At 53.7% G+C, this 230686-nt stretch carries 199 protein-coding genes and 1 tRNA gene (1 of these 200 cut by a window edge); 95 read left to right on the plus strand and 105 right to left on the minus strand.

Going from position 1 to position 230686, the window contains the following annotated elements; translation table 11 throughout:
* Positions 1-857 precede the first annotated feature (857 nt).
* Complete coding sequence (locus VHE34_RS17930) at positions 858-1892, minus strand: 2-oxoacid:ferredoxin oxidoreductase subunit beta (RefSeq protein ID WP_325590233.1); 1035 nt, start codon at positions 1890-1892, stop codon at positions 858-860.
* A 229-nt stretch (positions 1893-2121) separates the two neighbouring features.
* On the opposite strand from VHE34_RS17930, the gene VHE34_RS17935 reads away from it, so the two are divergent.
* Together VHE34_RS17935 and VHE34_RS17940 are read left to right on the plus strand one after the other, a co-directional pair.
* On the plus strand, positions 2122-2406 hold the full coding sequence (locus tag VHE34_RS17935; RefSeq protein WP_325590234.1) for a hypothetical protein: 285 nt from the start codon (positions 2122-2124) through the stop codon (positions 2404-2406).
* A 161-nt stretch (positions 2407-2567) separates the two neighbouring features.
* A complete protein-coding gene (locus VHE34_RS17940; protein ID WP_325590235.1) occupies positions 2568-2978 on the plus strand; it encodes a sensor histidine kinase in 411 nt (136 codons plus the stop codon).
* 51 nt (positions 2979-3029) lie between these two features.
* Here the strand turns inward: VHE34_RS17940 and VHE34_RS17945 are convergent, their stop codons facing one another.
* Complete coding sequence (locus tag VHE34_RS17945) at positions 3030-3356, minus strand: RNA-binding protein (RefSeq protein ID WP_325590236.1); 327 nt, start codon at positions 3354-3356, stop codon at positions 3030-3032.
* 229 nt (positions 3357-3585) lie between these two features.
* Positions 3586-4776: an MFS transporter gene (locus VHE34_RS17950; RefSeq protein ID WP_325590237.1), complete on the minus strand. Its 1191-nt coding sequence runs from the start codon at positions 4774-4776 to the stop codon at positions 3586-3588.
* Between the two features lie 156 nt (positions 4777-4932).
* On the opposite strand from VHE34_RS17950, the gene VHE34_RS17955 reads away from it, so the two are divergent.
* Positions 4933-5343: a c-type cytochrome gene (locus VHE34_RS17955; protein ID WP_325590238.1), complete on the plus strand. Its 411-nt coding sequence runs from the start codon at positions 4933-4935 to the stop codon at positions 5341-5343.
* A 40-nt stretch (positions 5344-5383) separates the two neighbouring features.
* Here the strand turns inward: VHE34_RS17955 and VHE34_RS17960 are convergent, their stop codons facing one another.
* Positions 5384-8794, minus strand: coding sequence for a discoidin domain-containing protein (locus tag VHE34_RS17960; RefSeq protein WP_325590239.1), 3411 nt, complete (start codon positions 8792-8794; stop codon positions 5384-5386).
* Positions 8795-8995: 201 nt separating this feature from the next.
* Between VHE34_RS17960 and gndA the strand changes: the two genes are divergently transcribed.
* From gndA to pgl, 3 genes are read left to right on the plus strand one after another with little or no spacing between them, the layout of a single operon-like run.
* Positions 8996-10411, plus strand: a complete 1416-nt coding sequence (gndA, locus tag VHE34_RS17965) for an NADP-dependent phosphogluconate dehydrogenase (protein WP_325590240.1) — start codon at positions 8996-8998, stop codon at positions 10409-10411.
* A 27-nt stretch (positions 10412-10438) separates the two neighbouring features.
* Entirely contained in the window at positions 10439-11938 is a 1500-nt protein-coding gene (gene zwf, locus VHE34_RS17970; protein ID WP_325590241.1) for a glucose-6-phosphate dehydrogenase, read from the plus strand.
* 5 nt (positions 11939-11943) lie between these two features.
* Positions 11944-12663 (plus strand): 6-phosphogluconolactonase, encoded by a 720-nt coding sequence (pgl, locus tag VHE34_RS17975; RefSeq protein WP_325590242.1) that lies wholly within the window; start codon positions 11944-11946, stop codon positions 12661-12663.
* On the opposite strand, the gene VHE34_RS17980 is transcribed toward pgl, so the two are convergent.
* From VHE34_RS17980 to VHE34_RS17995, 4 genes are all read right to left on the minus strand, one after another.
* Entirely contained in the window at positions 12655-13056 is a 402-nt protein-coding gene (locus tag VHE34_RS17980) for a DUF2251 domain-containing protein (RefSeq protein WP_325590243.1), read from the minus strand. The two genes, pgl and VHE34_RS17980, sit on opposite strands and share 9 nt — an antisense overlap.
* Positions 13053-14267 carry an N-acetylmuramoyl-L-alanine amidase gene (locus tag VHE34_RS17985; RefSeq protein WP_325590244.1) on the minus strand — a complete coding sequence of 405 codons (1215 nt, stop codon included), beginning with the start codon at positions 14265-14267 and terminating at the stop codon, positions 13053-13055. The genes VHE34_RS17980 and VHE34_RS17985 overlap by 4 nt, the downstream gene beginning before the upstream one ends.
* Before the next feature lie 107 nt (positions 14268-14374).
* Positions 14375-16168 carry an acyl-CoA dehydrogenase family protein gene (locus VHE34_RS17990; RefSeq protein ID WP_325590245.1) on the minus strand — a complete coding sequence of 598 codons (1794 nt, stop codon included), beginning with the start codon at positions 16166-16168 and terminating at the stop codon, positions 14375-14377.
* Positions 16169-16205: 37 nt separating this feature from the next.
* Positions 16206-16646, minus strand: a complete 441-nt coding sequence (locus VHE34_RS17995) for a MarR family transcriptional regulator (RefSeq protein WP_325590246.1) — start codon at positions 16644-16646, stop codon at positions 16206-16208.
* 66 nt (positions 16647-16712) lie between these two features.
* Between VHE34_RS17995 and VHE34_RS18000 the strand changes: the two genes are divergently transcribed.
* The 3 genes from VHE34_RS18000 to VHE34_RS18010 are packed head-to-tail and all read left to right on the plus strand — an operon-like array spanning position 16713 to position 19838.
* Positions 16713-17540 carry an alpha/beta hydrolase gene (locus VHE34_RS18000; protein ID WP_325590247.1) on the plus strand — a complete coding sequence of 276 codons (828 nt, stop codon included), beginning with the start codon at positions 16713-16715 and terminating at the stop codon, positions 17538-17540.
* A gap of 4 nt (positions 17541-17544) precedes the next feature.
* Complete coding sequence (locus tag VHE34_RS18005; RefSeq protein ID WP_325590248.1) at positions 17545-18690, plus strand: glycosyltransferase; 1146 nt, start codon at positions 17545-17547, stop codon at positions 18688-18690.
* Entirely contained in the window at positions 18687-19838 is a 1152-nt protein-coding gene (locus tag VHE34_RS18010) for an ABC transporter permease (protein ID WP_325590249.1), read from the plus strand. The genes VHE34_RS18005 and VHE34_RS18010 overlap by 4 nt, the downstream gene beginning before the upstream one ends.
* A 47-nt stretch (positions 19839-19885) precedes the next feature.
* Here the strand turns inward: VHE34_RS18010 and VHE34_RS18015 are convergent, their stop codons facing one another.
* Positions 19886-20356, minus strand: coding sequence for an Lrp/AsnC ligand binding domain-containing protein (locus VHE34_RS18015; RefSeq protein ID WP_325590250.1), 471 nt, complete (start codon positions 20354-20356; stop codon positions 19886-19888).
* Positions 20357-20709: 353 nt separating this feature from the next.
* The gene (locus VHE34_RS18020; protein ID WP_325590251.1) at positions 20710-21000 is read right to left on the minus strand and encodes a hypothetical protein; all 291 of its coding nucleotides are present in this window, start codon (positions 20998-21000) and stop codon (positions 20710-20712) included.
* A gap of 175 nt (positions 21001-21175) precedes the next feature.
* Here VHE34_RS18020 and VHE34_RS18025 point away from each other — a divergent pair, with 175 nt between their 5' ends.
* Genes VHE34_RS18025 through VHE34_RS18045 form a run of 5 tightly spaced genes read left to right on the plus strand, consistent with a single transcriptional unit; the run spans position 21176 to position 24539 of the window.
* Positions 21176-22183: an NAD-dependent epimerase/dehydratase family protein gene (locus tag VHE34_RS18025; protein ID WP_325590252.1), complete on the plus strand. Its 1008-nt coding sequence runs from the start codon at positions 21176-21178 to the stop codon at positions 22181-22183.
* A gap of 6 nt (positions 22184-22189) precedes the next feature.
* Entirely contained in the window at positions 22190-23158 is a 969-nt protein-coding gene (locus VHE34_RS18030) for a glycosyltransferase family 2 protein (RefSeq protein WP_325590253.1), read from the plus strand.
* 38 nt (positions 23159-23196) lie between these two features.
* The gene (trmB, locus tag VHE34_RS18035) at positions 23197-23964 is read left to right on the plus strand and encodes a tRNA (guanosine(46)-N7)-methyltransferase TrmB (protein WP_325590254.1); all 768 of its coding nucleotides are present in this window, start codon (positions 23197-23199) and stop codon (positions 23962-23964) included.
* On the plus strand, positions 23951-24154 hold the full coding sequence (locus VHE34_RS18040; protein WP_325590255.1) for a DUF5522 domain-containing protein: 204 nt from the start codon (positions 23951-23953) through the stop codon (positions 24152-24154). The genes trmB and VHE34_RS18040 overlap by 14 nt, the downstream gene beginning before the upstream one ends.
* Entirely contained in the window at positions 24129-24539 is a 411-nt protein-coding gene (locus VHE34_RS18045) for an MGMT family protein (protein ID WP_325590256.1), read from the plus strand. Before VHE34_RS18040 ends, VHE34_RS18045 begins: the two co-directional genes overlap by 26 nt.
* Here the strand turns inward: VHE34_RS18045 and VHE34_RS18050 are convergent.
* From VHE34_RS18050 to VHE34_RS18115, 14 genes are read right to left on the minus strand one after another with little or no spacing between them, the layout of a single operon-like run.
* On the minus strand, positions 24536-25117 hold the full coding sequence (locus VHE34_RS18050; protein ID WP_325590257.1) for a DUF420 domain-containing protein: 582 nt from the start codon (positions 25115-25117) through the stop codon (positions 24536-24538). The genes VHE34_RS18045 and VHE34_RS18050 overlap by 4 nt on opposite strands.
* Positions 25118-25120: 3 nt before the next feature.
* Positions 25121-25915, minus strand: coding sequence for an SCO family protein (locus VHE34_RS18055; RefSeq protein ID WP_325590258.1), 795 nt, complete (start codon positions 25913-25915; stop codon positions 25121-25123).
* A gap of 58 nt (positions 25916-25973) precedes the next feature.
* A complete protein-coding gene (locus VHE34_RS18060; RefSeq protein WP_325590259.1) occupies positions 25974-26417 on the minus strand; it encodes a cytochrome C oxidase subunit IV family protein in 444 nt (147 codons plus the stop codon).
* Between the two features lie 19 nt (positions 26418-26436).
* A complete protein-coding gene (locus VHE34_RS18065; protein WP_325590260.1) occupies positions 26437-27111 on the minus strand; it encodes a cytochrome c oxidase subunit 3 in 675 nt (224 codons plus the stop codon).
* Between the two features lie 49 nt (positions 27112-27160).
* On the minus strand, positions 27161-27724 hold the full coding sequence (locus tag VHE34_RS18070; protein ID WP_325590261.1) for a cytochrome c oxidase subunit 3: 564 nt from the start codon (positions 27722-27724) through the stop codon (positions 27161-27163).
* A 36-nt stretch (positions 27725-27760) separates the two neighbouring features.
* Positions 27761-28669, minus strand: a complete 909-nt coding sequence (cyoE, locus tag VHE34_RS18075; RefSeq protein ID WP_325590262.1) for a heme o synthase — start codon at positions 28667-28669, stop codon at positions 27761-27763.
* A gap of 55 nt (positions 28670-28724) precedes the next feature.
* The gene (locus VHE34_RS18080; RefSeq protein ID WP_325590263.1) at positions 28725-30551 is read right to left on the minus strand and encodes a cytochrome c oxidase subunit I; all 1827 of its coding nucleotides are present in this window, start codon (positions 30549-30551) and stop codon (positions 28725-28727) included.
* Between the two features lie 27 nt (positions 30552-30578).
* Complete coding sequence (locus VHE34_RS18085) at positions 30579-31610, minus strand: cytochrome c oxidase subunit II (RefSeq protein WP_325590264.1); 1032 nt, start codon at positions 31608-31610, stop codon at positions 30579-30581.
* Between the two features lie 16 nt (positions 31611-31626).
* Complete coding sequence (locus tag VHE34_RS18090; protein ID WP_325590265.1) at positions 31627-32853, minus strand: quinol:cytochrome C oxidoreductase; 1227 nt, start codon at positions 32851-32853, stop codon at positions 31627-31629.
* A 27-nt stretch (positions 32854-32880) separates the two neighbouring features.
* Positions 32881-33534 (minus strand): cytochrome c, encoded by a 654-nt coding sequence (locus VHE34_RS18095; protein WP_325590266.1) that lies wholly within the window; start codon positions 33532-33534, stop codon positions 32881-32883.
* Positions 33535-33552: 18 nt separating this feature from the next.
* A complete protein-coding gene (locus VHE34_RS18100) occupies positions 33553-34143 on the minus strand; it encodes a DUF3341 domain-containing protein (RefSeq protein ID WP_325590267.1) in 591 nt (196 codons plus the stop codon).
* A 13-nt stretch (positions 34144-34156) separates the two neighbouring features.
* Positions 34157-35608, minus strand: a complete 1452-nt coding sequence (gene nrfD / locus VHE34_RS18105; RefSeq protein WP_325590268.1) for an NrfD/PsrC family molybdoenzyme membrane anchor subunit — start codon at positions 35606-35608, stop codon at positions 34157-34159.
* Between the two features lie 38 nt (positions 35609-35646).
* Positions 35647-38850: a TAT-variant-translocated molybdopterin oxidoreductase gene (locus VHE34_RS18110; protein ID WP_325590269.1), complete on the minus strand. Its 3204-nt coding sequence runs from the start codon at positions 38848-38850 to the stop codon at positions 35647-35649.
* A 52-nt stretch (positions 38851-38902) separates the two neighbouring features.
* Positions 38903-40180: a c-type cytochrome gene (locus tag VHE34_RS18115; protein WP_325590270.1), complete on the minus strand. Its 1278-nt coding sequence runs from the start codon at positions 40178-40180 to the stop codon at positions 38903-38905.
* A 193-nt stretch (positions 40181-40373) separates the two neighbouring features.
* On the opposite strand from VHE34_RS18115, the gene VHE34_RS18120 reads away from it, so the two are divergent.
* Genes VHE34_RS18120 through VHE34_RS18130 form a run of 3 tightly spaced genes read left to right on the plus strand, consistent with a single transcriptional unit; the run spans position 40374 to position 42349 of the window.
* A complete protein-coding gene (locus tag VHE34_RS18120) occupies positions 40374-40982 on the plus strand; it encodes a phosphoribosylglycinamide formyltransferase (RefSeq protein WP_325590271.1) in 609 nt (202 codons plus the stop codon).
* A 55-nt stretch (positions 40983-41037) separates the two neighbouring features.
* Positions 41038-41793 (plus strand): carboxypeptidase-like regulatory domain-containing protein, encoded by a 756-nt coding sequence (locus VHE34_RS18125; RefSeq protein ID WP_325590272.1) that lies wholly within the window; start codon positions 41038-41040, stop codon positions 41791-41793.
* Between the two features lie 19 nt (positions 41794-41812).
* The gene (locus VHE34_RS18130) at positions 41813-42349 is read left to right on the plus strand and encodes a hypothetical protein (RefSeq protein WP_325590273.1); all 537 of its coding nucleotides are present in this window, start codon (positions 41813-41815) and stop codon (positions 42347-42349) included.
* A 298-nt stretch (positions 42350-42647) separates the two neighbouring features.
* Here the strand turns inward: VHE34_RS18130 and VHE34_RS18135 are convergent, their stop codons facing one another.
* From VHE34_RS18135 to VHE34_RS18155, 5 genes are all read right to left on the minus strand, one after another.
* Positions 42648-44624, minus strand: a complete 1977-nt coding sequence (locus tag VHE34_RS18135; RefSeq protein WP_325590274.1) for a dehydrogenase E1 component subunit alpha/beta — start codon at positions 44622-44624, stop codon at positions 42648-42650.
* Positions 44625-44636: 12 nt separating this feature from the next.
* On the minus strand, positions 44637-44990 hold the full coding sequence (locus VHE34_RS18140; RefSeq protein WP_325590275.1) for a phage holin family protein: 354 nt from the start codon (positions 44988-44990) through the stop codon (positions 44637-44639).
* Positions 44991-45037: 47 nt separating this feature from the next.
* Entirely contained in the window at positions 45038-46345 is a 1308-nt protein-coding gene (locus VHE34_RS18145) for a pitrilysin family protein (protein WP_325590276.1), read from the minus strand.
* Between the two features lie 8 nt (positions 46346-46353).
* The gene (locus VHE34_RS18150; protein ID WP_325590277.1) at positions 46354-47592 is read right to left on the minus strand and encodes a pitrilysin family protein; all 1239 of its coding nucleotides are present in this window, start codon (positions 47590-47592) and stop codon (positions 46354-46356) included.
* A 112-nt stretch (positions 47593-47704) separates the two neighbouring features.
* Positions 47705-48901 (minus strand): aspartyl protease family protein, encoded by a 1197-nt coding sequence (locus tag VHE34_RS18155; RefSeq protein WP_325590278.1) that lies wholly within the window; start codon positions 48899-48901, stop codon positions 47705-47707.
* 128 nt (positions 48902-49029) lie between these two features.
* Between VHE34_RS18155 and mqnC the strand changes: the two genes are divergently transcribed.
* Together mqnC and VHE34_RS18165 are read left to right on the plus strand one after the other, a co-directional pair.
* Positions 49030-50154 carry a cyclic dehypoxanthinyl futalosine synthase gene (gene mqnC, locus VHE34_RS18160; protein ID WP_325590279.1) on the plus strand — a complete coding sequence of 375 codons (1125 nt, stop codon included), beginning with the start codon at positions 49030-49032 and terminating at the stop codon, positions 50152-50154.
* Positions 50155-50262: 108 nt separating this feature from the next.
* Complete coding sequence (locus VHE34_RS18165) at positions 50263-54255, plus strand: response regulator (RefSeq protein ID WP_325590280.1); 3993 nt, start codon at positions 50263-50265, stop codon at positions 54253-54255.
* Positions 54256-54284: 29 nt separating this feature from the next.
* Here VHE34_RS18165 and VHE34_RS18170 read toward each other — a convergent pair whose 3' ends face one another.
* The 3 genes from VHE34_RS18170 to VHE34_RS18180 all read right to left on the minus strand — a co-directional run bounded on the left by VHE34_RS18170 (position 54285) and on the right by VHE34_RS18180 (position 62330).
* Positions 54285-54842: a hypothetical protein gene (locus VHE34_RS18170; RefSeq protein WP_325590281.1), complete on the minus strand. Its 558-nt coding sequence runs from the start codon at positions 54840-54842 to the stop codon at positions 54285-54287.
* Between the two features lie 520 nt (positions 54843-55362).
* A complete protein-coding gene (locus tag VHE34_RS18175) occupies positions 55363-58305 on the minus strand; it encodes an outer membrane beta-barrel protein (RefSeq protein WP_325590282.1) in 2943 nt (980 codons plus the stop codon).
* 269 nt (positions 58306-58574) lie between these two features.
* Complete coding sequence (locus VHE34_RS18180) at positions 58575-62330, minus strand: SNF2-related protein (protein WP_325590283.1); 3756 nt, start codon at positions 62328-62330, stop codon at positions 58575-58577.
* Positions 62331-62509: 179 nt separating this feature from the next.
* Here VHE34_RS18180 and VHE34_RS18185 point away from each other — a divergent pair, with 179 nt between their 5' ends.
* The 3 genes from VHE34_RS18185 to VHE34_RS18195 are packed head-to-tail and all read left to right on the plus strand — an operon-like array spanning position 62510 to position 64871.
* Positions 62510-64168: a M20/M25/M40 family metallo-hydrolase gene (locus tag VHE34_RS18185; RefSeq protein WP_325590284.1), complete on the plus strand. Its 1659-nt coding sequence runs from the start codon at positions 62510-62512 to the stop codon at positions 64166-64168.
* 2 nt (positions 64169-64170) lie between these two features.
* A complete protein-coding gene (locus VHE34_RS18190; protein ID WP_325590285.1) occupies positions 64171-64605 on the plus strand; it encodes an IPExxxVDY family protein in 435 nt (144 codons plus the stop codon).
* Entirely contained in the window at positions 64599-64871 is a 273-nt protein-coding gene (locus VHE34_RS18195) for a 4a-hydroxytetrahydrobiopterin dehydratase (protein WP_325591461.1), read from the plus strand. The genes VHE34_RS18190 and VHE34_RS18195 overlap by 7 nt, the downstream gene beginning before the upstream one ends.
* 40 nt (positions 64872-64911) lie before the next feature.
* Here the strand turns inward: VHE34_RS18195 and rho are convergent, their stop codons facing one another.
* Positions 64912-66696 (minus strand): transcription termination factor Rho, encoded by a 1785-nt coding sequence (gene rho / locus VHE34_RS18200; protein ID WP_325590286.1) that lies wholly within the window; start codon positions 66694-66696, stop codon positions 64912-64914.
* A gap of 453 nt (positions 66697-67149) precedes the next feature.
* Here rho and asnS point away from each other — a divergent pair, with 453 nt between their 5' ends.
* From asnS to feoB, 8 genes are all read left to right on the plus strand, one after another.
* Entirely contained in the window at positions 67150-68589 is a 1440-nt protein-coding gene (gene asnS, locus VHE34_RS18205) for an asparagine--tRNA ligase (RefSeq protein ID WP_325590287.1), read from the plus strand.
* Positions 68590-68617: 28 nt separating this feature from the next.
* Positions 68618-69562 carry an isopenicillin N synthase family dioxygenase gene (locus VHE34_RS18210; RefSeq protein ID WP_325590288.1) on the plus strand — a complete coding sequence of 315 codons (945 nt, stop codon included), beginning with the start codon at positions 68618-68620 and terminating at the stop codon, positions 69560-69562.
* 283 nt (positions 69563-69845) lie between these two features.
* Positions 69846-70178, plus strand: a complete 333-nt coding sequence (locus tag VHE34_RS18215) for a PadR family transcriptional regulator (RefSeq protein WP_325590289.1) — start codon at positions 69846-69848, stop codon at positions 70176-70178.
* A gap of 140 nt (positions 70179-70318) precedes the next feature.
* Positions 70319-72523, plus strand: coding sequence for a PspC domain-containing protein (locus VHE34_RS18220; RefSeq protein WP_325590290.1), 2205 nt, complete (start codon positions 70319-70321; stop codon positions 72521-72523).
* Positions 72524-72641: 118 nt separating this feature from the next.
* On the plus strand, positions 72642-73727 hold the full coding sequence (gene gcvT / locus VHE34_RS18225) for a glycine cleavage system aminomethyltransferase GcvT (protein ID WP_325590291.1): 1086 nt from the start codon (positions 72642-72644) through the stop codon (positions 73725-73727).
* Positions 73728-73761: 34 nt separating this feature from the next.
* Positions 73762-74238, plus strand: coding sequence for an SRPBCC family protein (locus VHE34_RS18230; protein WP_325590292.1), 477 nt, complete (start codon positions 73762-73764; stop codon positions 74236-74238).
* Positions 74239-74365: 127 nt separating this feature from the next.
* Positions 74366-75094 carry a 2-phosphosulfolactate phosphatase gene (locus tag VHE34_RS18235; RefSeq protein WP_325590293.1) on the plus strand — a complete coding sequence of 243 codons (729 nt, stop codon included), beginning with the start codon at positions 74366-74368 and terminating at the stop codon, positions 75092-75094.
* 109 nt (positions 75095-75203) lie between these two features.
* Positions 75204-77357 (plus strand): ferrous iron transport protein B, encoded by a 2154-nt coding sequence (feoB, locus tag VHE34_RS18240; protein WP_325590294.1) that lies wholly within the window; start codon positions 75204-75206, stop codon positions 77355-77357.
* A gap of 18 nt (positions 77358-77375) precedes the next feature.
* On the opposite strand, the gene VHE34_RS18245 is transcribed toward feoB, so the two are convergent.
* The 5 genes from VHE34_RS18245 to VHE34_RS18265 are packed head-to-tail and all read right to left on the minus strand — an operon-like array spanning position 77376 to position 81903.
* Positions 77376-77984 (minus strand): HAD family phosphatase, encoded by a 609-nt coding sequence (locus tag VHE34_RS18245; RefSeq protein ID WP_325590295.1) that lies wholly within the window; start codon positions 77982-77984, stop codon positions 77376-77378.
* 1 nt (position 77985) lies between these two features.
* The gene (locus VHE34_RS18250; protein WP_325590296.1) at positions 77986-79131 is read right to left on the minus strand and encodes a methionine aminotransferase; all 1146 of its coding nucleotides are present in this window, start codon (positions 79129-79131) and stop codon (positions 77986-77988) included.
* Positions 79132-79140: 9 nt separating this feature from the next.
* Entirely contained in the window at positions 79141-79860 is a 720-nt protein-coding gene (locus VHE34_RS18255; RefSeq protein ID WP_325590297.1) for a 3'-5' exonuclease, read from the minus strand.
* A gap of 36 nt (positions 79861-79896) precedes the next feature.
* Positions 79897-80979 carry a mannose-1-phosphate guanylyltransferase gene (locus VHE34_RS18260; protein WP_325590298.1) on the minus strand — a complete coding sequence of 361 codons (1083 nt, stop codon included), beginning with the start codon at positions 80977-80979 and terminating at the stop codon, positions 79897-79899.
* A gap of 3 nt (positions 80980-80982) precedes the next feature.
* Complete coding sequence (locus VHE34_RS18265; RefSeq protein WP_325590299.1) at positions 80983-81903, minus strand: KpsF/GutQ family sugar-phosphate isomerase; 921 nt, start codon at positions 81901-81903, stop codon at positions 80983-80985.
* A gap of 472 nt (positions 81904-82375) precedes the next feature.
* Here VHE34_RS18265 and recQ point away from each other — a divergent pair, with 472 nt between their 5' ends.
* Together recQ and VHE34_RS18275 are read left to right on the plus strand one after the other, a co-directional pair.
* Positions 82376-84652: a DNA helicase RecQ gene (gene recQ / locus VHE34_RS18270; RefSeq protein WP_325590300.1), complete on the plus strand. Its 2277-nt coding sequence runs from the start codon at positions 82376-82378 to the stop codon at positions 84650-84652.
* A gap of 66 nt (positions 84653-84718) precedes the next feature.
* A tRNA-Phe gene (locus VHE34_RS18275) sits at positions 84719-84791 on the plus strand.
* Between the two features lie 9 nt (positions 84792-84800).
* Here the strand turns inward: VHE34_RS18275 and VHE34_RS18280 are convergent.
* Positions 84801-86015 (minus strand): glycosyltransferase family 87 protein, encoded by a 1215-nt coding sequence (locus VHE34_RS18280; RefSeq protein WP_325590301.1) that lies wholly within the window; start codon positions 86013-86015, stop codon positions 84801-84803.
* Between the two features lie 612 nt (positions 86016-86627).
* Between VHE34_RS18280 and VHE34_RS18285 the strand changes: the two genes are divergently transcribed.
* The gene (locus tag VHE34_RS18285; protein WP_325590302.1) at positions 86628-87155 is read left to right on the plus strand and encodes a hypothetical protein; all 528 of its coding nucleotides are present in this window, start codon (positions 86628-86630) and stop codon (positions 87153-87155) included.
* A gap of 154 nt (positions 87156-87309) precedes the next feature.
* The gene (locus tag VHE34_RS18290; RefSeq protein ID WP_325590303.1) at positions 87310-87471 is read left to right on the plus strand and encodes an ester cyclase; all 162 of its coding nucleotides are present in this window, start codon (positions 87310-87312) and stop codon (positions 87469-87471) included.
* Between the two features lie 19 nt (positions 87472-87490).
* Here VHE34_RS18290 and VHE34_RS18295 read toward each other — a convergent pair whose 3' ends face one another.
* Positions 87491-89545 carry a T9SS type A sorting domain-containing protein gene (locus tag VHE34_RS18295; protein WP_325590304.1) on the minus strand — a complete coding sequence of 685 codons (2055 nt, stop codon included), beginning with the start codon at positions 89543-89545 and terminating at the stop codon, positions 87491-87493.
* A gap of 223 nt (positions 89546-89768) precedes the next feature.
* On the opposite strand from VHE34_RS18295, the gene VHE34_RS18300 reads away from it, so the two are divergent.
* Both VHE34_RS18300 and VHE34_RS18305 read left to right on the plus strand, forming a co-directional pair.
* Positions 89769-90770 carry an acetamidase/formamidase family protein gene (locus tag VHE34_RS18300; RefSeq protein WP_325590305.1) on the plus strand — a complete coding sequence of 334 codons (1002 nt, stop codon included), beginning with the start codon at positions 89769-89771 and terminating at the stop codon, positions 90768-90770.
* Positions 90771-90817: 47 nt separating this feature from the next.
* The gene (locus tag VHE34_RS18305; RefSeq protein WP_325590306.1) at positions 90818-91540 is read left to right on the plus strand and encodes a hypothetical protein; all 723 of its coding nucleotides are present in this window, start codon (positions 90818-90820) and stop codon (positions 91538-91540) included.
* Between the two features lie 4 nt (positions 91541-91544).
* Here VHE34_RS18305 and VHE34_RS18310 read toward each other — a convergent pair whose 3' ends face one another.
* From VHE34_RS18310 to VHE34_RS18335, 6 genes are read right to left on the minus strand one after another with little or no spacing between them, the layout of a single operon-like run.
* A complete protein-coding gene (locus tag VHE34_RS18310; RefSeq protein WP_325590307.1) occupies positions 91545-91958 on the minus strand; it encodes an SgcJ/EcaC family oxidoreductase in 414 nt (137 codons plus the stop codon).
* On the minus strand, positions 91959-94376 hold the full coding sequence (locus VHE34_RS18315) for an ABC transporter permease (protein ID WP_325590308.1): 2418 nt from the start codon (positions 94374-94376) through the stop codon (positions 91959-91961). It abuts the gene before it with no gap.
* Positions 94377-94380: 4 nt separating this feature from the next.
* Positions 94381-95223 carry a DUF4097 family beta strand repeat-containing protein gene (locus VHE34_RS18320; protein WP_325590309.1) on the minus strand — a complete coding sequence of 281 codons (843 nt, stop codon included), beginning with the start codon at positions 95221-95223 and terminating at the stop codon, positions 94381-94383.
* Positions 95224-95234: 11 nt separating this feature from the next.
* The gene (locus VHE34_RS18325) at positions 95235-96104 is read right to left on the minus strand and encodes a hypothetical protein (protein WP_325590310.1); all 870 of its coding nucleotides are present in this window, start codon (positions 96102-96104) and stop codon (positions 95235-95237) included.
* An 11-nt stretch (positions 96105-96115) separates the two neighbouring features.
* A complete protein-coding gene (locus VHE34_RS18330) occupies positions 96116-96940 on the minus strand; it encodes a HEAT repeat domain-containing protein (RefSeq protein ID WP_325590311.1) in 825 nt (274 codons plus the stop codon).
* Between the two features lies 1 nt (position 96941).
* On the minus strand, positions 96942-97475 hold the full coding sequence (locus VHE34_RS18335; RefSeq protein ID WP_325590312.1) for an RNA polymerase sigma factor: 534 nt from the start codon (positions 97473-97475) through the stop codon (positions 96942-96944).
* 133 nt (positions 97476-97608) lie between these two features.
* Between VHE34_RS18335 and VHE34_RS18340 the strand changes: the two genes are divergently transcribed.
* From VHE34_RS18340 to VHE34_RS18350, 3 genes are read left to right on the plus strand one after another with little or no spacing between them, the layout of a single operon-like run.
* Complete coding sequence (locus VHE34_RS18340) at positions 97609-98067, plus strand: YhcH/YjgK/YiaL family protein (RefSeq protein ID WP_325590313.1); 459 nt, start codon at positions 97609-97611, stop codon at positions 98065-98067.
* 5 nt (positions 98068-98072) lie between these two features.
* Entirely contained in the window at positions 98073-98498 is a 426-nt protein-coding gene (locus tag VHE34_RS18345; RefSeq protein ID WP_325590314.1) for a hypothetical protein, read from the plus strand.
* A 20-nt stretch (positions 98499-98518) separates the two neighbouring features.
* A complete protein-coding gene (locus VHE34_RS18350) occupies positions 98519-100465 on the plus strand; it encodes a beta-N-acetylhexosaminidase (protein ID WP_325590315.1) in 1947 nt (648 codons plus the stop codon).
* A 95-nt stretch (positions 100466-100560) separates the two neighbouring features.
* Here VHE34_RS18350 and VHE34_RS18355 read toward each other — a convergent pair whose 3' ends face one another.
* Positions 100561-100869, minus strand: coding sequence for a hypothetical protein (locus VHE34_RS18355; RefSeq protein WP_325590316.1), 309 nt, complete (start codon positions 100867-100869; stop codon positions 100561-100563).
* A gap of 158 nt (positions 100870-101027) precedes the next feature.
* Between VHE34_RS18355 and VHE34_RS18360 the strand changes: the two genes are divergently transcribed.
* The 5 genes from VHE34_RS18360 (at position 101028) to VHE34_RS18380 (ending at position 108396) form a co-directional block, all read left to right on the plus strand.
* Positions 101028-102494 (plus strand): DUF3375 domain-containing protein, encoded by a 1467-nt coding sequence (locus tag VHE34_RS18360; protein ID WP_325590317.1) that lies wholly within the window; start codon positions 101028-101030, stop codon positions 102492-102494.
* 26 nt (positions 102495-102520) lie between these two features.
* Positions 102521-103108 carry a DUF4194 domain-containing protein gene (locus VHE34_RS18365; protein ID WP_325590318.1) on the plus strand — a complete coding sequence of 196 codons (588 nt, stop codon included), beginning with the start codon at positions 102521-102523 and terminating at the stop codon, positions 103106-103108.
* A gap of 37 nt (positions 103109-103145) precedes the next feature.
* Positions 103146-106490: an ATP-binding protein gene (locus VHE34_RS18370; protein ID WP_325590319.1), complete on the plus strand. Its 3345-nt coding sequence runs from the start codon at positions 103146-103148 to the stop codon at positions 106488-106490.
* A complete protein-coding gene (locus VHE34_RS18375; RefSeq protein ID WP_325590320.1) occupies positions 106483-107622 on the plus strand; it encodes a Wadjet anti-phage system protein JetD domain-containing protein in 1140 nt (379 codons plus the stop codon). The genes VHE34_RS18370 and VHE34_RS18375 overlap by 8 nt, the downstream gene beginning before the upstream one ends.
* Before the next feature lie 63 nt (positions 107623-107685).
* Entirely contained in the window at positions 107686-108396 is a 711-nt protein-coding gene (locus VHE34_RS18380; protein ID WP_325590321.1) for a hypothetical protein, read from the plus strand.
* Positions 108397-108426: 30 nt separating this feature from the next.
* Here the strand turns inward: VHE34_RS18380 and VHE34_RS18385 are convergent, their stop codons facing one another.
* Positions 108427-111078, minus strand: a complete 2652-nt coding sequence (locus VHE34_RS18385) for an MGH1-like glycoside hydrolase domain-containing protein (protein WP_325590322.1) — start codon at positions 111076-111078, stop codon at positions 108427-108429.
* Positions 111079-111329: 251 nt separating this feature from the next.
* On the opposite strand from VHE34_RS18385, the gene VHE34_RS18390 reads away from it, so the two are divergent.
* Positions 111330-112661 (plus strand): DEAD/DEAH box helicase, encoded by a 1332-nt coding sequence (locus tag VHE34_RS18390; RefSeq protein WP_325590323.1) that lies wholly within the window; start codon positions 111330-111332, stop codon positions 112659-112661.
* Here VHE34_RS18390 and VHE34_RS18395 read toward each other — a convergent pair.
* On the minus strand, positions 112605-113843 hold the full coding sequence (locus tag VHE34_RS18395; RefSeq protein WP_325590324.1) for a chromate transporter: 1239 nt from the start codon (positions 113841-113843) through the stop codon (positions 112605-112607). The two genes, VHE34_RS18390 and VHE34_RS18395, sit on opposite strands and share 57 nt — an antisense overlap.
* A gap of 75 nt (positions 113844-113918) precedes the next feature.
* Here VHE34_RS18395 and VHE34_RS18400 point away from each other — a divergent pair, with 75 nt between their 5' ends.
* Together VHE34_RS18400 and VHE34_RS18405 are read left to right on the plus strand one after the other, a co-directional pair.
* Positions 113919-115211, plus strand: a complete 1293-nt coding sequence (locus VHE34_RS18400; RefSeq protein WP_325590325.1) for an amidohydrolase — start codon at positions 113919-113921, stop codon at positions 115209-115211.
* Complete coding sequence (locus tag VHE34_RS18405; protein WP_325590326.1) at positions 115201-115542, plus strand: MmcQ/YjbR family DNA-binding protein; 342 nt, start codon at positions 115201-115203, stop codon at positions 115540-115542. The genes VHE34_RS18400 and VHE34_RS18405 overlap by 11 nt, the downstream gene beginning before the upstream one ends.
* Here the strand turns inward: VHE34_RS18405 and nadD are convergent.
* Both nadD and VHE34_RS18415 read right to left on the minus strand, forming a co-directional pair.
* Positions 115533-116108, minus strand: a complete 576-nt coding sequence (gene nadD, locus VHE34_RS18410) for a nicotinate (nicotinamide) nucleotide adenylyltransferase (protein ID WP_325590327.1) — start codon at positions 116106-116108, stop codon at positions 115533-115535. The two genes, VHE34_RS18405 and nadD, sit on opposite strands and share 10 nt — an antisense overlap.
* Positions 116105-116335, minus strand: coding sequence for a FeoA family protein (locus VHE34_RS18415; protein ID WP_325590328.1), 231 nt, complete (start codon positions 116333-116335; stop codon positions 116105-116107). Before VHE34_RS18415 ends, nadD begins: the two co-directional genes overlap by 4 nt.
* A gap of 32 nt (positions 116336-116367) precedes the next feature.
* On the opposite strand from VHE34_RS18415, the gene ybeY reads away from it, so the two are divergent.
* Entirely contained in the window at positions 116368-116802 is a 435-nt protein-coding gene (gene ybeY, locus VHE34_RS18420; RefSeq protein ID WP_325590329.1) for an rRNA maturation RNase YbeY, read from the plus strand.
* A 93-nt stretch (positions 116803-116895) separates the two neighbouring features.
* Positions 116896-118758 (plus strand): tRNA uridine-5-carboxymethylaminomethyl(34) synthesis enzyme MnmG, encoded by a 1863-nt coding sequence (mnmG, locus tag VHE34_RS18425; protein WP_325590330.1) that lies wholly within the window; start codon positions 116896-116898, stop codon positions 118756-118758.
* Positions 118759-118785: 27 nt separating this feature from the next.
* Here mnmG and nadA read toward each other — a convergent pair whose 3' ends face one another.
* Entirely contained in the window at positions 118786-119781 is a 996-nt protein-coding gene (gene nadA / locus VHE34_RS18430; RefSeq protein ID WP_325590331.1) for a quinolinate synthase NadA, read from the minus strand.
* A gap of 8 nt (positions 119782-119789) precedes the next feature.
* On the minus strand, positions 119790-120125 hold the full coding sequence (locus VHE34_RS18435) for a hypothetical protein (RefSeq protein WP_325590332.1): 336 nt from the start codon (positions 120123-120125) through the stop codon (positions 119790-119792).
* A gap of 192 nt (positions 120126-120317) precedes the next feature.
* Here VHE34_RS18435 and VHE34_RS18440 point away from each other — a divergent pair, with 192 nt between their 5' ends.
* The 4 genes from VHE34_RS18440 to cydB all read left to right on the plus strand — a co-directional run bounded on the left by VHE34_RS18440 (position 120318) and on the right by cydB (position 125679).
* On the plus strand, positions 120318-122471 hold the full coding sequence (locus VHE34_RS18440) for a peptidylprolyl isomerase (protein WP_325590333.1): 2154 nt from the start codon (positions 120318-120320) through the stop codon (positions 122469-122471).
* Positions 122472-122589: 118 nt separating this feature from the next.
* On the plus strand, positions 122590-123099 hold the full coding sequence (locus VHE34_RS18445; protein WP_325590334.1) for a DUF2480 family protein: 510 nt from the start codon (positions 122590-122592) through the stop codon (positions 123097-123099).
* 110 nt (positions 123100-123209) lie between these two features.
* The gene (locus tag VHE34_RS18450; protein WP_325590335.1) at positions 123210-124640 is read left to right on the plus strand and encodes a cytochrome ubiquinol oxidase subunit I; all 1431 of its coding nucleotides are present in this window, start codon (positions 123210-123212) and stop codon (positions 124638-124640) included.
* A gap of 4 nt (positions 124641-124644) precedes the next feature.
* Positions 124645-125679, plus strand: coding sequence for a cytochrome d ubiquinol oxidase subunit II (gene cydB / locus VHE34_RS18455; RefSeq protein WP_325590336.1), 1035 nt, complete (start codon positions 124645-124647; stop codon positions 125677-125679).
* Here cydB and mgtE read toward each other — a convergent pair.
* The 5 genes from mgtE to kdsB form a co-directional block, all read right to left on the minus strand.
* The gene (gene mgtE / locus VHE34_RS18460; RefSeq protein WP_325590337.1) at positions 125676-127043 is read right to left on the minus strand and encodes a magnesium transporter; all 1368 of its coding nucleotides are present in this window, start codon (positions 127041-127043) and stop codon (positions 125676-125678) included. The genes cydB and mgtE overlap by 4 nt on opposite strands.
* A 61-nt stretch (positions 127044-127104) precedes the next feature.
* Positions 127105-128103 carry a hypothetical protein gene (locus VHE34_RS18465; protein WP_325590338.1) on the minus strand — a complete coding sequence of 333 codons (999 nt, stop codon included), beginning with the start codon at positions 128101-128103 and terminating at the stop codon, positions 127105-127107.
* 35 nt (positions 128104-128138) lie between these two features.
* Positions 128139-129212 (minus strand): iron-containing alcohol dehydrogenase family protein, encoded by a 1074-nt coding sequence (locus VHE34_RS18470; protein WP_325590339.1) that lies wholly within the window; start codon positions 129210-129212, stop codon positions 128139-128141.
* A 94-nt stretch (positions 129213-129306) separates the two neighbouring features.
* Positions 129307-130224: an ROK family protein gene (locus tag VHE34_RS18475; protein ID WP_325590340.1), complete on the minus strand. Its 918-nt coding sequence runs from the start codon at positions 130222-130224 to the stop codon at positions 129307-129309.
* Positions 130225-130331: 107 nt separating this feature from the next.
* Positions 130332-131057, minus strand: coding sequence for a 3-deoxy-manno-octulosonate cytidylyltransferase (gene kdsB / locus VHE34_RS18480; RefSeq protein ID WP_325590341.1), 726 nt, complete (start codon positions 131055-131057; stop codon positions 130332-130334).
* A gap of 82 nt (positions 131058-131139) precedes the next feature.
* Between kdsB and VHE34_RS18485 the strand changes: the two genes are divergently transcribed.
* Genes VHE34_RS18485 through VHE34_RS18495 form a run of 3 tightly spaced genes read left to right on the plus strand, consistent with a single transcriptional unit; the run spans position 131140 to position 134516 of the window.
* Positions 131140-132588, plus strand: a complete 1449-nt coding sequence (locus VHE34_RS18485) for a circularly permuted type 2 ATP-grasp protein (protein WP_325590342.1) — start codon at positions 131140-131142, stop codon at positions 132586-132588.
* A gap of 28 nt (positions 132589-132616) precedes the next feature.
* Positions 132617-133549 carry an alpha-E domain-containing protein gene (locus VHE34_RS18490; protein WP_325590343.1) on the plus strand — a complete coding sequence of 311 codons (933 nt, stop codon included), beginning with the start codon at positions 132617-132619 and terminating at the stop codon, positions 133547-133549.
* Between the two features lie 7 nt (positions 133550-133556).
* Positions 133557-134516 (plus strand): transglutaminase family protein, encoded by a 960-nt coding sequence (locus VHE34_RS18495; protein ID WP_325590344.1) that lies wholly within the window; start codon positions 133557-133559, stop codon positions 134514-134516.
* On the opposite strand, the gene VHE34_RS18500 is transcribed toward VHE34_RS18495, so the two are convergent.
* Both VHE34_RS18500 and dnaN read right to left on the minus strand, forming a co-directional pair.
* Positions 134467-135348 (minus strand): sterol desaturase family protein, encoded by an 882-nt coding sequence (locus VHE34_RS18500; protein WP_325590345.1) that lies wholly within the window; start codon positions 135346-135348, stop codon positions 134467-134469. The two genes, VHE34_RS18495 and VHE34_RS18500, sit on opposite strands and share 50 nt — an antisense overlap.
* 33 nt (positions 135349-135381) lie before the next feature.
* Positions 135382-136497, minus strand: a complete 1116-nt coding sequence (dnaN, locus tag VHE34_RS18505) for a DNA polymerase III subunit beta (RefSeq protein WP_325590346.1) — start codon at positions 136495-136497, stop codon at positions 135382-135384.
* Positions 136498-136674: 177 nt separating this feature from the next.
* On the opposite strand from dnaN, the gene VHE34_RS18510 reads away from it, so the two are divergent.
* From VHE34_RS18510 to nagA, 3 genes are read left to right on the plus strand one after another with little or no spacing between them, the layout of a single operon-like run.
* A complete protein-coding gene (locus tag VHE34_RS18510) occupies positions 136675-137139 on the plus strand; it encodes a regulatory protein RecX (RefSeq protein WP_325590347.1) in 465 nt (154 codons plus the stop codon).
* Positions 137140-137154: 15 nt separating this feature from the next.
* Positions 137155-137961, plus strand: a complete 807-nt coding sequence (locus VHE34_RS18515; RefSeq protein ID WP_325590348.1) for an amidohydrolase — start codon at positions 137155-137157, stop codon at positions 137959-137961.
* A 9-nt stretch (positions 137962-137970) separates the two neighbouring features.
* Positions 137971-139086, plus strand: a complete 1116-nt coding sequence (gene nagA / locus VHE34_RS18520; protein WP_325590349.1) for an N-acetylglucosamine-6-phosphate deacetylase — start codon at positions 137971-137973, stop codon at positions 139084-139086.
* Positions 139087-139091: 5 nt separating this feature from the next.
* Here nagA and VHE34_RS18525 read toward each other — a convergent pair whose 3' ends face one another.
* The 4 genes from VHE34_RS18525 to VHE34_RS18540 are packed head-to-tail and all read right to left on the minus strand — an operon-like array spanning position 139092 to position 142773.
* Positions 139092-140633: a S41 family peptidase gene (locus VHE34_RS18525; RefSeq protein WP_325590350.1), complete on the minus strand. Its 1542-nt coding sequence runs from the start codon at positions 140631-140633 to the stop codon at positions 139092-139094.
* An 8-nt stretch (positions 140634-140641) separates the two neighbouring features.
* A complete protein-coding gene (gene thiL / locus VHE34_RS18530; protein WP_325590351.1) occupies positions 140642-141679 on the minus strand; it encodes a thiamine-phosphate kinase in 1038 nt (345 codons plus the stop codon).
* Between the two features lie 6 nt (positions 141680-141685).
* The gene (locus tag VHE34_RS18535) at positions 141686-142474 is read right to left on the minus strand and encodes an inositol monophosphatase family protein (RefSeq protein WP_325590352.1); all 789 of its coding nucleotides are present in this window, start codon (positions 142472-142474) and stop codon (positions 141686-141688) included.
* Positions 142468-142773, minus strand: coding sequence for a metalloregulator ArsR/SmtB family transcription factor (locus VHE34_RS18540; RefSeq protein WP_325590353.1), 306 nt, complete (start codon positions 142771-142773; stop codon positions 142468-142470). Before VHE34_RS18540 ends, VHE34_RS18535 begins: the two co-directional genes overlap by 7 nt.
* A gap of 71 nt (positions 142774-142844) precedes the next feature.
* On the opposite strand from VHE34_RS18540, the gene VHE34_RS18545 reads away from it, so the two are divergent.
* Entirely contained in the window at positions 142845-143987 is a 1143-nt protein-coding gene (locus tag VHE34_RS18545) for a glycosyltransferase family 2 protein (protein ID WP_325590354.1), read from the plus strand.
* Here VHE34_RS18545 and VHE34_RS18550 read toward each other — a convergent pair.
* Positions 143982-144686 (minus strand): hypothetical protein, encoded by a 705-nt coding sequence (locus VHE34_RS18550; protein WP_325590355.1) that lies wholly within the window; start codon positions 144684-144686, stop codon positions 143982-143984. The genes VHE34_RS18545 and VHE34_RS18550 overlap by 6 nt on opposite strands.
* 103 nt (positions 144687-144789) lie before the next feature.
* On the opposite strand from VHE34_RS18550, the gene VHE34_RS18555 reads away from it, so the two are divergent.
* From VHE34_RS18555 to mtgA, 4 genes are read left to right on the plus strand one after another with little or no spacing between them, the layout of a single operon-like run.
* Positions 144790-146283, plus strand: coding sequence for a GH3 family domain-containing protein (locus VHE34_RS18555; RefSeq protein ID WP_325590356.1), 1494 nt, complete (start codon positions 144790-144792; stop codon positions 146281-146283).
* Positions 146284-146298: 15 nt separating this feature from the next.
* The gene (locus VHE34_RS18560; RefSeq protein ID WP_325590357.1) at positions 146299-146943 is read left to right on the plus strand and encodes a LysE family translocator; all 645 of its coding nucleotides are present in this window, start codon (positions 146299-146301) and stop codon (positions 146941-146943) included.
* A 37-nt stretch (positions 146944-146980) separates the two neighbouring features.
* The gene (locus VHE34_RS18565; protein WP_325590358.1) at positions 146981-147487 is read left to right on the plus strand and encodes a hypothetical protein; all 507 of its coding nucleotides are present in this window, start codon (positions 146981-146983) and stop codon (positions 147485-147487) included.
* A 13-nt stretch (positions 147488-147500) separates the two neighbouring features.
* Positions 147501-148202 carry a monofunctional biosynthetic peptidoglycan transglycosylase gene (mtgA, locus tag VHE34_RS18570; RefSeq protein WP_325590359.1) on the plus strand — a complete coding sequence of 234 codons (702 nt, stop codon included), beginning with the start codon at positions 147501-147503 and terminating at the stop codon, positions 148200-148202.
* On the opposite strand, the gene VHE34_RS18575 is transcribed toward mtgA, so the two are convergent.
* The 3 genes from VHE34_RS18575 to VHE34_RS18585 all read right to left on the minus strand — a co-directional run bounded on the left by VHE34_RS18575 (position 148191) and on the right by VHE34_RS18585 (position 149844).
* Positions 148191-148733 carry an ATP-binding protein gene (locus tag VHE34_RS18575; RefSeq protein WP_325590360.1) on the minus strand — a complete coding sequence of 181 codons (543 nt, stop codon included), beginning with the start codon at positions 148731-148733 and terminating at the stop codon, positions 148191-148193. The genes mtgA and VHE34_RS18575 overlap by 12 nt on opposite strands.
* Positions 148733-149326: a NifU family protein gene (locus VHE34_RS18580; RefSeq protein ID WP_325590361.1), complete on the minus strand. Its 594-nt coding sequence runs from the start codon at positions 149324-149326 to the stop codon at positions 148733-148735. Before VHE34_RS18580 ends, VHE34_RS18575 begins: the two co-directional genes overlap by 1 nt.
* A gap of 125 nt (positions 149327-149451) precedes the next feature.
* Positions 149452-149844: a MerC domain-containing protein gene (locus VHE34_RS18585; protein WP_325590362.1), complete on the minus strand. Its 393-nt coding sequence runs from the start codon at positions 149842-149844 to the stop codon at positions 149452-149454.
* 72 nt (positions 149845-149916) lie between these two features.
* On the opposite strand from VHE34_RS18585, the gene VHE34_RS18590 reads away from it, so the two are divergent.
* Both VHE34_RS18590 and VHE34_RS18595 read left to right on the plus strand, forming a co-directional pair.
* Complete coding sequence (locus VHE34_RS18590; protein ID WP_325590363.1) at positions 149917-150579, plus strand: SCO family protein; 663 nt, start codon at positions 149917-149919, stop codon at positions 150577-150579.
* 7 nt (positions 150580-150586) lie between these two features.
* Entirely contained in the window at positions 150587-151012 is a 426-nt protein-coding gene (locus VHE34_RS18595) for a Fur family transcriptional regulator (RefSeq protein WP_325590364.1), read from the plus strand.
* 190 nt (positions 151013-151202) lie between these two features.
* On the opposite strand, the gene VHE34_RS18600 is transcribed toward VHE34_RS18595, so the two are convergent.
* From VHE34_RS18600 to VHE34_RS18640, 9 genes are all read right to left on the minus strand, one after another.
* Positions 151203-152948, minus strand: a complete 1746-nt coding sequence (locus VHE34_RS18600; protein WP_325590365.1) for a M3 family oligoendopeptidase — start codon at positions 152946-152948, stop codon at positions 151203-151205.
* Positions 152949-152954: 6 nt separating this feature from the next.
* The gene (locus VHE34_RS18605) at positions 152955-153590 is read right to left on the minus strand and encodes a DUF5606 domain-containing protein (RefSeq protein ID WP_325590366.1); all 636 of its coding nucleotides are present in this window, start codon (positions 153588-153590) and stop codon (positions 152955-152957) included.
* A gap of 76 nt (positions 153591-153666) precedes the next feature.
* Entirely contained in the window at positions 153667-154320 is a 654-nt protein-coding gene (locus VHE34_RS18610; RefSeq protein ID WP_325590367.1) for a DsbA family protein, read from the minus strand.
* Between the two features lie 49 nt (positions 154321-154369).
* Positions 154370-156691, minus strand: coding sequence for a hypothetical protein (locus VHE34_RS18615; protein WP_325590368.1), 2322 nt, complete (start codon positions 156689-156691; stop codon positions 154370-154372).
* A gap of 130 nt (positions 156692-156821) precedes the next feature.
* A complete protein-coding gene (gene polA / locus VHE34_RS18620) occupies positions 156822-159731 on the minus strand; it encodes a DNA polymerase I (protein WP_325590369.1) in 2910 nt (969 codons plus the stop codon).
* Positions 159732-159749: 18 nt separating this feature from the next.
* Positions 159750-161789 carry an excinuclease ABC subunit UvrB gene (gene uvrB, locus VHE34_RS18625; protein WP_325590370.1) on the minus strand — a complete coding sequence of 680 codons (2040 nt, stop codon included), beginning with the start codon at positions 161787-161789 and terminating at the stop codon, positions 159750-159752.
* 9 nt (positions 161790-161798) lie between these two features.
* Positions 161799-164249, minus strand: a complete 2451-nt coding sequence (locus VHE34_RS18630) for an AsmA-like C-terminal region-containing protein (protein WP_325590371.1) — start codon at positions 164247-164249, stop codon at positions 161799-161801.
* Between the two features lie 6 nt (positions 164250-164255).
* Positions 164256-166487, minus strand: coding sequence for a transferrin receptor-like dimerization domain-containing protein (locus tag VHE34_RS18635; protein ID WP_325590372.1), 2232 nt, complete (start codon positions 166485-166487; stop codon positions 164256-164258).
* A 102-nt stretch (positions 166488-166589) separates the two neighbouring features.
* The gene (locus tag VHE34_RS18640; protein WP_325590373.1) at positions 166590-167087 is read right to left on the minus strand and encodes a methylglyoxal synthase; all 498 of its coding nucleotides are present in this window, start codon (positions 167085-167087) and stop codon (positions 166590-166592) included.
* 159 nt (positions 167088-167246) lie between these two features.
* Between VHE34_RS18640 and VHE34_RS18645 the strand changes: the two genes are divergently transcribed.
* Positions 167247-167828, plus strand: a complete 582-nt coding sequence (locus tag VHE34_RS18645; RefSeq protein ID WP_325590374.1) for a T9SS type A sorting domain-containing protein — start codon at positions 167247-167249, stop codon at positions 167826-167828.
* Positions 167829-168113: 285 nt separating this feature from the next.
* Here VHE34_RS18645 and recA read toward each other — a convergent pair whose 3' ends face one another.
* Positions 168114-169115: a recombinase RecA gene (gene recA / locus VHE34_RS18650; RefSeq protein WP_325590375.1), complete on the minus strand. Its 1002-nt coding sequence runs from the start codon at positions 169113-169115 to the stop codon at positions 168114-168116.
* A gap of 395 nt (positions 169116-169510) precedes the next feature.
* Here recA and VHE34_RS18655 point away from each other — a divergent pair, with 395 nt between their 5' ends.
* The 3 genes from VHE34_RS18655 (at position 169511) to VHE34_RS18665 (ending at position 173599) form a co-directional block, all read left to right on the plus strand.
* Positions 169511-169882, plus strand: a complete 372-nt coding sequence (locus VHE34_RS18655; protein ID WP_325590376.1) for a hypothetical protein — start codon at positions 169511-169513, stop codon at positions 169880-169882.
* 431 nt (positions 169883-170313) lie between these two features.
* Positions 170314-171180 carry an OmpA/MotB family protein gene (locus VHE34_RS18660; RefSeq protein WP_325590377.1) on the plus strand — a complete coding sequence of 289 codons (867 nt, stop codon included), beginning with the start codon at positions 170314-170316 and terminating at the stop codon, positions 171178-171180.
* A 64-nt stretch (positions 171181-171244) separates the two neighbouring features.
* On the plus strand, positions 171245-173599 hold the full coding sequence (locus VHE34_RS18665; RefSeq protein ID WP_325590378.1) for an ATP-binding protein: 2355 nt from the start codon (positions 171245-171247) through the stop codon (positions 173597-173599).
* Here VHE34_RS18665 and VHE34_RS18670 read toward each other — a convergent pair.
* Positions 173596-175188, minus strand: coding sequence for a Na+/H+ antiporter (locus tag VHE34_RS18670; protein ID WP_325590379.1), 1593 nt, complete (start codon positions 175186-175188; stop codon positions 173596-173598). The genes VHE34_RS18665 and VHE34_RS18670 overlap by 4 nt on opposite strands.
* A 49-nt stretch (positions 175189-175237) precedes the next feature.
* On the opposite strand from VHE34_RS18670, the gene VHE34_RS18675 reads away from it, so the two are divergent.
* Positions 175238-175726 carry an META domain-containing protein gene (locus VHE34_RS18675; RefSeq protein WP_325590380.1) on the plus strand — a complete coding sequence of 163 codons (489 nt, stop codon included), beginning with the start codon at positions 175238-175240 and terminating at the stop codon, positions 175724-175726.
* Between the two features lie 70 nt (positions 175727-175796).
* Here the strand turns inward: VHE34_RS18675 and VHE34_RS18680 are convergent, their stop codons facing one another.
* Positions 175797-176159 (minus strand): hypothetical protein, encoded by a 363-nt coding sequence (locus tag VHE34_RS18680; RefSeq protein WP_325590381.1) that lies wholly within the window; start codon positions 176157-176159, stop codon positions 175797-175799.
* 140 nt (positions 176160-176299) lie between these two features.
* Between VHE34_RS18680 and VHE34_RS18685 the strand changes: the two genes are divergently transcribed.
* Positions 176300-176458: a hypothetical protein gene (locus VHE34_RS18685; protein ID WP_325590382.1), complete on the plus strand. Its 159-nt coding sequence runs from the start codon at positions 176300-176302 to the stop codon at positions 176456-176458.
* Here the strand turns inward: VHE34_RS18685 and VHE34_RS18690 are convergent.
* Positions 176455-181593, minus strand: coding sequence for an AAA domain-containing protein (locus tag VHE34_RS18690; RefSeq protein ID WP_325590383.1), 5139 nt, complete (start codon positions 181591-181593; stop codon positions 176455-176457). The genes VHE34_RS18685 and VHE34_RS18690 overlap by 4 nt on opposite strands.
* A 4-nt stretch (positions 181594-181597) precedes the next feature.
* Positions 181598-181966, minus strand: a complete 369-nt coding sequence (locus VHE34_RS18695) for a hypothetical protein (RefSeq protein ID WP_325590385.1) — start codon at positions 181964-181966, stop codon at positions 181598-181600.
* A gap of 38 nt (positions 181967-182004) precedes the next feature.
* Between VHE34_RS18695 and VHE34_RS18700 the strand changes: the two genes are divergently transcribed.
* The 3 genes from VHE34_RS18700 to VHE34_RS18710 all read left to right on the plus strand — a co-directional run bounded on the left by VHE34_RS18700 (position 182005) and on the right by VHE34_RS18710 (position 185716).
* Complete coding sequence (locus VHE34_RS18700) at positions 182005-184350, plus strand: ATP-dependent helicase (protein WP_325590387.1); 2346 nt, start codon at positions 182005-182007, stop codon at positions 184348-184350.
* Positions 184351-184491: 141 nt separating this feature from the next.
* Positions 184492-185046: a hypothetical protein gene (locus tag VHE34_RS18705; protein ID WP_325590389.1), complete on the plus strand. Its 555-nt coding sequence runs from the start codon at positions 184492-184494 to the stop codon at positions 185044-185046.
* Between the two features lie 73 nt (positions 185047-185119).
* Complete coding sequence (locus VHE34_RS18710; protein ID WP_325590391.1) at positions 185120-185716, plus strand: transposase; 597 nt, start codon at positions 185120-185122, stop codon at positions 185714-185716.
* Here the strand turns inward: VHE34_RS18710 and VHE34_RS18715 are convergent.
* The gene (locus tag VHE34_RS18715; RefSeq protein WP_325590393.1) at positions 185705-186058 is read right to left on the minus strand and encodes an arsenate reductase family protein; all 354 of its coding nucleotides are present in this window, start codon (positions 186056-186058) and stop codon (positions 185705-185707) included. The genes VHE34_RS18710 and VHE34_RS18715 overlap by 12 nt on opposite strands.
* A gap of 186 nt (positions 186059-186244) precedes the next feature.
* Between VHE34_RS18715 and VHE34_RS18720 the strand changes: the two genes are divergently transcribed.
* Together VHE34_RS18720 and VHE34_RS18725 are read left to right on the plus strand one after the other, a co-directional pair.
* Positions 186245-186757, plus strand: coding sequence for a sigma-70 family RNA polymerase sigma factor (locus VHE34_RS18720; protein ID WP_325590395.1), 513 nt, complete (start codon positions 186245-186247; stop codon positions 186755-186757).
* Positions 186738-187337: a hypothetical protein gene (locus VHE34_RS18725; RefSeq protein ID WP_325590397.1), complete on the plus strand. Its 600-nt coding sequence runs from the start codon at positions 186738-186740 to the stop codon at positions 187335-187337. Before VHE34_RS18720 ends, VHE34_RS18725 begins: the two co-directional genes overlap by 20 nt.
* A 15-nt stretch (positions 187338-187352) precedes the next feature.
* On the opposite strand, the gene VHE34_RS18730 is transcribed toward VHE34_RS18725, so the two are convergent.
* Entirely contained in the window at positions 187353-188129 is a 777-nt protein-coding gene (locus tag VHE34_RS18730; RefSeq protein WP_325590399.1) for a glycoside hydrolase family 25 protein, read from the minus strand.
* A 69-nt stretch (positions 188130-188198) separates the two neighbouring features.
* On the opposite strand from VHE34_RS18730, the gene VHE34_RS18735 reads away from it, so the two are divergent.
* From VHE34_RS18735 to VHE34_RS18750, 4 genes are read left to right on the plus strand one after another with little or no spacing between them, the layout of a single operon-like run.
* Positions 188199-189230 carry a radical SAM/SPASM domain-containing protein gene (locus tag VHE34_RS18735; protein ID WP_325590401.1) on the plus strand — a complete coding sequence of 344 codons (1032 nt, stop codon included), beginning with the start codon at positions 188199-188201 and terminating at the stop codon, positions 189228-189230.
* Between the two features lie 9 nt (positions 189231-189239).
* Complete coding sequence (locus VHE34_RS18740; protein WP_325590403.1) at positions 189240-189722, plus strand: DinB family protein; 483 nt, start codon at positions 189240-189242, stop codon at positions 189720-189722.
* A gap of 21 nt (positions 189723-189743) precedes the next feature.
* On the plus strand, positions 189744-191720 hold the full coding sequence (locus VHE34_RS18745) for a family 10 glycosylhydrolase (RefSeq protein ID WP_325590405.1): 1977 nt from the start codon (positions 189744-189746) through the stop codon (positions 191718-191720).
* Between the two features lie 10 nt (positions 191721-191730).
* The gene (locus VHE34_RS18750; protein ID WP_325590407.1) at positions 191731-192948 is read left to right on the plus strand and encodes a DegT/DnrJ/EryC1/StrS family aminotransferase; all 1218 of its coding nucleotides are present in this window, start codon (positions 191731-191733) and stop codon (positions 192946-192948) included.
* Here VHE34_RS18750 and VHE34_RS18755 read toward each other — a convergent pair.
* Positions 192911-194041: an acyltransferase gene (locus VHE34_RS18755; RefSeq protein ID WP_325590410.1), complete on the minus strand. Its 1131-nt coding sequence runs from the start codon at positions 194039-194041 to the stop codon at positions 192911-192913. The two genes, VHE34_RS18750 and VHE34_RS18755, sit on opposite strands and share 38 nt — an antisense overlap.
* Before the next feature lie 98 nt (positions 194042-194139).
* On the opposite strand from VHE34_RS18755, the gene VHE34_RS18760 reads away from it, so the two are divergent.
* Positions 194140-196044 carry an LTA synthase family protein gene (locus tag VHE34_RS18760; protein WP_325590412.1) on the plus strand — a complete coding sequence of 635 codons (1905 nt, stop codon included), beginning with the start codon at positions 194140-194142 and terminating at the stop codon, positions 196042-196044.
* Positions 196045-196048: 4 nt separating this feature from the next.
* Here the strand turns inward: VHE34_RS18760 and VHE34_RS18765 are convergent, their stop codons facing one another.
* Positions 196049-196372, minus strand: coding sequence for a hypothetical protein (locus VHE34_RS18765; protein ID WP_325590414.1), 324 nt, complete (start codon positions 196370-196372; stop codon positions 196049-196051).
* Between the two features lie 169 nt (positions 196373-196541).
* Between VHE34_RS18765 and rpoN the strand changes: the two genes are divergently transcribed.
* Both rpoN and VHE34_RS18775 read left to right on the plus strand, forming a co-directional pair.
* Positions 196542-197960, plus strand: coding sequence for an RNA polymerase factor sigma-54 (gene rpoN, locus VHE34_RS18770; protein ID WP_414709914.1), 1419 nt, complete (start codon positions 196542-196544; stop codon positions 197958-197960).
* Positions 197957-198589 (plus strand): hypothetical protein, encoded by a 633-nt coding sequence (locus VHE34_RS18775; protein ID WP_325590418.1) that lies wholly within the window; start codon positions 197957-197959, stop codon positions 198587-198589. The genes rpoN and VHE34_RS18775 overlap by 4 nt, the downstream gene beginning before the upstream one ends.
* Before the next feature lie 93 nt (positions 198590-198682).
* On the opposite strand, the gene VHE34_RS18780 is transcribed toward VHE34_RS18775, so the two are convergent.
* Positions 198683-199405: a murein L,D-transpeptidase catalytic domain family protein gene (locus VHE34_RS18780; RefSeq protein WP_325590420.1), complete on the minus strand. Its 723-nt coding sequence runs from the start codon at positions 199403-199405 to the stop codon at positions 198683-198685.
* Positions 199406-199625: 220 nt separating this feature from the next.
* The gene (locus tag VHE34_RS18785; RefSeq protein WP_325590422.1) at positions 199626-201032 is read right to left on the minus strand and encodes an MATE family efflux transporter; all 1407 of its coding nucleotides are present in this window, start codon (positions 201030-201032) and stop codon (positions 199626-199628) included.
* Positions 201033-201222: 190 nt separating this feature from the next.
* Between VHE34_RS18785 and VHE34_RS18790 the strand changes: the two genes are divergently transcribed.
* Together VHE34_RS18790 and VHE34_RS18795 are read left to right on the plus strand one after the other, a co-directional pair.
* A complete protein-coding gene (locus tag VHE34_RS18790) occupies positions 201223-204339 on the plus strand; it encodes an AsmA-like C-terminal region-containing protein (protein WP_325590424.1) in 3117 nt (1038 codons plus the stop codon).
* A 36-nt stretch (positions 204340-204375) separates the two neighbouring features.
* Positions 204376-204957, plus strand: a complete 582-nt coding sequence (locus tag VHE34_RS18795; protein ID WP_325590426.1) for a DJ-1/PfpI family protein — start codon at positions 204376-204378, stop codon at positions 204955-204957.
* On the opposite strand, the gene VHE34_RS18800 is transcribed toward VHE34_RS18795, so the two are convergent.
* Positions 204954-206051 carry a redoxin family protein gene (locus VHE34_RS18800; RefSeq protein ID WP_325590428.1) on the minus strand — a complete coding sequence of 366 codons (1098 nt, stop codon included), beginning with the start codon at positions 206049-206051 and terminating at the stop codon, positions 204954-204956. The two genes, VHE34_RS18795 and VHE34_RS18800, sit on opposite strands and share 4 nt — an antisense overlap.
* Before the next feature lie 135 nt (positions 206052-206186).
* On the opposite strand from VHE34_RS18800, the gene VHE34_RS18805 reads away from it, so the two are divergent.
* A complete protein-coding gene (locus VHE34_RS18805; RefSeq protein ID WP_325590430.1) occupies positions 206187-207092 on the plus strand; it encodes a sugar phosphate isomerase/epimerase in 906 nt (301 codons plus the stop codon).
* On the opposite strand, the gene VHE34_RS18810 is transcribed toward VHE34_RS18805, so the two are convergent.
* Positions 207073-210015, minus strand: a complete 2943-nt coding sequence (locus VHE34_RS18810) for a ligand-binding sensor domain-containing protein (RefSeq protein WP_325590432.1) — start codon at positions 210013-210015, stop codon at positions 207073-207075. The genes VHE34_RS18805 and VHE34_RS18810 overlap by 20 nt on opposite strands.
* Positions 210016-210201: 186 nt before the next feature.
* On the opposite strand from VHE34_RS18810, the gene VHE34_RS18815 reads away from it, so the two are divergent.
* From VHE34_RS18815 to VHE34_RS18825, 3 genes are all read left to right on the plus strand, one after another.
* Positions 210202-211722, plus strand: coding sequence for a biopolymer transporter TolR (locus VHE34_RS18815; protein ID WP_325590434.1), 1521 nt, complete (start codon positions 210202-210204; stop codon positions 211720-211722).
* A gap of 19 nt (positions 211723-211741) precedes the next feature.
* Positions 211742-212020 (plus strand): hypothetical protein, encoded by a 279-nt coding sequence (locus VHE34_RS18820; protein ID WP_325590436.1) that lies wholly within the window; start codon positions 211742-211744, stop codon positions 212018-212020.
* 92 nt (positions 212021-212112) lie between these two features.
* The gene (locus VHE34_RS18825) at positions 212113-212328 is read left to right on the plus strand and encodes a hypothetical protein (RefSeq protein ID WP_325590438.1); all 216 of its coding nucleotides are present in this window, start codon (positions 212113-212115) and stop codon (positions 212326-212328) included.
* Positions 212329-212373: 45 nt separating this feature from the next.
* Here the strand turns inward: VHE34_RS18825 and VHE34_RS18830 are convergent, their stop codons facing one another.
* On the minus strand, positions 212374-213591 hold the full coding sequence (locus VHE34_RS18830) for a T9SS type A sorting domain-containing protein (RefSeq protein WP_325590440.1): 1218 nt from the start codon (positions 213589-213591) through the stop codon (positions 212374-212376).
* Positions 213592-213849: 258 nt separating this feature from the next.
* Here VHE34_RS18830 and VHE34_RS18835 point away from each other — a divergent pair, with 258 nt between their 5' ends.
* The gene (locus VHE34_RS18835) at positions 213850-216309 is read left to right on the plus strand and encodes an ABC transporter permease (RefSeq protein WP_325590442.1); all 2460 of its coding nucleotides are present in this window, start codon (positions 213850-213852) and stop codon (positions 216307-216309) included.
* Between the two features lie 24 nt (positions 216310-216333).
* Here VHE34_RS18835 and VHE34_RS18840 read toward each other — a convergent pair whose 3' ends face one another.
* Both VHE34_RS18840 and VHE34_RS18845 read right to left on the minus strand, forming a co-directional pair.
* On the minus strand, positions 216334-216609 hold the full coding sequence (locus tag VHE34_RS18840; RefSeq protein WP_325590445.1) for a T9SS type A sorting domain-containing protein: 276 nt from the start codon (positions 216607-216609) through the stop codon (positions 216334-216336).
* A gap of 123 nt (positions 216610-216732) precedes the next feature.
* Entirely contained in the window at positions 216733-217635 is a 903-nt protein-coding gene (locus VHE34_RS18845) for a helix-turn-helix domain-containing protein (protein WP_325590447.1), read from the minus strand.
* A 330-nt stretch (positions 217636-217965) separates the two neighbouring features.
* Here VHE34_RS18845 and VHE34_RS18850 point away from each other — a divergent pair, with 330 nt between their 5' ends.
* The 4 genes from VHE34_RS18850 to VHE34_RS18865 all read left to right on the plus strand — a co-directional run bounded on the left by VHE34_RS18850 (position 217966) and on the right by VHE34_RS18865 (position 222901).
* Complete coding sequence (locus tag VHE34_RS18850) at positions 217966-218496, plus strand: hypothetical protein (protein WP_325590449.1); 531 nt, start codon at positions 217966-217968, stop codon at positions 218494-218496.
* A gap of 213 nt (positions 218497-218709) precedes the next feature.
* Positions 218710-219837, plus strand: a complete 1128-nt coding sequence (locus VHE34_RS18855) for an ATP-binding protein (protein WP_325590451.1) — start codon at positions 218710-218712, stop codon at positions 219835-219837.
* Positions 219838-219895: 58 nt separating this feature from the next.
* Positions 219896-221314 (plus strand): IS66 family transposase, encoded by a 1419-nt coding sequence (gene tnpC / locus VHE34_RS18860; RefSeq protein ID WP_325590453.1) that lies wholly within the window; start codon positions 219896-219898, stop codon positions 221312-221314.
* A gap of 813 nt (positions 221315-222127) precedes the next feature.
* Positions 222128-222901 (plus strand): hypothetical protein, encoded by a 774-nt coding sequence (locus VHE34_RS18865; RefSeq protein WP_325590455.1) that lies wholly within the window; start codon positions 222128-222130, stop codon positions 222899-222901.
* A gap of 31 nt (positions 222902-222932) precedes the next feature.
* On the opposite strand, the gene VHE34_RS18870 is transcribed toward VHE34_RS18865, so the two are convergent.
* From VHE34_RS18870 to VHE34_RS18920, 12 genes are all read right to left on the minus strand, one after another.
* Complete coding sequence (locus VHE34_RS18870) at positions 222933-223712, minus strand: hypothetical protein (protein ID WP_325590457.1); 780 nt, start codon at positions 223710-223712, stop codon at positions 222933-222935.
* Between the two features lie 14 nt (positions 223713-223726).
* A complete protein-coding gene (locus VHE34_RS18875; protein ID WP_325590459.1) occupies positions 223727-224194 on the minus strand; it encodes a hypothetical protein in 468 nt (155 codons plus the stop codon).
* A 65-nt stretch (positions 224195-224259) separates the two neighbouring features.
* Positions 224260-224799, minus strand: coding sequence for a type II secretion system protein GspG (locus VHE34_RS18880; protein ID WP_325590461.1), 540 nt, complete (start codon positions 224797-224799; stop codon positions 224260-224262).
* Between the two features lie 389 nt (positions 224800-225188).
* Positions 225189-226757, minus strand: a complete 1569-nt coding sequence (gene tnpC / locus VHE34_RS18885) for an IS66 family transposase (RefSeq protein ID WP_325590463.1) — start codon at positions 226755-226757, stop codon at positions 225189-225191.
* 171 nt (positions 226758-226928) lie between these two features.
* Entirely contained in the window at positions 226929-227285 is a 357-nt protein-coding gene (gene tnpB, locus VHE34_RS18890; protein ID WP_325590465.1) for an IS66 family insertion sequence element accessory protein TnpB, read from the minus strand.
* Positions 227286-227441: 156 nt separating this feature from the next.
* Entirely contained in the window at positions 227442-227600 is a 159-nt protein-coding gene (gene tnpA, locus VHE34_RS18895) for an IS66 family insertion sequence element accessory protein TnpA (RefSeq protein WP_325590467.1), read from the minus strand.
* Positions 227601-227652: 52 nt separating this feature from the next.
* Positions 227653-228105: a hypothetical protein gene (locus VHE34_RS18900; RefSeq protein ID WP_325590468.1), complete on the minus strand. Its 453-nt coding sequence runs from the start codon at positions 228103-228105 to the stop codon at positions 227653-227655.
* 41 nt (positions 228106-228146) lie between these two features.
* Positions 228147-228590 (minus strand): hypothetical protein, encoded by a 444-nt coding sequence (locus tag VHE34_RS18905; RefSeq protein WP_325590470.1) that lies wholly within the window; start codon positions 228588-228590, stop codon positions 228147-228149.
* Complete coding sequence (locus VHE34_RS18910) at positions 228590-229186, minus strand: hypothetical protein (protein WP_325590472.1); 597 nt, start codon at positions 229184-229186, stop codon at positions 228590-228592. The genes VHE34_RS18905 and VHE34_RS18910 overlap by 1 nt, the downstream gene beginning before the upstream one ends.
* A gap of 58 nt (positions 229187-229244) precedes the next feature.
* On the minus strand, positions 229245-229544 hold the full coding sequence (locus VHE34_RS31185; protein ID WP_414709908.1) for a type II toxin-antitoxin system RelE/ParE family toxin: 300 nt from the start codon (positions 229542-229544) through the stop codon (positions 229245-229247).
* Positions 229534-229776: a hypothetical protein gene (locus VHE34_RS18915; protein ID WP_325590475.1), complete on the minus strand. Its 243-nt coding sequence runs from the start codon at positions 229774-229776 to the stop codon at positions 229534-229536. The genes VHE34_RS31185 and VHE34_RS18915 overlap by 11 nt, the downstream gene beginning before the upstream one ends.
* A 93-nt stretch (positions 229777-229869) precedes the next feature.
* Positions 229870-230686 carry the 3' portion of a site-specific integrase gene (locus VHE34_RS18920; protein WP_325590477.1) on the minus strand. 407 nt of this gene lie beyond the right edge of the window, so only the last 817 of its 1224 coding nucleotides appear in the window; its start codon lies beyond the right edge, outside the window; it ends in the stop codon at positions 229870-229872.

Raw genomic sequence — 230686 nt, forward strand, 5'->3', positions numbered from 1 at the left:
TGATGAAAAAAACCGCCCCCGAATGGTGGTTCAACCTGAAAAAAGAAAAAACCTTCCGGGCCGCTAATAAGGAGCTGGAGACCCGGTAGGCTATCTCTGCCGCCCATCGGACCACCAGCCGGCGGCCCATGCTGGAAAAAAACTTTAAAAAAAATATTGCTTTTTAACGAAATCGTCTTTATTTTTACCCCGCTTATACTCTGACAGCGTACGCCTTAAGATACGCACACACCACGGAGAATCTCGTCCGATCCAATTTCCACCATTCCGACTATCCAATTTCCGTGTCCGAAGATTCCAATTTCCAAAAAACTTCCCGGTTTATAATAAAATTATGTGAAGGATCATCGCTTCATTCTAATTTAATATAACGATCTTCTGTCCTATCATTACTGGACCTTACAAGGTCGACGCCCAAGGCCCTTTATCTTATACCCTTTTGAAATTATGTCCCTGGTTGATAGGACCACAAGCCTCTCACCAATGATCTTAACCCTCGATCTTACAGTCGTATACTATAGACTTATCCGGATCATATTCTGGCTGAACAGGATTCGCGCCATAAGAATGGATATGCTACATGAATGGAATTTTGAATAAAAGAAAAGCGTCATCAAACGAACATGGGTTCTATAACAAAATATTCGAACTTTTTCTTTTTGTGGTTTCAGAGGTAAGCACAGGCCGGCGATGTCTATCGCTGGCTCTTTTTTAATATACCTTCGGCCAACCGACTTTCATCCAACCGACTTTCGGTCGGTTAAGAGAAAAAGGAGAAAAAGAACTTCACTGTGAAAAAACCAAAAAAGAGGCGGCTCAATCCTGTCGGGCCGGCCTCTTTTTATTTATAGAAGTTGTCAGGCGATGGTCCAGGTCTCGCTACCGCGGAGCAGCTTATCCAGATCGCCCTTGCCTTTTGCGGCGATAACCTCTTCGATCTGCATGTTCAACATATCCTCATAACAAGGCCGGTCGTTCTCGTAGAACACGCCGAAGGGGCGGGGCAGGTGGCCTTCGACCCGGGGATCGTCGAACATCCGTACGAGTATCTGCGCCTTGAAGAAATCGTTCTCATCGTGTATCCAGCAATCGTTCTCGCTGAAATCTTTGCCGAGGTCCACAACCACGGGGCGGAAGCCGTCGAGGCGGACGCCTTTTTCGCGCTGTGCGCCGAATACCAGGGGCTTGCCCTGTTCGAGGAAGAGCGTTTCCAGCGGCTTGGTGCTTTTTTCGGTGAAGATCTCAAAGGCGCCGTCGTTGAAGATATTACAGTTCTGATAGATCTCGAGGAAGGAAGCGCCTTTATGGGCATGGCTGCGGAGCAGCATCTGCTGGAGATGTTTGGGGTCTCTGTCCATGCTGCGGGCGATGAAGCTGGCGTCGGCTCCCCGGGCCAGCGCGAGTGGATTGAACGGATGGTCGAGGCTGCCATAGGGCGTCGACTTCGTTATCTTGTTCGTTTCGGAGGTGGGAGAGTACTGTCCCTTCGTCAGACCATAGATCTGGTTGTTGAAGAGCAGGATATTGATATCGAAATTGCGGCGCAGCAGGTGGATGGTATGGTTGCCGCCGATGCTAAGGCTGTCGCCGTCACCGGTGACCACCCAGACGCTCAGTTCGGGCCGGGTTGCCTTGAGGCCGGATGCGATCGCCGTTGCACGACCGTGGATCGAGTGCATGCCATAGGTGTTCATATAGTACGGAAACCGGCTGCTGCAGCCGATACCGGAAATGATCACGATGTTTTCGCGCGGGACCCCAAGGGTAGGCATGATCTTCTGTACCTGGGCAAGTATCGAATAATCTCCGCAGCCGGGGCACCAACGCACTTCCTGGTCGGTGGCAAAATCCTTCGCCGTCAGCGCCGGCGGGATAGATGTTGTTTCACTCATGATAAATAGGCCTTAAGACCGATGATTATTACAAATTTAAGCTTTTACGTCATATCTGGGGTTGCGGTATGTGGAAATTGCACCACAGGAAACCGTTAAAAATGCGCTTTAGGGTTGGAAAACGTTTGGCACAGCTTTGGTCGATATACCCATGGCCTATAACAGATAAAATAAAAAAGTTATGAAACGAGCCGGCTGCATAACTTCATTGAAAATCAATTAATTAGTTATGAAAAAGATATTAATGCTCATCGTAATAGCAGGGTGTACCTGTCTTGCCGGTTGTGAGGTCGAGGGTTATGTCGCCGATCAGCCGGCGGATGTTTATTACGAGCGGCCGGTCTCTCCCGGCGTGGACTATGTCTGGATCGACGGGGACTGGGTGTGGAGTGGGGGTACTTATCGTTGGCATAACGGCCATTGGGGGCATGCGCGGCCCGGCCGTACCTGGGAGCGGGGCCATTGGGACCATGGCGCCAGGGGTTATCGTTGGAACCGCGGCCACTGGCGGTAATTGACGCGATCATCCTCTCTATATACGCAAGGAAGCCCGTATGCGTCAGCTACGGGCTTTTCTTGTTTGCCGGAAATAAAAATGCAGGGGACATCTGTTGATATGTCTCATTGCGTTACATTTACACGGTTAAAAGCACCCCATATTGAAATCCTGTATCAATGGCTTCTGATTTGTGTACTACTATTTCCCTGCATCGCTTTGTAGACGAGCTGATGACGGGTCTACTTCCACGCGCAGTAAGTCGCAAAACATTAATTATCAATCAAATAGACCGCGATCTGGAAGTGGGTTCGGACGAGAACCTGCTGGCCTTTATTCTTTGGAACCTGCTGGACAAGGCGGTGGAAAGCACTCAGAACGAGTGTATCCATGTGGAGTCTTTCTGCAAGGGGGAAAAGACGATGATCCGGGTGCGGAATGCCGGGGTCTATTTTTATCGCAGCTGCGCCAATTGTTTCCGGCAGGTGCAAGATGCGGCGGAAAAGCTGGGCGGCAGCATCAGCATCGACTCCCGGGATATGGGCACGACGGTGGATCTTACCCTGCACAAGGATCTCAGGGCCGCATAGATAAAAAAGGGCCCCTTAAAAAGGGGCCCTCAATATCAACAAAGCGATGTATTAATAACGGCTGTTGCTGTAATTGTTGTTGCCCCGGCGTTGGAAGGAGCCACCGCCCTTGTTACCGCCGCCACTGCCGCGGTCTTCACGGGGTTTTGCCACCGATACACCGATGGTGCGGCCGTCTACGGATGCACCGTCCAGTTCCTGGATAGCTTTTTTGGCAGCCTCATCATCGGGCATCTCAACGAATGCAAACCCGCGGGATTTGCCCGTGAATTTGTCCATGATGACCTTGGCGGAAGAAACCTCGCCGTATTCTGCGAAATAATCCTGCAAGTCTTCGTCCGTGACGTTGAAGCTCAAATTCGAAATGTAAATGTTCATACTAATAACTGATTAAAAATGAAAATAAAAGACAATCTGAGTAAAAAAGCAGGGAGTAAAGACGACTAACAATTACCGGGGATTATAATAGCGGAAATGATCATTCAATTACTGGTGCTGTAATCAGCTCAAATTTAACGGTGCAAATATACGGTAAGAATCGTTACCCACCAAGCGAATCTGGCCGGGATTGGCGCAATTAGTAATTTGTTAACCCGTGTTGTACGTTTTACGCCGCGGCCGTCCTGATCCTCCTAAAGGTTATTCCGTAGATGATAAATGCGGCAGTGGTAAGCAGGACTCCGGTGATGCAAACGCCGGTCCAACCGCCTTTATCCCAGGCGAAAAGCCCGATGGCGGAGCCCATCGCGGTTCCGATGAAGCTAACGGTCATATATACGGTATTGAGCCGGTTGCGCGCCTGCGGGATCAGCGCATAGACGCGGCTTTGGTTCGAAACGTGGATGCATTGCATTGCGAGGTCGAGCAGGATAATGCCGGCGATGATCCCAAGCACATATTTTGCGCCTGTGTAGAGCAGCACGAACGAGGACAGCAGGAGTCCGAGGCCATAGCCGATGGCGATCCGCGGGTTGCGTTTGTCGGCGGAGCCTCCGACGAGCGGTGCGGCGAGGGCGCCGGCGGCTCCTGCGAGGCCAAAAAGCCCGATGAGGTCGCTATTAAAATGGAACGGCGCCCCCGAAAGATGGAGCACCATGGTCGTCCAGAACATTCCGAAGGTGGAGAAGCCGAGGGCGTTGATCGCCGCGGCCTCGCGAAGGACGGGTTGTTCGCGTGCGAGGGTCAGCAGGCTGCGCATCAGGGATGCGTAGGAGCCGGTGAAATGGGGGCGGCTGGGTGGAAAAGTATAGCGGATGATCGCCAGCAGGGAAAGGCTGATGCCTGCAGCCACGGCGAACATGCCGCGCCAGCCCAGCCAGCGGCCGACAAATCCGCTGAGCGTCCGCGACAGCAGGATGCCGATAAGCAGTCCGCTCATGATGGTGCCGATGACCTTACCGGTCTTCGAAGGCGGAGAAAGGTGCGCGGCGAGGGGAAGGATCAGCTGTGGGATCACGGAGGTCGCGCCGATGCATACGCTGGCAATTTCCAGGCAAAGGAAATTGGGCGACAGGGCCGCAAAGACCAGCGCCGCCACGGCAAGGGCGGCCATCCAGACGATCTGGCCCCGGCGTTCGACCTTATCGCCGAGAGGGACGAAGAACAGGAGTCCAAGGGCATAGCCCAGTTGAGTAAGGAAGGGAATGCGCCCGCCCCTGCTCTCGGGAATGCCGAAGCTTTTACTGATAAGGACGATAAGCGGCTGACAGTAATAGATATTCGCGACGATCAGGCCCGTACAGATCGCCATGATCACGATTTGACCCCGCTTCAGATATTCCGTTGTCGTCGGTTCCATGGTTTGGCCTCTATCGGGGTTTTTAGAAGTCAGCCCCCGGCGTGGTCCGTTTTGCGCAAAGGTAAAGCAGCCGAACCGATTGGTCTATTGTCAAAATATTGTCATATTGTTGATCGATTTCTCTTAAATTAGCCTATCTAAAATTTTATTTCCCCCATGCTGCATTACAAGAAAATTGCCGTCGTTGGCGCCCTGTTTGGATTTATGATCATTGGAATGGCTGCCGTCCGCCCCCAGGACGATCCGAAACCCAAGCACAATTTCAAAGTGCTGCCCAGGGACATCAGCCATGATGACCTGGAAAAGATAATGGACGGCTGGAAGGCGGCGCTTGGCGTAAAATGTAATTTCTGTCATGCCCCGTCAGCCGACAGCACCTCTCACCGGTTGGATTTTGCCAGCGATGCCAAGCCTGAGAAGACCATCGCCCGTCATATGTACAAGATGACCGGCAAGATCAACAAAAAATATTTTTCCTTCAATAAGGATGAGCAGGGGAAAACGATTCCGGCGGTCAGTTGCGTGACCTGTCATCGTGGAAGCCCCCATCCCGGCGAGGTCAGGTAAAGAAAAGGAAAAACCCGGCATCAGCCGGGTTTTTCCTTTTCTATCGCTTTATCAGCTTCTGAACCGACCTTCCCTTATCCGTCCTGACCTCCACGAAATACACGCCCTGCGACAGTCTGCTTATCGCCACATCGAGGGTGCCGGCGGCATTCCCGTTCAGCTGATTGAACATTCTCCGTCCCGAAATATCATAGACACTTACTTCCCGGATGGGTTCGGTACCCGGTACCACCCGGAAATAGCTGCTCGCGGGGTTCGGGAAGATCAGCGGAGCCGTTTGATTGCCTGAGCGGACTGCGATTACGGGCGAGTAAGTGGCCTTCCCGTCCCGGTCTGTCTCCCGCAGGCGATAGTAGTTGACTCCTCTTGACGGCTGTCCGTCCGTGTACGTATAGTCTTGCGGTGAGTTGCTGTTTCCCACTGCTGTAACGGTTCCGATGACCGTGAAATGGGATCCGTCGGCACTGCGTTGAACTTCGAAATACCCGACATTCTGTTCCATTGCCGTCGTCCATTGGAGAACGATCTCCTGGCCTGTGGACCGGCCCGTAAAGTTGGAAAGTTCGATGGGAAGATTGGATCCCTTCATGAAATTGTCGATGGTTACCGTCGCCGTCGAAGTATTGTTACCACTGCTGATTGCCAGCCCTCCATTCACCGTTGTACTGCCGGATCCAAAACCCAGGTCCTGGGTTGCGCCGACCTGGGTCCAGGTCAACCCATTGGACGAAATGAAGCCAGAATAGCTGGAACCGGACTTCACGAGTCTCACCCAATATGGGGGCACGATGCCGGAAACAGTCGCAGTCGTCGTGGGACCATCCTGGGTGCTGCGGGTTTGGAAGATGGCGCCGGTACCGGCTGAAAGTGCGATAAAGGCGTTCGGGTCCCCGGGACTGTTGGTTGCCTGCCGAATCATGATCCCGGCCTTGTCGCCCGTGGTATTGTCGAGGGTTGCTACCCGGCCGACCAGTTCGTCGCCGTCACTAAGCGAAAAGAACGCATACCGGAAGGCATCGGCCGTGCCGCCGATGTCCGCGCCGGAACCCTGCAGCGAGAATGTCGTGCCGTCATAACAGGCTTCGCCACCGACGCCGACCGTTCCGATATCGGCGGTTGTCCAGCGAGTGGGAAGAGGTCCGCAAACACCCGAACAGTCAAGGGTGGAGAAACCGGCTGACGTGGTATCGCTATGGGTCCCGTCCGTACAGTGAGTCACAACCCGGTACAGGTAATCCGTCGCACAGGACAAGCCTGTGATCGAGATAGAGGTGTTTGCCGTAGAAGTCGTCTGCCAGGTCGCAGCGGTGGTAGCCTTGTATTGCACATCATAGAGGGCGGCGCCGGAAGCCCCGTCCCAATTCAGGGTCGCCATATTTTGCTGGACGTTCGACGCCGACAGGTTCGTGGGAGGGAAGCAGGTTACCGTAGGAGTTCCATACACCTCCATCTCCAGGATGGAATATCCATTGCCTGTCCCCCGGGTGATGCCCAGCATCTTCACATACCGGCCGGAGCCCTGCAGGGGCATCGTGTTGTCGAACTGAGTATTTCCCCGCACCGAGTAAACGGTCTTCCAGGTGCTTTTATCGTTGGATACCTGGATATCGAAATCTTTCCCGAGGGCAGCTTCCCAACGGATGATCACCTTGCACAGATCATAGCTTTTTCCCAGGTCGACATATATCCACTGATTATCGCTATAGGCGCTTCCCCATCTCGTGCTGAGCTTGCCGTCGAAGGCGCTGTCCGGCTCCAGGCTTGAATATTGGAAGGACGAAGCCGTAGCCGGCTTCTTAAGGGCGATGTTGGAACTCGTGCAGGTGTCCACCCCATTGCCCAACAACCCATACACCGTAACGTGGCCCGAAAAGGAGGCAACATACAATTTTCCATTGGCTACCGTGGGAGAAGACATCTTGGCATAGTTGCCGATATCGTCGCCCGGCACCGTGACCGAATTCCAAAGCTCCTTTGTCACGTCGTTGGCGTTTATGGCGCGGACGACGCCCGGGCAGGTCTGGTGATTGGCATCGCAACCGTTATAGGCATGAGTCGCCCAGAGGATCGCGGTATTGTCTGTATTCCCGTTGCTGCTGGTACTCAGGTTGGCTCCGTTATTGCCCTGCGGACCCGGGATACCGCTGGTCGGCACCGAGTTCGGGTTGGTGTTGGAAAAACCGGATGTGGTCCTGTTCACCGACCAGGCCCTGAGGGCGGTGTTCTCCGGCCAGGTGTACACATATTCGTTGGCCGTGCCTTTATAATAGCCAAAAGAACACCGCAGGTGGGCGTCCTTCTGGTAGATGTTCTGCACATAGTTGGCTCCGCCGGTATATTTTCCCAGGTTATTCTGGTCAAGCAGGTAGAGATTTCCGTCTTTTGCGCCGGTGAGAATACGATTGAGCCCCGGGATGATCAGCGTTTCACAGGGACCAAAATCAAGATCTCCCTGGTCGAGCTGTGCATAGTTCGAAGGGGTAAAAAAGTCCGTGACATCGAGCTGGTTCCCCGAAGGAGTAAGTTTGATCATCGAGGCAGCCAGATTCACGGAATTAGCCGTAGCATCCGTCGTGCCGTTGCCGGTTGCGACGAAGATGTTCCCGGCGTCGTCGGCCGCGATGCCGTTACCACTCTGCCAGATCCCGCCGCCTTCACCATTGGCCGTCGAGCAGTAGACGTATTTCCGGGTCAGGTCGGCGGCGTTGTATCCCAATAGCCAGCCGTGATAGGGGTCCATGTCGCAATGGCTGGAATAGCCGATATAGACCACCCCATTGAGCAGGAGCAGACCCGGGCGCTGGTTCTGGGAAAATGGATCGAAGTTGAGCGTGCCGCCTGAACTTCCTTCGCCGGTGCCGGGTATCGAAGCTGTGATAACGGTGGGCGTCTGCCGGTCGATCCCGGTCGAAATGCTTATGGCATGCAGTCGTTGGGTAAAGGTCTTGGCCCCGCTGGTAGTGACATCCCGTGAAACGAAGTAGATATATCCGGCATTTTTGTCGATGACGGGGGTACCGATGATGCCGATCTTTTCGGTAAAGTCCACGTATTGTGGAGTGCAGAGCGTCGCCGCGGCGTAGTCGGTATTCAGCGGCGGCCGGAAATTACCGGCCGGGGTAAAATTCTTCATCCAGTACTGTGTGCCGTTATCGGCGTCAAAAGCATATACCGAATTGTTCACCGTCGCGACGATCGCGACGTTGTGGGTCCCGCCGCTGATCGTAACCCCGGACACGATCAGGGGTTGCGAATATACCTGGTCGTCAACCGGCAGATCGAAAAGCTTTCCGAATAATCCGGGTTTGACATTGCTTGTGTTCAGGGTAGTTTCCTGGTTGTTCCAGCCGGTTCGGTTGTTGTCGTTGTGTTGTGTAAGGACATCCACCTGTGCATAGAGGGTAATGGACGCGAGGGTCACGACGATCGACAAAAAAATCGTTCTCATCATAGAGATTTAGTTAAAGAAAGGTGACAGGTCAGTCACGGTTCAATCATAGTGACATTAGCGGGAGGGTGGTATTACAAGGAAATCGGTGGGAATTCAATGGAGAGAGACCATAAAAATACAAAAGGTTTCCCGGATTACATAATATATTGCCAAATTTTTGATCCGAAATATACCTAATTTTATGGTCCAAAAATGTTAGAAATGGCAAATCAATCGTTTAAGTTCGGCATGATCGGCCTCGGTGTTATGGGGCGAAATCTACTGCTCAATATGGCCGATCACGGCTTTGCGGTAGTCGGCTTTGATAAGGATGCACAGAAAGGAGCGACTCTCGAATCCTCCGCGACCCCGGGTACGACCGTAAAAGGGGTCTCCACGCTTGCTGAAATGATCCAGCTGCTCGAGAAACCGAGAAGGATGATGATGCTGGTGCCTGCGGGCAAACCCGTGGACGATGTGATCAACGATCTTTTACCGTTGCTGGACAAGGGCGATATCGTCATTGACGGCGGCAACTCCCACTATGTCGATACTTTACGCCGGGTAAAGTTCATGGAAGAAAAAGGTTTTCATTTCATGGGCGTCGGCATTTCCGGCGGTGAGCAGGGTGCCCGTTCGGGTCCCAGTATCATGCCGGGTGGCGATCCCGAAGCTTATACGCATGTTCAGCCCCTGCTGGAAGCGGTGGCCGCCAAGGTCGACGGCGTTCCCTGTGTCGCGCATCTTGGTAAAGGGGCGGCAGGTCACTATGTAAAAATGGTGCACAATGGCATCGAATATGCCATCATGCAGCTGATCAGCGAAACCTATGACCTGATGCACCGGGGCCTGGGGCTGTCCAATGACGAGCTGCACAAGGTCTATAAGAACTGGAATGACGGGGAGCTGCAATCCTTCCTTGTCGAGATCACCCGGGATATCTTCCTCAAACAGGACGATAAGACGGGCAACCGGCTGGTGGATATGATCCTCGACAAGGCCGGCGCCAAAGGCACCGGGAAATGGACCTCGCAGGACGCGATGGACCTGGGCGTTCCTATCCCCGTGATCGATATGGCAGTTTGCCTGCGCGAACTCTCGGCCTATAAGGACGAGCGGACCCAGGCGGCGGCGATGTATAAGAACCCTTCCGCGGACATTCCCGTTCCCAAGGAGGTTTTTATCCAGCAGGTACAGGAAGCCCTGTTCTTCGGCGTCATCATCAGCTATGCCCAGGGGCTGGCAATGCTGCATGTCGCTTCGAAAGAGCTGGGCATGCAGATCCCCATGCAGGAAGTGGTCAAGGTTTGGCGCGGCGGCTGTATCATCCGGAGTTCCCTGCTGGAAGTATTTTTTAAGGCCTTCTCCAAGAACCCTCAGCTTGCAAATTTGTTATTGGAAGGAGAGATTGCCCAGCTGTTGCAGGCGAAGAAGCAGAATATGCGCAATGTGTGCATCCATGCCATCCATATGGAGTATCCCGTGGCAGGGCTGATGGCCGCGCTGAGCTATTTCGATGCGTACCGCAGCGAACGCATGCCGACCAACCTGATCCAGGCACAGCGGGATTACTTTGGAGCCCACACCTATCAGCGGGTCGACGAGCCGGGTGTATTTCATACGGAATGGAACAAATAGATCAATAAACGATTCAATAGCTGAATTATGCAAAACCATAAACGACCGCCTGCTTCCCTGATCTTCATCTTCGGGGGCAGCGGTGACCTCAATTACCGGAAACTTTCGCCCGCGCTTTATAATTTGTTCATCGACGAATGGATGCCGGAAAAGTTCGGCATCGTAGGCATCGGCCGCAGTCCCTATAATGACGAGGAATACCGTAAGCGACTGCTCAACGGTATCCAGTCCTTCAGCCGCCGGAAAGGAGAACCTAATGGTCACTGGGACGAGTTCTCCCGGCATGTCACCTACCTTCAGATGGACGCCGAAAAAGACGGCGACTACCAGAAGATCGCCGAGGTGGTAAAAGCCAAAGAGGCCGAGATGGGTGAGCACCCCAATGTTATTTTCTATCTCTCCGTCGCTCCGCAGCTGATGCCGGATATTGCCAGGAAGCTGGGTTCGCTGAAACTTTGTTCGGAAACGGCAACGACCCGCATCGTGCTCGAGAAGCCTTTTGGGCATGACCTGAAGAGCGCCCACGAGTTGAACCAGCTGCTCATGAGCATGTTCAAGGAAGAGCAGATCTACCGGATCGACCACTATCTCGGCAAGGAGGCGGTGCAGAACATTCTTTCGCTCCGGTTTGCCAACACGCTGTTCGAGCCGATCTGGAACCGGAACTATATCGATCATGTCCAGATCACCGTCTCCGAGACCGTGGGTCTCGAAGGACGCGGCGGCTATTATGAGCAGTCGGGAGCCCTTCGGGACATGGTGCAGAACCATATCCTCCAGCTGATGTGCATGGTTGCGATGGAAGCCCCGGTCAACTTTGACGCCAATGAGATCCGCAACAAAAAAGTCGACGTTCTGAACGCGATCCGCAAGATCAACAAGGAAGACATCAATCAATATGCGGTCCGCGGCCAATATGGGGAAGGCTGGATGAAAGGAGAGAAGGTGCCGGGCTACAAGCAGGAGAGGGGCGTTCAGCCCAACTCCGCCACCGAAACCTTTGCCGCCGTCAAATTCTATATCGATAACTGGCGCTGGCAGGATGTCCCTTTCTATGTTCGAACCGGCAAACGGATGAACCAGAAGGCTTCCAATATCACGATCCAGTTCAAGGCGGCCCCCAGTTATGCGTTTCCGCCAGAAGCGGCGGACACCTGGCGGGCGAACCGGCTGACGATCGCTATCCAGCCCGAGATGGAGGTCCGACTGCGGTTCCAGGCAAAGAAAGCGGGCCAGTCGATGACGCTCAACCCCGTCGATATGGTCTTCAACCCCAAAGACAACGAGCATGAACCGGAGGCCTATGAGACCTTGCTGCTGGACGTCATGGAAGGCAATCCTACGCTGTTCATGCGTGCCGACCAGGTGGAAGCCGCGTGGAAGATCGTGATGCCGATCATCGAAGCCTGGGAGAGCCGGGTCCCTTCTAATTTCCCGAACTATACCCCGGATTCCTGGGGACCTGAAGATGCAGAGGCGCTGATCGCCCGCGACGGAAAGAATTGGTTTACCATGTTACCCAAGTAAAGATCATGGAACTGCATGTATACAAAGACAGCGAAACGCTGAGCAACGCCACGGCAAAATTCGTCGCCGATCATATTGCCGCGACCCTGAAGAAACAGACCCGCTATACGATCGCCCTTTCGGGCGGCAGTACACCGGTGAGGCTGCACCAGCTGCTGGCACAATCGCCCTATAAAGATCAGATCGATTGGTCGAAGCTGCATGTATTCTGGGGGGACGAGCGGGCGGTTCCGTTCGACGACGATCGGAACAATGCGAAGATGGCGTATGAGACGCTGCTGAATTTCGTGCCGGTACCCGCGGAGCAGATCCACGTCATGCGCACGGACATCGATCCGACGGCGTCGGCCGCCGAGTACGAAAAGATATGCCACCAATATTTCGACAATACGGCTACCAGCTTCGACCTCGTATTGCTGGGCATGGGCGATGATGGTCATACCCTGTCGTTGTTTCCCGGGATGCCGGTTATCCACGAGGAGAAGCTCTGGACGACGGCTTTCTGGCTGCAGGCGCAGGACATGTACCGGATCACGCTCACCCGGACACTCGTGAACCGGTCGGCCTGCGTGGTCTTCCTTACGGCGGGGGCCAAGAAGGCTCATGCGTTAAAAGAAGTGCTGAAAGGTGCGCCGAACCCCGATCTTTATCCCTCCCAGGTGATAAAACCCGTAGGAGAACTTCATTGGTTTGTCGACGAAGCTGCGGCGGCGGACCTAAAATAATTTTTGGATCAATTCATTGCCGAGCTTTCGGCCGCCCTGGGTCCAGAGATCGTTGGGGGGAGGGAATTCATTGATATTATAGCCGCCGTGGGCTTCGAAATCGAACAGCGCATGGACGTGGCCGTCGATGACCAATGCGGCTTTCAGCCAGTCTCGGGACCAGATGATCTTTAGCTGGGCAGGGGGCAGCGGTTCGGACTCCTCGTCGGTCTCATGGATATGCAGGGCGTCGAGAATGCGCAGCTCTTCGGTTGATTTTTCCACGGCGTAAAAAAACGCCGTGTCCCCGTCATCTTCGAAGACGACGCCATAAGAATTCTCGGGAGCGAAGCTTTCGAGGAAGAGGTCTTCTCCCGCGGTCCAGTTTGCTTCCTGCATCAGATATCCGTTCATGACTTTGGTTTTTGCCGGGGCGCCTCCGGCGCCCCCTGCTGTTTCAGCCAGTCGACGATCCCCAGATAGATCTTTTGCGCAACGGCCTTGTGGAATTTTGGACTGAGAATCTTCTTTTCATCCTGCCGGTTGCTGAGGAAGGCCACCTCCACCAGCGCATTGGGATAGTCGGTAGGACCGCTGAGCGAAAAATTGAAGTTGCCGACGTTGCCATATTCCTGCAGGCCGAGGGAGAGCATCCGCTCGAGAATGGCCATGCTGAGCGGGCGGAACCCGATATACCGATAATAGGTGCTTGTCCCCTGTATCGAGTCATTGCCGGCCGAGTTGAGATGGATGCTGACCAGCAGATGCGGGTCGAACTGTTTGAGCATGGCGATGCGTTCGGGCATGCTGAGGGTTGTATCCTTTGTCCGCGTCATGAAGACCTGCTTCACACCGGCGGTCTTTAGCGTTTTGCGCAATTGCTCGGCGATCAGGAGGGTGTAATGTTTTTCCAGGATTTTGCTCGTGGTCCCGGTGGCGCCGGAGTTGTCGCCTCCATGGCCGGCGTCGATGGCGATCCGCAGCTTGCGGATATCGAGAACGGCGGGCTGGCGGCGGATGCGGATGATAAGATGCCGGCCCAGGCTGTCATAGGCGATGGCATATCCCCAATGCTGGGGATGTTTCAGCTCGATATAGATTCGGAAGACATCGTCCTCGGTCTGCTCGTACCAGGTGTTGCGAATCTCTTTTGCCGTATGCAGCTGGGTGATCCAGTTGGTGTTGGAGGTGACACCATAGACATCGACAGCTACGCGGGATGGATCGATCAGCTGTGTTCCCCGGTAGGGATAGCGATCATCGACTGTGAGCGTCACAAAGTCGGAGGCCGTATCGCCAAATACTTTTATGTTCCCGGTGAGATGGGGGTTGTGGGCGACGGGGCCGTTGGCCAACTTGCCCTGCAGGACGAGGCTTGACTTGGCGATATAGGCATAATGCCGGCTGGAGAGCCGGACCTTATAGTCGGTATTGAAGCTGTCGACGACTTTTACGAGGACGTTCGAATCCAGGAAGCCCATTTTGGCGCCGCCCAACCGGTCGTCGCCGATACCGTATTCCATAAAGGGGAGGGCCCCTGTTGTCCTTGCGAGCCAGATGCTGTCCTGGGCGGCCGAGGCATTCGCCAGTTGGAGGAGGATGAGTAGGCCAATTATTCGATTCATGAAATTTAAGCCATTTCTAATAAAGATATGGCATAAATACAAAAGGAGGCCACCTGCAAAAATTTGCATGGTGGCCGTGCTTGCTCATGTGTGCACCCGCAAGTCGTTTATAACGGATATTTGTTATCGTTGATCAGCTTGTCGGCGATCCGGCGCCTGGCGGCCTTGCTGTTGAAAGGGTCGACCTTGGTGAATCGCTTTAACCCCAGCAGCATCATCCGCTGTTCGTCGCCATCGGCAAAGGCATTGATGGCGTCTTTGCCTGATTTATTGATCCGGTCCGCCGCATCATAAAGCCAGGTGCGCATGATATCCAGCTCGTAGGCGGCAGCGGCTTCACCCCGCTGGTCGGATAGTTTCCAGGCCCGCAGCAGTGCGCTCTCGGCTACGAAGGTCTCGATGGCCATGTCGGCGATGTGCATGAGGATCTCCTGCTCGCTCTCGAGCTTCATCATCAGCTTCTGCGCGGCGGCGCCGGCCGTCATGAGGATCGCCTTTTTGAAATTCTGGATCGTCTTTTTCTCCTTCGCGAACGGCGTATCGCCGTCGCTGCCGAATTCGGGGATGCTCATCAGTTCCTTCGAGACCGCCATGGCCGGCCCCATGATATCCAGTCGGCCCTTCATCGCCCGCTTCAGGACCATATCGACGGTGAGCAGGCGATTGATCTCATTGGTGCCTTCATAGATGCGATTGATCCGGCTGTCGCGGTAGGCCTTGGAGATGATATATTCGTCGCTGTACCCGTTCCCCCCATGGATCTGTACGCCTTCGTCGACGACGAAGTCGAGTATCTCGCTGCCGAACACTTTGAGGATGGCGCATTCGATGGCATATTCTTCGGCCGCGCCCAGCACGGCTTCATTGAAGGGTTTGCCTTCGGCGGCGAGGCCGACCTCCTTGTCGTCGATCCATTTCGTAGTACGGTAGAGCGCACTTTCCGCCGTCCAGATGCGGATGGCGATCTCGGCGATCTTATGTTTTATCGCGCCGAAATTCGCGATCGGGGTCTTGAACTGTTCGCGCGTTTTGGCATACTGGATGGATGTCGTGGCAGCGCGTTTTGCCCCGCCCACGGCGGCAGCGCAAAGCTTCAGCCGCCCAATATTGAGGATATTGAAGGCGATGATATGTCCCTTCCCGATCTCTCCCAGCAGGTTTTCGACGGGTACCTTGCAGTCCTGGAAATACAGCTGCACCGTCGAGGAGCCCTTGATCCCCATCTTGTGCTCTTCGGGACCTTGGGTAAACCCTTCGAACCCGCGTTCGACGATAAAGGCCGAGAATTTGTCCCCGTCGATCTTTGCGAATACGGTGTAGATATCGGCGAACCCCCCGTTGGTGATCCAGCACTTCTGGCCGTTGAGGAGGTAGTATTTTCCGTCGGCCGACAATTTTGCGGTGGTCTTTGCGCCGAGCGCGTCGCTGCCGCTGTTGGGCTCGGTCAGACCATAAGAGCCCTTCCATTCCCCGCTCGCCAGCTTCGGGATATATTTCTTCTTTTGTTCCGGCGTGCCGAAATATAGGATCGGCAGGGTACCGATACCCGTGTGGGCGGAGACACCAACGGAGAACGAAAAACCGCCGCCCAGGCCTTCGTTCACCAGGGTCGCCGTGACGAAATCCTTACCGAGACCCCCGTATTCCTCGGGCACTGCGGCGCCGAGCAGACCCTGGTCCCCCGCCTTTGCGATCAGCGCGGGCATCAGACCGGGCTCCAATTTGTCGATGCGGTCGATGACGGGAAGTACTTCCGTATCCAGGAAAGCGTTGCACATGTCTTTTACCATCTGCTGCTCTTCATTGAGATCTTCGGGGATGAAGGTCTCGAAAGGCGAGCTTTCCTTTGTTAGCCATTCGGCTCCTTTCAGGGTTTGCTTTTTTTCAGTGGACGCACTCATAGAAAACAGTTTTTAGTGTATGTTTTGCTCATCGATGTTATCGAAGATTGTCGTAAACTATCTGCAATACTTCCTTACAGACGTCGATGCGGTCGGTGGGCACGCCTTCCAGCGCTTCGTTGAGCGTCGCCTCCGCCAATTGCATCGTCTCCTCCTGCAGCTTCTGGGCCTGGCGGGTCAGGAAGATCAGGTTGATGCGCCGGTCCTGTTCCGAAGGCACCCGTTTGACCAGCTGTTGCTTTTCCAGGTTATCCACCAGGCGGGTGATGCTGGGTTTGTCCCGGAAGGTGGCGCTGCACAGTTCCTGCTGGCTTTTGCCATCCTCCTTCCAAAGATGATAGAGGACGCTCCACTGTTCGATGGTGATCTTCAGTCCCGCGGCGTTGAATTTCTTTTGCAGATTGCGGGCGATGGCCGTGCTGGCCTTGCCCGTTATAAAACTGTAAAGCTCTCCTCTCTTGAATTGGTTGTTTGGCATACAGTTAGTTAAACAACTAACTAAAAATACACTTTTTTTTGGATTTGCACGAATTATCTTTATTAAATGTCCGGGCATTTTATCAACTTTCGGTCTTCGCGGTTTCATTACTACCAGTGGGGGAAGGGGGTGCAGATCCTTTTTGCCTTCCATGGTTACGGAGAGTCCGGGGCCTCCTTTGCATTCCTGGCGGAGGCGGTCGGTCGCGACTTCACGATCATTGGGCTCGATATGCCGTTCCATGGCAAAACAGAGTGGAAGGAGGAAAAACTCTTTCTCGATCCGCGTGATCTTCGGTCGCTGATGCTGGAGATTGCTTCGGGATTGCCGGAAAGAGAGGTAGGTTGGTGGCTGCTTGGGTACAGCATGGGCGGCCGGGTGGCGCTTCAGCTGCTGGAGTTGGAATACGCCCGTGTGGAGCGCCTGGTGCTTATGGCGCCGGATGGGCTGATCGTCAATCCCTGGTATTGGCTGGCCACCCGAACCGCCGCGGGCAACCGGTTTTTCCGATGGACGATGAAGCGGCCTGGCTGGCTTTTCCTGCTGATGCGGGCCGGCAACCGGTTGGGTCTTGTCAACCCGAGTCTCTTCAAGTTTGCGGCCCGTTATATCGATGACGACCCCGTGCGCCAGGAACTCTACCAACGATGGACGGTGATGCGGGGATTCCGGCCGCCGCTCGGGTCTATTGCCGGCTGGATCCGGGAGTTGAAGATTCCCATCGTTCTCCTCTATGGCCGCTATGACCGGATCATACTCGCACGGCGCGGCGAGCGGTTTTTGCATCGCATCCGGCCAAACGGCCGGCTTACCCTGCTGCCGGCGGGGCATGCGATCCTGCAGCCTAAATTCGTGGAAGTCATCACAAACGCGCTAAATTTACCGCCCAGTTAGAATTATGTTTTTTTCGCTCACGCTTTTCAGCTGTCTGCTTTTTGCCGTCTATGGCGCGTTGATCGCCTGGTATCACCGGGCCTGGCGGGCGTTGCCGGTGTTCCGTCCCGATGCGGCGAGCTTGCACACGCGGATCACGGTGCTGATCCCGGCGCGGAACGAGGAGAGTAATATCGGCGTTTGCCTTCGGAGTCTCGCAGCCCAGCGGTATCCGCGCGATCTTTTCGAGATCATTGTGATCGACGATCATTCGACCGACGGAACGGCGGCGGTTGTAAAGAATTTTTCCGCGTTACCGATCCGTTATCTTTCCCTGGCGGATCTCCCTTCGGCGGAGGCCCATACTTCCTATAAGAAATTTGCGATTGAAACCGGGATCGGCGCAGCCAGGGGCGAGCTGATCGTGACGACCGATGCGGATTGCATCTTCGATCCTGAATGGCTCGGGACGCTTGCGGCCTTTTATGAGCAGCGGGATGCAAAGTTCATTGCCGCGCCGGTGCGGATCGGCGGGGGAGGAAATTCCCTTTTAGCGATCTTTCAAAGGCTGGATTTTATCACGCTGCAGGGCATTACCGGGGCGGCGGTTTCCAAACGCATTCACTCCATGTGCAACGGCGCGAATCTCGCCTACCCGCGGGAGGTTTTCTATTCCGTGGGCGGGTTCCGGGGGATCGACCAGATCCCGTCCGGGGACGATATGCTGCTGATGCATAAGATCTTTTTACGGTATCCCCAGCGGGTGTTCTTTTTGAAGCACCGGCAGGCGATCGTTTCGACCAATCCCGAAGCCCGATGGAAGGGATTTTTTAACCAGCGCATCCGCTGGGCCAGCAAGGCGGACCGGTATGATGACAAACGCATCTTTTGGGTGTTGTTGCTGGTCTATCTCGTGAATGCCCTGTTCCTGGCGCTGGCCATAGGCGCTTTTTGGAACAGCTGGTGGGGGCTGCTATTGCTGATCCTGCTGGTGGCGAAGACGATGGTGGAGGTTCCCTTTGTCAGTGATGTCGCGGCCTTTTTCGGGCAGCGCAGGCTGATGGCGTATTTTCCCTTTTTGCAGCCGCTGCATATTACCTATACACTCATCGCCGGCTGGCTGGGGAAATTCGGGAGCTACCGGTGGAAGGACCGAAAAATCGTTAAATGAAAGGTAGACAAAACATTGGTTCGCGCCTCCTGCGCAATCCCGGTACGCTCTTCGGGCTTATCGTTATCGGCTTGGCGACAGTCGTCGCCGTTACGGGGTACCTGATCGCGCCCGACGGTTCGCCGGATGCCAATCGTATTATTGTAGAGATCGGGGGACGTAAACCGGGGTTCAGGCAGGAGTTTGTGCTGGTCAGGAAGCCGGGGGCGGCCGCGCGGGCAGGGTTCTTTCACCGCCTGCTGTTTGGGCAGGAGGATCGGTACGATTATGTGCCGATCGAAGGCTATCAGACGAAGGGAGACAGTCTTATCGTGCAGAAGTTCGTGGACGAGGGCGTCTATGAGCGAAGGGCGTACGCCAATGATTGCAGGGTTTCGGCCCGCACCACTGGTGCGGCCCCCGGTCGCGGGCTTGCGCCCGTGGACGGGACGCGTCCCGCGTCTCAGGTGTTGACGGGACCGCCGGCGATCGAGGTCCGGCGATTCTGGCTGGGCACGGACAAATATGGCCGGGACATCCTCAGCCGGCTGCTCATCGGCGTTCGGGTGAGCCTTGCCGTGGGAATGGTGACCGTGCTGCTGTCGATCAGCGTGGGCGTTGGTCTGGGTGCGCTGGCGGGCTATTTCCGCGGGCGGGTGGACGAGTTCATCCTTTGGCTGGTAAATGTGATCTGGAGCATCCCCACCCTCCTGCTTGTGTTTGCGATCATGCTGGTATTGGGAAAAGGATTCTGGCAGGTGTTCGTGGCTATCGGGCTTACGCTGTGGGTGAATGTGGCCAGGATCGTCCGTGGCCAGGTGTTGGCCGTGCGGGAGCGGGAATATGTCGAGGCGGCGCGGGCGCTGGGTTATTCGCATGCCAGAATCCTTTTCCGGCATATCCTGCCGAATATCATGGGTCCGGTCTGGGTCGTCGCAGCCTCGAATTTTGCTTCGGCGATCGTTATCGAAGCGGGGCTTAGCTTCCTGGGCGTGGGCGTACAGCCGCCGCAGCCCAGCTGGGGCCTGATGATCAAAGAGAATTACAACTTCATCATTACGCATAATCCGATGCTGGCGCTGGCGCCGGGCATTGCGATCATGCTGCTGGTGCTGGCCTTCAACCTGCTGGGGAATGGATTGCGGGACGTTTTGAACGTCCGTGTATAGACAGTGAGGGGAGGACTATTGTGTGGGGACGGGCTATTAGGCGGGGGCTATTCTTTATAGACCTGGACGTTGCGGGTGAAGCTTTCGTCCAGAGAGATAAAGGTCTCGGTGCGTTCGATGCCTTTTATCTTCTGCAGTTCGTCATGGAGGACAAATCGCAGCTGGTTGATGTCTTTGCAGACGATCTCGGCGAACATGCTGTAGTTGCCCGTTGTGTAATTGAGGCGAACGATCTCGGGAATCTTCTGCAACTCGCGGGCTACGCTGTCATACAGGGAGCTCTTTTCGAGATAGATGCCGATAAAGGCAATAACGTCATAGCCCAGCTGTTTCAGGTCTACATGCAATTTTGTACCTTTGACGACCGAGAGCTCCTGCAGCTTTTTTATCCTGACATGGATCGTACCTCCCGAGACAAATAGCTTTTTTCCCAGCTCCGCGTACGAGATCTCCGCGTTCTCCATCATTTCATGGATGATCTGCAGATCCAATTTGTCGAGATTCAATTTAACAGCCATCTTAAATAGAGTTTTTGAATTTTATCTACATTAGAATACAAATATTTGAATAATTATGAAAACATAAAAATATTTCTTCAAAAATCATGAATATTTAGGCCATTTCGTTAGTTTTGTTTCAACAACGAGATCGAAAGTTCTTTACCATTGTGGAGTGATGAAATTTGGCAGACATGCCCTCTTGTCTCGGGGGTGGGGAGCCAGGGATAAACATAGTGTAATGCCGGGTCCGACAAAAATCGGGCTCGACTGGGGTTGACCACCGCACATTGCGCTAGCGCTAACCGCCCCGTGGAGGTTCGAATCCTCCCTCTACAGCGATTTAAAAAAACCCCGCCGATGGCGGGGTTTTTTTATTTGGAACCCTTTGGCCTTTTCGCTTTTTTGTCCGCCAGGTGCTGATCGAAGATCAGCCGGAGGAGGGAGAGGGGTTCCATTTCCATGAGAGCTGCCAACCGGAGAAGATCCTTCAAACTAAAATCCTCCACATCGTCGATCAGCCGCGTGAAACGAACGTTGTTGATCCCCAGGTCACGCGCGACGATGGTTTTGGGAATAAAATGAAAGAGGTCCCGGAAGTGGTGGATACGTCCCGCCGATACCATGGGTACGATGAGTTCGTATCTTTTGTCCTTTGCCAACATATTTCAAAGAAAAGAGATAGTTAGCAGTTTTATTAAATTATATACCAAATCTATTGCTAAAAGGACTGAACTTTCGTTTATGGTGGACTAAATCAACCGCGGATTTAATTATACGGTATCTTAATGGGACACAAGCGGATAGTGAAATGTTTTTCCTTAATTTTGGCGACTTTCTATGAACAATAATATCCTTGTTACAGGTGCGGCAGGTTTTATCGGTTCTCATGTTTGTGACCACCTGGTCAATTCCGGTTATTCGATCGTTGCCCTGGACGACCTCTCGGGAGGTTTTGAAGACAATGTAAATCCGTCGTGTACATTTATCCGGGGCTCCATCAATGATGTTGACTTGATCAACCGGCTGTTCGCGGAATATCAGTTTCAATATGTATTTCATCTGGCAGCCTATGCCGCCGAAGGATTGAGTCATTTTATACGGAGGTTCAATTATAATAACAACCTCATCGGGAGCATCAATCTGATCAATGCGTCGGTCAATACCGGATCGGTAAAATGTTTTGTCTTTACCTCTTCCATAGCTGTGTATGGGAAGAACCAGTTGCCGATGACAGAAGATCAGACTCCGCTTCCCGAAGATCCGTATGGCATTGCCAAATTTGCGGTGGAAATGGACCTAAAGGCGGCACATGAGATGTTTGGCCTTAACTATGTCATCTTCCGTCCTCACAATGTGTATGGAGAGCGCCAGAATATCGGCGATCCATATCGCAATGTCGTTGGGATCTTTATGAACCAGATCATGCAGGGGAAGAAATTGACCTTGTTTGGAGACGGAATGCAGACCCGGGCATTCAGCCATATCGACGATGTCGCTCCGATCATTGCAGCAAGCATCGAGAACAATTCGGCTTACAATCACACTTTCAATATCGGGGCGGACGTCCCGTATACGGTAAAAGAACTGGCGACCATCGTTTGCGACTGTTTCGGAGTTTCGGAGCAGCTGGTTTTCCTGGAGGCAAGGAACGAGGTGCTTCATGCCTATTCGGATCATAGCAAGGTGAAGAGTTATTTTGGTCACCTGATCAAGGATATCACCTTGCGGGACGGAATAAAAAGGATGGTCGAGGATGCCAGGGCGAAGGGTCCCAGAACCGGTAAGAAATTTGAGAATATCGAAGTCCTCAGAAATATGCCTCCGGCCTGGACGAAACTTATTTAGCCGAATATGGATCAGCATTTTCCTTCGATCTCCGTTGTCATCCCTGTAAGGAATGAGGCAAAAAAGATCGCCGCATGCATAAATGGCATTCTCTCTCAGACCGTGCCGGTAAAGGAGATCGTCGTGGTCGATTCGGGCAGTACGGATGGAACCCTCGAAATCCTGGAACGATATGAGCTGGTTCGGGTCATAAAGATCCCTTCTTCCGAGTTCAATCATGGCCTAACCCGGCAGCTTGGTGTCGAGGCAGTCTCCTCCGAATTTGTGCTGCTCACCGTCGGCGACGCTGTTGCCACCAACAATCGCTGGATCGAGACGCTGTTATCCGGTTTTACTGATGAAAAGGTTGCCGGCGTTTGCGGTTTGCAGGTGATCCCTCATGATATCGACAAGAACCCCATTGGCTGGTATAGGCCGGTGGATGCCCCGCGTGAAATAAGATATTCTTTTCCCGATCCTGAAGATTTCAACAAGCTTGATCCGGACAGGCAAAGAGAAGCTTGTGGATGGGATGACGTCACTGCCTTGTACCGGCGGGAAGTTCTTTTGAAGTTGCCATTCCGTAAGACAACGTTTGCGGAGGACGCCTTGTGGGCAAAGGATGCGCTTTTGGCGGGGTATACGCTGGTATTCAATTCCGCAGCTACTGTATACCATTATCATAGCCAGAACGAAGAATTCACCTTTAAGAAGTCGTTTACCCTCCACTATCATTTTTATAAATTCTTTGGACAGCGGCCGGCCATACCGGTGGTCACTCTAAGGCAAAAGTTGTCAAGGATAAAGTTGCTTTTGGAGGCGGGCAGTATTCCCTGGAGGCAGAAATGGCACTGGTACAAATACAACCGGGCCTTAGACCGGGGCACGATGGCCGCCGCCAGGAAGTTTAATGAAGCAATTGCTGCGGGCGAGGCCCACCTCGATGAGGTCCATTCGAAGCTTTGCGGAACCCCCCCTATCCCGAGTAAAAACTAAGGAAAACGACTGGCCATTTCGTAAATTCGCCTCTTGTTATGGGCCAGAAAAAACTCATCCGCTTTGAGGCGATCAAATCGTTTCCCAATGTATTGCAGTATCCCGATGGCATGGCAGGTCAATGGGGGGTATTCTTTAAGAACGATCAGCCGCTGACGCTGGAACTGGCCTGCGGTAAGGGGGAGTATACGGTTGGACTGGCCCGGATGTATCCCGACCGGAATTTTCTCGGAGTCGATATGAAGGGGAACCGCATCTATATCGGCGCCAAGCGGTCGCTCGAAGAGAAGTTGACCAATGCCGCCTTCCTGCGTACGCATATCGACAAGATCGCGACCTATTTCCGGCCGGGCGAGGTAAGCGAGATCTGGATGACCTTCCCCGATCCGCAACTGCGGAAATCCAGGGCCACCCGGCGGCTCACGCATCCCCGTTTTCTCCGGCTCTATCAGCAGATCCTGGCGCCGGGGGGCATCATTCGCCTCAAGACCGATTCGCCGGTGCTTTATACGTTCACTCAATGGGTGATTGCGATGTATGGGTTGACGCTGCTCGAGGATATCGACGATGTGCATGCGGGGACGCCTTCGCCGGAACTTCAAATCACCACGCACTATGAAAGCCTCGACATTGCCCAAAGCAAGCGGGTGCATTATCTTTCTTTTGTTTTGCCGGTGGAACCGCTGCCCGATCTGGATGGGCGGCTGCTGACGCGGATAAAGGAGGAAGAGCCGACTCCCGAGACACCGCTGCGACCGGCCAGGATCCATTCTTCAAAAAAACGGAAAGAGGATGCCGCCGACTGAGGGGATCGATTATTACTATAATGACCAGGGGTTGATGGTCCTGACGGAGAAATATCTTTTGGAACGGGGCTATTGCTGCGGCAACGGCTGTATGCATTGTCCCTACGACTATGAGCGGGTCGGCGAGCCGCGCCGATCGCAGCTCCTCGAACAGCGAAAATCAAATGGCGACACCGAGAAAAAAAAATAAGGCGAAGACCCCGGGTGCAGCGGGCGATCGCCTCAAGGCTATAAAGCCTTCCGGCAGCCGCGACGAGTCCTTCTTCGAGCTCGTGCATGCCGTCGCGCGGCAGATCCCGAAGGGCCGTGTCACCTCCTATGGCGCGATCGCCGCGGCGCTGGGAACGAAACTATCGGCCCGGATGGTAGGGTGGGCGATGATCCCGGCGCATCATGCGACTCCGCCGGTTCCGGCGCACCGTGTCGTCAATCGCAACGGCCTGCTTACCGGGAGACATCATTACAATCCGCCGGAGCGGATGCAGCAATTGCTGGAAAAGGATGGAGTTATCGTCAGGGACAACCAGGTGGTGGATTTCGGGCGGCTGTTTTGGGACCCGGCCAGGGAACTTTAGTAGTACGGACTGATCATCACATACACCACGACCCCGGTGACCGCGACATACAACCACAGCGGCCAGGTGATCTTCGCCAGCTTGCGGTGTTTGTCAAATTTCTGCTGGTAGGCGCGTTGCATGGTAAAGAGGACAAAAGGGATGATTATCCCCGAGAGAAGGATATGTGAGGAGAGGATAAAATAATAGATATAGCGCAACGACCCTGCCTGTTGCTTTTCCGGGTCGCTCAGCAGGCCGTCGTGGTTCAGGTCGCCGAAACGGGTCGAAGGGTTGGTGGCGTGATAGAGGACATAGGAGACGAGGAAGACGGCGCTGAGGATCACCGCGGTCCAGTTGGCGCGGCGGTGCGCCACGACCTGGCCATGCCGGATAAAATAAAGGCTGGCCAGCAGCAGTATCGCCGTGCTGCTATTGAGGATCGCATGGAACAGCGGCAGGGAGTGGGTGTTGAAGCCCAGGTCGATCTTCGCCTGGGGACCGAGGATGAGGAACGCCACCGCGGCGGGGATCGCGATGGATACGACGATGATCGCCCTGGTGTAATTCTTTTTCGTCAAAGGAACATTTGGGTTCATACACTACGATAGTTTCTTTTTGTTAAAATATACTACAGCGGCAATCGTCCCCAGCAGGATCACGATGATCGGGATCACCAGCGGCCTCAGCTCGTCGAAGGCGGTGGATTTGCGCTTCTTGTCTTTCTCCAGCATGATAAAGACGATATCGTCGCCGAGCTTTGCCATGGCGGCCGTGTCGGTGCCGTGATAGTAGCCGCGGATCACGCGGTCCTTATCGAGCAGGGCGACATAGTCGGTGTGGACGAAATTGGAGTCCACGCTGACGCTGTCCTGCAGGCCCAGCTTAAGCTCGTTCAGGGCGAAATCATAGATCGTCTTTTTGGGACCGGTGAGCATCCACCAGACGTCCGAATTGACGCCATATCGATCGGCATATCGCTTCATTACGGGCGGCGAGTCGTGCTCGGGATCGACGGTAAGGGAAATGAACTTGACGAACGTGGTATCGATGCGCTTACTATAGTCCTTTAGCTTTAACGCATCCTGCAGGTGCCGCATATTGCGGGTCAGGATCGGGCAGATGCTGGCGCAGTGCGTAAAGAAGAAATCGATGATGATAACCTTGCCCTTCAGGGAGTCGAGGGAGACGGTATCGCCCAGCTGGTTCTGCAGCCGGATATTGGCGACCCTGTGCCAGATGGTGTCGTTGACTTCCTTGCCGTCCTTCATGTGGGTGACGACAGAATCGGGAAAATAGTGTCCCGGCATCGCCACACCATATTGTCTGGCCACCAGGTAAAAGCCGAGGGGTATCACGACCGCGATACAGACGGCCAACCAGCCTTTCTTGTTCATTCCACAAAAATACGAAACCATCGCCTTCGGCGATGGTTGCTATTTAGTTTAACGAACATTATTCGGGTGAGCCGGGCTTGACGGCCGGAGTTTCGTGTTCGCCGCCTTCGGGTGCGACCTTCTTGTCATTCTGCTCCAGCTGGTATTTGTCATAGCGGTTACGCAGTTCCCGGTAGGAATTGCCATCGGTAACGAAGGCGATGACGAACCAGACGAAGAGGAGCGCAGGCACCGCGATGGTCATGATCATATTCTTGATCTCATGACGCAGGTGCATGAACTCGGCGATGATATAGAAGGCCTTGGCACAGGTGAGGATCAGGTAGACGCCATTGAGGACGTATTTGGGGGGGAATCCCGTTTTTAGGTGGATGGTAGCCAGTAACAGCTCTACCATCGTGATCCCGAGCAGGATCCAGAAGGTACGCCAGATCGGCCTGGTGTCGAATTGGGCGTGTGCGTTATCGTGACCGTGGCTCGTAGTGGTATCGACGTTTGACATATCAATCAGTTTAGATGTGTTAGAGTAAGTAGAAGCAGGTGAACACGAATACCCATACCAGGTCGACGAAGTGCCAGTACAGGCCGGCCTTTTCGATCATGAGGTAATGGCCTCTCTTCGCAAAATCGCCGCGAAGGTTCTTGATCAGCATAATGCAGTTGATCACCACTCCCGAGAATACGTGGAAGCCATGGAAACCCGTAATGGTAAAGAAGAAGTTGGTAAAGTTGGTAGAAGCCTTTGACCCGTTGATGTTCGGGAAAGGATTCCGGCCCCACCAGGCGCCTTCGCCGTGGAGGTGCGTCCATTCCCAGGCCTGGCAACCGAGAAACATCAGGCCGCCGATGATGGTCAGGATCATATAGAAAGTCACCTTTTTCTGATCGCCGGCATGGCCTGCGGCTACCGCGAGAACCATCGTTACCGAGGACATGATCAGGATAAAGGTCATAAGGCTCACAAATACCAACGGAAGGTGTAAGCCACCCATGAGGGGGAAGGCGCGGAAGACTTCATTGGGGTCTGGCCAGCTGTTGCTCGAGAACCGGATCGTGCCATAAGAGATCAGGAAAGCACCAAAAGTAAAGGCATCGCTCATCAGAAAATACCACATCATCAGTTTCCCATACTCTACGTTGAAGGGGCTTTTCCCGCCACTCCACCATTTCTGACCTGCCGGTATTGCTTGTGCCATGTTGAGATTTTAGTTGATTTGCAAATTTATTTAAACAATACTAAGTTTTCTATTTTATCGCCATAAAGAAAATGAACAGATAGAGCCAGAGCAGATCGACAAAATGCCAATAGGTGCTCATGATCTCCACGGGTATGCTGTTGTAGCTGCGTGTCTTTGTCGCATAGGCTTTCCCCACCATTATCAGCAGCGGAACGACCCCGCCCATTACGTGTACCGCGTGAAGCCCTGCGATGATGTACAAGAACTGTCCTCCGCCCGATCCGTGAAAGTTGATCCCCGAATCCCAGATGGTCCGGAAGCCCACCCATTGCAGCAACACAAAAACGATCCCCAGCGCGGCCGTAACGCTCATCAGGTTCCGGTAGCGAAGCATCTCCCGATGCTTAAAAGACTTCAGGGCCATCTGGATGGTGAGGCTGCTAAGCAGGATCACCGCCGTCGAGTACCAGAAGGCTTTCGGGATGAAGAAGCTGGTCCAGCCCGGCTGGTCGCGCTTTACGACATAGGCGCTGGTCAGCCCGGCAAACATCATGATGATGCTTCCCAAAGCCACCCATAACGTGAATTTATGGGGATGTATTTTCTTTCTCTGTTCGTTCACAATTTCCATAGTTATATTCCTTCTGGACGAACCGCTTCGGGCGGTTCAAGCCTTATTCGCCAGCAGCGCCAATAATACCACGGGCAGATAGATATAGCTGCTGAACATCACTCTCCTCGCCGCTTTTACTGTCATTTCCCTATACAGCCGAACGCACTGCGCGACCATTGCCAGGTTGGCGATCGCCACGATCATCAGGCCGACGATGCCGCTCATTCCGCCGTTGTCGCCGCCGACGAAATAGGGCAGGACGCCAACCGGGATCAGCAACAGCGAGTAGGTGATAGCCTGGATGGCGGAGTATTTTGTCGGCCCTTCGTTGGACGGCAGCAGCTTGAATCCGGCTGCGGTATAGTCCTTGTGTGCAATCCAGGCGATCGCCCAGAAATGGGGGAACTGCCAGAAGAATTGCAGCGCGAAAAGGACCCAGCCGCCGACGGACAGATCGTCATTCCCTGCCGCCCAGCCGATCAGGCAGGGGAGGCTTCCGGGGATGGCGCCTACCAGCACGGAGATGGAGCTGACCTTTTTCAGCGGCGTATAAACGAACGCATAGAGAAAAAGGCTGAAGGCTGCCAGGGCTGCCGTGAGGAAGTTGAAGTGCCAGAGCAGAAGGATGCCACCTATTCCCGCCAGTACCGCAAAGGTCCCGGCTTCCTGGGTGCTCATCCGGCCGGCCGCGACGGGCCGGTTGGCCGTGCGCTTCATCAGCGCATCGGTATCCTTCTCCACGATCTGGTTGATCGTGTTGGCGCTGGCCGTGACCAGCATGCCGCCAAGGAAGAAGAGGCCGATGGACGCCCAATCGAACTCCTTTACTTTCGGCGCCAGCAAATAGCTGATCAGGGCGGAGAACACGACCATGAAGCTAAGGTTGAACTTGATCAGCAGTTTGTAATCCTGCAATTTGCCGGCAAATGTTAAAGAACTCGGTTGCTTCACAGTCTCCTCCATCAATTCATTATTTGTTCGATGCCCTGGTTTTGACCAGGGCATCGAAAGCTTTTCATTAGTGTGCACTCTCGTTGGCGCCCAGCGGCTCGGTTTGGGGGATGAAATCCCTGCCGTCCTTGGCGTAGTCATAAGGCCAGCGGTGTACTTCGGGGATATCGCCGGGCCAGTTGCCGTGACCGGGCCGGATCGGGGCCGTCCACTCGAGTGTGGTAGAACCCCAAGGGTTGCGGTTCATCACCCTTCTGCCCTTGAATATGGAGTAGAAGAAGTTGAAGACGAACAGCAGCTGAACGGCGAAGGTGATCATGGCCACCGTGGAGATGAACCGGTTCAGACCGCCGAACTGGTTGAAAGAGATCCACTGGGAGTAGTCCAGATAGCGGCGGGGCATCCCGGCCAACCCTTCGTAGTGCATGGGCCAGAAGATGAGATAGGCGCCGGCCAGGGTGACCCAGAAGTGGATATAGGCCAGCGTATTGTTCATATAACGCCCGTACATTTTGGGGAACCAGTGATAGATACCGGCGAACATTCCGAGGATACCCGATACCCCCATTACGATATGGAAGTGGGCGATGACGAAATAGGTATCGTGCAGCTGGATATCCAGTGTCGAGTTACCGAGGAAGATACCGGTCAGACCACCGGAGATGAACGTGCTTACGAAGCCGATGGCGAAGAGCATGGCCGGCGTGAACCGGATATTCCCGCGCCAGAGGGTCGTCAGCCAGTTGAAGACCTTGATCGCGGAGGGAACGGCGATCAGCAGGGTCAGCAGGACGAACACGGAGCCCAGGAAGGGGTTCAGACCCGTCACGAACATATGGTGCGCCCATACCAGGAAGGCGAGGATCGCGATCGCGAACAGCGAGCCGACCATGGCCATATAGCCGAAGATGGGTTTGCGGGCATTGACGGACATGACCTCCGATACCAGGCCCATCGCCGGGAGGATGATGATGTATACTTCGGGGTGACCAAGGAACCAGAACAAGTGCTGGTAGAGGATCGCGCTACCGCCTTCATTGGGAAGGGCTTTATTGGTCTCGGTCAGGAAGATGTCGGAAAGATAGAAGCTGGTGCCGCCGTGACGGTCGAACAGCAGCAGGATAAAGCCGGAGAGAAGGACCGGGAAGGACAGCACCCCGAGGACGGCCGTGAAGAACAGCGCCCAGATGGTAAGCGGCAGGCGGGTCATACTCATCCCCTTGGTACGCATATTCAGGATGGTCGAAATATAGTTCAGGCCGCCGAGCAGGGAAGACACGACGAACAAGGCCATGGAGATGATCCAAAGGTCCATACCCGTCTTCGATCCCTCGGAGGCATCGCCAAGTGCGCTCAAGGGCGGATAGGAGGTCCATCCGCCGCTGGCCGGGCCGGTGGCGATGAACAGCGAGGAGAGCATCACGATGCTGGCCATCAGGAAGAACCAGTAGGAGAGCATGTTGAGGAACGGCGACGCCATGTCGCGGGCGCCGATCTGCAGGGGGATCAGGAAGTTGGCAAAAGTTCCGCTCAAGCCTCCCGTCAACACGAAGAACACCAGGATGGTACCGTGCATGGTCACCAGCGCATAATAGAATTCCGGTTGGATCTGGCCGCCCTTGGCCCAGTGACTACCGAGGATATCTTCGAGGAACTGGAAGTGCGCGTCGGGGTAGCCGAGCTGCAGCCGGAACAAAACGGACATCAACCCGCCGATGATCGCCCATATCATCCCCGTGATGAGGAACTGCTTGGAGATCATCTTGTGGTCCTGGCTGAACACATATTTCGTAATAAACGTCTCCTTATGGTGGTGAACGCCATGCTCGTCAAGATGCGCCTCGTGTGTTGTTACCACCTCTGGATGTCCGTGTAGGGTTGCTTCGTTGCTCATGTTCAATATTTTTTAATCGGATACGTCTTAGTTTTTAGCAGTGGTTTTGGTGGAGTCGGCAGGAGCGGCAGGTGCAGCCTTATCGCCCATCACCATCACGTAATTGGGCTTCTGCTTGGCCAGCCAGAGCCGGAACTCTTCGTTCGATACCACCTTGATAACCCCGCGCATGGTATAGTGACCTTTCCCGCACATCTGGTCGCAGGAAATTTCGTATTCGAAATCGGGATTACCCAGCTTTTTCTTCATTTCCTCGGTGGTGAACTTGGGCGTGAACCACAAGGTCGTCGGTGTGCCGGGTACGGCGTCCATCTTCTGGCGGAAGTATACCAGACCTACGTCATGGATCACATCGCGGCTGCCGATGATCAGCTTTACCGGGCGATTGACCACGCAATACATTTCATTGTTGACGACGACGTCGTCGTGCGTATTGGCGTCATCCCAGATCAGGCCGAGGGAGTTATTGTCCTTATCGCTGATGTTCTGATAATATTTCTTGCCGAAGGTCGCGTCATGACCGGGGTAGCGGAAGATCCAGCCGAACTGTTTGCCGGTGACCTCAATTTGCAGGGCGTCTGCCGGAGCTTCGCCGGTGATCCGGAACCAGTAGAAGAGACCGAAGCCGACAAGCACGGTAAGGGCGATTGCGGGAACCACGGTCCAGACCACTTCGAGCCGGTTGTCATGAGGAAAGTAGTGCGCCTTTCTCTTCTCGGAATACTGGTATTTATAGGCGAACCAGAAAAGCAGGATCTGGGTGATGACAAATACGACGCCCGTGATGGCGATGGTTATATAGAGCATCCTGTCGATCTCTTCGCCGTGCTTGGAAGCAGACTCGCCAAGGATCTTGCCCCGATAGAGCTCATTGCAATAGTAGACACCGATGAGCCCCAATACGAGGAAGACGATCATCAGGAAGCCATTGATGCGGTTATGCTGCTCGAAGTTCTTCTTCTCTCCCTTCAGAACGCCCACATACTCGCTTGCTTTTGCTATCTGGAAGGTGATCAGGAAGCCTAACAACAGGATCAGTAACAGAAAAAGAGTTGACATGATAGTTAAACAAGTTTTAAGTATGGTGGATAATACTTTCTTTCAGGAAAGGATGGTTTTTTGCCAGCAGGGGATACTTGCTCAATACTTGTCCGGTCTGCCACATGATCAATCCTACGAAGCCCAGTGCGATGCCGAAGTCGAAGAGATTGAGGGGCACGTGGTCAGGGGAGATATGCTCGGCCGGGAAGACCATCTGGTAAAAATCCAGCCAGTGACCAAAGATCAAAAGTACGGACATAAAAGTTACCGTGGCGTAGTTGCGCTTGGAGGCCCGGGTCATAAAGATGAGCAACGGGCATACAAAATTGATTATCAAGTTCAAATAGAAGATCCCGGCATAGGCCCCGTTAAGGCGGGGTTGAAAATAGACGGTCTCTTCGGAGATGTTCGCATACCAGATCAGCATGAACTGGTCGAACCAGACATAGGTCCAGAAGATCGAGAAGGCGAACATGAACTTACCGAGGTCGTGCAGGTGTTCCTGGGTGACATATTCCAGGTAGCCCTGGTTCTTGAGATAGATAACGAAGATGGTGATCAGTGCAAGGCCACCGACGAAGGTGCCGGCGAAGGTGTACCAGCTGTACATCGTGGAGAACCAGTGGGCGTTGAGGCTCATCAGCCAGAGCCACGGGGTTACCGAGGCGACGGTGAGACCGAACCACACGATGAAGAGCGCCGACCAGATCGAGTTCTTGAAGATATATTTCTTGCCTTCGGCGACGCTGAGCGGGGTGTTGTCAATGCTGCGGGAGATCTGGCGGAGTTTCCAGCCGAGGAAGACCCAGAGGCCGATGGTCAGGATCGACCAGACCAGGAAGAAGGGAACGCTGAGGAAGCCGCTCTTTCCGTTCAGGACGGCGTCCTTTGCCACGTGGTCGCGATCGAGCCATTCATAGATGGCGGACTTTCCGCCGAATATCAAACAGAGGAAGATGATGAAGGTGATGATGCCGAGCGGGATCGTGCAGGCCGCGATTGCCTCGGTGACCCGGCGGAACGAGAGTTGAAAGCCAGCCATTGCCAGGGTCGTAGCGGCGAAGAAGAACATGGCGGCGTTGACGATCAGCAGGAAGTAGACGCTGTTCTGCAGCAGGGCAGCCCAAAAGCGCGCACCCTGATTGTCGTGACCGTACAGCAAGAATCCGATGATCAGGGACAGCACACCGACGCCCATTAACCCCAATGACCATTGCTTGTATCGGCCGGGTATCTGAAAATGTTCTTTAATGGATGACATTCAACAATGTATTTAAAAGAGAAAAAATTATTTTTTTGCGACTGTGTCGACGATCGTGGCTCCGCTCTCTTTGCTGGCGGCGGGATGCGATGCTGCCTGCTTCGACTTTATATACGCTATCACCATCCAACGACGCGTCGTGCTCAACTGGGAAGCATAGCTGCCCATCTTGTTCTTACCATAGGTGACGGAATAATACATCTGTCCTTCGGGCATTCCTTCATATTTGGCATCACCCACAAGCGTCGCAGGTTTGGCGGGGAAGGGACCGTCTCCGCCTTTGTAAAGCGGGCCGTTGCCGTCCAGCTTGGGTCCATGGCAGATAGCGCAGTTGACCAGGTAAAGCCGTTCTGCTTCCACCGTATCCATCGAGGTAAGGGGATTCTTCACCGCCTTCGATGCGACATAGTTGGTGCTGTCGCCGGGTGCGTCCTTGGCGATCAGGAAGGGCAGGAGCTCGCCACGCTTGATCGTACCGGCCACGGGGACATTGCTGAAATGGATGCCCTGCTTCAGCAGTTCCGCCTTTTGCTCTTCGGTGGTCGCATAGGTCTCATACGCCCGGCTATAGGCCATATCCGGCATATAGATCTTTCCCGGCTCGCGCTGAATGCCGCCGCAGCTGATGACGCCTGTTGCCGCAACTACTACTATGGACGATAAGATAATGAGTTTTTTCATAATGCTATTCTTAGGCTCTTACGCTAAAGTTGCTCCTTTGTGTTCGAATGGGGTTTTGTCTTTGTCATAGCGGCCCAGCCACCAGCCGGTCTCGGCGACCTGGGTGTTGATGCCGGTAGCACCGGCGCCCTGCAGGAAGGCCTTGATCTCTTCTTCGTTGCTCTTTTCCGTGCATTCGACGACCATGGTGAACTGATCGTCGGTGCTGCGCAGGTTAAAGTGGTGTTTACGGACGAACGGGGCCATCTGGCAGATATAGAGGAACGTGAGGAACATCCCGACTGCGGAGAACAAAACGGTCAGCTCGAACGTAATAGGTATCCATGCCGGCAGATCGAAATGCGATTTACCGCCGATGTTGACGGGCCAGTCGCTATTGAAGACCCAGCCGATGCCGCTCAGGGCGGTGGTGGTACCCGTGATGCCATAGATAAAGCCGGCCGTATGCAGGCTGGTTTCTCTCAGCCCCAGCGCATGATCCATCCCGTGAATGGGCATGGGCGTATAGACGTCATGGATCTTATATCCTGCGGAGCGAACCTTTTTTATCGCCGGGAAGAGCACCTCTTCATCTGTAAAAATGCCTACAACAAATTTTTTAACTGCCATACTTAATTAGCTTTTAATGCGCATGTGCGTATTGATGTGCAAATTCTTCGACCGGTTCTTCTTCCAGCTTGCCCATATTGTCTTTGTAGGATTCGCCGGATTTCTTCAGGATATGCTTGATCTCCGCGATCGCGATCACGGGGAAGAATTTCGAGAACAGGAAGTAACAGGTGAAGAACAGCCCGAATGTTCCGATGTAGAAGCCTATTTCCCAGATGCTCGGGGCGTAATAGGTAGCCCAGCTGGATGGGAGGTAATCGCGGTAGATCGAGGTGACGATGATCACGAACCGTTCGAACCACATCCCGATGTTCACGATCACGGACATGAAGAAGGTGACGGTGAGGTTGCGGCGCATCTTTCGGAACCAGAAGATCTGGGGCGAGAGTACGTTACAGCCCATCATCAGGTAGTAGGCCCAGCCGTAGGGGCTGAAGATGTTGACGCGGTTTTGAGCAAAGGCCCAGCTTTCAAATTTATTCTGACCGTACCAGGAGACGAACAGCTCGGTGAGGTAGGCGATGCCCACGATGGAGCCGGTCAGCACGATGACCTTGTTCATCACCTCGATGTGTTCCAGTGTGATGTATTCTTCCAGCTTCAGCACCTTCCGGCTGACGAGCAGCAGGGTTTGCACCATCGCGAACCCGGAGAAAATGGCGCCCGCGACGAAGTAAGGGGGGAAGATGGTGGTATGCCAGCCCGGGATGACCGAGGTAGCGAAGTCGAAGGATACTATGGTATGTACCGAAAGAACCAGCGGGGTACTCAGACCTGCCAGGACGAGGGACAACGCTTCATGACGTTGCCAGTGTTTGGTAGAACCCGTCCAACCGAAGGAAAGGACGCCATACATCAGTTTGCGCCATTTTACTTTTGCCCGGTCGCGGACGGTGGCGATGTCGGGGATCAGACCCGAATACCAGAAGAGCAGCGAAACGGTAAAGTAGGTGGAGATTGCGAACACGTCCCAGAGAAGGGGAGAGTTGAAGTTGGGCCAGAGAGGACCGCGGGTGTTGGGATAAGGCATGATAAAGAAGCACAACCAAACGCGACCCATATGCCAGATCGGGAACTGGCCCGCGCACATAACGGCGAAGATGGTCATGGCCTCCGCTGCGCGGTTCACCCCGGTACGCCAGCCCTGACGGAACAGCAGCAAGATGGCGGAGATCAGGGTTCCTGCGTGACCGATACCGACCCACCAGACGAAGTTGGTGATATCCCAACCCCAACCGATGGTTCTGTGTAGGTTCCACTGGCCCACACCGTAGATCACCTGCTCGGTGACGGACCAGACGCCGAATAAAAGACAAGCTACGCTGATCAGGAAGCCGATCCACCAGAGTTTGGACGGGGCCGCTTCGATGGGCCGTACAATATCTTCCGTAACCTGGTGATAATCCTTCTGACCTACAACCAGCGGTGTTCTTACTTGTGATTCGTATCTTAAAGGAGCTGCCATAATTAATATGTTGAGCTTTTTGCTGTTGTTGTTTTTATCTACGAATGCTTTTCTGTTGCTGCTTCTTCCTTTTCTGCTTCGGATGCGCCATAAGCGACCTCCGTATGGCGAACCCTTGCCAGGTAATTGACATTGGGTAAGGTATGGAGCTCTTCGATGACGTAGTACAGCCGGTCCATGTTCTCGGCACGGGTCGAGCTGATATTCGTCTTGCTATCGTTGACGTTACCGAAGACGATTGCGTTCGTCGGGCATGCCTGCTGGCAAGCAGTTTGAACATCCGTCATATCGGCGAGCGGACGGTTCTCTTTCTTTGCCTTGAGCTTACCATCCTGCAGACGCTGTACGCAGAAGCTGCACTTTTCCATGACACCGCGGCTGCGGACCACGACATCGGGGTTGAGCACCATCCGGGTCAGATCGTCGTTCATCTGGAAGACGGCCGGGTCGAGCTTGCCTACGGTTTTCTGATCCTGGTTATTCGGGAAGCTGTCGGCGCCGGTGTAGTCGGCCCAGTTGAAGCGGCGAACTTTATAAGGACAGTTGTTGGCGCAGTAGCGGGTTCCGATACACCGGTTGTAGATCATCTGGTTCAAGCCTTCGGAGCTGTGGTTGGTCGCGTTGACCGGGCAAACGTTCTCGCAGGGTGCGTTGTCGCAGTGCTGGCAGAGCATCGGCTGGAAGATCACCTGTACGTCTTCGGCGCTGTCCAGGTTGTTGGACGGCGTAGTGTAGTACCGGTCGATCCGCAGCCAGTGCATGTCGTGATAGCGAAGCACTTCGCTCTTTCCGACGATGGGCACGTTGTTCTCCGCATAGCAGGCTACCACGCAGGCGGAGCAGCCGGTGCAGGAATTCAGGTCGATCGACATGCCCCATTTGATGCCGGGCTTGTCGTAGATCGGGTAGAGCGTGCCTTGTTCTTCGAATTTTTCGATACCGCCAAACGGCTTCAACTCTTCCTCCCGTTCGTTCTTTACGAACGCGGGCTCTTTTTTGAAGGTATCGAGGGTCAGCTCCTTGACCACTTCCGTACGGCCTTCGTAGGTGTTGTGCGTCTGGGTCTGGGCGACTTTAAACGTATCTTTTGTCTTTTCGAAATCTCCGTCGGCGAAGTGCCAGTCAACCGTCGTCCCGTTGAAGGTCCGTAGGGGGAAGGCGTTCTGGCCTACGCCGGCTGCGGCCTTACCGATGAAGTCGGCGGTGTTCTCGGGGTTGGCGCTGTTGCGGCCATAACCTACGGCAATACCGATGACCTCATTGTTGGTTCCGGGGATGATCACTGCGGGCAGACTCAACTCCTTGTTGCCGGCCTTTACTTTTATCACCTGCTTGGTGGGGAACACCTCATAGCCATCGGCCTGGCGGCGATCGCCGAGGTCGAGGTTCCAGGTGTCTTTTGCAAATTTGGGGGATACGACGGCATAGTTGTCCCAGTCGGCCTTGGTCACCGGGTCGGGGACTTCCTGCAGCCAGGGGTTGTTGGCCTGTGCGCCGGTACCCATGGTAACTTTCTGGTAGAGCACGATCTCGAACTTGCCGCCCTTCTTGATGGAAGAGATAGCGCCGGCCGCATCGGCGAGCTTTGCGTTGCTGAAAGATACGTTGGCGGTCGGTTCGGTTGCGGGTTCGACGACGCCGTCCTGCAGGGCTTTTTCCCAGGCTTCTACGCTGCCCAGCTTGCCGATCCAGTATTTTTTGAGATAGTCTTCGTACGTGGTATTATTGCCGGTCCATTTCAGGAGAGAATCCTGGAACGGGCGGGTCTTGAACAGGGGAGCAATGGTCGGCTGAATAAAGGAGAAATAGCCGGTCCGGGGTTCGGCGTCGCCCCAGCTTTCGAGGAAGTGCGGTGCGGGCAGGACATATTTCGTCAGCTCGGTCGTTTCATCCAGGCGATCGTTGAAGCTAACGGAGACTTTTACTTTCTTGAGGCCGGCCTTGAATTTCTCGGCGTCATAATAATCATAAGCCGGGTTTACTCCATAGACCAGCAGGGCGCCAACTTTGTCATCGTTGAGGTCGGCGACGAGGGTGTTCATCTCGCTGTCGATGCCCTGGCGAACCTGTATGGGGGCGCCCCAGGTGATGGTGGAGCCGCCGGCGCCGATGGCTTCGTTTATCGCGTTGACGACGATCTGGATGTTCGGGTTGTTGCTGCCGCAGACGACGAGGGCCTTGCCCTTGTTGTCCATCAGGTCCTTTGCGACCTTCCTGACGCCGGCCTTCAGCTTGTCGGAGAGGGCGGGAGCCGGGACGGAACCGACTCCGGAGCCGCCCAGTTCGGCCAACAGGGCCAGCGCGATGGCGCCGGTCTCGGTGGGGCGATGGGTAAACCGCTGATCGGCGCTGCCGCCGGTCATCGAGAGCAGGCTTTCAAACTGGTAGTGCTTGCTCATCTCGGGGTTCTTCGCACTGACCTTCCGATTGGTGGACCATTGACGGGCAAATTCCACCGGAGTCAGCCAGGTGCCGAGGAAGTCGGCGCCAAGGGAGACGACCACCTTGGCGTTGTCGAAGCGGTAGGTGGGGATGGCGCGTTTGCCGTAGGTAGCTTCGTTGGCCAGCAGCATGCCGCTGTAGGTGTCGGCGTCGTATTGGACGTGACGGCTACCTGGATATTTTGCGAGGAATTCGGTGATGATCTGTTTGGTCGTGGGGGAGGTGAGGGTGCTGGTGAGAAGGACCACGGGACCACCCGCGGAGGTCAGCGCATCGCCGACCATTTTATCAAAGGCTTCGAAGGTGCTGACCTCGTTCGGTTTGCCGTCGGTCATCTGAACCGGGAAGCGGAGGCGGGCCATATCATAAAGATCGAGCACGGAAGCCTGTACCCGGGCGGAGGTACCCCCCTTGGTCAGGGAGGAAAGGGTATTCCCTTCCAGCTTGATCGGACGGCCGTCTCTGACCTTTGCGACAACCGAAACGACGTCGCCACCGTTTACATAGGTAGTAGCGTAGTAATCGGCGACGCCGGGGATGAGGTTGTCGGGCTTATTGAGATAGGGAACAACATGACGAACGGGCATTTCGCAGGAGGCAGCCAGAGTAGCGGCGGCCGTGCTAAAGCCGAGATATTTTAGAAAATCCCTGCGGGGATGTTTGGCATCGAGCAATCCTTTATCATCCAGGCCTTCGAGGGGCAAGCTCTCATTGAACTCATTCCCTTCCGATTTAGATTTCTGAAACGCTTCGCTGTTATTGCGCTCTCCGAAACTTTGCCAGTACTTTTTGTCGCTCATATTTGAGATGTTATACTTTATTGGTGCTCCGCCTGGCGGAGGGGGTAGAAGATTAATAGTGGCACTTCTGGCACTCGGTACCGCCGATGTTCTCGACAGTCACGCTGTCCATCTTGCCTGATTTCAGGTCCTTGTGGAACCGGTCATAAATGCTGTAGAATTTGTTGCCATTGTTCCCGGCGGAGTCGGGGAAGTTGACCTTGGTGGTGCGGTGACAGTTGATACACCAGCCCATGCTCAGCGGAGCGAATTGCTTCACTTCGTCCATTTCAGTGATCGGACCATGGCAGGTCTGGCATTGTACCTGGCCGGCCTTGGTGTGCTGGGCGTGGCTGAAGAATACGTGGTCGGGAAGATTGTGGATCTTGATCCATTCCACCGGCTTTGCTTTGGCGAGGTCGTATTTCTGAGCCTTGGGGTCGTAGCCGGTGTAGCTGTAGAGTTTCTGGATCTCCGCGGTACCGTCCACCTCGCTGCCGTCTTCGCGGAACAGCTTGGGGCCCTTGGTATAGTCGTTGATCGCGGCGTGACAGTTCATACAAACGTTCAGCGGCGGAACGGTGGCATGGCGGCTGTCGAGGGCGTTGCTATGACAGTACAGACAGCTGATCTGGTTGATGCCGGCGTGTACTTTATGGGAATAGAAGATGGGTTGTTCGGGCTGATAGCCTTGCTGGCGGCCGATGCCGATGGCCCCTTGCACCACCCAGTAGCCGCCGAGGACGAACAGGACGAGGACGACCAGGGCGATATACACTTTATTCCGATAGAAGGGAACCGGCTCGGAAGCGGGGATGCCTTCTTTATCGTCGGACATCTTCTTGAGGCTGGAGTTGACCTGGAGGAGGACGAACATGATGATCGCGAGGATCAGCGTGAGGATGCCGTAGAGGAGGGTGTTATCGCTTTCCTCAGCTTTTGCTCCTGCGCTGCCGGGCTCGGAGCCGCCGGTGGTCGTTGCGACCGGCGCCTTGTACGTTTCCACATACCCGAGGATGGCCTTGATGTCGGCATCGCTCAGGTTGGGGAAGGTGTTCATCGGGGTCTTGTTGAACTGGTTGTACAGGTCCGTGAAGTACTTGTTCCCCGAGGCGAGAACCTTCGTGTTGTTGTGGATCCAATCATAGAGTAATTTCTGGTCCGTCACTCTGGTGGTCACACCCTGCAGGGCAGGTCCGATGATCTGCTTGATCGGGCTGTGACACGAAGCACAGTTCGTCTGAAAAAGCGCCTTACCATCTTGTGCAAACAACCTATTGCCTAGCGAAACCAGAGAGAGGAGGAGGATAGTGAATTTTAACTGTCTGACTATTGGTCTATGGTTGGTCATATATACAAAAGGTTGTATAAATGTGGAAAAATCTCCTTAACAGGTTGCAAAAATAAGTCAGGATTTTAACATTATATCAACATGCTGAAATTTTTTTTTCCCGCTCTGGGCGTGGGTTTCAGCGAATTACGTCAAATCGCTATGACCTTCTGTCATAGTATTGTCAACCAAAATTGCGGCTAACATTCGCAGTATGAAACCATTTGCGGCCGTAGCTTTGCGCATGCAACAGATCGCCATTTTTGCTTCCGGAGCAGGCACGAACGCGGCCAGGATCATTGATTATTTTCGTCATCATCCGGGTATCCGGGTCGCCCTGGTTGTTTGTAACAAGCCGGGAGCGGGGGTACTGGATATCGCTGCCCGCGAGCATGTTCCTGCCTTATTAATAGAAAAGGAGCCTTTCTTCCGCGGGGATGCGTACGTTGGCGAGCTGCAGACGCGGCAGATCGGGTTTATCGTGCTGGCAGGATTTTTATGGAAGATACCTACGGCGCTGGTGCGGGCCTTTCCCGGGAAGATCATCAATATCCACCCGGCCTTGCTGCCGAAGTTCGGGGGAAAGGGAATGTATGGGCGGTTTGTCCATGAGGCGGTGATCGCCAATTCCGAAAAGGAAACCGGTATCACCATTCACTATGTGGATGAGCTGTATGATCATGGTCAGCCGATCTTCCAGGCGAAGGTGATCGTCGAGCCGGACGACACTCCCGAGAGCCTGGCAAAAAAAGTGCATCTGCTGGAATATGAGCACTTCCCGAAGATTATTGAGGAGGTCATCAAGGTGCAAAAACATCGTTAAAAATGCCAGTGCGGCCGCTGGTATGTGCCGTTTTGGTAGTAATATGTGCGGAGATATGGCTTTTTCTACCCATCGAACTTTACTGCTTGCCTTATCCTTCCTTATGCTGCTGCTCTGCGGGCGGGCTCGGGGGCAGGAAGTGACGGTGCATGGCACGGTGTATAATATGTATCGCACCAAGCCGCTGGATGGGGTCAGCGTCATCAGCAGCCTGGGACGGGGTACCGCTACCGATTCCAACGGCAACTATGTGATCACGGTCAGTATCCGCGATTCGCTTTATTTCTCCTACCTGGGCCGGGCTACCGCCAAATTCCCTGTTGCCAAAATCAACTCCCTGAGCGGGTTCGACATCGCCCTGCATGTGGACCCGGTGGAGCTGAAAGAGGTAAGGATCATGCCGCGGAACTACCACCTGGACTCTCTTCAAAACCGGCAGGACTATGCCAAATACTTCAACTATAAAAAACCGGGGTTCAAAGTAAGCAGTACGACCGGCACCGATGGAGGAGCGGGGGTTGGGATCGATCTGAACCAGCTGATCGATATGTTCAATCGGGCCAAGACCCGGCGATCGCTAGCCTTTCAACGGCGGCTCGTGGACGAAGAGAAGGATGGTTTTGTCGATTACCGTTTCAACCGGAGTGTCGTATTGAAGATCACCCGGCTGCAGGGCGATGAGTTGGATAGCTTTATGGTGCGCTACCGTCCTTCCTACGACTTCTGCAAACGGGCCACGGACTACGATCTGTACGACTATATCAAGCTGGCCTTCCAGGAATGGCAGAAGGACCGGAAAGATCGCCCGTAAACAACTCATATCATACTATATGGATCAACTGACATTGGGCATTGGGACCCGGTTGCAGCATACACAGTTCGGGCCCGGGGTGATCGTCGGCGTTCGCTACGCCGATTATCTTATTTCTTTTATTCATCATGGCGTCAAGGAGATCAAAAAGGATGATCCGCATCTGGATGAGATCCTCCCCGAGAATGTCACCGTCGAAGTGGAAACGTCGTCGGAGGTCGAGCGGAGTCTGCTGGGCATTCTCCGCCTGTGGGGTGGGCTCTCCGAAGTCGTGCCGTTGGGTGAAAAATGGAAAGGAGGGATGATGGTGCTGCAGCCGGGGGATAAATCCGTCAAGGCGAAAGAGGTGCCGATCGATGTGTTCTTTCATAAGATCGTGATGGCCCGCGATCGACTGCGGGTGCTGGAGCAACAGATCAATGGACACAAGGGATTAAGCGATGAAGAGAAGGTCAATCTGCAACAATATATAACGCGGATCTACGGGTCGTTCACGACTTTCAATGTCCTTTTCAGAAATAAAGAGCAGTGGTTCGTGGGGGACAAAGCAGAATAATTATTGCCCTTCGGTCGACAGGCCTCCGGACTGTCCTGCCATAAAAAGGAAAAACCTCCCAGTTCTGGGGAGGTCGCCCTAATCAGTTCCATAACCATTAAACCTTATCCTATTTATATAAAGATAAGTATTCTTTCCACTATTTTCCAAGAACTGTGCATTTATCGTGCAAAACTTGCCCGAGTTGGTTTGCGCCTGCGGCTTTTCGATAAATTTAAGCCTTCGGCGCAAACCGTCTAATGATTGCCCTTCGGGCAATGGGCCTGTGGCCCATTTTTAGTTTGGTCCTTTCGAGTTTTCAATATTGCAACAACTTTTCTACGTATTCATGAAGCCGGGCGCTGGCGAGGAAGTTCTTCTCCAGGGCGCCATTGAAGGGAATGGGGGTGTCCAGCGATGCGCACCGCAGCACAGGGGCGTCCAGCCATTGAAAGCAATATTCGCCGATCCACGCGGCGATCTCCGCGCCTACACCGCCCGTCAGGGTGTCTTCATGTAAAACCAACACTTTACCGGTGGCCGTGACCGATTCCTGAATTGCCGTGTAATCCAGCGGCAAAAGCGTGCGCAAGTCGAGGATATGGATCGAGAGGTCGGGATGCGCGGCTGAGTACTCCAATGCCCAGTGGACGCCGGCGCCGTAGGTAATGATGGTCAGATCGTCGCCATCCTGTACTATCCTGCTTCGCCCGATCTCCAGCGCATAGTAGTCCTCGGGGACGGGGCCGCTGATACTGCGATATAAGGCCTTGTGTTCGAAGTAAAGAACCGGGTTGGGATCGTTTATCGCGGCAGTAAGGAGCCCTTTGGCATCGTAGGGGTTGGAGGGATAGACGATCTTCAGGCCGGGGACATGCATGAACCAGGCTTCGTTGCTTTGGGAATGGAAGGGGCCCGCTCCCACCCCGGCGCCGGTCGGCATTCGGATCACCACGTCGGCAGCCTGTCCCCAGCGGTAGTGGATCTTGGCGAGGTTGTTGACGATCTGGTTAAAACCTACGGTCACAAAATCCGCAAACTGCATTTCCATCACACTCTTATAGCCTTCGAGGCTGAGCCCCAGTGCGGAGCCTACGATGGCGCTTTCGCACAGCGGGGTATTGCGTACGCGGCTCTTCCCATATTTATGGACCAGTCCTTCGGTGATCTTAAAGGCGCCGCCGTATTCCGCGATGTCCTGACCCATCAGGACAAGGTTGTCATGCCGCAGCATCGACTGGTCCAGACCTTCGCTGATGGCGTCGATCATTCGCTTCTCCGGCCCCTCCACCGATGGCGCTTCGCCGGGGAACGGCGCCGGCGCATAGACATCGGCCAGCTCTTCCTCCTCGTCGGGATGGATAACGATGGGGCCGGCGGCAAGATTCAATTCCGACTCGATGGTTTGCCGGGTCGCCTCGCGGATGTCTTCCATCTGCCGGTCATCCAGCACCCCTTGTTCGCGCAGGAAATTCTCGAAGTTGACGATGGGGTCTTTTTTGGACCAGTCCTCGATCAGGTCTTGCGGAACGTATTTGATCCCGCTTGCCTCTTCGTGTCCGCGCATGCGAAAGGTCATGCATTCCACGAGATAAGGCCGCTGGTATTTGATACAGTATTCGCGGATACCCCGCAGCGTATCATAGACGGTGAGGACATTATTGCCCTCGATGCGGATGCCTTCCATCCCATATCCTTCGGCCTTATAGACCAGGCTTTCGCACCGGTATTGTTCCGAGACGGGTGTGCTCAGGCCGTATCCATTATTCTCGATGAGGAAGATGACGGGTAAGTCCCAGACCGACGCTACGTTGAGGGCTTCGTGAAAATCGCCCTCGCTGGTGCCGCCGTCGCCGCTGAACACCAATGCGGCCCGGTTTGTCTTTTGTAATTTATACGCCAAAGCGATGCCGTCGGCTATGCCCAGTTGTGGGCCGAGATGGGAGATCATTCCACAGATGGCGTGTTCGCGGCTGCCGAAATGAAAGCTTCTTTCGCGTCCTTTGCTGTATCCATCCGGGCTTCCCTGCCATTGAAGGAACAGCTTCGACAGGGGCATTCCGCGGCTGGTGAATACGCCCAGGTTGCGATGCAGCGGAAGGATCCATTCCGCGGGATCCATGGCCAGGGTAGCGCCAACAGCGATCGCTTCCTGGCCGATACCGCTAAACCATTTGCTGATCCTACCCTGACGCAACAAGACCAGCATCTTCTCTTCGATCATCCGGGGCAGTAAAAGGCTCTTATAGAGATGGATCAGTTCTTCGTTGCTATAGGTTTTTCGTTCAAAGTGCATCCTGCATGATTTTTATCTTCTCCTTTCTTCCCGATCCCGATCTTTGTACAACAGCGAGGTCAGCAACGAAAGAAGAAGGCTGAACAGCAATGCCCAACCAAAACTCTTTACATGAACACCCCGCACGAGATCGCTGGCAAAATAGACGATCAGCGCGTTGATGATAAAAAGAAAAAGGCCTAAAGTAAGAATGGTAAATGGAAGAGTAAGGATAATGAGGATCGGCTTCAAAAAGAAGTTCAGCACCGCCAGTACGAGCGAGAACACGATCGCCGTCCAGAAGTCATCAAAATAAATACCTTTTAGAACAGAAGACAAAGCAAAAGCAACTACCGCTGTGATCAAAATGCGCAGCAGGAAATTCATGCGAATCTTTTGTTGAATTTACGGATATTCAACCGAATTCCACTTTTTTATACCACTACCAACTCGAAGAAATCCTCGGGTTTCAGGTATTTCCGCGCCAGTTCCCGCAGTTCTTCGGGGCCGATGGTCTTGATGATCCGGACTCCCTCGTCGAAGTACCGGCCGTCGAGCCCGTTGAGCAGGATGTTCTTCCAGCGGCTTGCCACGTGAAAGGGACCGTCCAGGTCGCCGAGAATGGTCCCGATGGCGAAATTCCGCGCCATCTGCAATTCCTCTTCGTCGATCAGCTCTTCCCGCAGCAGGTCCATTTCCTTATATACTTCGGCGATAGCCGGCGCGCAAACCTCCTTTCCGGCCTCCGTACTGATCACCAGCGCACTTTGCTGGATATTGTTCACGAGATAGCTGTAAATGCCATAGGTATAGCCTTTCTCTTCACGGATATTGGCCATCAGCCGGGACCCGAAGAAGCCGCCGAAGACATTGTTCAGCACCTGGACCCTTTGAAAGTCGGGGTGATGCCTGTTCGGAAAATTGCGGGCAATGCGGATCGAGCCCTGCACCCCGTTCGGATCGTTGACGATATTGTATTTTTTCTGCGCAGCGGGGATGATGGCGGGTGCGGGCAGTGCGATGTTCTTTTCCGGGGCGTGAATGGCCAGCCCGCCAAAGGACGCCTCCAGCCGGTCGAGGATATCCGCGGGCAGCTTCCCGGCGATGAGAATGCGACAAGCGCCCCCGAGGTATTGTTGCTTATAAAAGGCCACGAGGTCGTCCCGCTGCAGCTGCTGGTAATCCTCCTGCTCCATATACACGCCGTAAGGGTGTGCCGGGCCATAGAGATAGGCGTCGATCAGCCGGCCGGCGACGAAATCACTCTTCTTAAGGCTCACCTGCAGACGTTGCTGGGCGTTCTTTTTATAGATATCCAATTCTTCCTGCGGGAAGATCGAATCGGTGATCAGCTCGGCCACCACCGGCAGCAGCTCGCCGATGTGTTTGTTAAGACAGTGGAGGGTAACATCCGCGGTCTCATGGTGCGAGCTTCGGTTGAGCCAGGCTCCGTAATATTCGAAGTGTTCGTTGATAGCGAAGGCGCTGCGGTTGGACGTGCCGTTCTTCAACAGGTGGTTGACGGCGGCGGCGACCCCTTTTTTTGTTTCCCAGCTGTTGCCTGCATTGAAGATCCAGCTGACCATCATTGCATCCACATTTCCCAGGTCGATGGCATATACTTCCACTCCATTGGTCAAGGTCTGCCGGCGATAAGGCGGCAGGCTCAGCTCAAACTCAATGGCATCTTTTATCGGTGGGGCGATCGTTCGGTCTAAAAAGGCTTTTGTATGTACACTCATTCCCGTACTTATTTTTCGCTGTAATAATAAAGCGTGTTGCTGTTAAGGGGGTCAAAGAGGCGGCGGCTTTCCGTCAGCATCTCTTCGGCTGTGACCGCCCGGTATTTTTCCAGTTCGGTGTTCATCATATTAACGTCGCCGAGCAGTTCATAGATGGCGAGACTGTTGGCGCGGTTCATGACGCTCATATCTTCGAAAACGATGGCGGATTCCGTCTTGTTCTTCACTTTTGCGAGCTCCTTTTCGGAGATCGGTTCGGCTTTCAGCTTTCCGAGCTCTTCTTCCACGGCCTTGTCGGCATCTTCCATACTGACGCCTTTGATGAGCTTTCCTTCGATGACGACCAGTCCCGGGTCATTGGAACCGGTGTGATAGCATTCTATCTGGCTGAACAATTTCTTTTCCTTGATCAGGCGCTGATGCAGACGGGACGAACCGCCGCCGCCCAGCACTTCCGTCAGCAGATCGGCGACATAATAACCCGGCTCCGTGCGGGCCGACATGGGGTAGCATTTGTACAGTGCATCGAGGGGGACGGCGGCTTTTACGACAAGCTTCCGGGCCTCGTGTTGCGGAGGTTCCTGTGGCAGCCGGCGCTCATATTTCACTCCGGCGGGGATATCTCCAAACCATTTTTCCGCCAGGGCCCGGACCTGCACCGTAGTGACCTTGCCCGCTACGACGAGGATCGCATTGGCGGGCCGGTAATATTTGAAGAAGAAATCCTTTACATCTTTCAGCTGCGCCTCTTCGATATGGCTGAGCTTGCTGCCGATGGTCATCCAGCGGTAAGGGTGCTCCTTGTAGGCCAGCTCCCGCATCTTGAACCAGACATCCCCGTAAGGCTTGTTGATATAATGTTCTTTGAACTCTTCCATCACCACCTTGCGCTGCACTTCGAGGCTTTTCTCGCTAAAGGCAAGCGAGAGCATGCGGTCGCTCTCGAGCCAGAAGGCCGTTTCGATATTTTCCGCGGGAAGCTGGATATAATAGTTGGTGAAATCGTTCGTGGTGTAGGCGTTGTTCTCGCCTCCCGCGAGCTGCAACGGGGTCTCGAAGTCTTCGATGTTGACCGAGCCGCCGAACATAAGATGTTCGAATAAATGGGCGAATCCAGTCTTCTTCGGGTCTTCATCCCGGGCGCCGACGTCATAGAGAACGTTTACTACTACCATTGGAGTAGAGGCATCTTCATGTACCAGCACGCGTAGTCCATTCGGTAATTCAAACCTGTCAAATTTGATCATAGATTTGGGCCTTTCGCCTTTTAGAAATTTAGCCAAAAGGCCCAAATCGTCTTATGATTGGCCTTCGGCCGGCAAACCTTTCAGGTTTGCCAGACACCAAATTTACGGAAATCTATTTTATAGATTTCACTTGCAGGGTCAGCTGGAGAAGCTCCCCTTTCCGGTTGACAATCAGCTTCAACTTTTCCCCGGTGTTCTGGAGCAGGCTCTTGTAGGCCTGGATATTATTGCTGAAGTTATTCCCCACCGACAGGACGATATCATCCTCCTTGAACCCGGCCTTCTCGGCCGGGGAGTCTTTCATGACATCGCCGATCCGGACCTCGCCGTTCATCCAATAGAGCCCCAAGCCGGTATAGGAATAGTCGAACAGGTCGCGATAATGGCTGTTCGGCACGAGATATATGACGCGGCGGTCGTAATTCAGCGTTACGTTAAAGCGGCGAAAGATATCGTTGCCCACGAGTCCGCCGAGATTTGGATATGACGTTACATTATATTGATCATCAAATATATAGGTTGGGACTTTGTGAAAATGATACGGTCCGACCCGAATGTCGCGGACGGTCGTCAGCCGCATGGTGGCCTTTCCGCCGAGGCCCTGGGCGGAGGTGTAATAGATTTTTTTCCGGCTGTCGAGTATGGAGCTGTCATTGACGAAATCGGAGGACAGCAGGGTGCAAAGTCCGGCGCCGGTGTCGAAATAGAACCGGGCGAAGATATTGCGGGCATCCCGTACTTGCGCGCCGATGATCGGCAGGCTGGCGATGACGGGCCGTATCATATAGCCGCCTCGGGGATACCGGAAGTTCCCGCGGGTCCAGACCGAGACGCGGGAGCTGTCGTAGTTGATCTGGACGATGTAGCGAGAGAAGAAGCTGTAACCGATAATGCCGTCTACTTTCTCGCCATAGACACTGGTCAGAATATCATAGTCGTTGACATGAAAATTAAGGCTGTCCACGTCGAGTCCCGGCAAATGCAGTACCTGGTTGTATAGGAATTTCACCTGTCGCACGCCGGCGATGCCGAGGATGGTCTTGTCCGATGGAAGGGGCGTCATTCGCAGCCGCACGCAGGTCTCGGAGTCCAGCGAGATGCCTCCGCTGCCGGTATCGAGGATGAAGTTGAGGCTGTCGGGAAAATCGTTGATCCTGGCCTTCAGCAGGATGACGCCGCCGGTGAAGACGGTGAACGGGAAAGTGGCGATGAGCCGGGAAGCCGGCTGGACGAATGTTTCCTGGGCATGTAATTTTTCACCTGGCAAATAGACGAGCAATGTCAGAAGCAGGAATAAGGAGCGAATCATAGGCAGTCTTTGGTCCATTAAATATAATTCCAATTTGTTAGGAATTCAAGCCGTTCGTGGATATTATTCGGGGTTGCGTACATTTGCAGAGCGAACCACAGGTTCGCTTACACCACAATATTTGTATTATGGATCTGCCAGGCTTATACGAACGGGCATTGAATTTTGAGTTCCTCACCGCAGAAGAAGGGATCTTTCTTTTTGAACAGGCGCCGCTGACCGAACTGATGTATGTAGCAAACGAGCTCAGGAAAAAGCAGGTTCCGCATGGAAAGGTCACCTGGCAGATCGATCGCAATGTGAATACGACCAATGTTTGCATCGCGAATTGCAAATTCTGCAACTTTTATCGCATCCCCGGTCATGCGGATGCCTATATCACCGATATCGGTACTTATAAACGGAAGATCGAGGAAACTTTTCGCTGGGGCGGTGACCAGCTGCTGCTGCAGGGCGGTCACCATCCCGAGCTGGGTCTGGAGTTTTACACGACCCTTTTCAGACAGTTGAAACAGCTTTATCCCAATTTGAAGCTGCATACCCTCGGGCCGCCCGAGGTGGCGCATATTTGCAAGAAGGAGAAGATGAGCCATCATGATGTCCTGGCGGCGCTGCGGGAAGCCGGCATGGACTCGTTACCGGGCGCGGGTGCCGAGATCCTGGTGGACAGGGTACGCCGGCTGATCAGCAAGGGGAAGTGCGGAGCGCAGGAATGGTTGGACATCATGCACGAAGCGCATAAGCAACATATCACGACATCCGCGACGATGATGTTCGGTCATGTGGAGACGTTACTCGAGAGAATGGAGCATTTGATCAGCATCCGGGAGGTGCAGGCAAAGAAACCGGCGACCGCAAAGGGTTTCCTGGCCTTTATTCCCTGGACCTTCCAGGACGTCGATACCCTGCTTACCCGGATCAGAGGGGTTCACAACCTTACAACGCCTGAAGAGTATATCCGGATGATCGCCATCAGCCGGATCATGCTGCCCAATGTGAAGAATATTCAAGCTTCCTGGTTGACGGTGGGCAAGCAGACCGCGCAGTTATGCCTGCATGCGGGCGCCAACGACTTCGGCAGCATCATGCTGGAGGAGAACGTCGTCAGCGCGGCCGGCGCCCCCCATCGGTTCACGGCCAGGGGCATCCAATCGGCCATCCGGGAGGCGGGATTCGAGCCCCAGCTCCGGAACCAGCAGTATGAATGGCGCGAGCTGCCCGCCACGATAGAAGAGCAGGTTATAAATTACTAATTTTCAATATGCAGGTGGTTCCACTGATGTTTTTTGGCGTTCCGAGAAACTTAATTTCGTGATTTTACGTTTGTACTGGGGTAGACTAGACCCTTTGCACAACTATTCATGAAAAGCCCGTTTCGCAAACTCATACGTATTTCGGTCGTCTTATTGGTTTTAGTGCTTCTTTTCAATTTCTTTGGGTATTATATCAACCGGATCCGGTCCGGCGAGAACAAGGAACTGATAGTAGCGATCAATAGGTCCGGTTACCAACAGGCTCTCTGTCAAAGGATTGCCAAGGAATCCGTCCTTCTTTTGAGCAACCCTGACCCGCACACGGCGGCAACTATCCGGGACACGCTTACCCGGTTGATCGCCAGCTTCCAGGAAAACCAGCTCCTGCTCCAAAAGCAGGTCAGCGCCACGCCATCCCCGGTGCCGCAGCTGATCTTCCAGAACAAGCTGTTGCTCAATTCCTCCCAGACCTTTTTCGAGCCCATCAACGCCATCGGCCAGGAGCTGATCCAGTCGGATTCGGCGCTGATCGCGGTAAACCGGAAGCTATACCTCCGCGACTTGCTGTACAACGAGCAGAAATATAATGCGCTGATGGACGAGATCAATCAGCATTATTCCGAGCTGGTCGCCGAGAAGAACGGGGAGGTCGCCACGATCGATACCGGGAAGCTGATCTCGCTGGTCGTCGCAATCGCCGGGCTTATCCTGCTGGTGCTCGAACCTGCTTTCAAGAAGGGAGAGACGAACTATAAGGAACTGCAGCTGGCCCGGATCGACCTGTTGAATGAAAAGAAATTCCTTGCATCTATCCTGCAGTCGCAGACCAACTATGTTATCCGCATCAACCGGTTGGGCCAGTTCACCTATGCAAATCCCGCCTTTCTGAAGACCTTCGGCTATACCGAAGAGGAGATCCAGCATGTGCTTTTCTATACCACGATCTTTCCGAAGGATATGGCCCGGTGTCAGCAGATCGCCAGCGAATGCTGGAACAATCCCGGAAAGGTTGCCCGGTTGCTGATCCGCAAGCCGATCGGCCGTACACGGGAATTTCTGTGGACCGAATGGGAATTCCTCGCCCTGACCGATGAGGCGGGAGAGGTGAACGAGATCCAGGGTATGGGGTCCAATGTCTCGGAAAAATTGCAGATGGAGCAGGGGAAGGAGGAGGCGATCCGCACCCTTTCTTACGCGATGACCTATGCGCGGATGGGTAGCTGGAAGCTGGATTTCATCACCAGCGAGCTCTTTCTCAGCAAGGAGTTCAAGGCCCTGCTGGCGATGGATGAGGAAGACCCTGACAAGATCCCTATGGACAATTTCCTCCATCTGTACGTAGTCCCGGAGGACTTCAATCATGTCGCCGAAGAGTTTGCCCGCGCCATTCAGCATAAGGAAAGCACCGGCTATGAGACCTCGTTCGCCTGCCGGATCATTACCAAGCAGGGTTGGATGCGGTATATCTCCGTGAAAGGAAAGGTCGTGGACGAACAGATGGAGTTTGGCATCGCGCAGGATATAACGTCCCAGAAAGAGGCGGAGAACGCCCTGCTCAACAGCGAGCAGAAATTCCGGTTGCTGGCGGAGCACTCCGAAGATATCATCAGCGTCCACGCCACGGACGGTACCGTCTGGTATCTTTCGCCATCGGTGACCACGGTACTCGGCTATGAAGTGGATGATATCATCGGCAGAAGCTTTGAGCAGTTCGTGCATCCGGATGACCGGCATAAGTTCCTGCCCGCGGACCAGGTACCGCAGTTTGCCGACAAAAGCACCGCTGAAAGCATAATCATTATCCGTTACCGGGTGCTTCGCAAGGACGGCGTCTATATCTGGCTCGAGAGCATCATCAAGCCGATCACCGACGAGGACGAGCTGGTCAAGCTCATCTGTACCTCGCGGAATATCACCGATCAGAAGATCGCGCAGGAGAAGCTCAAGAAAAAAGACCACCTGTTGCAGGCAGTATCCCAGGCGACCCATTCGCTGCTCATCAATACCGATCTGAATACGGCGATCAATGAGTCCATCCAGGTGCTTGGCAGCACGGCCATGGTAAGCCGGGTCTATCTTTTCCAAAACCATTTTGACCGGAGCACCAATACCTGGTCCACGACCGAGACCCATGAGTGGACGGAGATGTCCGGGGACTATCGCCTGGACAACGCCTACATGAAGGATATTCCCTTCGAGAATATAAAGAAGATCATCGAGCCGTTGCTGGAACACCAGCCCTTTGTGAGCTATAAGAGCAAGGAAGAAGACCCCCAGTTGCAGGGTATCCTGGAGCGTACCGGGGTATACTCCAGCGTCGCCGTTCCCATTTTTCTGAAGAATGGCAGTTTTTGGGGGTTTGTCGGTTTTGATGAAATGAAGGAAGAGCGCGAATGGTACGAAGCCGAATTTGCTATCCTGCGGTCCTACGCATCTTCGCTGGCAGCCGCCATCGAGCGGAAGCAGATCGAGGTAGAGCTGGTGCAGGCCAAGGAGCTGGCCGAGTCCGCCAGCCATGCGAAGAGCGAGTTCATGGCCAACATGAGCCATGAGCTGCGGACGCCCATGAACGGGATCATCGGCTTCACGGATCTGGTGCTCACGACGGAGCTGCAAAAGGCGCAGCGGGACTACCTGCAAAATGTGAAGAAATCGGCCTATGGGCTGCTGGAGATCATCAACGATATCCTGGACTTCTCCAAGATCGAAGCCGGCAAGCTGCTGATCGATCATACCCCCTTCAAGCTGGATGACCTGATCGAGGAGACCATCGATATGTTAACCCTGAAGGCCTTTGAGAAGCGGCTGGAGATGCTTTACCGGGTGGATCCGTCGATACCTTCGCAGTTCCTTGGCGACCCTGTCCGTATCCGGCAGATCGTGGTCAACCTGCTGGGCAATGCGATCAAATTCACGGGCGAAGGGGAGATCGTCGTTTCGATCCGGAAGACCAGCAATGTCTACCAATCCGAGAACAAGTCTTTTATCCGGCTCGCCATCGAGGTGAAGGATACGGGTATCGGTATCCGCCGGGAGAAGCTGCAGAAGATATTCGAAAGCTTTACGCAGGCCGACAGTTCCACCACCCGCAAATACGGCGGAACCGGTTTGGGTCTTACCATTTCGAGGAGCCTGGCCGAGCTCATGGGCGGCTATCTCACCGTGGAAAGCGAGCCGGCCAAGGGCAGTGTCTTTACCCTGCACCTCATTTTGGAGGTAGCCAATCAGCAGACCGAGTTCCAGCTGCCGCAAAAGCCGCTGGTGAAAAAGGTGCTGGTTGTCGACGACAATGCGACCAACCTGCAGCTGATACAGGAAGTATTCTCCTATTTTCATATCACCGCCGTGCCGGCGTCCGGCGGCGCGGAGGCGATCGCGCGGATCAAGGAGGCGGGGCAGAAGAAAGAGCCATTCGACCTTATGGTCGCCGACCAGGGGATGCCGGGGATGGATGGCGTTACGCTGGTGAAGGAGCTGAAACGGCAGTTCGCCGCGCAGGCTCCCGCCTGTATCCTCATGCTTTCCCCGCTGGAAAAGGACCTCCATCAACAGGAGGCGACCCGGACCGGTATCGCGAAATTCATTTCCAAGCCCGTGAAGATGCACGAGCTCTATGGCGCCCTGCTTTCCCTGTCCGAAAAGAACCTCCAACAGGAAGGTCAGCCCTTTGTGGCTCCCGGCGCTAATAAGAGTGACGTGGAGAAGGTGGCCGAGCCGACCTCGATCATGGTGGCCGACGACGATCCGATCAATATGCTGCTGATCTCCGAGGTACTTCGCCGCATGGGTTTCGAGGTGATCCAGGTAAGCAACGGGAAGGAAGCGCTGGAGCGGCTGCCGCACTGCGATCCCGTTATCATCTTCATGGACGTGAACATGCCCGAGATGGACGGCTACACCACGACCCGTCATATCCGGCAGATGCCCGAGCCCTGGTGCCGCCTGCCCATCATCGCCCTAACGGCGGATGCCATGAAGGGCGACCGGGAAAAATGCCTCGAAGCCGGGATGAACAAATACATCTCCAAGCCGTTCCGGCTGGAAGAGATCGTCCAGGTCTTACGGGATTATACGCTGATGGGGAGTGCGAGGACGGCCTGATCGGCCGCGGAGTGCCAGCGAAACAATAACTAATTCACCGCCAGCATATGGGGGTCCCCGTCATTTACGCTGATGGCGACGACCCAGGCGGAGCCTTCGCTGCGGAGGGTCAGCCCGACATGAAGTCTTTTCATTTCCCCGACACCGGGCAGCAGCGAAAACAGTACTTCGTTATCCTTTTTATCGGCGACCGGCGCCTGGTACTGACCACTTAATATGAAGGTCTTTTGCCCGGCGGCAGAGACAATGCTGTTGCTGAGCTGGCCATAGATCTCGGAGAACCGTGTCCGGGCTTCATCGAAGGAGGCGGTTTGCAGGACGGTGCAGGTCCAGCCGGAGCCTTCGGCGCCTGCGGTGGAAATGAGGGTGATGGTGCTGGAGGCCGCACCCGGCAGTTCGAGGGTAGACCGATAGCGGGAGGTCTGCAGGGCCTGGCCGATCAGTTCTCCCTTGATATTCAAGAAGTGATTGGGATAATCCTGGATGACTTTTTCTACGACGGTCTGGGTCTTGTTCGAGAAGACCCCCTGGGCGGTAAGGGAGGCTGAGAGCATCACCGGCGCTAAGGCAAGGATTGCGCTTCTCATAGTTTAAGGATTTTTGACAAGATACGGTGGATTCCGGCGCCCTGCAATAGCAAAACTACCACCCCGTATTGGGTTCCCGCACCGGGCCGCCTTCGGAAAATAGGCCCTTGTGCCGGAACGTCTTATGTCGAGCCTTCGGCCAGCCGGACCGTGTCCGGCTTTAACAAAACTTATGCAATAATCCCGCAGATCGCACGTTAAAATGTTCAAATCCTTTATCGATGAAGAATTCTCATCTCCATTTTGAAGCCCGTAAAGCTCGCATTTACAAGGACATGTATCGCCCCTCTTCCAGTCCTCTCCGTCTTCTTGGCTCGCTTCTTTCCATTATACTCCAGGGTCAACCTCGTATCGGAAGTTCCGAGGTATATGGCCGTAGACGTTAAAAGTACGGCCATATCCTATGCGTCGCATGGACCGGCATTGCCGGTCCGGGGCCGTAGACGCTAAAAGTACGGCCATATTCTAGGCGTCGCGTGGACCGGCTTTGCGGGTCCGGGGCCGTAGACGCTAGTACCTCTTAATTGATCGGGAAATTTCCCCCGCCATCGCGGAACCCGCCGCCACCGCCGCGGAACCGGCCGCCTGGGAACATCCCCGGCATGCGCCGCTGGTTCGCCCCTGCAAAATTGTTCAGGTTATAGGTGAACGTCAGCAGGGCATACCGGCTCAATACGTTCGTTCGATTATAAGTCACGGCTCCGAAGGTGCCAACCGTCTTCGAGACGGAGGTGTTCTTATTCAGGACATCGAACACCGTCAGCCGGATCTCCCCATTCTTCTTTTTGAACAGCTGTTTGGCAATGCTTGGCGTGAACAGCGGAATATGCGCCGCATAGGTATTCGAGTGTGTATAGGTATACGTATAATCGAAGCTGGCCGCCATCAGCCAACCGCTGTTGGTATAGGCCGTAAACTCCGTCGACAGCGTCTCGGTAAACGTATTCAGATTGTTGGTGCTGCTGACGCTGCCGGCCTTCGTGGTGTCAGCGCCTGCCGAACGCTGCGCACCGGGATTCCTGTTGATGGTATAACCGGTGGAGGAACTGAAGTTCATGTCGAAGTTCTTCTTGATATTCGTCGTCCACCGGATGGTCTCGTTCAGCCCGGTATTTCGGGTGTACTGGTGGGCATAGCGGTCTTCTGCCGCCGAAAGGGAGTCCTGCGCCAGCAGGCTCTGGCTCTGCGCATAAGTGATATTGGTCATGAAATTCAGGTTGGACTTGGGACGTTTCAACGGGAAGCCATAGTTGAAAAATCCGCTGACGTTGTATGTGCCATTCAGATTGACATAGGTGCTGTTCTGACCACCCAGGCTGTTGCGATATACCGCCGACTGGATATCGTTGACGATGGTGCTGGCGTTCAGCGTGGCGAAAATGACCCGCTGGGTTCCTGGGTCGAAGTTGGCATAGAGGATGCGCAGCGAATGCGTGAACTGGGGTTTGAGGCCCGGGCTGCCGATCTGGAAGCTAAGGCTGTCGGAGGTCGTGGTCAGGGGTTGCAGCTGGGAAGCGCTGGGGGTTCCCGTTCGGCCCGAGTAATTCAGCCGGAGATGCTGGGTCGACGAGAACTGGTAGTTGAAGTTTACCGTTGGGGTATAGTTGACATAATTGTGCTTTACATCGATGCCCTTGGTCGTATTGTCGCTGTTGAAATCGGTCCACTGGATGCCGGAACCGACGGACAGGTTGTATTTCGCATGCTGGATGCGCCAGGCAAGGGATACCTGATCCGAGTTTTGGGTAAACTTGTAGGAATTGCTGAACAGGCTGTCAAAAGATGTGTATCCTTTTACCGAGTCCACGAAATCATACGTGCGGTTGATCGTCGTGCTGCGGGTCCAGGTATGGGTATAGTTCAGCTGAAGGATCTGGTTCTTTGCGATGGGTTCCGTGTAGGAAAGGGTGGGGTTCACTGTCCAGCTATGAAGGGAGTCGTAGTAGAACTGGTTGAGCGTATCGACGATATGTTTGACGTCGATATTGTTGATCGCATAGTTGGTTCCCGTACCGTTATTGATATTGGCGGTGGTATTGACGTCGAGTGAGAGCGTCCGGTAGGGTTTTGCGAACCGGTGCCGGAATTGAAAGTTGGAGCTGTTGATGTTGAACCCGCTGTTTTCGCTCGCGGTCCGGTTATAGCTGCTGTTTATGGGATTGAGATGATTGTCGGTCTCTTCTGTAAAGCTCGTTCCGCTGGGTGTACTTTTCTGGAAGGTGATATTGGGCCGGAAGACGATCGAGTTGTTGGTGTCGAGCCGGCTCTCCACGTTCAGATAGACGCGATGGCTCTGAATACGGGAGATGTTATAGTTGTTGCCGTTGGACACCAGCGCGGAGTCAGAGGGATAGTCGGTATGCACCGGGGAGATGGAGCTGTCGGTCTGTCTTACGACCGTGTGCTGGGCATTATAGAAATAGCTGCCATAGATATCCGTCGAGTGATTGAGGTTGGTGCCGAAGGTGTTGCGATAGTTCATGCCACCCGCCCAGACCGTTGTCACCCCTGTCGACTGCGGGCTCGTGGCCGCACCGAATCCGCCGCCGCCATTCCCGCCACGGCGGCCTCCGCCGCCACCGCCGCTGAAGATATCCTGGGGACTAAAGTTCTGCTTGTTGATATCGTTTGCCTGGCCCAGGAGCGAGAGCTGGGAGTTGCCGTTGAAACGGTGCATATTGATGCTTTCGTCATAGTCCTCGTCGGTGCCGCCGGAAGCCACCAGCTTCCCGAAATAGCCTTTCCGGCTGTTCTTCTTCGTGACAATATTAATGGTCTTGACCCGGTTCCCATCGTCGAACCCGGTGAATTTGCTTTGGTCGCTGAGGTCGTCGAATACCTGGATCTTGTCGATAATATCCGGCGGCAGGTTGCGGGTCGCCAGCTTGGGGTCATCGCTGAAGAACCGCTTTCCGTCCACCAGGATGCGTTTGACCTGTTCGCCATGAGCCGTGACGGTCCCGCTGTTGTCGACGGTGACGCCGGGGAGTTTCTTGAGGAGGTCTTCGGCTACGGCATTGGGCTTTGTCGCAAATTGTCCCGCGCTGTATTCCACCGTGTCCTTTTTGATCCCCATGGGCGGGCGCTGGATCACCACTTCGGCCAGCATCTTATCGGACCGGTTCATATAAAGGGTCGAAAGGTCGACCATCGAGCTGCTATCCGAGATCCGGACCTGGCGTTCGATGTGATTGTATCCTTCATAGGTGATGAGCAACTTGTATTGACCGACCCTGATCCCTTTCAGCTGGAAGACCCCGCCTTTGCCGGAGACGGTGTATTCCGCATCGGTGGAGTCGCCGCCGAGCGGGGTGATGGAGACGGTGGCGTTGACGAGCGGCTGGCGGCCGCCTGCGGTGTCCACCAAAACGCCTTTTACCGTTCCTCGCGTGTTAGATTGTGAGAATGAGCGGGTTGTGCCTAATAGGGTCAGTATCAACAAGAAGGTCAATGCCTTTTTCATAGCCGGGCTTTCTTTATGCGCGAACAGGTCTTGTCAATAAATTAGCCCTATTCGCGCAAGAGGCTAATGTCTGACCTTCGGTCAAGCCGCTCCCGCGGCTTTTGGAATCGTTTGTAAAAATAACGCTCGGCTGGCAGCATTTGTATATGCCCTTGTACCAATGGCAAATTGGGGAGGACAATAGGGTGAACTCCGATGATCAATTTTTTTTCTGATCGGTCAATTGGCTAATTATTGGCCTTCGGCCGGAGGGCCTCCGGCCCTCCCTGCTAACTAAATAGGTATTCTACATCGGCGCGGGTCAGGCTCTTAACAAACCCGTCGTCATCGGCGATAAGATCTTTGGCCAGGATGCGCTTTTTCTCCTGCAGCTGGAGGATCTTATCCTCGATCGTGTCCTTACAGATCATGCGATAGGCAAAGATGTTCTTGGTCTGACCGATACGATGGGTCCGGTCGATAGCCTGCTGTTCCACGGCGGGATTCCACCAGGGATCGACGATGTAGACATAGTCGGCTGCGGTCAGGTTCAGACCCACGCCGCCTGCTTTTAGCGAGATCAGGAAGACGCGGCAGGTATCATCGTTCTGGAAACTTTGGATGGCGCGTTCGCGTTCGTGTGCGGAGGTGCTTCCGTCAAAATATTCGAACTTGATATCCAGCTCTTTCAAACGTTCGCGGATCAGGGCCAGCATGCCCAGGAACTGGGAGAAGATCAGGGCTTTGTGATCGCCGATATTTTCGGTGATCTCCCGGGCCAGCTCGTCCAGCTTGATGGAATGGTTGGGATATTTATCGGTTTCGTTCAGGATCGCCGGGGAATCGCAAATCTGGCGAAGCTTCATCAAGCCCTGGAGGATCGTCAGCTGGGACCGTTGGATGCCCTGGGTTTCGATCGTGCCGAGGATCTTGTCGCGGTAGTCGTTGCGATAGGCCTCGTAGATCTTCCGCTGGTCGTCCTCCATCTCACAGAAGAGGATGGTTTCGGTCTTTTCGGGCAGGTCCTTTGCCACCTGTTCCTTCGTGCGGCGCAGGATAAAAGGATAGAGCAGTTTCCGGAGATGTTCCTTACGGTCCTGTTCGCCGAATTTGTCGATGGGTACGGCAAATTCCTGGCGGAAGAACTCGAGGCTTCCCAGCATTCCCGGGTTGAGGAAGTTCATCTGGGCAAAGATGTCGAAGGTGTTGTTTTGCAAGGGCGTACCGCTCATGCAAAGCCGGTGGCGGGCTTGTAGCAGACAGGCGGCCTTGGTCACCTTGCTGCCGGGGTTCTTGATGGCCTGCGATTCATCCAATACGGCATAGTCGAAGTTCAGCTCGAGCAGGAGCTTGATATCACTTCGAAGGGTGCCATAGGTGGTGATGATCACGTTGTATTGGGAAAGGACTTCCTTGTTCCGGGTGCGGTCACCGCCGTGGTGAATATGGTAGGTGAGTGCCGGCGTGAACTTTTTGATCTCATTCTCCCAGTTGAACATCAGGGTCGTGGGGCAGACCACGAGGGCGCTGAGCCTTCCATGTTCGTCGCGGAAATGTTGCAGGAAGGAGAGGGCCTGGATCGTCTTACCAAGACCCATATCGTCGGCGAGGATACCGCCCCAGTTTACCTCCTGCAGGTAGTTGAGCCAGTGAAATCCGTGCATCTGGTAGGGCCGCAGGATGGGTTCCAGGTGCGCGGGAACGGGGATCTCGCGGATGCGGTTAAATTCCCGCAGCTGTTCGTATTTCTCCTCGAGGCGGATGATCAGCTCTTCCTCGTTGCGGTTATCATACAGCTCGTCGATGACGCTCATATGATACTTCGACAGGCGGAGCTGGTTGCTCTTGCCTTCGCCCACGCGGAAGAGGAGTGAGTATTTTTTTATCCATTCTTCGGGCAGTACGCCGAGGGTGCCGTCATGCAGGGGTACGAACTGCTGGCGGTTGCCAAGCGCCTTCTTCACGTCGGCGATCGTCACCTTTTGATCGCCGAACACGATGTCTACCCGGGCATCGAACCAGTCGGTATTGCTGCTGATATGGATCTTGGTCTGGGGTTTGGCCGTGTTGAACCGGAAATTCTTCAGCGCCTCGAAGCCATACACGGGGATCTTCATTTCCTCCATGGCGTCGACGAACAGGAAGAACCAGTTGTTCTTGAGTACGTCCGCGCCTTTCAGGGCCAGGCTATGCGAGCCTTCCGGATGAATGAACTGGCTATGCAGGGATTCCAGCTTACGGAAGAACTGGAGCTCGGCTTCCTTATTCCGGTGGACGATGAGCACCTGGTCGCCGTCGGGTACGACGATCTCATCCTTCCCGCCGGGTCTTGTTTCAAACCCTTTATAGGAGAAGACGGGCTGGAACACCAGATAGTCGCCTTTCTCCTGCAGCAACAGCTTCCGGTCAGGATCGCCGTCCTTGACCTCACGGACCAATCCGCCGTCGAAGTCCACCTGGTAGTCTTTGGTGAGCGGCAAGACAAAGTCCCGCATCTGCGCCGGCCAGTCAGACTTGCTGATCGTCCGGCCGTCACGACCGACGAACTGTTCCACCAGGGCGATGTCCTCGGGTTTATTCCAGAGATAGATGTTGTTGTTGTAGAAAAAGACAACCGGGCTCTTGCATTCGTTTCGCGCCAGGTCGACCGCCTGTCCGTTGATCTTTACAAAACAGCTCAGCTCGTAGCCATCCTTGACCCCAGCGACGTGAAAGAAGGGCGTCACCGGATCAGGCGAGAGTCCGACGGGCTGGAGGTTGATCGTCTTAAAGGCCTTATGACCATTGAGAAAATAGACGAAGGGATTGGAGTTAAGATCGGAGAAGAGCTTTTTCAGCTTGGGGTGGAGGTATTCCACCATCAGCTTCTTCGTCTCTTCGGGCAGGTCGTCCTCTTCATGATGGATGATATTCTCCCAGATCCCACTGAACGGGGAGTTCCGATTGAGATATTTATTGATCTCGGGGCCCTGGACCTTGCGCAGGGATTGGATCAGCTGCCGGTCGGCTTCGGTGAAGGGTTCGATGTTGACGAACTTGGAAAGGTCCACCTTGTCGACCTTGGCGCAAAAGGCCGTCTGCTCTTCATTGCTTTCTCCCGCTACCGCGTCGAGGCCGAAACCGGGAAAGTTCTCTTCATTGAAGTTGAAAACGACCCCGAGCCGCTGGGCGTTCCCCACCAATTTCTCCTCTTCGGAGATCACGGCTACGGGCGCCTCGGCTTCTACCGGTCGCGGCCGGCTGCTAGCTACCGGCGCCACCCGTTTGATCGTGGTGTCGAGTACGCGCAGGAACGGTTTTCCATCTTTATAGGTGAATTCGAATTTGCCTTTGAGATCGTCGGAGAGGGAATAGCCATAGGCTTCGAGCAGCTTGTTCTTTTCCTTGTCCCAGTTTCGGATGCTGTCGAAATAATAGGCTCCATGGGCATGCAGCAGCTGGAGGAATACGATGACTTTCGGCAGCGAAAGGGGATGGATGGCGTCGGGGAAGTCGCTGCTTGTGTCGAAGTTGCGTTCTTCGTTCTTCCGGAGTACAACCTGGTATACCTGCCCCTCGATCTCGACGGAGGCCTTCACCACTTCGTCCTTTGCATATTCAATCCTGGCGCGCTGAGTGCGGAGGTATTTCTCCGCTTCGGCCAGGGTCTGCGGGCTGCAAAGCAGCCGGATACTCTTCAGGTCGATGAATTTCATCTTCACGACCGTATGCCGCTGATCGTACCGCACTTCTTCGGCCTTCAGCATATTACGGTCAAGCAGCTCCTGCAGCTGGATCAGGGCCCCGGCCTCATGGCGGCAGATATCCCCGAGGTTGTAGGGGCAACTGCACCGGATGGATAGGGTCTTCGGATCCTTGAACTTCTGGACGTACACCTTGTAATAGGTGGTATAGCTATCGTCCTTCACCCGGAAAGTGACGGACTCGAATAACTCGTCGTATTCGATCAGCTCTACGTAACCAATGGCGTGGATCTTCTTTCCCCTCCGAATTACTTCATCGGTCCCATTGGTATAAACATACTTAATAAGGTGCGGTAACGCCATATGCTGTTTTAACAAATCCCCTTCCCACGGTCCGGCTCCCGGGTGTTGAATGCGGAAAGGCCAATCTGCAAAACTAAAGGAAAAAAGGTGAGTGTAGAAAATAAATCCATCTTATCTTTGGAAGGCCCCGAACCAAGTTTCCCTTTGTACCACAGATCGTTATGTTTAAACCGGCTTATATGACCGCCCGTATTAAATTTTTAACACCTATCCTTCTTTTACCCTGCCTGATCACCACTTCCTCCGCACAAAAGCTAAAAAAGACCGACAAAGCCACTCTTTCCAATCTGCAGACCCATATCCGGTACCTGGCCGATCCCCGGCTGGAAGGCCGGAGAACCGGGACGCCGGGAGAGAAAGGAGCCAGTGATTATATCAGTGTTGCGCTCGGACAGGCAGGCATACAGCCGAAAGGCGACAATGGCGGCTGGCTTCAGGCTTTTACCATCGACCAGGGCCGGGAGCTGAGCAAGGATGCGTATTTCGTCGTCAACGACCGGCCCTTTGTGCCGGAGAAAGAATATTTCCCTCTTCCGTTCAGCGCCACGACGGCCGTTTCGGGTTCTCCGGCCATCGCTCTACAGGAAAGCGGCGTTCCCTGGTTCGTCGATCTGCGCGAGCTGCTGGAGTCGGCTGCGGGAAATCCTCATTTCAATCTCTCCGCCGCCATCCGGGCAAAGGCAGCGGCCTGCGCCAGGAAGGGTGCTACGGCCCTGATCCTTTACAATTCTTCGCGGATCGCCGACAACCTCGCCTTTGATCCGCATGAGAAACCGGAGCCCGTCGCCATCCCGGTGATTTATGTCACCCGGGAGGCCAAACGAAAATACCTGAAGGATGAGTCCGCTTCCGTGGACATCCGGCTTAAGGTGGGTTTTACGGAGAAAAAGCGCACGGGGCATAATGTCGTTGGCTTTTTGAACAGCGGCGCCGCTACTACCGTGGTCATCGGCGCTCACTATGATCATCTCGGACATGGCGAGGACGGCAACACGCTGTACCATGGAAAGGACAGCGTCACGTTTAACGGCGCCGACGACAATGCCAGTGGAGTGGCGGGGATGATCGAGCTGGCGAGGATGATCGCCGCCTCGAAACTAAAGTCCAACAACTATCTTTTTGTCGCTTTTTCCGGGGAAGAACAGGGTTTGTTCGGTTCCAAATACTTTGTAGAGCATTTGCCCGTGGAGTTGCGGACGGTGAACTATATGATCAACCTGGACATGATCGGGCGGTTGAATGACAGTTCGCATCTGCTGACCCTGGGCGGCATCGGCACTTCGCCTTACTGGGCACAGATGTTTGGCGCCTCGAAAGACAAAAAGGAGTTCTCCTTCCGGCTGGACAGCAGTGGCGTCGGGCCGAGCGATCATACTTCGTTTTACCTGAAGGATATTCCGGTGCTTTTTGTGTTTACGGGTGCGCATGCCGATTATCATATGCCTGGCGATGACGCCGGGAAGATCAATTATACCGGGGAGCTGGAGGTAGTCAAATTCGTCTATGGGCTTATTGAGACGGCGGATAAGCGAGGCCGGTTTGGATTTGCGAAGACCCGGGACCTGTCGCCGGACATGCCGCGGTTCAGTGTGACGCTGGGTATCCTGCCGGACTATACCTTTGGCGGCAGCGGTGTGCGGGCCGATGGCGTCAGTGAGGGCCGGCCGGCGGATAAGGCGGGCATGAAACCGGGGGATGTGATCGTGCAGCTGGGCGGTTACCCGGTGACAACCCTGGAGAATTATATGGAGGCCTTGGGAAAGTTCAAACCAGGGGATAAGACGACTGTCCGTTATAAGCGGGGGGTGGATACGCTCGAGGGGGCTGTGCAATTTTGACAATGAAGCTGAAGCTGAACATAGAGGATATGACGGGGGAGTTCTTCGAGGACACCCGGTTGCTGGGCATTGTGGCGCCGGTAAAGGACTACCAGTTCTGCTGGCAGTTGAACAACCGGCTGCGCTTTGATTTCCGGATCAATAATGATATCGAGATCCAGCTGACCAAGCGTCAGCGGCGGTACTATTTTGGCGTCTACGAATACAATGAAAAGGACAGCAGCCAGCAGCATTACCTGTATAACAACCAGTTCGATGGGGAATACCTGCTTCCCGAGTTCAAGCACCTGGACTTTCTCTGGCTTTTAAAGGGGGATGTGGTGGCTGACGAGCGGCTGGGAGAGCTGATAGGCTGTATCCGTACCGTACCGGGCGTGCAGTTGGTGATGGAGCTGGCGCACGATAAGATCAAGAATAAAGTACATTTAATATTCTAACAAAACGGGCCGGTGGCCCGTTCAAATCTTTAGCCATGTGGGAAGAAAAAAACAACTCGCTGTACCGGAAGTTCCAGTTCAAGGACTTTTCCGAAGCCTTTGCTTTTATGACGCGGGTAGCGTTAGCGGCCGAAAAGATGGATCATCATCCCAATTGGTCGAATGTATATAATACGGTAGAGATCAGCCTGAACACGCATAGTGCGGGAGATGTCGTTACCGATAAGGACCGGAAGCTGTCAAAATTGATCGATGGGCTGGTTTAGCCCGGACCTGCCGCCGGCAGATCGCCCGTGAGGGTAATCATTAGCCATTCATGCTCGCCAGGAATTCTTCGTTGCTCTTGGTGCCGCGCATCCGTTTAAGCAATTCGTTCATGGCTTCTTCCGCATTCATGTCGTTGAGATAAACGCGCAGGAGATTCATGCGTTGCAGCACATCCCTTTCCAGCAGCAGATCGTCACGGCGGGTGGAAGAGGCGACGAGATCGATAGCGGGGTAGATGCGGCGGTTGGACAGGCGTCTTTCCAGCTGCAACTCCATATTACCGGTACCCTTGAATTCTTCGAAGATCACTTCATCCATCTTGGAGCCGGTGTCGATCAGGGCCGTTGCAAGGATGGTCAGGGAGCCGCCGTTCTCGATCTTACGGGCGGCGCCGAAGAATTGTTTGGGCTTCTGCATGGCGTTTGCTTCCACACCACCGGACAGGACCTTTCCGGATGCCGGCGCAACGGTGTTATGAGCACGGGCGAGACGGGTGATGGAGTCGAGGAGGATGATAACGTCATGGCCGCATTCTACCAGGCGTTTTGCCTTTTGGAGAGCGATGGTGGAGACTTTTACGTGTTTCTCCGCCGGTTCGTCGAAGGTGGAGGCGATGACCTCGGCCTTAACGCTGCGTTCCATATCGGTGACTTCCTCGGGACGTTCGTCGACGAGGACGATCATCAGGTAGCATTCCGGGTGATTGGCGGCGACGGCGTTGGCCACGGCTTTCAACAGCATCGTTTTCCCTGTTTTCGGCTGGGCGACGATCAGACCGCGCTGTCCTTTTCCGATGGGTGTGAACAGATCGATGATGCGGGTGGAATAGTCGCTGGGCGTCGTGAAAAGGTTGAGCTTTTCGAAGGGGAAAAGCGGTGTCAGGTAATCGAAGGGAACGCGGTCGCGCACTTCTTCGGGTCCCTTGTTATTGATCGTCTCGACCTTCAGCAACGCGAAATATTTTTCTCCTTCCTTTGGAGGACGGACGCTGCCGAGGACGGTATCGCCGGTCTTCAGGCCGAACAGCTTGATCTGGGAAGGGCTGACATAGATATCGTCGGGGGAGGAGAGATAGTTGTAATCGCTGCTGCGAAGGAAGCCGTAGCCGTCGGGCATCATTTCCAAAACGCCTTCCGCGGAGATGACCCCGTCGAATTCGATGTTGAAAACCTCGTTGCGGCGCTGCGGATAGGTCCTTGCGCCTTGCGGGTCGCCACCGCGGTTCTCACCATTGATATCGATGCTTTCCTGTTCGTCCAGTAAGGACGGAACGTCCTCCTGTCCGGGTTGATCTTCGGATGATTCGGGAATGGAGTCTTCGCGACGGGGGCGGGGAGCAGGCTGTTCGCGGCGGGGTTGCGGATGCGGATGAGGCGGAGGCGGGGTTTTTTGTACGGGCCCCTTTACAGCCACTTGTTCTTTTACCGGCGCTGCGGCAGCCTTGACTGAAACAGGCTCCTGGGGCTCGTCTTCTTTCTTGCGAGCCGCCGTCTTTTTCAACATCGGCTTCTCTTCTTTCTTAGGGGCCACTGCGTTCTTCACATTATCTTTCCTGGCTTCTACTTTCCTTGGCTTTTCGTCGCCGCTTTCTACGATCGCTTCTTCTGTGCTATTTGCGGTAGCCGTCTTTATAATTCGTTTGCGTTTGGGCTTGTCATCGGCGGCATCTGCTTTCCCTTCACTGGCCGCAACCGCCTGTTTATCGAGGATCTTGTACACGAGCTCCTGCTTGTCCAGCTTCTTGGCACCGGCAATTTTTAACTGCTCCGCAATGTCGAGGAGTTCCGGAACGAGCATGTCGTTCAATTGGAGAATATCGTACATAAAAAAACTTGAGAGTTGAACAGCATTCTCAAACAGTAGACTGTCTAGCTGAAAATGTTTGAAATGAATTGATTATTTGTGAACCAGAAGACTTAAAACTGATAAGCTGTGAGCATTGGAAAAGGAAACCGATCAGCTTAATTCCACTGCAATTTTAGCATAAAAATGCGAAAATCAAAAAAAAATTTTAAAATCCGCTGAGCTTCAAATGATTTTTGACCTGAAAAAATTGCATATCCCAGTTTTCAACACGACATTTTTCCGTGTTGGGTTATATTTGCCCCACAAAACAAGAACTGCTTCCAGCAGTTCGACAGGGCTTCGCCCGCAACCTTCGGCGTCGTCCGCCACCGGCGGACGCGGCTCGGTTGGGTCAAACATTAGCCGTGTGCGCGGATAGGGCTATTTTGGCTTGCAGAACTATCCGCGCACACAAAATTCGGAATAAATAGTATGTTCAACACAAGAGTGAAGGTGAAAGAACTTCTTTCCACCAGGCCGGAGAACCAGCCAATAGTCGTTATGGGATGGGTGCGGAGCTTCCGTAACAATCAGTTTATCGCCCTCAATGATGGTTCTACCAATAATAACATCCAGGTGGTCGCAGAGTTGGGCGCTTTTGATGAAGAACTGTTAAAAAAAATCACCCCGGGGGCGTCATTAAAGGTGACCGGCTCGCTGGTCGCTTCCCTTGGCAAGGGTCAGGCCGTGGAGGTAAAAGCAACGAGCATCGAGGTGTTGGGCGAATGCAATCCCGATACATACCCGTTGCAGCTAAAGAACAGGCCCAGCCTGGAATACCTCCGGGAGATCGCCCATCTGCGCTTCCGGACGCAAACTTTTGGGGCCGTCTTCCGCATCCGGCACTCCCTTTCCTTTGCGATCCATAAATTCTTCAACGAACGGGGCTTCATCTATCTCCACACGCCGATCGTCACCGCCTCTGACGCCGAAGGCGCGGGGGAGATGTTCCGGGTCACCACGCTGCCATTCGACAATCCGCCGAGGAAGGAAGACGGGACCATCGATTTTTCCGAAGATTTTTTCGGCCGCTCGACCAATCTCACCGTCAGCGGACAGCTCGAAGGTGAACTGGGTGCTACCGCATTGAGTGAGATCTATACGTTTGGGCCGACCTTCCGCGCGGAGAATTCGAATACGGCGCGGCATTTGGCGGAGTTCTGGATGATCGAACCCGAGATGGCTTTTTGCGATCTCGAAGACAATATGAACCTCGCGGAGGATTTCATCCGCTATCTTATCCGCTATGTGATGGAACAGAACAGGGAGGACCTGGAATTTCTGGCCCAGCGGCTGGTCGACGAAGACAAACAGAAACCGCAGGCCGAGCGAAGCGAGATGGGGCTGATCGAGAAGCTCGAGTTCGTGGTGAATAATCAATTCGAGCGGATCACTTATACCGAGGCCATCGACATCCTGCTGCAGTCTCCGGCCTACAAAAAGAAGAAATTTCAATACGAGGTGAAATGGGGGATCGACATGCAAAGCGAGCACGAGCGGTACCTGGTGGAAAAGCATTTCAAGAAGCCCGTTATCGTTACCGGCTATCCTGCGGCGATAAAGGCCTTTTATATGCGGCAGAACGAAGACGGCAAGACCGTTGCGGCCATGGACATCCTGGTGCCGGGCATTGGGGAACTGGTCGGGGGCTCGCAGCGCGAAGAGCGGCTCGACCGGCTTGAACAGCGGATGCGGGAGATGCATATTCCTGTCGAAGAGATGTGGTGGTATCTTGACACCAGGCGCTTCGGTTCGGTGCCGCATGCCGGCTTTGGACTTGGATTCGAACGTATGATGCTATTCGTTACCGGGATGACCAATATCCGCGATGTGATCGCGTTCCCGCGGGCCCCTAAGAGTGCGGAGTTTTGAGTACATTTGTCGAAACAAATGTACTCTTATGTCCATTCCCGTCGTCGACCTTGCCGAATTCACTTCCGGTAACGCTCAGCAAAAGGCCGCATTTGTAGCCGCACTTGGAAAAGCCTACGAGGACGTGGGATTCGTTGCGGTGAAGAACCATGGCATCCCGGATGCAACGGTTGCTGGTCTTTACAGCAACACAAAGGCTTTTTTCTCGTTGCCGCAGGACGTTAAAAAGAGGTATGAGATCGCCGGGTTGGCCGGTCAGCGCGGATATACTTCCTTCGGGAAGGAACATGCCAAGGGCAGCACGGCGCCCGATCTGAAGGAGTTCTTCCAGTTTGGGCAGACTGTCACGGACAACGACCCGATCAAGGCGGAGTATCCCGACAATGTGCAGGTAGCCGAGCTGCCGGAATTCAACAAGCTTTTTGTGAACGCCTACCGCGGCTTTGAGACCTCGGGCGGACATTTGCTCCGGGCGATCGCGCTTTATCTTGGGTTAAAAGAGGACTATTTCGACGAGTATATCCACAATGGCAACTCCATCCTGCGGGCGATCCACTATCCGCCGATCAGGGAGGAGCCGAAGTCGGCGATCCGTGCGGAACAGCACGAGGATATCAATCTGATCACCTTGCTGGTCGGAGCATCGGCCGATGGCCTGGAGATCCTTTCCAGGCAAAACCAGTGGGTACCGGTGACCTCGCTGCCCGAGCAGATCGTTGTGAATGTAGGGGATATGCTGCAACGGCTGACCAATAACAAGCTCAAATCCACTACGCACCGGGTCGTCAATCCGCCCCGCGAGCATTGGGGCAGTCCGCGTTTCTCGATCCCGTTCTTTCTGCATCCCAAGAGCAGCATGAGCCTTGCGTGTCTGCCCAGCTGCATCGACGCTCAGCATCCGAAGGCCTATCCCGATGCCACCGCCGGGGAGTATCTCGATGAGCGCTTGCGCGAGATCGGGCTGAAGAAGTAGCCATTTATCCCGGATTTTGATCCGCTTGTCCCAACTGAAAAAAATTTTTGAAACAATTTTTTTACCTCTTAAGCCGCTGATTGTCAGCGGCTTTTTTCTATTCTTTATTGCTAATTTCTGAGTTTAGGAAGGTACTGTGTGTTGCATAGTACTAGAATTCTTCTTAGCTTTGGTATATCAAGCGAACTGATAGGTTCGCCGCCGAAGGCAGACAGAAGCGGAATTAAGCCATGGGGCTAAATTCCCTGAACAGCCCCAGGCTTAATTCTAAAAATTAAAGCGTATGAATATAGAGAACACCCAGAGCCAGATGCGAAAAGGGATCCTGGAGTTTTGCATTCTCTCTGTGATCAGGCGCGGTGAAGCTTACCCCTCGGATATCGTGGAAGAAATGAAGGCGGCAAACCTGAACATCCTCGAAGGCACCCTTTACCCCCTGTTGACCCGGTTAAAAAATGCGGACATGCTGACATACCGTTGGGTAGAAAGCAACTCAGGCCCCCCACGCAAATATTTTTCCCTCACGCCCAAGGGCGAGGCTTTCTATGGTGAACTGGAAGCCACCTGGACGGAACTGGCCAACGCCGTACACGCGCTCACCAACAACATGCATTAAGACCTCTGAAACCCACTTTAGAATAAAGGCGGACCACGGGTCCGCCGGTCGAAGGCCCATCATAAACCAGACACCGGGGATGGGTTAAATTTCGGACTAAACCCTCCCCGGTGACAACTCAACCTCCAAATACACTCACAATGAAAAAGATCATTAATATAAACTTCCATAGCCGGGTGATCCCCATCGAAGAGTCCGCCTATGAGATCTTGCAGCAGTATATCGAAAGTCTGCGCAGGCATTTCGCCAATGAGGAAGGCAGGGAGGAGATCGTCAGCGACATCGAGAACCGGTTTGCGGAGCTTTTCTCTGAGACCCTCAAGAAAGGGGCTGCCTGCATCACGGACGCCGATGTCAATTCCATTATTGCCAGCATGGGCCGGCCTGAAGAGTTCGAAGGCGAAACCGGCCCCGAGGCCGCTCCTGCCGGTGCGACCGGCGCCGCCGGAAGCCAGCAGCAATCCGGCTCCCAGCCCAACTGGCAGTTTGCAGGGGAAGAAGGCCGCCGCCTCTATCGCGCCGACAATGATAAGATCCTCGGTGGTGTCTGCGCCGGTCTGGCCAATTACCTCCGCCTGGATCCTGCCGTGGTCCGGATCGTTTTCGCGCTGATGACCCTGGGTTGGGGTACGGGTGTGCTCCTGTATATCATCCTCTGGATTATCCTGCCCAAGCGCTCACTGCCGGTTACCGCGCGCAAACGCCTGTACCGGAATTCCGAAGACAGGGTCATCGCCGGCGTCGCCAGCGGTCTGGCCGCTTATTTTCACATCGATGTGTGGATACCCCGATTGATATTTGCCTTGCCGTTGATCCTCAGCATCCTGGCTTCGATCCTGCGGCATGCCTTCTGGTATCGTTGGGATGATTCCGTCTTCTTCACCGGCGGATTCGGCGGGACCCTGTTTATCACCTATATCGTATTGTGGATCGTACTCCCCGAGGCCGTGACGGCGTCTGAAAAACTGGAAATGCGGGGGGAGAAGGTCGACCTGGAGTCTATAAAGAACACGATTAAAAGCGATCTGGAAACCTTCAAGGGCCGGGCAAAAGACATGGGCGCCGAGATGCAGGAGCGCTTTCAGCAGGTGGGAAGCCAGGTCAGGCAGAACACTCAGAACTGGGCAACGGAAGCAGGCCCCGCCATCCGTAAGACCGGCACCGGTTTCGGGCATGCCGTCGGCGTCCTCTTCAAAGCCTTTTTCCTGTTCATCGCCGGGTGTTTAGCATTCGCGCTGATGGTGGCGCTGATCAGCATCCTGTTCCGCGGCGGCGGTCTCCTGCACCTGAAGGGATATGTGCTGGAAGGCTTCTGGCAGAACTTCCTGGCCTGGAGCGGTTTCTTCCTCTTTCTGGTGATCCCGGTGATTGCCCTGCTGACATGGCTCATCCGCCGTATCTCCGGCACCCGCAGCCGCAGCCACTACCTGGGGTACACCTTTGCCACCCTCTGGGTATTGGGATTGATCTCGGTGATCGTCCTGGCGGGAATGATCGTGAACAATTTCCGCAGCCGGCAGCATGTGGAGCAGGCGGTAGAGCTTGCACAGCCTTCCAGCGGAAAGCTGGTGGTCCGCACCGCAGTGCCGGCCAACCGCTACGAGGATACGGACTGGTGGTTTGACATGGACTTTGGCCAGAACAGTCCCTTTTATTTCCGCACCGAGGACAGCGTTCTGCTGACGACCGTGAGGGTGCGGGTGCTGAAAAGCGAGGACTCCAGCTTTCACGTCAACCTGGTCAAACTCAGCCGCGGGAGCAATAGCAAAAGCGCCCATGAGCTGGCCAATAATATCCAGTTCCATGTCTACCAGACCGACAGCACGCTCCATCTTCCCTATGGCTTCGATATTGCCCGGGGGGATAAGTTTCGTAACCAGCAGGTCCTGGTCGAGGTCTCGGTTCCGGTCGGCAAGCGCATCCTGGTAAGCTCCAGCGTCGATGACTACCATTGGTTCAATATCCGTCCCGGCCGCCGCCATATCCACTGGGATGATGGCAAAGACTGGAATCTCGAGCTGGACGAGGACATCGACGACCATGACAGCTACTCTTACAGCACCAATGTTGAATATGTTATGACTCCTACCGGCCTTAGCCGCACTGATCACCAGTCCTTCGAGGACGAAGACCGGAACAGCCGGAAACATCGCAATCGGGACGAAGACAAGAATGACGATGACGAGCAGCCGGAATACAAGTCCAAACCGAAAGCAAAGGATAGCAACAGTGGCGGCGGATATCGGTACAAGAGTCCCGAAGCGCCGGCCAAAAAAGATACTACCGCAGTGAAGCGGACCGCCATGGTGGAATTCAAGTTATTGTCTTCCCTGGGCAGGGTGTAAAGAAACTTCGTTGGTTGAAGTTGGAACATAGTCCTCCCGCGTCTGCGGGGGGGCTTCTTTTTTCGGGACCTGCGGGCCGGGGAAAAAACATATCTTCGCGCCGCACAAAAGTCAGCACATGAAGCATACTCCCTTTACGAAAATGCATACTGCACTCGGAGCCAGGATGGTTGAATTCGCCGGCTACTCGATGCCCATCAGCTACACCGGCATCAACGAGGAACACGCCACCGTCCGCTCGAATGCGGGGGTTTTCGACGTCAGCCATATGGGCGAGTTCATCGTAAAGGGGGAACACGCCCTTGATCTCATCCAGCGGGTAACGACCAATGACGCGGCAAAGCTGACCAATGGCAAGGCGCAGTACAGCGCGCTGACCAATGACGAGGGTGGGATCGTGGACGACCTGATCGTGTATTGCCTCGAACAGAACAAGGCCTATATGCTGGTGGTCAACGCGGCCAATATCGAAAAGGACTGGAACTGGATCTCGAAACATAACACCAAAAAGGCCGAGCTGCACAATATCTCCGACAAGACAGCGCTGCTTGCCATCCAGGGACCCAACGCGACACGGCTCATGCAGCCCCTGACCGATGTCGATATTCTCAACCTTCCTTACTATACTTTCGCCAAAGGCAGGTTCGCCGGGGTCGATAATGTTCTGATCAGCGCCACAGGATACACCGGCGCGGGCGGTATCGAGATCTATTTCGAAGACAAGGCTAATGACGCCGAAACGATCTGGAACGCCATTTTCTCCGCCGGCGGCCCGCAGGGCCTGAAGCCGATCGGGCTTGGCGCCCGCGACACGCTTCGGCTGGAAATGGGTTATTGCCTTTATGGGAATGATATCGACGACACGACCTCTCCGCTGTCGGCCGGGCTGGGCTGGATCACCAAGTTCAGCAAGGACTTTACCGCCAGGCCCATTCTCGAGGCGCAGAAGGCGGAAGGGGTGCAACAGAAGCTGGTCGGGTTCGAAATGCTCGAAAAGGGCATTCCGCGGCATGACTACGAGATCAAGGATTTCACCGGCGCCACCATCGGCCGGGTCACCTCGGGGACCCAGAGCCCATCGCTCGGAAAGGCCATCGGCATGGGCTATGTACGGACGGCCTTCGCGGGTATCGATACGAAGATTTATATCAAGGTACGGGACAAGCTGCTGCAGGCGAAGGTGGTAAAGTTTCCCTTTAATTAAGATGACTTGGAACGATTTTGGCGGATGAGAGGCCATGCCCACCATCCATCTGACGACATTTGTCGCCGCCCCGGCCGACCGGGTTTTTGACCTCGCCCGTAGCATCGACCTCCACCGGAAATCCATGGCCCATACCCAGGAGCAGGCGATCGCCGGAACGACGGCCGGACTGATCGGGCTCGACGAAACTGTTACCTGGAAGGCTAAGCACCTGATGAAGATGCGGGTGTTGAAATCGAAGATCACCGCCATGAACCGGCCGCTTTCCTTTACCGACGAGATGGTGGATGGGGACTTTAAGAGCATCCGGCATGAACATCACTTCAAGAAGATCGACAACGGCACCCTGCTGATCGATCTGTTCCATTTTGAAACGCCGTATGGCGGACTTGGCAGACTCGTCAACCAGCTCTTCCTCACACGGTATATGCGAACCCTCCTGGAAACCCGTAACCAGGCGATAAAAGAATACGCCGAGTCGGAAAAATGGAAGTTTATTTTGGACAAATAAACGCCCCTGAAGCCGTATTTTTGCGGTCTCCAAAACGGCCCGGCGGGCCGTTGGCCGAAGGCCAGACATTAGCGTTTTGCCGGAGATGCGCTAATTTTTACTTTGGCGCATCTCCGGCACATACAATATGAATTCCAAACCGACATTACACACCGCACTGTCCCCGGCCCTTTTGCATTTGTACGACCTGAACCACGCCATTGTGGTGATCATCGATGTCCTTCGCGCCACTTCCACTATCGCCACCGCCCTCCATAACGGGGCGAAATGTGTGATCCCTGTCGACAGCGTCGCCAAGTGTATCGAGCTTGGCCGCCAGATAGACGGCATCACCGCCGGCGAAAGGGATGGGATGATCGCAGAAGGTCTTGAACACGGCAACTCCCCCTTCGAATACCCCCGCGACTTCATCTACAACCGGACCCTGGTCCTTACGACAACCAATGGCACCAAGCTGTTGCATATGGCCCTCGATAGGGGAGCAGGGCAGATGATTACCGGGTCATTCCCCAATCTCAGCGCCGTCTGTGATTATCTCGTCTCTCAGAACCAATCTGTTGTGCTGGGCTGCGCGGCCTGGAAGGACCGTGTCAACCTGGAGGATATGCTTTTTGCCGGGGCGGTCATTTCCCGGGTAAAAGACCATTTCTCCATCAACTGTGACGCGTCCCAGATCGCGGAGACGGTCTATCACGATGCGAAAAGCGACCTTTTCGGGTTTATGCAGGCCAAGAATGCTTCGCATTACCACCGGCTCATGGGATATGGGCTGGAGAAGGATATCCGGTATTGCCTGAAGCCGGATGTGGCGAACGTTTTGCCATTATATGAAAATGGCAAACTGATTGTGCTTTAGCCCGCGATGCTTCTCCCGGCACCTTCGGCGCCTGGTAGGGCCTATGATGGGCCTTCAGCCGAAACGCCCGTGGCGTTTCAGGGGTTCCGGAAATCGTAAACACCGGCCGGTGGAAGCGCTTACCTTTGCACCGCGTTTCGAATTGAAAAAAAGCACCCTCCATATCGCACTCGTAGGCAATCCCAATAGCGGGAAGAGCTCGCTGTTCAATGCGCTCACTGGCCTTAATCAGAAAGTGGGCAATTTCCCGGGGGTCACGGTCGATAAAAAAACCGGTGTAAGTCAATTGGCGCCCGGCCTTTCGGTCAACATCGTCGATCTGCCCGGAACCTACAGCCTCTATCCCAAACGGGCCGACGAATGGGTCACTTATAAAGTCCTGCTCAACCAGGACCCGGCTGTAAAGGCCGATATGGTGGTGCTGCTCGTCGATGCCAGTAACCTGAAGCGAAACCTGTTATTCTGCAGCCAGATCATCGATCTGAAAATTCCCGTCGTAGTGGCCCTTACGATGATGGACCTGGCAGCGCAAAAAGGCATCGAGATCGACGTGGACGGGCTCGAACGGGAGCTTGGGATACCTGTCGTTGCGGTCAATCCGCGGAAGAACAAGGGCATTCCCCAGCTGAAAAAAATCGTCGAGCTGCGGGCGCGACAGCTGAACCTGGCGCCGCCGAGGGCATTCATCGGCAACCAGGTCCTGGCCGCCGGCGCGATCCAGGACGTAAAAAGACTTTTTCCCGAGATCAGCGACTACACCGCCATTCACTACCTGATCAATCACGAGCATTTCGATCTTCCCTCCGATCAGCAACAGCGGATCGAGGCGATCGAAGCCGCCCATTCCTTTAATCATACCCGTATCCAGGCGGATGAGATACTCCAGCGGTATGGCCGGATCAAGCAGATCATGCAGCATACGGTTTCCGAACCGGATCCACTGGAAAAGACCCTGTTCACCGAACGACTGGACAAACTCCTCCTCGACCGGACCTGGGGCTATATCATCCTGCTCGGCGTTCTTTTCCTGCTCTTCCAGAGTGTCTTCTGGGTCGCGCAGTACCCCATGGACGCCATCGACTGGACCTTCTCGAAGCTGGGTGGCTGGCTGGGTCAGGCCCTTCCCGACTCCTGGTTGAGCGACCTGCTGGTCAACGGCCTGCTGGCCGGTCTCAGCGGCATCCTGGTGTTCGTCCCGCAGATCATGATCCTCTTCGGCCTGATCACGATCCTCGAAGATACCGGCTATATGGCCCGGATCAGCTTCCTGACCGACAAGCTCATGCGAAAAGTGGGCCTCAACGGAAAAAGCGTCATGCCCATGATCAGTGGCTTTGCCTGTGCGGTCCCGGCGATCATGAGTGCCCGGAATATCGAGAACCGCAAGGAACGCCTGCTGACGATCCTCATCACCCCGCTCATGAGCTGTAGCGCCCGGCTCCCGGTTTATACCATGCTGATCGCCCTTGTCATCCCGCGGACGGAGGTGATGGGATTCTTCAGCCTGCAGGGGTGGGTCATGATGGGCCTGTACATGCTGGGGTTGGTCATGGCGATGGTCGTGAGCTATGTCGCCAAATGGTTCATCCACCTGAAGGAAAAAAGCTTTTTTATCCTCGAGCTGCCGATCTACCGGGCGCCCCGGTGGAATAATGTCGTTGTCACGATGATCAACAAGGCTCGCATCTTCGTCGTGGATGCGGGGAAGGTGATCATGGTTATCAGCCTGATCCTGTGGGGGCTAAGCTCTTTCGGGCCTACGCACCGCTCGGCCGTCGCGGCCCAATACGAAGAGCGGATCCGGCAACATCCCGACCAGGCTTCCGTGCTTCAAAAGGAAAAACAGGCTTCCCTGTTAGAGAACTCGTATGCCGGGGTGTTGGGCAAGGTAGTGGAGCCTGTGATCCGGCCGCTGGGCTATGACTGGAAGATCGGCATTGCGGTGATCACTTCTTTCGCCGCGCGGGAAGTCTTTGTCGGTACGATGGCGACGCTGTACAGTGTGGAGGGTGGCAAGGATGCCGACCAGCAGACGCTTCGCCAGCGGATGGCATCGGCGCGGCGGGAAGACGGCACTCCGGTGTATACCCTTGCCAGCGGCGTCAGCCTGATGATCTTCTATGTCCTTGCCATGCAATGTATGAGCACCCTGGCGGTCGTCCGCCGCGAGACCCGCAGCTGGAAATGGCCGGGGATACAGCTGGCGTATATGACGGGCCTGGCCTATGTAATGAGCCTGATCGCATACCAACTGCTGAAGTAGTTTGTTTGAACAGCCCACCTATAGCACTCCCAATCTCTTCAACTCCTCCTTGAACAATGCCGGCGTCCGGAAATGGATGCCAATGAAGCCTAAGTCCCGGGCAGGAAGTACATTCCGGATATTATCATCGACGTAGATGGCATGTTTTGGGTCGATGCTGAACCGCTCGATCAGCAGGGTATAAATCTCCGGAAAAGGCTTCCGCACCTTTTCTTCGCCCGAGACCAGCCGCCCGTCAAACCAGTGCAGGAAATCATATAGCTCGAGCGCTACCGGGAAGGTTTCTGCACTCCAGTTCGTCAACGCATATAATTTCAACTTTCCGTGGTCTTTCAGCTCCCGGAAGATCTCGACGGTCTGGTGGATGGGGCCGCCCAGCATCTCCTTCCACCGGCCATAATAGGCGCGGATGGACCTTTCATGCTCGGGGAATTTTTTTACGAGATACTCCGTCGCCTCGTGCAGGCTTCGGCCGGCGTCCTGTTCTTCATTCCAGTCCGGGGTGCAGATGGTCGAGAGGAACCATTTGCGTTCCTGTTCGTCGGGAATGATCTTATTGTACAGATATTCCGGGTTCCAGTCGATGAGTACACCGCCCAGGTCGAAGACAAGGGTGTCGATTGTCATATTATTTTATTTTTTGCAGTCGTTCCGCCGCTCTCTCCAGTGTTTCTGCCTTTTTGGCAAAACAGAAGCGTACCACCCGGTCGTCCTTCCCGGACTGATAAAAGGCCGACACCGGGATGGACGCCACCCCATATTCTTTTGTGATCCGGATGGCAAAATCCCTATCGGCCTCGTCGCTGATCCGGTCGTATCTGTATAACTGGAAATAGCTGCCGTAGGAAGGTAATGGAGAAAATTTCGTGCCGGTCATCAGCCGGGCAAAATAATCTCTTTTCTGCTGCAGGAACGGACCCAGTGACAGATACGTATCCTTGTCCTTTAAGAACTCCGCCAGCCCCACCTGCGAGGGGGTGTGACAGCTGAAGCAGTTGAACTGGTGCACTTTCCGGAACTCCTGCATCAGTGACGGCGAGGATACGCTGTAGCCAAGCTTCCAGCCCGTGCAGTGGTAGATCTTTCCAAAGGAAAAGGAGATGAAGCTTCTTTCCAGCAGATCGGGATATCGCAGGATGGACTGATGAGGGATGCTGTCAAAGATCAAATGTTCGTATACCTCGTCCGAATGGATGAGAATCCGGCTGTTTTCGACGATTGCCCGTAATTGCTGCATGTCCCCCGGCCCCAGGACGGCGCCGGTGGGGTTGTGTGGGGTGTTGAGCAGGATCATCCTTGTCCGGGGGGTGATCTTTTGTCGTACCGCCTCCCAGTCGATCCGGTAGTCGGGGAATTGCAGGTCGATTCTTATTGGAATGGCGCCATTGATGACAATGTTGGGGATATAGCTGTCGTAGGCAGGTTCAAAGACGATGACCTCGTCCCCGGGCTGCAGCACCGTCGTCAGCGCCGTATAGATGGCATAGGTCCCGCCGGGAGTAATAGTGATCTGGGTATCGGGGTTGACGGCGGCGTTGTAAAGATCTGCGATCTTGGCGGCCAGCACCTCGCGGAGGCCGGCGATGCCGTTCATATGGGCGTACTGATTATAGCCGTCGCGCATCGCTTTGTCGACGAGGGACACGAGCGTTTCGCTCATGGGGAAATCGGGGAATCCCTGGCCCAGGTTGACGGCGCCCAGCTCCGACGCCAGGGAGGACATGACCGTGAATATCGTCGTTCCGACCTGGGGAAGCTTGCTGACAAGGGTCATGGGAGTGGATTATTTGATACAAATATTTTCCGGCCGGATCAGCGTTTCGCCGTGGATGCGAAGGTATACCTGCGCCACGGTGACGACGTCTTTCTGGCAATAGGTGACGATCCTTTTGAGGTCCTTTTCCATCCAGTAGACGGTGCCGACCTGGCTGCCGTCGATATCATCTTTGGGGGTAGGAACCCCAAGGGTGCGGGCCAGAAGATTGAGGGAAATGAAGTTCTTGTATTCACCGAATTTCCAGAGCTCCATGGTATCGATATGCGGCACCTCCCAGGGTTTCTTGCCGGAGAGGTTGAGTACGGAGGGGATCTTCATGCCGTGGATGATCATGCGGCGGCAGAGATAGGGGAAGTCGAAATCCTTTCCGTTGTGGGCGCAGAGATATTTTTGTCCTTCCGAACCCCATTTGTGCAGCAGCTCATAGAACTGTTGCAGCAGCTCTTTCTCGTCGTCGCCGGCGAAGGATTTCAGGGATAGCTTTCTTTCCGCCGGCGGGCCCGAAAGAACGCCGCAGGTGATACAGATGACCTTGCCGAACTCCGCATAGATGGCGGCACGGCCATACAGCTCTTCCGGCGTGACGGGCGCCTTGTCCCGGATAAGGGCTTCGGCTTTATGCCGCCACAGTTCCTGCCAGTCTTCCGGGACCGCGGTAAAGTCCGGATACTGCGAAACGGTTTCGATATCGAGGAATAAAATGGTATGCAGCGGATAGGGAGACATGCGATCTTTCTTTGCCAGACTGTTTGGTCCGGTCCTCTAAAGATACTGATCTCCTTTATTCCGCTTTACTTCGGCGACATATTCTTTGATCTCCTGTTCTTTTTCCCGCTTGCAGATCAGCAACACGTCCGAGGTATCGACGACGATGACGTTGTCGACGCCCTGCAGAAGCACCAGCTTGTCGTTGGGGGCATGGACCATGCACCGGGTGGCGTCGATGACGATGACGTTGTCGCCGGCGACCGCGTTCTCCAGGTAGTCTTTATTGAGATTCTCGTAGGCGCTGTTCCAGGTGCCCAGGTCGCTCCAGCCAAAGGAGGAGGGGATGACATAGACGTTATCCGCCTTTTCCATGATGCCGAAGTCGATGGAGATATTGGTACAGAGGGGATAGATGCTCTGGAGGGCTTCTTTTTCGCCGGGGGTGTTGAACTTGTCCTTGTCGGCGGCAAAGACATCATACATTTCCGGGAGATATTTTTCGAAGGCCTGGATGACGTTCTTCACCTGCCAGACGAAGATCCCGGCGTTCCAGAGGAAGTCGCCGCTGGCGAGGAAGGTCTTTGCCAGTTCGAGATTGGGCTTTTCGGTGAAGGTCTTCACCTTGTAGACGTTATCCGATACGGAATGCTGATCGAACTGGATATAGCCATAGCCGGTATTGGGATAGGCCGGTTTGATCCCAAGGGTGATAAATGCGTTGTGCTTGTTGACGAAGCTGAGGGCTTCGAGACAGACCTTGGTGAAGGCCGTTTTATCGAGGATGAGATGGTCCGCAGGGGCGACGATCAGTGAGGCCTTGGGGTCCAGCTGCTGGAGCTTAAAGGAAATGTAGGCGATACAGGGGGCGGTATTCTTCCGCGAAGGTTCGCCGAGGATGTTCGCCATCGGCAGCTGTGGCAGCTGTTCTTTTACGATCCCGACGTATTCATTTGAGGTGACCACATAGATGTTCTCGTGCGGAATAAAGGTGGAAAAGCGATCGAAGGTCCATTGGATAAGCGTCCGGCCTGTATTCAGGATATCGAGGAACTGTTTCGGATAATCCTGTCTGCTCATCGGCCAGAAACGGCTTCCGATTCCTCCGGCCATGATGACAACGTAGTGATGTTTGTTCATATTTTATATAATTCCCTCGCGAATAAGATTATTGAGATCGATAAACCCCAGGTACCGTTTTTCATTGGTGACGACGAGCCTGGTGATGTCATGGACACGCATCAGGTCAAGCGCTTCGATGGCCAGGGCGTCCGGTTCTACCGTCTTTGGGCTCGTGGTCATGATATCCCTGGCGGTAAGCCCGGGATGCATCCCTTGTTTTTCCAGCATCCGGCGAAGATCGCCATCTGTTATGATGCCCAGCAGCAGTCCCTGCTCGTCGGTGACGGCGGTAGCGCCCAGGCGTCGGGAGGTGATCTCGATGATGACCTCTTTGAGCGCCGTTTCGGGGCTCACCCGGGGTTGCTCGTTGTGGACATATACTTCCTGTACCCGGAGGTAAAGCTTTTTGCCCAGAGTGCCGCCGGGATGAAAACGGGCGAAATCGTCGCTGCTGAAGCCGCGCAATTCCATTAAGGTGATAGCCAACGCGTCGCCCATGACCAGTTGGACGGTGGTGCTGCACGTGGGGGCGAGACTGTTCATCCCTGCCTCCTGTTCGATGGTGGTATTTAGGACGACATCCGACTGCCGGGCAAGCATTGAATGCAAATTTCCGACCATGGCGATCAGGGGGTTGCCAAAGCCGCGGATCAGGGAAAGCAGGACCTTTATTTCGGGACTTTCGCCGCTTTTGCTCACCAGGATGACCACGTCCTGCTCCTGTACCATGCCCAGGTCGCCATGGATGGCATCGGCCGCGTGGAGGAAGATGGCGGGGGTGCCGGTCGAGTTAAGGGTGGCGACAATCTTTTGGGCAATGATGGCGCTTTTCCCGATACCGCTGATCACCACCCGGCCTTTACAGTTGAAGATCAGCTCCACCGCCCGCTCGAACTGGCCGTCCAGATGGTGTTCCAGGGCCGAAACGGCCGCTGCTTCCATCCGGACTGTATCTTTTCCTATTTCAATGATATTCTTGCCCCTGCTCATATGAATGTGGACCTCCGGTCTGTTTTGTTCTGCCGACGGATCGCTGATCCATTTAGGTCCGCAAATCTAGATCAAAATGGACAAACCGCCGCAGCGGCGCCACTCCTTACCGATTTTATAGGATAAGGGCGCAGTCAAATTTGCAATCGCCTGAAAAACAAAAGTATACCTGTTTTATTGGTTTGAAGGCCCCATTTTGAAGGTCTTGAATGTTAGCAATCTGCCCGGCAATTTTAACAGAATCCACTAGCACCTTACCCCCTTTTTGTGTAACTTCGCCATCCCTTAAAGTTACCGCCCTCTTAATCCGAGACTCTTGGGAAAGCATTATCCGCCGAACCCTTTTCTTGCCAGAAGAACGTCACAAGGACAACATCAGGGGCTCTCAAGATCAGATAACAAGTGAGGAAGAAAATTTTTGAGCATGGCAACAACCGAAACAAAAAAAAATACCGCCAGAAAAACCAAGACCGTAAGCAGCAAAGCTGTCAAAGAAAAAGCCAGACCATCCACCTCCCTGCTGGCTCACCTGCAGGAATATTTTGGTTTCGACGCCTTCAAGGACAACCAGGATAAGATCATCCAAAGTTTATTATCGGGAAAAGATACTTTCGTCATCATGCCTACCGGGGGCGGCAAAAGCCTGTGCTACCAGCTACCGGCCATGATCAGCGAAGGGGTGGCGATCATCGTCAGCCCGTTGATCGCGCTGATGAAGAACCAGGTGGATCTTGTCCGCAGCTATAGCAGCAAGGACAGCGTGGCCCATTTTCTGAACTCGACCCTCAGCAAAAAGCAGATCAAGGAGGTGCATGAAGACCTGCTGAACGGGCACACCAAGATGCTGTATGTCGCACCCGAGACCCTGACCAAACAGGAGAATATGGAATTCTTCAGCGATCTGAAGATCTCCTTTTTCGCTGTCGACGAGGCCCACTGTATCTCCGAGTGGGGGCATGATTTCCGCCCGGAATACCGGCGGTTGCGGGAAATGATGGACCAGATCAGTCCCGATATCCCGGTGATTGCGCTGACGGCTACTGCGACTCCCAAGGTAAAAAGCGATATCATCAAGAACCTGGGTCTGCGCGAACCGAATATCTTCATCTCCTCCTTCAACCGGGGCAATCTCTACTATGAGATCCAGCCCAAGATCAAGAAGGACCAGACCATCAAAAGCATCGTCCGCTATATTGTCCAGCAGAAGGGTAAGAGCGGTATCATTTATACGCTGAACCGGAAGACCACCGAAGAGCTGGCCGACATGCTGGTCGCCAACGGGATCAAGGCCGTGGCCTATCATGCGGGGCTGGACAGCAAGTTGCGGGCCGAGCGTCAGGACCTGTTCCTGAACGAAGACGTGCAGGTCATCGTTGCGACCATTGCTTTCGGGATGGGTATCGACAAGCCGGACATTCGATTCGTTATCCACTTCAATATTCCGAAATCCATCGAGAATTACTATCAGGAAACCGGTCGTGCCGGTCGCGATGGCCTGGAGGGGAATTGCATACTTTATTACTCCCATAAAGACGTCGCCAAGCTCGAGCACCTGATGAAGGATAAGCCCCTGAGCGAGCGCGAGGTGGGCGCCCAGCTGATCAATGAAATGGTGGGCTATGCGGAAACCGGCGTCTGCCGCCGGAAGGTGCTGATGAGCTATTTTGGCGAGGAATATACTACCGAGAATTGCGGCAACTGCGACAATTGTCTGCATCCCAAGGAGCAGGTGGAAGCCCGCGACTATGCCGTCAAGGTGTTGAAGGCCATCAAGGCCCTCGACGAGCGGTTTGCCACCGGTTATGTCGTCAATATTCTCACCGGGAAGCTGACGCCCCAGATCCAGATGTTCCGTCACGAGGGCATCGCGGAATTCGGCATCGGCAAGGAAGAGCCCGAGCATCTCTGGAATTCGCTGATCCGCCAGCTGCTGTTGGAAGATCTGTTGAAGAAAGATATAGAGGAATATGGAGTGTTGAAGATCACTAAAAAGGGGGAGGACTTCCTGAAGAAGCCCCGTTCCTTCAAGATCGTCCTCAACAACCTCTTTGAAGAGGCCAATGCAGACGACGAAGAGGAGAATACCGAGTCGGCGGGCACGACGTCCACCGACGAGAAGCTTTTCGAGCTGCTGAAGGACCTCCGGCAGAAAGAAGCCAGGAAAAAGGCGCTTCCGCCCTTTGTCATCTTCCTGGAGACCTCCCTGCAGGATATGGCCACCCTATACCCCACGACGATCCTGGAGCTGGAAAAATGCCAGGGCGTCAGCAAGGGCAAGGCTCTGCGTTATGGGAAGCCGTTCATCGAGCTCATCGCCCGGTATGTCGAGGAGAACGATATCCAGAAGCCCGATGACTTCATCATGAAGAGCGTCGTCAACAAGAGCGTCAATAAGGTCTATATTATCCAGCAGGTGGACAAGAAGATCCCGCTGGAGACCATCGCCAAGAATAAAGACCTTCGTCTTGACGCCTTACTGGAGGATATGGAGACTATCGCCGCCAGCGGCACCAAGCTCAACCTCGACTATGCCGTCGACGAGATGCTGGATGAGTACGAGCAGGACGAGATCATCGATTACTTCAAGAGCTGCGAGACCAGCAGCCTGCAGGTGGCCCAGCAGGAGCTTTCCGAGGGCAATTTCACCTGGGAGCAGCTCAAGTTGATGAGGATCAAATTCCTGAGTGAGTATGGGATGTAAATTTTATTTCGGAATTACGGCAGGAAAGCCTATTTTTGCCACCCCAATCACAAATTGGGTACAGGCGGTGCGGTAGCTCAGTCGGTAGAGCAAAGGACTGAAAATCCTTGTGTCGGCGGTTCGATCCCGCCCCACACCACGAAGAAGATCAAGCGATTATAACAAAATGTTGTAGTCGCTTTTTTTTATCGCCCGAAAGATAGCGCAGCAGGAAAACAATCAGCAAGGCCTCCCCAGTAAAATGCAGGAATGGAAAGTAAAAGGGTATAGCGTTGATAAAGCAAAGACCCGCGAACAAGATCACCAAATAAGCAGGAGAAAGATGGGGTTGTCGTATAAACAGAAGGACCGGGAACATCCAAAGGATCATATTATAGGCGGATCTGGATGCCGGCATAATATATTCTGCTATCACATACAGCAGAAAGCCAAAAAGCAGGATAGTGCCAGCCTCTCCTGCGACAAGTTTCTTTCTATAGATCAACAAAAGCGTCATGACAATGGCCAGGTACAAGCCGAGATAAAAATAGATGCTCTGCAAGCCGATCATTGGCGTAATAAATTCGCACAGAGGCTGAATACCCCCGCAAACAAAATCGTTCTTATACTTAGTCAGATTTCGCAACCCTTCGATAACCTCCGGATATTGATAATGAATGTGCCCGACAGCCGTAGCCTCGTGAATGGTCGAAGAGAACTCGCGAACGACTGCAGAATATCCTTCCCATAAACCTTCATGCAAGAATGCATGTATCATCAACAGGAAAACGGCTGCGCCCCACCCAGCCAGCACTTTCCAGTTGCGCGCAACAACTATCGGTATCATCACGAAAAAAAAGTTTGGCCGGCAATAGCAAGCCAATGCGATCGTTACTCCTGCAAGAAAATTCTTCCAGCCGATCGGACTTCGATAGAGATGATAGGTCAGGGTAAACAAAAATGCAAAAATTATATAGACTTGTCCCCTTTCAATATTGAGAAACCAAACCGGCGAAGAGAGAAACAAAACGACGCCCACTACGAATAACAGGACTCTCCTGTCCGGCGAATTGTCCCGCTGAACAATGAAGGAGAATAATATATAGAACGCAAGGACATACAACAAGCAGGTCCAAAGGATCCTTAATTTCAAGTAAGAAAGCGTGTTGAAAAGCGACACGATATATAAACATCCGGGCGCCACGGTGACGGCATTGGAGGCCGTATTCATTGGCACATTGGGATCGATATATTTTTCCGGTTGTCCGGGCGACCATCTATAAAAATAGGCCATCCTGCCGGAACCGATCATCTTCGCCGCGATCGAAATACTTCTCAAATCCGTTCCCCCATATGCGATCGTATAATATCCTCCCTTGACCATCCCCAGCAATAACAGAACAATTGTAATTATAACGAGCGTTCTTTTTGCCGGGCCGGCCGGCCAGTCCGAGGATCGAATATCCATGCTTGCTATCTTCTTTATTTGCGGTCAAGTTACGGCAAAGGACCGAAAATCCTTGTGTCGGCGGTTCGATCCCGGCCCACACCACGAAGCCAACAAATAATCGCCTATAAGTCAAAAGCTTATAGGCGATTTCATTTGGGGGGGACATTGGGGGATTTTCGTTTTACCCATGTCGCTTAACGCCCGTTACCGCAAGATTCCTTTAATTCTCGAATCAATTCTGGAAGGAATGTTTGATCGCTGTGTATTATAAAAGAGGTCCTCACTTCATCTCCGCTGTCACGCAAATATCCACTGATACCGACATGGCCAATACCATCTGATGAGAGCTGAAGACTCACGTTACTTCGAACCCACCGTAGTTGAAGGTGGCCCTGCAGATGAGCCATGCAGGATCGGGCTCACGATCTATGAGCTCAATTAACAAATTTGTTTGCCCATTGCTATCATTGATCTTTAGTGTCATCTGAATGCGTTTTGACCTTATTTTCCAGCAGAGAGCGCTAAAGTAATAAGACAAGGCAAGGTTTGGCTGGCTACCGGCTGGCGCCCTTTCATGTGCTCGCTACCGAAAGCAGGAATTGGCTCGAGAAAGACCATGAATGGCATATGACGGTGATCGCAGAGGTTTGTGCAGCAGATCCAGAGCTTTTGTTAGCGACCCCCTATAGGGTCGTCGACCTTTCAGGTGGAAATAGCGAGCAGGAGGCGGTTGACTGGTGGCTGAAGTTAACCACAGAAGGCGGAGAAGGGATGGTGGTAAAGCCGTTCTCTTTTATTGCGACGAATAGTAAGGGACTGATTCAGCCGGCTATTAAGATCAGAGGGCGGGAATATCTCCGGATCATCTATGGACCAGAATATACGGAGGCGGAGAATCTGCTTCGGCTAAAAAAGCGTGGTTTGTCCGGCAAACGGTCGTTGGCACTACGCGAATTTGCGTTGGGGGCAGAGGGTTTGGAACGATTTGCCCGGAAAGAGCCACTTCGCCGGATACATGAGTGTGTTTTTGGGGTATTGGCGCTGGAAAGCGAGCCACTTGATCCACGGCTTTAGGTACGTGCAATCAATGTTGGAAGGGCAGTGGGCATGATTTGTTGGACGGCCGCCGGGCAAACCAGTTCGGAAAGTTTTTCCTCGACCTGACCCAAACGGCCTTTCCCATTTGACGTCCACCTGGTCATTTTCGTTAAGATAATACAGGCGATTTTTGCGAAAGATCCGCGGAACGCATTTGGGGGAGGTGCTTGGTCATGCTCCAACCCACCGCCGCGTGGAGTTCAACGTGATCGACATTATCCGGTTAAAAGACGGCCAATACCAGGAACATTGGAGTCAAACGGACTTCTTCGAAATCCTGCGGCAGCTGTAGCCGCAGGAGCCACTGTCTTCTATCGTCTTACCATGACCTTCACCTGGCCACCCGTTTTGCCGTCCTTCCAACTAAGGATGTACAGCCCTTCGGGCAGTGTGCTGAACTTGCCAATTGAAACGGTATTTACACCCTCATTGGCGAAATACTCCTGCTGCCAGAGGGTTGCCCCCTGGAGGTTGTACAGCTGGAGGTTCATGGTTTTGGGCGCCGCCGAATAGAATCGAACCGATACGGCGCCTGCCGTCGGATTGGGGAAGGCGGTGAACACGTCCTGCTGCGAAGAAGAGGTCTGCACGGGGACGATCCGGCTGTAGACATAGTTACCGGTAGTCTGAACTTCGACAATACGATAGTAGATGACTCCTTCGTTGACGAAGTTGCCATTGTCTTCATATTGGTAGGTGTCGACCGCCGATGCGGGAATCTGTGGCTGTGCCGTAGCAATGCCCTTGAAGTTGACGCCGTCGGCACTTCTTTCGACGATATATTTCTCGGTGGTCGATTCGCTTGTAGCTTCCCAGGTAAGTCGAACGTTGCCATCGTTGAGACTTGCGCTGAGGTTGATATAGCTGGTCGCCAGGACGGAGCAGGAGAGATTCGGATAAACAAAGGCCGTCGTGTTCATATTGGAGACCTTCGACCCATTGGAGCCGCTGCCGGCGCCATAGTTCGTCGATGCGCCACTCGTGGTACCCGCGCTTCCGCCCTTTATCGACGTGGAAGCGAAGGCCTGGTTGGAATAGATCACCCCGCCACCGCCGCCGCCGCCGGGGCCGTGGGAGTCGCCGCCACCGAGTTCGTTGCTGCCGCCATCGCCACCGATGGCCGAGGCCGTAATGCCGCTCTGGCCGCCACCGTTGGAGTAGACCATGATCGATCCGCCTGCGCCACCGCCGCCGCCGGCATCGTTCTGGATGGTGCTGTTACCGGAGTTACCATCGGCAGAGATCGTGCCCGAGCCCGTGATCGACCCGAGAGGAACGATGATCATGATGATACCGCCGCCGGCAGCACCGCTGCTCGCAACACCATTGTTAGGAGTACCCGTACCATTGTTGGAGGTACCGGCGCCGCCGCCGCCACCCATAACAAGGCGCGATGCGGACACCTGGCCAAAAGCCGTAGCCCCTTTGCCGCCCGAGCTCCTGTTGGTCGACCAAGTATTACCGCCGATGCCACCGGCACCGCCATTACCGCCGCCACCACCACCGGAGTTCTGGTCGTTACTGGACGGGTTACCGTCGGTACCTCCACCACCCGCGTTACCGGGAGCGCCGCGGGCACCGCTGCCGCCAGGATAACCTTCATAACCCGTAAAAATGACCGTCGTACCACTCAGCACATAGGCGGGCGTACCCGCGATACCTTCGCCTTTCTGCCCGTTGGCATTGGAACTTTCTGAAGACATATAATCCGTATAGTTTAGGCCGCTAGCGCCCGAAAGCTGCCGGCCGCCACCACCGCGGAACCCAGCGCCCGAGGCAGTGACCGTTTGACCGTTGAAATCGAGCTTATCGATCACATACAACATCATTACACCGCCCGAGAGTCCGTTCCAGGAAGGAGCGGTGATCGTGCCGGTCAACTTCAAGTCATAGAACAGCGGTACACGGATGACCTGGTACACATATTGACCGTCGGTTCCGTAGGCACTGATGGTATAAGCGTGTATAGTACCCGTCTTTAAAGTAAGCGCACCACCGGTCAGCGGAACGTTGTTGTTTGCAATCACATACTCCATGGTGCCAACCGTTAGCTTGGAATTATTGAGATACCCGTTGCCGTTGGATCCGTTCAAGCCGTATGCACCGTTGTTGACGCTCCGGAACTGAGCCCCCTGCATCTGGATGATCAGCAGCACGTCGCCCGTACTGATCGGCGTAGTGCCATAGCCCGTGGGTACGGCGCCAAGGGAAATCGACGTCGCACCTACAGCAATCGAAGATTGATTACCCGGGTAGTACGTATTGGGAAAAGTGCTCAGAGTGGAGGAGGTTAAATAGGGGCAGTTTTGGCCAGGGGCCAGGTGGAAGGACAAGCACAAAGCAACCACAAAGTAGAGCTTATTCATCGGCACGGGATTTTGAGGGTCGTTTTAATAGGATTCAACACAAAGTAACAAAACCATTATGGGACCAATATCTTATTCCCTTCTTAACCAAGTTGCTATAAGACATTTCTAAGCGAGAGTTTTCTCGCTACTGGAAAGAAATTCCACTTTTGGGAGTCTCAAAAGTCCTCCCGGTTCTCATCGCGGCTTTTTTCGATATCTTAACGCTTCAATCCCTGCAAATATGCGAATCTGTCTTGCGTGCATTCTACTCCTTCCTACGGGCCTTTGCGCACAATCGTCCAACAATCTTCGGTTCGCTCCAACAACTTTCTCGCCCGTCTTTTCTCTCAATCGGGAGCCGGTCCTTACAGTCCGGGAGGGGGATACTATCCACACGGAAACCATTGATGCCATGGGATTTGATCAAAAAGGCGCGCACCGGGCCAAAGGCGGAAATCCATTGACCGGTCCATTTCGCGTCGAAGGTGCGATGCCTGGCGATGTACTTGCTGTCCAATTTTTGGACGTGTCTTTAAACCGCGATTATGCCTTTACCAGCGAAAATTTTGTCTCGCGTAGTATGCCCCGCGAAACCTTGAGCAGCCTTAAAAAACAGCGGCTGGTCAAGTGGAAGCTTGACCGGCAAAATAACCGGGCTTCGCCGGACAGCGCGCTCAATCACTATCCTCATCTCCGTAACTTCGGAGTACCCCTGAACCCCTTCCTCGGTTGTATCGGCGTCGCGCCTGATAACCGGAAGAATGAGGTGCTTAGCTTCTTTCAGGGTCCCTATGGCGGAAACCTCGACTACAACCGGGTCCGAAGCGGATCGACCGTCTACCTGCCGGTATTTCATGAAGGCGCGTACCTCTATATCGGTGACGGGCATGCGCTACAAGCCGATGGAGAGCTGGCGGGAAATGCGCTGGAAACCTCGATGAATGTGGTGTTTTCCGTCCGGTTGATCAAAGCCCATACGCCGGCCCTGCAATACCCGCGGATCGAAGACGGAGAGTATATTATGGCGCTGGGGACGGCAAAGGAAATACCCGTGGCTTTGAAAAAGGCGTCTAAAAATCTCCTGGACTGGTTGCAAAAAGACTATGCCCTTAGCCTGCAGGAGGCCACCCAGGTGATGAGTACCAGTATCGAATACAGCATCGCCGAGATCGCCGATCCGGAGGTGGTGGTTGTCGCAAAGATCAGGAAGTCTGCATTGGAACAAATTCTCCATTTTCAATAAATAACCTCCGCCGCCTGCCGGGTACATTTGCCTTATAAACCAGCAATATGAACCTGCAAAACTATCAATGTACGATCACCGCGCCAATCTCGCCTGCCGAGGCCTTTGAAAAGATCAGCCGGGTAGGGGAATGGTGGGCGATGAATTTCAAAGGCAGCGCGAAAACCCTCCGTGACCGGTTTACGGTCCATTTCGCCCGGACGACCTGGTCGCTGATGGAGGTCATGGACTCGGAGCCCGGTCAATACATCGAGTGGAAGGTGGTGGATTGTTATCTTCCTATTTTCAAAGACCCCTATCTGTGGAAGGGTAATTGTATCCTGTGGGAGATCACGCGTGAAGGATTGCTCACGCGGGTAACGATGACCCATGCCGGCCTTGTCCCGGGCGTTGAATGCTACGAAGATTGCCGGAAAGGCTGGAACTTTTACGTCGGTGAAAGCCTGTTCAAGCTGTTTACCGAGGGCAAGGGGCTTCCGGGAAGCGGCATCTTCGCCGATGTGTTTGTCGGCGACCGGAAATACGAGGGGCTTTTGTATTCGCGCACCGAGGCCTTTCCGGATTTTGCCGATGGTTATGTCCTTGTTGACGTTCGCGAGAACGCCGGGGAGCGGGTGCTTTCGGTCCATTCCGTTTCAATCCTGCGTCTGGGCGCCACGAGCCCGAACGCGCTACAGGGAGACTATTATATGGTCCTCGAGAACCGGCCTGTCCATGGGAATATTTCGCCGCTGGAAGATCTCCGGACGGTGGTCCCGGTGGGGCGATAGTTCCCTATCGCTGAAGCTGCACCTTCATGGTGCTTCCGTCCACCGGCCCGGAACTATGTTCATGGATGATCTTCCAGAACCCATTCTTTTTCCGGACCACCCATGTCAGCCGATTCTGGAGAAATCTCAGTTCTTCACCCTTTTCCGATACGGCGGCAAATCGCGCGATCGCGCTGGCGACGGCCATATCGCCCGATTGTTGAATGCGGATATCGTCGAAGGTGACGACGTCCCGATCGGCGCCCAGACCGGCGAACCAACCGGTCACCATTTGCCGCCAGGCGGCGAGCCCGTCGTAGGTCCAGGCCCACATGTCGAAGACGCGGACGTCGTCATCGAAAAGGGTGAGGAAGGATTCGGTATCTTTTTGATAGACTGATTGCTTATAGCGATCGAACAAAGACTGCAACTCTTGCATTTATTGGGTTTTTATCGACTCCACAGGATTTGCCACCGCGGCCTTGAGGGCCTGGCAGCCGACCGTCAGGAGGGCGATGACGCCGGCAATCCCGCCGGCCAGCGCAAATATCCACCATTGCAGGGAAATGCGGTATGCAAATTCATGCAGCCAACGGCTCATCACCCAGCCGCCGATGGGGGCGGCGATAAGGAAGGCGATAAAGACCAGTCGGAGGAACTCCATCGACAGGAGCCGGGTCAGGCCGGGCACGCCGGCGCCGAGGACCTTGCGGATGCCGACCTCTTTTTTGCGCTGTTCGGCGCTGAAGGCGGCCAGACCGAAAAGGCCCAGGCAGGATATGGCGACCGCCATCATCGTGAACGACCGGATGATGCGGGACATCGTGATCTCGGCCTTGTATTGTTTCTGCACCTCCTCGTCCATGAAGGAATAGGTGAACGGGCTGCCGGGTATATCCTTATGCCAGAGGGCCTCGATCTTTCCGAGCAATGCAGCATAGTTTTGCGTTTCCGTATGCGCGATGACAACGGGCCAGATTTCCCAGTGAGGCTTTTGCATCCAGATGAGGAAGCTGCCGGGTTTCGCATCCAGCCGCGAATAATTGAAGTCTTTCATTACCCCGACGATCTCCGCCTCCCTCGATTGACTATCGAAAAGCCGGACGCCCGGGGCGGTCTGGGGATTCAGGCCCAGCCGGCGGGCATAGGTCTCGTTGATCAATACGCGCGAGCTGTCCGTGGACCGGAAATTACGGCCGCTTATCAGCGGGATGCCATTGGCCGGGACAAAATGTTCGTCGGAGATCAGGAAGGCGGTGTTCAGCCCCTGCTCGCTTCGTTGTCCTTTCAGCCAGAAATCATTGGAGAAAAAACCGGGGCCGTCGAGATACGCGCTGGAATTGCAGGCTTCTTTCACCCCACCGAGGCTGCGCAGATCGGCCAGGAAGGCCGGGACCCGATCGACGGCATCCTGCGTTTGAAAGTTGAGAACGAGACGCTGGTCCTTGTCGAAGCCGAGGTCCTGGTCGCGGATATAGTTCAGCTGGCTATAGATGACGATGATGCCGATGATCAGGATGATCGACAAGACAAACTGGAAGATGACGAGGCCGCGCCGCAGACCGTTGGCGGAGATGGCGCTGGTGAAGTTGCCCTTCAGTACCCGGATCGCCTGGAAGGCCGACAGGTAAAAGGCCGGGTAGCTGCCGGCCACGAGGCCGGTTCCGACGGTCAACCCGGCAAGGATCAGCCAGACCTTCCCCTGCAGCAAAAACGTGCGGGGGATGTCCGCGTCGGCAAGGCGATTCAGCGCCGGCAGCGCCAGGATCAGGAGTGGCAGAGCGAGCATGAACCCTATGAACGAAAGCAACAGGGACTCGCCCAGGAACTGCTGCAGCAGCTGCCGGCGCCGGGCGCCTATGACCTTTCTGACCCCTACCTCTTTTGCCCGCCGGATCGCCCGGGCAGTGGACAGGTTCATAAAATTGATGCAGGCGATGAGCTGGATGAGAATTGCGATGGATAACAGAATGCGGAGGAACAGCGGGCTCACCGGTGTAGTGAACTGCGGTCCGCTGATCCCGGTAGTCGTGTGGACAGTCGACAGCGGCTGCAGGAACAACCGGTTCTCTGCACCGACCGTTTTTAGCTGATCGCCGCCATATTTTTGCACAAACGCCGGGAATTTCTTCACCAGGCCGGCAATGTCCGTATGCGGCCGGAGCCGGACATAGGAAGAGATATAGCCGTTCGCGACCCAGTTAGTGGTGTGCAACACGTAGTCACCCATGAACCCGCTGTTCATGGCAAGGAACAGCCCCGCATGGATGTGACTTTTGCCCAGGCTTTCATCGATCACCCCTTTCACCACATAGTCCGTCTTGAAATAGACATTCTCGATCGTGATCGTTTTCCCGATCGCCTCTTCCCGGCCAAAAAGACGGTCGGCCACGGACTGCAACAGGACGACGGAGTAGGGTTCCATCATCGCGGTTCGCCGGTCTCCCTGCACGAAATGGAAATTGAATACATCGAAAAAGGTGGAGTCCGCATAGACAGCCTCTTTTTCGGTCAGGACCTTCTCCTTATAGCGGATAAAATGTCTGTCTACGCCAAGAAAGGGAACTACGCGGGTAAACTGTTCGATCTCGGGAAAGTTCTGTTTCAGCAGGGGGGCGACGGACCCCGTTACGGTGGCGCGGTCGCCTTCGCCACCCGCCCCTTTGATATGGGCGCCGACCCGATAGATATCCTGTACCCGGTGATGTTGCCGGTCGTAGCTGTATTGATCGGTTACGTACAGCACGATGTAGAGGCAGCATAAGGTACCAAGCGTCAACCCGAAGATGTTGATGGCGCTGAAGGTTTTGTTCCGGGCCAATACGCGCAGGGCAGTACGCCAGTAGTTTTCGAACATGGGACTATTTTGCTTTTCGGATATAGATACTGCCATACGAGGTTTTCATCATTATCTCCGGGCCGCCGCCGCCGATCTTTCCAAGGACCCAGTCATCGATGGAGACGCGGTACATATGGCCCTCGTTGCTCTTCGTGGCGGCAGGTTGTCCTTTTGTGATGTCGACGTCGAAGTCAGTGTAGATATCGCCCCGCTCGGCCTTGAGCTTGACATTGGCTTTGACGGTGGCCGGGAAGGTGACGTCGATCCTGCCGTTCAGGGTAGAGAAGGCCATGGGCGCCTGGGGATCGACGCTGCGGAAGCTTACGTTTACCTCGCCGTTGACGGAGTTGGCGACCACCGATCCGGCGATATTACGAGCGATGACCGACCCATTGACATTCGTTATCTCCAGCTGGCCGCTGACATTGTCGACGACGACCTCGCCGCCGTTGACGGCTCCCAGTTCGAACTTCCCGTTGGACTGAGGGACCTTTACTTCGATCAGCGAGAAGTGGCTGAGGCCGGTGTTGATGTTGACGGTGTTGTTGTCTTCCTCAGCCGTTACATCGCCGCCGGCATTGCCGCCGATGCGCCGCATGCCACCCCCGCCGGAAGATTCGTGCTGCTTCTCTCTGCCCGTCACATTGATGACGATCTCTTTCCCTTCGTAGCCGACGACCTTCAGGGAACTATACATGACACGCGCGACAACCTTGAAGGGCTTTCCCGGATCGCTCAGCGGGACGGTCAGCTGCTCTTTCACCTGATCTTTTCCCTGATCTTTTGTTTCCGTTTGAGCCAGCACTCGGCCAAGCGTCAATACCGACAACAGGATAAATACTGTAATGATTTTCATTGCTTTCATGCTTTATCAATTTACGATTGCTTCTTTACATAGATGTTACCGTTCATGGTCTCGAACTTGAACAGGTTGCCGCCGCTGCCGATCTGGACCCGCTTAGTTATGTTCAGCTTATAGACGGTGCCCGAAGACCGGTGCGTCTCATTCTTGATGACCGATACCGGTAGTGGTTCTGCATTGTCAAAATCGGTATAAAAACCTCCGTTCATGCTCTTGTATTGGCAGATCGCGGAGAGATTGGCCGGATAGGTGACCTCGAGCTTGCCGTTCAGGGTATAATAATCGGAGGGGCCGTTTGGCGCCGATACATAGTTGACGGTGAGGTTGCCGTTGATGGTCCGGGCCGTGGTCGCCCCTTTGGCGTTCCTGATAGCGATGGGTCCGTTGACATTGTGAACGCTGAGGTTCCCGGTCACGTCCTGTACGAGCATGTCGCCATGATTGACGGTACTGACATGGAGGTTCATACCGAAAGGAACGCGAACAACGAAATCGAGATTGAAATCATAATTATGATCCCGCTGACGCCAGTCCTCATCCCGTCCCCATTCGTGCGGCCGGGTGTCGAAGGGTTCCGCGATGTAAATGATAATGCTGTCGCCATGTTGATCGTAGCCCAGCTGGAACTCATGTTTGCCGAGCGCGAGGCCATCGCTGTCATCCGCCGAAATTCGTTTGTCGATGTCGACGAGCACCTTGTCACCCGAGTAGCCTTCCACGCGGACCGATCCGTTGAGGTTATAGATGGCGAGCACTTCGGCGGCGGGATTCGGGACGGCAAATTCCTTTTTGATCTGTTCCTTGAATTCCTGCGCCCGGCCGGCGGCGGGTGCAAAGCAAAGCATGGCCAGTCCCGTCAGCAGCGGGAAGTGTCTTTTTTTCATATTTGTGTGTTTTAGCTTAGTCTGACAATGGCCTCCTGGACGCGGGTCCTCACCATTTCGTTGAGATCTTTTTGCTGGAGTAATTTCTTCAGCGGATGGATCGCCCTTTTCTCCTGCAGCTTTAGCATGACATCGGCCAGAGCAGTCTGCATGAGAGGCGACTCCTGCTGGAGGATCGATTGCACCAATCCTTCCCGGACGACCGGGTTATTGGCATAATGGGTCAGCGCCTCGAGGGTCATCAGCCGGACATTGATATTCGGATCGTTGTTGAGCGTGCTCAGCAGGGCTTCGAAGACATCCTTATTGATCGTTCTTATCTCGCTGGTATAGCTCACCCCGCGCATCCGCTCGGAGGCGGAGGGGTTTTGCAGCAGGGATTTCATCATCATTTCCCGCATTTCGCCGATCTGGATCGTCAGCGCCGCCAGCTCTTTTTGGTTGCCACCGGGATCGCCGGCCCTCGAAGACCGGTGAAGTCCATAGCCGACACCCAGACCCAATACAACCAGCAGCAGGCTGTAGCCAAGGGCGAATGCCGGGTGTCCACGAAACAGCTCCCGCAGGCGGGACCACCATCCGGAATCTTCATAATTCCCGGGCCGGACCGATCCCTTATAACTATCGAGCATCGCGTCGAAGCGGATCTGTGCGTCTCCGGACGGTCCCGGGACCTCGACCTCGTGGAGCCTTCCCCAGAGGGCGCGGAGATCTTCCCATTCGCGGCGGCATTCATTGCATTGCGCCAGATGGGTCTCTATCCCGATCCGCTCTTCTTCCGGGAGCTCTCCATGCAGGAGCCGGGTCAACTGTTCCTTATCGTATCCACATTTCATACTATCTGTTTTGCGTTTCCGACTGGCAATACATCTCTTTCAGCTGGCTCATCGCCCGGTGCACCCTGACCTTTACCGCGCCAACGGTGATCTCCAGCACCTCGGCGATCTCGGCATATTTCAATTCCTGGAACCGGCTCAGGACCAGCACCTCCCGGCTTTCGGGGCTGAGGTTACCAAGCGCCCTTTCCAGGGCCTTTATCTCGAGCTTTCGTTCGATCTGTTCATCCGCCGCCAATTCCGCGGGCAGCCGGTCCTCATAGTCCGTGATCTCCTGGTGACGGCCCCGGCGACGGCCCTGTTTCAAATGATCTTTCAATACGTTACGCGCCAGGTGATACATCCAGGTCCGGAACTCGCCCTGCCCGGTGAAGGTATGCCGCGACCGCAGCATCCGATAGAACACGTTCTGCATCATGTCCTCGCTTGCCTCCCGCTGCTGGGTCATGTGGAACAGGAACCCATACAGGGGACGGTGATAGCGCTGGAAGAGCAGGCCCATCTTATCCAGGTCGCCGGCCCTTACCTTTAGCATAAGCGTGTTATCCGTCAGTGCGTTCAATCAGTTTGGTATTCTGTATAAGTTAAGAGGAAACTTCGCCGGAAGCAAATGGTTACCAAAATTTCGGGATTTATTTTTTACCCGAAAAAGGGGGTACCTTTCCCCAATGATCACTTCCACGTTATCCCAGCTTCATTGGTATAAAGTAATCAGCCCGAATTTCGAAAAAGCCATCCAATATGCCCTTTCCATGGACTTTGCCGGGTTCGAGCCGGGGAAATACCCGATCGACGGCGAGAATATTTTCGCGATCGTCAACGAATACATGACCAAACCCCTTTCGGAGTCCGACCCGGAGAGTCATCGCGACTATGCCGATATCCAGGTCATGATCACTGGCGTCGAGCGGTTCGGTTACGCACCGTTGACCGGCCAGCCGGAGACCACGCCCTACAATGAAGAAGAGGACGTCGCCTTTTATACCATCGATCCGGAAGACCTGAATTACCTGACCTTGCATCCTGGAGAGTTTATTATCTTCTTTCCTTCCGACATCCATCAGCCCGAGTTGTATACGCATCAACCCGAGCTGGTGAGAAAGGTCGTTATAAAAGTCGCTTTATAATCCCGATGGACCTCGCCTATAAAGCCAGTCTGAAGAGATGGGCCCTGGACCATCTCAGCCAACGTATCGCCACGACGACCGAAGCCATGCGTGATGCCCAGGATGCGGCCAATAGCGAAGAGAAAAGCTCGGCCGGCGACAAATATGAAACCGGGCGAGCCATGGGGCATCTGCAAAAGGAAATGCACGCCCGCCAGCTGGCGGAACTCGTGCGCGAGCTGGCAGCCCTTCATGCGGTGAACGAGGTGGTGCTCCGGACGGGCAATCTCGATTTTTTTATTGGTATTGGGCTTGGGAAGCAAACCATTGGGGACCGGACGGTCATCTTTCTCTCTCCTCATGCGCCGCTTGCTTTGTCGCTGCAGGGTAAGAAAGCCGGCGACACTATTGTTTTTCAACGGGAATCGCTGACTATCAGCGAGATTTTCTAAATAAATGCTATCTTAATGCCATGAGAAAAAAATTGCTTGTATTAGTAGCGACCCTTGCCAGTCTCACCCTTTCCGCACAGGAGCCAACTGCTTCCGGCCCTCTTGCGCTGATCCCCGCGCCGGTCAGCCAGACCGTCAATGCGGGACATTTTGAACTCCCTTCGTCGATCGTTATCGAAGCGCAGGACCAGCGCGATCTGTCCCAGACGCTACAGGACCTCAAGACCCGGCTCAGCGTTCCAACGGGTTATTCGGTCACGGTCACCCGGCAATCCACCCCCAATGCCACGATCCGGCTTGTCCTAAACAAGTCGGCGGAGACCCCGCTCGGCACCGAAGGCTATTATCTTTCCGTCACCCCGCAGGCCGTGCTTATCCGGGCCAACCAACCCGCCGGTATTTTCTACGGCGTCCAGACCCTGCTGCAACTGCTGCCAAAGGAGATCGAAAGCCGGCAGGCCGTAAACCGGCATAGCTGGTCCTCTCCCTGCGTCACGGTGACGGACTATCCCCGTTTCGGCTGGCGCGGCCTGATGTTCGACGTCTCCCGTCACTTCTTTACCAAACAGGAGGTGAAGGATTTTATCGATCAGATGGTGAAATATAAATTCAACCTGCTGCATATGCACCTCACCGATGACGAGGGGTGGCGGGTCGAGATCAAGAGCCTTCCCCGGCTGACAGAGGTAGGCGCCTGGAATGCAAAGCGCGTCGGAACCTTTGGCACCTTCGCGGATCCCGCGCCGGACGAGAAGCGCGATTATGGCGGCTTCTATACGCAGGATGATATCCGCGAGCTGATCGCTTATGCCAAGGCCCGGTTTGTCAATATCCTCCCCGAGATCGATATGCCCGGTCACAGCCTCGCGGCGATCGTCTCCTATCCCGAACTTTCCTGCACCGAAGGCGCCGACAAATACCATGTGCGGAGCGGCGAGAAGACGATGAACTGGTACAAGGGCGGCTTCGACGCCATCTACGACAACACGCTTTGTCCCGCCAATGAGAAGATCTATCCTTTTATCGATAAGGTAGTGACCGAATTCGCGGCTCTTTTTCCCTTCCCTTATATTCATATCGGCGGCGACGAGTGCGCCAAGAATTTTTGGGAGAAGAGTGCTGCCGTCAAGGCATTGATGCAGAAAGAACATCTCAAGAACATGGAAGAGGTGCAAAGTTATTTCGAGAAGCGCGTCGAGAAGATCGTCGAATCCAAAGGGAAGAAGGTGATCGGGTGGGATGAGATCCTGGAAGGCGGTCTGGCTCCCAATGCGGCCGTCATGAGCTGGCGGGGCGTAAAGGGTGGCATTGCCGCGGCAAAGATGGGTCACCAGGTGGTGATGAGCCCCACGACCTTCTTCTATCTCGACTATATGCAAGGCGATGCGGCGATCGAACCGCCGGTATATGCCACGCTGCGGTTGAAGACCACCTATTCTTATGAGCCCATCCCCGACAGCGTCGATCCGAAGTATATCCTCGGCGGCCAGGCCAATCTCTGGACCGAGCAGGTGTACAACACGCGCCATCTTCAATATATGGTATGGCCCCGTAGCATGGCCGTCGCGGAAGATCTCTGGACGCCGAAAGAGAAGAAGGACTGGGACGGGTTTGCGAACCGGGTGGAGACCCATTTCGACCGGTTCGACGTCGAGCAGGTGAAATACGCACGGTCGATGTTCGACGCCATCATCACGGCGAAGAAGGATGTGACCGTTTACGATTCGGTTACCGTCGATCTGGCCACAGAGGTGAGCGGGCTGGATATCTACTACAGCTTCGACAATTCCAACCCGGATAATTTTTATCCCAAATACATGGGCACGCTGACGATCCCCCGGGATGCGGTGATGCTGAAGGTGATCACCTATCGCAACGGCAAGCCCATCGGGAGGCAGATCGATGTGCCGGTGCTGGCGTTGCAACAACGCGCAGGGGTGCGACAGGCGCCGCCGTCAGCCGATTAACCGGGGACGACATTACACCAGGGAATCCCGAGTCTTCGTGGGAAGAAAAGGCGGATCGTTGGTAAAAGAATGGTCGAAAATCCGGCCCCGGCAACCTAAGAGCTGACACTGTGGATCCGGGCACCGAAGCCGGACCGCCGGACCGTTGACCTATAACGCCTATGATAGTAGATGTTGATATTCACTGGATCGACGTAATAGCTTCCATAGGGCCGGAACGAATAAATCCAGTTGTAGTAGTCGAAAGGGAGATCTGTGCCTTCGATGGGACAGGAATTGGTGGAGTCGGGCGGATCGCCGGGATAGTATCCGGGGGCGGAATACTCCTGTTGATACATCGGCCGGTTACACGCAGCCAGGGCTGCGGTTATCAGAACCAGATGGATGGCAGTGCTTTTCTTCATAAAAGGTTAGGGTGCTCTATAAAGATACTTCGTGACCCGGGGCATTGCCGTTATCGGGTAGTTATGGGCTGGTTATCGAAACGTTATCGACAGTTTATCCCCAATCGGGCGAAGCCGGCCGCATCGTATCGGGTGATTCGATATATTGAGCCCCTAAGATGGCAGCAACGGAATTATCCTATCTACTCGAAACCGCCCCGTCCGTACAGATCATCCGGATGCGTAACGCACACTGGGTGATCCCCTTCCTTTTTAAAGCATTTAAATCCGAAAATGTTCTTTCGTTACCTGAATCCCGGCTGATCGGCCTATTAGCCGAAGAGCTCCGTAATCATTCGGAAGAAATAGAGGATCTGGAGGAAGCCAGGATCGAATTTGGCGAAGATGAGGAAAGCCGTTCCAGGAAATATTTGCTCAACTGGGTGCAAAAACGGCTGCTGCAGGACTTTCCGGATGCCGAAGCCGTCACACAATATCAATTAAGCGCTCATACTGAAAAAATATTTCAGTGGTTACAAAGCCTTGAAAAAAGGCAGTTTGTCGGAACCGAAAGCCGCTTTCGATTCCTGTTCCAGACCCTTCGAGAAATGGTGGAATATACGGAGGACGATACCACTAAACGACTTGAAGAGCTTAAGAATCGAAAAGCCGAGATTGACAAAGAGATCAAGCGGATCGAAATGGGCTTCAAACCCGAAATTTACACCAATGCCCAGATACGTGAAAGAATGGAATGGTTTGTTCGTCTAAGTCACGAGCTGATCAGTGATTTCCGGGAGGTCGAAGACAACTTTAAGTACATCCATCGACAAATCGTCGAGCAACATACGAAAGCCGAAAAAAACAAAGGAGTCATAGTCGGATATGCCTTCGAGGCCTATGACGCATTACGCAAAAGCGACCAGGGCAAAAGTTTTTACGCCTTCTGGGATTTTCTGATCTCAAGGGAAGGCCAGGAAGAATGGCGGCTGCTGACCGATCAGCTTTTGCAGCTTCTTGCCGATCGCAATATAGAAAACGATGGCGATTTCGTTGAAAACATCAAATCTTTATTACTGCGTCAGGGCCGGAATGTGTACGAATCCAACGACAGGATGGCCGAAAAATTAAGCCGCATCATCACGGAAAAGGAGATTGCCCGACACCGGCGGTTAAGACAGCAAATCGGCAGTATCAAGGAATTGATCTTCCGTGTTATGGAGAATGAAACACCGGCTTGCGGAATAGAGTTGAGCGAGATTGTTCCAATCCGAATGAACATGGAGCGAAAGCTCAATCTTTCCGAAAAACAGGGGGTTGCCATTGTAAAACAACCCACTGGTGCGATGGAAAAGATTGAAGACCTGGAACGCTTTGGCCGGCTGTTAAGTGCAAAACATATCGATAAAAAAAAGCTCTGGGAAAATGTGGAGTCGATTCTGAAATCCAAGACCACAGCAACGCTGCTGGAAGTAATAGAATCGGTTGGACTCGAACATGGCGTCGCCGAAGTGGTAAGCTATTTCGGCTTTATCAGGGAGAAAGCCGTTCGGGTACAGGCCATGCATGAGATCACAGAACTGATCCCGCTGAATGAAGAAAAAACGCAATTCATTGAAGTCCCGTATCTGCTTTTTAGCAGATAAAGGCGGTACAATCCCGTAATTACATTATGACAGATAAACCATCTTTATTACCCTTCACGCCGGTACTGATCAAATTATTGAAAGGTCCGGTCGAGTACCTTGAAAAAACGACCTGGCATCAGTTACTTACTTATCAAAATGAACTTACGCGGTTTCTTCAAGGGCTTGGACTGGTACTCGTCCTCGAAAAAGAGGACGGCTATGCATTTCTCGAACAGATCAAGCTCGACGAAGAAGAAAATGTCGCAGGCTGGGTTCGCCGGGTTGCTTTAGGCTATGAAGAAAGCGTTCTCCTCGTCCTTCTAAGGGATATGATGGCCGAATTTGAGGTAGGGGAGGTTTCCTCCCGTGAGCTGATCAAGAAGCGGCGGGAAATAAAAGAATATGCAGAACTCTTTTTTAAAGAGAACCCCAGTCGCGTCAAGTTCATTCGGGACCTGGACAGACTGATCGACCGGGCAGAAGAAATGGACTTTCTCGAAAAAGTCGAGAATAATGACTTGCCCGATGAACAGAAGTTCCGGATCAAAAAGATCATCAAGGCCCGGGTAGACAACGAAATTTTGGAAACCTTCAAACAACAACTCACTCAATATGCAACTGGGAGTATTTAGTACGGATGAAAATAAATCCGGTTTCCGTTTGCAATATATGGAGCTGTTCAATTGGGGAACATTCGACGAGAACGTCTGGAAGATCGTACCGGGTGGCGAGACCTCCCTGCTGACGGGCGCCAATGGAAGCGGAAAGACGACATTTGTGGATGCCTTACTGACGTTGATCGTTCCGGAAAAGAAACATCGGTTTTATAACCAGAGTTCCGGCAGCGAAAAAAAAGGAGATCGTACCGAAGAAAGCTATGTCATGGGCGGATATGGAAATATCCATACCGAGGGCGGCCAGGGCAGCAAAACGCTCTATTTGCGGGAAAGCAAGGAACAGGCCTATAGTATCCTGCTGGCGCACTTCGCCAACGAAGCGGACCAATTTGTAACGCTTTTCCAGGTTAGGTGGTTCAGCGGCGGTGATATGCGCAGGGTATTCGCGATCGCCTATAAGCCAATGCACATCGAAGACGATTTCCGACCCTTCGATCTCAATGGCTCCTGGCGCCGACGGATCGATCAACAATACAATAAAGGAAGCCGCAAACAGGTCGAATGGTTCGATGCCGCCAGCAAGTACGCCCAGCGGATGGTGGACGTGATGGGAATGCAAAGCATGCAAGCCCTAAGCCTTTTCAACCAAACCATGGGGATCAAAGTGCTCGGCGACCTCAATGAGTTCATCCGGAGCAATATGCTCGAACCCCGGAATATGGAACAGGAGTTTCAGGAGCTCAAGCAACATCTTTCCACTCTTATAGACGCTCAGCGAAACATAGAAAAAACGGAAGAGCAGATAAAGCTGCTTAAGCCGCTGGAACGACACTACCATTCCTTCAAAGAACAAGCGGATTTCGGCGCACTGGCCCGGCAGGAAGTGGAAACTGCTAAAATATGGAAGAACTATACGAAATTTCACCTGCTTGACTCCCGTCTAAAAGAGCTGGAACTCGACCTTGCATCCTTCATTCGGCAATCAGATGCTGCAAAACAAAAGATCGATGCCCTTCGCGAGGAAGAACGGCAAACGCTCAACCAGCTCGAACAAAACAAAGCCGGCCAGCGGCTGCAGCAACTCGAAAAAGAAAAAGAAGCCCTCGAACAACAGGTCAAAGAGGCCGCTTATGCACTGAAAAAGTTTACCGAATGGTGTGAGAGTCTTCGTCTCAGTGAGATTAATGCCTCAGACGAGCCGGCGTACCAGCGGATCAAAAAGGAAGCGGAACGCACGGATAAACGGCTCGCTACCGAAATCCGCAACAACAAGGAAGATGAATACGAAGCCCAGGACCGGCTCAAAAAGGGCGAAGGCGAAAAAAAGATCGTCGAGAACGAGTTGAACGTACTGGTCCACAGTAAGAATAATATCCCGGCGCACCTGATCAACTTGCGCCGTTCTCTTTGCGGGGAACTGAAGCTGGAGGAAGAGGACATTCCCTTCGTCGGAGAATTGATGCAGGTAAGACCCGAATATTCCGATTGGCAGCCGGCCCTTGAAAAGCTGCTGTATTCCCTATCCACGCGGATGCTTGTGCCGGACAAATACTATAAGCGCGTCAACCGGTATGTCAACAACACCAACTTGCGAGGCCGGCTGGTATATAACCACGTCAAAGACATCGCACTTCGGCAACATGCAGACAACGGAACTATCTGGCATAAGATGGAATTCCATCCCGATCACCCGCTTAGCGCCTGGGTCAGTCAGCAGATTATCCAGCACTACGCCTATGCCTGCGTCGAAAGCGAGAAAACACTCGAGCGTTATGAAAGGGCTATCACCATTCAGGGCCTGATCAAAAACAAGGATCGCCATGAAAAAGACGACAGGCCTCAAAGCAACGACGCCAGCCGTTACGTGATGGGTTGGAATAATGAAAAGAAAAAGGAGGCCCTGCAGGCTCGCCGTTTACAATTGGTCACCGAGATGGAGCAGGCCGAAGAAGCCCTCCAGCGGAGCTCCCGAAAAGAGACCCGCCTGCAGCAACAGGTATTCGACGCTAAAAATATCCGCGAACATAGCGATTTCAAAAGTATCAATGTTGCCGCCTTGCAACAAGCGATCCACGAAAACGAAGAGCACGCCGCCAAATTGAAAAAGAGCAGCGACCAGCTAAAAACCTTGACCCAACAACTTGAAGAAATCAGAATCCGCCTGGTCCTTCAGGAAAAAGAAAGCGAACAGCTGGTTGGCAAAAAAGTGCTTACCGAAAATGCTATCCACTCATGGGAGAAAGAACGGCAACAGCTGAACCAATTCGTCGCGCTTATACAGGATACCGATAAAGATATGCTATTGCAATTCCAGCAGAAACATGCAAATATCGCCGGAGAGGAACAACTAACCCTGGAAAATATCGAGGTGTTCTATGGCCGGCTTATGGAAAAGGCGGAGCAGGCCGCAAAACAACATGAAGAGGCCGCCGGCAGGGAAGGACGCGAGTTGGACAGAGCCATCACCCGAATCAAGAATCCGCCGCTGGAACTACTCCAACGCTTTACGGACTGGGCTGCGGACACTCATTCCTTGTCCGCTGAAAGAGAACATGCCGACGAATACATCGAATGGCTGCAAAAGCTGGAATCCGAAAACCTACCGCATTACAAAAAAGATTTCGAACGTCTCCTCCACGACACAGCCGTCATAAAGATGGGTGTACTCAATGAAGAATTGGAAAGCTGGGAAAGAAAGATCAAAAATAGCATCTCGACCCTTAACCAGTCCCTCGGCGGGATCAATTTTAATCGTTTGCCGGATACATATATTCAATTGGGCATACGGCCAGTGACAGATACTATGATAAAGGAGTTTCGTTCCCGTTTACTGAATGCGCTTCCGCAAGCCGCCGATTGGCAACAAAACAGTTTTGAAAACAAGGCTGCTCATTTCAAGCTGAAAGTTCAATCCTTCATAGACACCCTCGACGAAAGCGAATCTTATCGAAGCCGGGTGTTAGATGTCCGCAACTGGTTCGAATTTTGGGCCGATGAAAAGTTCAGAGAAACGAACGAGCTCAAGAAAACTTACCGGCAGATGGGCCAGCTTTCCGGCGGAGAAAAGGCGCAGCTGACCTACACCATTCTTTGCAGCGCCATCGCCTACCAGTTCGGTATCACCCGGGAAGGAAGAAATTCGAAAAGCCTTCGATTCATTGCCGTCGACGAAAGTTTTAGCAACCAGGACGAAGAAAAGGCCACCTATCTCATGGAATTGTGTAAACAATTACATCTTCAACTTCTTGTCGTCACACCCAGCGATAAGATACAGATCGTGGAGAATTTTATTGCCCATGTCCACCTGGTTCAAAGGGTAAATAACCGGCACAGTATCCTGTACAATATGACAAAGAAAGAGTTGAAGGAGAAAAAAGAGCTGATCATGAATGAATGACTTGATCTTTATACGGCAACTGGAAAACAAATATCCGGACTATCTGCGCAGTATTATCCGGGGAGAGTCTTTTGTACCTATTCGTTTACGAGGTGAGAAACAAAAACCCGGCACTACTGAAGAATTGCATAAGTTTACCGGATTTTTCCGGGCGCGCGAAAAAACGGCGGAAAGACCCGGTTGGACCATAGATTGGAAACCATGGAATACAAAAAAGTTCGGTAACCAAATCTGGCCGGACAACATATCGGTTCATACGGAAGAAGATTATTTGCATCTGCTGAACAAGAACGCCGAACTTCACAGTTATCGGTCGATCCTTGAAGAACTCCTCCAATGGGAACCGCTTGTCCGTGACTGGCTGGCCGAAAACCCCCTTTTGGTGTTGAAACAGAAGGAAAACTGGAAAGGCATCCGCGCTACGGTCGATTTTTTCCTTCATCACGATCTTTCGGCGTATTATATTAGAAGCATACCCATCCCTGTCCACACCAAATTTGTCGAGCAAAATAAACCGGTGATCCATTCACTGCTTGCTTTTCTCGACCCGCAACGTTTTCCTAAAGATGGGCGGGATCTGGAAGAAGTAGCGTCGTTGCTGCAGTTACCCCATCTGTATCCGGTTCGCTGGCTGGATCCGCAGCTGTCGTCCCTGTACACTGTCGGTTTGGATATTTTGGCCCTTCCCTATCAGCAACTTATAAAGAGCCGCTGGTCTATAAAGGAGATCTGGGTGGTGGAAAACGAAACCAATTTGTATCTCCTGCCACCCCGAACGGGGGCCCTGGCCATTTTCGCGAAAGGCAAAGCCCTTCACAATCTAAAGGATATTCCGTTTTTCGCTTCCGCTCGCATTTTTTACTGGGGAGATCTGGACGAGGATGGTTATGAAATGCTTGACAGCTTCAGGCGGTATTATAACAATACAGAGAGCATTCTCATGGATGAAAAAACCGTTCTATATCATCAAGCCTTCCTCCATACGATACCTTTTCGGCATAATCGGAACTTTGAAAATTTTACACCGGAAGAGAACGCGGCCTACAGGTATCTCTGGAGCGTGCAGGGTAGGATCGAGCAGGAAAAATTGGAGCAATTGTTTGTTCAGCAATATATTAAAGAGAAAACATGAGTGTGCGCGCGAATTTTTGTTAACGCGCTATGTGCTGCTCCTGTTTTTTTCTACATTTAAGGGATGAAGGTTTCCGGGTTCCTGGTCATTGGTCTGTTGTTTTTTTCCGGATCTGCGTGTTCGCAAACCCGGGCGGACTCGAGCTTTTCGATGTTTTTTAATCCCGGCATCAGCTTTACCCGGACCAACGACGAGCATATCAATCACTGGCTCGCCAAATATGGCTACCCTGCGATCCCCCGGGTGCCGTCGAACTATAATTTCGAAGTGGCGGCCATGCCGGCCTACTCCCGGCTTTTGCTTAGTTTACGGCTCTCGACCATCAATTCCGTCAATAATCTGAGCTCGTTCAACATCATGGGCGGGTTGTATACCGCTCTCATCAAGAAGAAGTCATTCCTATTGTTTGCCGGCGGGGCGACGGGTCTCCACCGGGACATCATCACGCTGAACGGGAACCTGCCTCCGGAATACCAGCAGCTGGCGACCCGGGTGCATTCACAACTGGCGTTGCGAAGGGCAGGGCTGCGGCTTGAGCCTGGCGTGAAGGTCTTCTGGTATCCCGTCCAGGTCGGTATTTTGCAGATCGGTGTCTCCGGCGGGCTTACCTACGGGCTGGATTTCAACTCCCATTGGAAGCTTGGCTATTACAGTAACAACCACGGCCGGTACGGCCATTTCAAGGGCATTTCCCGGCCCAGTGACCAGGTGAAGGTCAGTGATCATGGGTTGACCTATGGCGGCGGGCTCAGTTTCCGCTTCCGGCTTCACTAATTTGCATGCTTTCCCTTTCCGGCCGCTCCATTAACCATGCACGTTCGTTGCCATGAGGGGCTGCTCTGCCGGCTTTCGCGCCAATTCGGAGATCAGCTCTGCGACCAGCGAGGTCCACCCGGTCTGATGGCTTGCGCCCAGGCCATTGGAGTTATCCCCGTGGAAATATTCGTAGAATAACAGCAGGTGTTCGTTACCCGGCTTTTGATAAAACCAGTTGTATTTCCCGTGCAGGGGGCGGGCGCCGTTCTTGTCTTTTTTGAACAGGCTGATCACCCGGTTGGTCAGCTGGTCGGCCACCTGTTCCAGCGGCATCTGCTTGCCCGAGCCGGCGGGGTACTCCACCTGCAGGCCTTCGCCGTAGAAAGATCCGAATTTCCGGATCGACTGGATGATCAGGTAGTTGATGGGTATCCAGACCGGCCCGCGCCAGTTGGAGTTGCCGCCGAAGAAATCGGAAGTCGAGTCGCCCGGATCGTATTTGATGTGATAGTCGACGCCGCCGATATTGATCGTATAGGGATTCTTCTCGTGGAATTTCGAAAGAGCGCGGATGCCGCCGGAGGAAAGGAATTCCTCTTCATTGAGCAGGCGTTCGAGCAAATAGATCAGCCTTTTCTGCGGCACGAGCGAAAGCAGGACCTGCTCTCCGGAGCTATGCTCTTCGTTTGGCCAGTAGCGTTTGTTCTTCAACCGGTAGTTCTCGAACCAGGTGATGCGCTTTTTGAAGTCGCCCAGCTTGTGAAGGGTTTTCCGTTCGATGATCGAGACGGCGAACAGCGTGGTCAGGCCGACAATGGACTGGATGCGGAGTTGTACGGGCGAGCCGTTGATGGACAGGGTGTCGTAGAAGAATTTGTCCTCTTCATTCCACATCCCCTGCTCGTTCAGCGCTTCGGCGATGAGGACGAACTGCTCGAAGAATTTTGTGGCCGTATCTTCGAAGGCATCGTCCTTCATGGCGATCTCGAGGGCCATGTCCATCATGTTGAGGGCATACATTCCCATCCAGCTGGTGCCGTCCGCCTGTTCCAGCTGGAACTCCCCGCCCAGCGAGTGGCTGCGGTTGAAGACGCCGATATTGTCCAGACCCAGGAAGCCACCTTCGAACATATTGTTCCCATTGGCGTCTTTCCGGTTGATCCACCAGGTGAAATTGATCAGCAGTTTTTGAAAGATACGTTTCAGAAAGCCGATATCGCCTTTGCCTGTCCGCTCCTTCTCGATGCGATAGACCGTCAATGCCGCCCAGGCCTGGACGGGCGGGTTCACGTCGCTGAAGTTCCATTCATAGGCCGGGATCTGGCCATCGGGTTTCATATACCATTCCCGCATGATCAGCATCAGCTGGTGCTTGGCAAAAACCGGATCGACCAGCGCCATGGCGATGCTTTGGAACGCAAGGTCCCAGGCTGCATACCAGGGATATTCCCATTTGTCCGGCATGGCGATGATGTCCTGATTCTTCAGGTGTTTCCAGTCGTGGTTCCGGCCGTTCAGCTTGCCCGCGTTGACGGGGCTGAGTCCGTCGCTGGTAGTCAGCCAGCGTTCCACATCGTAATGATAATATTGTTTGCTCCAAAGCAAACCGGACAGGGCCTGACGCTGTACCGCCGCCATCTCACGGGAGATATTCGCCGGCAGGATCGCCTTGTAAAAGGCATCGGCCTCTTCTTTCCGGGTCCTGAAGAGTCCCGGCGGATCGCCGCCAAATGGATTTTCGAGAATGCGGTTGCTCAGCCGGCAATAGATCGAACGGGTCTCACCGGGTTCTATCGCATACTGATATACCGGGGCGAACTTGGTCCCCGACCGCTTTTGGCGCAGGGCGTCGAGATGCTTATTGCGGATGATCGCCTCATGAAAGGCGTCCTTTACAAAGGGCGTTTTGTTGGGCACGCCGGACACCTTTTCGAGATTGGTCTCGTTCTCGGTGAACAGCGTATACTGGGGCTGCTGGAAATAGAAATAGTAGGCCCCGAGGCGGCTATGGGTCGCCCTTACCGAATTGCGGTCGCGCGCAGTGATCGCCGGTTTCTTCTCCTGGCCATCGATGCTCCAGCGGTTGTAGAACCAGAGCGTCGGCAGGACGGTGATCTCCGCCGCCTTGTGGTAACGGTTGTGGATATCGATCCGGATAAAGATGTCGCGTGCATTCTGCTTGGCGTAGTTGATGGTCACGTCGAAATATTCATCCTTGTCGAAAACACCTGTGTCGAGGATCTCGTATTCCGGTTCTTCGCGCGAACGGTTGCGGTTTTCCTCCAGCAATTTCTTATACGGAAATTCCTGTTGCGGATATTTGTACAGGTATTCCATGTAATAGTGCGTCGGGAGGTTGTCGAGATGGTAATACAGCTCCTTTACGTCTTCCCCGTGGTTCCCTTCCTTGTTGCCGAGGCCGAAGAGGCGTTCTTTCAGGATGGGATCCTTTCCGTTCCAGAGTGCAACGGCAAAACAGAGGTTCTGGAAGAAGTCGGAGATACCTCCCAGGCCATCCTCGCCCCAGTGATAGGTCCGGCAGTGCGCATGGTCGTAGGGGAAATAGTGCCAGGCGTCGCCATAAGGGCTATAGTCTTCGCGGACCGTTCCCCACTGGCGTTCACTCAGATACGGTCCCCATTGTTCTAAAGGTATTTTTTTAGCAGCGTTAACTGCGAGTCTTTGATGTTCTGCGGTCATGTTGTTCTAATTTTTTCTCACTTTCCATACGGCCGCGTTTCGTTCTTTGCGTGAGATGCGCTATCGGAAAATTAGCATACTGCACGCAAAGCGCTAATGTCCAGCCTTAAGCCAACGGACCTCCGGCCCATTCAGCCTTTTCACAGCGGAAAGGTACTGATTTTCCGCCCGAGGCATTATTTTGTCAAAAAAACCGCCTGTGAGCCCATTTATTGTAAATTTGTGCAATTTATTTTTATAATCAATCGATCTTGACTTTTAAAGAATTTGGCCTTGACGAGAGCTTGCTCGAGGGCATTGAGGCTTCCGGATATGAAAATGCGACCCCTGTACAGGAACAGGTCATCCCTATCATTTTAAGTGGAAAGGACATTATCGCCTCCGCGCAGACCGGAACGGGTAAAACGGCGGCCTTTCTGTTGCCTATCGTAAACAGGCTGATCGCCGCGCGGCAGGACGATACTGTTAACGCGTTGGTGATCGTGCCGACCCGGGAGCTGGCCGTGCAGATCGCCCAAAACCTCGAAGGGCTTTCCTATTTTACCAATATCAGTTCGATCGCCGTTTATGGCGGTGGCGACGGCAGCAACTTCTCCAATGAGAAGCAGGCTCTCTCGCGCGGTGCGGATGTCGTCATCTGTACGCCGGGCAGGATGATCGCCCATCTCAATATGGGTTATGTCAAGCTGAAAGGCCTGCAATACCTTGTCCTCGACGAGGCCGACCGGATGCTGGATATGGGCTTCTTCGATGATATCATGAAGATCATCTCCTTCCTGCCGCCAAAGCGGCAGAATCTGCTTTTCTCCGCGACGATGCCCACCAAGATCCGGGAGCTTGCGCGGAAGATACTGCATGAGCCGGCGGAGGTGAATATCGCCATTTCCAAGCCACCCGCTAAGATCGTACAGGAAGCGTTTGTGGTATATGAGACCCAGAAGATCCCGCTCGTGAAGTGGTTGCTAAAGTCAACTAATTTGAAGAGCACGTTGATCTTCTGTTCGAAGAAGCACAACGTGAAACAGCTGACCTCGGAGCTGCGGCGGAGCAAATTCAACGTAAAGGAGATCCATTCCGATCTCGAGCAGTCGGAGCGGGAGCAGGTGTTATTGGAATTCAGGAGCCGTAGGCTGCCGATCCTCGTCGCTACGGATATTCTTTCCCGGGGCATCGACATCGACAATATCGAGATGGTCATCAACTATGATGTTCCCAACGACGGTGAGGATTATGTGCATCGTATCGGCCGTACGGCCCGTGCCGAGACGGATGGTGTGGCGTTCACCTTTATCAGTGAGAAGGAGCAGAATAAATTCCGGATGATCGAGGAGCTATTGGGCAGTCCTGTGAATAAGGCGGCTGTTCCAGAGCAATTCGGCCCGGCGCCGGAATATAGTCCCAGATCCCGTCAGGGTGGTGGGCACGGTCGCGGTGGGCGAAACCGGGGTGGCGGTGGTCATGGAGGCGGGGGCAATCACAAAGGTGGTGGGGGCAAACCCGGCGGCGGTCATCATCGTCATGGGTCATCAAAAAAGCAGGAACACCCAACCCAGTCCCAGCCAAAACAGAACGATCACCGGTGAGGGTAGCTTCGAATACAGCAGGAGGAGCCAGGTTGCGGCGATAACCGCCAGGTTGAGGAAGATATTTGACCAGGAAGCCGACTGGAAATCCCTCATCATATAGAGTCCTGCGGCGATCATTATTCCGACGACGACGGAATTGATGCCTTCCAGCGCACGGTATACCGTTGCATATTTTTTCAGATTGTGCCAGATAGGATAGAAGAAGAGCACCAGCAGCGCGCTGGGCAGAAAGATACCGGTTGCGCCGATAAAGCAACCGAGGATCTGCCAGGCCGGTCCTTTGTCTTTCATTGCGACCCCGCCCATATACGAGGCGACTGAAAAGACAGGGCCCGGGATGGCGCGGACCATTCCCCAGCCGGAATAGAAATCTGTCCGGTCGATCCGGAGGATATGCGGGTTGCGTTGGATCAGCTGTTGTGATTGTGGGCGGGCGACGAACTGTTCGTACATCATCGGCATCAGGACATTCCCGCCGCCGAACACGAGGCTGCCGAATCGATAAGTATTCTCGAAGACGATGACGGGCCGGCGGTTTGGCCAGTTGTTTCTCCGGGCCAGTTCACTGCTTGCGCCGGCGAGGATGAAGATGATGGCGAAGAGCCAGATATTTCCCCATTTTATTTTTTTCGGCAGGACGTCCATCTGCGGGATACGTTTATGGCTGAGGTTGGTCACAAGCCCGCCGCAGACCAGCAGGATAGGAAAGATCCAGGGCCATTTGAACAGGAGGAAGGTGGCGATCGTGCTGATGACCAGGATCACGCGGGTGATGGTATTGCGGATCGACACCCGGAAGGCCCGCTGCGCCGCAAAGGCGAGGAAGCCGATGGTCATCGGGCCGATGAAGCGGAAGATGCCGGTGGTGCGCATGGGGAAGAAGGAGAACAGGCCCATCAGGCAGCAGGCCGGCAGCGTCCAGATGATCAGCGTCAGCATGGCCAGAACGACGCCACCGCGTTTATAACCGATGAGGGTAAGCGTTTGGGTGGAGGAAGCTCCGGGCAACAGCTGGCAGAATGCGCTATAGTCCATCAGTTCCTCTTCAGTCACGTCTTTGCGGCGATGGACGAAGGTCTTCATCATCATTCCAAAATGGCCTTGCGGGCCGCCGAATGCAGAGATGCTATGCAGGAATACTGCTCTGAGGAACGCGATATGACGGAACAGTACTGTCAAGACAAAGATACTGGTAGGTAAGACGGGCCACAATATTATCGTATATTCATTGGACCAACAAAAAACAAACTGCCCATGAAGCGAGCTCTTGTCCTCTCTTCCGCTTTGCTGTTCTGCCTGCTGTCCATTGCTCAAAAGAACAATTATACCGCCGCTATCGACGCTGCCGCCGATAAGATCGAGCCACAGACCATTGCCTGGAGACGGGATTTTCATCAGCATCCCGAGTTGGGTAATCATGAGGTCCGGACTGCGAAGATCGTTGCCGGGCATTTGCGCTCACTTGGCCTCGAGGTAAGGGAAGGGGTGGGGAAGACCGGGGTGGTAGGCATCCTGCATGGTGCGCTCCCCGGGCCGGTGATCGGCCTGCGGGCGGATATGGATGCCTTGCCGATCGTCGAGCGGACGCCGGTACCTTTTGCCAGCACGGTCCGATCCACTTACAATGGCCAGGAAGTTGGCGTCATGCATGCCTGCGGACATGATGCGCACGTGGCTATCCTCATGAGCACGGCAACGGTTCTTGCGGGCATGAAAGACCGCTTGAAAGGTACCGTCAAGTTCATCTTCCAGCCGGCCGAAGAAGGTCCGCCCGCCGGGGAAGAGGGTGGGGCCGATCTGATGATAAAGGAAGGCGTGCTGGAGAACCCTAAGGTGGATGTTCTTTTCGGACTGCATATGGCGGCCGCGGTAGAATCGGGCAAGATCCGTTATCGCCCAGGGGGTGAAATGGCGGCTTCCGATTGGTTTACGATAAAAATCCATGGTAAGGGTTCGCATGGATCGCAACCCTGGGCCGGTGTGGACCCGATCGTCGTTGCTGCGCAGATCATCGAAGGGTTGCAGACGATCGTCAGCCGGCAGACCGAGCTGACCAAGGACGCAGCGGTCATCTCTGTATGTGTGATCCAGGGTGGAGTGCGTTCGAATATCATTCCCGAGGAGGTGCAACTGACAGGCACCATTCGCACGCTCGATACGGCGATGCAACGGGATATCCATGAGCGCATGCGCCGCACCGTTACGAAGATCGCCGAGAGTGCGGGAGCTACCGCAGAGATTTCTATTGATAAGAAAACACTGATCACTTACAATGATCCGACCCTTGTAGAAAAGACGCTTCCTTCGCTGCAGAAAGCCGCAGGAGCTGGCAATGTCCAGTTGATGGATGCGATGACCGGGTCGGAGGATTTCTCGTTCTTTGCGGCAAAGGTGCCCGCCTTCTTTTTCTTTCTTGGCGGGATGAAGCCAGGGCAGGACCCGCATACCAGCTTCCCGCATCATACCGCGGATTTCTATATCGATGAATCGGGATTCAAATTGGGAGTAAAAGCATTTTGTAACCTGGTGATGGATTATGGACATTGAATCGTTGCGTGAATATTGTCTGGCCAAACCGGCAGTGGAGGAATCTTTCCCGTTTGGCGAGACCACCCTTGTCTTTAAGGTAAAAGGAAAGATGTTCCTGCTCACGGGCCTCGACAGTCCCGTGCTGGAGTTCAATGTCAAATGTGATCCCGAAAAAGCCATCGAATGGCGGGAACAATATGCCGCCGTGCAGCCCGGGTATCATATGAATAAAAAACATTGGAATACCGTCATCGCCGATGGCAGCATTCCCCAGCGTATCCTGCGGGAAATGATCGATGACTCCTATAATCTTGTTGTAAAAAGTCTGCCTAAGAAGGATCAGCTGTAATATCCATTCCGTTCGATCTCCGCACGGACGGCCTCAGGCACAAGGTAGCGGATCGATTTTCCTTCCTTTATTTTCTTCCGGATCTCCGTGGAAGAGATCGGTAACAAGGGAGCTTTCAGGATATGAATGTCTTTTGCTTCCGGGTAGGAAGGCAGCTGTTCATGTTCCGGCCGCCGGTAGACATAGATAGGATAGTTCTTCAACAGCCATTCGGAGTTCTTCCATTTAGGCAGGTTCTGAAAACTATCACTCCCCAGGATGATAGAGAATTCGTGGGCGGGATATTTCTCCTGTAAATAAGCGAGGGTGTCTACTGTATAGGAGGGCTTGGGAAGTTTGAACTCGATATCCAGGGCCCTGAGATTGATCTCGCCTTCAACGGCCAGCTGTACCAGGTAAAGGCGATGGTATTCGTTGAGCAGGGAAGCGGCGGGCTTTAATGGATTTTGAGGCGAGACCACGAACCAAACCTGCTGAAGAGAAGTATTTTGCAGGATCCAGGAAGCAATTAAAAGATGGCCGTGGTGAATCGGGTTAAAGGATCCAAAGTAAAGACCGACCCTCATCTTTGTCCCTCCTCCATAAAGATATTATCGGCTTCATCGAGGCGAAGGCTTAAATTATAACCCGCGACCGTAATAGAGATCGGGTCTCCCAGGGGAGCCACCTGCTCCACCCTGACCCATTCCCCGGGTACACAACCCATTTCCATTAGTTTCAGGAAAAGATCATTGTTTTCAAAAGAATGGATACGGGCCACGGTTCCAGGTTCTAATTCAGATAGACGCTTCATGATTTACTTTTGTGAGATCGATTGGTAAAATTATGAATAATCCCAGCATTCAATTTAATTTCCTCGAGGCCATTTCCCTCACTGAAAGGACCCGGCTCAAAAGGTTCCTCATCGCCCTTTTTAAAAGGGAGCGAAAAGCCCTGGCGGACCTGCAATACATCTTTTGTTCCGATCCTTACCTGCTGGAGATCAACCGGCAGTTCCTTCACCATGATTTCTATACCGATATCATCACCTTCGATCTATCCGAAAAGGGCCGGCCGACCAGCGGGGAGATCTATATTAGTGTCGACAGGGTACGGGATAACGCCCGGAACTTTGACTCGACTTTAAAGAAAGAGTTACACAGGGTAATATTTCACGGAGCACTTCATTTGTGCGGATTTAAGGATAAGACCCCAAAGGAAGAGCTGGAGATGCGGAAAACGGAGGAAAAATATCTTGCGTTGTATGAACGTTTCACGTGAAACGTTGATTAAAACTCGATTCGAAATAATTCCGACGGAACATCGTTCCACGTGGAACGACTCAACGACTTGAAATATTAGTAATTTCGCACCATGTTTTCGAAATATGATGTGATTGTCGTTGGAGCAGGCCATGCCGGATGTGAAGCTGCCGCTGCTGCCGCCAACCTTGGTTCCAAGGTTCTCCTCATTACCATGAACATGCAGACCATCGCCCAGATGAGCTGCAACCCTGCGATGGGAGGTATTGCCAAAGGTCAAATCGTCCGAGAGATCGACGCTTTAGGCGGATATTCAGGTATAGTCACCGATAAAAGCATGATCCAATTTCGAATGTTGAACCGAAGCAAGGGTCCCGCCATGTGGAGTCCCCGGGCGCAAAACGACCGGATGCTATTTGCAGCCACCTGGCGGCAGATGCTGGAACAAACGCCCAATGTCGATTTTTACCAGGACATGGTCAACTCTCTCGTCGTAAAAGATGGCAAGGCTTGTGGCGTAGTCACCGGTCTGGGTCATACCATCCTATCCTCCGCCGTAGTCGTTACCAGCGGTACCTTTCTCAATGGGGTCATTCATATCGGCGAGAAGCGTTTTGGCGGCGGCCGGGTTGCCGAAAAAGCCGTCACTGGAATTACCGAACAGCTGGTTTCACTCGGTTTTGAAAGCGATCGGCTCAAGACTGGTACACCACCCCGTGTCGATGGCCGTAGCCTCGACTACTCCAAAATGGAGGAACAAAAGGGAGATGAGGAAATGGTTGGGTTCTCCTACCTTGATATCCCAAAGCCAACACAGCAACGGAGTTGTTGGATTACCTATACCAGCCCCGACGTCCATGAGATTCTCAAGACCGGTTTCGATCGAAGCCCCATGTATACAGGGCGAATCGAAGGCGTGGGTCCCCGGTACTGTCCAAGTATCGAGGATAAGATCAACCGGTTTGCCGAGAGGGAACGCCATCAACTTTTCATTGAACCGGAAGGCTGGAATACGGTCGAAATCTACGTCAACGGATTCTCCACTTCACTCCCTGAGGAAGTACAATACGCAGCGCTCCGCCAGGTCCCTGGCTTCGAGAACGTCCGGATCTTCCGCCCCGGTTACGCTATCGAGTATGACTATTTCCCGCCCACCCAACTCAAGCATTCACTCGAAACAAAGCACCTGGAAAATCTCTTCTTTGCCGGCCAGATCAACGGTACTACCGGTTACGAAGAAGCCGCCTGCCAGGGGCTTATGGCCGGGATCAACGCGCATCAAAAGACCCGACAACTCGAGCCGCTGATCCTAAAAAGAAGCGAAGCGTATATCGGCGTATTAATCGACGATCTCATCAGCAAGGGTACAGAAGAACCGTATCGGATGTTCACTTCCCGCGCTGAGTTCCGTACCCTTCTCCGTCAGGACAACGCCGATCTCCGGCTCACGGAAATGAGCTATCGCCTTGGACTGGCCAGCCAGGAACGTATGGATAAAACGGTCGCGAAGAAAAACGGGGTAGAAAAAATAAAAGACACCTTGCAAACTTTCTCGCTCGACCCGGCGGAGTCCACCGAATACCTTCTCGAAAAGAATTCGGCGCCGTTGACACAAAAACAAAAAGCAGGACAAGTTCTCCTTCGTCCCGGCATCGACCTTCTCTCGATGGCGAGCGCCATTCCCCGGCTTGCTGACCAACTGCAAACTTATTCCCCGGACATTCTCGAGCAAGCCGAGATCCAGCTGAAGTATGACGTGTATATTGAAAAAGAAAAAGAGCTGGTCCAAAGAATGTCACAGCTGGAAGATCTTATGATACCCGATAATTTCAATTACGATCGGATCGCCTCCCTTTCCAATGAAGCTCTACAAAAATTTAAAAAGATAAAACCAAGGACCCTTGGTCAGGCAAGCCGGATCAGTGGAGTAAATCCCAGCGATGTGCAAATTTTGATGGTATTCATGGGCCGATAGTTTACTAATTCGTTGAATATCAATATACTAAGAAAGTTGTAGCATCCGCTCGATGGGTTTGCGCGCAGCCACCATCAGATCGAGATCCATCAGCAGTTCCGGTTGCTCGTACTTCATACACAGGTATAGCTTCTCCAGCGTATTTAGCTTCATATGCGGGCAGTCATTGCACGCGCAGTTATTATCCGGCGGCGCCGGGATAAAGGTCTTCCCCGGTGACGCCAGCTGCATCTGGTGAAGGATCCCCGTCTCTGTTGCAACGATATATTCCGACGAGTCATCCGTTTTGGTATAATTCAGCAGACCCGTCGTCGAGCCGATAAAATCCGCGATCCGAAGGATCGGTTCTTCACACTCGGGGTGAGCGATCAATTTTGCCTTTGGATGCCTGATCTTCAGTTTGGTGATCTTTTCCAGGCTAAATATCTCATGAACCATACAGGCCCCGTTCCACAATACCATATCGCGGCCCGTTTTCTTCATCAAATAAGCCCCAAGGTTGCGGTCCGGTGCGAAAATGATCTTCTGACCGGCCGGAACGCTTTGGATGATCTTTTCCGCATTGGATGAGGTACAGATGATATCGCTCAGCGCTTTGACCTCCGCCGAGCAATTGATATAAGAGATGACCAGGTGATCGGGATATTTCTCCTTGAATTCCTTAAACAGGTAGCCTGGTGCAGAATCGGCCAGGGAACAACCCGCCTTCAGATCCGGCAGCACCACTTTCTTATCCGGGTTCAGGATCTTCGCCGTCTCAGCCATGAAATGAACGCCGGCAAAAACGATCAGATCCGCCGTTGTCTTTGCGGCTGCCTGGGCGAGCGCCAGGCTATCGCCCAAAAAGTCCGCGACATCCTGGATATCGGACTCCTGGTAGTAATGCGCGAGGATAACTGCGTTCTTCTCCTTTTTCAATTTTTCGATCTCAAAGAACAGATCCAGCTCAGGCGAAACCGCAATATCCAAAAAACCCTTCGAAGCCAGTTTCTCTTTTGCGGATCCTATGTTAATATCTGCCATAGTATTAATTAATAATTATTATTTAAAAATAAACTACTACTATTATCCTGGTGGATTCGTGGATAACCTTTTTTTTGTGGCTGTTCGAAATTGCAAATTACCACTTTATTCACCGCATTCCACATTCCCTTAACAACGTACATCCCGGTTTGGATCGCTCTTTCCGCTGCTTTTCCACTTCTGTGGATGAAAAACGCCTCCGGAAAACTATTTGGCGGCACAGGTGTCAACGGCTGTCGAATAACCGGAGGATTTTGCACCGCAAATCGCCCGCGGTTCGATCCAAATAAAGTTGCGGTCTTTCTATCCCCGGATGCTGAGGCTTTCGAAACCCGCTTTTCCACGGTTTTGGAAGGTTATTCATAACTCCTTGTTGATTATGGTTTCACGCGAAAAGTTTCACGTGGGGAAGGAAGGGTGCGCAAGCCGGTTAAAACGTTGATTGGAAGCTGAATTAACAAGATTTTCCACAATTTGTTCATAACCAATTTTACCCTATTTTTGCCATCCCCTCGAAAAGAAGGGATTACCAAGTTATGTCAATTATTCAGCAAATTCGCGAGAAAGCGGCCTGGTTAGTTTTTGGTCTTATTGCTCTGAGCCTCGTCGGCTTTCTTTTAATGGATGCTTTTGTGGGAAGAAGCCGGCTTTTCGGAAATCGCTCCACGGTCGTTGGAACGGTGAATGGGGAGAAGATCGAGTTCACGGATTTTGAGAAAGCGATGACCGATCAGGAAGATCAGCTCAAGGCCCGGGGTTACCAGGTGAATGACGCGATGCTGCAGAACGTGCGGGATATGGTTTGGCGCCAGCTGACCGAAGACGTACTCCTTAATGATGATATTTCTTCGCTCGGCATCCAGGTGACCGACAAAGAAGTGAACGATATGCTGGTCGGGCAGAACGCGATCCAGGATATCAAGCAGGCGTTCACGGATCCCAAGACGGGGGTATTCGATGTACAGGCGGCTGCGGCCCAGATCAACCAGCTGCGGAACCTGTATAAGTCGGGCCCGAAAAAGAATGCCGACAATAGCCGTTATGAAATGGCGCGGAAATTTTTCGAAGAGTCCCTACCGCAGATCATCAAGATGCGGATGCGCGAAAAATTTACGGCCCTGTTTGCCAACAGCGCTTATGTTCCCAAATGGATGCTGGAAAAGACGAATTCGGACAACAGCCAGCTGGCAACCATCTCTTTTGTAAGCTCTCCTTATCTCTCGGTGCCGGATAGTGCGGCAAAGATCAGCGACGCCGAGATCCAGGATTATATCAATAAACATCCCGACCAGTACAAACAGGAGGAAAGCCGCAGCATCGCGTATGTGACCTTCAATGCGGGACCGAACGCGTCGGACAGTCAGCGGGTCAAGCAGCAATTGACCGAGCTCGAACCCGATTTCAAAAAAGCGGAGGATATCGACGCCTTCTTCGGGCGGGTCGGCAGCTCGCAGCCTTACTATAATGGCTATGTCGGAAAGGCGCGGATCATGGTGCCGAACAAGGATTCCATCTTTGCGCTTTCCAAGGGAGAGCTTTATGGCCCCTACCTGGACGCCGGCAGCTATGTCGTCGCGAAGCTCGTGGATGTAAAGACCCTGCCGGACTCCGCCAAGGCCCGTCATATCCTGATCGCTACCTCGGATCCCCGTACCGGCCAGGTCATTAACGAAGACAGCGTCGCCAAGAAGCGGATCGACAGCGTCAAGGAAGTCCTGGAACACGGGGGTAACTGGGACAGTGTCGCGCTGAAAGTTTCGGATGATCCGGGTTCTAAGGAAAAGGGAGGCCTCTATGATTGGTTCACCAGCGACCGGATGGTAAAGGAATTCTCGGATTTTGTCTTTAACGGCAAGAAGGGAGAAGCCAAGATCGTGAAAACGCAGTTCGGCTACCATTATATCCAGATCCTCGACCAAAAGAATTTCGAACCGGCATATAAGGTCGCCTATCTCAGCCGTAAGATAGATGCGAGCCAGGAGACGGATCAAGCCGCCTTTGGTCTTGCAAGCCAGTTCGCGGGTCAGAGCCGCGATGCGAAGGCATTCGATGAGAATGTTCAAAAGCAGGGGTTGAACAAAATGATCGCCCCCGATATCGCGCCGGCGGAATCGAATATCCCCGGGCTTGGCACCAATCGCCAGCTGGTTCAGTGGGCCTATAAGGCGGATATCGGGACTGTCTCCGAACCCTACACGGTGGGTGACCGGTATGTCGTTGCCGAGCTGGTCGAGATCAACAAGGCAGGAATGATGACCCCCGCCAAGGCAAGGAACCAGGTAGAACCCATCTTGCGCAGGAAGAAGAAAGCAGAGCTGCTCGCCCGGAAATTTGGCAACCCGGCCTCCCTCGATGCAGCCGCTTCCGCTTCGGGCCAACCCGTTCAGCACGCAGACAGTCTTCGGTTTGCCTCAGGCTTTATTCCTAATGTCGGGCAGGAACCCAAGGTCGTAGGCGCCAGCTTCGACAAGCAATTATCCGGTAAGGCCATTTCCCCGGCGATCGCCGGCAACGCAGGCCTGTTCTTTATAAAGGTGGACAATGTCAGCGCAATGTCCAACCCCAATGCCGATGTCCAGCAGCAGCGATTGATGCAGGAGCAGATGGAACGGCAACTGATCGATCGCGGGTTGACCGAGACGATGCGGAAGCGGGCCGATATAAAAGACTACCGGTCGAATTTCTTTTAGCAGAAAACCCCTCGATCGAGGGGTTTCCCCGCGCAAAGATTCTTTGCCGGACATTGTGAAAAAAAGCCAGCCCACTTTTGCATATCGGGCTGGTTTTTTTTTGTCGTATCTTTGCACTGTGGCAGAAGAGATCATCAATAAGGTAGCGCAAAGCGGTCTGTATACGCTGGATTTGGAAGACTACTATCCTAAAGAGGAGATCATTGTTTTCGACCTGAAACCATTGCTCTTCATGGAGATGATCCTGAAAGAAAAAGATTTCCGCGCCGCGCTTCAATCCATCGACTGGACCCAGTACCAGGACAAGGTCCTGGCCGTCACCTGCACCGTCGATACGATCATTCCTTCCTGGGCTTATATGCTTGTAGCGGTGCATGCCGAACCTTTTGTAAAAGATATTTTCCTTGGCGACCGGCAGACGGCGTTACAGGAACTCTTCCTCGCAAAACTTCGCGCCATCGATATATCCGAGTTCACCGACAAGCGGGTTGTGGTAAAGGGTTGCGGCGATGTTTCCATTGGTGGATTCGCGTACCTCGAAGTAGCCCGCAGGCTGCGGCCCGTCGTTAAGAGCATACTGTATGGGGAGGCTTGCAGCAATGTCCCCATCTTTAAGAAGAAGTCTTAACCGGGCCGACCGGAGGGAGGCCGGCCGAAGGCCAATCATAAGCGGATTTGAGAGATTGGAAATTGGCGAGAACGGTTTTGGGGGGAAAGTTAGAGCAAAACGCACCTTATATGGATGTCGAGATCCTGGCCAGAGTCCAATTCGCCTTTACCATTGGATTCCATTATATCTACCCGCCTCTTAGCATCGGCCTGGGTCTGATGCTCGTCATTCTCGAAGCCCTCTATCTGCGGACCGGTAAGCCCGTCTATGAAATGGCCGTCCGGTTCTGGATCCGCATCTTCGCCCTCATCTTTGGCATCGGGGTTGCGACCGGGATCATAATGGAATTCGAATTCGGCACCAACTGGGCCACCTATTCGAAATATGTGGGCGACATCTTTGGCAGCGCTCTCGCGGCGGAGGGGATCTTTGCCTTTGCGCTGGAATCGGGGTTCCTGGGCATCCTTATCTTTGGCTGGAACCGGGTCGGCCCCCGTGTCCATTTCTTCTCGACGATCATGGTCTTTTTAGGAAGTATGTTCTCGGCCGTATGGATCGTCGTCGCCAACTCGTGGCAACAGACGCCTGCAGGTTTTCATATTGTCGGCGAAGGAATGAACGCCCGGGCGGAGATCACGGATTTCTGGGCGATGGTATTCAACCCCTCCAGCGTCGACCGTATCCTCCATGTCTGGACGGGGGCGATCCTTGCCGGAGCCTTTCTCGTCCTTAGCGTAAACGCGTGGTATCTCCTTCATAAGAAGCATATCGGGATCGCGCGGCCGACCTTTAAAATAGCGCTTGTCGTCATCACTTTTTTTTCGTTGCTGCAGCTCGTCTTTGGAGACCGGAGCGCAAAAGTGGTAGCCCAGTATCAGCCTGCCAAGCTGGCTGCGATGGAGGGGCATTTCGATAGCTCGGCGGTTGCGCCCATGTTCCTGCTGGGCTACGTCGACAAAAAGAACGAAAAGACCGTTGGGCTCAGCATTCCCGGCGGACTCTCTTTTCTCACCTATGGAAGTTTCAAGGCGCCCGTTACGGGGCTGAGGGCTTTCAAACCCGAAGACCGGCCTTCACAGGTCAACAGTGTCTTTCAATTCTATCATCTCATGATCATCTCGGGGGTCGGGATGATCGCACTCTCGCTGTTGGGCTGCTGGCTTTGGTGGCGGAAAAAGCTATTCGATTATCGCTGGCTGCTATGGGTCTATGCCTTTAGCGTGCTGCTGCCGCAGATCGCCAACCAGGCGGGGTGGTTCACGGCTGAGATGGGCCGGCAACCCTGGGTGGTGTATGGTCTGCTGCACACCTCGGACGCCCTGTCGCGGGCGGTTACTGCCAACCAGATCATCTTTTCCCTGATCCTGTTTACCATTGTCTATATCGTCCTGTTCGCCCTGTTCCTCTTTTTGTTGAACCGGAAGATCCAGCATGGGCCGGTGGACTACGGGACGAAGGAAGAGTTGGACAGCGGTCAGCGTCGGGATAACCCCTGGCTGACCGGAGGGAGGCCGGCCGAAGGCCAATTATTAGATAAAGCGCCAAAGGCGCAACAGTAGCGATATGCAACATTTTTTAGGCTTGGACTACAATGTTTGGTGGTTCCTCGTATTCGGGGCCGTCATCAGCGGCTATGCGATCCTCGACGGGTTCGACCTGGGCGCAGGTTCCCTGCATCTCTTTCTCAATAAGGAGCAGAGCCGCCGCATTGCGATGAATGCGATCGGACCGATCTGGGACGGGAACGAGGTCTGGCTGGTGATCGGCGGCGGGGCGCTGTTCGCCGGATTTCCCGTGGCCTATGCCGCCATCTTCTCCGCTTTTTATGTCCCCTTTATGGTCTTCCTCGTCGGGCTTATCTTCCGGGCTGTTTCGATCGAGTTTCGCAGCAAGGAGCCCTGGGCCTGGTGGCGGAGGGCCTGGGATATCGTTTATTGTTTCGCCTCGATCGTCATCTCCCTATGCCTGGGGTTGATGCTGGGGAATGTCGTCGAAGGGTTGCCGTTGAATGGGAACCGGGAATTCGCCGGAGATTTCGGGACCTTTTTCAATCCCTTTGCGATCTTCGTCGCCATCACGACCCTGGCCTTGTTCATGATGCACGGCGCGATCTTCCTGATGATGAAGACCGAGAACCGGCTTTTCGTCAAGCTGTACGTACTTGCGAACAATTTCACCATTTTCTTTGTCGTCAGCGTCGTGATCACGACGGTGTATACCCTGCTGTATATCCCACACCTGAGCGATTTCTTCAAGAGCCGGCCCGGCTATTTTACGATACCCCTGCTGATGATCCTCGCCATCGCCAATATCCCGCGACAGGTGAAGGTCGGAAAATACCGGTTTGCCTTCCTCAGCAGCACGCTGACGATCGCCCTGCTGCTGATCATGGTTGCATTGGAAGTTTTTCCTTACTTGCTTTATTCCCCACAGCATCCGGAGAACAGCATTACCGTATATAATGCGGCTTCCTCCGGTAAGACCATGCATATCCTGTTGGCAATGGCGCTGGTCGGCACGCCGCTGGTGGGTATTTACACCTCTTTTGTTTTCTGGACCTTTAAAGGGAAGGTGAAGCTGGATGAGATGAGCTATTAAAGCAGCGTTCCCCGCATGATCACGAATGCCACGGTAAAATAGATCACCAGCCCGGTGACATCCACCAGTGTGGCTACGAATGGCGCGGAGGAAGCGGCGGGGTCGGCACCCAGCTTTTTCAGGATGATCGGTAACATACTTCCGGACACAGTCCCCCACATGACCACGCCGATCAGCGCGCAAAAGACGGTGGTAGCGACTTTTTGCCAGTGGATGCCATAGTCGTACAGATGAAACCGCTGCCAGATAGCCACGCGGAGAAAACCGACGACGCCGAGAATGGTACCCAACACCAGTCCCGAGAGCAGTTCCTTACGCATCACGCGCCACCAGTCCTTGAAGCCGATCTCCCCCAGGGCCATCGCGCGGATGATGATCGAGGAGGCCTGGCTACCCGAGTTCCCCCCACTGGAGATTATAAGCGGGATGAACAGCGCCAGCACTACCGCCTTGCTGATCTCGTCCTCGAAATGTCCCATTGCCGTGGCCGTAAGCATCTCCCCCAGGAACAGGATGATCAGCCAGACGGCGCGTTTGCGGATCAGGCTGGTAAAGGGGATGGTATTATACGGTTCGTCCAATGCTTCGGATCCCCCGATCTTTTGAATTTCCCGTGTGCCTTCCGATTCCGCCAGTCGTAACACGTCGTCGAGGGTAACGATCCCCAGCAGCACCCCTTTGTCGTCGATCACTGGGAGGGCGAAGCGGCTATGGTTCCGGAAGACGAGGATCGCTTCCTTTTGGGCATCATTCACATTGAGCGCTACGAACTGGTTATCCATGATCTGCGCCACGGTTGTCGCGGGGTCGACGACCAAAAAGTCCTTGATATTGATATCATCGATCAGCACGCCTTTCTCGTCGATGACGAAAAGCCAATTGAGTGTTTCGGTAGCCTGTCCCCGTTGCCGGATGTAGGCGAGGACCTCGGCGCAGGTCTCTTCCTTTCTTATCGACACATAGTCCGGGGTCATTAGCCGGCCGACGGAACCTTCCGCATAGCCCAGCAGCTCCAGCGTTTCTTCGCGATTCTCCGGCGTGAGTATCTTCAGCAGCTCTTTTACATGGTTTCCCGAGAGGTCCTCGAGGAAGGCCGTGCGATCGTCGGGTTGCATGGAGTTGAGCAGTTCCGCCGCTTTTTCTTCGGGCAGCGATTTGATGATCTGCTCCTGCTTCTTAGGCCGCAGGAATTTGAAGGCCCGGGCCGCATGTTTGGGGTCCAGCTGCTGAAACAGTTTTGCGGCCCATTGAGTATTCCGATTGGCAAAATTGGCGACGTCGCGTGGCGTCAGTTTATTCAGCTTTACAAAATCAGTGATCTTGTTGTGCTGAAGCAGATTCTTGATATCGCTGAAATTGAGCATAATTCAAAAGTAACGAACGGTGGCCGAATTCGTGCGGACCGCCACGGCCGTCCCTGCGAATTCAGGGGAAAAGCACTCCGTTCGTATAGTGGAGGATCAGCCCGGCGCCAGCCACCTGGTCGCCGTAAAGCCAGAGGACAGGAGAGGGGTTTCCGCTCCCGGCGAATTGAAGGCCACCGGTGGAACTAACGGTGATGCTGCCTCCCGTAAGGGTGGTCAGCGTCGATGGAAAGCTCGTCGAGAACCAGGCGCCTTTTACCACCTGGTTTACCGCCAGGGGGAGCAGGGTATCGACGGCAACGGTATCGATCCGCAGGCTGTCAAAGCCGGCCGAGAGGATCGCGGGATTATTGGGAGCCAAAACAGAGAAGCCGCCGGACAGCAGGAGAGAATCGTAGAGATTCGTCCGGCCTATGATCCGGGCAAAAAGGCTGATCGAGGTATCGGCCTGCAGTAGTTGTGGCAGGGAATCCGCTCCGGGCGGGACCAGCGAGTTTAGGAAATAGACCGTTGCCTTGCCGACGGTGCTGGGCGTGTTGGCTGCGGTCGCGCTGCCGTTCAACAGAAGATTGCCGGAGGCGTCGAGGCCCATAAAGAGGGGCACTCCCAGCAGTGTAGGGTTGGGGGTATAGCCCGGCCCGGTGAGGTTCAACGCGCCTGAAAGGAATTGGTAGCGAAGGATTCGGTCGGCGTAGCTCGAGCTCATCGAATCGATGACCGAATCGGGGAAGCCGCCCTGGATCAGGACGTTATTGCGGGGGATAAAGGCAGTGACGGATTCGTCGTTTAGCAAACCGGCGTCGTTGGCCTGCAGGATCATCCGATGGAAAAGGGTGAGGCTGGTGTCGGAATTGACAAGGGTCTGGAGGGGGGTGACGACGATCCTTGGCGGCGGGGTTTTCTTACAGGCGAGGAAACCGATGAACAGCAGGCTCAGCACCCCGGACAGCATAAACATTGCGGTCAACGGGCTAATCGGTCGAATGTTCGCCCGCCGCTGCAATCGGCCGATGATGGCCCTTCGGGCGATGGACCCTTGGTCCATTGGATGTCTGTTCATCGGACAAGTTTTATTTTTGATTGACAGCGCTGGAGTTAGAGCTTTTCGTACAAGGCCCTGAGTCGGTCGCGGGTCATGATCTTCTCCCAGTCCTTTCCCAGCGCATTCTCCCAGAGCGGCTTCATTACCAATGAAACGTCGATCATGGTATTGAATTGTTCATCGGTCAGCCCTTTTGTGATATGTTGGGGAATGTCGATCTTATTCTTCTCCACCATCTTCTTGAACTCCCGGACGCCTTCGGGGTAGAACTCCTCCAGCTTGTCGAAGACGATGCAGTTGCCGATGCCGTGCTTGGTCCCGAGGAGGTAGGCCAGGCCATAGCTGACCGCGTGCGCCACCCCTACCTGGGAATAGGCGATGCTCATCCCGCCGGCATAGGAGGCCATCATCAGCTTATCATCGCTGTCGGCGTCCCACCCCGATTTTTTCACATAGACTTCCTGGCACAGCTGGAGCGCTTTTTCGCCGTAGGATTTGCTGAACTCGTTGAGATAGGTGCCCGTCAGGCTTTCGATACAATGGATATAGCAGTCCATACCGGTATAGAAGCGCTGGTTGACCGGGGCGTCGGCCGTCAGCTCGGGATCGAGAACGATCTGGTCGAAAGGAGTAAAGTCGGAGTTCATGCCGAGCTTTTTGGTCGGCCCGGTGAGCACCGTCGTACGGGATACTTCGGCGCCCGTACCGCTAAGGGTGGGGATACCGACTTTGTAGACGCCGGGGACCTTTACCAGATCCCATCCCTGGTAGTCCGCGGAAGAGCCGGGGTTGGTCATCATCAGCGACACGGCCTTGGCGAGGTCCATGGCCGATCCGCCGCCGATCCCGATGATCCCGCTGACCGCACCGAATTGCTGCTTCAGGTCGCCGGCCAGGCGGTCGACGTAGGAGGTCTTCGGTTCATAACTGACGTCGGCGAAGATGAGCTTGTCCTTTCCGCGAAGGGGGATTCGGCGGGCGAGGGGCTTATTCTCAAAATAGTGGTCCAGCAGGAAGACCATTGGGGCGTCGCCCTTTCGCTGAGGGGCCAGGATCTCGTCCAATTGGTTAAAGCTTCCACGGCCGTATACGACATAACCCACCATCTTGAAATTGCGGAACTTCATTGCTGCTTGAATTTGAGCGGCAAAGTTAAGGGAATTTGGCTGTTTGGTACCGATGCCTTTGGCATCTGGCGGGGCCAACGATTTTGTCTCCGGCCTAGCGGCCTGCGACGAGCGCGGCTGCCCCGAATACACCGGCGCTATCACCCAGGGATGGCTTTAGCAATGGCACTTCGACGCGGTTATTAAAGATGAACCGGCCCAGTTCCTGTAGTCCGGCAGCGTACAGAAGATCGATATTACCCACGCCGCCGCCGATGACGACAACATCCGGATCCAGCAGGTTGGTGATCACCGAAACACCCTTGCCGAAGAAATGACAGAGGCGTTCCATCGTCTTTGTTGCGGCAGGATCGGTGCCCTCTTTATGCCGCGCCACGATCTCTTTTAGTTTCAGTTGCTGTCCCGTGAGGCTTTTGTAATACCGCTCGGTGGCGGGACCGGAGATCACGGTCTCAACGCAGCCGGTCTTCCCGCAATAGCAGGGACCGCCGGATTCGTCGAGATAGTTATGTCCCCATTCACCGGCGATGCCATGGCGGCCGTTCCATATCTTACCATCCATGACAATGCCGCCGCCGACACCGGTACCCATGATAATGCCGAAGACGAGCCGGGCGCCGGGCGCGGATTGCCGGACGATGCCCCATTGGGTTTCGGCCAATGCAAAACAATTGGCGTCATTGGCCATCTCGATCGTTAGCTGAAGTGCATTTTCGACATCCTTCTTAAGAGGCTTGCCATTCAGGACCACGGTATTGCAGTTCTTCATCGTCTGCAAGGTGGGATCGAGGACGCCGGGTGTGCCGATGCCGATGGCGCGGGGCTTAAGCCCCGATGATCTTTCCATTTCGGCTACGAGCCGGGCTATCTGGCCGACGATATGTTCATATCCTTTGGAGGCTTCCGTATCTACGCGTGTCCGAACGATTGGAGAAGGGTCGGAGATGGATCTCAAAATAACTCCTTCGATCTTTGTCCCTCCCAGATCAATTCCCCAGATTGGTTGATTCATGATGCATATAGTAAGTGTCGGCGGCTAATTTAAGGATTAGCCGTTTTAGCATTCCGATAATTTTTTTTTGCAGCGCCCGCCATTTTTTTGCAATCGGTCTTCTCCGGTTACAACAACTTTGCGGCCCGCTCGAGATCTTCGGGAGTATCGATCTCGACGCCCATATAGGTCGTGATGACCATCCGCATGGGGATGCCGTTCTCGAGATATCGCAGGCACTCGATCTTTTCGGCCGCCTCCAGCGGACTCACCGGCCATGCCGTGAATTGCAGCAGCGCGACCTTGCGAAAAGCGTATACTCCTATATGTTCGTAGTAGACCGGCGCCGCGGAAGGATCGCGGGGATAGGGGATGACGCTGCGGCTAAAGAAGAGAGCGTTGTTATTCTTGTCCAATGCCACCTTTACATAGTTGGGATCATCGATGAACCGCTGCTCCTTCAGCACCTGCACCAGTGATCCGACCTGGACCGATCTTCCCGCTTCGCCGCGGAACACCTCGAGCAGCTTTTCCAGCGGCTCCCGCCGGACAAAGGGTTCGTCGCCCTGTACGTTCACGACGACGTCGACGTCCATATCGGCGACGGCTTCGGCGATGCGGTCGCTACCGCTCTCGTGGGAACGGATGCTCATCCTGGCTTTCCCGCCGTGACGGGTGATCTCTTCGAAAATGATCTCGCTGTCCGTGACGACCATCACTTCATCGAACAGCCCGGTGGCCTTTGTATTGTCGTAGGTGTGCCGGATCACGGTCTTCTCTCCCAGCGGCTGCATCAGCTTGGCGGGAAAACGGGTCGCCGCATACCGGGCGGGGATCATCGCGATTATCTTCACTTTTTTTGGACGAAAATAGCTATATTTAGATAAGTCTACGCCTGCCTGCCATCTTTGCCTCCACACTAAACCAAGACTCGCTATGCAACCCAACGAACTGCTGAACAGCTATGACGTAGGCGTACACGCCTGGGATGAGATGTATGCCCACCAGGCCGTGCGGCCTCAATACCAGGGCGTCGTGGATTTTCTCCAACAGATGAGCATTGAAGAGCTCAACAAAAAAGAAGAGCTTGCCAAGCGGCTTTTCATGAGCCAGGGCATCACATTCACCGTATACAGCAGCGGCGAAGGGATTGAGAAGATCTTCCCGTTCGATATCATCCCCCGGATCATCACGGCCGCCGAATGGAGCTATATCGAGTCAGGTATCCGCCAGCGGCTCAGGGCCCTGAACCTGTTCCTGAAGGATGTCTACAATAACCAGTTCATCCTCAAGGATGGAGTAGTCCCCATCGAGATGGTGTACAGTTGTCCCCATTTTCTCCGGGAAATGCATGGATTCCCCGTCCCCTACGACATCTATGTTCATATCGCCGGGATCGACCTGATCCGGGACCATGACGGAACTTTTTACATCCTGGAAGACAACCTTCGAACACCCAGCGGGGTAAGCTATATGCTCGAGAACCGGGAGATCATCAAACGTATCTTTCCCGATCTTATTCCAAGGAATAACGTCCGTACGGTAACCGAGTACCCGGATATCCTTCATCGAAACCTCGTTTCCCTGTCTCCCCGGCCGATCGCCAATCCCACGATCGTGCTGCTGACGCCGGGTATCTATAATTCCGCCTATTTCGAACATACCACCCTGGCCCGGCTGATGGGAGTCGAGCTGGTCGAAGGGCGCGACCTGGTGGTAGACAATCACCGGGTCTTCATGAAGACCACGGCCGGCTTGCAACAGGTGGACGTTATTTACAGGCGGGTCGACGATCATTTTCTCGACCCCCTTATCTTCCAGCCTGACAGTATGCTGGGCGTCGCGGGCATCATGAGCGCCTACCGGAAGGGCAACGTCGCCATCGTGAACGCGGTCGGTAACGGCGTCGCCGATGATAAGGCGATCTATGCTTTTGTCCCCGCCATGATCCGGTATTATATGAATGAAGAGCCGATCCTCAAAAATGTGCCCACCTATCAATTAGGGAACGTCGACGAACGGGAGCATGTCTTTGCCCATATGGACGGGATGGTCGTTAAGAAGACCAATGAGAGCGGAGGCTATGGGATGCTGATGGGTAATTCCGCGAGCGAAGAAGAGATCGTGCGGTACAAGACGGAGATCCTGAAAGATCCCCGGCAATATATCGCGCAACCGATCATCAACCTGTCTTCGGCGCCCTGTTATATGAACGGGCGGCTAAAACCCAGGCGGGTCGACCTGCGGCCGTATGCGCTTTGCGGTCCGAACGGTATCCAGATCGTACCGGGCGGACTGACGCGCGTTGCGTTGCGGGAAGGTTCGCTCGTTGTAAACTCCTCGCAGGGCGGGGGCAGCAAGGATACCTGGGTGCTGGCCCAATAAGGAAAACCCACCCGACAAAAAATACACTATGCTAAGCAGAGTAGCCGACAGCCTATATTGGATGAGCCGATACATGGAACGAACGGATGGCATCCTCCGGATGTTGAAGATCAATTATGCTTCCAGCCAGGACGATATGCAGGAATTCAGTTGGAAACCGGTCTTGCGCATCTTCACCTACCTGGAAGAAGAGCCCTCTTCCGCCCTTGCCCGTCAGACCCGCGCCGTGCTGCAATACATGGTCACCGACCGGGAAAATCCCAATTCCGTGCTGAATATCGTCACACGAGCGCGTGAGAATGCCCGCAGCGTACAGGATCATATCACAAAAGAGCTCTGGCAGTGTCTGAATGATTTTTATCATACGATCCGCGACGAGCATCTCGCGCGCGGACTGCACCTCGACGACCCGGTCTCCATCCTCGATATCCTGATCCGCCAGGGCCTGCTGTATTATGGGATCACGGACGTCACCATGGCGCGGGGGGAAGGCTATGCCTTTATCAATATCGGGAAATTCCTCGAACGCGGCGTTCAGTCGGCAGACATCCTCGATATCAAATTCAGCGATCTCCGCTATGACCTGACCAGCACCGATACCACCTACTGGAAATATCTCCTGCTCTCCATTTCCGGGTACGAGCTGTATCTGAAGACCTATCGCAGCGGTTTCGATGCCCGCAATGTGGTCGAGCAGATCGTATTGAACGAAGATTTCCCCCGGAGCGTGATCTATTCGATCAACCAGCTCCAGCGGTATTTCGAGCGGTTGAAAAGCGACCGTAACCGGGAGGCCTGGCGGAAGATCGATTTTATGATCGGCGGCATCCGGAGCCGGGTGAAATATTCGACGGTCGAATCCATCCTCCACCAGGGGCTTCATGCTTATCTCAACGGGGTGAAAGAAGAGCTGTATGGCGTGGGGAACGCCCTCAATCAACATTACTTCGCGTATCTTTAACCCAGCTATGCCGAGATTCAACATCCACCACGTCACAAAATACACCTATGAGGGTCCCGTCCGGGACAGCGCCAACCAGATCGTTCTTTTCCCCGTGAAAGACGGGTACCAGGAGGTCCTCAAACACGAGCTGACCATCACCGGGGAACCCAATGTCGATGTCTATAAAGATTATTATGGGAACGAGATCGGGAGTTTTACGCATGCCGAACCGCATATCTCCCTGACCGTCGATTCCCGGCTCGAGGTGATCACGAAGTCACGGCCGGCGCTGAGGGATTCCATGGAGAAAGAATCTCAATGGGCCCACCTCGAAGAAGTGCGCTGGCAGGTGCCGTACATCGATTTCCTGAAACAGGAGCAGTTTCCCTCGCTGGCCGAAGTATTGGAGAGCGTGTGCCCGGAAAAAGCCCGGGGACAAACGCCGCTCGAAGCGGCGCTCCAGCTCCGGAATTATGTCTACGATCAGTTCAAATATATAAAGGGAGTCACCAGTGTCGAGTCGACGCTTGACGAAGTGTGGAAGCTGAAGGCGGGCGTCTGCCAGGATTTTGCGCACATGCTGCTGGTCTTCCTCCGCCAGATCCAGATCCCCGCCCGCTATGTCAGCGGCTATATCTGTCCCAATCGAAACGGGATGCGGGGAGAAGGGGCGACGCATGCCTGGATCGAAGCGTATATTCCGGATAACGGCTGGGTCGGCCTCGATCCCACCAACAATTGCATTGCCGACGACCTCCATGTCCGGCTCGCTGTGGGCCGCAGTTTCTCCGACTGCTCCCCCGTAAAGGGGACCTATAAGGGAACAGCCGGCCAGAAGCTTGAAGTGGGAGTGTCGGTGTCTTATGAGAGTGGCGAGGCCACGGAGGACACGGCGACGGTGCTCGAAGCCCAGCCCTCAGCCAATGGGACGGCCCTCAATTCTTATCGCCGCTATATGGAGATGATGCAGCAGCAACAACAGTAGAGGAGGACTCTTCCGTGGGTGGCCGGTAAGTCTGGAACGGCATGTTGAGCAGCGCGCCCACCCGATTGTGCTCCGTCTCTTCAGGATGGGTGTCGATCCCAAATACGAGACCTTTTGTATCCCGGACATGGCGGTACGTTCCGAACAGCCGGTCCCAGATCGAGAAGATATTGCCATAGTTGGTGTCCGTCAGCGGCCGGCGGTAGTGGTGGTGCACTTTGTGCATGTCCGGTGACACGAGGATCCAGGCCAGGACATTGTCCAGCCCCTTTGGGAGAGAGATATTTGCGTGGTTGAATTGGGAGAAAAGCGCCGACAGCGACTGATAAAGAAAGACCAGCCAGACCGGCGCGCCGGCCACGATCACCGCAATGAGCGTGAACAATGCCCGAAGGACGCTTTCCCCGGGGTGATGCCGGTTGGCGGTGGTGGTGTCCACCCAGGTGTCGCTATGATGAACGAGGTGGAATTTCCAGAGCCATTTTACCTGGTGATGCAGCCAATGGATGAACCAGGCGCCGATCAGGTCGAGCACCAGCAGGCCGACGAGGGTAAAGGCCCAAAGGGGGAGCCGCACCACGTAGAGCAAACCCGTATGATGAACCGTGGTATAGTCTGCCGCACGGATGATCAGGGTGGCAAAGGCGAAGTTGACGATGATCGTCGTGAGCGTGAAGAATAGATTCAATCCCGCATGACGGATCCGCCGGTATCGGAACCGGAAGAGCGGAATGGCCCCTTCAATGATCCAAAAGAGAACGAGGCCCCCTGCGAGGATGAGACTTCGTTGATAAGATGGGATGTGCTGGAAATAATTGACGAGGGTTTCCATATGGCCAATGGTTCCTCGTAATTTACGAAATTTTTAGCTGTTCAGCATCAGCGGCATCACCAGCATCAGCACTTCTTCGTTCTCGTCTTCTTCGGTGGGCTTGATGATGCCGGCTTTGGTTGGCGTGGACAGTTCCATCCGTACTTCGTCGCTGTCGGTTGAGGCCAGCATTTCGATCAGGAAGCGTGCATTGAAAGCAATGGCCAGATCTTCGCCATCATACTGGCATTTCATCCTTTCCGTTCCTTCGAAGGAGAAGTCGACGTCCTGGGCGGCCAGCTGGAGCTCGCTGCCGTGGATGTTCAGGACCACCTGGTTGGTGCTTTTGTTACTAAAGATGCTGACGCGGCGCAGTGCGCTCTGGAAGTCATTGCGGCCAACCACCAGTTTATAGGGATTGTCGGCAGGGATCACCACCTTGTAGTCGGGGAAGCGGGCGTCGATCAGGCGACAACTCATCTGGGTCGTCCCATGGGTGACGAAGAGATGGTTGCTGTTATAGCTGATGGTGATCTCGTCTTCGTTTGCCGGAAGCGCGGATTTCAAAAGATTCAGCGGTTTCTTTGGGACGATGAGTGAATCGTTCTTGGGACAGGAGACGTCCTTGCGTTTGTAGCGAACCAGCCGGTGCGCATCGGTTGCAACGAATTGAAGGCCTTTTTTATCCATTTCGAAGAAGACTCCCGTCATGGCAGGCCGGAGATCGTCATTGCTGACGGCGAAAAGGGTTTTGTTGATCGCGGTGACCAGCGCGGCGGAGGTCGTCGTGAACGAGGTCGTCTCGTCGCTGGCCGGCTCCTTGGGGAAATTGTCGGGATTCTCGCCCATGACCTTGTATTTCCCGTTATCACTCGTCAGTTCAACGGCAAAGTGCTTGTCGATATTAAAGGTCAGGGGCTGGTCGGGAATATTCTTCAGGGAGTCGATAAGGATCTTGGCGGGGATACAGACCCTCCCCGTGTCCTTGGCCTCGACTTCGAGATGCACTTTCATAACGGTTTCCAGGTCGGTTGCGACAACTGTCAGCTTGTTCTTTTCCACTTCGAACAAAAAGTCTTCGAGGATAGGCAGAACCGTATTCGCGTTGATCACACCACTTATCTGTTGCAGTTGTTTCAATAAAGCCGACGAGGAAACGATAAACTTCATGGATTATATCTTTGTGGCGAAACTACTGATTTTTGCGTAATAGCCAAGAGTTTTGCCTAAACCCGTAAAATCACCGTTATCAATCAATTATGTACAAACGAACGGCCCCGTCGCCGCAGGCGACTGTCCGGCAGGACAGACTTTAGGCGTTTGCGCGAATAGGGCTATTTTTGCCGGATGCACTATTCGCGCACATTATCCTTTGAACAGGCCCTGCAAAAAGCCCGTCATTACTGCGGTTACCAGGAACGTTGCCACCGGGATGTGCAGGAAAAGCTATACTCTTTCGGTCTGCGGAAGGCGGATGTCGGGCGGGCGCTGGCGACCCTTATCGAGGAGAATTACCTGAATGAGGAGCGGTTTGCCGTCCAGTATGCAGGCGGTCATTTCCGGCTCAAATCCTGGGGCCGCGTCCGCATCCGCTACGAGCTGAAGCAAAAGCAGGTATCCGACTATTGTATAAAGAAGGCGCTGGCGACGATCGATGAAGAAGAGTATGAGCAGGCGCTGGAGAAGCTGGCCAGGGACCGGGCGGAGGCTCTCGCGGGCGAACCCAATGCCTTTATCCGGAGGCAGAAATTGCAGGATTTCCTATTGAGAAAAGGGTATGAGCCCGGCCGGATAGCCGCTGTCCTAAAATAAATGGTACATTGCAACATGTCGAATTTGACCGTAACGACCATCCAGCCGGACATTGTCTGGGAAGATAAGGCCGCCAACCTGCAGCGGCTGGAGCAAAAAATAATTTCCCTTTCCATTACGGAACCCACCGAACTCGTCATTTTACCCGAGATGTTCAGCACGGGTTTCAGCATGCGGCCCGAAAACCTTGCCGAGCCGATGGACGGCCCGACGATCAGCTGGATGAGCGATGTCGCGGCCCGGCGCAGGATTATTCTCACCGGAAGCGTCATTATCCAGGAAGAGGAGAATTATTACAACCGGCTGATCTGGATGTTGCCTACCGGGGAATACGGCTATTATGACAAGCGTCACCGGTTTGCCTTTGCCGGCGAGGACGATCACTATACGGCGGGGCATAAACGGCTTATCGGCGCCGTAAAGGGGTGGCGCATCCTCCTGCTGGTATGTTATGATCTTCGTTTCCCCGTGTGGAGCCGCCAGACCCCGGCGGAGCCCGGTGAGCCCGACCTGGAATATGACTGCATCCTTTATGTCGCCAACTGGCCCGAACGCCGGTCGCTGGCCTGGAAGACGCTGCTCCAGGCCCGGGCGATCGAGAACCAGTCCTACGTCATCGGCGTCAACCGGGTCGGAAACGATGGGAATAATATCTATCATAGCGGCGACTCCATGATCATCGATCCGCTTGGGGAAACGCTCTACCATGGACAAGGCAGGGAAGAAGTGTTTACGTACACCTTGCAGAAGGAACGGCTCACCGAGGTACGGCAGAAATTCCCTTTTTGGCGGGATGCAGATCGTTTCACAATCGAACCATAATACCATCCAATGTCAGCAACCGCATTTATCGCCCGGGAGGTCTTCACAGGCAGCGAGATCCATATGGGCAAGGCCGTTCTCGTAAAAGATGGAACAATAACGGCGGTCGTCGATGCCAAGGCGGTGCCAGCCGGGTACCGGAAAGAAGAGCTGGGCGGCTACCTGTTGGCGCCGGCCTTCCTCGATCTCCAGATCTATGGGGGCAACGGGAAGCTTTTTTCCGCCGAGCTGACCACGGAAGCCCTCGAGGCCACCTATGAATATTGTCTGCAGGGCGGATGTACGCAGTTCCAGATCACCCTGGCCACCAATTCCATCGAAAAATTCGTCCGGGGGCTGGAAGTCGCCCGGGAATATCGGAATGGGGGAGGGAAGGGGCTGTTGGGCGTACACCTGGAGGGGCCCTATATCAACCCTGCCAAAAAAGGGGCGCATATTGAAAAATTCATCAAGAAGCCGACGGTAGCGGAGATCAGACATCTCCTGCAAAAGGGAAAGGATCTTTTCCGGATGATGACCCTGGCGCCGGAGCAATGCGACCGCGACTGTATCGAGCTCCTGCTGAAGAGCGGGGTCGTCGTTTCCGCGGGTCACAGCAATGCCACCTATGACGAAGCCATCGACGGTTTTTACCAGGGCATTCCCGCAGCCACGCATCTTTTCAATGCGATGTCTCCCTTGCAGGGACGTCAGCCGGGGATGGTCGGCGCCATCTATGACAACAATGATGTGCGGTGCAGTGTCGTTTGCGACGGCGTGCATGTCGATTTCGCCTCGGTGCGCATCAGCAAGAAGGCGATGGGGCAGCGGCTTTTCTTTATCACGGATGCGGTGACCGAGGTCCAATATGGGGAATATGTGCATGTGTTCAGGGGCGACCGCTATACCCTGCCCGACGGAACCCTCTCAGGTTCTGCGCTGACGATGCTCCAATGTGTGCGCAACGGAGTAGAGAAATGCGGTATTCCCCTGCCCGAGGCGCTACGCATGGCTTCCTTATATCCCGCGACGGTGATGGGTATGCAGGAACATTGGGGGACCATTCAACCGGGCGCACGCGCCGATCTCGTCTTGCTGGGCGAAGAGTTGAATTTGCTACAGGTTATTGTCGATGGGGAACGCTGAGGCGGCTAGTTCCTGCCCGCGCTGTTATTGATCAGCTCTTTTACCCGGGCGGTCTTGAAATCCTGGCCCTTACCGATGGCTTCGACCGTCGGCAGCGCCGGCACATCGGGCAATACGCCCCGCCCATCCTTCTCGCGGCGGCGGTCGACGACGAGGCGGAACCGCGGCAGGCGGAAGCGGACCTTCGTATTCGGCAGCGTCGCATCGGGGATCATCCAGGCCGTATTTCCGTAGTAGGCTCCGCCGGTTTCCTCGCCGACGATGGTGACGTTCGATTGACCCTTTAGCGCACCCGCAAAAAGACAGGTCGCGGAGAAGGAGTTACCGCCCGTAAGGATATATACATTCCCGTCGAAGTGGTGCTCTTTGAACGGCTTGAAATAATGCCGTTCGAAATAACCAAAATGATATTTGCCGTCGCTGCGCTTTCGGCTGGCCACCAGCGAGAGCATCTCGTAAATGAACCCGTTGTTGATATACCGGTCGTAGGGACTATGCCGGCGGACGGTGTACAGGGAGTCCGCGACCTTGAATTTTTTGTTGATCAGGTAGCGGGTGAGCCGCGTCGAAAGCGAGGCTTCGCCGCCGCCGTTACTCCGCACGTCGACGACAAGATTCTTGACGTTCCGGTCTTTCATCTGTTGGAAGCTGCGCCGGAAGAAACCTCGCAGGTGATACCCGTGCTCGAAGGTGTTCAACGTAAGGAAGGCTGTGCTGCCGGCGCTGTCAATGGTGAAGCTGCGCGTGAGCAGCAGCTCCCGTTTCTTCCGGTCTCTGCGTGTCAGCGGCCGGGTCCTTTGTGCCGGGCCTTTTTCCCGCTGGCCGGTACCGGGCAACAGCGTTCTGCCGAGGCTTCGGCGTTGAGTATCGGCGCGGGGATCGTAGATGGGAATGCGGATATCCCTGACGATCCCGCCGGGGTCCCTATAGGCAATGTCGAAGGAGTCGGTATAGCCGAAGACGTCCTTATACCAGGAACTGAAATGAAGACCGGTGCTGAGGTACTGGTATTTTCCCGTTTGGTTGAGGCCGTCGGTGACGATATAGTTGAATAGCGTATCGGTCAACTGCTGGGCCGTCCGTCCGTCGATACTCATGATCTGCGTGCCCCGGCGCAGGATCGTATCCCTGCGGTTGAGGTTGGCCGCGACGACCATCGTGTCGCTCCAGAACTTCAGCACCAGCGGGAACTGGCGGAGCCTCGCCGTGTCCAGGTAATGAGCGTAGGCTTTGGAGGCGCGGACGGAGGTGTGGCCGCAGTCGACCTTGGCGATGACATAGCTCAGGACCGTGCGGAACTGCGGTTCGGTCATCGAGTCCCTGATGGCTGCATATCCTTCGTCGAAGTAGGCCGACATGCTGTCTTTGGGAGTATACCAGTACAGGCTGGGGTGCCAGGCTTCGAGGAGGTGCCGGAAGACCATATAATCCTTTTGCAGTTCAGCAGGCGCATATTTCCTGTCCGGACGGAATCCTTTTTCCGAGGTCCCGCAGGCGAAGAGGAAGCACGCTGACAACAGCAGCAAGGAAGTATGGAATCGGTTCATTCGGTCACTCATTTGGCGGCAAAGGCGTTCCACCCCTGTGCGGTGATATCGAAGGTGTTGCCCCCCTTGGTAATGATCTTTCTTCCCTGTTCGGGCTCTGTCATATAACCGATGACGCTGATCTGTTCGTTCAACACCAGCTTTTCATAGTCCTGTTGGGGAATGGTGAATAAAAGTTCGTAATCTTCGCCGCCACTGAGCGCGCAGGCTGTGGGATCCAATTCAAATTTAAAAGCGGCGTTGCGCGTCTCTTCCGCGATGGGGATCTTGTCTTCATACAACACGCAGCCTAACTCGCTTTGCCGGCAGATATGCAGTATCTCGGAGCTCAGTCCGTCGCTGATGTCCATCATGGCGGTAGGGACGATATCCGACTGCTGGAAGAATTCGATGATATCTTTGCGTGCTTCGGGCTTCAGGAGCCGGCCGATGACATATTTCTCGTTCTCCAGGTCGGCTTTTACCCCCGGGCTTTCGAGGAAGATCTTTTTCTCGCGCTCCAGCAGGATCAGGCCCAGGTAAGCGGCGCCCAGGTCCCCCGAGCAGCAGATCAGGTCCCCCTTTTTGGCGGTGCTGCGTTTGACGAATTGGTCCGGGGCCACTTCGCCGATAGCCGTGACCGAAATGACAAAGCCTTTTTTGGAGCTGGCCGTGTCGCCGCCGACCAGGTCGACCCCATAGGCTTCGCAGGCGGCATAGACCCCTTCATAGAACTCGTCGAGGGCCTCGAGGCTGAAGCGGTTGCTGATGCCGATACTGAGGGTGATCTGCGTGGGTGTGGCATTCATCGCATAGACGTCGCTGAGATTGACGACGACGGATTTGTACCCCAAATGCCGCAAAGGGGTATACATCAGGTCGAAGTGGACTTCCTCAAGGAGCAGGTCGGTGGTGATTACCGTCTGCCGGCCAAAATGGTCAATGACGGCGGCGTCATCTCCAACCCCGACCAGGGTGGAAGCGTTCTTTATCTCTATATTCGCCGTAAGGCGGTCGATCAATCCAAACTCTCCCAGGGAAGAGATCTCGGTCCTGTTTTCGCTCATAATTTTTTATTTTGTCAGAACGGCATGTCGCCCGTTCACCACGTCGACGAGCTCGTCATGGATCTTGCCGTTGGTGGCAATGATATGGGGCTGATAAGGGGAGTAATGGGCGCCGGCAAAGTCCGAGACGCGGCCGCCGGCCTCTTCCACGATCAGGAAACCCGCCGCGCTATCCCATGCCGACAACTTGTGCTCATAGAACCCGTCGAAGCGGCCAGAGGCTACCCAGCAGAGGTCCATGGCTGCCGAACCCAGCCGCCGGACCGGAACGCCGCCACGGATCAACCGGGAGAACACCTCCAGCGGGCCATTGGGCTGGTCCAGGTAGGTATACGGGAAGCCGGTGACGAGGCAGGACTTAGCCACGCTGGTTTCGCCGCTGACCGTGATCTTTTTGTCGTTCAGCGTAGCCCCATAGCCTCGCTGCCCAAAGAAGAACTCGTTGATAAAAGGGTTGTAGACGGCGCCCAGGATCATCTCCCCGTCCTGCTCGACGGCGATCGACACGCAGCAGAGCGGAAGGCCATGTGCGAAATTTACGGTGCCGTCGATAGGGTCGATGATCCACTTATAATTCGAATCCATGACGATCTCTCCCGCCTCTTCGCTGAGGATGTAGTGACCGGGATAATCGGTCTTGATCACTTCAAAGATCGCTTTTTCCGAAGCGTGATCTGCTTCCGTAACCAGGTTATTAACGCCTTCCTTATTGGATATCAGAAATTCTCCCTGAAAATACCGCTGCATTACGGCAGCACCGGCTTCGGCCGCCTTTATGAGTGTTGATTTTAGCATGGCGCAAAGATAGGCGAGCTAAGCTCACCTAATGCGGAAAGATATTGATTCAGGATGCCGGTGTTGAGATGATAGCTGTAGTTGCGACCTTCTTTTTCGCCGTCGATCAGCCCGGCTTCGACCAGGATCTTTACGTGATGAGAAATAGAAGGCTGTGCGAGACCGACCACGTCATGCAATCCGGAACATTCGCCGCAGCCGCCTTTGCCGGCGATGTAGTGAAGGATCTTGAGGCGGTTGCTGTCTCCGAGGGCCTTGGATATCTTTTCGATCTGCTTGAGGGGTAATGTTGAGGTCATCTCATTCTATTGACAAATGCAAATGTATCAATTTTTCGGTATATATTGGCAAAAAACACTTATTTGCGCCAATGAAGTTGACTGTGATCATCGTCAATTACCGGGTCCGGTACTTCCTCGAGCTTTGCCTGCACTCCGTAGAGAAGGCGGTCAGGGGAGTGGAGGCCGAGATCGTCGTCGTGGACAACCGCTCCGCCGACGAGAGCCTCGGGTATCTCCGGCCGCGGTTTCCGGGGGTGCGGTTTGTGGCCAATGCCGAGAACATTGGGTTTGGCCGGGCCAATAACCTGGCGCTGGAGCAGGCCCGGGGGGAGTATGTCCTCTTTCTCAATCCTGACACCATTCTTCCGGAAGACTGTGTGGATCAGTGTCTTGCCTTCCTGTCGTCGACTCCGGGCATCGGCGGGTTGGGTCTGCGGATGATCGATGGAGGCGGACATTTTCTAAAAGAATCAAGGCGGGGATTCCCGACGCCCTGGATCGGTTTTTGCCGGCTGAGTGGTCTTTCGAGCCTCTTCCCGCGAAGCCGGTACTTCTCGGGTTATTATCTTGGACACCTTCCCGCCGACCGGGCGCATCCCGCACCGGTTCTTTCGGGCGCCTGCTTATGGGTGAGCCGGGCGGTGCTCGAGAAGACGGGCTATTTCGATCCCCGGTTCTTCCTGTATGCCGAGGACATCGATCTGAGCTACCGGATCGAACAGGCGGGGTTTACCAACTATTATACGCCTGCGGTGACGATTGTGCATTTCAAAGGCGAGAGCACCAGGAAGGATATCCGCTATGTCCGGCAGTTCTACCGGGCCATGCGGCAGTTCCGGCGGAAGCATTTCAATAAGGGGTTGCCGGCCCTTTTCGACTGGGGCATCCAGGCGGCTATCCGGTTGCGTTCGGTGCTGGCTGTGGTTGACGGGTTGCTGCGGCGGCGAGAGGAGCGGCCGGTGGGTGGCCGCGTTTTTGTTGAGGGAGATGCTACGGAGGTCTCACGGGTGAAAGGGCTGATCGGCGACCGGCGGATGATTGTGGATACGGTTGCGGAGGCGGACGAGCTGCTGCTTTGCGAGGGAGCGACGTATTCTTTTCGGAGGTGTATCGTCCGATTGGAAGAGGAGGGTCGGACGGGCAAGCGAAGGGTACTGTTTTGTGCGGCGGGAAGCGGAGCGATAGTGGGAAGTTCCGATCGGAAAGATCGGGGTGAGGCGATCGAACTATAGCGGCAATTCGCTATCCACCAGCAGGGTTTCCAGGCGGCGACGGGTATAGAGCAAGCCACCGAGCAGACCTACCGTCCAGAAGAAGACCACTGCATAGGCGAGACCTTCGTCCGGCTCATAGCGTTGGAGCAGGATGTCGAGCTGCCGGGCAACAAATTGGTGCACCCACATGGGGAGGAACAGGAACAGGGGAAAATAGATGAATTTGGCCCCCCAGCTCGGAAGGAGCGTAAATATCTTCACCAGCGGCGGGATAGTGATCACCAGCATGATCAACAGGCCGAGAGTGGCGAAGAGGTGATGATAGATGCCGTCATAATGGGAGAAGAGTAGCTTTAGTCCATTGGTCAGGTCGCCGCCGCCCGAAAAGGCCGCTATCAGCATGGCCATGGGTTGGGCCGCCAGAACGAGGTTGCAGCCCAACGATTGATCGGCCAGGCTTTCCCGGTTGCCCATCTTTATCCACCCGATCCAGATGGCCACGAAATTGACCAATGGACCCGCAAGGGTGGCCAGGGCCCGCTGGCCGTTGGAGACGGATAGGATGCCGCCGATCTGCCATCGATCGAATCCGCGCGGACCCCAGCTCCCGCTGACGAGGGCGGCGACCGCTGCGTGAAGCCAGTCATGGAGTTCCATTATAAAGAAATTCAGGCAAAAGAAGGAAAGGATATAAATCGGGGTCAGTTTCAGCTTCATTAAATAAATGTAACAAAAATATCATCCAAAACGTTAATTTCGCCGCATACCAAATGACAAGGGTTTCTTAATGGCGCTGATTGAAATTCAACTACCTAAATCTTTGGCTAAAGCTTTGCGGCTGCCCCAGAAATCTCCCCGGCGGCAGCAGTTGAAGGTATTACTGAAACTTCTAAAAAAGGCGAGGTTCACCGAGTTCGGTCAACAGTACCGGTTTGATGAGATCCTGCTAAGCCGTCATCCGGGGAAGAAATTCCAGGAGATGGTGCCAACGTTTGACTACAATACGATCCATGCCGCGTGGTGGAATCAAACCCTCGAAGGCAAAGCAGACGTATGCTGGCCTGGGAAGATCAAGTACTATGCGCTGTCTTCCGGCACTTCGGAGGCCGGCAGCAAATATATTCCCATCACGAATGATATGTTGCGGGGCAACCGCATCGTGATGATCAAGCAGTTGCTCACATTGCGTAACTACCGGGATATCCCCGTGAAGAGTCTCGGCAAGGGCTGGCTGATGATCGGCGGAAGCACCAGTCTTCAAAAGGGCGCGGGATATTATTCGGGCGACCTCAGCGGGATTACCGCGCGGAGGGTCCCGTTCTGGTTCCAGCCGTTTTACAAGCCCGGGAGGAAGATCGCGCGTACGCAGGACTGGACCAAGAAGCTGGAAGAGGTCGTGCGGCTGGCGCCCCAGTGGGATATCGGTTTTCTCGTCGGGGTGCCGGGCTGGATCCAGCTCTGCATGGAAAAAATCATCGAGAAGTATAACCTGAACAATATCCACGAGATCTGGCCCAACCTGGGCTTTTTCGTGCATGGCGGCGTAAGCTTCGAACCGTATCGCAAGGGTTTTGAGAAATTGCTGGGCAAGCCGATCACCTATATCGAGACCTACCTGGCTTCCGAGGGCTTTATCGCCTACCAGGATGTCCAGTATGCAAAGGGGATGAAGCTGGTGACCAACCAGCACATCTATCTCGAGTTCGTTCCTTTCGACAATAATAATTTCGACGCCGACGGAAATCTCATGGCGAACCCGGAAGCGTATATGATCCATGAGGTGGAGGAGGGGAAGGACTATGCCCTGCTGCTGAGCACCAGTGCCGGCGCCTGGCGGTACCTGATTGGGGATACGGTCCGTTTTGTGGACAAGGAGCGCTGCGAGATCATCATCACCGGGAGGACGAAGCATTTCCTGAGTCTTGTCGGCGAACATCTCAGCGTGGACAATATGAACAAGGCCATCCAGCTGGTAATGGACGAGATGAACATCACCGTGCGTGAATTTGCGGTCGCCGGGGTTCCGCATGGTCTCTTTTTTGCACACCAATGGTGGTTGGCCAGCAACGACCCGGTGGATGAACAGCTTATCCGGCAGAAGATCGACGGCAAGCTCAAGGAGCTGAACGATGACTATGCGGTGGAAAGAGACAGCGCGCTGAAGGATATCTATGTAAAAGTGCTGCCGGAGGAAAAGTTCATGGAGTTCATGCGCCTGAAAGGAAAGATCGGCGGTCAACATAAATTTCCCCGGGTATTAAAGGGAAAGATGTTGCTGGATTGGCAAAAATTTCTTGAGACGGGAAGCGTTTAGATTAATCAGTAAAACATGCTGAAGGCCGTTTTAACAGGACTAACCCTGGGGTTCGCACTTGCCTTATCGGTAGGGCCGATCATTTTTACCATTATCAAGCAAAGCCTCGACAACGGCCATAAGGGCGGTTTCAGCTTTGTCGCGGGGGTATGGATCAGCGATATCCTCCTCGTGGTCCTTAGCAACACCCTCACGGCGGTCGTTTCCTCCCTCGATGAACACAAGAAAGTGGTAGGCGCGCTGGGCGGCAGTTTTCTTATCCTCATGGGCCTGTACTTTGCCTTCTTCAAAAAGGTGACGCTTGCCAAGGAGGCGGACGGGCCACAGGCGCGTTTCCGAAAACGGGATATGGCCCGGATCTTTGCCTCGGGCTTTATCATCAATACCCTGAATCCCGGCGTCATTTTCTTCTGGTTGGGGAATACGACGCTGATGGCTGCCCGGTTTACCCTGAATGAGCGCATTTTGGTTTTTTCCGTTTGTCTGTTTGTCAATATGGGTGCGGATGTGTTGAAGGTGATGATGGCGGATAAGTTGCGGAGCCGGCTGACGGTAAAAATGCTCTCCATCATCAATAAGATCGCCGGAGCCTTGTTGGTTATCTTTGGTGTTGCGCTGGCTTACGATGTTCTGTTTCTGCATCGGATAAGTACGCATTAACATATCACTTGCAAATGGTCTTTGTATGTTTACCGTTATGCGCAAGATCGTAATACTCCTTCTCTGTACAATTCCCTTCCTGAGCCGGGCGCAAAACGATGTGCTGGTACTTACCAGGCGCGGCATGCATGTCCGGGCGTTCACGGTGGGCGATAACATCAGCTTTGAAACCGTATATGGACAATGGTTCACCGGCGACATCAGCGATCTTCGCCGGGATACCGTTTACATCAATGGACAGGCATTTAGTTATAAAGAGATCGACGCGATCAAACGGGATAGGAACGGGCTTAACAAATGGACCGGGTATAGCAATCGCGGCACCGGCATCCTGCTGACCGCGGCGGGAGCGGGGCTGTTCGCGATCGGCGCATTTAATGGCGCCCGGCGCGGCGATAAGGCGAAGGAATGGTATACGACATCCGGGTATATTGTGGGCGGGGCGCTTATTGCCACCGGCGTGTATTTGATCGCCAGCGTCAAGAAATATTACCGGCTCGGCGGGAGATACAAGCTGCAATATTTGCAGATAGGGCGGCGCTAGGGTATATTGCAGCATGGCCATCAACACAAAAGGATTGATCCCCCGCGCATGGAGAATCTTTAAGCGCGTTGTTCTCTTCCTTTTCATTTTCCACCTTTTTTATCTGCTGTTACTGAAGTGGGTCGATCCGCCGATCACGCTGACACAGCTTGGTAGCCTGTTCAGGGGCGAGGGGTTGAAAAGGACCTACGTGTCGATGAAGGACATCTCGCCTTATGCAAAGCTGGCGGTTATCTGTTCCGAGGACCAGCTTTTTCCCGATCATGACGGTTTTGATTTCAAATCCATCGAAAAAGCAATGAAGCATAACCAGAAGAGCAAGTCGTTGCATGGCGCCAGCACGATCAGCCAGCAGGTGGCCAAGAACGTCTTCCTCTGGCAGGGAAGGAGCTGGTTTCGCAAGGCGATGGAAGCCTATTTTACCTTTATGATCGAATGGATGTGGGGGAAGAAGCGCATCCTCGAACTCTATCTCAACATCAGCGAAATGGGGAAGGGCGTATATGGGATCGAAGCGGCGGCCCATACCGACTACAATAAGTCTGCCCGTAACCTGACCCGGATCGAGGCGGCCCGCATTGCCGCCTCGCTGCCCAATCCGAAAGTGTATACAGTCAAGCCGCTGTCCAGTCATGTCGCCGGCCGCAGTGCGTGGATCGTCGGTCAGATGGGCGTGCTCCAGAATGATCCCGATATCCAGAAGTTATTGCAATAATCGCCCGACCGCGGTAATTCCGGCGGCCACGCGGGCCTCACCTTCACCGCCGATCTCTATCCAGGGGGTCGATTGATTGATAAGGCAGTCCCGGTAGATGTGAAACAACCGGTCGCGGGATTCTAGATCGGGATATTCGCGTAAGGGATCGCTTGTCCAGGGCAGGTCTGTCCGGCAGAGGAGATAGCCGTCATAATGCCGCTGAGCGATCTGGTCGAGGATCCAGGGATCGCAGTGGCCGAAAACAAACTCACTCCAGACCTTCATCACGTACATATCGGTGTCGATAAAGAGGTATTGGTGGCCGGCCGCGTTGGCCGCGGCGGTCTGGCGATCTTCAAGGGCCAGCTGACCCCGGGCAATGGCCGTCAGGTCTTCGGGTTTATACCGGGTGCCTTTTTGTAAGAGATATTCCCGCGCATATTCGGGTACGTAGCCTGTTTGATAATGGCGGGCGAGTGCTTCGCACAGAGAGGACTTTCCGGTGGATTCCGGGCCAATAATGACGATCTTTTTAAGGGGGGGCGGCATTATTCCGCTTCGGCGACGACCTCCTTTACCTCGGGGATCATCCGCTTCATCATGCTTTCGATGCCGGCCTTCAGCGTGATCATGGAGGAGGGGCAACCCGAGCAGGAACCCTGCAGCATGAGGTTGACGACGCCTTCATTGTAGCTCTTGAACTGGATGGCGCCACCGTCCATTTCCACGGCGGGCTTTACATAGTTCTCGAGCAGCTCTTTGATCCGTTTTACGACATCGTCGTCATCGGCGTCGATGGTGTTGCCTTCGGATTTTGTGACGACAACCTCCTCTTCGTTGATGACGGGCTTTCCTTCTTCGAGGTATTCTTTCAGGAACTGGCGGATGGCGGGGATGACATCGTCCCAGTCGGTATCGGCGGTCTTCGTCAGGGTGACAAAGTTGCTGGCGATAAAAACGCTTTTGATAAAGGGGAACCCAAACAGCTCGATCGCCAGGGGAGAGGGTTTGGCGGATTCGACGTCCGGGAAATCGATGATCTTGCCGGGGTACAAAAGCTTGTTGGCCACGAACTTCATCGTTTCCGGATTCGGGGTCATTTCGGTATAGATGCTGATCACCGGGTTGCCTGTTTTTATCATAAAAACGCGATTTTTTGAATGCCGGGATGCCCGGCAATTGAGAATCGCCCATCCCGCATTCCGCGGATGATGGGCCTTCGGCCAAATCGCCTGCGGCGATTTCTGAGGGCAAAGTTACTAAATCCTCAGGACTGCCCGCTAGTGAGATTGGGAAATAATGGGCGGCGGCTTAGGCGGTAATTCTGGAGATGGGCGGCGACGATTGCCAGGACCGCGAAGGGGAGGATCGCCAATTCGTAGCTATGCCATATCTGTTTGGCTATCAAAAGGATCATCCCCGCGCCAAAAAGCAATAAAGGGATCGGCCGCCGGTGATGCCGGCGGAAACCATGCCAGAGCGCGCGCGTGCCGATGGCAAGGGCCAGGGCGATCATACCGTATTCAAAAACTGCGTTGTGAATGATATTCACCCCGAATAAGGGAAGGCTGGCCATGGCCAGCGGGAGGATCGCGCAGTGGATCGCGCAAAGAACCGAGGTTGTAACCCCGAGCGCATCCCAATTGATCTTTGAGAACATATCGCCAAAATTAGCACTCTTGCAACAATGTTGCAAATAATTTTGCGAGAACAATGTTAACTTTGTCGCATCATGAAAAAGAAGAAAGTCCTCTTCATCGTCGGGTTCTTTATACTCCTGTTCGTCGGTTTTTATTTTGCGCTGGGACAGATCATCCCGGGCTTCGGGGAGCCGGTCCTGCCCGTATTGAGCAATGTACCCTCATTTTCCTTTAATGATCAGGAGGGCAAGCCTGTGACTGAAAAGGATCTTGCCGGTAAGGTCTACGTCGCCGAATATTTCTTTACCACCTGCCGTGGTATTTGTCCGAAGCTGAACACGAATATGAAGGATATCGCCCGCGACTTCGCCGGGGAGTCCAATTTCCGCATCCTTTCCTACACGGTCGATCCGGAGACGGACAGCGTGGCGCGAATGAAGGTCTATGCAGATTCGTTGGGGGCAGATCCGAAAAAATGGTTCTTCCTGACGGGCCGCAAGGATAGTCTTTATCACCTCGCCCGCTCGGGCTATCTGTTGGACGACCCGAAGAACAATGCGACAAATATCAATGAGCAGTTCCTGCACACCCAGTTCCTGGCGTTGGTCGACAAGGGGGGAAGGGTGAGGAAGATCTATGATGGACTGAAGAAAGACGAGCTGGCCGACATGGAAAAGGACATCCGCATCCTGCTGAAGGAAAAGACGGAGGCTCCGCGTTTTGCAAATGGCTTATTTAACAATAACCCCGGTTGACCAACATATGGAAACGGAAAAGAAAGTTGAAGAGATCCTGAAGAAAAATCACTTGAGCATCACCGGTGGCCGGCGGAAGATCCTGGAGCTCTTCCTTCAGGGGGATGGCGCGTTATCGCACAGCGATATCGAAAAGAAGGCCGGCGAGAAGTTCGACCGGGTAACGGTATATCGTACCCTACAAACCTTCCTTGAAAAGGGAGTGATCCACAGCATTCCGACCGCGGACAATTCCATACGGTATGCGTTATGCAAGGATGATTGCTCGGGTGGACATCACCGCGACGATCATGTGCATTTCATCTGTAACAGCTGCGGCAATACGGTTTGTCTTGAGGATGTGGCGGTGCCGGAGATAAAGCTACCGCGCGGATATCTCAGCGAACAGGTGGAGATGCTGGTCAGCGGTGTGTGTAAGAGTTGTAACAAATAATTCCTGAAAGAGAAAGCCCCGATGTAGAAACACCGGGACTTTTGGTTAAGGCTCTGATTAGTAGCTTCTTTATGTAGACTATTACATTTTTCGAATCGGTACTTGCAAATATAGCCGGAAAAAAGCATACGAACAAGCGAACTAAGTACTACTTTCCGGGTATTTTTTTAATTTTTTTTTCGCGCTTTTATTAGTTACGTGCTTCTTGCAAATTCTGCGATTCTATCGCTTCCATTTCTTCGCTTACAAAAGCCATGAGGCGTTTAATGTGGTCTTTCGAGAAATCGAATTTCAGACCCGCGGCAGCGTATAGTTCCGGAAGAGTGCGCGTTCCCCCGAGGCTAAGGGCATTTACATAATTACTTAATGCCTTCTCTTTGTTATTCTTATACTGCATCCAAAGCCCGATGGCGCCGAGCTGTGCAATGCCGTATTCGATGTAATAGAATGGCACTTCGAACAGGTGGAGTTGTTTCTGCCAGCCATATTCGCGGTAGTGTTCCAATCCGGTCCAGTCCACCGATTTGGAAGAGAACTCATCCAGAATACGCATCCAGTTCGCCTTTCTTTCCTCAAGCGTATGGTTGGGATTCTCGTACACCCAATGTTGAAATTTATCAATAGTTGCGATCCAAGGGAAGATCGAGATCACACGCTCCAGCTGGTGTTCCCTGGCCCGTGCTAAATCGTTTTTATCTGTAAAGAATAATTCCCAATGATCCATGCTAAACAACTCCATCGACATGCTGGCCACCTCGGCGATCTCCATCGGGTATTCCTTGAAGGCGCTGAGTTTTAGCGGATGGGAGAGGAAGGAATGGATGGCATGGCCGCCTTCGTGGACCATCGTCGTCAGGTCGCCCATCTGGCCCGAGGCGTTCATAAAAATAAAGGGGGCCCCGGTCTCTGCTAACGGACAATTGTAGCCGCCTGGCGCCTTGCCTTTCCGGCTTTCCAGGTCAAACCGGCCCATCTCCTGCATAGTCCGCAGACAATCCCCGAAAAAAGGATTTAGCTGGTCGAAGCACGCTGTCGTCTTCGTCAGCAGGTCTTTGCCGTTGGTAAAGGGGCGGAGTGGTTCGGTTCCTTCGGGCTCGGCTTCCCCGTCCCAGGGGCGCAGGGTATCCAATCCGAGCTTTTTGCGCTTCTTCTCATTGATCCGGCTGACCAGCGGAACGACATATTCCTTCACTGCTTCATGGAAGCGGAAGCAGTCTTCTTTGGTATAGTCGAAGCGCCCCAGCTCCTGGAATTTGAAATCCCGGAAATTGGGGAAGCCGGCATTTTTGCCCATTTTGTCGCGGATGGCTATCAATTTGGTATACAGGTCATTCAAAGCGTCCTTATCCTGCAGCCGGCGGTCCTGCATCTTCCTGTAAACGCTTTCGCGAAGCGTGCGGTCGGGGTTTTCCAGGAATTTCGAGGCCTGCTGAAGCGTATATTCCTGGCCGTTAACCTCGACGGTCATTTTGCCGGAAATGACGCCATACTGCTGGCCGAGCACGCTGGACTCCGCATACAGGGGGATATTCTCATCCCGGAACAGCTCAATGCGCTTTTGAACGCCCCGGAGATAGGTAAAATATTCCTTTTGATCCAGCTCCTGCGTATGCGGGTTTTCCACGAGCCGCCGGTTGAGGCGGTCGGCAAAGGGCTGGATCTTCGGCTGGATCTCGAGGCAGAAATAATTGAAGGCTTCTTCAAGCGATTTGTTCTCGGTATCGCAGGTCATCCGGATCTGCCGCCAGCAGGCGTCCTCGCTGACGACGGCTTCCAACTCGCTCATGTCGATCAGCCATTTCTCCAGCTGTGCGCGTGTATCGAGCGGTCTGTCTACGAGGTCCTGGAAATAGGGCTCCAGGCTTGTCCAGTCGGTCAACACATAGTCCGCGGGCAGGAAGTGCCGCTGCGGTTTCTCAAGATTTGCGGTAAGCATTTTGAATTACTTTTTCTTTTTGGCTGCTGTCTTTTTTGGCTTCTCCTCCTCTTCTCCTTTCTCTTTGGCGACGGCCTCGGCTTTTTTCTTCGGCGCCGCCTTCTTTGCTTTTGGCTTTTCTTCGGCAGGCTCCTCTTTCTTTTCTTTCACAGGTTGCGATTCTTTTGCAGCCTTTGTCGCTTTTTTTGCAGGTGCCGGTTTTTCTTCCGGCGCCGCTACTTCGGCCGGTGCGGCCTCTTCGGTCGCTTCTTCCTCCGGCTCGGTCAGCTTGATCTCTATATTGTTCGATTTCAGTACGGCGAACCACTTGACCATCTTCTTCAGGTCGCTGCTGTAGACGCGGCTAAAATCCAGATCGGGATATACCTTCGTGAAATAGGCCTTGAGGGACGCATTGTCCTTTTCATCGGGCAGCTTCTCGGAGCTGGCTTCCATGGCCTTCAGCACATCGACCAGGTTGACATTGTCCCGGACGGTATAGACTTCGATACTCTCCAGATGCGAAAAATTATGACTGCGGCTGGCGACAAACCTTGTGCTTTTATCGTCCAGCGAACGGACGATGGCGCCATCGGACTTGCTGCTAAGCAATTCGTACAAACCCGGCATCCCGGTAACTGCAATGATCTTGTTATATTCCATATTCTATTTTTCGAAGGACCTGCAAGTTACTATTTACGGCTCATTTGCAGACAATTTTTTTCGCTGCAAAGCCGTGTCAGAAGCCGCTGGAAGCGGCCTGGCCCATGGCTTGTTCGATCCCGTTCCGCATCGTTTCATAGTCCGCATACCCCCGGGTCAGCAGGTAGAATTTCGAGTCGCTGACCTGTAGAAATACGGTGGGGAAACCATTCACCTTCAATTGCCGTACCAGGGCAAATTCATCATACGCTTTTTCTTTATAAGCGGGGTGATGGAGCTTTCCATAGAATTCCTTTTCGGGGATGCGGTATTTTTCCGTCAGGTGCCGGTAGGCTTCGTCGTCGGTGAGATCCCGGCCTTCGTAATGCAGGGCGTATTGCAGCTCGCCGGCAAAGAGCACGGGCTGGTCGGGATAATAGTCTTTGAAGACGCAAAGGGCGATGGCCGGCTTCTCGGAGCTGGGATACCAATCGCTTTCATCCGGGTTGTTGATATGCCAGACCCAGTCCTGGCCAAAGCGCACACCCGTACGTTCTTCGACGACGGGATACGCGGATCGGATATAGTCCGCCATGATTCCAATGTGCCGTGGTTTTTCCGGCAGGATCATGCCTCCCGAGAGCACTTCGAAGGCCAGTCTGTCGCGATATTCTTCATAGATGCGCCGGATCACGGGGCTAAACCCGTAGCACCAACCGCAATACGCATCATAACAATAGTAGATAGTCATTGGGCATAAAAAATTTGCGGGGGCTTAAGCCCCCGCAAATTTAGTTTATTTAGTGTCGTCCCGGCCGGCTGCTACCGCCTCCGCCGGAAGGCCGCGAACCGCCGCCTCCACCCGAGGGCCGGCTGAAGCCGCCGCCGCTTGGCCGGCTGAATCCACCCCCGCCGCCGAAACCACGGGATTGCTGGAAGTTCTGCTGCCGCGTGAAGCCACGGTCGCGCATCTGCTGCTGCCGGTTGAGATTCTGCTGGACGCCGGGATTGTTACGAACCGGCTGCCATGAGTTGTTGCTGCGCTGCTGCCACTGATTCGTGGTGGGGTTGCGCTGGTAGACATTACCACTGCGATCGGAGAAGACATTATTGGAAGCTCCCGGTCTTGCAAAGCCTCCGGGTCTTCCGCCTTGCGGGCCTGCCGGTCTGCCGCCGTTGTTGAATCCGTTGTTGAATGCCCCGGGTCTTCCCGCAGCCGGTGCGCCAGGCCTGCTGAACGTCGCGCCCCTGCCGATCGTGGACCGGTTGTAGAACGTATGGTTATCCCGGGTGACCACCCCGCCGCGGCCGGCGTAGATGTTCGTGTGATAGTTGTTGACGTAAACATTCCGGTTGCGATAGAAATTCGAGCCATAGAAACCATGGCTCCTATACCGGTTCCAGGCGTAGACCGGGCGATAGACGTGGGGACCCCACCAGCCGCCGCCGGCCCAACCGCCCCAGCCACCGTGGAAGCCGAGACCGAAGTGGAACCAGCCAAATCCGTAGCCATAACCAAGGGTCCAGCCGGCCCAGGGGTTATAGCATACGTTGAAACCCCAGGTCCAGGGCCGCGGGTAGTAGAACCCGTTGTACCAGGGATCATAGTAGAAGCCGGTACCATAGACTACCGTAGGTCCGTAGATATAGGTGTTGAGGTAACCGGGGGTATAGCCCATATATACGTAGTCGGGAGTGACGTCGTAGATATAGACATACTTCGTGTTATACAAGGGAGAAGAAGGCGGGATGCGATCCACTTCGTCAGGACGTTCAGTGGCCACCGTCCAGGGTCCGTTCGGACTGGGAGCCTGGAACCATACGCCGTTGTCCACGGTGTAGTAGATGCCATGATCGAGGATGACGGAAGAGGAAGTGTTTGTCCCGTATTGCATGTCCGTTCCCTGTAAAGGGGAGAACTGCGGTTCTCCGTTATAGTTGACCGAGGTGCTGGCCGAGTTCCGGTCCACCTTGGCCGTCTGCGGAACCTGTGCATCCATGATGGCCTCGCGGGCGGCATCGGTGCCGGCGACACTGGCCAGTACGTTATCCTTGGGGCTGCCCTCGGGGATCTTCGCGAAGTCAGCGGGCAGTGAGTTGCTGGCGACATAGTGCCAGCCGCCGGTCAGCGAACCGGAGGAATACCAGCGACCGGCAATGAGCACGAAATACTTGCCCGAGCCGCCGTCCTGGAAGAGATCATTGGAGGAGTTGCTGGCATAAGAAAGGTTTGTTCCGGGAATTGCCGTGAAATTGGGTTTCCCGTCGGTCTGGATCAGCTCCGCCGGCGATGTGCTGACGATGATGTCCGACACCCTGGAATCTTGCGCTGCCGATGCGGAGTCGATATAACCCGCATTGCTGCTGTTGGCATTGTCGACGGCATTCTTCACCTGGTCCAGTTCCGAAGGAACGCTGCCGGCCGGGCTGTAGGGACCCGTAGCCGATTGCGCCTGGTACCAGCGCTTTCCGCCATAGAGGTAGAAACCACCGTTGTTGGCCTTGACGATGGTAAAGGGAGTGTTGACCACGACGTCGAGATTCCAGTCTTTATTTTGCTGCAGCTTGGGCTGACCGTCGATCATCACGAGCAGGGCGGGCTTGTCGCTGTAGATGATCCGGGGCGCCGTCGTATTCAGGTCTTTGGACAATTTCTTTTGCTCCGTGTTCATATCCAGCCCTGAGAGCAGCTCATCCAGCGAGAGATCGCCGGCGGCCGAAGGCAGGTTCGTTTCCAGCGCCGTTTTCAGGCTGCTGATAAAGTTTTCGTCGGTCTGACCGGGGAACTTGACATTGGGGACCTTGACAGACTGGATGATGACCCGGCGGTTATCCCTGTCGGTCTCTACGTTGGCAACCGACCAAAACGTACCGAAGACGGGATCCTTGCCGGCGGCAGTAACGGAAATGGCCCAGCGGGATTTGAGGACGTTGTCCGTAAAGGCTTCCGGCTGGGGTTCATAGATCTTGATGACCGTACCGTCATCGGTAGTAAAGCTTCTCGGCCAGTCCTGCTGTTGTTGCTGCTGGGCCGGTGGGGGCCCGTCCTCCTGTGCGCGGGCGCTGCCAGTGAGAACAACGGCGGCAAGCAGTACGGAGAGTATAGTACGAATGCTTCTCATATGTTATGTATATTAAAGATGTTTGTATATAGACTATCGCGAGGCCCCAAAGTTTGCTATTGATTACAAATAACATGTTAAAAAATAGCGCTCACTTTTTAATGTCGGCCGGCGCCGGACGCCCGGCCCTCTAATGGGCTTCCAGCCAGTTGATTCCGGAGCCCATTTCCGCGATCGCCGGAACCTCCTGGGGCAGGGGAAGGGCAGTTTGCATACAACGCATGATAATCGGTTTAATTATCTCAAGCTCAGTTTTATGCGCGTCGAACACCAGTTCGTCATGCACCTGCAGGAGCATCCGGGACTTCAGCCCTTCGCGGGCAAACTCCTCGTGGATGCGGATCATGGCCAGCTTGATCATATCGGCGGCCGAACCCTGGATCGGGCTGTTGATAGCGTTTCGTTCGGCGAAGCCACGGACGGTGAAATTCGCGGAATTGATATCCTTCAACCACCGTTTCCGGCCCATCAGGGTCTGCACAAACCCGTTCTCCCGGGCGAAATTGATGGTGTCGTCCATGTATTTCTGGATCCCTGAGAATTGCGCTTTGTAATTGTCGATGATCTCCTTGGCTTCCGAGCGACTGATGCCGAGGTTGTCGGCCAACCCAAAGGCGCCCTGGCCGTAGATGATCCCGAAGTTGACGCTCTTGGCCTTGTAACGCATCTCTTTTGTCACTGCGGATTCTTCGACGCCGAATACTTTGGCCGCGGTGGCGGTGTGGATGTCCTTGCCGTCCCGGAAGGCCGCGCACATGTTGGGGTCCCCGCTGATGGCGGCAACGATGCGCAGCTCGATCTGCGAATAGTCCGCGGATACCAGCAGGAACTCTTCATTGCGGGGAATAAAGGCCTTGCGGATCTCCCGGCCCCGTTCGGTTCGGATCGGGATATTCTGCAGGTTTGGATTGTTGCTGCTGAGACGACCCGTCACCGCAACCGCCTGCGCATAGCTGGTATGGACACGACCTGTCTTCCGGTTGATCATCGTCGGCAGCGCATCGACATAGGTCGACTTCAGCTTGGTGAGCTCGCGGTAGGCGAGGATATCGTCGACGATCTGGTGGCGGCTTGCCAGCTTCAGCAGAACGTCTTCGCCCGTGGCATACTGACCGGTCTTTGTCTTTTTGGCCTTGGGGTCCAGCTTCATCCGTTCGAATAATACCTCGCCCAGCTGTTTGGGCGAGCCGAGATTGAATCGTTCGCCTGCCTGCGTATAGACCCGCTCCTCGGCCTGACGCGCTTCCCGGTCCAGCTCCTTGCTGTATTCAATCAGGAATTCGGTGTCGACCCGGATCCCTTCGAATTCCATATCGGTAAGCACCTTTACCAGTGGGTTCTCCACTTCATAGAACACCCGCTCCACTTCCTTTTTGCTCAATTGCGGCAGGAAAATATGTTTCAGTTGCAGCGTGATATCGGCATCCTCCGCGGCATAGTCCTTGATCTTTTCCAGCTCCACATCCCGCATATTTCCCTGGCCCTTCCCTTTCTTGCCGATCAGCTCCTCGATGTGCACCGGTTCGTAGCCGAGGTATTGGGCGCTAAGCAGGTCCATTCCCCGCTTGCCTTCGGGCTCGATTACATAGTGCGCCAGCATCGTATCGAATACCGGCCCTTTTAATGTGATGCCGTACCACTTCAGCACCAGCAGATCGTATTTCAGATTCTGGCCAATCCACGTAATATCCGGTGAGTCGAATAAGGGACAAAACAGAGATAGCACCTTCTGCGCCGCAACGGCATCCGGGGGGCAGGGAACATACCAGGCCTCGCCGGCTTTTACGGCGAAGCTCATGCCGACGATGTCCACGTCATTGGCGTCGATGCCCGTCGTCTCGGTGTCAAAACAGATCTCTTTGTGCTGCTTCAGCTGTTCGATAAGCGCGCAAATGGCTTCTTCACCGACAATAGCGGTGTATACATGCTCGGTATTGTGGATCGTCTTCCCCGCCGGCGGCAAAAACCCATCCTCCACATCCTTGATATCCTCTTCCCCCTTTTCAACCGCGGCTTCGATCCGGGTACTCGCTTCCTCCAGCTTCTCCGCGGACGGTGCCGGTCCGGCCGGTTTCTTTTTGCCGGCAGCCGGCGGTTTTACGGCGTTTCCAAACAGGTCCGTCTGCACGCCCTCCGGCGCACCATAAGCCGGAGTAAAGGTCTCACCCAGGATGCGCTTGCCCAGGGTCCGGAATTCCAGCATCGTGAATATTTCATTCAGCGCTTCGCGGTTCCATTCCTTGAGCTGGAAATCTCCTTCATGAAATTCGACGGGCACGTTGGTGATTATCGTTGCCAGCTTCTTGCTCATGATCGCCGCCTCCTTTCCGGCACGCACTTTCTCGCCCAGCGCGCCCTTGATGCCGTCGGCGTTGGCGAGTACGTTCTCCACTGTGCCGTATTCCGCCAGCAGCTTGGCCGCGGTCTTCTCACCCACGCCTTTGATGCCGGGAATATTGTCTACGGCGTCGCCCATCAGACCCAGGACATCGATCACCTGCGAGACGTCCTTTATATTCCATTTTGCGCAGACCTCTTTCGGCCCCAGGATCTCTGCGGCGCCGCCCTGGTAGCCGGGTTTGTAGATGCGGATCTTTTCCGACACCAGCTGTCCGTAGTCTTTGTCAGGCGTGACCATATATACGTCATAGCCCGCGGCGGCGGCCTGCTTACTAAGCGTACCGATGACGTCGTCGGCTTCATAGCCGTCGAGCTCGACACAGGGAATGTTGAAGCCTTTGATGATGGCTTTGATATCGGGCAGGGCTGCGAGCAGGTCTTCGGGAGCCTCCTGCCGGTTGGCCTTATAGTCTGCGAAATCGGTATGCCTTTCCGTCGGCGCTTCGGTGTCGAAGCAGACGGCCATATGGGTCGGCTTTTGATTGTTGATAAGGTCGATCAGGGCGTTTGTAAATCCGAATTGCGCGTTGGTGTTGCGGCCCTTGGTGGTGAGCCGGGGATTGCTGATCAACGCGTAATAGGCGCGAAACACGAGCGCCAGTGCGTCGAGGAGAAATAATCTCTTATCCGTATTTTCCATGGTAGCGAAATTAGGCAATTAGGCCTTCATTTCTTTCAGCTTCTTCTGCAACCCGAACATCTCGTCCCGCAGTCTTGCGGCCTCCATGAAATCGAGGTCACGGGCCGCCTTTTCCATTTCCTTTTTGGTTCTTGCGATCGCCTTTTCCACCTGCGGAATCGTTTGATACACCTCCTGGTCCTCGGCGACCGCGGGGACCAGCTCTTCGTCCGGCGCCAATGCATAGGGGTCGTCGGGGTTATATCCCTTGATGTCCAGCACGGAAGTTTGCGCAAAGACCTGCTCCTTGGATTTCTTGACGGTTCGCGGAATGATGCCGTGCTTTTCATTATGGGCGATCTGTTTTTCCCGGCGTCTCAAGGTCTCGTCCATTGTCCTTTGCATACTCTCCGTGATGGTATCGGCATAGAAGATCACCAGCCCGTCCACGTTGCGGGCGGCGCGGCCTGCGGTCTGCGTGAGCGATTTTTCATTTCGGAGAAATCCTTCTTTGTCGGCATCGAGGATGGCGACAAGGGATACTTCGGGAAGATCGAGCCCTTCCCGCAACAGGTTGACGCCGACGAGAACATCGATCTCGCCCAACCGTAGCTGCCGCAGGATCTCCACCCGTTCGAGCGTGTCCACTTCGCTGTGTATGTATTTCGACTTGATATCGATCCGATGCAGATACTTATCCATCTCTTCGGCCATGCGTTTGGTGAGGGTGGTCACCAGGACGCGATCACCTTTCTTTACGCGCTTGTCGATCTCATCCAGCAGATCGTCGATCTGGTTGGCGCTCGGTCTCACCTCGATGGGCGGGTCCAGCAGGCCCGTGGGCCGTACCACCTGCTCGACGACGATCCCTTCCGATTTCTCCAATTCATAGTCTCCCGGGGTGGCCGAGACGTAGATCGTCTGGCCGGTCATCGACTCGAATTCGTGAAAATTCAGGGGGCGGTTGTCCAATGCGCTGGGCAAGCGGAAACCATAGTCTACCAACACCAGCTTACGGCTGCGGTCGCCGCCATACATCCCGCTGATCTGCGGCACGGTCTGGTGACTCTCATCCAGCACGAGCAAAAAGTCCTTCGGGAAATAGTCCAGCAGGCAGAAGGGCCGGGTACCCGGCATGCGCCGGTCGAAGAAGCGGGAGTAGTTCTCCACGCCATTGCAATAGCCCAGCTCGCGGATCATCTCCACGTCGTAGTTCACGCGTTCGCTCAGGCGTTGTGCTTCGATATATTTTCCGACGTTCTTGAAATAGGCCACCTGTTCGGCCAGCTCGTCCTGGATCTCCGCGAGCACCTGCTGAATGATATCCTTTGGCGCGAGATAAAGATTGGCCGGGAAGATCGCGGCATCGCCGATCGGCGCGATGCGCTTGCCCGTGCTGATGTCAAAGCTTTCGATTGAATCGATCTCGTCTCCGAAGAAGCTGATCCGATAGCCATAATCGACGTAGGGCAGGTTGATATCCACGGTGTCGCCTTTTACCCGGAAGTTTCCGCGTGCAAATTCTATCTCGCTGCGTTTGTACAGCGAGTTGACCAGGGCATGGAGGAATCCCTGGCGCGAGATCACCTGTCCCTGCTGAAGGCGGATGATGCCGTTCTCGAACTCGGCGGGGTTCCCGATACCATAGATACAGCTGACGGAGGCCACGACGATAATGTCCCGCCGGCCGCTCAGCAGCTGGGTCGTCGCCTGCAGCCGGAGCTTTTCGAGCTCTTCGTTGATCGACAGGTCTTTTTCGATATACGTATTGCTGACGGGCATATACGCTTCGGGCTGATAGTAGTCATAGTATGAAACGAAATAACCGACGGCGTTGTCCGGGAAAAATTGTTTGAACTCGCCGTAGAGCTGGGCGACAAGGGTCTTGTTATGCGTCAGCACGAGGGTGGGACGCTGCACGTTCTGGATGACATTGGCGATCGTAAACGTTTTTCCGGAACCTGTGACGCCCAATAAAGTTTGATATTGTTCTCCCGCAAGGAGGCCATCGGTGAGCTGGCGAATGGCTTCCGGCTGGTCGCCGGAGGGAGGAAAAGGTGCGTTCAGTTTGAAAGGCATACGGTAAAATTACCGATGTTTTATCTTTTTAAGCGCCTTTTTAAACGGGTCCCAGGAGACTTTCAGTTTTCCATCATCACCCCGCCGGGCGCGAAGGCGAACACTCGGCCCGGCCTTGCTATCGTTTCCCCGGCTGTCGGGGGGAATGCCGCCGTTTTGATTCTTGGAGAGATTGCTGAGCGGCACCTGCAAACTCCAATCCGGCCCCGTCCTGAGGTCATAACGACCTTCCGCATACAGGGTAAAGGCCGTGGAGCGGATCTCCATTCGCTGAAAGATCAGCGTAGTGGAGTCGAGGTCGAGATGATTCTTCAGCTCGGCAAATTTGACGGCCGATAAGTCCTTATTCTTCAGCACGGCCACGCGTATCTTTTCCATCGGGGCGAAGTCGACGAGCTGGCCATCGCGGATCGTGAAATCCAGCGATCCCTTCAGGCTGTTGGGGACCATCTTAGCCTTGTCGGTCATCGCGCCCGCAAGCCGTATATCTGCGGAGAGCTTTCCTTTCAGGTTCCTGGAGGTAATGGCGTCCTGGTGAAAATCATTGAAGGCCATAAACAGCGTCGGCAGATCGACCTGGTCAAGATGGGATTCCAGCGAGACGGGGTTATTGGCGCCGGAGCCCTTGCGGTCGAGCCGGGCTTTCAGCTCGATAGAGCCGTTACCCTGTTCAAGAGTCAGGCGGTTAAGCCTGATCTCATGATCATCGAACACGAGGTCCGCTTTGGCATGCGCACCAGCGAATTTTTGGAATTTCAGGTCACCCGCATTGATGCCGATATGGATGGCTCCTTCCTTCAGGAGCCGGTCGATGCGTGCGAAGGATTCTCCAAAAGGACTCCTGTTGCTGCGGGTCGGCGCGCCGGCGGTGGGGTGGCCGGCAAGGACGGCGAGGTCGCCGAGGTCGAGATGCGGCGTGGTCAGGTTGAGGTCCAGGCCCACGTCTTCCGTGTTCCGGTCCAACAGCGCGACGAGGTTCTTCGCTATGCCCCTTACGGCGATGGGCGTATTGCCGGCACGAATGCTCAGCTGTTCGATCAACAGGTCCTGGTCTTTGAAAAGCAGCCGTCCTTTTCCGTTCGTCAACCGGAAGGCGTAGGGGAGATAGACCAACGTGGCGGAGTCCAGGTCGATCCGGCCATTGACGGCAGTACCGGCCGTATCATTCTCGGAAAGCGGGCCTTTATAGTGGAGGTTCATATTCCCGATTCCACCCGTGAACTGCAGCGTCTGGCTGCCGGTGACATCGTTCAATTGCTCCAGCGGGAAATGGGAATGAAGATCGCAGGCAAGCCGGGGAAATTTCAGGTTGGTGATCGTGATCGTGTCGGCGCGCAACGGCAGGTTTTGCAGCTGCCCGGAAAAGCCGAGAAACCGGAGCACGGAGTTCTCATCACCCCGTGGCTCGCCCCGTTGTCCTTCGTTGCTAAAGCTGCCTTTGCACGAGACGCCGGTAAAACGGCCCGCAGGCGTGAGTACGCTGGCGTTGTCAAGGTTGAGATGGACGACGATCTGCGGCGTTTTATCATCGGCGGCGCCGGCATCCAGCTGCGCCCGGATGGAAATGGGCTTGTCGATGTCGTAGACGTCGATCTTCTGCTGGATATTGGGTGCCAGCAGGGCCGTCGCCAGGTGGAAGGGAATGTCGTCCGTCGCAATCTTGAGGAAGAACGGATCCGGATGCACGGTCGGGAAGAACCGGCCACTGAAGACGAAAGGATGATCGTCGATCGCCACCATCGCCTCGTTGAACTGGACGATCTTGCTGGCCGTGTTATAGTCCACGAGGAAATTACCGGTGAGCTTTTTCCCTTTTAAAAAGCTGCCTTTTTCGGTATTAAAGGCAAGGCTGTTGACGACGATGCCGGCATCGCGGATCTGCAGGTGAAGAAGCCGGCGGTCCTGCCCGATATGACAACGTAGCCGGTGGATATCGAGATCGAAGAGTTTGTGCCTGTCCTGGCGTTCCAGGATCCAGCGGATGTCGGTAAGGCCGATATCGGGTGCATTCCCCGACTTACCGGGTGGGCCAGGCTTCTGGTGTTTTAACAGGTAAGTATTCGAGTAGCCCGTGCTATCCGTGTAGAAATAGATCTGCCCGTGTTCGAGGTCTATTTCGCCGATCTGTACGTGGAAGGTCAGCAGGGTTTGGAGTATGTTGCAGGAGACGTCGGCCCCGGCGACCCTCAGGAGATCATGCTGGTGCTGTGGCCAGGCGCTGTCGCGGAGCAGGACGTCCGAGAAGCGGGCGGTGACATTCGGAAAATGCCGGAAGAAGGACAGGTCGAGGTTGCCGATCCGGACCTGGCCGCCGATCCGCTCCTGCAGGGCCGACCTTGCTTTTTCCAGCAACGTCGCCTTGTTGAGCAAGGCGTAGGCGATCAGGCCGATCCAAAGAAGGAATAGCAGGCCCACAAGGACGCCTGCTATTCGAAGGAGGTATCGTAGCGTTTTATTCAAGATATTTTATTCCTTGAAGAAGATCGCACTCAGGTAAGCAGCGAACTTCTTCAACACCGCGGCGTCGACAGCGATCTGTTGTTGGGCTTCGGTGAAATTGCGCTGTTCGATCGCTTCCCGGATGCCGGGCAGGGTCTTTACGCCGTAGCCGGTATAAAAACCGGGGGCGTATATCGCGTGCCGGTACCAGGGGCGGCGAGGCAGCCCGTTATCAGATAGCAATTGTTGTTCCGCCCGGTACAGGGCCTCATTTACCCGTTGCAGGTCGGTTCCGTCCAGCTTTGCCTTTGCGAGCGTATCACCGAGATGTTTGGTCGCGTGGTCCAGCTGGTTGAGCGCGTTTTGCAGCGGCGAGAAATCCAGGTACGGCACCTCGTCCTTGCCTTCGGGAAGGAGGAGATGGCGGGCCGTATCGGTGGCAAAGCGGTAGTCATGCTCTTTGATCAGCTGGTTGGTGAGGGCCGTTGTCTCGCGCAGCTGGTCAAGCTGGTTGATGAGGTCTGCGGCATAGCCGTTGATCGTCGTAGATAGCGAGCGGAAATCGAAAGGTAGCAGACCCGCGTCCGCCATCCGTAGCGTGCTGCGACCGGCCGTTTTGGCCAGTGTGACTCCGTACTGGAAGCTGGGGTCTTTGAAGCGGCGGTAATCGTCATAGCTGTCGTAGATCGAGTGGTATTCGCCTCCGGCCGATTCCCCTCCATAGCCGAAATCGAGACAGGGAATACCCAGGTGCTGGATGAATGGGGAGTAATCCGATCCCGAGCCCATGGCTCCGAGGCTAATCGTTTTTTTCTGGAAGAGGTCTTTTTTCAGACGGCCGGCTTCCGCGGCATTTACCAGGTCGCGCGCGTGGCGGCGGTCGATGACGGAGATACCCGTTTCAGGATCGATGACGTCCCGGGCCACCTCGTTGACAAACGGTTCGAGGCCATGGGAGCCTTCTGCACCGAGGTATCCGCGGCCGTTGCCGTCGGAATTGATATAGACTACAGCTTTTTGTTGGAGCTCCGCCGCATGGGTCTCCACCCATTCCGTGGAACCTATCAGGCCGGGTTCTTCGCCATCCCACGCGCAGTAGACGATCGTGCGTTTGGGCTTCCAGCCAGTTTTGCGGAGCTCGGCGATGCCGCGGGCTTCCTCCAGCATGGCCGATTGACCGCTGATGGGGTCGCCGGCGCCGTTGACCCAGGCGTCGTGGTGATTACCGCGTATAACCCATTCGTCGGGCCAAACGCTGCCGGGCATTTTGGCGATGACGTCCGTCACCGGTTTCATGTCCCAGTTAAAGGCCAGCTTGAGATGCACCTGCGTCTTGCCGGGCCCGACATGGTAGGTGAAGGGCAGGGCGCCGCGCCAGTCTTCCGGGGCAACCGGGCCGCCGAGGGCCCGCAACAGGGGTTCGGCATCATGATAGCTGATGGGGAGTACGGGTATTTTAAGGAGGACGGTGGCGTCCTTGCGGTCAAGGCGTTTGGCGTCTTTCGTTGCGCCCTCGCCCGGGGTGAGCGGATCGCCGGGATAGATCGGCATGTCCATGATCGAGCCGCGCTGGACGCCGTATTCGTTCTTGAACGCGCCTTTTGGATAGACGTCGCCATCATAATAGCCATCGTCCTTCGGGTCGGAGTAGATCAGGCAGCCGATGGCCCCGTGTTCTTGCGCGACCTTGGGTTTTATCCCCCGCCAGGAGCGGCCGTATTTGGCGATGACGATCTTGCCTTTTACGGAGATACCCATTCTTTCCAGGCGATCGTAGTCGTCGGGGATGCCATAGTTGACAAACACCAGCTCGCCGGTGACGTCGCCATCGGGGGACCAGCAGTTGTAGGTCGGGAGCTGCTCGCTGGTCTGACCGGAGGTGCGATCTTCTTTTAGCGCCGGCTCGGCCAGCGTTGCTTTGAAAGTCGTGGGGGCCGTCATTTCCAGCAACCGCTGCTTTGGCGTAGGGAATAAGACGGTAAAGGTCTCCGTTTTGACGTCATAGCCCCAACTCTTGAATTGGTTATAGATGTAGTCGACCACGGCTTTGTCGCCGGGTGAACCGACGTGATGGGGGCGGGAGGATAGGATGCGGATGCCGCTGTCGACGTTGGCGGCGCGGAGATAGCCGTCGAAGGTGGCTTCCAGCTGTTGTTCCTGTTTGGCTTCGGCCTCGTTGAATCCCGAGAGGGAGTGGGATTGGGATTGGGCCAGGGTGGAGGCCAACAGGAGGGCGCCGGCCAGTAGTTGTTTTCTCATATTGTAGTGCGGGGAATGGGTTTTGCCGAAATTAGCCCATTCCCCGCATACGGTTTTATGGACCTTCGGCCGGCGGACCGGCGGCCCGCCAAGGTAATGCGATTATTGTTTTGGTGATAGATCCGAATGGATGGATTGGTCGGGTTTGTCAAGCCGCTTGGCGTATTGCGTATAGTCCGGGACGATGATGTCGTAGTCTGAGAACATGAGCGGCGAGGTCAGCAGGAAGTCGGCGGTGGCGCGGTCGCAGGCGAAGGGGATGTTCCAGGTCACGGCCAGTCGGAGGAGGGCTTTGATATCCGGGTCATGGGGCAGGGCTTCCATCGGGTCCCAGAAGAAGATGAGGACGTCGATCTTGCCTTCGGCGATACGGGCGCCGATCTGTTGGTCGCCGCCGAGCGGGCCGCTGAGGAATTTGCTTACGGATTGGCCGAGGGCTGCTTCTACGAGGCCGCCGGTGGTTCCGGTGCCGAAGAGCTTGTGTTTGCTGAGGGCTGTTTTATTATAGACGGCCCATTCGATCAATTCGATCTTCTTGTTGTCGTGCGCTACGAGGGCGATGCGTTTCGAGCCGCTCATTTTCCTCACGGGGATTTGCATACTAAGCACGTTTTAATGGTGCTTGGTGAAGATACCTTCTTTAGGAATACTATAACAACTCGCGAAAAATTTTGATGAAGGCGATGCGTTTTATTGGTCAGGCATGGAATTTGTACCCCCTCCCCCCTCGGTTGTTGATCATATACTTACCCATCGGCAATGAAAAAAAGAACCTGTCTGACGTTACTGGCTCTTGTCATATGCTGCGCTTCCCAGGCGCAACATGGGCCGGCCATAAACTTCAACGCCGTGATGAAAGAATCCAACCGGAGTGTTTCGTTACAGTGGGATGCGGACAGTGCATTCGAAGGGGATTATTTTATCGTCGAGCGGGGGCAGGAGGGTCACTTCGAAACGATCGGTGCGCTGCGGTCTACGGGGGTCCGGGGGCACTATGAGCTGTCGGACCAGGCGCCGCCCAATGGCCTTAATTATTACCGGATCAAGTATACCGGCAAGAAGGATACGGCGGTTTATTCCCGGACAGTGGAGCTCAGTATTTCCGGTGATGTAGACTTTAAGTTTTATCCCAATCCCGTCGACAAGGTGTTTATCGTGCGCACGGAGCACAGCCTGGATCTGCAGATCATTGATCCTTCCGGCAATACGCGGGTAAGTAAACGGTTACAGCCTGGACTGCAAGTCGTTAGCGTTGGTTTCCTGGAGCGTGGGGTCTATGTCATCCGAGTAACTGATAAAGAAAGCAATAGAGTGGTTTCCCAGCAGCTGGTGAAGAATTAAAAAGACCTTAAAAAAAATATTACCTGAAAATGGTATTGCAGATTTGATTTTATTCCTATACCTTTATCTTGGTTTTTCATAGGATATTGGATTTTAAAACGGGGTTGAATTTCTATTCAGACCCCTTTTTTATTTTTAAGCCTGCCTGATTGATCTTCAGCACATTACTATAAATAAGAAGGCCCCGATGGAAATCGGGGCCTGGTAATTACTAACCAATTTAATTATACACTAAAAACTGAGCCGCCGCTGGCGGACACCGCTCGGTTGGCTCAGACGTTAGCGTTACGCACTTTGCATTTCCTTCACTTTTTCCCGGATCTTATTTTCGATCTCGGTGGCCAGTTCGGGGTTATCATGCAGTAATTGTTTCACTGTGTCGCGTCCCTGGCCGAGCTTGTCGCTGCCGTAGCTGAACCAGCTACCGCTCTTGTTTACGATTCCGAGTTCGACGCCCATGTCGATGATCTCGCCCATCTTCGAGACGCCTTCGCCGAAGACGATGTCGAATTCCGCGGCGCGGAAGGGCGGGGCGACCTTGTTCTTCACCACTTTTACTTTCACCCGGTTGCCCACGGCTTCTTCGCCGTCCTTTATCTGCGCCATGCGGCGGATATCGAGGCGAACGGAGGCGTAGAATTTAAGGGCGTTACCGCCGGTCGTCGTTTCGGGGTTGCCGAACATGACGCCGATCTTTTCCCGGAGCTGGTTGATAAAGATACAGATGGTGTTGGTCTTGGAGATCGTAGCCGTGAGTTTGCGGAGTGCCTGTGACATGAGGCGTGCCTGGAGACCCATTTTGCTGTCGCCCATCTCGCCTTCCAACTCACCCTTAGGGACAAGTGCTGCAACGGAGTCGATGACTACGACGTCGAGTGCGCCGGAGAGGATGAGGCGGTCGGCGATCTCGAGCGCCTGTTCGCCATAGTCGGGCTGAGAGATCAGCAGGTTGTCGATGTCGACGCCCAGTTTCTGAGCGTAACCGCTGTCGAAGGCGTGTTCGGCGTCGATGATCGCGCACATTCCGCCTTTTTTCTGGGCTTCTGCGATGATATGGGTAGCGATGGTCGTTTTACCGGAAGATTCGGGGCCATAGATCTCAACAACCCTGCCTTTTGGCAGACCGCCGACGCCCAGCGCCATGTCCAGTCCGATGGATCCGGTGGATATGACCTCCATGGGTTCCTGGCTTTTCTCGTTCATCATCATCACGCTTCCCTTCCCGAAATCCTTGTCTATTTTGTCCATCGTCAACTTTAAAGCCTTGAGCTTTTCTGCGTTTGACATAATCGTTGTTTTTTTAGTTCCCCCAAATTTATTGATTCAGCAAAGCTAAGGTAAATTAATTATACACACTAATATAATTAGCATTTTTCTGACTAATTTTTTTGGTGTTGTTGGAGAAATTTCATTTTTCCAGGCAACGCAATGGTTGTAACATGCATTTAAGGAGTAAATGGCCGGATGAATATACCCGGGCAGATCCGGAATGCCCGGGGCGGTTCGGCCGGCGGCATCCACCGAATCCCGGGAGATCCCGCCCCCTACGCTCGCCCGCCCCCTACGCTCGCCCGCCCCCCTGACCGTGACAACTTCGGTCACCCCGGCGATCCCGGCCCGCCGGCCAACATGCTGGCGGAAAGCACGCCGCCCCCGGTCGCGCCGCCGAAGCCGGCCGCAAAATGGTGCGGATCCGTGAGACGCGGTCGCCGGAAACCACCTTCCTGCCTGGCGAGAACGACCCGAGCCTGCTCCGTTTGCGTCAGGATACAGTGTACATCCCGCCGGCAGAGAAAGGGGATCGCTTCAGCCGGCTCACCGTCGTCATTAACCGCTACGGCGACCTCGGGAGCCGGATCGCCACGGGCATCAATGCGAAGAAGGAGGAGCTGGAAGTGAATAAGGAACGCCGTTGGGCCGGGGACTGGAAACCCGGTGCCGGCCACCCGGCCTATCTCACAAAGGATCCTTCCATTACGATGAAGAAGGACACTATCTATCAGAAGCCCGGCATCAATGATTGCCCGGAGATCACCTCTATCTTCTCCTTATAGAGCATCTCCTGGCCTATTTTATCCGCCGATGCGGCGATTTCTTCGAAAAAGACGGCTGGCGGCTCACTGCCGGCGAGGTCAGGCTCCTTCGAAACCGCATCCTTATCCGGCCCGCCATCTATTTTAATAACATCTTTAAACTTGTAACGCCGGGGCTTAGAGTATGCTATAAAGCCTTTTAACGTTCGGTCTTTCGCTCCTGGAAGCCCGTAAAATCACGGTTTTTTGTCCCATTGCGCGGTCCGGTTTGAAATATTGGGGATCGCTGCCGATGATTTTGGCATCAAATTCGCCTATTTTTTGCCACAACAGATTATCTTATATTAGATTGTTGGGTTATCTTTGACACCGTTATTCTGTTCTGATGGCAGCCTCTAACACGCACAGCATGCACAGAAGGAATAATTATTTTTCAAAAAAATGATATTACTATGAAGCTTAAACAAACTTTGCTCTACACTGCCCTTTCTGTGTTCCTTTTCTCTTGCGTTAGCCAGAAGAAATTCAAAGCAGCGCAGGCAAAGATCGACTCCTTAACCGCTGCCAACGCTAAATTAGCCGGTGACCTCAAAGCATGTAACGATTTGACCGCCGACGACGCCAGCAAGCGTACCGCCCTTCAGAACCAGATCGACGCCCTCAACAAGCAGATCGACTTCCTGAAGCAGAATCATGACGTTACCCTTAAACAGCTGCAAGATCTGTCTGTCATCTCCAACTCCCAGGCGGAAAGCATCAAAAAATCTTTGGACAATATCGGGGCAAAGGATACTTATATCCAGAACCTCCAGGCCGAGCTGGCGCATAAGGATTCCCTGAACATGGCCCTCGTGATGAACCTGAAAGGCGCCATCGGTAACATGGACGACAAGGATATCAACATCAAGGTCGACAAGGGTGTTATCTACATCGACATCTCCGACAAGCTGCTGTTCAAGAGCGGCAGCTACGATGTTACCGAGCAGGCCAAGACTGTACTCGGCAAGGTTGCCCAGGTGCTGAAGGCTCAGCCCGATATCGAGTTCATGGTCGAAGGCCATACCGACAACAAGAAATATGTTCGTCCTCCCTACCTGAAGGACAACTGGGATCTTAGCGTGAAACGCGCCACCTCCGTAGTCCGCATCCTGCAGAACCAATATGGCCTCGATCCGGCTCATATCACGGCAGCAGGTCGTGGCGAATATGTTCCCGTTGCAGGCAACGATACCGAAGAGGGCCGTGCAGCTAACCGCCGCACCCGTATCGTGATCCTGCCGCAGCTGGATCAGTTCTTCAAGCTCCTCGAGAAGAAATAATGATTCTCATAAAATATAAAAGCGGCCGTCTACAAGACGGCCGCTTTTTTTTCGTTTTGGCTATATGAAAGGGTTAAGGTGCGTTCTGGCGGTGCTCCTCTGCATTCTTTCGAGTCTGCCCGGACTCGGTCAGCAACCTGTCGCCCAAAAAGGAGTGATCGATCTCCGTGATGTCAATCTTTTTGACAAACATGTGAAGATCAATGGAGAATGGGCGTTTTACCCCGGGCGCATCCTGTCTCCCGACAGCCTTTCCACCGCCACGCCCAACTATATTCCCTTCCCCCTTCTATGGAAAGAGGTAAAGATCGACGGCAAACCGCTGCCTTCACAAGGCTGTGGCACCTACCGGCTGACCGTCCTTCTTCCAAAGAAACGGCCCCGGATCGGGATGGAGATCCACCATGTCTACAGCGCCTACCGGCTATACATCAACCAGGTCGTGCAGGCACAAAATGGCCTGCCGGCTGCTACAAGGGAGGCGGCCACCCCCTTTTGGACGAGCCGAACCATCGCGATCCCCTCGGGGGAACCCGATACCCTGGTGCTGGTGATGCAGGTTTCCAACTTCTGGCACGCCCGCGGCGGCCCCTTCAAGGACATCCTTCTCGGCGACAAGGACGAACTCTTCCTCAAAAAGAACCAGGATTTTGCCTATGACTTCACGCTGGGGGGCTGTATGCTGATGGGTGGTCTTTTCTTTCTCGGTCTTTACGCGTTCGGCCGCAAGGATAAGACCATTCTCTATTTTTCCCTCTTCTGTATCGTCTTCAGCTACCGGATGGTAGGTACCGGCAACTATGCCCTCCATTCGCTGTTCAACGATCTCAACTGGTTCGTTTCGATCCGCATCGAATACCTCACCCTGTCCGCAGGCATCGCGCTTTTCACCTTATACACCGGCAATCTCTATCCCGACGATTCGCATCGTCTTGTGATGAGGTCGATGATGGGGTTCTGTTTGGTGTATACCGTTGTGATCCTTGTGACCCCGACGCTATTCTTCACCAGTTGTCTTATCTTCTTTCTTGGAGTCATGTTCGCTTGCATCGCGTATGCAGAATACGTCTATCTCAGGGCTGCCCGCAACCGGCGGAGCGGCTCGGTGTATGCGCTGCTCAGCACGGCCATCATGTTGCTGATCTTCCTGCTCGGAAACCTCCATTATTTTGGGTTCATCCCCGATCTGCGGCCCATCCTCTTTGTTTGCTATATCTCCTTTTTCTTCCTTCAGTCCCTGGCGCTGTCCCACCGGTTCGCCGACAGCTTCCGCAAGGCCACCTTCCAGGCGCAACAGGGACTCCGGGCAAAATCGGAATTCCTTTCCACGATGTCCCACGAGATCAGGACCCCGCTGAATGCCGTCATCGGGATGACCCACCTGCTGTTGCGGAACGACCCAAGGCCGGACCAGGAGGAAGACCTGGGCGTATTGCTGTTCTCGGCCAACAACCTGCTTGGCATCGTCAACAATATCCTCGACTATAACAAGATCGAGGAGGGGAAGATCAATATCGAACGGGTCCCCTTCGATCTGCCCGGTGTCGCGGGCAATATCGTGGCCGGCCTTCAAAATGCCGCCGCCGAAAAAGGCATCGCCCTGCTGCTGGATGTCGATCCCCGGCTCGACAGCCTGCTGGACGGCGATCCCACCCGAACCAGCCAGGTGATCAACAATCTTGTGCACAACGCGATAAAGTTCACGAGGGAAGGCTTCGTGCGAGTATCCCTCACCGTGGAAGAAAAAACAAAGGAGGCAATGACAGTTACGGTCAGGGTCGAGGACACGGGTATCGGCATCCCGCGGGAGAAGCAACAGATCATCTTCGACCGGTTCACACAAGCGGACTCGTCCACCTCCCGCAGCTATGGCGGCACGGGTCTCGGGCTGGCCATTTCGAAACGCATCCTCGAATTGCAGGACGTCGATCTCCGGGTGCAGAGCGAACCCGGGAAAGGCTCTTGTTTTTATTATACCCAGACCTTCCCGCTCAGTGTTCAACCGACCCCGGAGCCGGGGAAGATTGCCGCGGCCACCGGCAAGGAGGCCCTCTTGCGCGATCTGTCCCTGTTGCTGGTGGAAGACAATCCCCTCAATGTTCTCGTGGCTCAGACGATGCTGGAAAACAACGGCGCCCGCGTGGACGTCGCCACAAACGGCGTGGAAGCGCTCGAACGGCTTGATCCCAACCGGCACCGCCTGATCCTGATGGATCTCCATATGCCTGTCATGGATGGCTATGAAGCGACGGCGCTGCTCCGGAAGCGTGGAGAGACCTTGCCCATCATTGCGTTGACCGCCAGCATGCCAAAAGAAGTGGAAAGCGAGGCCTTTGCCGCCGGACTCAACGGCGTCATTGTAAAACCGTTCAGCCCGGATGAGCTCTACCGGGTTATTCTTCAACATGTAAGGCTCTAGCGCCGGTAGCGGGCTTCTTCCAGGTCCAGTTCGGTCTCCTTGTTTCGCAGGATCTCCTCGGAGAACTGGTCGTCCCGCCGCATCCTTGCCAGCTCCTGTCGCTGCACGTCCACCAATTCGATCAGCAGCCTTCGGTATTGGGGAAGGAAGTTGGCCGCTTTTTCACCCAATTCTTCCATCTTTAGCCGGCTGCTGGTGATCGCCGCCATCCGTTCATACCGGTTCTTCAACCGGGTGAAGGCCTCGATCGATTCGGATTCCCTGGGATAGTGGACATTGATATGATCAACCACCGCATTGGCCATACGCAGCCGCATCTCCAGCCGTTCCTCCTCCTTGTTCTCCTTTGTTTCCACCTTCAGCCACCGGATGATCAGCGGCAGGGTCAGCCCCTGCACGACCAGCGTCGACAGGATGACACAGAAGGTAATGAACAGGATCATATTCCGATGTGGAAACATCGCGTCGCCGGACAGGGTCACGGGGATCGCCAGGGCCGAAGCCAGCGAGACGACGCCGCGCATCCCGGCCCAGCCGATGACAAAGATCGGCCGCCAGCCCGGGTTAGGCTCCTTCACCCGGATGCGTTTGCTGAGCATGCGGGGACAAAAGGCGCCCGGATAGACCCATAGCAGCCGCACGATGATGGTCACGATGCTGATCAGTACGCCATACCCGATCGCCGACGGCAGGCTGTATTCCCCCAGTCCCCGGACGATGCCCGGGAGCTGAAGCCCGATAAGAATGAACACCACCCCGTTGAGCAGGAAGACCAGGACATTCCAGACACTTTGCGTCTGCAACCGGGCCTCATAGGTGAAGATATCCGGGCTCCGGTAGCTGAGAAAAAGCCCGCCACTGACGACGGCCAGAACGCCCGAGCCGTGAAAATGTTCCGCGGTGATATACATCAGAAACGGACAGATCAGCGAGATGGCCGTGTCGATGCTGGAGGTGGTAGGAAGCCAGCGATGGATGGCATAGGCGATATTCCCGATGACCAGCCCCACCACGATCCCCAGGACCACTACCGATCCGAATTCCACACCGGCCCGCCAGAAGACGAACTTGCCCGTTACGATCGCAGCCATGGCAAAACGGAACACGATGAGGCTGGAGGCGTCATTGACCAGGCTTTCCCCTTCCAGCACATCGGCGACTTGTTTGGGGACCTTCAGATTCTGCAGCACGCTGGTAGCGGCGACGGCGTCCGGCGGGGAAATAATACCCCCCAGCAGGAATCCCAGTGCAAGGGAGAAGTTGGGGATCAGCCAGTGACTGAAATAGGCAACGGCGAAGGCGGTGCAAAAGACCAGGCCGAATCCGAGCAGCCCGATGGGCCGCCGGAGCTTCCAGAAGTCATGCCAGGAGGTGTACCAGGCCGCCGAATACAGCAGCGGCGGGAGAAAGATGACAAAGACCAGGTCGGGATCCAGCGAGATCTGCGGAATGCCCGGGATGAGGCTGATCCCCAGCCCGGCGATGACCAGGAAGATGGGATAGGAGATGCGTAGCTTCTGGCTGAGCATCGCCAGCATGGATACGACCAACAGGAGGGAGACGACGATTAGGAGGCTGTCCTTGACCATAGCCGAAGATACGGCATAATTTTTCCATAGATATCCGAAACACCCGGTTATGAGACTCCTTCCATTTGCCGTTGGCCTGGCCTTGCTGGCCTGTCAGTCCCCGCACCGCGAACCGGCGGCGCAAAAGGGCGACTCCGTTCTTCCTGCCGCCGTCAAAAAGGCTGCTCCCGACACGACCACCCTCGGCGGCGGCTGGTATCTTCAGCCTGTGCTACCGGCGGATACTGCGTCCGGCAAGACGCCGACCCTGCAGCTGGACCTCGCAAAATCCCGCTTCACGGGCAATACAGGCTGTAATTCCATGCGGGGGCGGTTTTGGTCGGACAAGACGGACAGCAGTCTTTCGTTTGGCGACAAGATCGTGATGACCCGGATGGCGTGTACCGGCTACAACGAAGCGGCATTTTTGAAGAGTCTGAAGAATGTGACCCACTACCGGCTGAACAATGGGATGCTCATCCTGCTTTCGGACGAGAGGACCGAGCTGTCACATTGGATGCGGAAGCCGGCGAGCGGTCCGAAGGCGTTGAAAGCGTAGCACAGATCGGGCTGGAAACGGTTTGCTATTGGTACCGGGGAGACTATTACTCCTCGAATGCCTCCGTCTCTCATGAGCGGTAGTAGTCTTCGGGGTCGCTAAGGACCTTTTTCCACTGCCGCTGATGGCTTTCCTGCCATTTTTTATCCGGATGTACCTTCCAATCCACACTCTTCAGTTGCTCCCGCACAAAATCCCGCTGCTCGGGGTGGACAAATAAAGGATGCAGGTAATACCACTTCGGGTCGCGGCTCAGCATCTTCCAAAACGCTTCAAAGCTAACATACCAGGTATCGAAGACCGTTACCTCGTCCGTCTTTGGGTCGGTCGTACTATGGTTGTATAAAAAAGAAACCCCGTCCGGCTGTTCGATCCGGTAAAGACTGCCGCCGCTGTTCTCGCTGCTGATATCGAAATAGAGTTCTTTTGGCATCGGAGAAAAAGTAGTATTTTGTGACCAGACCGGATGGAATCCGGTTCAAGATCATATTGCGAAATTTCGGCGAAAATTATTTTTATTTGAATTTTTGCCGAAATTTATATTTCTGTTATCTTATAAAAAACATTATTAATATGGCACTCATTCCCAACAATAAGAAAAAGAAAGACGGCAAACAACTCGCCGGTCCCAAGAGTAATATCCCCGGCTTTCCGGCTCCCAAAGGAAAGGCCAACAGCAAGGGCGTGAAGAGCAATACCCGGTTGACGGGCGGTTCGCAGCGCGGCTCCTAAGCCGGCCGGAACCCCTTTTCCAGCTGTTCTTTTTCCTGCTTCTCCAGTTCCGCCAGCGCGGCGGGTTCGTCGGCAAAGGTCTTTAGCCTTGTTTGGCCGCGGGTTCCTGCTCGCCCCCAGCGGACGATCAGTTTATTCCCATCGGTAGCCGCCTCCCAGAAGGCGCCGGTATTTCCGTCGCCCTGTACCAACCTGCGGAAGGCCAGGTGGTCATAGGGGCCGGCCGGCGCCGCGGGCTCGCCGAAGATGCCTTTGGCGTCTTCGGCGGAAACATCTGCACCCTGTTCCCCCAACGCCTTTACGATCTGCTCCATCACCTTTTGGGGTTGATGCAGCCAATCCTTGGCATACACCGGCATCACCTTCCAGCCGAAACTCCGGAGGGTCGCGGGCCGCTGATAATATTGCTCGATCAGATCCTCGTTTTGGTAGTGTCCTTCGTCATCGATCAGGATCGCGAGGGAATAGGCCGGATCTTCGGGCCGGCGGCGCACGGCGAGACTGCATTTGAAATCCGACTGGCCGATCGGTCCGTCAACGGTATAACCAAGCGCGACGAGCTGTGTCTTCAGCTGACTGCGGATCATCGTCGGCATGATCCGGTCTCCGCCTCCGCCCTGACTGCGCACCAGCCCATCGAGGATCGTCCGCGCCATCGTCATCTTCCCTTCGCTGATCCCTTCGGCATATTGCAGCCACCGGCGGAGATAACCGGCGCCTTCATTGTATTCATTGGTAATCTGCTCATAGCGGATGCTGCTCACCACCGCCATATGCTTGCGGGCGCGGCTGAACAGCACGTTCAACCGCTTTTCGCCGCCTTTTTTATTGATCGGCCCGAAATTCATCAGCATCCGCCCCCGGCTGTCGGGGCCATAACAAACGCTCATGATGATGATGTCCCGTTCATCACCCTGGATGTTCTCGAGATTCTTGATGATCAGGCCCGCATACTGGTCGTTCTCGGTCCGGTTGTACGCCTCCTCCAGCAGCCCTTCGAATTCTGCGTCTTCCGCCGCCAGCCGGTCGAGGGCCGCTTCGATGGTATGCTGCTGTTGCTGGCTGAAGGCGACGATGCCGATGCTTTCGCGGGTCCTGCGTCGCAACAGCTCGCGGATCAGCGCGGCGATATAGACGGCCTCCGCCGGATTGCTGCGTCTTTCGTAGACGCAGTCCGTTAACAGGTGGAAGCTGATGCTGCGGTCAAAGAGACTGTTCACCTGGGTGGCGGCATCGGCCGGTCCACCAATGCGGATCGCGGTTTTTTCGGAATGGTGGATCGTCCGGTCGGGGATGGTCAGCAGCTCGCCTTCATAGAAGGCGTGATTACTGAAACTGATCAGCGTCTCGTAGTGGCTGCGGTAGTGCCAGCTCAGCAGCGTGCTTTCCAGCTTGCGGGCACCCTGGGCGAGCAGGCTGTCGGCGTCCTCCGCCAGCCCCTCTTCTTCTCCGTCCATGCTCTTGTCGAGATCGTCCGGGTCAGCGTTTCTCGATCCCGAGTGGAAGAAGTCCGTGGGCGGCATCTGCTTTTCATCCCCTACGATGATCGTCTGCCGTGCGCGGTATAGAGCCGGCACGCCTTCCTCCAGTGTGATCTGGCTGGCCTCGTCGAAGATCACGACGTCAAAATGCGTATCGTCCAACGGAAGGCTGTCGCTGACGCTGTAAGGGCTCATCAGCCAGACCGGTTTTACCGCTTTCAGCACGCCGCCGCTCTCTTTTTCGGAGAGCTCGCGGATGCTTTTATAGCGCATGGTCTTGCCAAATTCGTTCTCCAGTATCTTCCGGCCTTCGGTAAAGGTCTTCTTGAACTTCTTTTGTTCCTCGCTGAGCTGCGCCGCCGGTCTGGCTGCCAGATCCAACTGCTGCAGGAAGCGATGTCGGACGAAGGCGCGGATCAGTTCCGCATTCAGCTGCTGAAGACGGATGTAGCCTTCGCCGAATTGCCCAACCGCCCCTTCCAGGGCCTGGGCATCGGTATTGGCGAATCCGCGGTATTGCTGGTACAGCTGCCGGAGGGCTTTTCGCGCGATGGCGGCCTCCGCCTGTCTCATTCGGAGCGGCAGGCGTCGGAGGCCCTTTTTGACGCCGTCGGGTAGACCGGTAAAAGCCCGCAGGGCGGGCAGCCAGTCGCGAAGGCCGTCTGCATTCAGCTGGATATTGAGCAGCTCATCCCGCGTTTCCGCAAGGCTGCCAACGGGAGGTTCCTGCAGGCAGCGTCCCAGCAGGGTTTCCAGGCGGTTGAGCGGTTGATGAAGGGCCTGTAGTGAAATGACCAATTCGGCGCCGTCGGGCCGCTGTAAAAGATATTCCAGCTCGGGATGCCCCTTTCTCCTTTGCAGCATGTCGATGCTCAATCGCGCCGTATCGATATTCTGATCCAATGCATATTGTTGCTGTAACTGCCGCCGGGATTGCTCCGCCCGTTCCGCCGCGGTATATTCGGTCTTCAACTGCTCCAGCACCTGGCGGTAGGACGGTTTGCCCGCGGCATGTGTGGTAAAATCATAGCTTTCGTGCAACCGGTGCTTCAGCCTTCGCCAGGGTCCGTTCAGCGCGCTGAGAAAGGCCCCATCCTGTTTGTCGGCCAGGAGCAAGGCGGCATCGAGATCGGTTTCGGGCAGCTTGTGTTTCCAGTGCCGGTTTTGTTGTTGCGCCTGCTGCGAGGCCTCCTGCAGCTCACGCCAGGCCTCATATTGCCGCTTCCACTCTTTTGCTTCGGGCCGGTCGGGATCGGCCAGCGCCATATTTCCCGAACGGGCCAGCGGATAAAGCAGGACGGCAAATTGTACGAGGCTTTTCAGTCTTTCCGCCTCCTGCAAGTGCCGGGGCTCCAGCCGGCAGGCATTGACAAGCGCCTCCACTTCGTCCAGTGAGCCGAAAGCCTGGTGCAGGGTTGCTTCCAATGTACGATGCGGGCTTTCCGAGAGAAAAATGCTTTCCTGCACGTTGCTGAACGGATGCTCCGAAAAAGTTCCGTCCGACCCAGACTCATCCAGCACGGCTTCCAGTTGCGCGATGACGGCCGCCGATGCGGTCCACTCTTTGTAGCCAGGCAGCTCCTCTTCCTCGCGCGGGTCCAGATCGACCAGGTCCTGCCGGAGCCCGATGATCTTCTCGATCAACGCCCGCCCGGTAATGCCCGTCTCCTCGCCTTCTTCGAGGGAACGGTCATGGAATTCCTGCAGGAGTGCCAGATGCCGGTCCATCGAAAGGAGAAGCGATTCGCGTTTGGCTTTCAGCCCCGGCAGATCCATGCGTCGATCGACAAAATCTTCGTAGGTGGATCGCAGGTTTTTGATAAATTCCCGTTTGTCGCCCTGGCTGTCGTGGATATAACAGCAGAGCTCTTCCAGGCCCACCTGCTTCAGCCGGTGGTAGACGACATCAAGCGCCGCGCGTTTCTCGCATACGAAGAGGATATTCTTTCCCCTGGCGACAAAGTCGGCGATCAGGTTGGTGATCGTCTGGCTCTTGCCCGTCCCAGGCGGGCCCTGGATGATATAGCTATAGCCACCGCGGCTTTGCAGGATCGCCTTTGTCTGGGTGGGATCGGCGGTGACGACATGAAACCAGTCATCGGCCCGGTTGCGGTCGAAGGAGTGTTCCGGGAAGATGCGGGGCCCGGCGCTGAAGAGCGCGTCGAAGCCGGGCTGTTGCTGCTGCCGGTCGATGGCCACGTTATAGTCGCGCACGAGGCTCATCTTTTTGTAGTTGAAGTTGCCCAGCACCATATTGCAGACATCGATCTCCCAGCTATGGGGGTTGCTCTCGTTGTCGACCAACTGGAAGACCTCTTTTTCGGGTACCGGCGGAGCCGGCGGTGCGATATAGCGCTGGAAGAGCTCCAGTCCCCGCGGGAGGCCTTCACTTTCGGGAGAGCCGGTCCTTTTCCGATATTGCGTCACCGTCTTCTGCGCCTCGACCTGGATCGCCCGGATGCGTGGCTTGTCGATGTAGCGGAGGGCGATGCCCTGGTTGGCGCCTTCGACCTGCGCCTGCACCGATCGATAGAACTGCCCGGGGCTCATCTCTTCCAGGTCGATCCAATCGGGCAGCCGGATCCCGTAGAGCTCCCTGAGCTGACCAGCCAGCACAGGATTCACCTCCGCGGCATTATCCAGCACCTTCAGGACGTAGTGATCCTCTTTTACTTTCTTGTTCTTCTTCAGGCTCACCGGCACAAGCAGCAGGGGAGTCTGAATCCGCTCTTTGGGATCTTCCTTCAGATTATGCCAGTTCAGGAAGGCGATCACCAGCCGCAGCTGGCTAAACCCATATTCCTGGATATTGCGTTGTGATTCGACGCGTACCGCATCGAGCGAGGCCGGGAGATAAACGTGGTCTTCAAATCGCAGGTATTTGTTCAGGACGATCTCCTTCATCCCGGTGATCTTTTCGGCGAGCTCGGCATTCCAGGTGAAGAGCAGCTCGGGCCGGATGCTCTCGTAATGCAGCACGACCGGAACGCTGCTGACGGTGAGATTGACAAACCGCAGATTGGGTTTGTAATACAGGAGCCGGTTGCGGCGGCTGGTATCGAAAAGCCGGTTTCGCAGCCGGTTTAGGATAAAAGCCTGGCGGTCTTTCAGATCCTTGTGCATCCAACCGGCCACCTGGCTCAGATCGGTTTGCTTTTCGGGATCATAATCGCGGTAATGCTCCGACCGGGTAATGATATCGTAAAGGTCCTGTGAGCGGCGCCCGCGGTCGGGCTCGGTCATATCCGTGATCAGCCGCGCTACAGTAGGGTGGATGCGGGGAAAGTTCAGCGAAGGGCTGGTTCTTAAAGAAGCGAAACGCACAATCGCTTCGGGATCATAAAGGTCCAGACCCATGGGGACGCCGCCCAGGATGAACCCGAGACAGAAGATATCGGAGAGCGGATCATGAGGTTCCAGTAGCTGCCCGAAGCATCGGACGCCGGGGGCTGGTACATGGGCCAAATTCGCGTCGATGTGCAGGACGCCATCGCTGACGAAGAGCGCTTGTCCGCGGTCGAAGGGCGCCACCAATCCCGCTTCGTGGAGCCGTAGTACCTCTTTGAACAACGGAAGGACGAAAGCGAGGGTATCGTCCGTCGAGTAATCGCCTTTGTCGAAGGCCGTGCGAAGGAAGGTGCTGAAAGAGGTCATAGGATCATTCGGATTTTATTTTTTGATAGACGACCAACAGCCCGGCGGCTTCGACGAAGGTCAGCGCCCGCTCCAAAAGGCGGTCTTGCAGACCGGCATCGGCCCGGATAAAATCAAGCAGGACCCAGGCGAAATAATCGTGGACGTTGGCCTGTGCGTTGGCGAGGGTGGTGATCAGCCTTTCGGAAACGCGGGTATCCGATGCTTCCGGCCAGGACCAATCGGGAAAATACCGATGCGCCAGATCCATCACGGCGGCGGTGCGTGTCCATTCCGGCTGCAGCAGCTCGAGCAGGACGTCCCTGGTGAGATCAGACAGCGTGGCCCGGGCAGCCGGATCCAGTCGTTCGAGGTCGATAGGTCCTTCGATCATAGAGTACGTAAATCTACGGATTTAAGTAACTTCGCAGCATGCGAGATTATATAACTGATTTGAACGACCGGCAGAAAGAAGCGGTATTGCATAAGGACGGCCCGATCATGATCGTAGCGGGTGCGGGGAGCGGCAAAACGAAGGTGCTGACGACCCGTATCGCTCACCTGTTGGCACAGGGAGTTCCGGCATGGAATATCCTCGCGCTGACGTTTACGAATAAGGCTGCCAAAGAAATGAAGGAGCGGGTGGAGAAGATCCTCGGCAGCACTGAAGCTCGCAATTTATATATCGGAACTTTTCATAGTGTATTCGCCCGGGTCCTGCGGGGGGAGGCCGAACGGCTGGGCTACCCGCGCAATTTCACCATTTATGATACGGATGACGCGAAGAGCGTGCTGAAGACCGTCATCAATGAAATGAATCTGGACGATAAGCACTACAAACCCAATACGGTGTATAACCGGATCTCATCGGCAAAGAATGCCCTGGTGGGTCCCGTCGAATATGCCAACGATTATGCCATCCAGCAGGAAGACATGCGGAGCAACCGCCCGGCCATCGCGCAGATCTATGACGCCTATACCAAGCGTTGCTTCAAGAACGGGGCTATGGATTTCGACGACCTGCTCATCAAGATGTACGAGCTGCTGAAGAACTTCCCGGATGAGCTTCACAAGTTTCAGCACAAGTTCAAATACATCATGATCGACGAGTACCAGGATACCAACCCTGCGCAGTACGAGATCATAAAATTACTGGGGGCGGCGTTTGAGAACGTTTGTGTGGTGGGAGACGATGCGCAGAGCATCTATAGCTTCCGCGGCGCCACCATCGAGAATATCCTGCAGTTCCAAAAGGATTATGAGGATGTGAAGGTGGTGAAGCTGGAGCAGAACTACCGAAGTACACAGAGTATCCTGAATGTCGCCAACGAGATCATCAAGAACAATAAGGGGCAGATCCCCAAGAACCTCTGGACGGACAACGCACCGGGGGAAAAGATCCGGCTGGTGCGGCTGATGACCGATAACGACGAGGGGAAATTCGTGGCTGATACCATCCAGGAGCAGCGGCTGCGGAACCACTATAACAACCGCGATTTTGCGATCCTCTATCGCACCAACGCCCAGAGCCGTGCCTTTGAAGAAAGCCTGCGGCGGATGGCGATCCCTTATACGATGTTCGGCGGGATCAGCTTCTACCAGCGGAAAGAGATCAAGGACTTTGTCGCGTATCTCCGGATCATCGTCAACCCGCGGGATGAGGAATCGCTGAAGCGGATCATCAACTTTCCTGCGCGGGGCATCGGCAAGACCACCATCGACAAGATCGTGCTGGAGGCCAACCGGAACGATATTTCGTTCTGGGAGGTGCTGGAGCGGGCGAAGGAATTCGGTCTGAAGGCGGGCACGCTCGAAGCGATAGAGAACTTCGTGATGATGATCAAGAGCTTCGCGTCGATGCTGGAGAAACACAACGCCTATGACGTCGCCGCGCATGTCGGCAAGCAGACCAACCTGGTCAAAGAGCTGTTCAACGATAAATCCGCGGAGGGGGTTGCGAGATATGAGAACATCCAGGAATTGCTCAACTCCATCAAGGAGTTTACCGAGCGGCCGGATGAGGACGGGGTGCTCGAGGCCGAAACAAAGGGGCTCGGTAACTATCTGCAGCAAATCACCCTGCTGACGGACGCCGACGATAAGGACCCCAATGCCGACACCGTAAAGCTGATGAGTATCCATGCGGCAAAAGGACTGGAGTTCACCTGTGTGTTCGCCGCGGGGCTGGAAGAGATGCTCTTCCCGAATGCCATGGCGATCAATACGCGGGAGGAGCTGGAGGAGGAGAGAAGGTTGTTCTATGTGGTCATCACGCGGGCCAAGCAGAAATTGTGGATCACCTATGCCAATACGCGGTATCGCTTCGGGAACCTTGTACAGAACGAACCGAGCCGGTTCATCGACGAGATCCCGGCCGACTACCTTGACCGCAGCTTCGCCGGTGGCGGCGCACGCAACCAGGGTTTTGCCGGACCGTCGGGCTCTGCGTACGACCGGATGCATGGAGGCTATGGCAACAATGCCGCACAGGCCGAAAAAAAATATGGGCCTCCACCTACAAAAAAAGACCAACGGCCTTCTTATGTTCCGCCGAAACCATACATGAAAACCATCGAGCACAATCCTTCACCCGATTTTGTTGCAAGCGACACCTCGGGACTTCAGGTGGGACAAAAAGTAGAACATCAGAAGTTCGGATTCGGCGAAGTGACCGGTATGGAAGGCAATGCGAACAACCCGATCGCGACCGTCAAGTTCCAGTACAACGGAGAAAAGAAGATCATGCTCAACTTCGCGAAACTGAGAATCGTCGAATAAACGGGAAAAATTCTCCCGATGGGAACAAAAGGGATGGGGTTTGTACGAGTGAATTTACGATGAAGCAAAAAATGCCTTCTTAGCAGTCGCGGAAGTCCCGCGCAGTTATTGCTTTTAACAAAAGTTTACTACCTTTTCCGCATGACCGAAATGTACAAGATACAGCCGAAGGGATTGTATTTTGTAACCCTAACCGTAGTCGGCGGCATCGACGTATTCACGCGTTTCGAATACTGCGATCTGTTGGTGGACAACCTCAACTACTGCATCGAGAACAAGCGGTTACGGGTATACGAATATGCCATCCTGCCCAGCCAGTTGTATATGATCGCGGATGTGGAAGAGGGGAGAGGTAATCTCCCCAAAGTCTTACGGGACCTGAAGAGCTATTCGGCCAAGCAGATCCTCCGTGCCATCTCTGAACATCCCGAGGAGACCCGGAAAGAGTGGTTGATGCGGTTGTTCCATTTCTTCGCCAACCGGTACCAGCATGATTCGGAGCATCATTTCTGGCAATTCGGCAACCAGCCGGTCGATCTCGAAAAAATCGTTAAAAAGGACAAGCCCATTCCCACCCCCCTCGACGCGCTTGCCCGGGCCAAATGGGTAGACGATCCCCGTCACTACATTTATTGCAGCGCCTACCCCAGGCAACGGGTAAAACTTTCCACGATGGAATACCGGCTTTTGTTGTAACTTTAGTCCTATCCCCCAGCCTATACCTTGTCGCAACTGCACCCTATTATTTTGTTCACCAAAATAAGAGTCTATGCTGTCGAATGATAAGCCGCTGATCCCGCTGGATTCCTGCTATTTTCTGACGCTCAATACTGTCGATAAAATCGATGTATTTACCCGGCCTGCCTATAAACAGGTGATCGCCGATGCGCTGAACCATTTTGTCGAGAGCCAGGGTCTGGCAATCTATGCCTGGTGCCTGATGCCCAGCCATCTGCATCTTATCGCGCGGACCAAGGAGGCGGGCGCCCCGGCTTATTTCGAGCGGGATTTCAGGAAATTCACCACCCGGGCCATCCTCAAGACCATCGAGGTGGAGATGGATTTCCGGCGGGACTGGATGCTTCGGCATTTCGAGGAATATCGGAAGACCCTGCAAAGAAAGGAGCGGTTCCACATATGGCAGGACTGCAGCAGTCCCCTGCGGATCGATTGTAAGCAGCCCGGGATGTTGCTCGACCGGATCGCGCATGTCCATGAGAACCCTGTCCGGGAGCGGATCGTCGAGCAGGCCGAGGCCTATCTCTTCAGCAGCGCCCGGGATTATACGGGGAGACCGGGGCTGGTCCGGACAAGGGTCGTCCAGCAGCAGGGGCTTTTCGGGTCAAAGATGTTGTCAGCCAATTGATCGTTTGAGTTCGTCCACTGTTTTCTTCTCGCTGCCGACAAAGATCTTCTTGCCCGCCACGACGACCGGGCGTTTCAAAAAAGTATATTCTTCCAGGATGAGCCGGCGATAGTCGGCTTCGGTCAGGGTCTTGTCTTTCAGCCCCATCTCCTTGTATTTGAGGGCTCTCCGGCTGAATAACGCCTCGTAGGACCCGGCTTTTTCCTTTAGTGCATCGAGCTCCGCGGGACTGATCTTTTCGGTCTTGATGTCCTGCAATTCGAACCCTTTTTTCGCGGCGGAAATTTCCGACAGTATTTTCCTGCAGGTGTCGCAAGTGGAGAGATGATAGATTTTCTTCATGGCTGCGAATGTAATAATTTCGTTCAAGGGCCGACTAACGATGTGCCGGGAATGCGCCCCGGGAAAAATAGCGCATTCCCGGCAAAGTGCTAATGTCTGTCCTTGCGGACATGAGCTTCGCTCTTGCCACTGGCAAGAGCTCACTCGCAGGCTTGCGCCTGCCTTCGTCGGCTTAAAGGCATTATAATGAACCTACAGGACGATTTCATCCGGCTGGTGAACGATAACCGCGGCATCCTCTACAAGATCTGCAGGATGTATGGCGATACCGATCCCGACCGGCAGGATCTGTTCCAGGAGATCGTGATCCAGCTATGGCGGTCCTATCCGTCGTTCCGGGGGGAGTCGAAGTTCAGCACCTGGCTGTACCGGATCGCGTTGAATACAGCAATTTCGGATCTGCGCAAGCAACGGCGCCATATCACGACCGTTGACCCCGACAACCTGCCGACCCAGTTGCAGGACATCCAATACAATACCGAAAAAGAGGAGCAATTACAGTCTCTTTATGCCGCCATCAACCGGCTGACCGAAGTGGAGAAAGCCCTGACCATGCTCTACCTGGAAGATAAGAGCTATGCTGAAATGGAAGACATCCTGGGGCTTCCCCAGAATAATCTCCGGGTAAAAATGAACCGGATCAAAGAGAAATTACGTAAAATGACAAAGGAGGCCGTTTATGGAGTTGGAAACGCTTAAAACCCTTTGGCAGGAACAGGAAATGCCGCCGCTGGCGGAGCCCGACCGCGGGCAGATGCTGGCCCTGTTGCAGAAACAGTCGGGCGGTCCCATTGCCCGGATGCGCCGGAATATCCGCAAGGAGGTGGTCCTGATGGTCATTTGCTACGCATTTTGCATCCTTTTTTATCTCTTTGCGTTCAAGGGCAGCATGGCCCGGGTGGCCTGGCTATTCGTCGGGCTTTTTGTATTCTTCTATGTCTATTATTACCGGAAGAACCAACTGTTGAAAAAGATGCAGTGTATGAGCTGTGAGGTCCGGTCCAACCTGGCAGGTCAGCTGAAGACCCTGCAGAAATACCTGCGATTCTATTTCTGGTCGAGCACTGTCGTCGTCCCGGTGAGCCTTTTCGTGGCATTCGATATCGCGATCCACAGCAACTTAGGTCCAATCCGGCAATGGAAGATCATCGCATTGTTCATCCTTGCCGCGGTGCTTACCATCGCCGTCTATTTCCTGAACCGCTGGTATATCCATAAGCTGTATGGCCGTCATGTCCGGAAGTTACAGGAGCTGCTGCGGGAGATGGATGAGGTCTGAGCGTCGGTCCGCGGCTCAGTTGATCAAAAGCTTGCGGAATTCGGCCGAGTCCCCGTTGAACACGTCGAAATCGACCCTTGTCATGATCCCGTTCACCCGCCCGGCTTCGCTATGCTGCCAGAAGTCCCAGGCCCGGTAGATACTGGGCCGTTCCTTTTGAAGATAGTGCGCCACCCATAGGGGATAGGCGTCGAAATCGTCCTTTAGGTATTGTTTGTAGAAGTCAACGTTGGTGTAGATGATCGGCGTTACGTGATAATAATCCTGCACGGTCTGCAACCACTCCTTGGCCCGGTCGCGCAACTTCTCCCGCGAAATGCCGTAGGTCTGCTCGATATCGAGGACGGGTGGCAGATCGCCCGGAGCCAGCTCTACGGAGTTGATGAAATTCTCCGCCTGCGCCTTCCCGCTCTTGGTGGAGAGGAAAAAATGATACGCACCCCTGGCCAGCCCCGCATCCTTTACCTTTTTCCAGTTGCGTTTGAAATAGGCGTCCTCATTGCCCAACCCTTCCGTCGCCTTTATGAAAGCAAAGCTCATCTGCACATTACCGACCTTCATGTCCCGGACCAGGCTCCAGTCGATGGCCTCCTGGTATTTGGATACATCGATGCCGTGAATGGTATAGTTGACCGGAATCTCAATGCCGAATTCGGCATACCGGACAAAGTGCGCTCTTCTTTCCTGCCACCAGTCCCAGGCGACAAAACCCAGCATGACCAACACGGCGGCGATTATGGAGAATATGACGATCTTCCAGACTGTATTGTTCTTCTTGGTCTTCTTTACCATGGGGTGCATCATTGGACCTATCCGGGTGTCCAAACGGTTACAAACATAATTTAGTATTTTTATACTTCCATGCCCGAATTTAATCGCAACGATACCATCAATCTCCTGTCCAAGCTCACCCCCCGGCGGCTATTCAACGGGATGAAGGTTCTCAGCAGCTATTACCTGAGCAAATGGACGAAGAGGGCAGTCCAATGGGGTTACCCGGTGTCGCTTTCTTTCGAGCCCACCACCTCCTGTAACCTGCGTTGTCCCGAATGTCCGAGCGGGCTTCGTGCGTTCACCCGGCCCACGGGGATGCTGGAGAACGGTTTCTTCCGGCAGACGATCGACCAGCTTTCGAGGGACCTGCTTTACCTGGTCTTTTATTTCCAGGGCGAACCCTATCTCAACCCCGACTTCCTCGATATGGTTGCCTATGCTTCCTCGAAAGGGATCTATACCGCCACTTCGACCAATGCGCATTATCTGAACGACCGCAATGCCAGGCGGACCGTCGAGAGCGGGCTCGACCGGCTGATCATTTCCATCGACGGAACGACGCAGGAGATCTATGAACAATATAGGGTAGGCGGCCGGCTGGACAAGGTGCTGGAGGGCGCCCGCAACATCGTCAAGTGGAAAAAGGAGCTGAACAGCAAGAAACCGTTTGTCTTTTTCCAATTCCTGGTCGTCCGGCCGAACGAGCATCAGCTCGAGGACGTCCGCCGGCTTGCGAAGGAGATCGGCGTCGACGAGGTCCGGTTCAAGACCGCACAGGTGTATGATTACGACAACGACCCCAACGGGCTGATTCCCCTCAATGGGAAATACAGTCGTTACCGGAGGCAGAAGGACGGACGGATGGCGATTAAGAATTCCCTCGACAATCACTGCTGGCGGCTTTGGCATACCACCGTGATCACCTGGGACGGGCTGGTGGTGCCCTGCTGTTTCGACAAGGACGCCGGGCACCCGCTCGGCGATCTAAAGGGCAAGTCTTTTAAAGAAGTATGGCAGGATGATCGTTATGTGAAGTTCAGGAAGCAGGTGCTGGCGAGCCGGAAGAATATCGACATCTGCGCCAACTGCAGTGAAGGAACAAAGGTTTGGGAAAATTAAAATTGATCTATGGTCTTATCCGCGTCTATTCAGGCCCGTCTTCGTTATCAGCATGAAACCATCCCGGAGCTTATCGATAACTTTTCCGAGCAGCAGCTCCGGCAGCGGATCGATCCCGGCAAGTGGAGCGCATTCGAGAACATCGCGCACCTGGCTTGTTATCAACCGGTATTCCTGCACCGGATCCAGCGGATCCAGGAAGAGAGCAATCCGTTCTTCCCGAGGTATACGGCGGATTCCGATCCGGAATTTCCCGGCTATGTTGAGCAATCCCTGGGACGGCTCCTCGGCGTCATAAAGACCGATCGTCAGACCCTGATCGACGTGCTTGGAGGAATGGATGAGGCAGCTCTGCAACGCACGGGTCAGCATGCCCGCTATGGTCAGTTCGCGCTGTCGAAATGGGTAGAATTCTTTTTGCTGCATGAGTCGCATCATCTTTACACAATTTTTATGATGGTGCGAGAGTTGCGGAGGAATTTGCCTGAATAATTTTCTTTACTTTGTGATCGCATGGCACTGGAGAACGAAATAAATCAACGAAAATTCCGCACCGAATATCAGAAAGCCAGGATCAACATCATCTACACTTATAACTGGCTTTCCGAAAAAATAAGCTCCATCTTCGAAGAATGGGATATCACGCCCCGGCAATTCAATATCCTCCGCATCCTGCGGGGCGAGGGCAAGCCCTTGTCGACGCTGCAGATAAGGCAGCGGATGCTCGACAAGATGAGCGATACCAGCCGCATCGTCGACCGCCTGCTGAAGAAAGGCCTGGTCCGGAAGACACCCAACGGCGAGGACCGGCGGCTGGTCGACGTTGTGATCACGTCGAGGGGAAGGAAGCTGCTGGAAAAGATCGATCCGTTCGAAGAAGCCGCCGACAAGATCATGACCAAACTGACGATAGAGGAAACAAGAACCCTCAACGCCCTTCTCGACAAGCTCCGCAGTATCGCACCCGCACTGTTTTTTCTCCTGACGATGTTTGCCGCGCTTGCGGTATCGGCGCAACCTCCCAAATATGAGTTTCGCGCCGCCTGGGTGGCGTCGGTGGAAAATATCGACTGGCCATCGAAGAAAGGGCTGCCCGTGGATAGCCAGAAAGTGGAATTCATCCGGCTTCTGGACATGCACAAACGGAACGGCATGAACGCCGTGGTCGTGCAGGTGCGGCCCGCAGCCGATGCTTTTTATGCTTCCCCCTACGAGCCCTGGAGCGAATGGCTGACGGGCGTGCAGGGAAAGGCCCCCGATCCGTATTACGATCCGCTGACCTGGATGATCGAAGAGACTCACCGGCGGGGCATGGAATTCCATGCCTGGTGCAACCCGTACCGGGCCGTCAAGACCATCGGCCGGTCTTCGGTCGCCTCAAATCATATCACCCGCAAGCATCCAAGCTGGTTCGTCCGTTTCGAGAATACCCTGTATTTCGATCCGGGCAATAAGGAGGTTCAGCAATATGTCACGATGGTGATCCGCGACCTTGTTCGCCGTTACGACATTGACGCGGTGCATTTCGACGACTACTTCTATCCCTATGATATCGTCGAGGGCGGACCCCCCGGCAAGGACTTTCCCGATAATGCCACCTATGTCCGCTATGGCGGCGGTATGTCCATCGGTGACTGGCGACGCAGCAATGTCGATTCGGTGATCCTGATGACCGGCCGGGCGATAAAAGAGGAGAAGCCTTATTGCAAGTTTGGGGTTAGCCCCTTCGCCATCTGGCGCAACCGTTCGCAGGATCCGGAGGGAAGCGAGACCTCGGGTGGGGTCACCGACTATGATAACCTCTATGCCAATATCCTTTTGTGGCTGAAGCGCGGATGGGTGGATTATGTCGTGCCACAGATCTATTTCGATTTCGATCAGCCGCGTGCGCCTTTTGGTCCATTATTGGACTGGTGGGCAAAACACAGCTATGGCCGGCATTGCTATATCGGCCTGGGCATCTACAAAGCCTTCGAACGCAATCCCGCGTGGCATGACCCGAACCAGATCCCCCGGCAGATCCGCGCCATGCGCGCCTATCCGGAGGTACAGGGTGCCGTCTATTTCAGCAGCAGCACTTTCACGGTCAATCCCTTCGGCTGGTGCGACAGCCTGCAGAACCATTATTACAACTATCCTGCGCTGATCCCGCCAATGCCCTGGCTCGATTCGGCAAAGCCCCACGACCCGCTGTTCCACATCGAATACAACCGTAATGAAGGGACAGGGACGGCCTGGCTGTCCAAGGGCCTTGCAACGGACTCCCTTCGTGGCTATGCGATCTACCAGGCCGATACCGCTACGGTCAATATCGACTCGATCCATGCTTCGGCATTTATCCCTTATGATCCGGTGGCGGAATATATTGTTCACTTGCCGCCTGCTGATGAAAAAGGTCCGGTACACTATTATTTTGTCACGGCGATCAGCCGGAACAATGTCGAATCCAAGCCCGTTCCGCTGGTTTTCTCTAATTTTGTAGCTAATTAAATTCTTTTATATGCCCGGTTTCGAACTATTCGGCCCTGAAGAGCGCAAACACATCAACGACGTTATGGAGACCGGAATCCTGATGCGGTATGGCTTTGACGGCCCCCGCAAAGGCGTCTGGAAATCAAAGGAGTTGGAAGCCGCCATCTGCGCCAGACTTGGCTGCGGTTATACTCAGCTGACGTCCAGCGGCACCTCGGCCCTTACAACGGCCCTCGCCTGTCTCGGCATCGGCGCCGGCGACGAGGTCATCATGCCCACCTTTACGTTCGTAGCCAGCTTCGAATCGGTGCTTAGCGTCGGCGCCATCCCTGTGCTGACCGATGTCGACGACACCCTCACCCTCGCACCGGAGGCAGTCCGCCGCGCCATTTCGCCCCGCACCAAATGCGTCATGCCCGTCCACATGTGCGGCGCAATGGCCGATCTCGACGCCCTGATGCACATCTGCAACGAGCACAACCTCATCCTGCTGGAAGATGCCTGCCAGAGCTTTGGCGCAAAATATAAAGGGCGGGCATTGGGTACGGTCGGTCATGCCGGCACCTTCTCCTTCGATTTCGTAAAGACCATCACCTGCGGCGAAGGCGGCGCCGTCATCACCAACGATAAAGCCCTTTATTTAAAATGCGACGGCTACACCGACCATGGTCATGATCATGCCGGTGTCGACCGCGGCGCCGATACCCATCCCTTTATCGGCTACAACTATCGCATCTCCGAGCTGCATGCGGCCATTGGCCTGGCGCAGATCGGCAAGCTGGATCAATTCCTCGCCATCCAGAAAAAGAACCATTCTGCGCTGAAGGCGATGCTCTCCACGATTCCCGAGATCGCGTTCCGGCGCATCCCCGACGCCGAAGGCGACACCCACACCTTCCTCAGCTGGTTCCTGCCGACCGAAGCCATCGCGCGCGCCGTAGTGGCCGAGCTTCGTCAGCAAAATGTCCTCGCCGGCAACTTCTACTGGTTTGACAACAACTGGCACTACTTCCGCAAGTGGGATCATCTCCGCCAGGCGGCGACCCTCAATAACCTGAATGAAGATCAGCGGAAGGCCCTGTTGTCTTTGAAGCCGGAAGCCTTCCCCGCCAGTGATGCCGTGCTGAGCCGCTGTGTGTCAACGGCTATCGGTCTCGGGTGGACGGAGGCGCAGACGACCGAAAAAGGGGAGAAGATCGTTGCTGCCGTCAGGAAGGTATTGGCCCGGGAGAAGGCCCTTGTGTAATTTTCCTGCTGAGAAAATAACTTTCGAAGTACCGGTAACTCAGCGCTGCGAACCCAATCGTCAGCGTGGCTCCGATGATGAACATGCCGGTCTCACCCATCGGGTGCCGGAAGAACCATGTGTGGAAGAGGAAATAAAGGACGAATTGGTGGATCAGGTAGATGCCGTAAGAGATCTTCCCAAGGTAACGCAGCGGCCTCCACTCCAACCAGCGAACGGGAATGCCGGTTACCCGGAGGCAGGCTATCGCATACAGGAAGCCATAGGCCGGGTATAGACTGATATCATAGCGCTTGCTGATCCACAGCAACCCGATGAAGGCGATGGCTGCTGCATGACCCGTAGCCGGCTGGAGGATGAGGCCGTAGAGCTTCGGCCATGTTTTGACGCGAAACAGCAGCAGCGCCGCCAACCCGCCGATCGCCATACAATCGATCCTTGCCCGGAACAAAAAGGCTCCCAGCGGTTCGGAATGGATCAGCCAGGCGAATCCTCTTGCCGCTCCCCAGCCGACGATGATCGCGGCAAATACCAGGATCAGGCGGTGAACCGGTAGCCGGCGGATCAAAAATGGCCAAACGAGATAGAATTGTTCTTCGGTACCGATGGACCAGGCCTGTACGAGGATATCCGGCAAACAGCCAAGGACGAAGCTGAGATTGGGCAGGAGGAGGAGATTCAACAGAAGTCCGTTGGACAAGGGATTACTACCGGTATCCTTTACTACAAGAATTGAGATCGCGTAGCCTGCTCCTAACGTGAGATAATATAGTGGCCAGATGCGGAGCGTGCGGTTGACCAGGAATCGCCTGACCCTTATAGTCCCCTCCGCCGCTTTTTCCGTCAGCAGCAACATCGTGATCAGGAATCCGCTCAGCACGAAAAAAAAGGTGACGGCCGCGCCGCCGATAAAGGAGTTGAAGGCCGGCGTGATCCACGTCGGCATCTTGTGGGTCAGGCGCAACCGCTCCACATGGGTGAATAGCACTGTCAGGGCGGCGATGGCCCTAAGACCGGGAAGGCCCGGATAGTAGTGCTTACCGGGAGATTCTATGGATGGAGAAGTGATGATGAGAACAAATATAAGAATCAAAATTGGGCGGAGCCCAATTCGCCGGAGGCAGACATAGAACCCGGTATTGGCAAAAAATTATTTTTCTGCAATTTTTTGCCGATATCCTATCTTTCGGCATGCGGAAAAGATGGCATTGGATACCTCTCCTGTTGTTGTTCATTCACTTTCTATTGCGATTGGGTTTTTGGTGGTATAACCAGGCTGAATTTGCCGGCCTTAACGCGCATGAACGGTATCAGTCGTTGATCGAGGGTTTTCAACAGGATTTGGTAAGCATCGTGCTGGTCAATATCCCGACCCTGCTGTTGCTGGGGATCATGGCCTGGCTGCCCTCATTCCGTTTCCAACGACCACTGCTCTATGGCGCCCGCGGCTGGTTTGTCCTTGGGAATTGTTTCGCCGTCGCGTTCAACTGTGTCGATATCGGGTATTATCGCTTCGGGCGGCACCGCGCCAATCTCGATCTTCAATACGTGTTGCGGGATTCCATCCCTTCGTTCAAAAGCCTGCTCTTCGGTTATTGGTACCTGGTCATTCTCTTTCTCCTTCTCGTATCACTGATCGTATGGATGGCAAAACAATTGCCGGAAAGCGAGCCGCCGGGGTATCGCGACCGGCGGGTATACCTGATCTTCCGCCAGGGGATACTGGTCCTCGCGCTGCTTGTTACTATGGGTTGGATCGGCGGCGGCCGGCCGGTGATGCCATCGACCCCGTTGCTTTCCCTTCCGCCGTCGGCCCTGGCGTTGGCACAGAACAGCCTGCTGACCTGGGCCTATTCCTGTTTTCATCGCAGCCATGAGCTGGCGCCCGTGCATTATTTCTCCGACTCGACGGCATATCGGTTGGCGCCGGGCGTGCATCAGCTGGCATCGCCGCCGCAACCCAGGAAGAAGAATGTCGTCCTTTTTATTTTGGAGAGCTTTTCACGCTGTTATGTGATGCCCGGCGATGCCTATAAAGCCAAAACCCCGTTTCTCGATTCGCTGCTGGGTAAAAGCCTTTTCTTTCCGCATTCCTTTGCCAACGGCTTCAGCTCGAACCAGGGCATCGTCGCGATCCTCGGCGGCATCCCGGCGCTGATGGACGAGCCTTTCTTTTATTCCGAATATGCCAATACGCCAATCCACAGCCTGGGGAATATCCTGCAGGAGCAGGGCTATAGCACGAATTTCTTTATGGGTGCCGGGAACAATCACTTTGGCTTTGGAACCTTTGCGCACATGACAGGCATCGAACATAGCTACTGGCGGGAGGATTTTGATAATGACCGGTTATATGACGGCAACTGGGGTATCTTCGACGAGCCCTTTCTGCAGTACGGCGGCCGGGTGTTATCCATGCAGCAACAGCCTTTCCTGGGAGTTTTCTTTACCATCTCCGCGCATCCGCCTTATACCATCCCGCCGGCATTGCGCCAGCGTTTTGCCACCCCCGGCCAATCCGCGGCCCAGCGGGCCATCGCCTATGTCGACTATTCATTGCGAGAGTTCTTTGCCGCCAATCAGGATAAGCCCTGGTTCCGGAATACGCTGTTTGTGTTTTGCGCCGACCACTGGCTGAGCCCGTCGGATGGAAGGACACCGTTCTCTCCCGTCAACATTTGCACCATTCCCATTTTCATCTACGATCCGAGCCATGAAGAGCGTGACTGGCGGCCTACAGTAGCCGGCCAGGTGGATGTCGTGCCCACCGTGCTGGACCGGCTGGGATATCGCGGAACGTATACCGGGTTTGGCCGCAGCCTGCTGGATACGGCCGTAGCGGATTCCGACCGCTATGTCATCAACCGCATCGGCGAAACGTACCAGATCATCGACAAGGATTATGTGTTGGGTTATGATCTGACGCGCGACGGGCCCAGTTATCTTTATCATTATCCGGCCGACAGCGCGTGCCGCAACAATTTGCTGGGATTGCCTTCCGCTGCTTACCAACAGCGGCTTAGACGCCTCGAGAGGCTTCTGCGGGCCAATATCCAGAGCTACCGGGCGGCGTTGACGAAACGGGAATTCCGCTAGATCGTCATTTTCCTTCCAGTTTGTTTACATAGTCGAGCGAGCCGAGGCGGAAGCGTAATGGCAGGTGGGTGGCCTTTTCGATCGAAAGCTCCTTTTTGCAAAAAAATCCAAGGTGATCGGAATAGTAGTTCGCTTCAACAGCGTTGATCCGGGCGGGTGAGAAAGCAGGTGGCGATGGAGGAGCGGGTTGAGGAGAAAGGTGGAGAACAGGTACAAATTTCGGCGTAAAAATAATTTTTTCCACCATCAAAGAGGGCCTCGACTGGGCATGAACAGCCGCAGTAAGTATTGAAACACATACAACAAGAAAAGTTTTTTTTCGTTGCACTATTGATCCCTCCTTTTTCCTTAAATTTACGGCCTGATTTTTGTGGTTCGCGCGCCTTTTCCGCGAAATAGCGGGCAAGCGTGGAGCAAAACCCCTGAAAGACATGTCGTTAAGCCAATCATTACAGCAAAAACTACTCCAAAAACTGTCGCCGCAGCAGATTCAGCTGATGAAGCTGCTGCAGGTGCCCACCGCGAACCTGGAAGAAAGGATCAAGGAGGAGCTGGAGGAGAACCCTGCCCTGGAGGTGACGGAGGATCATGAGGATGGGTCGGGGGAGGAGCTGAAGGATGAGTTTGACAATAAGGACGAATATGAAGAGGCGGACGGCAGTGAGGATGAATACGATAATATCGATATCAGCGAATATGTCGCCGAGGGCGACGATGATATAGCGGATTATAAGCTTCGGGACGACAACTATCCCGACGCCGACGAAGACCGGGTCATGCCCCACAGGGTAGAGACCTCCTTTCATGAACTGCTGCTGGATCAATTGGGGATGCTGGTCGTCGACGATCGCACCCGGAAGATCGCCGAGCAGATCGTCGGCAGCATCGACGACGATGGCTACCTGCGCCGGGAGACGGCATCCATCGCCGATGACCTGGCCTTCCGTCAGAATATCGAAACGACCGAAGAGGAGATCGAGAGCCTGATCCGGAAGATCCAACAGTTCGACCCGCCGGGAGTCGCCGCGCGTGACCTGCAGGAGTGCCTGCTGATCCAGCTTCACCGGAAAAAGAACGGCGTCAAGAGCGTCGATACGGCGATCGACGTGCTCACTTATTATTTTGACGAGTTCACCAAGAAGCACTACGATAAGATCCAGCGAGGGCTCAACCTCGACGACGACCAGCTGAAGGACGTGATCAACCAGATCATCAAACTGAATCCCAAGCCCGGCGGCGATGTCACCGAGGTCAACAAGGCCGAGAGCTATGTGATCCCCGATTTCTTTATCACCAACAACGCCGGAAAGCTCGAGCTGTCCCTCAACTCCAAGAATGCCCCTGATCTGCGGATCAGCGAAGGATACAAAGAGATGTTGAAGGAGTATGATCGCGGCAGCAAGAAAGACAAGCGCCAGAAGGAAGCCGTATTGTTCATCAAGCAGAAGATCGACGCGGCAAAATGGTTTATCGATGCGATCAAGCAGCGGCAGCAAACCCTTTATAACACCATGCACACGATCATGGACTACCAGCACGATTTCTTCCTCACGGGGGATGAGACGACGCTGCGTCCGATGATCCTGAAGGATATTGCCGAACGGACGGCCCTGGATATCTCTACCGTCAGCCGCGTTGCCAACAGCAAGTTCGTCCAGACGGAATTCGGAACATATCGTTTGAAGTTCTTCTTCAGTGAATCCCTTAGTACCGATAGCGGGGAAGAGGTTTCCACCCGGGAGGTAAAGAAGATCCTGAGCGATCTTATCGAGGGAGAAAGCAAGAAAAAGCCGCTCAGCGATGAGAAGCTGACCGAGCTGTTGCAGGAAAAAGGGTATAATATCGCCCGCCGCACCGTTGCCAAATACCGCGAACAATTAAACATTCCGGTCGCAAGACTCAGGAAGGAATTATGATCAAACGAGCGTTAGCGCATTTTTTTTCGATCGTCTTTCACCCGCTGTTCATCAGCGCCTATGTCATGGCTATCATCATTTTTGTCCATCCTTACGCCTTTGCGGGCCTTGAGCATAGACAAAAAGTGTTGCGGCTGGTGACGGTGGTCCTTTGCAATACCTTTCTCCCTTTGTTTGCCGTCTTCCTGCTTTGGCGTCTCCAGTTGATCAAGTCGCCCATGCTGCGAACCGAACGGGACCGGATCATTCCGTATATCGTCGCGATGATCTTTTATTTCTGGAGCGCCTATGTCTTCAAGCACCTTCCGGATACGCCTCCGCTGGCCATCCATTTCCTGGGCGGCGCATTCCTGGCGGTCGTCGGAGCGTGGATTTGCAATATCTATTTTAAGGTGAGCATGCATGCCATCGCGCTGGGTGGCGCGACGATGTTCTTTTGCCTGTTTGCTTTTAGCGACGAGTATGGGTCCGGTCTTTATCTCGCGCTGGCGGTGCTGGTCACCGGCCTGGTCTGCACGTCCCGGCAGATCCTCACTGCCCACACTTCCTTCGAGATCTGGGCCGGCATCTTTGTCGGCCTGCTGGCCCAATTTGCGGCCTGGCAATGGCCGTGGCTTCTTTTTTTCTAACATTATATTTCAAAAAAAGAGAAAAGCCCTACCATAGGGTACGAACCAATGGGGGCTTTTTCACCTTCAAACCATCTGAAGTGTGCGTCCATGCTAGCTGTTGAGTATCTTGCTCTTCGCGATGTATTTTTTGGTTGGGTGATAGATGAATAATACGGAACCTTCTTTTATCAGATCGATGATCGTCTCGATCTCATCGGCCGGAACGGCAGGACAGCCAAAGCTTCTTCCACAGAACTGGTTCATCTCGAGAAAATCGGGACCGACATACTGGCTTCCATGCACCACGATATTCCTTCCGCCGGCGCGATCGTTGAACCCTCTCTCCATGCCGCGAATTTTCAGCGACAGCCCGTTGTTGCCATAATAGGTCCCCTGGGTGATATAGAAGCCCAGGCTGCTCTTATGCGAGGAAGGATTGTTGGAGAACGAGCTGGCGAATTCCTTACCTGAGTTCCGGCCATGCGCCACATAGGTGTTCACCAGCACTTTCTTCTGCTCGAGATCGAGGACATACAGCCGTTTGTTGCGGGATGACTGGCTCAGGTCGCAGATCGACAGGATATTCGTTTTGTTCAACCAGTGATGATCCAAGAGATAATAGTATCCTTTCAAGGCGTATTCAAACGCTTTTTTGGTGAGTCCCGCTTCCTGCAGATCGAATTGCTGGTAAAGGGCAGATGCTTCTGCTGCGAAAGCGACGGCTTTTGCCGTGCTCTTGGTTTTGACCGGGCCTCCGGCTCTAAGCGCACTTACTGGCAAAACAATTGCGACCAAGACGCACCAGAAACCGGGATGTAGAAAACTGCGACGCATGTTTCAAAGGTTTTTATCAGAAGCCAAAAAAGTGGTTTAGTCCCCCCATTGACACTCCGACGGATTATTGGATTTTATCCTGCCCTTGCGGGCCACCGGACGAAGTTATTAACGGGGGGGAATGTAAAATATTATCTATTTTCTACTTGTACAAGAATCTTTTACGATAAATTTTTTATTGTGTGGCGGCGGAGTTTTCCACATTTTATAAGGTGTCCCCTTAGACTTTTTTCCGTTTCCATCGCCCCAGTCGGAATACGCAGAAACTGACAATGGCGATGGTGGTCTCGGTGATCAGGATCGCCCAAAATACCCCTTCGGGGCCGAGTTTCAAATTAAAAGCCAGTAGCCATGCCAGGGGAATCTGAAAAGCCCAACAACAGATCAGGTTGATGATCAATGGCGTCAGCGTATCGCCGGCCCCGTTAAAGGCATTTGTGAGGACCATTCCCACGCCAAAAAACACATATCCGATACTAACAATGTGTAACACGTTGATGGCAACATCCTCGACCGCCGGGTCTGGGTTGATGAACCGGACGATCGGGGTCGCGGCTACGAGGAAAAGCAGGGTGACGAACAGCATAAATGCCGCATTATACGTAGAAGCCGTCCAGACCGACTTTTCGGCGCGTTCCGGTTGTCCCGCACCGAGGTTCTGACCCACGAGCGTAGCGGCGGCATTGCTCATGCCCCATGCCGGTAGGAGGAAAAAGAGAAGGATACGGATCGATACCTGATAACCCGCGGTTGCCGCGGTATTGTTGAAGCTGGCGATGATCCTGGTCATGGCTATCCAGGACGCGGATCCGACGAGGAATTGCCAGGTACCCGACCAGCCTATCTTGATCAATCCCCAGATGATGCCGCCATTCGGCCGGAAATAGTGACGGACAAAACGGATCACCCCGCTGCCGCGCAGCAGGTGATACAGCTGGAAGCAGACCCCGATCCCCCGCCCGATGATGGTCGCCATCGCGGCGCCGGGCAAGCCATAATAATGGACGAGGATCGGGCAAAGGACGACGTTACAGCCATTGGCGATCCACAGCGACCACATCGCCATTGCAGCGTTGCCCGCTCCCCGGAAGATACCATTGATGAGATAGAGCAGCATGATGACAATGACGCTGGCAAACACCAGCCGGGTATAGCTTGTCCCCATCGTGATCGTCGACGGCACTGCGCCCATGATGCGGAGAAGATGCGGCGCCAGCAGGCTGCCGGCCACGCTGATCACAACCGTTAGCACGAGACCGATCAAAATAGATTGTGCAGCGGCATGGGATGCTCCTTCGGGATTCTTTTCTCCCACCCGCCGGGCCACCATCGCCGTCGCAGCCATGCTAAGCCCGATGGCAACGGAATAGACGAGGGTGAGTACCGATTCCGTCAATCCGACGGTGGTCACGGCGTCCTGGCCCAGCCGGCCGACAAAAAAGATATCTACGATCGCAAAGACCGACTCCATGCATTGTTCCAGGATCATGGGGATCGATAAAAGGATAACAGCGCGGCGGATGCTGCCGGAAGTGAAATCCTGGTGTTCACCGGATAGCGACTGACGAATAACAAGAGCTATGGTAGAAAGGGTGTGCCCTTTTTGGTTAGGTTGTGTTGATGACATACAGCCATTTTGAAGAAACTGAAAAAAAAATAAGGATTGTGTTGAGCGCGTGCCCAATATCAGAGAGAGGAGGAGATCTGCAATGGAAACAGATCGAAACTTAGCAGGTCATAGGCCTAGTCATTAGAAGGTAAAGATGAGGAAGTTTTTTAATAAAATAAAATACTTTTGTGCTATGCAATCGGCCGTGATGCGTATACTGCTTAGGGTCCTGAAGATCGCCGGCATTACCACCGGGAGTCTGCTCCTTATTCTTTTTCTTCTGCCTTATCTGTTCCCTCGTTTTGTCAGCAACAAGATCCGCCAGTGGGCCCGCCATTCTATTCAGTCGGAACTGCATTTCAAGCAGGCCCGGCTTTCCTTCTTCCGGCATTTTCCCGCCCTGACGCTTACCCTATACGATGTGCGGCTCAACGGGTCGGCGCCTTTTGCAAAGGAGCGGCTGATCGAAGCCGATGAGATCGCCCTGGGGGTGGACCTGCGCAGCGTCTTCTCCGAAGTAAGGATCAACAAGCTCTTTTTGACAAATGCCTTCATCAATATCCAGGTCGATACCGCAGGTCACTCCAACTACAATATCTATACCTCGCCGAAGAGCAATTCTTCTGTCCCGGCCGACTCGACGGGCGCATCCCTGAAGATCGAGAAGATAATCATCGAGCATAGCCGCCTCACCTATAACGACGCGTCGCTGCCGCTGCTGATCAACACCCGGGGGCTCGAATACGAAGGAAACGGCGACCTCAGCAAGGCTATATTCGACCTGCACAGCCATATTCAGCTGGAGTCGATAGACTTCTACTACCGCCGGACGCCTTATTTCATCAACAAGAAGCTGAACGCCGATCTGATCACTAAGATCAACACCAATTCGCTCGAGCTGATCTTTGAACGAAATGATCTGCTGATCAACCAGCTGCCCGTCGCCTTCACCGGCCAGTTCTCCTTTTTAAAGGACGGGTATGATATGGACTTCCGGCTCAATGCAAAAGAGGCTCAGCTACGGGATATCTTCACGGCGCTTCCCCCCGAGATGCTGACCTGGCTGGACAGCACCGAGGTAAAGGGCACGGGGGATATCGACGCCGCCCTGAAAGGAAGATATATTGCGGCCAGCAATACCATGCCGGATTTCCTGCTCAATTTGCAGATCCGCAACGGCTATATCGCGTACGCGAAGGCGCCGGCGCCCATCCATGATCTCCGTGTCGACTGGCAATGCCGGCTTCCCGGTCTGCAACCCGATAGCCTCGACCTCCGGCTCGACACGATCTCCTTCCGGCTGGACAAAGACTATTTCGATGCGGCGCTCCGCGTAAAGGGCCTCGCGGCGCCCTGGGTATCGGCAACCGTGCGTTCGGAGATGGACCTCGGGAAATGGGATCGGGCGCTGGGTTTTGCGCCTGCCGACCTGAGGGGGCGGTACTCCCTGCGACTAAACGCAGAAGGACGGTATGCCACCCGTGTCGAACGGGTCACCACCCTGCGTAAGACCCGGCTGGATACCGTCGTCGCCAGCATCCCTCATTTTACATTGACCTCGGCCCTGCGCAATGGCTATTATAAGCTCCCTTCGAGACCCGAAGCGATCAACGAGATCAACTTCGACCTGGACGCGTCCTGTAACAGCGACGACTATCACCGCACCCGGATCGCCGTCGACAATATCAATGCGAGGGTGCTGGGTAGCTATCTCAAGGGGTTCTTCCACCTCGACAACGCCTCGGATTATTCGATGGCTGGCAGCCTCGAAACGGTACTTCACCTGGCCGATCTCCGGAAGGTTATTCCCATCGACAGCCTCGAGCTGTCAGGCGATCTCAGCGCACATGTCCGGGCCAGGGGCAATTATCTGCCGGCCAAACACCGGTTCCCTGTTACGGAAGCCGATCTCCAGCTGAATAACGGGCGGATACAAACAAAGTATTACCCGCACCCGCTGGAGCAGATCCAGGTGGGCGTGCGGATGACCAGCAAGGCCGGTTCGATGAAGGACCTGCAGGTGGCGATCACGCCGGTCTTCCTGGTATTCGAAGGCGAACCGTTCACGCTGAAGGCCGATCTGCAAAACTTTACGGATCTGAACTATTCCCTTAATTCCCGGGGATCGCTCGACCTGGGGCGTATCGGGAAGGTCTTTGCCCTAAAGGATTATGACATCTCCGGCCTCGTCGATACCCGGCTTACCCTTCGCGGGCGTCAAAGCGATGCCACCGCCGGGCGCTATGACCGGCTCTTCAACGAAGGGACCCTGCGCGTGAGAAACCTCATGGTCCGCTCCGAACTCTTTCCCCTGCCTTTTTATATCAACACCGGGAACTTCCACTTCGAACAGGATAAGATGTGGTTCGATGCTTTTAACGGCAGCTATGGGAAGACGCGATTTGCGCTCAACGGGTGGCTGTCCGATGTGTTTGGGTATATGTCCCGGACGGGTCAGCCTTTGAAGGGCAATTTCACCGTGAACAGTGATCATTTATATGCTGATGAATTCACGGCATTTGCGGGCATGGCGCCTTCTTCGGCGCCTGCGACCCCTGGCGTCATCCTGGTTCCCACGGATCTTTCCGTCGGCTTTCACGCCGATGTAAAAAGGATCGACTATAACGGATTATGCATTGACAGCTTCTCCGGCGGCGTTCGTGTCGATAGCGGCACCCTGCATCTCGATACCACGGCCTTCCGTCTCGCGGGGGCGGCCGTCCGGATGACCGCGCTGTACAAGAGCGTCGATGCGCAACGGGCCTTATTCGATTACCGCCTTGTAGCGAAGGACTTCGATGTTCATCGGGCGTATCGCGAGGTAAAGCTTTTTCATGACATGGCCGCCTCCGCAGCAAAGGCCGAGGGCCTTATTTCCCTCGACTATAAACTCGCAGGCCGGCTCGACGGCAATATGCGGCCGGTGTATCCGTCGCTAAAAGGCGGTGGCACCCTGTCGATCCGGAAGGTAAAGGTAAAAGGGCTCAGGCTTTTTGGGGAAGTGAGCAAACAGACCAATAAAGATGTAAACGATCCCGAGCTGTCGAAAGTGGACATCAAATCGACGATCGCCAATAATTTAATGACGATCGAACGTACACGTATGAAGGTATCCGTGTTCAAGCTTCGGATAGAAGGGCAAACCAGCTTTGACGGCCGGCTCAATCTGCACGTCCGCGTGGGCCTGCCGCCATTCGGCATTATCGGTATCCCGGTTTATGTCGGGGGAACGCAGGACGATCCCATTGTAAAAGTCAGCCGCGGCAAGAACGGCCAGTTGCAGGAGACGGAGGATAAGGATGAAGAAGGCCAGGGGAATCTGTAAAGACTACCTTAACTTTAAATAGTAAAATCGTAAACCATGTCCAGAAAAAAAATACTCTTCCTCACCGGCGACTATGCCGAGGACTATGAGACGATGGTCCCTTTTCAAATGCTATTGATGGTCGGGCATGAAGTTCATGCCGTATGCCCTGGTAAGAAAAATGGAGAGAAGGTGCAGACCGCCATTCATGATTTCGACGGAGCACAGACCTACAGCGAGAAACCGGGCCACCTGTTCGAGTTGAACTATAGCTTCGCGGACGTGGATCCGGGACAATACGACGCCCTTTGCATCGCCGGCGGCCGCGCACCCGAGTATCTCCGTCTGAACCAGGAGGTCATCAACCTCGTTCATCATTTCAATCATTTCAGTAAGCCCATCGCGGCCATTTGTCATGGGATACAGATCCTCACCGCAGCCAACGTGGTGCAGGGCAGGAGGCTTACCGCTTATTATGCCGTGGCGCCGGAAGTAACGATGGCAGGCGGGGAATTCGTCATGGTCGGTCCAACGGAGGCCGTTGTGGACGGCAACCTGGTTACCTCACCCGCCTGGCCGGGTCATCCGCAGTGGATTGCCGCCTTCCTGAAGGTGCTTGGCACGACTATCGAACCCTAATAATACCGGCCGATAGCCGGATCGTCTACGATGAGCTTTTTCAATGCCGCCGCGTCGATGGGGCCATCTTTTGCATAAATGATCTTTCCCCCGGGTTCCACGACCATCGTATAGGGCAGTGCGCCCTGCCATTTGGGATCGATGGCTTCGATCAGCTTATACTTATCGTCCACATTGAAAATGTAATTCGTTGCGCTGGCCTGGGATTTTTGCAGGAATTGCAGGGCCTTGTCCCGCTTGGCCGGTTCATCGGCGCTGATGCTGATGAATTCGAAATCGCGGCGCCGGTACATCCGGTTGATGTCCACGAAGTCCGGGAACTCCGCGACACAGGGACCGCACCAGGTGGCCCAGACGTTGATCACCCGCAACTTTTCGGTTTTGTTTTGGATCAGCTGTTTGATCCCGTCCGCCGTAATGGTATCCAGCTTTACCGGCTCCTTTGCCCATTCCTGTTTTGCTTTTTCGATCCAGTCGCTTTTCTCCGCCCACTTGATCGAGCAACCAAAGACCTTTGTCGTCTTCACCGGCACTTCCTTATTGTTCAGCAGCGCTTCGATCGCATTGCGGGTATCGAGGGTATGTGGGGTCTTTGTCGGTTTCTCGACGTCATCGACCCGGCCGCTATAGCGGAGTTTCCGGTGATTGTCAAAGACGAAGACATGTGGGGTTGCGATGGGGCCATACTTCAGGGAAACGGCCTCGTCCTTCCCATCATAGAGATAGGGGAAGTTAAAATGTTTCTCCGCCGCGCGCCGTTTCATCTCGTCGAAGCTGTCGCCCATGTCCGTATAGCCCAGCTCATCCAGCCGGATGGACTGGGGATCGTTGGGCATGATCGCGACGACGGCGACCCCTTTGCTTTTATAGTCTTTTGTCAGCTGGATGATCCGGTCCTCGTAGGCCTGGGCTGTCGGGCAGTGATTGCAGGTAAAGACCAGGACCAGCACCCGGGCCTCTTTGAAAGAGGCGAGACTATAGGTCTTTCCATCTACCCCGGGTAGCGCAAAGTCCGGCGCTGACGCGCCGATGGGGAGTGTCGGATGATCGCCCCCCAAAAGCATCATACTGGCAAGTAAGGCGAGAAGTTTCATATAACCGAATATACGATTTTAGCCGCTGCCCCGGGCCATTTTACGGCCCTGATGTAGTAATGATGTAGTGAAAAATAATGCGGAAAGCGTAACTTTCCGGCGCAACGAATTCTGTCATATAAAAATCAAGCTCACATGCACACGAGAAGATCCTTCCTCAAAAATTCCGCCCTTGCCTCCGCGGGCATTCTTGCCGCACCCTCCCTGTCCTCCTTCCTGCCTGCGGGACCGACCATCGGGCTACAGCTTTACACCGTCCGGGACTTTATGGCCAAAGATCCGGACGGCACTCTGGCCAAAGTGGCGCAGATCGGTTTCAACTCGCTTGAGGGCGCTACCTATAATGATGGTAAGGAAAACTTTTATGGGATGGACCCGAAGGCCTTCGGCGCGATGGTGAAGAAACATGGACTGGTCATGCGCAGCTGCCACTACCGCCTGGGTGAGGATGGCAGGGGCGCCACGCTGACCAATGGCGAGTTCAAAGGAACCATACTCCACGACTGGGACAAAGCGGTGGAAGACGCCCATGCCCTCGGGTTACAATATATGATCTGCGCCTGGTTGTCGGACAAAGAACGGGGCGGGCTCGATCATTATAAACAGATGGCGCACGACTTTAACGTGGCGGGCGAGAAATGCAAGAAGGCCGGCATCCAGTTCTGCCACCACAACCATGACTTCGAATTCGATCCGCAGAGCGGAAAATCGGGTTATGACGTGTTGCTCGGCGAGACCGACCCGCAGCTGGTGAAGATGGAGCTGGACCTTTACTGGGCGACGAAGGCCGGTAAGGACCCGGTAAAGCTTTTCGAAGCCCATCCGGGGCGATTCCCTCTCTGGCATTTGAAGGATATGGACAGTACGCCAAAGCATTTTTTTACGGAGGTCGGCAATGGGACGATCGACTTCAAAAGGATCTTCGCAGCCAAATCCAAGGCGGGGATGAAATATTTCTTCGTTGAGCAGGACCAGTGTCCCGGCTCGCCCTTCGACAGCATTACGAAGAGCATTACCTATATCAGGCAGAACCTGGTGTAGGACGGCTTCCGTGCAGCGCCATCAGGAAATCGAATAAGTTCGTCTCAGTGGAGATCTTCAGCTTTTTGCGCAAGCGATAGCGGCTGATCTCCACTCCTCTTACGGAGATGTTCTCCAGTTGAGCGATCTCCTTGCTGCTGAGGCTCATTCGCAGATAAGCACAAAGCTTCAGCTCGTGAGAACTAAGGGCCGGGTAGGCGCTTTTCAGCATCTGCAGGAAGTCGCTGTGCACTTTGTCGAAGTGGACGGCAAACTGTTCCCAGTCCTTGTCCATTTTATTCTCTTCGCCGAGGATACGCAACATCTTCTTGAACTCGTCCGCCGCCGCCGCTTCACCGTTGCCCGCCTTCTTCATCCGAACCAGTTCCTCGCGGATATTGCTCAGCAGCTCGCCCTTCTGTACGAGGTGCATGGCGGTCGATGCCAGTTCGGTATTCTTATGTTCGATCTCGGCCTCCAGCTTTTCATTCCGCAGTTTGACGATCTCCTTCTCCGATTTTTCCATTTCCAGCTGGTGCAGGTACTGAAGGCGCGCCTGTTCCTCTTCGTGTTTTTGCTGCTGACGCCGGAAGATGCGCCGCTGCCAGAAATACAGGAAGTACAGCAGACCGGTGAGGATCAGCACATACCCGGCATAGGCCCACCCGGTGAGGTACCAGGGGGGCAGGATCGTAAAGCTATAGCTGTTGATGGCGGATTCATTGCCCAGGTTGCTCTTTGACCGAACCTGGAACGTGTAGGTCCCGGCCGGCAGGTTGGTATATTCCTTTTCCGTCCGTTTCGACCAGTCCGACCAGTCGCGGTCAAAGCCTTTCAGGTAATAACTATAGGTGACGCTGTTCTGCGCGGCGTAGAGCGGGCTTGCATATTCGAAGTGCAGCGAGTTCCATTTGTTGGAAATATTGTACACCGCCGAGGCCGGTTGGTCCAGGCTTTCATCCACCTCGCCAAAATACCCGCCGAACAGCAGGCTGTCGGACCTTCCAAAGGCCCGGACACTTCTGATCCGGACCTGTATGGGATAGTGGTTCTTCTTGTATTCTTCGTAATTGATATGATAGAAGCCTTTTTCGGCGCCGACGAAGACATTGTATTTGTCATACGGGTTGATATGTTCATAGTCGGCCACCAACTTCCCGCTCAGCTCGGGGAAGTAGATGGTTTCGGGTTTTGGCCCGGTAAGATCGATCACGCCGAGACTATTATCCTCGATGAACCAAATATTTCCCGCGCCATCCTCCTTGAGCGCGCGGATATTCCTTTCCCCGAAGAATCCCTTGAAATACGCCGACAGCCCAAAGGCGTCCCGCCGGTCATCGTATTCATACACTCCTTTCTCCGTGGCAATGACAATATGGTTCTTCACCTTGAACAGATGATTCTTCAGATAAGAGGGCAGGCCGTTCTTTTCCGTGTACAGCTTCACCCGCGGATGCGCCATATCGTTCACGTCCACCCGGTAGACACCGCGATACGGATGGGCCACCCAGATGATATTGTTATTGTCGATGGCCATGAATTGAGAAGAGGCCAAATAGCCGGGGAGATCACCCTCCGGCCGGAAATAGCCGTTGGAATATCGAAGCAGGTTGATTCCCACATTGTTGCCGGCAAGGACGAGGGTCGAAGGCAGGACATTCGAAAAGGGCAGAAAGGTCCAGTAGGTCAGCCCGGTGTCGATCGGAACAAGCCGGTCGTTCCGGATCAGGTAAGCGCCATCGTGATGGCCTAGTAATAATTCGCCGTTGATAGTGCTCAGGCCCTGCGTGGAACCCTTCGTCCCGGGAATTGGATGGAATTCCCCCCGCAGGAAGCTGAGGTCTTCCCGATCGTCCACCGGCAGGGAATAAAGCCCGTTGGAGGTGCCGACAAACAGCTCTTTGTTGAAGATCATGGAACAATAGCCGAGGCCTTCGTTCAGCTTTTCGGGGTAGATATGCTTGATCGCATTGTTATAGGCCACAAAATCGATCCCGTTATCGAGCCCCATCCAAAGGTTCTTGTTCCGGTCGAGAAAAAGCACCAGGATATTATTGTTTTGAAGCCCCTCCTTCCGGGAGAGGTTTTGGATCGTCTCGCCCTGCTTGTTGACGATATAGACGCCGTCGAGGTTCGTGCCGATGGCCAGCCAATCCTTGCTGACGGCGGTGGCCGTCAGTACCCTTTCGTTGACAAAGGGATTCAGACCGGCGAACCGGAACGGAGTGATCTTATTATTCGATAGGATATAGAAGCCGGTATTCACGGTGCCCAGGAAACTGCTGTCCTTGCCAAACGGGAACAAACAAGTGGCCAGGTAGCTCGCCGGAAGCGCACTCTCTTTTATAAAGGGCATCCAAAGGCCATCTCTAAATTCCAAAAGTCCGTTCTTTCCGTCCTGGGCGATCAGCTGGTGATCGTTTCCACCGAGAAACCGCCATTCCGATGCGGCGGGGTACACCGTTATCATTTTATTGTTCAGCTGAAAGATCGCTTCCCGGCACATAAAGAAGACGTCGTTGCCATAAGGCACGATAAACCAGATATCCGAAAAGGAGTTGTTTTTCTCTGAAAACAGGCTTTTTAGCGAGGTGAAGACCAACTTGCCGGTCTTATCCGGGGAGAAATAGCCGAAATCGTCCTGACCCCCGGCATAGATCCGGTTGTCCTTTCCCAGGGCCACCGACCGGACCACGGTCTTGTTGGGCAAGGGATAGTTCTTCCAGCTGTTACCGTCAAAGCTCAGGAGGCCCTGGTAGTTGGCGAAATAGAGAATGCCATTGCGATCCTGTACAATGCCGCGGTTTTGGGTACCGGCATTATAGACATCCCGGGGATAATTGACGATATCCGGGATGCCGATGGTGTTCTGGCCTTGGCAAACCCCCAAAAACATGCCCGCAAAAAGGGTGAAAGCGATTTTTATCCGCAAAACATATGGCATAAGTGGACCTTCCCTATAAAGATAGGGAACCCACCCAGAAAGAAGTACCGGTTTTGAACCCACGGCCGGGCTGACGTAGGGTTGATGTGGCAAATGCCTCTGTTTCAAAGGGGATTCTTGGGCATGATGTAGTATAGATGTGGTCGAAAAGTGGACAAATGAGCAATCGGCCCATAAATTTGTCGCATGAAACAACCGCTATCTAACGCACTGCTGCCACTGCTGCTCCTGACATTTTGCCTTTCTTCCACTGCACAGCCGGTGGGCATCTTTGAAAACCACGGAGATGTCGGCGTCAATGTCAAACCCGGATCGGCCACTTTTATTCCTTCTACCGGTCAATACATTATTACCGGGGCCGGCTATAACGTCTGGGCGGATCATGACGAATTCCAATATGTCTGGAAGAGGATAAAGGGGGATTTTATCCTGTACACCCGGGCGGAATTCCTCTGTAATTGGGTCAACTACCACCGGAAAGTGGGTTGGATGGTGCGTAAAAGCCTCGATGGCAATTCCCCTCATATTAATGCCGTAGAGCATGGCGACGGGCTTACCTCTCTGCAATTCCGACGGACGGCGGGTGCGCAGACCGAAGAGCACAAGCTAAAGATGACCAAGGCGAATATCCTGCAGCTGGAAAGAAAAGGGAATCAATACATTATGCGGGCAGCGATCTATGGCGAACCCTTTCAGACCGATACCCTCGCCGATCTTGACCTGGGGGACGAGGTCTATGTGGGGCTTTTTGTCGGTTCGCATAATTCGGACGTCCTCGAGACCGGGGTCTTCAGCAATGTGAGTATCACAGTTCCCTTTAAAGGCGAGTCCGACCAGCGGACCCAGATGACCCTGGGAAGCCGGATCGAGCTACTGGAGGTTGCCTCCGGCAGCAGGGAAGTTATTTACAAAGTGCCCTATTCCATCCAGGCGCCCAACTGGACACCGGATGGAAAGAGCCTGATCTTTAATGACGCTAAAGGGGTCATCTACAATTTCGACCTCGGCACCCGGACGCCCAGCGCCATCAAGACGGGCGCCGTCACCAACAATAACAACGACCATGTGCTTTCCTTCGACGGTAAGATGCTCGGCTTAAGCAGCTTTGTGAAGGAGTTGGGCGGATCGATCGTCTATACCGTACCGTTGGATGGCGGGACTCCACAGCAGGTGACCCCCAAGGGGCCCTCTTATCTCCATGGATGGTCGCCCGACGGGAAGGACCTGGTATTCTGCGGCGAACGCAATGGAGAGTTCGACGTCTATAAGGTCCCGGTCACCGGTGGCAGGGAGATCCGGCTGACGACTGCGAAAGGCCTGGACGATGGTCCCGAATATACCCCCGACGGTCAATACATCTATTTCAACTCCGTACGCAGCGGGCTGATGCAGATCTGGCGGATGAAGCCCGATGGCAGCGGCCAGGAGCAGGTGACCAACGATGGGCTCAATAACTGGTTTGCGCATATCTCGCCCGATGGGAAATGGTTCGTCTATCTTTCTTTTCTACCCGAGGAGACCCCGGCAGGGATCCATCCGCCCTATAAGCATGTCTATATCAGGCTCCTGCCGATCGATGGAAAGGGGACGCCGAAAGTTCTGGCCTATGTTTACGGAGGTCAGGGTTCCATCAATACCCCATCCTGGTCACCCGATGGAAAACGAATTGCATTTGTAAGCAACAGCGATATGAGCGGGGGACATTGACCTTTAAAACGACTGCTATATGATAAGCACCTCCAGGCGCAAATTCCTGCAAACAACCGCCTTTCTTGCCGCCGGCAGCTTGTTGAACAGTCGCCTTGTCCGGGCGGCAGCCAACACCCGCGTCAGCGGTAAGAAGAGTGTGGAATGCGGCACTGGGAAAGTCGATATAAAACGTCTGCTGCAACATGCCCGGCAGGCGGGGATGAAGCATTTCTTCCTCGAACAGGAAGAATATGCCCATTCTGGTTTTGAGAGCGTGCGATTCGACTATAATTATTTAGCTCAGCTGGATTATTAAGGCCCGCCGCTTCGGCGGGACGGTTGCAACGGTGTCGAAAAAAATGCATTCGACGCCGAACGGGGATCTTTTGCTCAAAAAATGCTTGAAATATGACCAAACTATTGCTTTTTCTCAACTGCTTCTTTGTAGCGGCCGTGGCATTCGCTCAGTATCCGGTGGGCAACTTCGAAGATCACCTCGACATCGGGAACCCGAAAATGCGTGGCGATGCCAGCTATGATGCGACCACCCAGGTGTATTCGCTAAGTGGCGGCGGCGCCAATATCTGGTTGGCCGTGTTGAAGCAGAATCAGGGATATAATTGAGCCGGGGTTTGTTGAGTGGCCGGCCACTGCAGGGCCGGCTTATTTTTACAGCCGGCTGAACAACATGCTCCGATCTCCCGCCTTTACATAATATGCACCCTTGGGCAATGACGTAAGATCAAGAGTCGTCCTGGTCTCCCCATCCAGTACCATGCGCATCAGCATCCGCTGGCCGGTCGTACTGAATATCGTGATGGCCTGTGTGGCTCCTTCTACGACGAGATAGCTCGCCGCTGGATTCGGGTAGATGTGTAGGGTGGTGGTTGAAGTTGCGTCGATGTGGATCGTCACTGTTTTGGAGACCGTGGCATTACCATCTCGATCAGACTGTTTGAGGCGGTACAGGGTGGTTCCGGCGAAGGGGGCATCATCCACAAAAGAATATTGCTGGGTCGTCGCGGAGTTGCCGGCTGCATCGACGCTGCCGATGGTCGTCCAGGCCTGTCCGTCGCGCGAATGTTCGACTTCGAAATGATCGCTGCTGACTTCGGATGCAGTAGCCCAATCCAATTCCACTTTATTCTCCTGCAGCAGCCGCGCGTCGAAGGAAGCCAGGCTTACCGGCAGCGATACCAACGGTTTGAAGGTGGCAACGGAAGCCACCCAATAGCCGCTACCCGTGAAGGTCGCTCCATAAGAGCCTGCGGAACCACCGATCTTGTCCTCGACAATATTGTCCTGGGCCGTGGAGCGGACGGTAAACCCGGATCCGCCGCCAAGGGGACTCGAGGCGCCGATCGCAACACCGTAAACAAGTTCGTTGCTTTGCGTGGTCGTCACTGTGCCCGTGGAGACCGAGCTCGAGTTATTGGTCGTCGTCTTGGTTTGGTCGAGCGGGTCGGTGGTCGTCAGCACACCGGAATATTCGCTGGCATAGATCTCAATAAAGGAGTTGGCCGCCCCGTCCAGTGTCGCCTTGATCGTCAACGGCGTCGCGCCGGCGTTGATACTATAAGCATAATAGAGCGCAGACCGGTATTTGGTGGAACCCTGGCCCCAGTTCACCGTCGAACCGGACACCAGGTGATAGACGTTTCGGGTATCGGAGACCGTACTGACATCGCGATTCTGTTTGTCCCAGGTGACATGCACGATGATCAGGTGTTGGGAGGAGCTTGAGCTGTTAAAGGTGACGCTGATGGAACTCTGGCCGTTGGTGGTAAGTACGTTGCTTTTGGTTTGGACGTGCGCCGGAGCCTGTGCAGCGGCAGGAAGGCCAAGAGCCACCAGGAAGAGGATAGGAAGGGATGTTAGGTTTTTCATAATGCGCGGTTTAGGGTCACTAACTATAAACAAGGCGCATACCAAAGCAGGGCCTAAAAAATGATTGCTTTGTTTCATTTGTTTAACGATAATTATCAATCTTTTAATCCTGCTGTTTCCCGGGGGGAGACTCCGGGGTCTGGTGGACGGATTTTGGAAGATTCCCAAAAGGGGATGGGCGAATGCTTTTTGGGAAGGCCGGGGGGATGCAACATTTGCGTGGAGAGTCCGTCCTTAGGACTGCCAATCCTTAAAACTATGCTCAGGAGCTATCTCACTACCGCCTGGCGGAATATCCGCAAGAACAAAGTCTTTTCCTTTATCAATGTTATCGGTCTGTCGATAGGCATGGCCGCCTGCCTGCTGATCCTTCAGTATGTCAACTTCGAACTGAGCTATGATCAGTTCAATACCAGGCTCGGCGATCTTTACCGGGTCTACAACGACCGGTATCAGAATGGAAAGCTGATCCAGCATGGGACCATCACCTATTCCGCCATCGGCCAGGCCATGCAGCATGATTTTCCGGAGGTAATCAATCATGCCCGGGTGTTACCATTCGGGACTGTGATCGTTTCCTATGATAAAAAGAAGATCGGCGATCAGAAGACTTTGTGCCTGGATAACTCCTTCCTGACGATGTTCTCTTATCGGCTGATCGCCGGCGACCAAAACACGGCTCTGGAGAAGCCGAGGACGGTGGTGCTTTCACAAAGCGCCGTGAACCGGTATTTCGGATTGAAAGGGAACAATGTGGCGTCCGCGCTGGGGAAGGCCATTCTTATCGACAAGGACTCCACGCCCTATAAGGTGACGGGGGTCATCAACGATGTGCCCGAGAACTCCCATCTGCAATTCGACCTGCTCGTGTCGTATGTCACGTTGTATTCTGGGAAAGACCCTTATAAGGAAGCGGATTACGATTTCAAAGACTCCGATTTCTGGCACTATATACAACTGAAACACGGTACCGATCCGAAGACCCTCGAGGCAAAGATGGACGGATTCAGCCAACGCTATTTCCGGGGAGACAAGGTCTCCGGCAGCGTCGAGAAATTCCATCTTCAACCGCTGGTAAAGGCCCATCTTTATTCAGACTTTGAGTATGAGATCGGGAAAACGGGCAGCGCGACCGTCGTATGGGGACTGACGATCATTGCCCTCTTTATAATCGTCATCGCCTGGGTCAACTATGTCAATCTATCGACCGCCCGCTCGACTGAACGGGCAAAGGAAGTTGGGGTACGAAAGGTGATCGGCGCCGAAAAAGGGCAGTTGATCCGGCAGTTCCTTACAGAATCCTTTTTGATCAATCTATTCGCCCTGCTTCTCGGATTTGCCTTTATGTTCCTCCTACAGCCGGCCTTCAACACCCTGATCGGCCATCATCTTTCTTTTTCGTGGCTGCTGCAGCGGAGTCTGGGTGGTTATAGTATTACGATCGGGCTTTTCCTGCTTTTGTTTGTGGGTATTTTTGTCTCCGGCTTCTATCCGGCCTTTGTCCTGTCCTCGTTCCGGCCGATCCTTGTCCTGAAGGGCAGGTTCAGCGCCTCGAAAAGGGGGGTCATCCTGCGGAAGGCGTTGGTCGTGGGTCAATTCGCGGTCACGGTTGCGCTGATCATCGGGTCCCTAGTCGTCTACCGGCAGATCCGATACATGAACAAACAGCAGCTGGGGATGAATATCGATCATGTTATGGTGGTCGACCCGCCAGGATTTACCGACTGGGATTCCACCTTCATCAGCAGGATGAACAGCTTCACTCATGAGCTTTCGCAGATACCCGGCATCCGTGGCGCGGCGACCTCGTGGGCCGTCATGGGGGGTGAAACGGGAAGGAGCTTTAACATCCGGCGCCTTGACCAGGACAATACCATCCATTTCACGATGCGGCACAATGCCATCAGCATGGGATGGCTGGGGCTTTATGATATCCGGATCATCGCGGGCAGGGACTATACCTATACCGATTATAATCCCGACTTCTCGAAGGTGCACAACCTGATCATCAACGAAAGCGCGACAAAGCTGTTGGGTTTTGCCACGCCGCAGGACGCCATCGGCAAGGTCATCCTGCGGGGCCAGCGGCAATGGACGGTGATCGGCGTCATCGACAACTACCATCAGAAGTCCCTGCGATACCCGATCGAGCCTACCTTGCTGATGCCCGCCTATGGTACGGGAAGTTCTATTTCGATAAAGGTCAATTCGGAGAACCTGCCTGCTACAATTGCATCTATTAAGAAGGTGTATGACAATTTCTTTCCGGGGAATCTTTTTGATTATTTTTTCGAGGATGCGAGGTTTAACAGGCAATATGCCGATGATCAGCTGTTCGGCAAGGCCTTCTCCATTTTTGCGGGTTTCGCCATCTTCATCGCCTGCCTGGGATTGCTCGGCCTCTCGCTTTTCGCTACTGCGCAGCGGACGAAGGAGATCGGGGTTCGAAAGGTCCTCGGCGCTTCGATCGGCAATATCGTCCTGCTCCTGTCCCGCGATTTTGTCGTTCTGGTCGTTGTCGCCATTGTCATCGCTTCGCCCGTTGCCTGGCTCGTGATGCATAAATGGCTGCAGGATTTTGCGTACCGGATCGATATCGAATGGTGGGTGTTTGCCCTGGCGGGTTTCCTCGCGGTGGCTATTGCGTTGGCGACGATCAGCTACCAGGCGGTGCGTGCGGCGGTTGCTAATCCTGTGAGGGCCCTACGCAGCGAATGAGCCGCGGGGCAGCTCGTTCAGGCTTTACAACATCACCTTCTTCACAACCGACCACTGGCTGCCGTCGGTCACCTGTACAAGGCAGATCCCGTTGGTTGCGGTGGACAGGGAGAGAACGATCCGGCCGGTAGCCGATTCAAAAGTCTGCTGTTGCAGTACCTGGCCGCCGAGCGTGATCACACGTACCATCAGACGGCTGCCGGCCGGCTTCTCGCGAAGGATGGTCACCGTTCTGCCGGTCGCGATGATCAGCGCCTGGGCGTTGGCAGTAGCACCGGTTACGACGATCTTGCTGTACATCGACTTACCATCCTGATTACGAGCAATATTGATACAGTGGCCGAAACGGTGTCGCTCCTGACAGGGAATGATCGGTTATCTAAAGGTTTAGTGGATGACCAATCGGCCATTGTACACACCGGCTCACGAAATCATTTTGTATCCTTTGCCATGCACATTGACAATCTTAACAGACGGATCAGCGCTTAATCTCTTCCGGAGTTTAGATATCAACACGTCTACGTTTCGAGCGATTACAAAAACGCCGTCTTCCTCCCAGATTTCTTTCATCAGCAGGTCTCGTCCAACTACCTGGTTATGGTTTGATGCAAGTATGCTTAGTGCTTTCGCTTCTTTAACGGAAAGTTCGATGGTTTCGCCGTTAAGGCTAAGAATTCCTTTTGATTCGAAGAATATAAAATTCCCCAACTTTTTATAATCAGAAATGACCGGAACGGGTTCGGCTTTGGTTGATAGAGATTCATCAATCTTTTCCACTATAAGTTCCCCGGATGCTGAAATTCTGGTCTGTCTGCGGACGAAATAAAGCCCCGCAAAAGCTACCGGGATAAATGCAAGCAGAAGCCAGTCGTAGTTAAATGATTTTTTTACGGGAAATGAAATTTCAATTACATAACAACCTTTTTTATATTTTCGTCCCCGGCAGGGTTTCAAATCGCCACCGGCTGTGGATACTTCATAGGCAAAAACGGTCTGGTTTTGATCACATTCATTTACACTTACCGTATAATTTCCCGGCCTGTCCGTTTTTGCAAGTTGCTGATGCACCAGATTCATTAACGTATCGGGGGTAAACTCAAAACTATTTTCAAAGGAAATCCGGAAGGTGTTTTTATTGACTGTTTCAATCGGCAATACCCGGGACGTCGAATCTTTGGAATGAAGCAAAACCTGGTGACCGATATTACGAAGCACAATCTCCAGGTGCTTATCAGGATGCGCATTTTTCGCATTTATAAATGCCATGGTAAACACTGTCAGGGCTACCGAGAGGATGGCAAATAGGAAGTAGCAGAAACGCTTCATGCTGGTAATCTTGAAATTACAAGACGAATGTAAACATATTTCAAACGGCATTTACACTGTTTTACAACCTTTTTACAGGTTTTCAGGTCAATCTGACAGAATAACGGATAGGTTTGTCAACGATGAAAAAAATCCGGTTAGCCTTCCTTTTTTGCCATTGGCTTACAGCAGTCACCGCGCAGCAGCCTTATTCTGAAGTCGTGAACGAACGGATCGGAAAAAGTAGGGGCCGGATTATGGGCTACACCTGCAGATAGCTGCAAATTCATGGTCGAAATACAGGCTTACCTGGGAAAATGAAATATATTATTTAATTAACCGACAAAATTTATGAAAAAAGTTACTTATGCACTGATCTTATCGCTGGTTGTGGTAAGCGGACTAGTATTTGCTAATCGCGAAATCAAAAATGAAGCTTCAAAAAAGTCATCTCCAAAGCCGCTTACTGATGCTGAAAGGAGGGCGGCAATTAGCCAATGGGAGGCTACTCCCGCCGGTATAAAGTACAAACAATGGGAAGCATCTCCCGAAGGAAAAAAAGTATATGCCGGTGCTGCTAAAATAAGCAAGTACATTAGGGATTACACCAATATGGAGGCAGTTGTAACCTCGCTTTCCCTTCCGCCAGGTTCATTATTAGGCTTCGGAGTGATGGCCAGAATTGACGGTGACGAGTATATTCTTAGGTTTGACGGTGAGCCTCAGCAACTAAAAAGTCTGAAGGTTAACGACAAAATAATTATAAAAAGCCGTGTCGTGTCGTACGCGCCCAAGTATGCATATCCAATAGTATCGGGTGAATATGTAGAACGGGATAATAAAATAATTTACAAGCATCCCCCTCGCAAAGGTCGTTGCTGAGGAAATAAAAAGGCCAATCGAAAGACGGGCCTTTTTGCTTTATGGATCTGACAAGCTGCCTAACTCCCTACTGACGCTCCAGCTTTAAACAATACTCAATAATGAATATGCCCTGATTTTCATCCAATTCAGGGTTTGTAATCCTTCAATTCGCATTAATTTAAGGAGTATATTCCCGAAATTTAGCTAAATTTGGTCAAAATTTTTGCCAATTTGATCGAACGTGCTATATATCAGCAAATTATAAAAAACCTATTCAAAGGTAAGGCCATTATAATAACAGGACCCAGGCAGGTAGGGAAGACAACGCTTCTGCAGGCTCTCATGAATGAGTCAGATAGGAAAGTGCTGTATTTAAATTGCGATGAACCGGACATCCGGCCAATGTTGGAAAATGCCAGCTCTACTTCTTTGAAGGCCTTGATTGGAGATAACGCCTTAATATTAATAGACGAAGCGCAACGAGTCAAAAACATCGGACTCACGCTAAAACTCTTGGTTGACAACTTCAAAGAAATTCAAATAATAGCCACAGGCTCCTCTGCCCTTGAACTCGCAAATGAAATAAACGAGCCATTAACCGGGCGAAAGCGGGAATACCATTTATACCCGTTCTCCACAGCAGAAATGGTTGCGAATACCTCTGTCATAGAGGAAACAAGGCTGCTGGAACAACGGATGGTATACGGCTTTTATCCAGCCATCGTTAACTCGCCGGCAGAAGCACAAGCGAACCTGCTGGATCTTGGCAATAATTATCTATATAAAGATGTTCTTTCATTACAAGATGTGAGAAAACCGGCTTTATTAGAAAGGTTGCTGACTGCACTTGCTTTGCAGATTGGACAGGAAATTTCCTATACTGAAATTGGGCAAACCGTAGGTGCTGACAATAAGACAATTGACCGGTACGTGGAGCTGCTGGAAAAATGCTTCGTGGTTTTCCAATTAGGGGGGTTTAGCCGCAATCTTCGGAATGAGATCAAAAAAGGCAAAAAGATCTATTTCTACGATAATGGGATAAGAAATGCCATTATAAAAAACTTTTCTCCTTTATCCTTGCGCCAGGATACAGGAGCATTGTGGGAAAATTTCCTGGTAAGTGAGAGGAAAAAAGCCAATCACTATGCGAATCATTATGTGAACAGCTATTTTTGGCGTACGCATCAGCAGCAGGAAATTGATATGATCGAAGAAACGGGGGGTAAGTTGTATGTATGGGAGTTTAAATGGAATGAAAAAGCGAAAGTAAAAATTCCGGCTTCCTTTATTGAAGCCTACCCTGGAAGCATAACAGGGACAGTAAACCGGCAGAATTATATGGAGTTTTTGAATTTTTGAGCTCATCGCCGCACATATTGATTACAAAGCCTTATACGAGCAATCCCAACTCGATGTCATGCAGTTGCGCCACGAACTTGACCAGCTTAAGAAGATGATCTTTGGTGCCCGGCAGGAACGTTTTGTGGGCAATGGGGCTGATCCTGCCCAATTGGCGATGGGACTGGAATCGGAGGTGGTAGCGGCCACTTCGTTGGTAAACGCTAAAAAGATCGAATACACCCGCTCCCAGGCTACAATGAATAACCCAGCGACCTCCCATCAGGGGCGAATGAAACTGCCGGAACACCTGGAGCGTAAAGAGATCTTGGTAGACGTGGATCATCCAGAAGGCTGCCGACAGATCGGTCAGGAGATCACCGAAGAGTTGGAATACCAGCCTGGCAAGCTATACGTAAACCGCTTTGTGCGCCCCAAATATGTCAGCCCGGATAATCAAACGATCCTGATCGCTCCGATGCCGGAAAGACCTTTGCCGAAAGCCATAGCAGGCCCTGGATTATTGGCTCAGATCGTAATTGACAAATATGTAGATCATCTTCCATTACACCGCCAGCAGCAGCGCTTCAGTCGAGAGAAGATCAACATTCCTTACAGTACCATTACCGATTGGGTCAGCAATACCTGCAAACTGATCATCCCCTTATATGAGGCCCTTGCTAAAGAGGTATTGGCCAGCGATTATTTGCATGCCGATGAGACGCCCATCAAAGTGCTGGACAAGGATAAGAAGGGAGAAACCCATCGGGGATACTTCTGGGTGTATCACAACAGCCTGCGAGATCTGGTGCTCTTCGATTACCAGCCTGGCAGAGGAAGAGAAGGTCCTTCGCAACTTCTCAAAGACTTTAAAGGACACTTGCAGACCGATGGCTATGCGGCCTACAACATCTTCGACCAGCAGAAGGACGTAACTTTACTGCATTGTATGGCCCATGCCCGAAGGAAGTTTGTAGAGGCACAGCTCAACGATGCCGGTCGTGCAGAATATGCCCTGTCCCAGTTCCAGTTGCTCTATGCCATAGAGCGTCGTGCTGGCGATCAGCAGTTGAGCCATGAGCGGGTATTACAATTACGACAAGAGGAAGCCGTACCTATTCTGGAAGCCTTGGGTAAATGGATGCAGCAAGCCTACATCGAAGTATTGCCCAAGAGCGCCATTGGTAAAGCACTGGCTTATAGTATTGAGCGGTGGAAGCAACTAATGATATATACTACCGATGGGAAACTAAATATCGACAACAATCCGGTGGAGAATGCCATCCGCCCGGTCGCCGTAGGTCGTAAGAATTATTTATTTGCAGGAAGCCATGAAGCCGCTCAGCGCAGTGCTTTGTTGTATTCATTGTTGGGTACTTGCAAATTACATGGTGTTAATCCATTTAACTGGCTCACATATGTATTAGAGGCAATCCCTACCCATCCCATTAACAAGATCCAGGAGTTGCTTCCTCAGAAATGCAAAGCTGGAAAATGAGAATATTACAACCTATCGACATTGGGGGGTTCCCTCTTGAATGGGCGAATCTTGAATCGTACAGAAAGAGCGATGCCTTTAGGATCGAGATTTATTTAAAAGAAATTGACAATATTGTAGAAGGAATGGTTGCTCTATTTTACAATTTGTTTGCCTCAGAGTTGAGTAACATCATCGTATTCGATAGGTTATGGTGGGATTTTTGCCTTGACACCTGGAAGATTGCGGAGGATCAACACGATTATGATCTGAGCAATAGGTCCAAAACCTCAAAGGAATATCTCAAAATGTTGATGGAGTCAGAGGTGGAGAAGAATTTTTCAGGTTGTTGCAGGTGTAACGATTGGAATGTCTTTCTAAAAACGATATTAATTTGCATCGTTAATCATGAAGCCCCTTATAGTCCATTGTTCATTGATTTGGAAAATGATTTCTTTTTTTATTTTCATCACACGGGTAGTATAGGCCTCTATTATAGGCGCGAGAATGACGTAACCAAGAATATAATCGAAAAGGCCTCCAGATACTATGATTTACGCGATTAGTCTTTAAAAAGTCTCTAAAGTAATGGTATTTCACCGGCGGCTTACTAGTTAATTACATTTCGGTCAACGAACCATTGCCAACCGTCCTTTATCCAGTTTCGCCGCCGCCGTATATAAATGGTGGACCAGAATTATTCTTATCTTGGGTAATCGAATCCAAACAGAAAGACTTTTCGCCGTCACTTCTAGCTGAGTGGCTTGAAGGCAGGCTTCCTCGACCCGTAGATGACCTTACTGAATGGAATTTATAGCATAAGACTCTAGTGGAATGAACAAAGACATTATTTTTAATAAATTTAAGAACGCAATTGAAGCGAAAGGAATGACCATTGATAAAGTGGATGACTCAGGTTTGCTCTATATTTCGCAGGGTGATTGGACGCTAGAAGTGAGTCTTGAGAATGTTCGGCGAAACTATGCAAGAGACCAGGACGAGTCTCACATCTTCGATCTGGTTGATACTATACTTAGTTATGCGGTCGGAATGCCGCAGGACTGGGAGGATGTGAAAGACCATATCTATGTTTCGTTAATTCCCAGTGACCATGATTTTGACTCCTTCATCCATGTTCCTGTGACGGATATGTTTGATAAGGTGTTTGCGCATTATGATGGAACAAAGCATTCCTGGATAGCTATTGAAGATACAATGAAATGGGGCATCGACCAGGATCAACTCCTAAATCAAGCGAGCAAGAATGCAGATAGCCTGTCTAATACCGCAGGAATTAAGATAGAAGATATCGAAGGACACAGGTTAGGATTTATAGACCACGAACAGGCAACTCTAAAAGGTGCGTTACTATTTTCTCCGGCTATGCAACGCCGCCTGAGTGCCGAATTTGGGCTCTCCTTTTATGCGGTCATCCCGGTGAGGGATTTCTGTTATATCTTTCCGGAGCAAGATCTTGAATTCTTTTCATCCCGACTTGCTTCTACAGTGACGGAAGAATATAAAAATTCCGGCTATCCTATAACGACCGAGATACTCCGATTCAGTAGCCAGGGAGTTGAAGCAATTGGGCATTACCCCGTTGATTGAGGTGAATGGTCATCTCCGGCTCGGCTTCAGACTAATGGAGGCTGCTCCTAGCAGAAAGCGCTTTATTGGGACTTGGTTTTTGCTGATCTATCTTTCGAACTAAATCGGCGACTGTATGTATATTTTTGAAACTTGCCTGTTTTGGCTTGAGCCAGGCTCCAAGCCATACCATCCCATAACCGATTAAACAAACGCCGCCTGCTACCCACCCCCAATTTGATTTTCTATAAGCCAGAAAACGCGTGACAAAAACGAAAGTCAATAGCAATCTTAAACCCCATTTGTATACCCAATTTGTTTTGAAGTCGATAGGCGGCAAAACCCCTTGGTCGAGCTGATTGATCTCTTCAATCAAGACACTCTTATATTTTTTTACCAGCGGTTCAAGTTGTGATGAAGGCCGGATATCAGAAACGTCAAGGCCCCGGTCCTCAAGCCGTTTCTTTAAAGATTTGAAGATTGCCGCCGTACTACAGCAATCCCCCATTATCTTAATTGGCTCAATGACTTCCTTTTCCGCCGTGTCGGCAACAAAATTGCAAAGGTCTCCGAGCGTCTTTTCATCCTCGGGTTCGAGTATATCCATCCAGGTTTCCCTACTTGCTTCTAAATGGAAATAATAATTTAGATACTTGAAAAGTTCGCTGGTATCAACCAAATCGCATGTATCCTGCCAGTCTGAAATGGTCGTCTCAAAGGCGAGATCATGATTTTTCAATACAATTTCATCAAATTGTTGCTGCTGAACATAATTAGCTCGGATGATTTGAAGTATTTCTACCGGCTGATATTTTGTAACGGCGGTACGCATTGCTATTTGACATTTTAAGAAAAAATACATTTCGCCCAGGCCGCACTAATTGCGCTTCCGATAGCGACATAGTCATTTAAATCGTCAATTCGAAATACTTCTTCTGGCATCCCAAGCAAAGATCCCCATCTCCCATCCGATAATACGTTGTTCCTTGGCTCAAATCTAAGAAAGGATTTCACACGAAATATTGCTACATACCTTGCACCTCTTCTAAAATCAGGTTCCGACTTAAACTTCCCTTTTTTTAAATATTTTTTTCTTACTTCTCTGTAATTAACTGAATCCGATTTGACGAACACGGATCTTGATAAATGCGCGGAAATTGCCCTGCCTAATACTTCAAAAGAGCAATCGACCGGCAGGATAGTTAAATCATCCGTTGAGTAAAATGACATTTGGCCCGTCAGGTTTCTAGTTTCTATGACAATTTTCTTAGGGTACAGTACTGCGCCTGCCGTTTGAATGATTTCTTCATCCATTTCTTTCGTTTGATTTTCTCATTGTTATTTGCCGTCTGTATCCTACCCTTCAAAGTATTTGTGTTTTATCGGTGATGGGTTGTTAAACCAATTTTACTACTATCTGCGATTGCGACCTGTGGAAACATATCATCTTTTGTATTTGGTATACCGTCTTTTCCTGATGAAAAGAGCAAATATTGATTGCCAACCTTGTCATAATTGTAATATGAGTTTTCTTTTGAGTTCATTCCCTGCGCAGCGTCAAAAATTGGGGCTAATTTATCATCTATTAAGAGTTGCTGTAAACTGTCAGGATATTGCCCGTGGGCTAATTTGTAGAATTCGATATCTTTTACTAAACTGTTAAGTTGCATTTGCGAAATGTCTTCAAAACCTTTCGTGAATATCGAAGCGTGTTTTACTGCGTAAAACAGTGCTGAGTAAATGGTAATTGTCCATACGATACCCGCGGCTCCAATAATAGAAAGCCATTTGTCTTTATACCTTAAAATTCCGTATAACAAAAGCCCAATACCAACAAATGCGCCGACCAACGGAATTAAACATAAAAGCCCTAACCAATAAGGTGGGTTTGACTTCTTCGGGATAGCTGCAGGGTTCATGGTTGAATTTGGTGGGTGTCGCCCAAAGATTAATGGCAACCCTCTAATTTAAGATATTAAACGGAATTTCAATGGTTCCAAAAATTGCTTAACCTTAATCACAACCCACTGAAATGTTTGCAAACCGAGGTGAAAAAAGTCTATTTTATCAACCGTATTACAGCCAGATCGTCAGTCGGCAGGAGACCGTAAAAATGTTCAAGTCTCTTCAATTTTCGATAAAGCATGTCCTCCTGATCGGCGTCGGTGATATCAGCAGCTATCAAATTTTCCGCCCGAAGCGCCCCCGTCCGAAGCGCCGATAAGATACATTTCTGGCGATCTGAATCGGAACTTGTAGGACAACGGTATGCCTCCGGGAAGTTGGATGGAGGCAATGGCCAATTGGACTAATTTTGCATTAGCCCGTGTTCTTTCTTCCAGTGGTGGGGAAGTAGTTGGTTTATCCGGTTAATGGGCATCTCCTTAATGTCCCGACTCAAAATATCTCGCAACCAATCATAAGGATTAACATCATTGAGCTTGCAGGTGACCAGGAGGGAATATAACAATCCAGCGCGTTTAGCAGCTTCATGGGAGCCACAGAACAGATAATTCTTTCTGCCGATGGCCATTTGGCGCATACACCTCTCGATGGCGTTGTTGTCGATCTGAAGATGGCCTGTGCTGGCATATAGGCTCAGCCTTTCCCAACGCTTGATACTATAGGCCATCGCTTTGGCGATCGGACTTTGAGGACGCAATTTTTGATATTCAGCGGTCATCCAGTTACCCAGTTCTGTCAATAGGGGTATTGCTTCTTTCTGCCTTTTGACCTGGGTCTCATCTGTGGTCAGCTGCAGGTCTCTGCATTTTTCTTCGATCTTGTAGAGCTTGGCGATCTCAGCAAGAACGTAATCGGCCCTGGCCCTGTCGTTGGACTGAGCATCGATAAATTTCCTTCGGGCGTGCGCCATGCAGTGCAGCAATACAATATATTCATTCGGCAAATTTTCATACGCCGCATACCCATCGGTTTGCAGATGGCCTTTAAATTTACTCAGTAATTCAATGGGTCGGTCGGCTTGCCGGCCGGGCTGGTAGTCATAGTAGATCAGCGGGGCATTGCCTGTTTTGTAGGTCCAAAAATAACCTTGGTGAGTATCCTGTTTTTTGATCTTATCGAGGACGGCAATGCCGGTTTCGTCCGCATGCCAGTAGTCGTACTGCGACATTTCTCTCAGCAAGGCACCACCGAGTGGCTCCAACGCTTCCGCTACCAGCCGTACCCAGTCGGCCAGTGTACTATAAGCTAGTGTTATATTGCCGCGCTGATAACGATCCTGTTGGCGGTTTAAGGGAAGACAGTCTACAAATTTATCAATGACTACCTGAGCCAGCAGGCCAGGCTCGGCAATAGAGCGTTTGATCGCCCGCGCAGGACGGGCAGCCTGAAGAATGCGGGAAGCCCCAGGCTTACCTTCGACCGGACAACGATATTGGGGGATGACCACGCGGTTAACAAACAGTTCTCCCGGCTTGTAATCCAGTGTCTCATGGACTTCTTCACCGATCTTCTCACAGCCAGTGATATCATCTTTGGGCTCCAGTATAGTCGTTACCCGCGCCAGATTGGCCGGCAGACCGGTCGATGTCGGCTTTTCCTCGGATGCAGTTGTTTTATTCCTCGTATAAGTGATCTTCTCTACATCGGCCAGCCTGGTGCTGGCTGCTGCTTCATCGAAGGTTAGACCCAGGTCCGGTTGAGCTGGGTTGGCGGCGGTGGGAATATATCGTTCCGATTTAAAACCCTTGATCAACTTGGTAAGCTGCTGCATTTGATACTGCAGGGATGTCAACTGCGCCTGAAGCTGGTCATTTGATTTCTGCAACTGCCCGTTGATCTGTAGCAATTGCTGATTCATCTGCAAGGTCGCATCATAGAGTGCTTTATCGATATGTTCGCCGCCGGCTGACATAGTCCAAAAATAACGGCCGCTGCGCATTCCGGCTACCGGTAAGGCCGTCTAAATTTATACAGTGCACCCGTGGATAAACCCGGCATGCCGGCTGATTTTCCAAAATACGATTAAGGGCCGCAGAATGGCGTATTTGCCTCCCTGCAGCCCCTTGCTCCTGTTTAATTGATCCTAGGCAATCTGCCGTGGATGGTAGCGCTTCCGGTAAACGACCTTCTTCAGCGATACTCCCTGCAAGATCAGCATTAGTTGTCTGGATGTCAATTGGGCATGAATTCCAGGCCTCGCGGCCGGCATCTCAAAAGTGCCCTCTTCCAGCCGCTTGCAATAGATCCCATAGCCATCTCCCTCCCATTGCAGTAATTTGATGTGGGTCCGCCTCCGGTTGATAAAAATAAAAACGTCGCCGGTTTGAAGCGGCAACTCCATCTCGTTGGTGACAATACCGCTAAGCCCATCGAAGCTTTTTCTCGCATCTGCCCAGCCCTGATACAACAGATACCGGTTCCCACTATGAAGACTGAGCATCGCTTATCCGATTAATTGCTTCAGGAACGAAACGGAAGGCTCCTGGTAGAACCGGATCCCTTTGTATTCCGCAAACACATGCTCCGGTAATGTATTCTTATCGGCTTTCACCGTTATCTCCTTAAATCGGGCCTTCGATGCCTTCCCCCGCTTCTCTCACTTCAATTTCTTCTGCCAGTAATAAAAGACGGCCTCAGACAAACGATGTTCTTTACAAAACTGTTTTACCGTCAGGTCGCCTGCGGCCTGCTCGCCCAACAAATATTGCATCTCCTCGACGCTCCGCTTTAGCTGTAACGATTTGTTTTCTTGCATATACTTACGTGTTGATAAACCGTAAATATATTCTTATCCCCTTAACCCAATTTTAAACATCCCGGAGGGATACGGACAACGATTCCCTCACAAATTCGTAATTGATCTCTAACACACGATGTTGAATACGGATGCCGCCGTACGGATCACCAGCCATTCCACCTTCTCCTTCCCGTAGGATAAAAGTATTATTTTGTACAGCGACCTCAAATGAACGATCCACGCTATCCCAAAATAAGATCATCAATATCCTGGGCCTACCAGTATTTTCAATATCGCGAGAACGCGATTCTGTTGCAGTATCCGCGTATTCAAGTATAAGCGCCATATCCGGACGGTGATCGCCGTTAAGATCACCCATTGCGCTATCCTTCAAGGCCCATTTGGAGGAGAAAAGCTCGCTCGCGGACTTGATCGGCCGGCGAAACTCCGGAAATGAAAAAGACTGACCGAAAATGCAGCCCGGGAATAAGATCAGATAAAATAGGGGCGATAATACCTTCAATATATACATTTGACTGGCGGAATTTGAAGTTCGTTACAACTCTAAGGCCTCATAAACGATTCCAATTTCTTGAACTCCCTAAAATCGAGCTTTTGTACGTCTGTGACGCTTATTAGGGTCCATTCCTGATTCTCCTCGCTCCACTCCTTCGCAAGAAGTACGTCGTCTTTGCCTTCTAGCGTTAGCTGTTTCCCCTTAGTCGCAATTCCCCAAGATCCATAGGCGTTTGACTCCCCTTTGGTCGTTACGGCAGGTCCTAGTTTCAAAAGGAAGTAATTGAACAAAAATTGATTGGGGTAATTGTTGACTGACATTTCTATGTCATAGGCATATTCCTCCGCTTTAGCCAACGCTGTTTCGAAGCCAACTTCCGTTAAAAAGGCCTGCCGGCCATGCTGGTCAATGAGCGTTACCTTGAACACATTGTTTGAAATTTCATCGCAGTGAAGCGCCCATCCGGGAATGATTGCTGGTTTTGTTTGCATCAGATTTGATTTTGCAGCTCTTCACCCGTCACTGCATCTATACGAGACCTTTGTCCGCTCCAATCTACTGCTTCAATTACGCCGGCTTCGAATCGGAAATCATCTTTCCCCACGGGGGTGGTAAAAATATCCGAGCCGGAGAATTTCCAAAGCGCCCTTCCCAGGGCGTCCAGTCTTGAAATTTCCAACTCGCCATGTATAATATAGCTATCTCCAAACTTATATATCCCAAAACAGGTAGCAGAATCGGCCTTCGTCTCCCAAAGGAGATCCAACTCAGGAATACGTAGGCAAAAGACTTTGTTACCGCAGCAAACAAGTAGCCGATCATTTTCCAAAATAGAACAATTCGGATGAACTCCCGTTCGTCCACCAGACGAGCACACACAAGCGGAATATTCAATGTTAGTGTCGCAAAGTACGAAAACCCCCATTTTGGTCAGGTACCGATAGTCGTTGTAATTCACATCGGAATAGAACATTTCGTACACAGATACATTGTCCGCCGACGCGGGATCGTATGTTTCTTCATTGATCAGGCCGATTGAATAATTATTTGCCTTCCCAATCATTTTCTTCGAATCCAGGTGACCCATATGTTGAGTTCAGAATTGGCGCCTATAGAATTTTTGCTCCCGCCCTTTTTTCCGACATTTAATATCCCTGCGGCTCTCTGCTTGTATGGCGAACCCTCAATATTCTTATGACCTCAGCACCTACATAATAAGCCACCCGGAGCCTATGCAATTCAAAGGCCCGATAGGAGCCATCATTTTGGAGCTTGTACTTATCAGGAGGATATCTTTCCGGCGACGCAACGATCCCCTCAATCTTTTCCAATACTTCGGCCTGAACATTCTCGGCGTTTTGAACGGAATCCGCTGCGATATGGAGAATCGCCTTATTAAATTGTAAAAGCGCCTGGCGGCTCCAATCGATCCGTCTATTTGCCATTAAGCCAGCCTTTGGACATTTCCTTCACCTGCTCATGACTATAGAACTCACCGGCATCCATACTTTTCATCGCTTCTTCGATCTCGGCATTATATTGCTCTATACTTATGGGAGCAGTGTCATCCTTTAACTCAACATAATGCTTTGCAACCTGGTAAAGCGATTCCTTCTCGACAACGGAAAGCCGCATCCAGTAGCGCATGAAATCCTGATCCAGAGATTGAGCTCCCATATAGGCGTTTTAATCAAAATTAGCTTTAAAAATCGAATAGACGAAACGTTGAATTTCATTATATAACGGGCTGATTTTCATCAACCTCCTGATTTAGAAATTCACTAGCGCTTTCGTGTATTCCGCCTGCGCCTCCAAATCAAACCCTGCAAAGTACTTCTGCGTCGTAATGACGTTCGAATGCCCCAGGCTCTGGCTGGCAAAGGTCATTGGCGCGCCGCTTCGGAGGAGGATAGTAGCAAATGAATGCCGGGCCACGTAGGTTGTTAAAGTCAGATTGAAACCTATATCCTCGCCCATCCTCTTCATCCACTTATTAACCAGCTTTGTAAACTGCTGGATCTTGGCCCTGGCGACTTTTGGTGTATCGCTATCTTCGATAATGCCAAAAACATATTCTTCTTCCGCCGGACTTTTCTTCCCCCATTTTGCCAGGATCGCATTTACGTGGGGATTTCGAGCAGCGGTAATAATCAGGGGATCGCCCCTTTTAGTTCTTTTGGTTTTTTCGCGGATAAACCGGATGGACTTGGCATCTATATCTTTCCCTTTGAGCCGGGCAATATCCATCATATTGATCCCATTGCACAGATAGGTAAGTATCCAGAAATCCTTGGCTTGTTCCAGGAAGCTGCCGGAGGGTGTCGGATATTCAAATACCTTTTTTATCTGGTCGATGGCAAGGGCCTTCTTGATGTTCTTTCCAGTGGGGATTACATATTTCCTCTTTCCAAAAGGATAGGCGTCTTTTCTGAATGAGCCTTTGTCTATGGCGATGTTGAGTATGGTCCTTAACGCCCGCAAATAGATTCCTACCGTGGTGATGGACAGGCCTTCACCAAGAATCCATTTTTCGAACTTGCGAAGGAAATCCTGATCCACATCCTCCAACGCAATCTTCGCCTTGAAT

It is taken from the genome of Puia sp. (assembly GCF_035546395.1).
GTDB lineage: Bacteria > Bacteroidota > Bacteroidia > Chitinophagales > Chitinophagaceae > Puia.

Bases quoted from the DNA above. Each gene is read 5' to 3' on its own strand.
- VHE34_RS17930 (WP_325590233.1), bottom strand. From the start codon at position 1,892: ATGAGTGAAACAACATCTATCCCGCCGGCGCTGACGGCGAAGGATTTT.
- VHE34_RS17935 (WP_325590234.1), top strand. From the start codon at position 2,122: ATGAAAAAGATATTAATGCTCATCGTAATAGCAGGGTGTACCTGTCTT.
- VHE34_RS17940 (WP_325590235.1), top strand. From the start codon at position 2,568: ATGGCTTCTGATTTGTGTACTACTATTTCCCTGCATCGCTTTGTAGAC.
- VHE34_RS17945 (WP_325590236.1), bottom strand. From the start codon at position 3,356: ATGAACATTTACATTTCGAATTTGAGCTTCAACGTCACGGACGAAGAC.
- VHE34_RS17950 (WP_325590237.1), bottom strand. From the start codon at position 4,776: ATGGAACCGACGACAACGGAATATCTGAAGCGGGGTCAAATCGTGATC.
- VHE34_RS17955 (WP_325590238.1), top strand. From the start codon at position 4,933: ATGCTGCATTACAAGAAAATTGCCGTCGTTGGCGCCCTGTTTGGATTT.
- VHE34_RS17960 (WP_325590239.1), bottom strand. From the start codon at position 8,794: ATGATGAGAACGATTTTTTTGTCGATCGTCGTGACCCTCGCGTCCATT.
- gndA (WP_325590240.1), top strand. From the start codon at position 8,996: ATGGCAAATCAATCGTTTAAGTTCGGCATGATCGGCCTCGGTGTTATG.
- zwf (WP_325590241.1), top strand. From the start codon at position 10,439: ATGCAAAACCATAAACGACCGCCTGCTTCCCTGATCTTCATCTTCGGG.
- pgl (WP_325590242.1), top strand. From the start codon at position 11,944: ATGGAACTGCATGTATACAAAGACAGCGAAACGCTGAGCAACGCCACG.
- VHE34_RS17980 (WP_325590243.1), bottom strand. From the start codon at position 13,056: ATGAACGGATATCTGATGCAGGAAGCAAACTGGACCGCGGGAGAAGAC.
- VHE34_RS17985 (WP_325590244.1), bottom strand. From the start codon at position 14,267: ATGAATCGAATAATTGGCCTACTCATCCTCCTCCAACTGGCGAATGCC.
- VHE34_RS17990 (WP_325590245.1), bottom strand. From the start codon at position 16,168: ATGAGTGCGTCCACTGAAAAAAAGCAAACCCTGAAAGGAGCCGAATGG.
- VHE34_RS17995 (WP_325590246.1), bottom strand. From the start codon at position 16,646: ATGCCAAACAACCAATTCAAGAGAGGAGAGCTTTACAGTTTTATAACG.
- VHE34_RS18000 (WP_325590247.1), top strand. From the start codon at position 16,713: ATGTCCGGGCATTTTATCAACTTTCGGTCTTCGCGGTTTCATTACTAC.
- VHE34_RS18005 (WP_325590248.1), top strand. From the start codon at position 17,545: ATGTTTTTTTCGCTCACGCTTTTCAGCTGTCTGCTTTTTGCCGTCTAT.
- VHE34_RS18010 (WP_325590249.1), top strand. From the start codon at position 18,687: ATGAAAGGTAGACAAAACATTGGTTCGCGCCTCCTGCGCAATCCCGGT.
- VHE34_RS18015 (WP_325590250.1), bottom strand. From the start codon at position 20,356: ATGGCTGTTAAATTGAATCTCGACAAATTGGATCTGCAGATCATCCAT.
- VHE34_RS18020 (WP_325590251.1), bottom strand. From the start codon at position 21,000: ATGTTGGCAAAGGACAAAAGATACGAACTCATCGTACCCATGGTATCG.
- VHE34_RS18025 (WP_325590252.1), top strand. From the start codon at position 21,176: ATGAACAATAATATCCTTGTTACAGGTGCGGCAGGTTTTATCGGTTCT.
- VHE34_RS18030 (WP_325590253.1), top strand. From the start codon at position 22,190: ATGGATCAGCATTTTCCTTCGATCTCCGTTGTCATCCCTGTAAGGAAT.
- trmB (WP_325590254.1), top strand. From the start codon at position 23,197: ATGGGCCAGAAAAAACTCATCCGCTTTGAGGCGATCAAATCGTTTCCC.
- VHE34_RS18040 (WP_325590255.1), top strand. From the start codon at position 23,951: ATGCCGCCGACTGAGGGGATCGATTATTACTATAATGACCAGGGGTTG.
- VHE34_RS18045 (WP_325590256.1), top strand. From the start codon at position 24,129: ATGGCGACACCGAGAAAAAAAAATAAGGCGAAGACCCCGGGTGCAGCG.
- VHE34_RS18050 (WP_325590257.1), bottom strand. From the start codon at position 25,117: ATGAACCCAAATGTTCCTTTGACGAAAAAGAATTACACCAGGGCGATC.
- VHE34_RS18055 (WP_325590258.1), bottom strand. From the start codon at position 25,915: ATGAACAAGAAAGGCTGGTTGGCCGTCTGTATCGCGGTCGTGATACCC.
- VHE34_RS18060 (WP_325590259.1), bottom strand. From the start codon at position 26,417: ATGTCAAACGTCGATACCACTACGAGCCACGGTCACGATAACGCACAC.
- VHE34_RS18065 (WP_325590260.1), bottom strand. From the start codon at position 27,111: ATGGCACAAGCAATACCGGCAGGTCAGAAATGGTGGAGTGGCGGGAAA.
- VHE34_RS18070 (WP_325590261.1), bottom strand. From the start codon at position 27,724: ATGGAAATTGTGAACGAACAGAGAAAGAAAATACATCCCCATAAATTC.
- cyoE (WP_325590262.1), bottom strand. From the start codon at position 28,669: ATGGAGGAGACTGTGAAGCAACCGAGTTCTTTAACATTTGCCGGCAAA.
- VHE34_RS18080 (WP_325590263.1), bottom strand. From the start codon at position 30,551: ATGAGCAACGAAGCAACCCTACACGGACATCCAGAGGTGGTAACAACA.
- VHE34_RS18085 (WP_325590264.1), bottom strand. From the start codon at position 31,610: ATGTCAACTCTTTTTCTGTTACTGATCCTGTTGTTAGGCTTCCTGATC.
- VHE34_RS18090 (WP_325590265.1), bottom strand. From the start codon at position 32,853: ATGTCATCCATTAAAGAACATTTTCAGATACCCGGCCGATACAAGCAA.
- VHE34_RS18095 (WP_325590266.1), bottom strand. From the start codon at position 33,534: ATGAAAAAACTCATTATCTTATCGTCCATAGTAGTAGTTGCGGCAACA.
- VHE34_RS18100 (WP_325590267.1), bottom strand. From the start codon at position 34,143: ATGGCAGTTAAAAAATTTGTTGTAGGCATTTTTACAGATGAAGAGGTG.
- nrfD (WP_325590268.1), bottom strand. From the start codon at position 35,608: ATGGCAGCTCCTTTAAGATACGAATCACAAGTAAGAACACCGCTGGTT.
- VHE34_RS18110 (WP_325590269.1), bottom strand. From the start codon at position 38,850: ATGAGCGACAAAAAGTACTGGCAAAGTTTCGGAGAGCGCAATAACAGC.
- VHE34_RS18115 (WP_325590270.1), bottom strand. From the start codon at position 40,180: ATGACCAACCATAGACCAATAGTCAGACAGTTAAAATTCACTATCCTC.
- VHE34_RS18120 (WP_325590271.1), top strand. From the start codon at position 40,374: ATGAAACCATTTGCGGCCGTAGCTTTGCGCATGCAACAGATCGCCATT.
- VHE34_RS18125 (WP_325590272.1), top strand. From the start codon at position 41,038: ATGGCTTTTTCTACCCATCGAACTTTACTGCTTGCCTTATCCTTCCTT.
- VHE34_RS18130 (WP_325590273.1), top strand. From the start codon at position 41,813: ATGGATCAACTGACATTGGGCATTGGGACCCGGTTGCAGCATACACAG.
- VHE34_RS18135 (WP_325590274.1), bottom strand. From the start codon at position 44,624: ATGCACTTTGAACGAAAAACCTATAGCAACGAAGAACTGATCCATCTC.
- VHE34_RS18140 (WP_325590275.1), bottom strand. From the start codon at position 44,990: ATGAATTTCCTGCTGCGCATTTTGATCACAGCGGTAGTTGCTTTTGCT.
- VHE34_RS18145 (WP_325590276.1), bottom strand. From the start codon at position 46,345: ATGAGTGTACATACAAAAGCCTTTTTAGACCGAACGATCGCCCCACCG.
- VHE34_RS18150 (WP_325590277.1), bottom strand. From the start codon at position 47,592: ATGATCAAATTTGACAGGTTTGAATTACCGAATGGACTACGCGTGCTG.
- VHE34_RS18155 (WP_325590278.1), bottom strand. From the start codon at position 48,901: ATGATTCGCTCCTTATTCCTGCTTCTGACATTGCTCGTCTATTTGCCA.
- mqnC (WP_325590279.1), top strand. From the start codon at position 49,030: ATGGATCTGCCAGGCTTATACGAACGGGCATTGAATTTTGAGTTCCTC.
- VHE34_RS18165 (WP_325590280.1), top strand. From the start codon at position 50,263: ATGAAAAGCCCGTTTCGCAAACTCATACGTATTTCGGTCGTCTTATTG.
- VHE34_RS18170 (WP_325590281.1), bottom strand. From the start codon at position 54,842: ATGAGAAGCGCAATCCTTGCCTTAGCGCCGGTGATGCTCTCAGCCTCC.
- VHE34_RS18175 (WP_325590282.1), bottom strand. From the start codon at position 58,305: ATGAAAAAGGCATTGACCTTCTTGTTGATACTGACCCTATTAGGCACA.
- VHE34_RS18180 (WP_325590283.1), bottom strand. From the start codon at position 62,330: ATGGCGTTACCGCACCTTATTAAGTATGTTTATACCAATGGGACCGAT.
- VHE34_RS18185 (WP_325590284.1), top strand. From the start codon at position 62,510: ATGACCGCCCGTATTAAATTTTTAACACCTATCCTTCTTTTACCCTGC.
- VHE34_RS18190 (WP_325590285.1), top strand. From the start codon at position 64,171: ATGAAGCTGAAGCTGAACATAGAGGATATGACGGGGGAGTTCTTCGAG.
- rho (WP_325590286.1), bottom strand. From the start codon at position 66,696: ATGTACGATATTCTCCAATTGAACGACATGCTCGTTCCGGAACTCCTC.
- asnS (WP_325590287.1), top strand. From the start codon at position 67,150: ATGTTCAACACAAGAGTGAAGGTGAAAGAACTTCTTTCCACCAGGCCG.
- VHE34_RS18210 (WP_325590288.1), top strand. From the start codon at position 68,618: ATGTCCATTCCCGTCGTCGACCTTGCCGAATTCACTTCCGGTAACGCT.
- VHE34_RS18215 (WP_325590289.1), top strand. From the start codon at position 69,846: ATGAATATAGAGAACACCCAGAGCCAGATGCGAAAAGGGATCCTGGAG.
- VHE34_RS18220 (WP_325590290.1), top strand. From the start codon at position 70,319: ATGAAAAAGATCATTAATATAAACTTCCATAGCCGGGTGATCCCCATC.
- gcvT (WP_325590291.1), top strand. From the start codon at position 72,642: ATGAAGCATACTCCCTTTACGAAAATGCATACTGCACTCGGAGCCAGG.
- VHE34_RS18230 (WP_325590292.1), top strand. From the start codon at position 73,762: ATGCCCACCATCCATCTGACGACATTTGTCGCCGCCCCGGCCGACCGG.
- VHE34_RS18235 (WP_325590293.1), top strand. From the start codon at position 74,366: ATGAATTCCAAACCGACATTACACACCGCACTGTCCCCGGCCCTTTTG.
- VHE34_RS18245 (WP_325590295.1), bottom strand. From the start codon at position 77,984: ATGACAATCGACACCCTTGTCTTCGACCTGGGCGGTGTACTCATCGAC.
- VHE34_RS18250 (WP_325590296.1), bottom strand. From the start codon at position 79,131: ATGACCCTTGTCAGCAAGCTTCCCCAGGTCGGAACGACGATATTCACG.
- VHE34_RS18255 (WP_325590297.1), bottom strand. From the start codon at position 79,860: ATGTCTCCCTATCCGCTGCATACCATTTTATTCCTCGATATCGAAACC.
- VHE34_RS18260 (WP_325590298.1), bottom strand. From the start codon at position 80,979: ATGAACAAACATCACTACGTTGTCATCATGGCCGGAGGAATCGGAAGC.
- VHE34_RS18265 (WP_325590299.1), bottom strand. From the start codon at position 81,903: ATGGAAGCAGCGGCCGTTTCGGCCCTGGAACACCATCTGGACGGCCAG.
- recQ (WP_325590300.1), top strand. From the start codon at position 82,376: ATGGCAACAACCGAAACAAAAAAAAATACCGCCAGAAAAACCAAGACC.
- VHE34_RS18280 (WP_325590301.1), bottom strand. From the start codon at position 86,015: ATGGTCAAGGGAGGATATTATACGATCGCATATGGGGGAACGGATTTG.
- VHE34_RS18295 (WP_325590304.1), bottom strand. From the start codon at position 89,545: ATGAATAAGCTCTACTTTGTGGTTGCTTTGTGCTTGTCCTTCCACCTG.
- VHE34_RS18300 (WP_325590305.1), top strand. From the start codon at position 89,769: ATGCGAATCTGTCTTGCGTGCATTCTACTCCTTCCTACGGGCCTTTGC.
- VHE34_RS18305 (WP_325590306.1), top strand. From the start codon at position 90,818: ATGAACCTGCAAAACTATCAATGTACGATCACCGCGCCAATCTCGCCT.
- VHE34_RS18310 (WP_325590307.1), bottom strand. From the start codon at position 91,958: ATGCAAGAGTTGCAGTCTTTGTTCGATCGCTATAAGCAATCAGTCTAT.
- VHE34_RS18315 (WP_325590308.1), bottom strand. From the start codon at position 94,376: ATGTTCGAAAACTACTGGCGTACTGCCCTGCGCGTATTGGCCCGGAAC.
- VHE34_RS18320 (WP_325590309.1), bottom strand. From the start codon at position 95,223: ATGAAAGCAATGAAAATCATTACAGTATTTATCCTGTTGTCGGTATTG.
- VHE34_RS18325 (WP_325590310.1), bottom strand. From the start codon at position 96,104: ATGAAAAAAAGACACTTCCCGCTGCTGACGGGACTGGCCATGCTTTGC.
- VHE34_RS18330 (WP_325590311.1), bottom strand. From the start codon at position 96,940: ATGAAATGTGGATACGATAAGGAACAGTTGACCCGGCTCCTGCATGGA.
- VHE34_RS18335 (WP_325590312.1), bottom strand. From the start codon at position 97,475: ATGCTAAAGGTAAGGGCCGGCGACCTGGATAAGATGGGCCTGCTCTTC.
- VHE34_RS18340 (WP_325590313.1), top strand. From the start codon at position 97,609: ATGATCACTTCCACGTTATCCCAGCTTCATTGGTATAAAGTAATCAGC.
- VHE34_RS18345 (WP_325590314.1), top strand. From the start codon at position 98,073: ATGGACCTCGCCTATAAAGCCAGTCTGAAGAGATGGGCCCTGGACCAT.
- VHE34_RS18350 (WP_325590315.1), top strand. From the start codon at position 98,519: ATGAGAAAAAAATTGCTTGTATTAGTAGCGACCCTTGCCAGTCTCACC.
- VHE34_RS18355 (WP_325590316.1), bottom strand. From the start codon at position 100,869: ATGAAGAAAAGCACTGCCATCCATCTGGTTCTGATAACCGCAGCCCTG.
- VHE34_RS18360 (WP_325590317.1), top strand. From the start codon at position 101,028: ATGGCAGCAACGGAATTATCCTATCTACTCGAAACCGCCCCGTCCGTA.
- VHE34_RS18365 (WP_325590318.1), top strand. From the start codon at position 102,521: ATGACAGATAAACCATCTTTATTACCCTTCACGCCGGTACTGATCAAA.
- VHE34_RS18370 (WP_325590319.1), top strand. From the start codon at position 103,146: ATGGAGCTGTTCAATTGGGGAACATTCGACGAGAACGTCTGGAAGATC.
- VHE34_RS18375 (WP_325590320.1), top strand. From the start codon at position 106,483: ATGAATGACTTGATCTTTATACGGCAACTGGAAAACAAATATCCGGAC.
- VHE34_RS18380 (WP_325590321.1), top strand. From the start codon at position 107,686: ATGAAGGTTTCCGGGTTCCTGGTCATTGGTCTGTTGTTTTTTTCCGGA.
- VHE34_RS18385 (WP_325590322.1), bottom strand. From the start codon at position 111,078: ATGACCGCAGAACATCAAAGACTCGCAGTTAACGCTGCTAAAAAAATA.
- VHE34_RS18400 (WP_325590325.1), top strand. From the start codon at position 113,919: ATGAAGCGAGCTCTTGTCCTCTCTTCCGCTTTGCTGTTCTGCCTGCTG.
- VHE34_RS18405 (WP_325590326.1), top strand. From the start codon at position 115,201: ATGGACATTGAATCGTTGCGTGAATATTGTCTGGCCAAACCGGCAGTG.
- nadD (WP_325590327.1), bottom strand. From the start codon at position 116,108: ATGAGGGTCGGTCTTTACTTTGGATCCTTTAACCCGATTCACCACGGC.
- VHE34_RS18415 (WP_325590328.1), bottom strand. From the start codon at position 116,335: ATGAAGCGTCTATCTGAATTAGAACCTGGAACCGTGGCCCGTATCCAT.
- ybeY (WP_325590329.1), top strand. From the start codon at position 116,368: ATGAATAATCCCAGCATTCAATTTAATTTCCTCGAGGCCATTTCCCTC.
- mnmG (WP_325590330.1), top strand. From the start codon at position 116,896: ATGTTTTCGAAATATGATGTGATTGTCGTTGGAGCAGGCCATGCCGGA.
- nadA (WP_325590331.1), bottom strand. From the start codon at position 119,781: ATGGCAGATATTAACATAGGATCCGCAAAAGAGAAACTGGCTTCGAAG.
- VHE34_RS18440 (WP_325590333.1), top strand. From the start codon at position 120,318: ATGTCAATTATTCAGCAAATTCGCGAGAAAGCGGCCTGGTTAGTTTTT.
- VHE34_RS18450 (WP_325590335.1), top strand. From the start codon at position 123,210: ATGGATGTCGAGATCCTGGCCAGAGTCCAATTCGCCTTTACCATTGGA.
- cydB (WP_325590336.1), top strand. From the start codon at position 124,645: ATGCAACATTTTTTAGGCTTGGACTACAATGTTTGGTGGTTCCTCGTA.
- mgtE (WP_325590337.1), bottom strand. From the start codon at position 127,043: ATGCTCAATTTCAGCGATATCAAGAATCTGCTTCAGCACAACAAGATC.
- VHE34_RS18465 (WP_325590338.1), bottom strand. From the start codon at position 128,103: ATGAACAGACATCCAATGGACCAAGGGTCCATCGCCCGAAGGGCCATC.
- VHE34_RS18470 (WP_325590339.1), bottom strand. From the start codon at position 129,212: ATGAAGTTCCGCAATTTCAAGATGGTGGGTTATGTCGTATACGGCCGT.
- VHE34_RS18475 (WP_325590340.1), bottom strand. From the start codon at position 130,224: ATGAATCAACCAATCTGGGGAATTGATCTGGGAGGGACAAAGATCGAA.
- VHE34_RS18485 (WP_325590342.1), top strand. From the start codon at position 131,140: ATGCAACCCAACGAACTGCTGAACAGCTATGACGTAGGCGTACACGCC.
- VHE34_RS18490 (WP_325590343.1), top strand. From the start codon at position 132,617: ATGCTAAGCAGAGTAGCCGACAGCCTATATTGGATGAGCCGATACATG.
- VHE34_RS18495 (WP_325590344.1), top strand. From the start codon at position 133,557: ATGCCGAGATTCAACATCCACCACGTCACAAAATACACCTATGAGGGT.
- VHE34_RS18500 (WP_325590345.1), bottom strand. From the start codon at position 135,348: ATGGAAACCCTCGTCAATTATTTCCAGCACATCCCATCTTATCAACGA.
- dnaN (WP_325590346.1), bottom strand. From the start codon at position 136,497: ATGAAGTTTATCGTTTCCTCGTCGGCTTTATTGAAACAACTGCAACAG.
- VHE34_RS18510 (WP_325590347.1), top strand. From the start codon at position 136,675: ATGCACTATTCGCGCACATTATCCTTTGAACAGGCCCTGCAAAAAGCC.
- VHE34_RS18515 (WP_325590348.1), top strand. From the start codon at position 137,155: ATGTCGAATTTGACCGTAACGACCATCCAGCCGGACATTGTCTGGGAA.
- nagA (WP_325590349.1), top strand. From the start codon at position 137,971: ATGTCAGCAACCGCATTTATCGCCCGGGAGGTCTTCACAGGCAGCGAG.
- VHE34_RS18525 (WP_325590350.1), bottom strand. From the start codon at position 140,633: ATGAACCGATTCCATACTTCCTTGCTGCTGTTGTCAGCGTGCTTCCTC.
- thiL (WP_325590351.1), bottom strand. From the start codon at position 141,679: ATGAGCGAAAACAGGACCGAGATCTCTTCCCTGGGAGAGTTTGGATTG.
- VHE34_RS18535 (WP_325590352.1), bottom strand. From the start codon at position 142,474: ATGCTAAAATCAACACTCATAAAGGCGGCCGAAGCCGGTGCTGCCGTA.
- VHE34_RS18540 (WP_325590353.1), bottom strand. From the start codon at position 142,773: ATGACCTCAACATTACCCCTCAAGCAGATCGAAAAGATATCCAAGGCC.
- VHE34_RS18545 (WP_325590354.1), top strand. From the start codon at position 142,845: ATGAAGTTGACTGTGATCATCGTCAATTACCGGGTCCGGTACTTCCTC.
- VHE34_RS18550 (WP_325590355.1), bottom strand. From the start codon at position 144,686: ATGAAGCTGAAACTGACCCCGATTTATATCCTTTCCTTCTTTTGCCTG.
- VHE34_RS18560 (WP_325590357.1), top strand. From the start codon at position 146,299: ATGCTGAAGGCCGTTTTAACAGGACTAACCCTGGGGTTCGCACTTGCC.
- VHE34_RS18565 (WP_325590358.1), top strand. From the start codon at position 146,981: ATGCGCAAGATCGTAATACTCCTTCTCTGTACAATTCCCTTCCTGAGC.
- mtgA (WP_325590359.1), top strand. From the start codon at position 147,501: ATGGCCATCAACACAAAAGGATTGATCCCCCGCGCATGGAGAATCTTT.
- VHE34_RS18575 (WP_325590360.1), bottom strand. From the start codon at position 148,733: ATGCCGCCCCCCCTTAAAAAGATCGTCATTATTGGCCCGGAATCCACC.
- VHE34_RS18580 (WP_325590361.1), bottom strand. From the start codon at position 149,326: ATGATAAAAACAGGCAACCCGGTGATCAGCATCTATACCGAAATGACC.
- VHE34_RS18585 (WP_325590362.1), bottom strand. From the start codon at position 149,844: ATGTTCTCAAAGATCAATTGGGATGCGCTCGGGGTTACAACCTCGGTT.
- VHE34_RS18590 (WP_325590363.1), top strand. From the start codon at position 149,917: ATGAAAAAGAAGAAAGTCCTCTTCATCGTCGGGTTCTTTATACTCCTG.
- VHE34_RS18595 (WP_325590364.1), top strand. From the start codon at position 150,587: ATGGAAACGGAAAAGAAAGTTGAAGAGATCCTGAAGAAAAATCACTTG.
- VHE34_RS18600 (WP_325590365.1), bottom strand. From the start codon at position 152,948: ATGCTTACCGCAAATCTTGAGAAACCGCAGCGGCACTTCCTGCCCGCG.
- VHE34_RS18605 (WP_325590366.1), bottom strand. From the start codon at position 153,590: ATGGAATATAACAAGATCATTGCAGTTACCGGGATGCCGGGTTTGTAC.
- VHE34_RS18610 (WP_325590367.1), bottom strand. From the start codon at position 154,320: ATGACTATCTACTATTGTTATGATGCGTATTGCGGTTGGTGCTACGGG.
- VHE34_RS18615 (WP_325590368.1), bottom strand. From the start codon at position 156,691: ATGAGAAGCATTCGTACTATACTCTCCGTACTGCTTGCCGCCGTTGTT.
- polA (WP_325590369.1), bottom strand. From the start codon at position 159,731: ATGGAAAATACGGATAAGAGATTATTTCTCCTCGACGCACTGGCGCTC.
- uvrB (WP_325590370.1), bottom strand. From the start codon at position 161,789: ATGCCTTTCAAACTGAACGCACCTTTTCCTCCCTCCGGCGACCAGCCG.
- VHE34_RS18635 (WP_325590372.1), bottom strand. From the start codon at position 166,487: ATGAGAAAACAACTACTGGCCGGCGCCCTCCTGTTGGCCTCCACCCTG.
- VHE34_RS18640 (WP_325590373.1), bottom strand. From the start codon at position 167,087: ATGCAAATCCCCGTGAGGAAAATGAGCGGCTCGAAACGCATCGCCCTC.
- VHE34_RS18645 (WP_325590374.1), top strand. From the start codon at position 167,247: ATGAAAAAAAGAACCTGTCTGACGTTACTGGCTCTTGTCATATGCTGC.
- recA (WP_325590375.1), bottom strand. From the start codon at position 169,115: ATGTCAAACGCAGAAAAGCTCAAGGCTTTAAAGTTGACGATGGACAAA.
- VHE34_RS18655 (WP_325590376.1), top strand. From the start codon at position 169,511: ATGGTGCGGATCCGTGAGACGCGGTCGCCGGAAACCACCTTCCTGCCT.
- VHE34_RS18660 (WP_325590377.1), top strand. From the start codon at position 170,314: ATGAAGCTTAAACAAACTTTGCTCTACACTGCCCTTTCTGTGTTCCTT.
- VHE34_RS18665 (WP_325590378.1), top strand. From the start codon at position 171,245: ATGAAAGGGTTAAGGTGCGTTCTGGCGGTGCTCCTCTGCATTCTTTCG.
- VHE34_RS18670 (WP_325590379.1), bottom strand. From the start codon at position 175,188: ATGGTCAAGGACAGCCTCCTAATCGTCGTCTCCCTCCTGTTGGTCGTA.
- VHE34_RS18675 (WP_325590380.1), top strand. From the start codon at position 175,238: ATGAGACTCCTTCCATTTGCCGTTGGCCTGGCCTTGCTGGCCTGTCAG.
- VHE34_RS18680 (WP_325590381.1), bottom strand. From the start codon at position 176,159: ATGCCAAAAGAACTCTATTTCGATATCAGCAGCGAGAACAGCGGCGGC.
- VHE34_RS18685 (WP_325590382.1), top strand. From the start codon at position 176,300: ATGGCACTCATTCCCAACAATAAGAAAAAGAAAGACGGCAAACAACTC.
- VHE34_RS18690 (WP_325590383.1), bottom strand. From the start codon at position 181,593: ATGACCTCTTTCAGCACCTTCCTTCGCACGGCCTTCGACAAAGGCGAT.
- VHE34_RS18695 (WP_325590385.1), bottom strand. From the start codon at position 181,966: ATGATCGAAGGACCTATCGACCTCGAACGACTGGATCCGGCTGCCCGG.
- VHE34_RS18700 (WP_325590387.1), top strand. From the start codon at position 182,005: ATGCGAGATTATATAACTGATTTGAACGACCGGCAGAAAGAAGCGGTA.
- VHE34_RS18705 (WP_325590389.1), top strand. From the start codon at position 184,492: ATGACCGAAATGTACAAGATACAGCCGAAGGGATTGTATTTTGTAACC.
- VHE34_RS18710 (WP_325590391.1), top strand. From the start codon at position 185,120: ATGCTGTCGAATGATAAGCCGCTGATCCCGCTGGATTCCTGCTATTTT.
- VHE34_RS18715 (WP_325590393.1), bottom strand. From the start codon at position 186,058: ATGAAGAAAATCTATCATCTCTCCACTTGCGACACCTGCAGGAAAATA.
- VHE34_RS18720 (WP_325590395.1), top strand. From the start codon at position 186,245: ATGAACCTACAGGACGATTTCATCCGGCTGGTGAACGATAACCGCGGC.
- VHE34_RS18725 (WP_325590397.1), top strand. From the start codon at position 186,738: ATGGAGTTGGAAACGCTTAAAACCCTTTGGCAGGAACAGGAAATGCCG.
- VHE34_RS18730 (WP_325590399.1), bottom strand. From the start codon at position 188,129: ATGGTAAAGAAGACCAAGAAGAACAATACAGTCTGGAAGATCGTCATA.
- VHE34_RS18735 (WP_325590401.1), top strand. From the start codon at position 188,199: ATGCCCGAATTTAATCGCAACGATACCATCAATCTCCTGTCCAAGCTC.
- VHE34_RS18740 (WP_325590403.1), top strand. From the start codon at position 189,240: ATGGTCTTATCCGCGTCTATTCAGGCCCGTCTTCGTTATCAGCATGAA.
- VHE34_RS18745 (WP_325590405.1), top strand. From the start codon at position 189,744: ATGGCACTGGAGAACGAAATAAATCAACGAAAATTCCGCACCGAATAT.
- VHE34_RS18750 (WP_325590407.1), top strand. From the start codon at position 191,731: ATGCCCGGTTTCGAACTATTCGGCCCTGAAGAGCGCAAACACATCAAC.
- VHE34_RS18760 (WP_325590412.1), top strand. From the start codon at position 194,140: ATGCGGAAAAGATGGCATTGGATACCTCTCCTGTTGTTGTTCATTCAC.
- rpoN (WP_414709914.1), top strand. From the start codon at position 196,542: ATGAAGCTGCTGCAGGTGCCCACCGCGAACCTGGAAGAAAGGATCAAG.
- VHE34_RS18775 (WP_325590418.1), top strand. From the start codon at position 197,957: ATGATCAAACGAGCGTTAGCGCATTTTTTTTCGATCGTCTTTCACCCG.
- VHE34_RS18780 (WP_325590420.1), bottom strand. From the start codon at position 199,405: ATGCGTCGCAGTTTTCTACATCCCGGTTTCTGGTGCGTCTTGGTCGCA.
- VHE34_RS18785 (WP_325590422.1), bottom strand. From the start codon at position 201,032: ATGTCATCAACACAACCTAACCAAAAAGGGCACACCCTTTCTACCATA.
- VHE34_RS18790 (WP_325590424.1), top strand. From the start codon at position 201,223: ATGCGTATACTGCTTAGGGTCCTGAAGATCGCCGGCATTACCACCGGG.
- VHE34_RS18795 (WP_325590426.1), top strand. From the start codon at position 204,376: ATGTCCAGAAAAAAAATACTCTTCCTCACCGGCGACTATGCCGAGGAC.
- VHE34_RS18800 (WP_325590428.1), bottom strand. From the start codon at position 206,051: ATGAAACTTCTCGCCTTACTTGCCAGTATGATGCTTTTGGGGGGCGAT.
- VHE34_RS18805 (WP_325590430.1), top strand. From the start codon at position 206,187: ATGCACACGAGAAGATCCTTCCTCAAAAATTCCGCCCTTGCCTCCGCG.
- VHE34_RS18810 (WP_325590432.1), bottom strand. From the start codon at position 210,015: ATGCCATATGTTTTGCGGATAAAAATCGCTTTCACCCTTTTTGCGGGC.
- VHE34_RS18815 (WP_325590434.1), top strand. From the start codon at position 210,202: ATGAAACAACCGCTATCTAACGCACTGCTGCCACTGCTGCTCCTGACA.
- VHE34_RS18820 (WP_325590436.1), top strand. From the start codon at position 211,742: ATGATAAGCACCTCCAGGCGCAAATTCCTGCAAACAACCGCCTTTCTT.
- VHE34_RS18825 (WP_325590438.1), top strand. From the start codon at position 212,113: ATGACCAAACTATTGCTTTTTCTCAACTGCTTCTTTGTAGCGGCCGTG.
- VHE34_RS18830 (WP_325590440.1), bottom strand. From the start codon at position 213,591: ATGAAAAACCTAACATCCCTTCCTATCCTCTTCCTGGTGGCTCTTGGC.
- VHE34_RS18835 (WP_325590442.1), top strand. From the start codon at position 213,850: ATGCTCAGGAGCTATCTCACTACCGCCTGGCGGAATATCCGCAAGAAC.
- VHE34_RS18840 (WP_325590445.1), bottom strand. From the start codon at position 216,609: ATGTACAGCAAGATCGTCGTAACCGGTGCTACTGCCAACGCCCAGGCG.
- VHE34_RS18845 (WP_325590447.1), bottom strand. From the start codon at position 217,635: ATGAAGCGTTTCTGCTACTTCCTATTTGCCATCCTCTCGGTAGCCCTG.
- VHE34_RS18850 (WP_325590449.1), top strand. From the start codon at position 217,966: ATGAAAAAAGTTACTTATGCACTGATCTTATCGCTGGTTGTGGTAAGC.
- tnpC (WP_325590453.1), top strand. From the start codon at position 219,896: ATGCAGTTGCGCCACGAACTTGACCAGCTTAAGAAGATGATCTTTGGT.
- VHE34_RS18865 (WP_325590455.1), top strand. From the start codon at position 222,128: ATGAACAAAGACATTATTTTTAATAAATTTAAGAACGCAATTGAAGCG.
- VHE34_RS18870 (WP_325590457.1), bottom strand. From the start codon at position 223,712: ATGCGTACCGCCGTTACAAAATATCAGCCGGTAGAAATACTTCAAATC.
- VHE34_RS18875 (WP_325590459.1), bottom strand. From the start codon at position 224,194: ATGGATGAAGAAATCATTCAAACGGCAGGCGCAGTACTGTACCCTAAG.
- VHE34_RS18880 (WP_325590461.1), bottom strand. From the start codon at position 224,799: ATGAACCCTGCAGCTATCCCGAAGAAGTCAAACCCACCTTATTGGTTA.
- tnpC (WP_325590463.1), bottom strand. From the start codon at position 226,757: ATGTCAGCCGGCGGCGAACATATCGATAAAGCACTCTATGATGCGACC.
- tnpB (WP_325590465.1), bottom strand. From the start codon at position 227,285: ATGCTCAGTCTTCATAGTGGGAACCGGTATCTGTTGTATCAGGGCTGG.
- tnpA (WP_325590467.1), bottom strand. From the start codon at position 227,600: ATGCAAGAAAACAAATCGTTACAGCTAAAGCGGAGCGTCGAGGAGATG.
- VHE34_RS18905 (WP_325590470.1), bottom strand. From the start codon at position 228,590: ATGCAAACAAAACCAGCAATCATTCCCGGATGGGCGCTTCACTGCGAT.
- VHE34_RS18910 (WP_325590472.1), bottom strand. From the start codon at position 229,186: ATGGGTCACCTGGATTCGAAGAAAATGATTGGGAAGGCAAATAATTAT.
- VHE34_RS31185 (WP_414709908.1), bottom strand. From the start codon at position 229,544: ATGGCAAATAGACGGATCGATTGGAGCCGCCAGGCGCTTTTACAATTT.
- VHE34_RS18915 (WP_325590475.1), bottom strand. From the start codon at position 229,776: ATGGGAGCTCAATCTCTGGATCAGGATTTCATGCGCTACTGGATGCGG.